Genomic DNA, 229,773 nt, shown 5'->3' with positions numbered 1-229,773 from the left:
GCTCCAGGGGAGCGGGAGGACAGGGAGGTGAGGTCGATGACCGTGCTCGACGCCGTCCTTCGCGGCGCCCGGATCTCCCTCGCGTCCCGAGCGGCGGCCTGACCCCGCGTCCCACGAACGCCCACCGGAAACGGACCCAGTCCCGTCATGACACCTTCCTGGAACACCCGCGCCGAGACCGGCGCCGACGTCCCCTTCATCCGCGACATCGTCCGCGCCGCCTTCCCCACCCCCGAGGAGGCCGACCTCGTCGACGCGCTGCGTGCCGACCCCGGCGCGTGGATCGAGGGCCTGTCCCTCGTCGCCGTGGACGACGCTGGCCGCCCGGTCGGGCACGCACTGCTGACCCGCTGCCACATCGGCGACGCCCCGGCGCTGTGCCTGGCCCCCGTCGCCGTCCGGCCCGAGCGGCAGAACACGGGCGTCGGCACGGCCGCCGTCCGGGCCGCGCTCCTCGCCGCCGAACGCCTGGGCGAGCACCACGTGGTGGTCCTCGGACACCCGGAGTACTACCCGCGCTTCGGCTTCACCCGGGCCTCCGCCCACGGCATCGGGCTCACCGTCGACGTCCCGGACGAGGCCCTGATGGCTCTCGCCCTGGACGCCGCCGACCCGCTGCCCGCCGGCACCGTGCGGTACGCGGCACCGTTCGGCATCTGACCCGGCGCCGCGGGGGCGGTGGGAGAACTTCCCGCCGCCCCCGCGGCACTTTCCTCGGCGCAACCCCTTGACCCCTCGCCCAAGGTCCTTCACATTACTGGTTAATGCGCATTAGGTAATGCGCATTAACAGACTCGTGCGACGGAGAGGAGCGGCGGTGGCGAAGGAAGCCGCAGGGCGGGCGAGGCCGGGGAGGGCCCCCGCGCCGGCCGGCCGGCGGGGACGGCCGAGGCAGGCCGAGGTGGCCGGACTCGCCGGTGTCTCGCAGGCGACGGTGTCCCTGGTGCTGTCCGGGCGCGACGTCGCGACGGGGCGGCCGATCTCGGCCGAGACCCGGGCCAAGGTCCTGGACGCCGCCCGCAGTCTCGGCTACGTGCCCGACCCGGCCGCCAGCCGCCTCGCCGCCGCCCGCAACAACCTGCTCGGCGTCTTCAGCTTCACCGCGACCTTCCCGACCGACGTGCGGCACTCCTACTACCCCTTCCTCGTCGGCGTGGAGCAGGAGGCCGCCGCGCAGGGCTACGACCTGGTGCTGTTCACCGGGTCCAGCACCGGGGGAGCGGGCGCCCGGGGAGCCGGCGCCCTCAACCGCGTACGGCTGGCGGACGGCTGCCTCTTCCTGGGGCGCCACGCACCCGCGGACGAGCTGAGCCGCCTGGTGGCCGACGGCTTCCCGGTCGTCCACGTCGGCCGGAGCGACGAGCCGGAGGGCCTGGCCTGGGTCGGTGCCGACTACGTCAGCGCCAGCCGGGAGGTCGTCGCCGCCCTCGCCGGGCTCGGTCACCGCCGGGTGCTCCTGGTCCGCGAGGACGACGACGCGCCCGCCTCCGCCGACCGTGAACACGGCTTCCTGGACGGGCTGGCGGCGAGCGGGCTGCCCGGCGGTCCCGGGGCCGTGTTCCGCTCCGGCGACCCGTGCCGCGAGCTGACCGCCGACCGGGTCCGGTCCTGGCTCGCCGAGGGCGTCACCGCCTTCGTCGCCGAGGAGACCGACACCGGCGCGGCCTGGCGGGCCCTGCGCGCCGCCGTCGACGCGGCCGGCCTCGACTGCCCCGGCCAGGTGTCCCTCGCGCTGCTCGGCAGCCCGCCCGCCGACCTCGCCGACGGACCGGTGCCGATGGGCTTCGACATCCCGCGCCCCGCGCTCGGCGCCGAGGCCGTACGGCTGCTCGCCGCCCGCATCGCGGGCGGGCCCGCCGAGGGCACCCTCGTGGGCTGCGCCTTCCGGCCGGGCGCGACCGCCGGTCCGCCGGCACCCCTCTGAACCCTCCGCATCCCTTGGCACCGATCGCACCCCACCGCACCGACCGCACCACCTAAGGAGCAGCAGCGTGATACCGGAACCCGACATCCTCGTCGTCGGCGGCGGACTGGGCGGCACGGCCGCGGCCCTCGCCGCCTGCCGGGCCGGCCGCAGCGTCGTCCTGACCGAGGAGACGGACTGGATCGGCGGCCAGCTCACCAGCCAGGCCGTACCGCCCGACGAACACCCGTGGGTCGAACAGTTCGGGACCACCGCGTCCTACCGCCGACTGCGCGAGGGCATCCGCCAGTACTACCGCCAGTGGTACCCGCTGCGCGCCGAGGCCGCCGCCCTCACCGACCTCAACCCGGGCGCCGGACGGGTCAGCAAGCTCTGCCACGAGCCGCGCGTCGCCCTCGCCGTCCTGGAGGGCATGCTCGCCCCGCACCGGGCGGCCGGACGGCTCACCGTCCTCACCGGGCACCGCCCCGTGGCCGCCGAGACCGACAACGATGTCGTGCGCGCCGTCACCCTGGAGGACCTCCGCGACGGCACCCGCCGCACCGTCCCCGCCCGCTACGTCCTGGACGCCACCGAGACCGGCGAACTGCTGCACCTCGCGGGCGTCGAGCACGTCAACGGCGCCGAGTCCCGGGCCGAGTTCGACGAACCGCACGCTCCCGACGAGGCCCAGCCGGGCAACCAGCAGGGCATCACCGTCTGCTTCGCCCTCTCCCACCACGAGGGCCAGGACCACACCATCGACCGCCCCGCCGACTACGGCTTCTGGCGCGACTACAAGCCCGACTTCTGGCCCGGCCCGCTGCTCGGCTTCGAGGCCCCCGACCCGCGCACCCTGGAACCGGTGCCGCGCACCTTCGTGCCCAACCCGGACCTCGACCCGCTCGCCGTCAGCGCCGACCAGAGCGCGGACGCGGGCGACAAGGAACTGTGGGGCTTCCGCCGCATCCTCGCCCGCAAGCTGCACACCGACGGTGCCTTCGACTCCGACATCACCCTCGTCAACTGGCCGCTCAACGACTACTGGCTCAAGCCCTACATCGGCCAGGAGGCCGAAGCGCTGCGCGAGGCACGGCAGTTGTCCCTGTCGGTGCTGTACTGGCTGCAGACCGAGGCGCCCCGCACCGACGGCGGCACCGGCTTCCCGGGACTGCGGCTTCGCCCCGACGTGACCGGCACCCCCGACGGCCTCGCCAAGGCGGCCTACGTCCGTGAGTCCCGCCGGATCAAGGCCGTCACCACCGTCACCGAGCACGACGTCTCCATCGACCTGCTCGGCCCCTACGGCCGCACCCGCCACCGCGACTCCGTGGGCGTGGGCAACTACCGCATCGACCTGCACCCCTCCACCGGCGGTGACGGCTACGTCGACATCGGCTCCGTCCCCTTCGAGATCCCGCTCGGCGCCCTCGTGCCGCGCCGGGTGCGCAACCTGCTTCCCGCCGGCAAGAACCTCGGCACCACCCACATCACCAACGGCTGCTACCGGCTGCACCCGGTGGAGTGGAACGTCGGCGAGGCCGCCGGAGCCCTCGCCGCCCACTGCCTCGCCGAGGACGTCGAGCCGCACCAGGTGCAGGCCGAGGACAAGAGGTTCGAGGAGTTCGCCGCGGTGCTCGACCGCGACGGCGTGGAGCGTCACTGGCCCGACGTCAGGGGCTACTGAACGACCCCGCACGCACAGCGAGTTCGGGCGGGGCAGCACCACCTGCCCCGCCCGGTGACCGCCCGCGTGCGGACCGACCCAGCACAAGGAGGTGCCCGGACATGACCACCCACCGCATCCGCGTCGGCATCGACGTGGGCGGAACCTTCACCGACGCCGTGGCGGTCGACGCCACGACGCTCCGGCTCGTGGGCCAGGTGAAGGTCCCCACGAGCCACCATCACGAGGACGGTGTCGCGCACGGCATCGTCGAGGCACTGGACCGGCTGCTGACGCAGACCGGACACGCACCCGCCGACGTGGCCTTCCTGGCGCACGGCACGACCCAGGCTACCAACGCCCTGCTGGAGGGCGACGTCGCCACCGTCGGCCTGCTCGGCATCGGCACCGGCGGCGGAGCGTACTTCACCCGCCGGCTCGCCGGCCTCGCCAAGCTCGAACTCACCCCCGGCAAACGGCTGCCGCTGCACTACGCGCACGTGCCCGACCCCGAGGACGCCCCCGCCCTGCGGGCCGCCGTCGAACAGCTCACCGCCGCCGGCGCCCAGGCGCTGGTGGCCAGCGAACCCTTCGGCGTCGACCGGCCCGAGGGCGAGGAGACCGTCGCCGACGCCGCCCGCGCCACCGGCCTGCCCACCACCGCGGCGCACGAGATCACGTCCCTGTACGGGCTGCGCAAACGGACCCGCACCGCCGTCGTCAACGCGGCGATCCTGCCGCGCATGCTCGCCACCGCCGACCTCGTCGACGCCTCCATCACCAAGGCCGGTGTCACCGCGCCGCTGATGGTGATGCGCTGCGACGGGGGAGTGATGTCCCTGGACGAGATGCGCCGCAGGCCCCTGCTGACCGTGCTCTCGGGCCCGGCCGCCGGGGTGGCGGGCGCGCTGATGCAGGAACGCGTCAGCGAGGGCGTGTTCCTGGAGACCGGCGGGACCTCCACCGACATCAGCGTCGTCAAACGCGGCAAGGTCGCGGTGCGCCACGCCGTCCTGCTCGGGCGGACCTCCTACCTCAACGCCCTCGACGTGCGCACCGTCGGCGTCGGCGGCGGCTCCATGGTCCGGGTCTCCGGCGGCCGGATCACCGGCACCGGGCCGCGCAGCGCGCACATCGCCGGGCTGCCGTACGCCTGTTACGCCGACCCCGCCGAGCTGCGCGACGCCAAGCTGGCCACGATCAGTCCGCTGCCCGGCGACCCCGCCGACTACGCCGTCCTCGACGCGGCCGGCGGCCGGTTCGCGCTCACCATGACCTGCGCCGCCAACGCGCTCGGCCGGGTCCCCGAGGGCGACTTCGCCCACGCCGACCCCGACACCGCCCGCGCCGCGCTGGCCCCGCTCGCCGCCGCGCTCGGCACCGACGTGCCCACCGCCGCCGCCCGGCTCCTGAACGCGGGCACCGACCAGGTGAAGTCCGTCGTGGACGACCTCGTGCGGGAGTACCGCCTCGACACCGACACCGCCGTCCTCGTCGGCGGGGGCGGCGGCGCCGCGTCCGTCACCCCGCACCTGGCCGCCCGCACGGGGATGACCGGCCGCATCGCCCGGCACAGCGAGGTCATCAGCCCCATCGGCGTCGCCCTGGCCCTGGTCCGCGAGCAGGTCGAGCGGATCGTGCCCGGCGCCACCCAGGAGCAGATCCTCGCCGTCCGCGCCGAGGCCGAGCGCGCCGTGGTCGCGCAGGGCGCCGCCGCCGACGGCGTCGAGGTCGAGGTCACCGTCGACCCGCAGACCAACGTCGTCCGCGCGATCGCCACCGGCGCCACCGAACTGCGCACCCAGGACCGGGCCCACCGCGCCGACGACGCCGAACGCCTGAGGCTGGCCGCCGCCAGCCTCAGGACCGACCCGTCGCAGGTGCGCGTCCTCGCGGGCACTCCCGCCCACACCGTCTACGGCACCGAGGTCCACCGCCGTCTCCGGCCCGTCCGCCACCCGGTCCGGGTCGTCGACGCCGACGGGGTCGTACGCCACCACGCCCCCGACGCCCGGGTCGAGGCCACCACGGTCGCCGCGGCCCCCGAGGTGCTCGCCAAGCTGGTCGCCGAGCACACCTCCTACGGCGACGGAGGCGTCCGCGCCCCCGCCGTGCGGCTGCTGCTCGGCTCCCGCATCGCCGACCTCTCCGGCGTCCTGGACCCGCAGCCGCTGCTCGCCCTCGCCCGCAGCGAACTGCGCTCACGCGCCGCCGACGAACCGGTGGTCGCCGTACTGGAGGTACGCGAATGAGCGGGGCACGGACCCCGGTGACGGACGGCCTCGCCGCCACCGACGACATCGGCTGGGCCGTGCGGCTGCTGGCCGCCACGCCGACCCACGAGCACCGCGACCCGGAGCTGCTGCGCCACTGGGCCCGGGCGGCCGACGCGTTCGGCGCCGCGCTCGCGCCCGTCGAGTGCACCGCCCGGACCGTGGAGCGCGACGGCGGGCTGGAACTCGGACTGCTCGCCCGCTACACCTCCCGTCCGCCCACGGTGGAGCTGTTCACCGACACCCTCGCGCTCGCCGAACGGGTCGTCGACGCCCGTGGCTGGCGCGACTGGTACCCGCCCGGCTCCGTACGGGCCGCGGCCCTCGCCCACGAGGCCGTGCACGTCCACCTCCACCACGGGCCCGCGAAGGCCGCGTTGAAGCGCGCCCTCGGCCACAGCGCCCTGCGCCTGGGCCGGCTGCGCGTTCCCGGCCATGTCGCCGGGGCGGAGGAGGTGGCCGCGCACGCCTACGCCCGTACCGTCTGCGGACTCGGCCGCAGCCCCCTGCTGCTGACCGCCGCCCTGGCCGCCGAGACCGGGGCCGCGACCGCGGACACCCCGCCACCCGCACGCCAAGCAAGAAGAGAGAACTGACCCATGGGTGTCGTCATCCTCCTCGTCATGGCGGCCGGCGTCGCCGCGATGCTCACCCGCAGGCTCCCCACCGCCTTCGCGCTGGTCCTGCTCGCGGTGGTCATCGCCTTCCTCTCCGGCGCACCCCTGACCGGCGAGAACAGCGTCCTGGACACGGTGCTCCAGGAGGGCGCCCCGGCGCTCGCGGCGACGATGGTCGCCATCATCCTCGGCTCCTGGCTCGGCAAGCTGCTCGACGAGACCGGCATCGCCGGGACCCTCGTCCGCAAGATCGTCGAATTCGGCGGCGACCGGCCCACCGTCGTCGCCCTCGGCGTCCTCGCCGTCTCGGCGCTGGTCGGCACCGTCACCGGCTCGGCCCCCGCCGCGATGCTGGCCGGCATCATCGGCATCCCGGCGATGGTCGCGGTCGGCGTCCCGAAGGTGACGGCCGCGGGCACCGTACTCATGGGCATCGCGGTCGGCGTCCCCTTCGAACTGCCCGTCTGGCAGTTCTTCTCCACCGCCCTCGACCTGCCGGTCGACACCGTGCGCGGCTTCATGGTGAAGCTGTTCCCGTTCGCGCTGGTCGCCGCCGTGGCCTACGTCGTCGTCGAGAACCGGCGGCGCGGCACCGAGCACGCCTGGTCGCTCAAGTCGGTCTCCGCCCGCCCGGCCCCGCGCCGCGAACGCCTCGGCGACGCCCCCTGGTACGCGCTGCTCGCCCCCGTGGTCCCGCTCGTCCTGGCCCTCGGCCTCGACGTGGCCATCATCCCCTCGATGCTGGCCGGCGTGCTCTACGCCCTGGTCACCACCACCCGGCCCGGCGAGCTGAACAAGCGGCTGCTGCGCACCCTGTACGGCGGCTTCGAGGTGGCCGCGCCGCCGCTCGCCCTGTTCGTGGCGATCGGCATCCTGCTCGCGGCCGTCAAACTCCCCGGCGCGGTGGACGCGCTGGAGCCGCTGATGAAGGCGGTCAGCCCGCAGAACCCGGTGCTGTTCGTCCTCGTCTTCACGCTGCTGGTGCCGCTGTGCCTGTACCGGGGGCCGCTCAACGTGTTCGGACTCGGCGCCGGCATCGCGGGCGTCCTCATCGCCACCGGCATCTACCCGGCCGTCGCCGTCCTCGGCATGGCCACCTCCTACAACCAGGTCTTCGGCGTCGCCGACCCGACCAGCACGCAGACCGTGTGGGCCGCGCAGTACGCGGGTGTCGGCCCGCAGCAGGTCATGGTCCGCACCCTGCCCTACGTGTGGCTGGTCGCCCTGGGCGGCCTGTGCGTCACCGCCGCCCAGTACCTGTGACATCCCCCCTCTCCCAGGAGTCGACATGCACGAGCCGCACCTCGACCGCCGTCTGTTCCTGAAGGGCACGGCCGCCACCGGCGCCGCCCTCGCCCTGGGCGCCACCGCCGCGCCCGCCGCCTCCGCCGCACCCGGCGGCTTCCCCGACTACACCTACGTGCGCACCCTGCTGACCCCGTCGAAGCTCGCCTACAACCCCACCGGCGAGATCATCTTCCCGACCGTCCGGGGCGTCTACGACCGGCTGCCCGCGAGCGGCCGGCTCGGCCGCTACTACCTGTACTACGCCCCGCACGACGCCCCCGGCGGCATCTGCCTGGCCTACGGCGACTCGCTGGAGGGCCCCTTCACGGAGTACGCGCACAACCCGATCGTCTCCAACAAGTGGTCGCCGCACTACTCCGTCAGCCACGTCTCCTCGCCGCACGTGATGTGGCACGCGGGGCGCAAGGAGATGTGGCTGTACTTCCACGGGGAGAACACCACGACCAGGCTCGCCCGGTCCGCCGACGGCATCCACTTCACCTACGACAAGGTCGTGCTGAACACCTCGATGCTGCCGTCCGGCACCACCGAGACCTCCTACGCGCGGGTCTTCCCGCACGAACTGCCCTCGCGCGGCGCCCACTACGTCATGGTGTTCATGGTCAACAACACCACCGACCACCGCGACATCGGCTGGGGCTGGTCCGCCGACGGCCGTAGCTGGACGTTCTCCCAGGAGCCGCTGGTGCGCCACGGCGACGTGGGCGCGGTCAACGTGGGCGGCCCGCACCTGCTGCACCGGAACAACAGCACGTACGTCGTCTACAACAAGGACAAGGAGAGCGGCGGCGACCTGATGATCACCGAGGTCGGCAACGACTTCTCGCTCCGCAGGCACCTCGGCGTCTTCTACGACTCCCGGGGCACCGCGCCGGAGAACGGCCGTGCGGCCTCCCCGTCCTTCGGTACCGACCACGGTGTCCCGTACATGATCTACGAGGCGGGGGAGCGGCTGGCCGGTTCGATCGCGATGGCCCGCGGCTGACCCCCCGTCGCCCCGCCGCACACGGCAGCGGGGCCGCACGTCCGGATCGGACGTGCGGCCCCGCTGTCTGCTCGTCGGGTGCCTCAGGCGACCGGCGCCGGGTCCTTGTCGGTCGGCGCGGCCGGGCCCTCGCCGGACTCCTCGGCCAGGCGCTCCATGCCGCTGGTGGTCTTCAGCGGCTTCTCCTTGATGAACACGACGGCGATCAGCGCGAGCACCGCGAACGGCGTGGCGATGAGGAACAGGTCGGCCGTGGCGACGGCGTAGGCGTGCTCCACGATCGCCCGCATCGGGCCGGGCAGCGTGGACATGTCCGGGACGCTGCCCTCGCCCCCACCGCCGCCACCGCCGCCGGGAACGGTGACGCCCGCGTCGCTGAGTCCCTTGGCCGTCTCGGTGGCGACGCGGTTGGCGAGGATCGCGCCGAGGACGCTGACGCCGATGGTGCCGCCCATGCTGCGGAAGAAGGACAGCACGGAGGTCGCGGCGCCCAGGTCGGCGGCGGCCACGTCGTTCTGCGCGGCCAGCACCAGGTTCTGCATCAGCATGCCGACGCCGACACCCAGGACCGCCATGTAGAGGCTGAGCAGACCGAAGTCGGTCTTGGCGTCGATCGTGGCCAGCAGCGCGAGGCCGACGGCCATGATCACCGCGCCCGCCACCAGGTACCGCTTCCACTTGCCGGTCCGGCTGATCACCTGTCCGGCGACGGTGGAGGAGACCAGCAGGCCGAGGATCATCGGCAGGCTCATCAGACCGGCGACGGTCGGCGACTTGCCCAGGGAGATCTGGAAGTACTGCGAGAGGAAGACGGTCCCGCCGAACATGGCGACACCGACCAGGAGGCTGGCGACCGTGGTCAGGGTGACCGTGCGGTTCCTGAAGATGCCGAGGGGGATGACCGGCTCGGCGGTGCGGGCCTCGACGAACACCGCCGCGACCAGCAGCAGGACGCCGCCGACCGTGAGCGCGGCGGTCTGCCAGGACGCCCAGTCGAACTCGTTGCCGGCCAGCGACACCCAGATGAGCAGCGCGCAGACACCGGCGACGATCAGCAGGGCGCCGAGCCAGTCGATGCGTACCTCGCGCTTCACGGTGGGCAGGCGCAGGGTGCGCTGCAGCAGGGCGATGGCGAGCAGCGCGAACGGGACGCCGATGAAGAAGCACCAGCGCCAGCCCAGCCACGAGGTGTCCACCAGGACGCCGCCGACCAGCGGTCCGGCCACGGTGCCCACCGCGAAGACGGCACCGAAGATGCCGGCGTACTTGCCGAGCTGGCGGGGCGGGATGATGGAGGCCATCACGACCTGGGCGAGCGCGGTCAGGCCGCCCGCGCCGATGCCCTGCACGACCCGGCTGAAGATCAGCAGCTCGACGCCGTGCGAGAAGCCGGCCAGCAGCGAGCCGACCACGAACAGGCTCAGCGAGAGCTGGAGCAGCAGCTTCTTGTTGAAGAGGTCGGACAGCTTGCCCCACAGGGGCACCGTCGCGGTCATCGCGAGCAGCTCGGAGGTGACGACCCACGTGTACGACGACTGGCTGGCTCCCAGGTCGGCGATGATCGTGGGCAGCGCGTTGGCCACGACCGTGCCGGCCAGGATCGCGACGAACATGCCGGCCATCAGGCCCGACATCGCCTGGAGTATCTGCCGGTGGTCCATGGAGGTGGGTGGCGCGTCGGCGGGCGCCTGGGTAGCGGTCACGGAATCTCTTTCGGTTCAGGTCCTGTTGGGTCGCGAGCCCGGCGCGGAGGCTACGCGGGGGGTGCCGGGAGACCGGCGGCGAGGAGGGTGAACACCTCGTGGAAGACGTCGAGGAAGGCGGCTTCCTCCTGGTGGGCGGACCAGTGGTCCATGCTCGTGCGCACCGCGGCGCCCGCCACCGCGGCCAGCAGCCGCGGGTAGAGCCCGGAACCGGCGCCGGTGACGTACCCGGTCGACCCGGTCGCGGAATCCGCCCCGGTGGCGGAACCCGGGCCGCCCGTGCCGCCGAGCCTGCGCAGGCGTTCGGCGATGGCGTCGGCCAGGTCCGCCTCGGCCGCCATGTGGGCCCCGACGCCCCGCGCCAGCAGATGCGGCGAGGCGTGCAGGACCTTGGCGTGCAGCCGCCACAGTTCGTGCTGTGCTTCGGCCTCGGCCAGCTCCGCCGCCATGGCCTCGCGCAGGGCTGCCAGCGGGGAGAGATCGGCCGGTGCTTCCAGGACGGCGCGGCGCATGCGCTCGCCCGCGTCCGCGTCGACCACCACGAAGGCGTCGTCGCGGCTTTCGAAGTAGTTGAAGAAGGTGCGCACGGACACCCCGGCCTCGGCGCTGATCGCCTCGACCGTGACCTTCTCCGCCCCGTGCTCGGCGGCGAGCCGTACCGCGGCCTCGGTCAGAGCGGCACGCGTGGCCCGCTTCTTCCGCTCCCGCAGTCCGATCCCCGCGGCACTCTTCCCCGACATAAGTTGCATGATATGCAAAGATGCACGCCATGCAAAATTGAAGGCGCCGACCCCGGGAAGGGGTCGGCGCCCGCTGTGGCAGGTGGGCCTCAGGCCGCCAGGCGTGCCAGCGTCTCCTCGAAGGGGACGGCTCCCCCGGCGGGGCGGTTGTGCGGCAGCCGGGCCAGCACCGCGGCCATGCCGCAGGTGTTGGTCACCCCGGAGAAGACCAGCCCCGCGCCTATCGCGCCGGACAGCCAGTGCGCGGGGCGCCAGAACCGGCCCGCCAGGAACCCGGCGGCGACGAGCGACCCGGCGGCGAGGCGGACCTGCCGGTCCATGGGCCACGGCGCCCGCGCCCCGGCCGGCCGCTCGACGGGGTGACCGGCCGCCGCCCACGCGTTCGTGCCGCCCTCGAGCGTGGCCGCCTCGACGCCCCGCGCCGCCAGGCGCGCGCAGCCCTTGGCGGACCGGTTCCCGGAGGCGCACACGAGCAGCAGGGGCCCACGCGCCGCGGCCGCCGCCAGTGCGTCGGCGGCCTCGTCGAGGCGCTCCAGCGGAACGTTGTGCGCGCCGGGCAGGTGTCCGCCCGCGTACTCGCCCGCCGAGCGGACGTCGACCACGGTGAACTCGCCGAGGCGGGCCGCGGCCTGAGCGGTGGTGGTGGCGGTGGTGGTGGGAATGGACGGACTGCTGGGGGTGCTCATGTACGGAAACCTTTCTCGTTGCTGTCCCCCCGCGAGGTAGGATACCCGCGGGGGTATGTGGGGACCGGTGAGGCAGTGGGTGGAGGAGAGGGAGAAGCGTGGAACTCGACATGTCGGCCGACGAACTGAAGTCGGCGCTGAACCGGCTGCGGCGCGCCCAGGGGCAGCTCGCGGGGGTCATCCGGATGATCGAGGAGGGCCGCGACTGCGAGGACGTGGTCACCCAGCTCGCCGCCGTCTCCCGGGCCCTGGACCGGGCCGGTTTCTCGATCATCGCCACGGGACTGCAGCAGTGCATGACCAGTGACGACCCGCAGGTGCGGGATTCGGCGCAGATGCGGGCGCGGCTGGAGAAGCTCTTCCTCTCCCTGGCCTGACGGACTCCGGGCGGGACGGCGGGTCACAGCACCGCCGTCGCGCCCATCGCCACGGCCACCGCGAGCAGCACGGCACCGAAGACGCGCCGCAGCGTCGCCGCGGAGACCTTCGCGGCCAGCCGCCTGCCGTCCCACGCGCCGAGGACGGCGGTGGCCAGGAACGGCAGGAGCAGCGCGAGGTCCAGGTGCACGGCGGTGTACGCCCGGCCCGCGAGGGCCACCAGCGCGTTGGCGGTGACCACCAGCAGGCTCGTGCCCACCGCCGCGCTCATCGGCACCGCCAGCACCGTCACCAGCGCGGGCACCGCCAGGAAGCCGCCGCCCACCCCGAGGAACCCCGTCACCGCGCCGAGCCCCGCCCCGGCCCCGGCCGCCCGCGTCCCGGACACGGTGCCGCGCTCCCTGGGTGCGCGCCGGCCCAGCATGTGCAGTCCGGCCAGGGCGGCCACGGCCGCGAACAGCGCCGTCAGGACCGCCTCCGGGACCCGTGCCGACAGGGCCCCTGCCGCGGCGGCCGGCAGCAGGCCCGCCGCCGCGAACAGCAGCCCGGCGCGCCACCGCACGGCCCCGGCCCGCGCGTGCGCCACCAGCGCGGTGACCGACGTGACGACCACGACGACCAGACTCGCGGTGGTCGCCGCCGCCGGGGTGAAGCCGAGCAGGTAGATGAGCGCGGGCACGGTGAGGATGCTGCCGCCCGCCCCCAGCGCGCCCAGGGACACTCCGGCCGCGGCACCGGCGATCAGGGCGAGGATGAGCGGCGTCATGCGGCGATGTCGTCCGAGGGCGTCACGAGCGGCAGACCGGCCTCGGCCGCCGCGGCGAAACCGTCGTCCACCGCGACGACCTCACGGCCGGCGGCGTCCAGCAGCGAGGCGGCGACCGCCGCCCGCATCCCGCCCGCGCAGTGCACCCACACCGTGCCCGGGGGCACCTCGTCCAGGCGCCGGTGCAGCTCGTGGACGGGCACGTGCACACTGCCCCCGATCCAGCCGCGGGCGCGTTCGGTGTCCCGCCGCACGTCGAGGACCACCAGGTCCGCGCCGTCCCGCCGCGCCGCGGCCAGCTCGGCGAAGGCGGCGCGGCGGAACGAGGCGGGCCGGTCGCCGTCCGCGACCCAGTCGGCGGGCGAGCCGACCGCCGCCGCGGCCGGGCGGTCGATGCCCACCCGGGCCAGTTCGCGCTGGGCGCGGGCCAGGTCGTCCGCGCTGTGCGCGAGCAGCGTCACCGGCCGGCCCCACGGGATCATCCAGGCCAGATAGGTCGCGAGCTGCCCGTCGACCTCGAAGTTGACCGACCCGGCGACGTGACCGGCGGCGAAGGCCACCCGGGAGCGCAGGTCCACGACCCACTCGCCGGCGGCCAGACGCCGGGCTATCTCCGCCGCGTCGGCCCGCCGGGGCTCGGTGAGGTCCAGGGGAGCGGGACCGGCGGTGTTCACCGGCGCCATGTGGGCGTAGTAGGCGGGCACGTCGTCCAGGCCCGCCAGCAGCTCCCGGACGAAGGTCTCCACGTCCTGGACGAGCGCCGGGTTGGCGGCCTTCTCGGCGCCGATGGTGCTGTGCTCGCCGCCGGAGGCGGTGGAGGAGCAGAAGCTGCCGAACCCGTGGGTGGGCAGCACGCTCACGCCGTCCTCCAGCTCGTCGGCGAGGCGGTGCGCGGAGGCGTGCTGCGCGCGGGCCAGCTCCTCGGTCAGCCGGGGTTCCACGAGGTCGGGCCGGCCCACGGTGCCGATCAGCAGCGAACCGCCGGTGAAGGCGGCCACGGCCCGCCCCGCCTCCTGGAGGACGTACGAGGTGTGGTGCGGGGTGTGACCCGGGGTGGCCACCGCGCGCAGCTCCAGCCCGTCGTCGACCGGCTCCACGTCGCCGTCGGCCACCGCCACCCGCGCGTACGCCACCTCGGCACCGGCCGGCACCAGGTAGCGCGCCCCGGTGAGGCGGGCCAGCTCCAGGCCGCCGGTGACGTAGTCGTTGTGCACGTGGGTCTCGGCGACGGCGGTGATCCGCACGCCGCGCCGGGCGGCCGCGGCGACGACGCGGTCGATGTCCCGCGGCGGGTCCACGACCACGGCCGAGCGGGGACCGCCCGCCAGATAGCTGCGGTTGCCCAGTCCCTCGGTCTCCAGGACGTCGACAAAGTACACGGCACGCTCTCCCTTCGCTTCCGAATTACCCCCGGGGGTATCTGTTCCGCCCACCGTAACAGAGATACCCAGGGGGGTATTCCAGGGTGCTCGGCCGTGACGTCGCGGCCCCACCGCGCCACCCTCCCCGAGCCCCGTCCCGGAACTCGGGCAACTCCCGTGTACAGAGCGGAAGTCGGGGTAGCCGCCGGACCGGCACGGCCGGCACCGGGGTCGGCGCCGGTGGCGGCCGTGCTCTTCCCCTCACCCACCGGCGCTCCGTAACCCGTTCGGGACACCACGTGACCCGAACGGCCCTCTCGGGTACCCGCCCGGCCGGCGCAGGGATGGGATGTGCACGGGCACCCCGTGCCCGCGCGCCCCGACCGGCTGTCCCGACACGGAAGGACCACCGATGTCCGCCGACACGCAGCAGGCGCCCCCGGAGCTCACCGACGAGGAACTCGCCGGCCTGGACGCCCACTGGCGCGCAGCGAACTACCTCTCCGTCGGCCAGATCTACCTGATGGCCAACCCCCTGCTCACCGAACCCCTGCGCCCCGAACACGTCAAACCGCGGCTGCTCGGCCACTGGGGGACCTCACCCGGCCTCAACCTGGTCCACACCCACCTCAACCGCGTGATCAAGGCGCGCGACCTCGACGCCCTGTGCGTCTGGGGCCCGGGCCACGGCGGCCCCGCCGTCCTGGCCAACGCGTGGCTGGAGGGCTCGTACACCGAGACCTACCCGGACATCACCCGGGACGCGGCCGGCATGGCCCGCCTCTTCAAACAGTTCTCGTTCCCCGGCGGCGTACCGAGCCACGTGGCACCCGAGACACCGGGCTCCATCCACGAGGGCGGCGAACTCGGCTACGCGCTCTCGCACGCCTACGGCGCCGCCTTCGACCACCCGGACCTGGTGGTCGCCTGCGTGATCGGCGACGGCGAGGCGGAGACCGGGCCGCTGGCGACCTCCTGGCACTCCAACAAGTTCCTCGACCCGGTGCACGACGGCGCCGTGCTGCCGGTCCTGCACCTGAACGGCTACAAGATCGCCAATCCGACGGTGCTCGCCCGTCTCCCCGAGACCGAGCTGGACGACCTCCTGCGCGGCTACGGCCACGACCCCATCCACGTCACCGGCGACGAACCCGCCGCCGTCCACCGCGCGACCGCCCGCGCCCTGGACACCGCCCTCGACCGCATCGCCGCGATCCAGCGCGCCGCCCGCGAGGAGGGCGCCACCGGCCGCCCCCGCTGGCCCATGATCGTCCTGCGCACCCCCAAGGGCTGGACCGGCCCCGCCGAGGTCGACGGAGTGCCCGTGGAGAACACCTGGCGCGCCCACCAGGTGCCCCTGTCCGCCGTGCGCACCAACCCCGGGCACCTGGCGCAACTGGAGCAGTGGCTGCGCTCCTACCGCCCCGAGGAGCTGTTCGACGACGCCGGGGCCCCGCGGCCCGCCGTCCTCGCCGCCGTCCCCGAGGGGCACCGCCGTCTCGGCGCCACCCCCTTCGCCAACGGCGGCCTCCTCCTGCGCGAGCTGCCCCTGCCCGCACCGGAGAAGTACGCCGTGCCCGTCGAGAAGCCCGGCGCGAGCACGCACGAGCCCACCCGGGTCCTCGGCGACCTGCTCCGGGACGTCATGGAGGCCACCGCCGACCGGCGCGACTTCCGTCTCGTCGGCCCCGACGAGACCGCCTCCAACCGCCTCCAGGCCGTCTACGCCGCCAGCGGCAAGGCCTGGCAGGAGCCGACGCTGCCCGTCGACGAGGACCTGGACCGGCACGGCCGCGTGATGGAGATCCTGTCCGAACACACCTGCCAGGGCTGGCTGGAGGGCTACCTCCTCACCGGCCGGCACGGACTGTTCTCCTGCTACGAGGCCTTCGTCCACATCGTCGACTCGATGGTCAACCAGCACGTCAAATGGCTGCGCGTCAGCCGCCGCCTGCCCTGGCGGGCCCCCATCGCCTCCCTCAACTACCTGCTCACCTCCCACGTGTGGCGCCAGGACCACAACGGCTTCTCCCACCAGGACCCCGGCTTCGTCGACCACATCCTCAACAAGAGCCCCGAAGCCGTACGGGTCTACCTGCCGCCGGACGCCAACACCCTGCTGTCCGTCGCCGACCACGCCCTGCGCAGCCGCGACTACGTCAACGTGATCGTCGCCGGCAAGCAGCCCTGCTTCGACTGGCTGACCATGGAACAGGCCCGGGCGCACTGCGCGCGCGGCGCCGGCATCTGGGACTGGGCCGGCACCGAGGACGGCAGCCGCGAACCCGACGTGGTGCTCGCCTGCGCGGGCGACGTCCCCACCCAGGAGATCCTGGCCGCCGCCCAGCTCGTCCGCCGCCACCTTCCGGAACTCGCCGTGCGCGTGGTGAACGTCGTGGACATCGCCCGCCTGCTGCCCAGCGGCGAACACCCGCACGGCATGAGCGACTTCGAGTACGACGGCCTGTTCACCGCCGACAAGCCCGTGATCTTCGCCTACCACGGCTACCCCTGGCTGATCCACCGGCTGGCCTACCGGCGCACCGGCCACGCCCACCTCCACGTGCGCGGCTACAAGGAGATCGGGACCACCACCACACCGTTCGACATGGTCGTCGGCAACGACCTGGACCGCTACCGCCTCGTCATGGACGTCATCGACCGGGTGCCCGGCCTCGCCGTGCGCGCGGCGGCGGTACGGCAGCGGATGGAGGACGCCCGGCTGCGGCACCACGACTGGATCCGCGAGCACGGCGTGGACCTGCCCGAGGTCGCCGACTGGACCTGGGACGGCCCGCGGTGACAGCGACCCCCTCGACGTGGGACTACGACCACTACGACCCGGCGGAGGAACGGCTGCGCGAATCCCTGTGCACCCTCGGCAACGGCTACTTCGCCACCCGCGGCGCGCTGCCCGAGTGCGCCGCGGACGACACGCACTACCCCGGCACCTACGTGGCCGGCTGCTACAACCGGCTGACCTCCGCCGTCGCCGGGAGGGAGGTGGAGAACGAGGACATGGTCAACCTCCCCAACTGGCTGCCGCTGCGCTTCCGGACCGCCGGGGACGACTGGCTCACGCCGGACACCGCCGAGGTGCTCGACCACCGCCAGACCGTGCACCTGGACTCGGGGGTGCTGGAGCGCCGCACCAGCTTCGGGCTCGGCGCGGACCGCGTGCTGACCGTGCGCCAACTGCGCCTGGTGCACATGGCCGATCCCCATCTCGCCGCCCTGCGCACCGAGTTCACCATTGAGGGCGGGCCCGCCGACCTGGAGGTGGAGGCGGCCCTGGACGGGGGCGTCACCAACGGCGGGGTGCCGCGCTACCGGGACCTCGACGGCCGCCACCTCACGCACGTGCACACCGCGAGCGCCGACGCCGCCGACACCGTGTGGCTGCGCTGCCGCACCCGTACCTCGGACACCCGGATCGGCATGGCCGCCCGCCTCACCGCCGACGCGCCGGTCACCGCGGCGCGCGAGCACCTGTGCGTCACCCAGCGGGTCGCCCTGCGTGCCGAACCGGGGCGCACCGCCACCGTCGACAAGGTCGTCGCCCTGCACACCTCGCGCGACCCGGCGATCAGCGACCCGCTCCAGGCCGCCGTCGACCGGGTGGCCGAGGCCCCCGGCTTCGACGGCCTGCTGGTGACCCACCGCACCGCCTGGGCCCAGTTGTGGCGCCGGGCCGAACTGGAGGTCCCCGGCGAGGCGGGCAGCATCCTGCGCCTGCACCTCTTCCACGTGCTGCAGACCCTCTCCCCGCACACCGCCGACCTCGACGTGGGCGTCCCGGCGCGCGGACTGCACGGGGAGGCCTACCGCGGCCACGTCTTCTGGGACGAGCTGTTCGTCCTGCCGTACCTGAACCTGCACTTCCCCGAGGTGTCCAGGGCCCTGCTGCACTACCGGCACCGCCGCCTGGACAAGGCCCGCTCCGCGGCCCGCGCGATCGGCCGGCGCGGCGCGATGTACCCCTGGCAGAGCGGCAGCGACGGCCGCGAGGAGACCCAGCAACTGCACCTCAACCCGCGCTCGGGCCGCTGGCTCCCCGATCACTCGCGCCTCCAGCACCACGTGGGCTCCGCCATCGCGTACAACGTGTGGCAGTACTGCGAGGCCAGCGGCGACGCCGAGTTCCTGCACACCAAGGGCGCCGAGATGCTGCTGCAGATCGCGCGCTTCTGGGCCGACTGCGCCACCTGGGACGAGCGGCTGGGCCGGTACCGCATCCGCGGCGTCGTCGGCCCCGACGAGTACCACGACGCCTACCCCGGCGCCGACCGGCCGGGCCTGGACGACAACGCGTACACCAACGTGACCGCCGCCTGGGTCCTCTCCCGCACCCTCGACGTCCTCGACGCCCTGCCCGGACCCCGCCGCCGCGAACTCGTCGAGCGCGCCGACCTGGACGACACGGAACTGGAGCAGTGGGACAGCGTCTCGCGCACCCTCCACGTCCCCTTCCACGAGGGCGTCGTCAGCCAGTTCGAGGGATACGGCGAACTCGCCGAACTGGACTGGGCGGGCTACCGCGAGCGGTACGGCGACATCCGGCGCCTCGACCGCGTCCTGGAGGCCGAGAACGACAGCGTCAACAACTACCGGGCGTCCAAGCAGGCCGACGTCCTCATGCTGGGCTACCTGTTCTCCCCGGCCGAACTCCGCGCCCTCTTCGGCCGCCTGGGGTACCGCCTCGACGAGGAGACCTGGCAGCGCACCGTCGACCACTACCTGGCCCGCACCAGCCACGGCTCCACCCTCAGCGGACTCGTCCACGGCTGGATCCTGGCCCGCGCCCGCCGCGCCGAGGCCTGGGCCTACGTCCAGGAGGCGCTCAAGGGCGACGTCGCCGACCTCCAGGGCGGCACCACCGGCGAAGGGATCCACCTCGGAGCCATGGCGGGCACCCTCGACCTGGTCCAGCGCGGCCTCACCGGCCTGGAGACCCGCGCGGGCGCGCTGTGGCTGGACCCGGTGCCGCTGCCGGAACTGTCGTCGTACGGCTTCTCCGTCCGCTACCAGGGCCACTGGGGCGTGCGGTTCCGGCTGGAGCACGGCCGGCTGGAGATCGCCGTGCCCACGGCCGGACCGCTGCCGATCGACGTGCGGCTGCCGGACCGCGAGGTGCGCCTCCAGCCGGGCGACACGTGCCGGCTGGTGCTGCCGGACGGACCGGCGGTCCCCTCGGACCGCCGGATGCGTCAGCCGGGCAGCGGGTAGGACACCGTGCGCGGCGACCCGTCGGGCCTGCCGTCGGTGTAGGTGAGGGTGATCCGGGTGAAGTGCGGCTCGCCCGTGCCCTGCCCGGCGGCCGTCGGCTGGTCGAGCCGCACGGTCACGGGGTACGAGTGGAAGGCGCCGGCGGCGCAGTAGGGGTCGCAGTCGTTGACGGCGTTCGTGCCCCGTCCCACGGCGGCCTGCGGGTCCCAGCGGAACCAGCGCAGGGACACCAGGCGGCTGTTCGCGTCGCCGCAGGCGAGCACGTACGCATCGGGTCCGATCTGCGGCTGCCCGGAGCAGTCGACCAGTACCGGGTCCTGCGTCTGCTGGGTCCGCGCCGCGGACGGTGCCGACGGTGCGGCGGAGGCCGTGCCCAGGGGTACTGCCAGCGCGGCGGCGGCACAGAGTGTGACCGCTGCCCTCATCGGGTTCCTGCCCATGTCTGCTCCCGCCGTCTCGGGGTCGCTTGTCTCCGCTTGCCCCTTTTTCTCCGTTCCGACGGTACGACCGGCTCCGGGAACGCACCACTCGTACGGCCCAGCGGACGAGGTGCCCGGGGGCGTCTGCCCGCGCTTACGCCCGCGCTTCCGCCCGGCGGACGGGTTCGTGCGACAAGACGCCGATTGCATCCCCCGTGTGGTCCTCGCGGCGGCCCGCAACCGCCGTCGGCGCCGCGGTGTCTCATGCCGTCGAGAACGGCGCCCCGACCGGGCGACCCATCCAGTGGAGGACCGCGGTATGCACACGACGACTGCTCCGAACGCCGCCGCCCCGACGCGCTCGCGCGCCTGCGACACCCAGGGCGACTTCCTGCTCCAGCCGCCCGACCCCGCCGAGCGCGTCCCCTGCCGCGTCGACCCCGTCGACCTGCGCCGCCTGGACCTGCTCGCCCTGCTGACCGCCGCCGGCATCGCGCCCTCGGCGGGCGACCGGGCCGCCATCGACCGGCTCAGCGTGCTTCCCGGCAGCGTCCACACGGCACTGCGCCGGTGGCTGGAGCAGGCCTACGGATTCTGCCGCTGAGGCCGGCGGGCGGCGGGATCAGAAGTCCACGGGGTCCCGCACCAGCGGACACGTCATGCAGTGCCCGCCGCCGCGCCCCCGGCCCAGTTCCGCGCCGACGATGGTGTGGACCTCCACCCGGGCCTCGCGCAGCAGCGCGTTGGTGAGGGTGTTGCGGTCGTAGGTGAACACCACGCCCGGTTCCACCGCCACGGCGTTGTTGCCGCCGTCCCACTGCTGCCGCTCGGATGCGTAGGCGTCGCCGCCCGTCTCCACCACGCGCAGCTTCGGCACCCCGAGGGCCTTGGCGACGACGTCGACGAAGGGCGTCGTGCCCTCGTCGACGACGTCGAAGCCCGGGGCCCGGTCGCCGGGGCGCAGCGAGAAGGTGCGAACCCCGTCCATGATGCGCGGGTAGAGGGTCACCACGTCGCGGTCGGCGAAGGTGAAGACGGTGTCCAGGTGCATGGCCGAGCGCAGCTTCGGCAGCGCGGCGACGACGACGTGCTCGGCGGCCCCGTTGCGGAACAGCGCGGCGGCGACCTGGGTGACGGCCTGCCGGGAGGTGCGCTCGCTCATGCCCATCAGGACGACCCCGTTGCCCACGGGCATGAGGTCGCCGCCCTCCAGGGTGGCCTGGCCCCAGTCCCGCTCGGGATCGCCCCACCACACCGTCGAGCCCTTGAAGTCGGGGTGGAAGGTGTAGACCGCCTTCATCAGCAGCGTCTCGTCGTGCCGTGCGGACCAGTACAGCGGGTTGAGGGTGAGACCGCCGTACAGCCAGCAGGTGGTGTCGCGCGTGTACAGGGTGTTGGGCAGCGGCGGCATCAGGTACTCGCGGGCGCCGGTGGCCTCCCGGGCCAGGGCGAGGTGCGGGGAGCGGAAGTCCTCGGGCAGGTCGCCGGTGGCGAGGCCGCCGACGAGGTACTCGGCGAGTTCCCTCGGCGAGAGCGTCTCCAGATAGGCGCGGGTCGCGTCGACGAGCCCGGTGCCGACCTGGTTGGCGGTGATCTTCCGGTCCAGGAGCCACGCCTTCGCCTCCGGCACCGCCATGATCTGCGCCAGCAGGTCGTGCAGCTCCACCACCTCCACCCCGCGGCGGCGCAGTTCACCGACGAAGGCGGCATGGTCGCGCTGGGCGTTCTCCACCCACATGACGTCGTCGAAGAGCAGCTCGTCGGAGTTGGTGGGCGTCAGCCGGCGGTGCGCCAGCCCCGGCGAGCACACCAGGACCTTGCGCAGCCTGCCGACCTCGGAATGAACGCCGAGCGCGGGCCTCACGGCGCTCTCGTTGGTGGTCACAGGGCCTCCTCGAGCAGGACGGTCGGTCATGCCGACCCGACGGCCGTCGCGGTCAGGGGGAAGAGCCCCGCCCCCGTGGCGGGCGGGGCTGTGCCGCCGACGCCGGAAAGGGCGGCCTGCGACATGCCGTCCCTCGGGGCGGCCGGACGATGGTGACCACTGTGCACCAGGCGGTGGCTCCGGGCATCTCGGTCAGCCGTGCAGGGCCAGGTACGGAGCGAGCGCGAACAAGGTCGCGACGAGGGCGCACTTCAGGTGGCGCGAGGGCAGCGCGTGCGCGATCCGCCAGCCCAGCAGCACCCCCGCCAGTTCGGGGACACCGACCAGCACCGCCAGCGGCCAGTCGACGGCCCCCTGGGCCACGTAACCCACCGTCCCGACACCGGCGACGACGACGGACTGCGCCTGGGCCGAGGCGAGGGACTCCAGCACCGGCACACCCAGGGCGACGAGGAGGGGCACGGTGAGCATCGGCCCGCCGATGCCGACGATCCCGGCCGCGACGGCCACCGCGAGACCCGTCCCCGTCACCACCGCCGTCGACGGGTGCGCCGGGAACGCGGCCGGGCTGCGACGCTCCCGGAACCAGACCAGGGCCGCCACACCCGCCACGAACACGCCGAGCACCAGCCCGAACATCCGCTCGGACACGTACGAGTTGACCAGGACGCCCAGCGGGGTGCCGACGACCGCGCTCCCGGCCAGGACCAGCGCCGTGCGCCGGGTGGCGGGCTCGCGCAACTGCCCGGAACGGGTGTAGGCGGCCGTCGCGAGCAGCCCGGTGGCGACATGGGTGACGATGGCCGTGCCGGCCACCTGCGCCGGCGTCAGGCCCGTCAGGGCGAACAGTCCGATCGTGGGCAGGACCCCGCCCGGTCCGACCGCCGTGATGCCCACCCCGCCGGCCAGCCCCAGCAGCGCCAGGGCCACCAGCACGGGCACACTCGTACCGGCCATCGCCGGCCTCCTCTCACGTGGTGGGCGGGCCGTCACGGCGCAGCGTGGCCCGCAGGGTCATCCGGTCCGCGCGGATCCGGATGGACTCCACGTCCACCGGCCGGCCGTCCGCCGAGCGGGTCAGCCGCTCCAGGGCGAACACCGCCGCTCCCGGCTCGATCCCCAGCAGCCGGGCCGTGCCGGGGTCCGCGTTGACGGCGTGCACGGCCACCTCGGCGCGCCCGAGCGGAACGCCCGCGGCCTCCTCGATCAGCCCGAACACGTCCCGCTCCCGCAGGTCCCCGGCGAGCACGGCACGGCCGACGCCGACCGTCAGGTAACTGGTGTCCAGGGACAACGGCAGCCCGTCCAGCCACCGCAGCCGCTCCACGTACACACCGCCGGCCCCGGCCGGCACCTCCAGGCGGGCGGCGACCGCGGCGGGCAGGACGGGCACTTCGGCCGCGACCCGCACCTCGTTGGTGACGGTGCCGCGCCCGGCCAGCTCCTCGGCCAGACCGGCCAGCCGGTCGAGACCGTGCCCGTACTTCGGCAGCAGCACCGTCGTGCCGATCCCGCGCCGCCGGGTGATCAGACCTTCCTCGCGCAGCAGGGCGAGGGCGTCCCGCACGGCGTTGCGCGAGGCGCCGAACCGGCGGCCCAGCTCCCGCTCGTCGGGCAGCGTGCCGTCGGCGAAGGCGCCGTCCGTGATCTGCTGCCGCAGCCCGTCGGCCAGGTGCCGGGCCCGCTCGGCCCGCGGCCGTCCCAGGTGCTGGTCCATGGCGCTCACGGTAACCCGGACCATGTTTCGCCGATGTTACGCCACCCTCATTGACCTGCGGAAACGACTGACCTGCGGGTTCCCGGGAGGCGCGGCGCCCATCGCCACCCGGTCCGCGGGACGCTCACCGGGCGGTGCGCAGATCCACGCCGCGCCGGGCCAGTTCGACGACTCCGACGACGACGAGTGCCACGCCGAGCAACTGCGGCAGGACCCACCAGTGGCCGCGCAGGTCCTCCCGGTACAGGACCACACCGAGCAGCAGACTCACCGTCGCGTCGCCCAGGGTGAGCGCGGGCTGGGAGGCGACGAGCGGACCGCCCTGCATGGCGTGCTCCAGCAGGAGCACGGCGCACACCCCGGCCAGGGCGAAGCCGTAGGTCTGCCAGGCGGTGAGGAAGCCGACGACGCCGTTCAGCTCCAGGGCGCGCATGGACTCCTTCATCAGAGCGGCGGTCAGCGCGTAGCAGACCGCGGTGGCCGCGCCGAGGCACCCGGCGCGGGCCTTGCCCACGGGCCGTTTGAGCCCCACCGCCGCCAGCAGTACGGCCGCCCCGGCGCAGGCCACCAGCGCCGGCACCCAACGGGCCAGGGGTACGTCGTCGCGGCCACCGCCCGGCGAGGCCGAGGCGAGTGCCACGCCGAGCCCCACGACCACCCCGCCCACGGCGAGCCACAGGGTCTCCGGCATCCGCTTGCCGGTCAGCAGCGAGGCCAGCAGCAGGGCCAGGGGAAGTTCCAGCACGAAGAGGGGCTGGACGAGTGACATCGGCCCCGTCGCCAGGGCCACCGCCTGTCCCGCGCCGGCCGCCACCACGGCCAGCATGCCGCCGAGCCACACCGGCCGCCGCAGCAGATCGAGGACGAGCCCGGGACGGAAGCCCCGGGTCTGCGGCACGCTCAGCGCGGCGCGTCGCTGGAGCACGGTGGCCAGCGCGTTGCTGAACGCGGCGAGGAGTGCGAAGAGCACCGGCAGGACAACACCCATCCACCGATACTCGCGCGGTTCACCTCCGGACGCGTGTCGCGTGCCGCCGCGCGGCGGGGCGGCGGAGCCCGATCAGCTACCGCTCTGCGCGGACGTGGCCTCGGCCGCGGTCTCCTTCGGCTGCGCGGGCGCGGGCGCGGACGCCGGTGCCTCGGTGGCGGTGTAGTAGACCGAGGTGCCCTGCTTGGTGCGCTGGGCCTGGTTCCTGGCGACGAGCCCCTCGAGCGTGGTGCGCACGACCGTGGTCTTGACGGTGCGCCCGGTGTGCGCCTCGCCCAGCGCCGTGGCGACCTCGGCGGCGGAGCGCGGTTCCCGCTGCCCGGCGAGGTGCTCGCGCACCAGCTCCACCAGGGTGGGCCGGGCGGGCGCCTTCTTCGCCGCGGACTTCGCCGCGGACTTCACGGCGGGCTTGCCGGCCGGCTTGGTGCCCGGCTTGGGGGTCGTCTTCGTGGACGTCTTCGTGGACGCCTTCTCCGGCCCCTTGGCGGGCGTCTTCGCGGACGCCTTGGCGGATGAACCCGCGGGTGCCTCGGTGGCCGCCTTGGCCCGGGTCTCGGCGGCCGGCTTCGCGGCCGGCTTGGCACCCGTCTTCGACGCGCCGGCGCGCTTGGGGGAGGAGGCGGCCTTCTTGCTCCGCGTCCGCCGGCCCGTGCCCGACCCGGCCGTCGCACCGCCCCGCGGCGCGGGCACGGTGGCCTCCTCGGCCGCGGACCCGGGTGCGGCGGGCGACTGGGGCGGCGAGGTGATGCCGAGGGCCTGCTGCATGTTCACCAGCAGGGCGTGATCGTGCTGCAGCGCGGCCAACCGCTGCTGGAGAGCGCTGATCTCCGCGCTGACACGTTCCTGCTCCTTGACGTTGCGCTCCAGGTCGTCGTTGACCTGGACGCTGTACTGCGAGGCGAGTTCCGTGGCGGACTGCATCGTGCTCTCGGACATGGTGTGGACTCTCCTTGGTTCACGGCCGTGAAGGCTGACCCGCAGCCCCGGTTGTTGCCCTGTGCGCTGCCGAGTCGGTATACCACGTATGGCCGCCGTCGTGGTATGTGCCGCCGCAACCCCGCCCATGTGTTCGGACCGTGGAGAGCGGCGGTCACCCGCCCTGGGGCACCTCCACGACCTTGCCGTTCTCGTCGAGGGTGTGCGTCTGCCAGTAGGTGTCCCACTTGTCACCCACGTGTTCGGGGACCTTGCCCTCGGGATAGCGGGTGTAACCCTTGGGCGGCTCCTCGCCGTTGGGCACACATGCCGAGCCGGTGCCGCCGATGGTCATGACCGGGTACTCGCCACCGCCGCAGGTGGCGTCCTCCGTGGAGCAGCCCGTCAGGACCGCCGCGCCGACGGCACATGCCAGGAGGAGACCGCGGACGGGCCGCGCGGAGCGGCCGCCGGGCGCGGCCGACGGATGGTGGACTCGGTTGCTGATACGCACGGCTGACTCCCTGTCGGTGACTCGTGCGGCCAGCGTCCCCCGGGGGAGGGACGCACCTCATGAGTACGAGTACTCAATCGGACGAGTCCTCCTACCCGACCGGGCCGCCCGTACGGTCCACCCGGCGCGCGCTCGCCCGTGCCTCCCGCTCGGCCCCGGTCACCGCTCGCGCGGCCGCACGGTCCCGCTCCGCGGCCTCCCGCCGGTCCCGTTCGGCGCGGTCGAGGTCCTCGCGTGCCGTGCGCAGTTGCTCCTCGGCGGTTTCCAACGCCGCCCGGGCCCGGGCGAGTCGGTCGTCGGCCCCGTGGAGCGACCTCTCGGCGTCCGCCTGCTCCGCCCGTGCCTCGCGCAGGCGCTGCCCGGCCCGCTCGGCCTCCTGCTCGGCCCGCTCGCGTTCCTCCCGCCGTCTGCGGCGTCGCTCGGCGAGTTCGTCCTCCGCGCGGGTCCCCGACGCGGCGCGGGGCGACTTCGGGCGCGGTGCAGGCCCCGGCCCGGAGCGGGCGGGCGGCGCCGCGGCAGCCGTCTCCGAGGGGAAGGCCGACGGCGGGGTCAGGGAGACCTCCAGGCGGCCCCCGGCCCACTGGTCGGCCGCGTCGGAGTCCGCGAGCACCGCGCGCAGCGTCGACTCGACCTCCCGCTGTGCCGCCTGGGAGAGCCGGTGACCCGCCTCGCCGGCGAGCTGCGCGGCCTGCCGGGAGAGAGCGGCGACGATGCGCCTGCGCTGGGCGGAGAGTTCCTTGAGTCCGTCGGCGTCCAGGGTGCGGTGTGCCTCGCGCAGCGCCTGCCCCAGCTCCAGGAACCGCCGGGCCTCCTCTGGCCGGGAGCGTGCCAGCAGGTTCGCCGCCCAGGCCGCGAGCGTGGGCCGGCGGGCGGCGTGGATGCGTCGGGCGTCCTCCTTGCGGCCGGCCGTTCTGGAGGCCGCGGCGCGTTCCTCGCGGCGGGCGACGAAGGCGGGCGGGGGCGTGGTGTAGAGCTCGTCCAGAACCTGCTCGATCTCCCCGGTCTCCTTGGCCTCCCCGGTCTCGCCGGCCTCATCGTCCATGCGTCCTGTCTACGGTCGCCCCGGCCGTGCCGCGACCCGGACGGGGACCGCTGGGTTTTTCCTCTCAGGCATTTGCCTAACGCGTTTAGGTTTATGCATAATCGACGAAGGAACGAGAGGTCGGGCAAGACGCACCACAGCCGGAGGCGACATGAGCACCACGGACGACTGGATCACCACGCCGATCACGGCCGGCCTCCTGCGGGGCGCGCTCGACCTGGAGCGCACCGAGCGCGGTCTGCTGCCCCACCGGCTGCCCGCCCGGGCCCGCGCGCAGAACAACGACAGCCAGTTGGCCATGGCCGAGTCCCAGCCCTCCGGCGTACGCCTGGCACTGCGTACCCGCGCCACCGCCCTCGAACTGGACACCCTGCCCACCAAGCGGGTCTACGCCGGAGCCCCGCCGCGCCCGGACGGCGTGTACGAACTGCTCGTCGACGGCCGTCCGGCGGGCCGGGGCAGCGTCGCGGGCGGCAACACCCTCACCATCGACATGACCACCGGCACGGCCGGCCTGGAGCCCGGTCCGCCCGGCACCCTCCGCTTCACGGACCTGCCCCGGGGCAGCAAGGACATCGAGATCTGGCTGCCGCACAACGAGACCACCGAACTCGTCGCCCTGCGCACCAACGCCCCCGTCGAGCCCGGTCGGGACCCCGGCCGCCGGGTCTGGCTGCACCATGGCAGCTCGATCAGCCACGGCTCCGACGCCGCAGGCCCCACCACCACCTGGCCCGCCCTCGCGGCCTCCCTCGGCGGCGTCGAACTGGTCAACCTGGGCTTCGGCGGCGGCGCCCTGCTCGACCCGTTCACGGCGCGGGCCATGCGCGACACCCCCGCCGACCTGATCAGCGTCAAGATCGGAATCAACGTCGTCAACGCCGACCTCATGCGGCTGCGTGCCTTCGGCCCCGCCGTGCACGGCTTCCTCGACACCGTCCGCGAGGGTCACCCCACCGTCCCGCTGCTGGTCGTCTCACCCATCCTGTGCCCCGCGCAGGAGGACACCCCCGGCCCCCTCGCCCCCGACTTCAGCGGGGGCGGGGTGCGGTTCGTCGCCACGGGCGACCCGGCGGAACGCGCGAGCGGGAAGCTGACCCTGAACGTCATCCGGGACGAGCTGTCCCGGATCGTGCGGGAGCGGGCCGCCGAGGACGAGAACCTCCACCACCTCGACGGCCGCGAACTCTACGGAGCGGCCGACGCGGTGGACCTGCCCCTGCCCGACGGCATCCACCCGGACGCCGCGACCCACCGCCTCATCGGGGAACGCTTCGCCCAGTTCGCCTTCGCGGGCCGGGGCCCCTTCGCCTGACCCGCTCGGGCCCGGCCCTCAGCCGAGGGTCCTCACGCCCCGGCGACGACCGAGGCGAAGCGCCTGGCCACCTCGTGCCAGACGGCCTCGGACGCGGGCTCGTCGAGCTCCGCCCGGCGGCACAGTTCCGCCGGGTCCAGTCCCCGGGCGCGGAGCCGGCCGGCGTCCCACGCCCTGACCCGGTCCGCCCCCGCCTCGGGATGGAACTGCACGCCCCACGCCCGTTCGCCGACCCGGAACGCCTGGTACGGGCACCGCTCGCTCGCCATGAGCCACACGGCGCCCGGCGGCAGCGCCGTGATGGCGTCCACATGGCGCTCGATGGCCGTCACCCGCTCCGGCAGCCCCCGCAGCAGCCTGTCGTCCCCGGCCTCCGGCCGCAGCGTCAGCGGGGTGCTGCCCGTCTCGGGCTCGCCGTGCGCACCCCGTACCGTGCCTCCCGCCACCTGGGCGAGGAGCTGTCCGCCCAGGCAGATGCCGAAGACCGGCGCACCCCGCTCCACCGCCTCCGCGACCAGCGCCCGGGTGGGAGCGAGCCAGGGGGCGCGCGCGTCGTCGTCGGGCAGGAGGCCGCCGCCGAGTACGACGACGCCGTCGTGCCCCGGACGCCGGGGGAGTGGCTCACCGGCGTACGCGTGCACCACGTCCAGTGCCACCCCTTCCGCGGTCAGCCAGTCGCCGAACCGGCCCGGCCCGCCGCCGCGGTGGTTCTGCACCACCAGGAGCCGTGACATCTCCCACCCCCTCGCCGCGCGCCCCTCAGCGGCGCGCCAGGTACAGGGCCACCGCCCTGTGCAGCACCCTGTTCAGCGGATAGTCCCACTCACCCAGGTACTCGACGGCCTGCCCGCCCGCGCCCACCTTGAACCGGAGCAGCCCCAGCAGGTGGTTGTCCTCGTCCAGTGTGTCGGTGATGCCGCGGAAGTCGTAGACGGCCGCGCCCAGTTCGCGGGCGTCGCACATCATCCGCCACTGCAGGGCGTTGTTCGGCTGCACCTCGCGCCGGCGGCTGGTGGAGGCGCCGTAGGAGTACCAGACGTGTTCGCCCACCGTCAGCATCGTGGCCGCGGCCAGCACCTCGCCGTCGTGGTGGGCGAGGTACAGGCGCATGCGGTCCGGGTCCTCGGCCGTCAGCGCGGTCCACATGCGCCGGAAGTAGGCGAGGGGCCGCGGCACGAACCGGTCCCGCTCCGCGGTCTCCACGTACAGGTCGTAGAAGGTGTCCAGGTCCTCCAGGTCGCCCCGGACGACCTTGACGCCGGCCTTCTCGGCCTTCTTGACGTTCCGGCGCCACTGCTGGTTGAAGCCGCTGCGCAGGTCCTCCTCCGAGCGTCCGGCGAGCGGCACCTGGCACACGTACCGGGGCTGGCCCGCGGCGAAGCCGTCCTCGCCGCCCGCCGCGGTGCGCCGCCAGCCCATCCGCAGCAGCCGCTCGGCGACGTCCTCCGCCCCGGGCTCGCGCACCGTCTCCTCCACGTCGCCCAGCCGCCGGGCCCCCGGGTCGGCGATCGCCGCCTTCACGGTCTCGGCGCTCCAGCGCCGCGTCACCACCGGAGGCCCCATCCGCACCGTGAACGCGCCGCGCTCCCGCAGGTGCGCGAGCAACGGGTCCAGCCACCGTTCCAGAGTGTCCGCCGACCAGTCGACGACCGGACCCTCGGGGAGATAGGCCAGGTACCGCTTGAGCCGCGGCAGCGGCCGCAGCAGCACGAGCCCGGCGCCCACGAGTTCACCGCCCTCGTCGAACCAGCCGAGGCTCTCCGCCCGCCAGTCCGGCTTCACGTCGCCCCAGGAGGGGACCTGGAGGTGACTCACGGAAGGCCGCGACGTGACGAAGCGCAGGTGCTCCTCGCGGGTGATCGGCTTCAGGCGAAAGCTCATGGGGTGTTCCCCTGTCCCTCTGCTCGGCTGTGGGGCGGTTGGTGCGCGTCGGCGTCCTGCGACGGTGCGACGGGGGAGACGGCCGGGGCGCCGGGCGCGGTTGCCGTCCCGCACCTCACAGGGAACAACGGGCGCCGCCGATCCGCGCGCTGTCGCCCGGCCGCCCACCCGTGTGCTCCGTCCGGCGCGCGGGGACCCGCGCCGGATGGCAGCGTGGCAGGGGCCGCCGGTGCGGGCAGGACCGGGCGGTGCGGGCGGCACACAGGGAGCGCAGGCCATGGCACGGGCGATCTGGACGGGTGTGATCACCTTCGGGCTGGTCTCGGTGCCCGTCGGTCTGTTCACGGCGACCCGGGACCACACCGTCCACTTCCACCAGTTGCAGCGCGGCACCTCGGACCGGATCCGCAACCGCCGGGTCAACGAACGCACCGGCAAGGAGGTCGGCCCCGACGACATCGTCAAGGGCTACGAGGTGAGCGAGGGCGAGTACGTCGTCGTGGAACCCGAGGAACTCGACGAGGTCGCGCCGGGACGCTCCCGCACCCTCGAGATCACCGACTTCGTGGACCTGGACCGGATCGAGCCGGTCTACTTCGGCCGCACCTACTACCTGGCCCCGCGCGGCAAGGAGTACCTCAAGGTCTACGCACTGCTGCGCACCGCCCTCGCCGAGGCCGGCAAGGTGGGGGTCGCCACCTTCGTCCTGCGCAACCGGCAGTACCTGACCGCCCTGCGCGCCGAGGACGAGGTGCTGCTGCTCCAGACGCTGCACTGGGCCGACGAGGTCCGCGATCCCGTCGAGGAACTGCCGGAACTGCCGTCGGAGCGGGTGGGCCGGGGCAAGGAGCTGGACATGGCGCTGCGTCTCGTCGACGCCCTCAGCGGCGACTGGGAGCCCGCCCGGTACCGGGACACCTACCAGGAGAAGGTCCGCGAGCTGGTCCGGGCCAAGGCCGAGGGCGAGGAGGTCGCCGTCGCCGATGAGGCGCCCGGGGCCACCAACGTCGTCGACCTGATGGAGGCGCTGCGCGGGAGCCTGGAACAGGCGCAGGACACCGGCGGCAAGCGGGCCGCCGGTGAGCGGAAGAAGGGCACCGCCCCCGCCCGCTCCTCCCGTCGGGGCGGGCCCGAGCCGTCCGAGCGGGAGGAGCTGGGAGAGTTGAGCAAGGCCGAGCTCTACCGGCGGGCCACCGAACAGGACGTCCCCGGCCGGTCGAGGATGAGCCGCCGTCAGCTCGTCGACGCGCTCAGTGGCAGCGGCGGCAGGAGCGGCCCCCGGAAGAAGAAGACGACCGCCGCCTGAGCCGCCCCGCCGGGGAGCCGGGCTCCACCTCAGGCCGTGGTGAGCATGCCCTCGCGCAGCCGGGCCAGCAGCCGCGAGATCAGCCGGGACACGTGCATCTGGGAGACGCCGAGGCGCTCGCCGATGTCCTTCTGGGTCAGCTCCTCCACGAAGCGCCAGTGGATGATCTGCCGGTCGCGCTCGTCCAGTTCGGCGATCATCGGTGCCAGGGCGTGGAAGTCGTCCACCAGAGCGAGGGCGGCGTCGTCGGTGCCGATGAAGTCGGCGAGCGCGGACTCGCCGTCCTCGCTGCCGTTGATGGTCGCGTCCAGGGAGGAGGAGTTGTAGCCGTTGGCCGCCAGCCGGGCCTCGACGACCTCGTCCTCCGGGAGGCTCATCAGCTCCGACAGCTCCTGCGTGGTGGGGTTGCGGCCGAGCCGGCTGCGCAGCTCCTCGGTGGCGCGGGCGAGTTGGACGCGGGCTTCCTGCAGGCGGCGGGGCACGTGCACGGCCCAGGAGGTGTCCCGGAAGAACCGCTTGATCTCGCCGACGATGTAGGGCACGGCGAAGGAGGTGAACTCGACCTCGCGGGTCAGCTCGAACCGGTCGATGGCCTTGATGAGACCGATCATGCCGACCTGGACGATGTCCTCCATCTCCTCCGGCCCGCGGCTGCGGAAGCGGCCGGCCGCGAAGCGGACCAGGGACATGTTCATCTCGATCAGGGTGTTACGGGCGTACTGGTACTCGGGCGTGCCCTCTTCCAGCACCGTGAGCTGCTCGAAGAACAGCTTCGACAACTCCCGCGCGTCCCTGGGCGCCACCTTGGACGGGTCCGCGATCTCCGGCATGCCCGTCGTCGTGGCGTGCTCGGCGGTCCGTGCGGTCGTCGTCGTCATGATGTGCCCTCCCGGTTGATCGGTCGTCGTGTCACCTTGTCGGCCGACGTCCGATCGCCTACCCCCGGTCAGTCGGCGCACACATGCCCAAACGCAGAAAAGATCCGACGACGGCTCAGGTCCCCGGCAACTACGCCTCAGACACCCGGCAACAACGGCTCAGGCGCCCAGCCAGAAGCGGATCGCCGTGCCCTCCTCGCCCGTGTGCACCCGCACCAGGTCGGCGACGTAGTGGACCAGCAGCAGTCCGCGGCCCCCGATCTGACCGGGCTCCGCGGGCCGACGCCCGACGAGCGGATCCGTGAGCCGCCCGGCGTCGCGGACCTCGCACACCACCTGTCCCGCCTCGGACCACACCGCGAGCGTTCCGCTGCCGCCGCCGTGGACCACGCTGTTGGTGGTCAGTTCGGACACCGCCAGTTCGGCGTCCTGCAGCCGCCGCCCGGCCAGCCCGAGCGAGGCGGCCCGGTCGACCGCGAAACGGCGCGCCTGAGGCAGCTCCCCGGCCGCGAAGGCGAGGACATCGGCGCCGGGCGGCCGGACGAGCGGCTCGTTGTAGCGGGCGACCACGGCGCGCCAGTCGTACGCCTCGCTGGCCCGCGTACGTCCGTGGGCGATGACCGTCGGGTGGGTGACCAGTGCGTCGGCCAGCACGCCGGCGGCCAGCCGGGTCTCGTCGTACGGGCACAGGATCGTCGCGGGGCGGCCGGCGAACGCAGCGTTGATCAGTGCCTCGTGCTGGGCGCACGCCGGGTACTCCGCGGCGCTGCGGCCGGCCCAGACCGGCTCGCCGACGATCCGCACCCGTGCCCCGGCGTGCGTGTCGGCGAAGGCGCGCAGCACGCCCGGAATGATGCGCCCCGGGTTGCGCCCGGCCTCGGTCATGTCGAGGAGGGTGACGTCCCGGGCGTCCGGGCCGAGCCCCGCCCGCACCAGCTCCAGGCGGGGGCCCGGGACGGCCACCGCCACCGGCTCGCCCGCTGCCAGCCCCTCCCGTACGAACGCCACCGTCCGGTCGGTGTACTCGTCCTCCGAACGGTAGAACAGGGCCGGATGGGCGAAGGTCTCCTCGGTGGTCACGGTGCTCATCGCGGCGTCACCTCGATCCGGTGCAGGGACGGCCAGAAAAGGTCCAGCACCCGCGGCAGTTGCGGGGGCGGCCGTTCCACCACGACCCGGCCGACGGGCAGGTTCATGGCCGTGAGGGCCAGCGCGGACACCCCGGCCACGTCGACGAACCGGAGGCCGGACAGCTCCACGTAGGACACGTCGGTGTGCCGCCGGGACAGCTCGCTCAGGGCGTTCTCCCAGGGCAGCCGGGTGCTCACGCCGACCTCACCACTGGCGCGGATGCCCGGGCGGCCGGACAGCGGGCCCACGTCCAGCACCGCACCGGTCCGTAGCCGGGCCGGTCCGCCCGGAATGCCTGCGCCGTCCACACTCGAACCCCCTTGGAATCCTGCCGGGCGCGCCACCGGGGCGCTCCGTCCGGCCAGGCAGCCTATCCCGGACCGCCCCGGGTACGCCGGTGAGGGGACAAACGTGCGACAGCCGGGCCAAGCGGGGAACACGACAGTGAGCGCGTCCCCGGAAGGGCGGAAGGGAAGACTGGGCATGTTTGAAGCCGAAAACATTCGTGACTGGCGCGGCCTCGACGTCGTCGACTACGACGGCCGCAAGATCGGGACCCTGGAGTCCATCTACTTCGACACCCTCACCGACCGGCCCGCGTTCGCCACGGTCACGATCGGCCTGCCGACCCGTCGGCGGCTCGTCTTCGTGCCGGTGGACAAGGCCACCGTGGGGCCGTCGTACCTGAAGGTGACCTACGACAAATCCCTGGTCAAGGACGCCCCCGGCATCGACCCGGACGGTGAGCTGGCCGCCGAGGACGAGGGCGCGGTCTTCGGCCACTACCACCTGCCCTACGAGCCGGGCAGCCGCGGCGAACGCCGTCTCGGCCGGCGCTGAGCGGCCCCGGGGGCCGTGTCCCCGCCGTGCGGCCGGGACACGGCCCCCGGGACGCCCGGGCGAACCGGTGACGAGTCCGGGTGAACCGGTGACGAGTCAGGGCGTCCCGGTCACGAGACGTCCGCTCCGCGCTCCGCCGCCTCCGTCTCGGACGTCGCACCGCCCGTGGCCAGGGCGCCCCCGGCGCTCTCCAGGTGCGCCCGCACGAACCACTGGAACTGCTCGAGGTCCCTGAGCTGGCCGATCAGCAGGTCCTCCGTGGCCGTGTCGATCTTTCCGGCCTCCTCGACCGCCGCGCGCATGCCCTCGACCACGCCGGTGTACACCACGTCGAGCGCACCGAGGTGGGCGATGGCGTCGGCCCGTCCGATGGAGTAGTCGTCCCACTTCCGCTCGGCCACGAGCGCCCCGGGCGTGCCCTGGGCCACCCCGCCCAGCGCGGCGATGCGCTCGGCGACGTCGTCGGCCATGTCGCGCACCTGGTCGACCTGGGGGTCGATCATCTCGTGCACGGCGATGAAGTGCGGACCCACCACGTTCCAGTGCACGTGCTTCAGGGTCAGGTGCAGGTCGTTGAGAGCGTGCAGGCGCAGTCGCAGCACACCGATGAGCCGTCCGGCGGCCTCGCGCTCGATACCGGGGACCGTGTACTTCGGGGTCAGGTCGTGCGTCATGGCGGACCTCAGCTCCTCATGCGTTTCGTACGTCGTTGCTCGTCTCGAATGCCCCGTATCCGCCCCGGCAGACCTGCTCGGCCGGAGACGGCGGTCAGGACGGAGGGGCGGGCAGCGGCATGGCGCCGAGGGCGCGGGCCGCGTGCACGAGGTTGGACGCCATGGCCCGGCCGGTGGACACCGACCAGTCGTGGCCGCGCTCGTCGTCGAGGAAGTCCGGACCGGGACCGGGGCCGAGGTGCCAGTAGGTCCAGGCCTGGCCGGGAATGGTGTAGCCGATGTCCGCGAGCCCGCCGCTGATCTCGCTGATGACGTGGTGGGCGCCGTCCTCGTTCCCGGTGACCAGGACGCCCGCGACCCGGTTGTAGGCGACCGGTCGGCCCTCGTCGTCGGTCTCGGCGAGCATGGCGTCCATGCGTTCCAGGACCCGCTGGGCGACGGACGAGGGCCGCCCGAGCCAGGTCGGCGACGCGACCACCAGGATCTGCGCGGCCAGCAGCTTCTCGTGCACGTCCGGCCAGTCGTCCCCGTCGCCCATGTCGGTCTCGACCCCCGGTTTCAGGTTCAGGTCGACGGCCCGTACGACGTCCACCTCCGCCCCGTGGCCTTTGAGCGCCGCGATCACCGTGGCGGCGAGGGCCTCGGTGTTCGACGGCTGGGGGGAGGGCTTGAGGGTGCAGTTGACGACGAGTGCGCGCATGCCTCCCCCTGTTCCCCGGTGGGCCCGGCGCTATCGTCGGCCGTATGGCTGACGAGTGCTTCCGGCATCCGCGGCTCGCCGCGCTCTACGACGTGTTCGACACCGACCGCAGTGACCTCGGCCCCTACCTGGACATGGCCGACGAGTTCGGCGCCCGGAGCGTGCTGGACATCGGCTGCGGCACCGGGGTGTTCGCCCTGCTGCTGGCGGGCCGGGGCGTGGAGACCGTCGGTGTGGACCCGGCCGGGGCGTGCCTCGACGTGGCCCGGGGGAAGGCGGGGGCCGGACGGGTGCGCTGGATCCGGGGCGACGCCGGCTCGCTCCCCGCCCTGCGCGTCGACCTCGCGACCATGACGGCCAACGTCGCCCAGGAGATCACCGGCCGGTCCGCGTGGCGCGGAACGCTGCGCGGCGCGTACGAGGCCCTGCGGCCCGGCGGGCACCTGGTGTTCGAGACCCGGGACCCGGCCCGGCGGGCCTGGGAGGAGTGGACCCGCGCACACACGCACCGGGTGGCGGAGTACCCCGGTACCGGCACCGTCGAGAGCTGGTGCGAGCTGGTGGACGTGAGCGGACCGCTGGTCACCTTCCGGTGGACCTACGTCTTCGGCGCGGACGGCGCGGTGCTGACCTCCGACTCGACGCTGCGTTTCCGCGAGCGGGACGAGGTGGCGGCCGACCTGGCCGGACAGGGGTACGTGGTGCGGGAGGTGCGGGAGGCCCCCGACCGCCCGGGCAGGGAGTTCGTGTTCGTCGCGCGGCGCCCGGAGACGGCCGGACGCTGACCGCGCCCGCGACGCGGGGCGGCGTCCGGAAACCGGCAGTCAACGCGGTCCCCTCACTGCCCGGCCCTGCCCCTGACGCGGCACGCCCCGGGACGCCATCCTCGCCGCATGGCCCGTTTCGAGCACACCGTAACCCTCGCCCCCGTGCCGCGCCGCTGGCTGGAGTCGTGCGTCGCCGCGCTGCACGACCTGGCGGAGGACACGGACACAGAGGGAGGGCGGTTGCTGCTGCCCGACGGCCGCCCGCTGCCCGGTCTGGTACTGGAGCGGGGACGGCATCTGAGGCCGGGCGCGCGGTACCGGTCCGTGCCCGTCGAGGACGGGGAACCGGAGGCGGACCAGTGCGTGACCGTGCTCGCCTGGGACCGGCGCCGAAGGACCGAGCTGGAGATCGTCACCGTCGAGGACGACCGGGGTCACCCCGCCCGGATCGACTGCGTCCTCGGACTCACGAGCGCCGAACGGCCGCGCGAGGCGTGGCTGTCGGCGACGCTGAGCACGGGCGGCCGCAAGCGGGCGGCACACCTGGGCGGCACCGGACGCGTCGACCTCGACCTCGCGGGCTGGTGGCAGGCGACCGGAGCCGGCCGCTCCCCGTCCCGCCCGCCCCTGCGCGGGACCCTGACCCACGCCCTCGTCCGCGTCACCGTCACCGTCGTACCGCGCCCCGCCCCGGACGGGCGCTGGCGGGTGACCGTGAAGGCACGCGTCAGGGGCCGTTCCTTCGCCCGCCCGCTCCTGCCGCTCGCCGCGGCGGTGTGGGGGCGGCAGGCGCGGCGGAAGGGCGCCGAGGCCCTGGACCGTGCCGCGGCGGCGTGGAACGTCCACGTCCCCGCACTGGTCGGCAAGGACGCCGACCGGCTGCGCGCCGACGTGGCCGCCGCGCTGCTCGACCGGTGAGGCGGTACCGCGGGGAACCGGGCCCGCGCGGCGCTGCCCGCGGCCCGGTCCCGCGGCGGGCGGCGCGCGGAAGGCGCACGGGGAAGAGAGATGAGCCCTGTACGCGCCCCCTGCGCGGTGCGGACAATCCCAGTGACCGTGATCGCCCGGCGGTGGACGCGGTGCCGTCCGGCCGCCGACTCCCGGGAAGCAGGTCGATCGCCATGCTGCTGCGCCAGCCCGCATCCGTGTCCGAAGCACAGGAGTGCATGGCGCAGGGGGCGGTGCCCATCGGCGGCGCCACCCTGGTGTGGGCCACCTGGCAGCGCGACGGCTTCCCCGAACTGGCCATGTCCCTGCGCTCGCTGCCGCAGGCGACCGTCGTCGCCGCCGAGGCGCTGGGCGCGGCCGTGGTGCTGCAGCGGGTGGACGACCGGGTGCCGGAGGTACTGCGCCGGGCGGCGGCCTCCGTGGGCACCGGAGCGGTACGCCGGACGGCCACCGTCGGCGGCAACCTGGTCGGCAGCAGCCTGCGCTGCCTGCTCCCCGCGGCCCTCGTGCTGGACGCCCGCGCCACGGTGCTGGGCCCCGACGACCCCTACGAGACCGACCTGGCCGAGGTGATGGCGAAGCGTCACCTGCTGCTCGGGCTGCGCTGGCGCACCCCGCTGGCCAGCGGCTACCGCAAGCTCCCCGCCGAAGCCGGCGGCCCGCCGCCCCTGGTGGTCGCCACCGCCGTGCACGCCGGCGGCCCGGGCCCGAACCGCCTGCGCGTCGCCGTACGCGACGGCTACGACGTGCTCTGCGGGACGGCCCCGTGCGGCACGGATGCCGACGAGGCACTGGACTCCCTGGGGGGAACGGACGTCGGCGCCCTGCCCGCCGCGGCCCGGGACGTGGTCCGCGAGCAGGTCGCCGACATCGTGGACACCCTCGCCGGCCGCTGAGCCCGCGGCCGGCGCACCTCCGGTGTGCGTCAGCCGTTGGCCAGGGCCTTGACGCGGTCCAGGGAACCGTTGAACTTGTCGTGGTCCCCGACGGTCGGTCCGGACGAGGTGTACTGCCACATGGTGTGGAAGCCCCAGCCGGCCGGGAGCGTCCCGACGGTCGAGGCGTACCGGGCCACCCACAGCGGGTTGCTCGCGCCGAAACCGCTGTAGTTGCCGGTGCACTGCGTCCACCAGTTGGTGGACGTGTAGATGACGGCGTGGCGGCCGGTGCGCGCCTTGTACCGGTCCAGGAAGGCCCGGATCCAGCTCACCATCTGACTGTGCGTCCGCCCGTAGCAGGTGGCCCCGTACGGGTTGTACTCGATGTCCAGGACGCCCGGCAGCGTCTTGCCGTCCTTGGACCAGCCGCCGCCGTGGTCGACGAAGTAGTCGGCCTGGGCGGCGCCGCCGGCGGTGTCCGGGGTCGCGAAGTGGTACGCGCCGCGGACCATGCCGGTGTCGTACGAACCGCCGTACTGCTGGGCGAAGTACGGGTTCCGGTAGGAGGTGCCCTCGGTGGCCTTCACATAGGCCCACTTCACGCCGCTCTTCCACAGGGTCGACCAGGCGACGTTGCCCTGGTGGCTGGAGACGTCCACGCCCTCGGTCTGGGCGGCACGGGTGCCGAGGGGGCGGCCCTGGACCCCTTCGTGGGCGAGGACGCCCGTGCCCATGTGGGCGGTGCCGCGGGCGGGGGTCCGCGTGTCGTCGGCCGGGGCCGAGGCCGTGGCCGGGACCGCGGCAAGGGTCAGGAGGAGTGACTGGGCGGCGAGGATGACGCCCGAGGCGATCAGGCGTGAGTGGCGGTTCGCCACGGTTATGGGTCTGCGCATGGCACCCATCCGAACCGGAGTCGGGCCGCACCGCATCCCGCACTCGTCCAGACGGAGCTGTCGGGCTGTCAGCCCGGAACCATCCGCCCCGACAGGAACGCCAGTACCACATCGCTGCGTTCGATTGGCGAGATGCCGGGAAAGTTCGCTCCTCGGTGGGGTCTGCGGTCGGTCCGGCCTGCGTGGCCGACGCGCTGACTAGCATGAACCGCACGCCCGCCGGAGTGATCACCACTCACCCGGTGGTACGGCTCCGGCCCGCGGCCGCCCCAGGTCGACCGGCCTTCTCCCCGCTCTCAAGGATCCCGAGGGACCGCGGAATGTCAGTGTCTGCACCCCCCACCCCGCCCCGGACGCAGAAACCCGGCCGCACCACCCCGACCGCCCCGCTGCTCGTGCTGCCGGCCGCGGCCGCGGCCGCGGGTGCCGCCTGGGCGGCCGCGCCCGAGACCGCCCGGAGCTGGACCGCGACCCTCGCCGTCACGTCCTGGCTGTGCGTCGCCGTGTCCGTGTGCCTGGGCTCCGGCCTGGTCGGCCGGGCCCGCCGGACGGCGGCGGCCCGGCGGGCCGAGATCAGCGCCCTCAAGGCCCAGCTCGCGCAGGAGAACGCGGGGCTCGTGCACCTGGTCAACGTCGCCCTGCCGGGCATCGCGCAGCAGGTCCGCGACGGCACCGGCGCGGACGAGGCCGTCGCCAACACCGCTCCCTCCTCCGGCCCCCACCTGCGACAGGTCGCACAGAGCTTCGCGGCGCTGGTGGAGGACGCCGTACGGCACGCCGCGGACGCCGAGTCCCGGCGGCAGCAGGCCGTGCGGGAGGCGCGCGCGGCCACCGCCGAGCTGGAACAGCTCACGGAGAGCACCCTGCCCGCGGCGGTGGAGAAGCTGCGTGACGGCACTTCGGCGGAGATCGTCCTGTCCGAACTGGACTGGCCCCGGGGGGCCGCGGCACGTGCCTGCGCCGAGCTGTTCGTACGGGAACTGGCCCACAGCGAGCGGCGCACCGCCGCCGCGCAGGCCGCCTCCGCCAAGTCCCTCAGCCGCGTCCAGGCCAAGGCCGTCGGCATGCTCGCCGACCTGCGGGAGATGCAGGACCGGCACGGCGAGGAGGTCCTCGGCGACCTGCTGCGCCTGGACCACAGCACCTCGCAGCTCGGCCTCATTACCGACCGGCTCGCCCTCCTGATGGGCGGGCGCTCCAGCCGGGCCTGGAACCGGCCCATCGTGATGGAGAGCATCCTGCGCGGCGCCGTCGGCCGGATCGCCGCCTACCAGCGGGTCCGCATGCACTGCTCCACCAACGCCGCGATCTCCGGCTACGCGGCCGAGGGCGTCATGCACCTGCTGGCCGAACTCATGGACAACGCCGCCAACTTCTCGCCACCCATCGACGAGGTCCACGTCTACGTGGAGGAACGTACCGCCGGAATCGTCGTCACCATCGAGGACAGCGGGCTGAAGATGGCCGACGCGGCCATGCGCCACGCCGAAGAGGCCGTGTCGGGGCGGATGAACGACCTGGCCTCCCTGCAGGGCACACGCCTCGGCCTCGCCGTCGTGGGACGGCTGGCCGCCAAGTACGGCGTCGGGGTCAGCTACCGGCCCTCCTCGCGCGGCGGCACGGGTGTCGTCGTCCTGGTACCGCCCCAACTCCTCGCCCAGCAACGGGACCCGGGGCCCGCCCTGGCCGGCCGCACCTTCGGCGGTGCCGGCACCTCCGCCGTCCCCGGCCCCGCCCCCGCCGCGGAGGCCCCGGCCTTCGCACGGCGCGTCCCGGACGTCCGGCCCGCGGAACCGGCCCGGCTGCCCGCGCAGCCGGCGCGACCCGCCCCCGCGGCGGCCACGTCGGGCGGCCTGCCCGTGCGCTCCCCGGGGCGCACCATGGCCGAGGCCGACGCCGAGCGCGAACGCCGGGACCACCACCGGCGGCCCGCCGAACCGGCGGCGTCCGCCCACCGCGACGCCGGGGCCAGCTTCGGCGCCTTCCACCGCGGACGGCGGTCCGCAGCGGCCGGCGGGGGACCGGAGTCCGAACCGCCCGCCCCGGGCTAGGGGAGCCGGACCGGCGCCCGTACCGGCGCCCCGCACCGCCCGGCGCGGCCCGGTCCCCCCCACCCGCTCTCTCGCCCCCATCGCTCGTGCCGCTCGTGAGATTGGAGGAACGGGCCGGTGACCGCAGCACCACGAACCACCGTCCCCGCACCCACCATGCAGACCACCGACAACAGCCTCACCTGGCTCCTGCAGAACCTCCTGGACCGCACCCCCGGTACCCGCCACGCCCTCGTCCTGTCCCGCGACGGTCTCAAGCTCTGCTGGACCGAGCACCTCACCCTGGACCGCGCCGACCAGCTCGCCGCGATCTGTTCGGGCATCCAGGCCCTCGCCCAGGGAGCCTCCGTCGAGTTCGGCAACGGCACCGGCGGCGTCCGGCACTCCATGACCGAGTTCCACGGCGGCCTGCTGTTCATCGTGGAGGCGGGCCAGGGCGCCCACCTGGCCGTCGTCGCGGTGGAGGACGCCGACCCCGGCGTGGTCGGCCACCAGATGACCGAGATGGTCGAGCAGATCGGCGACCACCTGAGGGCCGAGCCCCGCCACGCCGTCCCCGGGAGCAGCTCGTCGTGACCCGCAGGCCCGTGGACACCGGCGCACCCGACCGGCTCTACACCGTCACGGGCGGGCGCAGCCGGGCCGACGACTCCTTCGACCTCGTCACCCTGGTGGTCGCCGAGTGCGGGCCGACGGCCGGCATGCAGTCGGAACACGTCCGCATCCTCGACCTGTGCCGGCACCCCACGGCCGTGGTCGAACTCGCCGCCGAGCTGGCCCTGCCGATCACGGTGGTCCGCATCCTGCTCGGCGACCTGCTCGCCACCGGGAGCATCACCGCCCGCCATCCGCGCCTGGGGCAGACCGCCGCGTCGCACCCCGATACCGCCCTTCTCCAGGAGGTGCTCCATGGGCTCCGCAACCTCTGACCCGCCGGCCTCCGCGGCCCCGGCCTCCGCCTCCCCGGCCACGGCGCCGGAGGCCACCGCGCCGTCCGGCCGCAAACCCCTGACCGACGCCGCGGAGACCGGGCTGAAGATCGTCGTCGTGGGCGGCTTCGGAGTCGGCAAGACCACCCTCGTCCGCTCGGTGAGCGAGATCCGGCCGCTCAACACCGAAGAGGTCATGACCCAGGCCGGGGTCGGCGTCGACGAGACCGGCTCGGTCACCGCGAAGACCACCACCACGGTGGCCTTCGACTTCGGCCGCATCAGCCTCAACGACCGCATGGTGCTGTACCTGTTCGGCGCCCCGGGCCAGGAGCGCTTCTGGTTCCTGTGGGACCGGCTGTTCTCCGGCACCCTCGGCGCCGTCGTCCTGGTGGACACCCGCCGGATGGACGACTCCTGGTACGCGATAGACCGGCTGGAGCATCACCGCACCCCGTTCGTGGTGGCCGTGAACCGCTTCGACGACGACACCGCCCGGCACTCCCTGGACGAGATCCGGCAGGCCCTCGCACTGCCCGACCACGTGCCGCTGATCGACTGCGACGCGCGGGTGCGGACGTCGGGAAAGACCGTGCTGGTCACCCTCGTGGACCACCTCTACCAACTGGCCCTGGCCCAGGAGAGCGCATCGTGACCGACCTCGACCCCTCGCCCCACCCCCTCGCCGCACCGGGCTGCCCCGCGCACCCGGACGCCGTGCCGCTGGCCGGACTGGAGTACCAGCAGACCCCGTCGGAGCTGTACCGCGGACTGCGCGGCACGCACGGTCCGGTCGCACCCGTGCTCCTCGACGGCGGCATCCCCGCCTGGCTGGTCCTCGGCTACCCCGAGGTCAGCTACGTGACCAGCCACGACGAGCTGTTCGCCCGGGACTCGCGCCGCTGGAACCAGTGGGGGAGCATCCCCCCCGACTGGCCCCTGCTGCCCTACGTGGGCCACCAGCCCTCCGTCCTGTTCGCCGAGGGCGAGGAACACCGGCGGCGGGCCGGGGTCATCACCCGGGCACTGTCCGGCATCGACCAGTTCGAGCTGGCCCGGGACTGCTGGCACCTGGCCGGCCGGCTCATCGCCTCCTTCGCGGGCAGCGGCCGGGCCGAGCTGATGAGCGGCTACGCGCACCCCCTGCCGATGATCGCCGCCGTGCGGATGTGCGGGATGCCGCACAGCGGCGCCGAGACCCAGCAGCTCGTCGAGGACCTGCGCGTCTCCCTCGACGCGGCCGAGGGCGACGACCCGGTCGCCGCGTACACCCGCGTGGGCGAGCGCATCCACCGGCTGGTCCGCCACAAGCGGGAGCGCCCCGGACCCGACGTCACCTCCCGGATGCTGACCCACCCGGCCGGACTGACCGACGAGGAGATCGTCCAGGACCTCATCTCCGTCATCGCCGCCGCCCAGCAGCCCACCGCCAACTGGATCGGCAACACCCTGCGGCTGCTGCTCACCGACGAACGCTTCGCCCTCAACGTCTCCGGCGGCCGCCTCAGCGTGGGGGAGGCCCTCAACGAAGTGCTGTGGCTGGACACCCCCACGCAGAACTTCATCGGCCGCTGGGCCGTCAACGACACCCAGCTGGGCGGCCGGCAGATCCGGGCCGGAGACTGCCTCGTCCTCGGCCTCGCCGCGGCCAACACCGACCCCCAGCTCTGGCCCGAGGCACACGTCGGCGCCGAGAACTCCGCGCACCTGTCCTTCAGCAACGGCGAACACCGCTGCCCCTACCCGGCGCCCCTGCTCGCCGACGTCATCGCGCGCACCGCGGTCGAAACCCTGCTCGAACGCCTTCCGGACCTCGTACTCGCCGTCGAGCCGGGGGAGTTGACCTGGCGCCCGTCCATCTGGATGCGGGGCCTGACGACGCTGCCGGCCGTCTTCACCCCCGTCGTGGCCTGACCGTAGCGCCCGTCAGGCCGCGGGGGTGAACCGGACCGGCAGCGACTGCGGGCCCCGGGTGAACACGCCCTGCTCCACCACCTCGAACCCGTCCTCCGTCCGCAGGCCGGGCAGGGCGTCCAGGAGCTGCCCGACCCCGGTCTCGACCTCGGCCTTCGCGAGGAGGGCCCCGACGCAGAAGTGCCGGCCGAGCGCGAAGGCGAGGTGGTCGGCGGCGGCCGAGAAGGCCGTCGTGGTGGTCAGGTCGTCGCGCATGATGTCGAAGCGGTCGGGGTCGCGGTAGCGGCTCTCGTCCCGGTTGGCCGCGCCGATCAGACAGGTGACGGTGGCACCGGCGGGTATCGTGCCGCCGCTGAGCGTGACCTCCGTCGCCGTCTGACGCATGATCATGTGGACCGGCGGCGTGTAGCGGAGCGTCTCGGCGAAGGCACGCGGAATCAGGCTCCGGTCCTCGCGCACGGCCGCCAACTGCTCCGGGTGGGCCAGCAGGTTGGCGAAGATCCCGGCGATCGCCTTGTCGGTGGTCTCGCCGCCCGCCGCGAGCAGCAGACTGCAGAACGCCTTGATGTCCTCGTCGCTCATCCGCACCCCGTCCACCTCGGCGGCGCACAGCGTGGACAGCAGGTCGTCGCCCGGCTTCTCGCGGCGCTCCCGGATGATCGGGATCATGTACTCGGCGAACTCCACCCGGGTGCGCGCACCGGCGGCGGCGACCTCCTGGTCCCCCGAGAGGTTGCCCAGGAACGCGATGACCGACGTGTACCAGCCGTGGAACCGGTCGTGGTCGGCCTTGTCCAGGCCCAGCATGTCCGCGATGACGTTGACGGGGAACCGGGTGGCGTAGTCGGCGACCAGGTCGGCGCGGCCGGTGTGCCGGAACGCGTCGATCAGCTCACGGGAGTTGCGCTCGATCACCGGCAGGAACCGCTCCCGGAGGTCGGTCCCGCGGAAGGCCGGGGCGACCAGCGCGCGCCGGACCGCGTGCTCCCGGCCGCTGAGCTGGAGGATCGTCCGGCCGTGCACGGGCTCGAGCTGCCAGTCGTAGTTCTCCGTCGTGAACTGCCCCTCCCGGTCCTTGAAGACGCGTTCCACGTCCTCGTAGCGCGAGACGATCCAGCTTTGGGTGGCCTCGTGCCGGATGAGGGGCGCGCTGTCCCGCATGGCCCGGTAGACCGGGTAAGGGTTCGCGGCGAACTCGGGGGAGAGGATGTCGGGGACCTGCTGCGCGGTGGACATGGGACTCCTCGGTCGTCAACAGCCTGGTTCCCCCAGGCTATTGACGGTGCGACAGCTCCGACAGACCGCGCGACGAGGTGACGCCCCGTCAGGCCTCGCCGTCCGCGGAGCCGTCCACCGAGGCGCGCAGCCGTGCGCTGGCCATCCGCATGTGCTCGGCCATCGCCCGGTCCGCCGCCTCCGGGTCGCGGGCGCGGATCGCCCGGAGCACCGCGTCGTGCTCGCACAGCGTGCCGCTGACCGTGCCCTCGATGTCGCTGACGCGTTCCATCCAGACCTGGAGCAGCGCGCGGATGCTGTGCAGGATGTCGCTGAGCACCGTGTTGCGGGCGATGCGGGCCGTCTCCAGGTGGAAGGCGATGTCGGCGTCGATGAACGCCGTGACGTCCCCGCCGGCGTCGCGCATGTGCCGCAGGTGCTCCTCCAGCCTCGCCACGTCCTCGTCGCTCGCGCGCTCGGCCGCCAGCCGGGCCGAGACGCCCTCCATGTACGTACGGACCTCGACCAGGTCCCGGGTGCGGCGCTGGCCCAGCATCAGGCCCCAGTTGATCGCCCGGGGCAGGAACTCCGAGGTGCCCTCGCGCACGTAGGAGCCGGAGCCGGGCCGGATCTCGATGATCCCCAGGACGTCCAGGGCCGAGAGCGCGCCGCGCACGCTGGACCGGGCGACACCGAGGGCCTCGGCGAGCTGCCGCTCGGCGGGCAGCCGGGTGCCGGGCCGGATGTCGCCGGCCGAGAGGTGGTCGAGGAGTCGCTTGGCGACCTCGCTGACGGACGACTCGCGCACCACGGGGCGCAGCAGTTGCGCGAGGTCGGGCGCGGCGGCGGAGCTGTGCTGATCAGGCTGACTGGTCACGGTCACCAGTCAACCAGATGCCGCACGCGCACGGCTGACCAGGCAGTTCATCACGTTTTCGGGTGTGGTTTGTCAAGAGTTGGGTCATGGGAAGATCTATGACTCTCGCCACACTGGTAAATTGGTGACCAATTTGGTTCCGGAGGCTTAGCGTGAATCCGAACCGGTCGGCCGCCCTCGTGGCGGACCACCCGGAGTGACCCAACCCGGACGGAGTTGTCCGGGCGAGCCGAGGAGTCGCCCATGGGTGCCCAAGTGTCATCCACGGCAGTCGAGAGAACTGCCATCAAGAAGGTCTCAGTCCGTCTCGTGCCGTTCGTGGCGCTGATGTTCTTCGTGAACTACCTGGACCGCACGGCCGTGTCGTTCGCCGAACCGAACGGCATGGGACAGGACCTCGCCCTGACCGCCGCCCAGTTCGGCTTCGCGTCCGGGATCTTCTTCCTCGGCTACATCGTGCTCGAGGTCCCCAGCAACATGGCCCTGCACCGCTTCGGAGCCCGCCGCTGGCTGGCCCGGATCATGGTGACCTGGGGCATCGTCTCCCTGCTGTTCACCTGGGTCAGCAGCAGCGGCCAGCTCTACACGCTCCGCTTCCTGCTCGGCGTCGCCGAGGCGGGCTTCTTCCCCGGCGCGATCCTCTTCCTCAGCCAGTGGGTGCCCTCGCGCCACCGCACCAAGATCCTCGGCCTGTTCTACCTGGCCCAGCCGCTGACCACGGTCTTCGGCGCCCCGCTCGCGGGCTGGCTGATCGGCCGGCACGGGCTGTTCGGCCTCGAGGGCTGGCGCGTGATGTTCCTGTTCGTGTCGCTGCCCGCGATCATCCTCGGCGTCATCGCCTGGTTCTACCTGATCGACAAGCCCGCCGACGCCAAGTGGCTCACCCCCGCCGAGCGCGACTGGCTGACCACCGAACTCGCCGCCGAGAACGCCCACAAGACCGGCCACGAGAGCAAGCACGCCAAGGGCGACCTCAAGAAGGCGTTCACCAGCGGACGCGTGTGGATCCTCGCCGCGGTCTACTTCGGATTCGTCTACGGCCTGTACGCCCTGGCCTTCTTCCTGCCGACGATCATCAACGGCTTCCAGGACCAGTACGACACCACGTTCAGCGTCATGGACAAGGCCTGGATCACCGCCATCCCGTACCTGCCCGCCGCCGTCGTCCTCTTCTTCTGGTCCCGGCACGCCACCCGCCACGGCACCCGCACCTGGCACGTGGCAGGCCCGGCCGTCGTCGGCGGTGTGTCCATCCCGCTCGCCCTCTACATGGGCTCCCCGACCGCCACGGTCGCCGTCATCACCGTGACCGCCTGCGCCATCTTCGCCGCCCTGCCGGTCTTCTGGTCGGTGCCCTCCCGCTTCCTGACCGGAGCCGCCGCCGCGGCCGGCATCGCCCTGATCAACACCGCGGGCAACATCGCCGGGTTCGCGTCCAGCTACATCACCGGCTGGCTCAAGGACTGGACCGGCGCCTACTACGTACCGCTCTACCTCGTCGGCTTCTTCATGCTGCTCTCCGCCGCACTGATGATCCTGCTCGCCGTGCGCCACAGCACCGACGAACCGGCCGCCGCCGAGCACCAGGCCAAGGAGGCCATAGGATGACCCGCCTGTTCAACGACCCCGCCGCCTTCGCCGACGAGGCGCTGGAGGGCTTCGCCGCCGCGCACCGGCGCTGGGTGCGGCCGGTCACCGGCGGAGTCGTCCGGGCCGAGGCCACCCCGGCCGGCCAGGTCGCCGTGGTCATCGGCGGCGGCTCCGGCCACTACCCCGCCTTCTCCGGCCTGGTCGGCCGGGGGCTCGCCCACGGCGCGGCCGTCGGCAACGTCTTCGCCTCGCCCTCCGCCCGGCAGATCCACTCGGTGGCCCGGGCCGCGCACGGCGGCGCCGGAGTACTGCTGATGTACGGCAACTACGCCGGTGACGTCCTGCACTTCGGACAGGCCGCCGAACGCCTGGCCGCCGACGGCATCGACACCCGGGCCTTCGCCGTCGCCGACGACATCTCCAGCGCGGGCCCCGACGAGTCCGCGAAGCGGCGTGGCATAGCCGGTGACCTGCCCGTCTTCAAGGCGGCAGCCGCCGCGGCCGAGCAGGGACTGTCCCTCGACGAGGTGCTCGGCGTCGCCGAACGGGCCGGCGCCCGCACCCGCTCCTTCGGCATCGCCTTCTCCGGCTGCACCCTGCCCGGCGCCGACCACCCCCTGTTCACCGTTCCCGAGGCGCGCATGGCCGTCGGCCTTGGCATCCACGGCGAGCCCGGTATCGGCGAGGAGGCGCTGCCCACCGCCGACGAGGCCGCGCGGCTGCTGGTCGAGACCCTCCTCAAGGAACTCCCCGAGGACGTCGAGGGACCCCGGGGGCAGCGCGCCGCCGTTATCCTCAACGGCCTCGGCTCGGTCAAGTACGAGGAACTGTTCGTCGTCTACCGCAAGGTCGCGGCGCTCCTCGGCGAGGCCGGAGTGGAGATCGTCGACCCCGAGGTCGGCGAACTGGTCACCAGCTTCGACATGGCCGGCGTCTCGCTGACCCTGACCTGGCTGGACGACCGGCTGGAGGAGCTGTGGCGGGCTCCCGCCGACACGCCCGCCTACCGCAAGGGCGCCCTCGGCAGCCCGGAGCCGGAGACGGAGCAGGCGCCCGCGACCACGCGGGGCCAGGACACCGGCGCACCCGAAGCCCCCGCCGTGCCCCCCGCCTCCGACGCCTCCCGCGAGGCCGCCGGCACCGTCCTCGCCGCGCTGGACGCGGTGGCCCGTGTCGTGGACACCCACGCCGACGAACTCGGCCGCATCGACGCGGTGGCCGGCGACGGGGACCACGGCATCGGCATGCGGCGCGGCTCCACCGCCGCCCACCGGGCCGCCGGCGAAGCCCACGGGCTCGGCGCGGGCGCCGGGACCGTCCTGGCCCGGGCGGCCGACGCCTGGGCCGACAAGGCGGGCGGCACCTCCGGCGCCCTGTGGGGCACGATCCTGCGCTCGCTCGGCACCGCCCTCGGCGACCAGGAGAGCCCGGACGCCCGACGGGTCGCCGACGGGGTCACCGAGGCCTCCGCCGCCGTGCGACGGCTGGGCGGGGCCGAGGTCGGCGACAAGACCATGGTCGACGTCCTGGTCCCCTTCGCCGACGCGCTTGCCGCCGCCACCGCCGACGGGCTGTCCCTCACCGACGCCTGGGACCGCGCCGCCACCGCCGCCACCGGTGCCGCCGCCGGGACCGCGGACCTGCTGCCCCGCCGGGGCCGGGCCCGCCCGCACGCCGAGAAGTCCCTCGGCACCCCCGACGCCGGGGCCCACTCGCTCGCCCTGATCACCCGCGCCGTCCACGGCGCACTGCTCAACCACTGAGGAAAGCCGCCATGACCGACAAGCTCCGCATCGTCGTCGGCTCCGACGACGCCGGCCACCAGTACAAGGAAGCCCTCAAGCAGGATCTGCTCGACAGCGCCCTGGTCGCCGAGGTCACCGACGTCGGCGTCGACACCGACGGCCACACCGCCTACCCCAAGGTGGCCATCGCCGCCGCCGAGATGGTCGCCCGCGGCGAGGCCGACCGCGCCCTGCTGGTGTGCGGCACCGGCCTCGGCGTCGCCATCGCCGCCAACAAGGTCAAGGGCATCAGGGCCGTCACCGCCCACGACTCCTTCTCCGTCGAGCGGGCGATCCTCTCCAACAACGCCCAGGTCCTCACCTTCGGCCAGCGTGTCGTCGGCCTCGAACTCGCCCGCCGCCTGGCCGCCGAGTGGCTCACCTACCGCTTCGACGAGAGCTCGGCCTCGGCCGCGAAGGTCCAGCTCATGAGCGACTACGAGACCGCCGACGACGCCGGTGCGGCGAACGGGAGCGCGGCCGACGGCGGGGCGGCCGCCTGATGCCCGCCCCCGCACCGTCACCCGTGCTGCTGGGGGTGAGCCTGAAGATGTACTTCGGCCACCACCAGACGCTCAACTGGTCCCGCAGGATCGCCGCCCTGGCCGAGCGCCACCCCGCCACGGCCTCCGGCGCCGCCCGCCTCTTCGTCCTCCCCGCCTTCCCCGCCCTGGTCCCCGCCACCGGCATCCTCGCCCCCTACGGCGTCGCCCTGGGCGCCCAGGACATCGCCACCGAGGACAGCGGCCCCTACACCGGCGAGGTCGGCGGCCCCTTCCTGAAGGAGATCGGCTGCCGCTACGCCGAGGTCGGCCACGCCGAGCGCCGCCGCCTGTACGGCGAGGGCGACACCGTGGTCGCCGCCAAGACCGCCGCCGCCCTGCGCAACGGCCTGACGCCCGTCCTGTGCGTCGGCGAACGCGACGAGGCCGACCCGGCCGACGCCGCCGCCCGCACGGTCGCCGAGGCGGAGCGGCTGCTCGCCGGTCTGGAGGGCGCGGTCGTCCTCGCCTACGAGCCGCAGTGGGCCATCGGCGCTCCCGAGCCCGCCTCCGCCGACCACATCGCCACCGTCTGCACGGCCCTGCGCGGCTGGCTCGGCTCCCGGCCCCAGCACGCCGGTTCCACCGTCATCTACGGCGGCAGCGCCGGTCCCGGCCTCCTGTCCCGCCTCGCCGGAACCGCCGAGGGCCTCTTCCTCGGCCGCTTCGCCCACGACCCGGCCAACGTCGAGGCGATCCTCGACGAGATCCGCTCCCCGGCCACGACCCCGGTGGCGGTGGCGTGATGGCGTACGGCATCAGCACCTACGCGTACTTCTGGCGCATGTCGTCCCGCGCGCCCGAGCCGATGTCCCTGCCGGACATGCTCCGCGACACGGCGGAACTGGGCGGCCGGGTCTTCCAGATCTGCGACTACGCGCCCGTCGAGTCCTACGACCGCGCGGAACTCGCCGACCTCCGGGCCACCGCCGCCGACCTCGGCCTGACCCTGGAACTCGGCACCCGGGGCATCCGCCCCGAGCACCTGCTGAAGTACCTCGACACGGCGGGCGAGCTGGGCGTGACCCTGGTCCGCTCCATGCTCAACACGGCCGACCACCGGCCGGACAACGCCGAAGCGGTGACCCTCCTCGAGGAGGCCGTGCCCCGCTACGCCGCCGCGGGCGTCACCCTCGGCCTGGAGACCTACGAACAGGTCGCCACCGACGACCTCGTGGACGTGGTCCGCGCCGTCGACGACCCGCACCTCGGCATCGTCCTCGACCCCGGCAACAGCGTCGCCCGGCTCGAACGCCCCGCCGACGTCGTCGCCGCCACCGCGCCGTACGTGGTCAACATCCACGTCAAGGACTTCGCCTTCACCCGCCGCGACGGCTGGGTCGGCTTCACCTACGCCGGCTGCCCGCTCGGCGAGGGCCTCCTGGACTACGACGCCATGATCGCCGCGGTGGGGCCCGAGGAACGCGGCGTGAACCAGATCGTGGAGCACTGGCTCCCGTGGCAGGACGAGGGCTACGACGCCACCGCCCGGCTCGAACACCAGTGGACGCAACACAGCATCAACACCCTCCTGAGGAGCGAGTAATGGCCACCGAGATCCAGACCCGGGCCGACGTCACGACCGTCGCCGTCATCGGGGCCGCCGGCAAGATGGGCCAGCGTGTCTCCAACAACCTGGTCGAGAGCGACTTCCGGGTGCTCTTCAGCGAGGCCTCGCCCAAGGGGCAGGAGCTGATCCGCGGCCTGGGCCGCGAGCTGACCGAGTCCAAGGACGCCGCCGCCGAGGCCGACGTCGTCATCCTCGCCGTGCCCGACGTGGTCCTCGGCAAGGTCTCCGAGGAACTGGTGCCGCTCATGAAGCCGGGCACCGTCGTCCTCACCCTCGACCCGGCCGCCGCCTACGCCGGCCTGCTCTTCGCCCGCGAGGACGTCCACTACGCCTGCGCCCACCCCTGCCACCCCTCGGTGTTCCTGGAGCGCACCACCAAGGAGGAGTGGCAGGACACCTTCGGCGGCATCGCCGCCCCGCAGGAGGTCGTCGCCGCCTACGAGGGCGGGGACGCCGCCAAGCAGGAACTCGCCGACTCCGTCATCCGCGTCATGTACGCCCCGGTCGTCGACGTCCACTGGGTCACCGTCAAGCAGCTCGCCGTGCTGGAGCCGACCCTCGTCGAGACCATCGCCTGCATGGTCGGCGCCCTGCTGACCGAGGCCCTGCACGAGACCGTCCACACCGTCGGCGTCCCCGAGAAGGCCGCCCGCGCGATGCTGCTCGGCCACACCCAGGTCGCCCTCGCTAACACGCTCAAGGGCTCCAACCCGTTCTCCGACGCCTGCCTGATCGCCATGGACTACGGCCGTGAGTCCATCGTGCGGGAGGACTGGAAGAAGGTCTTCGACGACGAGGAGCTGGACAAGGTCATCACGCGCATGCTGAAGATCAAGGAGATCAAGCGCTGACCCGGCCGGGAAGGCGACGCCGGAGACCCGCACGGGCCTCCGGCGTCGCCGTGCTCAGGCGCGGGTGTCGAACTCCGGCCGGGTCCGCAGGAGTCCGGACAGGTCCGAGCCCACCGCCAGCTCCTGCGGGTCCGTGCCCCGCCGGAACAGCCGGGCGTCGCGCTCGCCGCCCAGCACGGCCCGCCCGCCCTCGACCCGCAGCCAGGAGCCCTCGCGCAGGCCCAGCACCGGCACGTCGTTCTCCTCCAGGAACTCCCGCAGCCGCTCCTCGCGGGTCTCGCCCTTGTGCGTCGAGGCGGGGTCCGGGTCGAGGTAGTGCGGGTTGATCTGGAAGGGGACCAGACCGAGCGCCTCGAAGGACGGCGGCTCGACGATCGGCATGTCGTTGGTGGTCCGCAGCGAGGGCGCCGCCATGTTGGTCCCGGCGCTCGCCCCCATGTACGGCAGCCCGCCGCGCACGGCCTCGGCCAGCGCCTCCCGCAGCCCCGTGCGGTACAGCGCGGACAGCAGCCGGAAGGAGTTGCCGCCGCCCACGAACACGGCGCCCGCCTCCGCGAGCCGGGCGAGCGGGTCGCCGCCCTCGTGCACGCCGTGCACCCCGATCCCCGTGCCGGTGAGGGCGTCCCGCACCCGGGCGGTGTAGGCGTCGTGGTCGGCGAGCGCGTACGGGACGAACGCCAGCCGCGCCCCGGCGGGCAGGAAGCCGGTCACGGTGTCGAGGGCGTGTTCCAGGTAGCCGCGGCCGTGCTGGGTGGAGTTGGACAGGAGCAGGAGATTCACGGGGTCGGTCCTCGCAGAAGGGTGGATCGGTGGATCGGTGGGGCGGCGGATCGGTTGATCGGCGGATCAGTGGTTCGGTTGTTCGGTGGGGCCGTGGAGGCCCGGGTCAGCCGGTGGGCGCGGTACGGGGCGGACGCGGGCGCCGGTGGTGCTGGGGCGGGTGCGTCAGGCGCTGCTCCAGCAGCCGGGCGGCGCGGGTCAGCACCTCCAGCCGGTCCTCCGGCCCCTCCGGGAAGCGCTCCTTGGCGGCGCCGAGGCTGAGGCTGCCGTAGGGCTCCGAGCCGAGGAACACCGGCATGGCGACCGTGCCGATGCCGGCGTCGTACTCGCCGACCGTCCAGGCGTAACCCCGGGCGCGGACCTCGCGGAACTCGCGCTCCAACTGGTCGGGGTCGGTGACCGTGCGCTCGGTGAAGCGGGCCATGGGGCGCCCGCGGAAGAGCCGGTGGCGCTGCTCGTCGGGCAGGAAGGCGTAGAACGACTTGCTGGTGGCGCCCGCGTGCGCCGGGTACAGCTCGCCGACCAGCGGGTAGTAGCGCAGCGGCCCCTCCTCGCCCTCGACGGCGGCGACGCAGCGCATGTGGAAGCTGTCGGGCAGGCAGAAGAGCACCGTGTCACCGGTCGCCGCCCGCAGCTCCTGGAGGACCGGCTCCGCCAGCAGCTCCAGCGAGCCGGACCGCTCCCACAGACGCCCGAGGCGCAGGGCGGCCGGGCCGATGCGGTAGCGCCGGGTCGCCGGGTCGGAGACCAGGAAGCCGCGGCCCGCGAGGGTGGACAGCAGGCGCTGGGCGACCGAGGTGTCCCAGCCGAACTCGGCGGCGATCTCGGTGACGCCCCAGTCCGGCCGGGTGCGCTCGAACGCCAGCAGCACCAGCAGGGCTCGGTCGACGGTCTGCAGCGCCCCTGCGGGCGTCCTGCGGTCCGCGGGCTGCCCGAGGCGCCCGGCCATGGCGGCTCCTCTCCTCGCATCTCACCATTCAGACCCGTATTGCAGATAACGGGAAACAGTTGCGGACAACGCTAGTCGATCCCGAACCTGCTGTCAGCACCGCCCCGGTGCGGATCAGGAGAACTGCCCATGTTGAAGTACGTCCTGGACCTCGTGGATCTGCTCGACGATCCCGACGTCGACGGCAAGCGCGTCGCCGCCCACCTCGACTCCGTGGCGGGCCCCGGGGGCTCCGGCGCCGAGGTCACCACCGTCACCGGCGAGCGCGGCTCGACGGACTTCGTGCTCGTGCGGATACCGGGCCGGTCCGGCCGCAGCGGCGGGGGCTCCGCGCGGACCCTCGGCGTGGTGGGACGGCTCGGCGGCGTCGGGGCGCGCCCCGAGGCGGTCGGCCTGGTCTCCGACGCGGACGGCGCCGTCGCGGCGCTCGCCACCGCCGCCAAGCTGCTCGACATGCGGCGCCGGGGCGACGTGCTGGACGGCGACGTGATCGTGGCCACCCACATCTGCCCGAACGCCCCGACCGCGCCGCACGACCCGGTGCCCTTCATGGACTCGCCCGTCGACATCGCGACCATGAACCGGTACGAGGTCACCGACGAGATGGAGGCCGTGCTCTCGGTCGACACCACCAAGGGCAACCGGATCATCAACCACAAGGGCCTGGCCCTGTCGCCCACCGTCAAGGAGGGCTGGGTGCTCAAGGTGAGCGAGCGGCTCGGCGAGCTGCTGGCCGTGGTGACCGGTGAGCCCTTGGTCACGTACCCCGTGACCACGCAGGACATCACCCCGTACGGTAACGGTGTACACCACATCAATTCGATCCTGCAGCCGGCCACGGCGACGGCGGCTCCCGTCGTCGGCCTCGCGATCACCTCCGCGGCGGCGGTGCCCGGCTGCCAGACGGGCGCCAGCCACGAGACCGACATCGCGGCCGCCGCCCGGTTCGCCGTCGAGACCGCCAAGGCCTACGGCGGCGGACAGCTCGACTTCCACGACGACCAGGAGTTCGACGCCCTCGTGTCCCGCTACGGCTCGCTGACCCGGCTGCAGACCCTCGGCCGCGAACCCGGAGGGTCGTGATCATGACCATGGACAAGAACCCCGCCGGGGAAGCGGCCACGGGAGCCGTGGGCAGCGACGACTACGCCCTCTCCCGCGTCCCGCGCGACAAGCGGCTCGGCTTCTGGACCATGCTGCTGCAGTGGCTCGCTCAGTCGGGCTCCATCTCGCAGTTCACCCTCGGCGCCACCATCGGCGTCGGCATGACCTTCGGCGACGCCTTCCTCGCGTTCACGCTCGGCGCGGTGATCCTCGAGGTCGTGATCTTCGCGATCGGCCTCGCGGGCATGCGCGAGGGACTGGCGACCCCGCTGCTCACCCGCTGGGCGGGCTTCGGCCGCAACGGCTCGGCGCTGGTCAGCCTGGTCATCTCGGTCAGCCTCGTCGGCTGGTTCGGCGTACAGAACACGATCTTCGGCGACAGCGTCTCCGCGCTGGTCGGCGGCCCCTCCTGGCTGTGGTGCGCGGCCGCCGGCGTCGGCATCACGGTGCTGGTCATCTTCGGCTTCAAGTACATGGCCGTCTTCGCGAAGATCGTCACGCCGCTGTTCTTCGCCATGGTCGCCTGGTCGGTCACCGACGCGCTGAGCGACCACTCCTTCTCCGAGCTGATCCACTCCCCGGCACCCGGCGAGACCATCCCGCTCGCCGTCGCCGCGACCGCCATCGCGGGCGGCTTCATGACCGGCGCGATCGTCTCCCCGGAGATGACCCGCTACAACCGCAAGGGCAGCCACGTCTTCCTGCAGAGCGCCTCGTCGATGATCCTCTCCGAGTACATCGTCGGCCTGACCGGCGTCCTGCTCGGTCACATGGTCGGCAGCGGCCAGGTCTCCCAGATCGTGCTTTCCACCTCCGGTGTCTTCGGCGTGCTGGTCGTCCTGATGTCCACCGCGAAGATCAACGACTGGAACCTGTACGGCTCCTCGCTCGGCGTCGTCAACTTCTTCCAGGTCGTCTTCGGCAAGCGCGTGCACCGCGGCGCGGTCACCATCGTGCTCGGCATCGCGGGCACCCTGCTCTCCGCCGTCGGGATCATGACCCACTTCACCGACTTCCTGTCGGTGCTGGGCGTCGCCATCCCGCCGGTCGGCGGCATCATCGTCGCCGAGTACTGGGTGGTGCGCCGCATGCGGGCGCCCCTGGACGCCACCCGCGACGCGGAGACCCTGCCCGCCAGCTCGCCGACCTGGGTGCCGATGTCCCTGGTCATCTGGGCCGCCGCCTTCTGCGTCGGCAAGTTCTACGACGGCGGCATCCCCGCCCTGAACTCCCTGCTGACCGCCTTCGTCCTCTACTGCGTCCTCGGCCTCGCCGGCTGGATCAGGACGTACGGCACCACGGCCCTGGACGACACCACCGAACCCACCCCGGCCGCCTCCGGCACGGCCACCGTAGGAGCACCGTGAGCACCACCGTCCCCGCACCCGTCCCGGCCTCCGAGGAGGCCCAGCGGGAGGTCGTCGACCTCTGCGCGGAGCTGATCCGCTTCGACACCTCCAACCCCACCAGCGACGAGCGCGCCTGCGCCGACTGGGTCGTGGCCCGCCTCGCCGAGGCCGGCCTCGCCTCCGAGCTGGTGGAGAGCGTCCCGGGCCGCGCCAACGTCGTCGCCCGCATCCCCGGCAGCGACCCCTCCCGGGGCGCCCTGCTGGTCCACGGCCACCTGGACGTCGTACCGGCCGACGCCGCCGAGTGGCGGGTGCCGCCGTTCTCCGGGGAGATCCGGGACGGCTACCTGTGGGGCCGCGGGGCCATCGACATGAAGGACACGGTGGCCGTCATGCTGGCCACCGCCCGCCACTTCGCCCGCACCGGCACCCGGCCCGCCCGCGAGATCGTCCTCGCCTTCCTCGCCGACGAGGAGGCCGGCGGCAAGTACGGCGCCCACTGGCTGGTCGAGCACCGGCCGGAGCTGTTCGCCGGTGTCACCGAGGCGATCGGCGAGGGCGGCGGCTTCAGCTACGCCCTGGACGACACCCGGCGCCTCTACCCGATCGAGAACGCCCAGCGCGGCATGGCGTGGATGGAGCTGACGGCGTCGGGCCGCGCCGGGCACGGTTCCTCCCCGAACGACGAGAACGCCGTCACCGACCTCGCCGAGTCCCTCACCCGCATCGGCCGGCACACCTTCCCCGTGCGGCTCATCGAGCCGGTGCGCGCACTGCTGGCGGAGGCGGCGCGCCTCCAAGGCGTCGACCTCGACCTCGACGCCGAGGACCTCGACGCCGAGCTGGCCAAGCTCGGACACGTGGCCGACTTCATGCAGGTCGTGCTCCGCAACTCGGCCAACCCCACCATGTTCACGGCCGGCTACCAGACCAACGTCATCCCCGGCCGGGCCACCGCCCGCGTCGACGGGCGCTTCCTGCCGGGCCACGAGCAGGAGCTGATCGACACGATCGACGCCCTGCTGCTGCCCTCGGTCACCCGGGAGTGGGTCAACCACGACATCGCGATGGAGACCTCCTTCGACGGCCCGCTCGTCGACGCCATGTGTGCCGCCGTGCGCGCCGAGGACCCCGACGGGCACCCGGTGCCGTACTGCAACCCCGGCGGTACCGACGCCAAGGCCTTCACCAAGCTCGACATCCGCTGCTTCGGCTTCAAGGGGCTCAAGCTGCCCCACGACCTCGACTACGGCCGGCTCTTCCACGGCGTGGACGAGCGCGTGCCGCTGGAGGGCCTGCGCTTCGGGGTGCGGGTGATGACCCGGCTCTGGCAGGAGTGCTGACCGGCACGGCCGCGGGGAATGTCCCGGGGGCCGTCGGCGTTGTGCCGCATGACTGACATGCGCGGGACAGAACCGCAGCCCGCGCCGCGGTCGGAAGGAGCACCATGGCCCGCAGCACCGCACGCCCGGTCGTCAGACTGAAGTCGTCCGCCGGGACGGGCGTCACCTACGTCACCCGCAAGAACCGCCTCAACGACCCCGACCGGCTCGTCCTGCGCAAGTACGACCCGGTGGCGGGGGAGCACGTGCCGTTCCGCGAGGAACGCTGAACGGCTCCGAGCGGCAAGAGGAACGCCGAACGGCTCCGAGCAGCACGAGGAGGCAGTCGTGAAGGTCCGCAACTCCCTGCGCGCCCTCAAGGCACGCCCCGGCGCCCAGGTGGTGCGCCGCCGGGGCGTGACCTACGTGATCAACAAGAAGGACCCGCGCTTCAAGGCCCGCCAGGGCTGAACGACGCGCCGTCGACGGCCCGGCCCGCGGACCCGCGGGCCGGGCCGTCGGCATGCCCGCGTCCTGCGGCACCCGCGCCGCCTGACACACTGCGTGCGTGTCATCCGCCCCACCCCTGGAGGACTTCGTGAGCGTCGCGCGGCTGCCGGACCGGCTCGTCGGGCATCAGCGGAGGTTCGAGGAGCGTTTCGCCGAGTACTTCGACGGTCTGGGGTCCGTGCTCGACGTGCCGGCGTTCAGCCGTTTCACCCCGGAATGCCTCGGCCTGCTGCGCGAGTTGTCGATGCGGGGCGGCAAGCGGATGCGGGTGGTGCTGCTGTACGAGGCCGCCCGCCTCGTGACGGAGGAACCCGTCGAGGGGCTGGACGCCGCCGCGCTGAGCGTCGAACTGCTGCAGACCCACGGCCTGGTGCACGACGACCTCATCGACGACAGCGCGACCCGCCGGGGCGGTCCGACCACCTACTACGCCTACCGGGAGCGCTACCCCGCACACCCGCGCGCGGCACTGGGGCTCACCGTGCTGGCGGGCGACCTCGCGCTCGCCCTGAGCCTGCGGGTGTTGCTGGACGCCGGGCTGCCGGCCGGGCTGCGGCAGGCCATGGTCGAGGTCCAGACGCGGGCCGCGGCCGACACCTTCGTCGGACAGATCGTCGACCTGGAACGGGACTTCGCCGCCTCGGCCCCGGACATCGAGGTCCTGCACGACGTCGCCGACCACAAGACCGCCCGCTACTCGGTGCTCGCCCCGATGCGGCTCGGACTCCTGGCGGCGGGCGTCGAACCGGGAGCCCACGAGGACGAGTTGCGCCACTACGCGCGACTGACCGGCATCTGCGGGCAGATGCGGGACGACTGGCTGGACCTCTTCGGCGACGAGGCGGCCATGGGCAAGCCGACGGGCGGCGACCTGCGTGAGGGCAGGCGCAGCTACGCCGTCACGCGCCTGCTCGCCACCGTGACCGGCTCCGAGCGCGCGACGGTCGAGGCCGCCCTCGGGGACCGTTCCTGCCCCCCGGACACGGTCGCCGAGATCCGGGCGATCGGGGAACGGCACGGCGTGGACGCCCTGTTGGAGGACGACATGCGGCGCCACGCGGAGCAGGCCCGCCAGGTGGCGGAGGGCTGGCGGGGCCGCTGGCGGGCGGAGGCGGTCGACTTCTTCGCCCGGGTGCCGCGGTGGAGCGTCGAGCGGACCGGCTGACCGGCGGCGGCATCGCGGACACACCGGCACTGCGCCCCGGAGCGGACGGCCCCGGGGCGCAGGCGGTGCGGTCGGACGCTCGGACGGCCGGAGGGTCAGACAGCCGGACGCTCGGCCGGTCGTGCGGTCGTGCGTGCCGTCACGGTACGAGCCGCAGCAGGCGGTTGGGCGAGCCCGTGCCCGGGCTGGTCACCTTGCCGCTGGTCGCGCCGTTGACCAGCGCGGTGCCGACCTGGCTCGGGGTGGCCGAGGTGTGCCCGGCCAGGTAGACGGCCGCCGCTCCGGCGACGTGCGGGGTCGCCATCGAGGTGCCCGAGATGGTGTTGGTCGCCGTGTCGCCGGTGTTCCAGCCCGCCGTGATGGAGGAGCCGGGGGCGAAGAGGTCCAGCACGGAGCCGTAGTTCGAGTAGCTCGCCCTGGCGTCCGTGCTCGTCGTGGCGCCGACGGTGATGGCCTCCGTGACCCGGGCGGGGGAGTAGGAGGAGGCGTTGGCGTTGCTGTTGCCCGCGGCGATGGCGTAGGTGACGCCGCTGGCTATGGACGAGCGCACGGCGTTGTCCAGGGTGGTGGAGGCGCCGCCGCCCAGGGACAGGTTGGCGACCGAGGGGCCCGAGTGGTTGGCGGTCACCCAGTCGACGCCGGCGATCACCCCGGCCGTGGTGCCCGACCCGTTGTTGTCCAGCACGCGCACGGCCACGACCTTCGCCCTCTTGGCGACGCCGTAGGTCGTGCCCGCGATCGTGGTGGCCACGTGGGTGCCGTGGCCGTTGCCGTCGGAGGCGGTGGTGTCGCCGTCGACGGCGTCGTAGCCGTAGGAGGCCCGGCCGCTGATCTGCTGGTGGGTGATGCGCACGCCGGTGTCGATGACGTACGCCGTGACGCCGCTGCCCGCGGTGTCGGGGTAGGTGTACGTGCCGGACAGCGGCAGGGCGGCCTGGTCGATGCGGTCCAGGCCCCAGGGCGCGCTGGACTGCGTGGTGTCGGTCAGGTGGACGCGCTGGTCCTGCTCGACCGAGGCCACCGCGGGGTCGGCGGCGAGCCGCCTGGCCTCGGCGGCGGAGAGCGTGGCGGTGTAGCCGTTGAGCGCGCTGTGGAACGTCCGGCGCACCGTGCCGCCGTACTCCTCGACGAGGTCCTTGCCCGCGCCCGAGGACGCCTTGAGCCCGGCGTCCTTCCTGAGCGTGACGATGTAGCTGTCCTTGACGGCCGTGGGCGACCCGGCGGCCAGGACGGTGCCCTCGGCCGGGGCGGCCTGGGCGGGCAGGGCGGTGAGCCCGCCGGTGAGGGCGAGGGCCGCCGCACCGGTCAGCGCGGCGAACCGGATTCTCTTGCTACGCAGTCGTGCCATGACGAGGGAGTCCTCCTCCAGGCGGCGCACGCCCGGGTGGGGCGCGCGACTGTGGGGGCGTGCGCGGGATCGCGCACCCGGCCGGGGAACGTCGCGTTCCGCACCCGGCCGTTGATCAGCCTCGGGCGTCTGCCGGTGCCGTACAAGGGAGTTGACGAGCTGTCAACAAACCTGTCATGTACGTGCAATGGGCGGTGCGGGGGCCGCCCGCCCGGCCGTTGTCAGTGGCTGCCCCTACGGTTCAGGCAGTGGAACCCGCGGAACACACCGCGGGACCGATCGGGGAGAGGTCTGCCATGTCGAGGACGTACCTGGAGCTGTCGCAGGACGGCGGGGGCGCGCACAAGTTCTACGAAGTCACCGTCCAGGGACAGGTCGTGTCGGTGCGGTACGGCCGGATCGGCGCCGCCGGGCAGACCCAGACGTCGTCGTTCCCCACCGCCGGGAAGGCCGAGGCCGCCGCGGCCAAGAAGATAGCCGAGAAGATCCGCAAGGGGTACGAGCCCGCCGTGCAGGGACAGCGCGCGCCCCGCGCCGTCACCCGCCGGCAGGTGGCCTCCGCGCCCTCCACGGCCCGCGCGGTCGCCCCGGTCCTGTGGCGGTTCCGCACCGGCTCCGCGGCGTTCGGCATCCACATCGACGAGGACAAGTGCTGGGTGGGCAACCAGGCGGGTGACGTCTACACCCTGGCCCACGGCGGCGAGGTCCTCGCCCGCTACCAACTGCCCGACGGCGTCAAGTGCCTGGTCGCCGACGACTTCTGGATCTACGCGGGCTGCGACGACGGCCGGGTCTACGACCTGTCGTCCAAGCTGCCCTTCGCCGCCTACGACATCGCCGCCGACGTGGACATCTTCTGGCTCGACATCCACGAGGGCGTGCTGCACGTCGCGGACCGCGCCGGACGGCTCACCGTCATCGACCACGAGGACGAGCACCAGTGGTCGCGCGGCGGGCGCGGCGAGCACGCCTGGATGGTGCGCGCCGACGACCGGGCCGTCTACCACGGGCACAACCGCGGCGTGACGGCGCACGCCCCGGACGGCACCGCCGAGCTGTGGCACACCCCCACCCGGGGCGCCGTGCTCTTCGGCTGGCAGGAGGACGACGCGGTGTACGCGGGCACCGCGCGCCACACCGTCCAGCGGCTGTCCAAGGCGACCGGGGCCATCGAGGCGACGTACCAATGCGACAGCCCCGTCTACTCCTGCGCCACCTCGCCCGGCGGCCGGTTCGTCTTCGCCGGGGACTCCGCGTCCTCGGTGTACTGCTTCGACCGGGACGGCACCCGGCTGTGGAAGCTCGGCACGGGCGGCGGCTCCGCGCTGTCCATGCAGTACCGCGACGAGCGCCTCTTCCTCGTCACCACGGACGGCTCCCTGGTGTGCGTGGACGCGAGCGAGGCAGCGGTCGACGCCGCGCAGCAGGGCTCGGTGCCCGTCGCCCGCGACGTCAAGCTCGCGGCCACCCTGCCGACGTACGCGCCGGCCACCGGGGCAGCCGCCGTGGCGACCGTGACCGCGGCACCCGCGGGCTCGGTGGTGGTCGAGTGCGTCCAGGAGAACGGCCGCACCCGGATCCACGTGGTGTCCGAGGGGTACGACCACTCGTGGAACGTCCAGTTCCCGAGGGCGATCAGGGAACCCGGCGCGCGGTACGTCGTCGACGCGCTGCACGCCGCGTCGGGCGGCTTCTACCGGGTGCGCGGCGACATCGTTGGTGATGGCGAAGGCGCCGATGACGCCGTCGAAGGAGAACGACGCGTCCAGGACCTCCAGGTAGAGGAACATGAAGAACGCGGCCTTGCCCGCCAGCTTGACGGGGGACCGGGACCCGGCCGCCCGTTCCGCCTGCTCCTCCGCCTCCTGCTCGCGCTCCTCCTCGTCCTCGATCCGCTGCTCGAAGAACCCGGAGAGACCGCCCACGACCAGGTAGGTGATCAGACCGGCGACGCCCGCCAGCAGGACCGTCTCCGTCTTGTCGGCGTGCGTGCCGCCGTGCTGGTGGGCGTGGGCGCCGAAGGTCGTCGCGGAGACCAGCAGCACCACCAGGGCGATGCAGACCGACAGCATGTCCACCCGGCCGAGCCTGGCCAGCGGACGCTCCACCCACCCCAGCCACTTGACCTCCCGGTCCTCGAAGACGAAGTCCAGGAAGATCATCAGGAGGAACATGCCGCCGAAGGCGGCGATCGACGGGTGGGCGTCGGTCACCAGCTCCTGGTAGCGGTTCTTGTCGGTGAGCGCCAGGTGCACCGCGTTCCACGGACTCAGCCGGGCACTGATCGCCACGATCACCACGGGGAAGACCAGCCGCATCCCGAAGACCGCGATCACGATGCCGACGGTGAGGAAGATCTTCTGCCAGAAGGCGTTCATCTTCTTCAGGATCCCGGCGTTGATCACCGCGTTGTCGAAGGACAGCGAGATCTCCAGGACGGCGAGGATGGCCACCAGGCCGAGGGCGGTCCAGCCGTCGTAGAGCACTCCCGCGGCCAGACCGAGGGCGGTGACCACGAAAGCCCAGCGGAACGTCTTCACAAGCACCGGCAACTCATTCCTGTCGTCGCACCGCACGGGGCGGCATTTCCTGCCGGTGCCCGCCACGCACGTTTCCTACCACGTTCGTCCGGCGGCGCCCGGACCGGCGTTCCGCCCGACGCCCGGGAGCGGCGACCCGCAGAGACGATTCGCTCGTTTCCTTGAGTCGTTCGTGTTCCAGGGAGTAGGTTCACCGCCATGACGGCATCCCGGAACTCCCGGAATCCGGCCACCGCCGACGACCTGCGCCGGGCGGGACTGCGGGTCACCGCCGCCCGCGTCGCGCTGCTCGACACCGTCCGCGAGGGCGGCCACCTCGACGCCGAGGCGCTCACCCGCGGGGTGCGCCGACGCGTGGGGCACGTCTCCCTCCAGGCCGTGTACGACGCCCTGCACGCCCTCACCGCGGCACGGCTCGTGCGCCGTATCCAACCCCCCGGCGGACCGGCGCGGTTCGAGGGACGGGTCGGTGACAACCACCACCACGTCCTGTGCCGTTCCTGCGGCGTGCTCGCCGACGTCGACTGCGCCGTCGGCGACGCGCCCTGCCTGACCGCCTCCGACGACCACGGCTTCGTGATAGACGAGGCCGAGGTCATCTACCGGGGCCTGTGCCCCGACTGCTCCACCCCCGGCAGTTCTCCAGCACCCTGATCCGCCCCGTTCGGAAGGATTTCCATGTCCGAGAACCACGACGCCATCGTGACCGACGCGAAGGCCGAGGAGACGGGCGGCTGCCCGGTCCCTCACGGACGCGCCCCGCACCCCACGCAGGGCGGCGGGAACCGGCAGTGGTGGCCGGAACGGCTCAACCTGAAGATCCTCGCCAAGAACCCCGCCGTCGCCAACCCGATGGGTGAGGAGTTCGACTACGCGGCGGCCTTCAACGCCCTCGACCTGCCCGCCGTGAAACGGGACATCGCCGAGGTGCTGACCACCTCCCAGGACTGGTGGCCCGCCGACTTCGGCCACTACGGCCCGCTGATGATCCGGATGGCCTGGCACAGCGCCGGCACCTACCGCATCAGCGACGGCCGCGGCGGCGCGGGCGCCGGCCAGCAGCGCTTCGCCCCGCTCAACAGCTGGCCCGACAACGGCAACCTCGACAAGGCCCGCCGCCTGCTGTGGCCGGTCAAGAAGAAGTACGGCCGGAACCTCTCCTGGGCCGACCTGCTCGTCCTCTCCGGCAACGTCGCGCTGGAGACGATGGGCTTCGAGACCTTCGGCTTCGCCGGCGGCCGGGCCGACGTCTGGGAGGCCGAGGAGGACGTCTACTGGGGCCCCGAGACCACCTGGCTCGACGACCGGCGCTACACCGGCGACCGCGAGCTGGAGAACCCGCTCGGCGCCGTCCAGATGGGCTTGATCTACGTCAACCCCGAGGGCCCCAACGGCAACCCGGACCCGATCGCCGCCGCCCGCGACATCCGTGAGACCTTCCGCCGCATGGCGATGAACGACGAGGAGACCGTCGCGCTGATCGCCGGCGGCCACACCTTCGGCAAGACCCACGGCGCCGGTCCCGCCGACGCCGTCGGCGCCGACCCCGAGGCCGCCCCCATGGAGCAGATGGGCCTCGGCTGGAAGAGCACCCACGGCACGGGCAAGGGCGGCGACGCCATCACCTCCGGCCTCGAGGTCACCTGGACCAGCACGCCCACCCAGTGGGGCAACGGCTTCTTCAAGAACCTCTTCGAGTTCGAGTACGAGCTGGAGCAGAGCCCGGCCGGCGCCCACCAGTGGGTGGCCAAGGACGCCCCGGAGATCATCCCCGACGCGCACGACCCGTCGAAGAAGCACCGGCCCAGGATGCTCACCACCGACCTGTCGCTGCGCCTCGACCCGGTCTACGGACCGATCTCCCGCCGGTTCTACGAGAACCCGGAGGAATTCGCCGACGCCTTCGCCCGCGCCTGGTTCAAGCTGACCCACCGCGACATGGGCCCGAAGTCCCTGTACCTCGGCCCGGAGGTCCCCGAGGAGACCCTGCTCTGGCAGGACCCGCTGCCCGAGCCCGAGGGCGAGACCGTCGACGCCGGGGACATCGCCACCCTCAAGACCAAGCTCCTGGAGTCCGGGCTGTCCGTGGCCCAACTGGTCTCCACCGCCTGGGCCTCCGCGTCCACCTTCCGCGGCAGCGACAAGCGCGGCGGCGCCAACGGCGCCCGCATCCGCCTGGAGCCGCAGCGCGGCTGGGAGGTCAACGAACCCGACGAGCTGGCCCAGGTCCTGCGCGTCCTGGAAGGCGTCCGGCAGGAGTTCAACTCCGGCTCGGGCGCCCGGAAGGTCTCCCTGGCCGACCTGATCGTCCTCGGTGGCTGCGCCGCCGTCGAGAAGGCCGCCAAGGAAGCGGGCTTCGAGGTGGAGGTCCCCTTCACCGCGGGCCGCGTCGACGCGACGGAGGAGCACACCGACGCCGAGTCCTTCGAGGCACTGGAGCCGACCGCCGACGGGTTCCGCAACTACCTCGGCAAGGGCAACCGGCTGCCCGCCGAGTACCTCCTCCTCGACCGGGCCAACCTGCTCACCCTGAGCGCGCCCGAGATGACCGTCCTGGTCGGCGGCCTGCGTGTGCTGGGAGCCAACCACCAGCGGTCCCAGCTCGGCGCCTTCACCCGGACGCCCGGTTCGCTGACCAACGACTTCTTCGTCAACCTGCTCGACCTCGGCACCACCTGGACGGCGACCTCCGAGGACCGGACCACCTTCGAGGGCCGCGACGCCGCCACGGGCGAGGTCAAGTGGGCCGGCAGCCGGGCCGACCTGGTCTTCGGCTCCAACGCCGAACTGCGGGCGCTCGCCGAGGTCTACGCCAGCGACGACGCCAAGGAGAAGTTCGTGCACGACTTCGTCGCCGCCTGGGTCAAGGTCATGAACCTCGACCGCTTCGACCTGGTCTGATCCGCCGCCCCGGCCGGGCGAGAGCCCCGGGCCCGCCGGTACCGGCACCCTCCGGTACCGGCGGGCCCGGACGGCCGTCCCCGCACGCGAAACGGGTGGCCGCGCGCGGCGCGGCGTGCTGGGATGGCCCGATGCTCAGTGACACGCCCGTGGCCGTGGACCGGGGAGGGTACCGGGACACCGTCACCCCCTGGGAGGAGCCGGCCTGGCGCGCCGAGGTGCTCGCCTGGGTGCGGGCCGGGTTCACCGCCCACGGCCTGCGGCCGACGGGGCGGTGGCGGGCGCGGCTGCGGCCGTGGTCGGTCCTGCTGCGGCTGGAGGTTGAGGAACACGGCGCGGTCTGGTTCAAGGCGAACCCGCCGGCCGGCGCCTTCGAAGGCGGCCTGACCGCGGCACTGGCCCGCTGGGTCCCCGGGCACGTACTGGAACCACTGGCGGTGGACACCGGCCGCGGCTGGTCGCTGCTGCCCGACGGCGGACCGCTGCTCAGGGACGTCCTCGCACGGGAGGCGGTCGCTCCCGGCACGTGGGAGGAACTCGTGCGCCAGTACGCGGCCGTGCAGCACGCCCTGGCGCCGCGCGCGGGAGACATCGCACGCCTCGGCGTCCCCGCCGTGCCCACCGCCGCGCTGCCCGGCGTCCTCGACCGGCTCGACGACACCCCGCAGGCGTCCCCGGAGCGGGCCGCGCTGCGGGCACTGCGCCCCCGCCTGACGGACTGGTGCGCTGAACTCGACGCGCTGGGTGTCCCCGACTCCCTGGACCACGCCGACCTGCACGAGGGGCAGGTCTTCCACCCGGCGCCCGGCAGGTTCACCTTCTTCGACTGGGGCGACGCCGTCGTCGCCCACCCCTTCGCCGGCCTCGCCGTCCCCGCCCGCCGGGCCGCCGGACACCACGGGCCGCGGGTGCTCCCGCGCCTGCGCGACGCCTACCTCGAACCCTGGACGGACACCGGCCGCACGACGGTGGAACTGCGCCGGGCGGTGAGCATCGCCTGGCGGCTCAGTGCCCTGAACCGCGCAGCCGCCTACGGCCGGGTCTTCCCCGCCGTGACCGGCACCGCCGGTGCCGCGACGGCCCGGGCGGGCGCTCGCTGTCTGCTGGAACTGCTGGACGAACCACCGCTGTAGCGACGGACCGCCGCCCCGGCGAGGGGCCGTTGTCAGTGGCGGATGCGAGGCTTCACCCCATGGATGAGGTGGAGTTCATGCGCGGCAGGGTCTACGGCGCCGACCACGACAACCCCGGCCCGCGCGCCGGCCGCGCCTACGCGCACCTGGTGGGCGGCCCTCTGGACGGCCTGTTGCTGGACGTCACGGACCTCACGGCACAGGAGCGGGACCGCGGAGTGCTCCTGGCGACGGAGGTGGGCCGCTACGGCCCGGGCGGCCGCGCTTCGTACACCCCGAGGCCGGGGGACGCGCGCCGCTTCGACTGGCGGGGCGACGTGCCCTGATGCGGGGCCCCCGCAAGGGGCCCGGGCGAGCAAGCGATTTCTGTCCGCAGTCTTGACGTGTACGCGGCGCAATGAGTTCCATGGGGGCGAGCTGTGGGAGCGCTCCCACACTTCTTCTCGCCGTCGCCCGTGTCCGCACTACCCCTCCTGGAGTCGCCGTGCGCACAGCAAGACGCGATACACCCGCACCCCGAGCACTCTCCGCCCGCCTGCTGACAGGGCTCGCCGCCCTGATCGGGCTGGTGGTCGTCGGCGCCCTCTGCCCGGCAGCGGCCGTGGCCCAGTCGCCCGGAGCCCGGGCCGCCGCAGTCCAGTCGCCCGGAGCGCAGGCGGTGGGCCTGCACATCGGCGAGGGCCGGCTGCTGGAGGGCAACGGCAACGACTTCGTCATGCGCGGGGTCAACCACGCGCACACCTGGTACCCCGGCGAAACGCAGTCCCTGGCGGACATCAAAGCGCTGGGCGCCAACAGCGTCAGGGTCGTCCTGTCGGACGGACACCGCTGGAGCGAGAACGGTCCCGAGGACGTCGCCGCCGTCATCGGGCAGTGCAAGGCCAACCGGCTGATCTGCGTCCTGGAGGTGCACGACACCACCGGATACGGCGAGGACACCGCGGCCGGCACCCTCGACCACGCCGCCGACTACTGGATCGGCCTGAAGGACGTGCTGGCCGGCCAGGAGGACTACGTCGTCGTCAACATCGGCAACGAGCCCTGGGGCAACACCGACCCCGCCGGCTGGACCGAACCGACCGTCGCCGCCGTCAAGAAGCTGCGCGCCGCCGGACTGCAGCACACGATCATGGTGGACGCGCCCAACTGGGGCCAGGACTGGCAGGGCGTCATGCGCGCCAACGCCCGGACCGTCCACGACGCCGACCCCACCGGCAACCTGATCTTCTCCATCCACATGTACAGCGTCTTCGACACCGCCCAGGAGATCACCGACTACCTGAACGCGTTCGTCGACGCCGGACTCCCCATCCTCATCGGCGAGTTCGGCGGCCCCGCCGACCAGTACGGCGACCCCGACGAGGACACCATGATGGCCACCGCCGAACAGCTCGGGATCGGCTACCTGGCCTGGTCCTGGAGCGGCAACACCGACCCCGTCCTCGACCTGGCGCTCGACTTCGACCCGAGCCGGCTCAGCGGCTGGGGCGAACGCGTCTTCCACGGCGACAACGGCATCGCCCGGACCTCGAAGGAGGCCACCGTCTACGGCGACGGTTCCCCGGCCGACACCGAGGCCCCCACGGCCCCCGGCCCCCCGGTCGTCACCGCGGTCACGGACACCTCCGTCACCCTCGGCTGGACCGCCGCCACCGACGACACCGCGGTCACCGGATACGACGTCGTCCGGGTCCACGACGGCACCGCGACCCGGGTCGCCTCCTCGACGACCACCACCGCCACCGTGACCGGTCTCACCGCCGCCACCCCGTACACCTTCGCCGTCCACGCCCATGACGCCGCGGGCAACCGCTCCGCCCGCTCCGCCGCCGTGGAGGTCACCACCGAGGAGAGCGGCGGCACCCCCGGCGGTGCCTGCGCCGTCGCCTACCGCGTCGTGGGGGAGTGGCCCGGCGGCTTCCAGGGCGAGATCGCCGTCCGCAACACCGCGGCCACCGCCGTCGGCCCGTGGACGCTCGCCTTCGCCTTCGCCGACGGCCAGACCATCACGAACATGTGGGGCGGCACCCCCGCCCAGGACGCCGGCGCGGTGCGTGTCGCCCCGGCCTCCTACACCTCCACCATCCCGGCCGGCGGCACGGTCACCCTCGGCTTCACGGCGCACAAGGGCGCCGCCAACACCGCCCCGAGCACGTTCAGCCTCAACGGCACCTCCTGCGCCACGACCTGAGGCGCGGGACGGAGGTGGGGAACGTCACCACGACACCTCGCGGACGTCCGCCCGGCTCTGCGGCTCGGTCGTCGCGGTGATCTCCGAGCGGTGACGGCTCGCCGTGAAGGTCACCTTCAGCGTCCGCGGCGCACTCTGCTCCGTGCTCACCGTGAAGCCCCGGTTCGGCACCGCCGAGATCAGGCACACCCCGCCGCCGCCGAACCGCACGGTGGCCTTGCCCCCCTCGGACGGCACCGTGTACACACCCGCCCCGCCCTCCTCGCACCCCGGGCCGCCCCCGGCCGCGGGGGGCCGCGGGGCGGTGGTGCGGGGGCTCGGCGTCGGAGTGGGAGCCGGAGCCGACGCGGGCGGCTCCGCGCTGGTCCGGGACGGCGCCGGGCTCGGCGCGCGGCGGGTGGGCGCCGGGCCGGGCGTGGCCGTCACGGTCTTGGACACGGTCGGCCGGGGCGGGTCCGGCAACTCCTTCGGCGCCGTCTGCGCGACCGGCGCGGTCGGCCGGGTCGAGCCCACCACGAAGTGGATCGTGAGGATGACGGCCGTGACACTGGCCGCCGTGCAGGACAGCCAGATGACCAGGTAGCGAAGGAGGCGGGACACGACACCATAGTGACGGACCGGCTAACGTGCCTGCCCATGGCCTCCGTACTTGTCGTCGAGGACGACCCTGTGATCCGGGCCGCGCTGATCGAGGTCCTCACCGGACACGGCTACGCGGTGAAGACCGCACACCAGGGTTTCGAGGCGCTGCGCGACATCACCCAGAGCCCGCCCGACATCGTCGTGCTCGACCTCGGGCTGCCCGACCTCGACGGTCTCGACGTGCTGCGGATGATCCGGGGCATATCCCGCGTCCCGGTGCTGGTCGCCACCGCCCGGGACGAGGAGACCGAGATCATCAGGCTGCTCAACGCCGGGGCCGACGACTACCTGGTCAAGCCGTTCTCCGGCGGCCAGCTCGCGGCCCGGCTCGCCGCCGTACTGCGCCGTTCCGCGCCCGCCGACCCGCGGACCGCGCGGCCGCCCGTCCTCCAGGTCGCCGACCTGCGCATCGACCCCACCGCGCGCACCGCCCATCTCGCCGGCCGCGAACTGCCCCTCACCCGGCGCGAGTTCGACCTCCTCGCCTACCTGGCCGCCCATGCCGACCAGGTCGTCTCGCGGCAGCGCATCCTCACCGAGGTGTGGCAGCAGCCGTACGTGGAGGACCAGACGGTGGACGTCCACCTCTCCGCGCTCCGCCGCAAGATGGGGGAGAAGGCGCGCAGGCCCCGCTACCTCCACACCGTGCGGGGCATCGGCATCAAGCTGGTCAGCGCCCCGTGAGACGCGCCCTCGCCGGGATCGCCCTGGCCGTCACCTCCATGGTGGCGCTCTCGTTCCTCGTCCCGCTCGCCCTCCTCGTCCGCGAACAGGCCCGCGACCGGGTCACCACCGCCGCCGAGCAGCGTGCCGCGGCCCTCTCACCGGTGCTCGCCCTCACCACCCGGCGCGCCGACGTCCAGCAGGCCGTCGCGGAACTCGGCTCCCTGGACCAGTTGGCCGTGCGGCTGCCCGACGGCGGCTTCGTCGGCACCCCGCACGCCCCCGAGGAAGCGCTCGACCGGGCCGTACGGGGGCGCGAGACGCTCGCCGTCGACACCCCGGACGGCTGGGCGTACCTCCAGCCCGTCGTCCTGCGGGGCGAGCGGGTCGCCGTCGTCGAGGCGTACGTGCCCGCCGCCGACCTCACCCGGGGCGTCGCGGCCTCCTGGGGCGTGATGGCCCTGCTCGCCGTCGGCCTGGTGGGCGGCTCTGTGCTGGTCGCCGACCGGCTCGGCGCCCGCGTGGTGCGCTCCTCCCGGGGCCTCAAGCGCGCCTCGCTCGCCCTCGGCTCCGGCGACCTCGGCGTACGGGTGGCCCCGGACGGCCCGCCCGAACTGCAGGAGGCCGGAGTGGCGTTCAACACCATGGCCGACCGGGTCGTCGACCTGCTCGCCGTCGAACGCGAACTGGTCGCCGACCTCTCGCACCGGCTGCGCACCCCGCTGACCGCCCTCTACCTGGAGGCCGACCGGATGGGCGCCACGCCCAGCGCGCGCCGGGTCACGGAGGCGGCGGGGCAGCTCGAACGCGAGCTGGACTCGATCATCGCGGCGGCGCGCACCCCGTTGGCGTCGGCGCAGCTCGCCGGGGCCGGGGCGGGCGCGGCGAAGCCCTGCGACGTCGCCGAGGTGGTCGCCATGCGCCTGGACTTCTGGTCGGTGCTCGCCATCCAGCAGGAGCGGCCCTTCGAGCGGTCCCTCACCCCGCGCCCGACGCCCGTGGCCTTCCCCAAGGACGACCTCGCGGCCGTCGTCGACGCCCTGATCGGCAACGTCTTCCGGCACACCCCGCAGGGCACCCGCTTCCTGGTCCGCGTGGAACGGCGGGAGAGGCACGTGCACCTCACCGTCGACGACGCCGGACCGGGCGTGGCGGATCCGGAGGCGGCCCTCACCCGGGGCGTCAGCGTCGGCGGTTCCACCGGGCTCGGCCTGGACATCGTGGCCCGGGCGGCCCGTACGGCGGACGGCGAGCTGACGATCACCCGCGCGCCGCTCGGGGGCGCGCGGGTGGCGGTGTCGTTCGCGCTGGCCGACTCGGGCGGCGCCGCGCGGCGGTGAGGGGGGACGGCAACTCAGCGGCCGGTGCCGAAGTCCTGGGTCCACCAGGGGCCGCCGTCGCCGAAGTGCACGCCGACGCCCAGTTCCCTGAAGGAGCAGTTGAGTATGTTCGCGCGGTGGCCGGGGCTGTTCATCCAGGAGTCCATCACCGAGGCGGCGTCCGCCTGGCCCCGGGCTATGTTCTCGCCCAGCGCCGACCACTGGTAGCCGGCGGCCTCCACCCGGCTCGCCATGGTGGAGCCGTCGGGGCCCGTGTGGGACATCACGCCGCTGCTCGCCATGACGTCGCTGTAGTCGTCCGCGGCCCGCGTGAGCCTGTCGTTCGCGGTGACCGGAGAGCAGCCCGCCGCGGCCCGCTCCTCGTTCACCAGCGCGAGGACCTGGGCCTCCGCCCCGCCGCCCGCACCGGAACCCGTCCCCGAGCCCGATCCGGAACCCGAGCCCGACTCGGAACCCGGGCCCGTCCCGGTGCCCGAGCCGCCACCGCCGGACCGGCCGCCGCCCGAGCCGTCGGCGGCGCTCTTTCCGGTGGCCTCCACCGGAGCCTTGGACACGGGTGCCGGGGCCTTGACGGCGCCGGCCGTCGGGCTCGCCGTCTTCCCGGGCTTCTTCTCCGGCCCCGTACTCCCGCTCGGGGAAGCGCTCGCCGTGGGGCTCGGGCTCGCCGGCGTGGACGCGAGCGGCGCCGCACCGCCCGCCGCGTCCTCGGCGTTCGGCGCCCGGTCGGCCGCGTCCACGGCGCCCCGGTCCGACGCGGCGCCGTCGTCGCCGTCGACGACGGCCAGCGTGATCCCGACGCCCGCCGTCAGGACCACGGCGCCGAGGGCCAGCGCGCCGCCGCGGGTCCTCGGCCCGCCACGGGGCCGGGCGTGGGAGCGGGACGGGCGGGCGGCTCGGCGGGAACCCATGGGCAGGACACCTCGGCTTGTCGGTCGGCTGACGGAGCCCCCGTACCCGGTGGACGCGGGCGCGCCCACCGGGACCGTGGGGGGTGTGCGAGAGCCTAGGACCCGACCGGCGGGGAAACGGCCGTTCGAAGGTCATCTTCAGAAAGCCTTAAGGGAGCCGCCAAAGTCCGTTGAGGAACCGCGGCGCCACCACCCGCCCCTTACGCGCCCGCCGCCCGCCCCCCTCGGTCCGCGACGGGGCGCTTCACAGTGAAAGGCGGACACGGGCGTCCACCGACCCCCCTGGCGCGCACCCGACGCTCCGCCGTCACCCCCGGCCCGGCGATTGCCGCGCCGGACGGCCGGACAGTCTGTCGGCGTGCAACCGGCAGGTCGCCGGGCACCGCAGGCGCGCCCGGGCCACCGGGTCCTCCCGCCCGCACCGGGCGCGCCGTGCACGGACCGAGGAGGAACCGGACATGCCGTCCACCGCTGACGAACGACAGTTGCTCGACGAGGTGCGGGACCTGCTGGCCGCCACGGTCGAGGACCTGACCGTGGAGGAGATCGACCCCGACTCCTCCCTCCAGGACGACCTGGGCGTCGACTCGCTGGCCCGACTGGAACTGGTCGCCGCGATCGAGGACCGCTGGCAGATCGAGGTGCCGCAGGAACAGGCGGAACGGCTCACGACGGTGCGGCAGATCGCGGCCCACCTCGCCGAGGCCGTCGACGTCCCCGCGGGCGGGACCGCGTGAGCCCACGGCACGCGGCCGACCCCTCCCCCGAGGAACGGGCCGCCGTCGTCACCGGACTGGGTCTGACCACCGCGCTGGGCGGCGACGTGCCCACCACGTGGCGGGCCCTGCTGGACGGCGTGTGCGGTGTCGAGCGCGTCGACTTCGCCGAGCCGGGCGGGCCCGCGCAGGTGTACCTCGCCGCCCCGGCCGCGGTCGACCCCACGACCGCACTGCCGTCCGCCAAGGCCGCGCACTGCGACCGCGCGGCGCAGTTCGCCCTCGTCGCCGCCCGCGAAGCCGTCCGCGACGCCGGGTTCCCCGACGTGGCGGCGCTCTCGGCGGACGGTTCGCGGGTGGCCGTCGTCGTCGGGGTGGGACTGGGCGGCCTCACCAGCATCCTGGAGCAGTACCGGCGGCTGGAGACCCGGGGCGCGGAACGGGTGGGCCCGCGCGCCATCCCGGTCATGCTGCCCAACCACCCGGCCGCCGAGGTGGGGCTGATGGTGGGCGCCAGGGCCGGGGTGCACGCGCCGGTCAGCGCCTGCGCCTCCGGGGCCGAGGCCCTCGCGCAGGCCCTCGGCATGATCCGGGACGGCCGAGCCGACATCGTGGTCGCCGGGGGCGCCGAGGCCGCGCTGCACCCGCTGGCCCTGGCCGGGTTCGCCCGGCTGCGGGCCCTCTCCCGGCGTCACGACGACCCCAAGGGGGCGTCCAGGCCCTTCGACGCCGACCGGGACGGTTTCGTGATGGGGGAGGGCGCCGGCATGCTCGTCGTCGAGAGCGCCCGGCACGCCGCGGCCCGCGGCGCCCGCGTCCACGGCCGGCTGACCGGAGCGGGCATCACCAACGACAGCCACCACGTGGCCCAGCCCGCGCCCGGCGGCACGGGCTGCGCCGCCGCCGTCGACGCCGCTCTCCACGACGCCGGACTCCGCCCGGGGCAGATCCGGCACGTCAACGCCCATGCCACCTCCACGCCACTGGGTGACCTCGGCGAGGCCCAGGCCCTGCACAGCGTCTTCGCCGAAGGCCTCGACGACATCGCGGTCAGCGCCACCAAGGCCGCCTTCGGGCACACCCTCGGGGCCGCCGGGGCCATCGAGGCCGTCCTCACCGTCCTCGCCCTGCGGGAGAGGACCGCGCCGCCCGCGTGCAGCCTCGAACGGGTCGACCCCGAGATCGGCCTGAACGTCGTCGGCCGCAGCCCCGCGTCGCTGGCCCCCGGGCCTCTCGCGGCCGTCACCACCAGCATGGGGTTCGGCGGGCACAACGTCGCGCTCGCCTTCGCAGACGCCTCATGAGCAACGACCCGGCGGCCCCGGCCGGCGGCACACGGCCCACCGTGCTGATGTGCCCCGGCCAGGGGGCCTACCTCCCCGGCGCCCTGCGACACCTCGGCGAGGTGCCCTGCGTCGCACGGGTGCTGCGGGCGGTGGACGCCCACACCACCGCGCTCGGCGGCCCCCGCACCCCCGTCGGCCGCCTCCTCACCGACCCCGCGGCACCCGGCCCCGACCTGCTGGTGCGTACCGACCCCCTCGGCTTCGACCTGGCCACCTACGCCGCCGTGGTCGCCTCCGCCACCCTCCTGCTGGACCTCGCCGCACCATCCGTCCACGCGGTGCTCGGCCACAGCGTGGGCGACCTCGCCGCGCTCACCGTGGCCGGGGCCATCACCCTCGAACAGGGGGTCCGGCTGCTGCACGTACGCGACCGCATGCTGCGCGAGGCCGCGCTGCCCGCGGCGGGCCTGCTGGCCACCGACCTGACCGCCGGGCAGGCGGCGGACCTGCTGCGCACCGAGAACCTGCCGCAGGTACGGATCGCCGCCCGCAACGCCCCCGGCCAGACCGTCCTGGCCGGGCCCGACGAGCAGATGGCCGCCCTGCGGCGCACCGTCCGGGCCCTCGGCCGCCGCGCCACCCCGCTCACCAGCCGCACCGCCTACCACCACCCCCTGCTCACCGAGGTCCACCGGGCCTTCCGGCGCCTCCTGCGCGCCCAGCGCGTCGCCCCGCCCACGCTCACCGTCTACACCGCCACCACGGCCGGACCCGCCCGCACCCCCGCCCACCTGCGCACCGCGGCCGCCGCCCACCTCACCGAGCCCCTCGTCCTCCACCGCACCCTGCACGCGCTGCGCCGGGCCGGTTTCACCACCTACCTCGACAGCGGCCCCCGGGCGCTGCTGAGCACCCTCGCCCGGGCCGGACTGCCCGGCTGCACCACCGCCGCACCCTCCCGCACCCCGGCCGGCCTCGACCGCATCCGCCACCGCCTCGCCACCGCCCTCGGCTGAGCGGTGGGCGCCCCTCACCCGCACGCGAACCCTTGACCCGAGGGCCCCGGCACGGGTTCATGACGGCACCGGGAGTGGCCCGGCTCACATGGCGTACCGGGGGCGGCGCCGACACCATGGTCTCGTCACCCGGCAGGCTGAAGGGATCAAGAATGTTCCGCAAGGTGCTGGTCGCCAACCGCGGTGAGATCGCGATCCGTGCGTTTCGGGCGGGCTACGAGCTCGGCGCGCGCACCGTCGCCGTCTTCCCGCACGAGGACCGCAACTCGCTGCACCGGCTCAAGGCCGACGAGGCCTACGAGATCGGGGAGCAGGGGCATCCCGTGCGCGCGTACCTCTCCGTCGAGGAGATCGTGCGCGCCGCCCGCCGGGCGGGAGCCGACGCCGTCTACCCGGGCTACGGATTCCTCTCCGAGAACCCCGCACTCGCCCGGGCCTGCGAAGAGGCCGGCATCACCTTCGTCGGACCCAGCGCCCACATCCTCGAACTGACCGGCAACAAGGCCCGTGCCGTGGCCGCCGCCCGCGAGGCAGGCGTGCCGGTCCTCGGCTCCTCCGCGCCCTCCACCGACGTCGACGAACTCGTGCGCGCCGCCGACGACGTCGGCTTCCCCGTCTTCGTCAAGGCGGTCGCGGGCGGCGGCGGGCGCGGCATGCGCCGCGTCGAGGAGCCCGCCCAACTGCGCGAGGCCGTCGAGGCCGCCTCCCGCGAGGCCGCCTCCGCCTTCGGCGACCCGACCGTCTTCCTGGAGAAGGCGGTCGTCGAACCCCGCCACATCGAGGTGCAGATCCTCGCCGACGGCGAGGGCGGCGTCATCCACCTCTTCGAGCGGGACTGCTCGGTGCAGCGCCGCCACCAGAAGGTGATCGAGCTGGCGCCCGCCCCCAACCTCGACCCGGCCCTGCGGGAGCGGATATGCGCCGACGCCGTGAACTTCGCCCGGCAGATCGGCTACCGCAACGCGGGCACCGTGGAGTTCCTCGTCGACCGCGACGGCAACCACGTCTTCATCGAGATGAACCCGCGCATCCAGGTCGAGCACACGGTCACCGAAGAGGTCACCGACGTCGACCTGGTCCAGTCCCAACTGCGCATCGCCGCCGGCGAGACGCTGGCCGACCTCGGTCTCTCCCAGGAGAACATCACCCTGCGCGGCGCCGCCCTGCAGTGCCGCATCACCACCGAGGACCCGGCCAACGGCTTCCGCCCGGACACGGGCCGCATCAGCGCCTACCGCTCGCCGGGCGGCTCCGGCATCCGCCTCGACGGCGGCACCACCCACGCCGGTACGGAGATCAGTGCCCACTTCGACTCGATGCTGGTCAAACTCTCCTGCCGGGGACGGGACTTCACCACCGCCGTGAACCGCGCCCGGCGCGCGGTCGCCGAGTTCCGCATCCGCGGCGTCGCCACCAACATCCCCTTCCTCCAGGCGGTCCTGGACGACCCCGACTTCCAGGCAGGCCGGGTCACCACCTCGTTCATCGAGCAGCGCCCGCACCTGCTCACCGCCCGGCACTCCGCCGACCGCGGCACCAAGCTGCTCACCTACCTCGCCGACGTCACCGTGAACAAGCCGCACGGCGAACGCCCCGAGCTGATCGACCCGCTGACCAAGCTGCCCCCGGTGCCGAGCGGTGAACCCCCGGCCGGGTCCCGCCAGTTGCTCACCGAGCTGGGCCCGGAGGGGTTCGCCCGCCGCCTGCGCGAGTCGCCCACCATCGGCGTCACCGACACCACCTTCCGCGATGCCCACCAGTCGCTGCTCGCCACCCGGGTGCGCACCAAGGACATGCTCGCCGTGGCGCCCGCCGTGGCCCACACCCTGCCCCAGTTGCTGTCCCTGGAATGCTGGGGCGGCGCCACCTACGACGTCGCCCTGCGCTTCCTCGCCGAGGACCCCTGGGAGCGGCTGGCCGCGCTGCGCGAGGCGGTGCCCAACATCTGCCTCCAGATGCTGCTGCGCGGCCGCAACACCGTGGGCTACACCCCGTACCCGACCGAGGTGACCGACGCCTTCGTGCAGGAGGCCGCCGCCACCGGCATCGACGTCTTCCGCATCTTCGACGCCCTCAACGACGTCGAGCAGATGCGGCCCGCCATCGAGGCCGTACGGCAGACCGGCACCTCCGTCGCCGAGGTCGCCCTCTGCTACACCGCCGACCTCTCCGACCCGGCCGAGCGGCTCTACACCCTCGACTACTACCTGCGGCTGGCCGAGCAGATCGTGAACGCCGGCGCCCACGTCCTGGCCGTCAAGGACATGGCCGGCCTGCTGCGCGCCCCGGCCGCCGCGACCCTGGTCTCCGCGCTGCGCCGGGAGTTCGACCTGCCGGTGCACCTGCACACCCACGACACCACCGGCGGCCAGCTCGCCACCTACCTCGCCGCGATCCACGCCGGCGCCGACGCCGTCGACGGAGCGGTGGCCTCCATGGCCGGGACCACCTCGCAGCCCTCCCTGTCGGCGATCGTCGCCGCCACCGACCACACCGAGCGGCCCACCGGACTCGACCTCCAGGCCGTCGGCGACCTGGAGCCGTACTGGGAGAGCGTCCGCAAGGTCTACGCCCCCTTCGAGGCGGGCCTCGCCTCCCCGACCGGCCGCGTCTACCACCACGAGATCCCCGGCGGCCAGCTCTCCAACCTGCGCACCCAGGCCGTCGCGCTCGGTCTCGGCGACCGCTTCGAGGACATCGAGGCGATGTACGCCGCCGCCGACCGGATGCTGGGCCGCCTGGTCAAGGTCACCCCCTCCTCCAAGGTCGTCGGCGACCTCGCCCTGCACCTGGTGGGCGCCGGAGTCTCCCCGGCCGACTTCGAGCAGGACCCCGGCCGGTTCGACATCCCCGACTCCGTCGTCGGCTTCCTCCGCGGCGAGCTGGGCACCCCGCCCGGCGGCTGGCCCGAGCCGTTCCGCACCAGGGCGCTGCGGGGCCGCGCCGGGGCCAAGCCGCTCGCCGAGCTGACCGAGGAGGACCGCCGCGGCCTGGAGAAGGACCGCCGGACCACGCTCAACCGGCTGCTCTTCCCCGGCCCGGCCCGGGAGTTCGAGACCCACCGGGCCTCGTTCGGCGACACCGGCGTCCTCGACAGCAAGGACTTCTTCTACGGGCTGCGCCCGGGCAAGGAGTACACGGTCGACCTCGACCCGGGCGTCCGGCTGCTCATCGAACTGCAGGCCGTCGGCGAGGCCGACGAGCGCGGTATGCGCACCGTGATGTCCACCCTCAACGGCCAGCTCCGTCCCATCCAGGTCCGCGACCGCTCGGCCGCCACCGACGTCCCGGTGACGGAGAAGGCCGACCGGGCCGACCCCGGTCACGTCGCGGCCCCGTTCGCCGGAGTGGTGACCCTCGCCGTCGCCGAGGGCGACGAGGTGGCGGCGGGCGCCACCGTGGCCACCATCGAGGCGATGAAGATGGAGGCGTCCATCACCGCGCCGAGGTCCGGCACGGTGACCCGGCTCGCCATCAACCGCATCCAGCAGGTCGAGGGCGGCGACCTCCTCGTCCAACTCGCCTGAGGAACCGGGCCGGGCGCCCCTGCCGGGGCGCCCGGCGGGGGCGTTGTCAGTGCCGTACTGAAGAATGCGGTTCCATCGAGATCAACTCCGGCCGGACCGGGTAGGCGTTCTCGAGTCACTGACCTGGAAAGGCCACCGCCGATGCCGCTCACCGTCGCCGCCCGCCCGCAGACCCCCGGCCTCCGTGAGGCCGGGCGCCCCGCCCGGCCCGGTGCCGCCGAGACCGAGGTCCTGCGCGTCGTCACCGACGCACGCACACCGGTCTTCGTCACCGTGCGGGCGGACGGGCGCCGCAGATACAGCTACTGGCGCCCCCTGGACTCCGCCACCGGCCGGGGCGGCTGCTACGTCGCGCTGCCCACCGCCGAGTGCGACGCGCTGCACGCCGCGGGCCGGATAACGCTCGGCGAACCGCTCGCCGACCCGGACCGGATCACCTACCGGGTCAGTGCCGCCCGCACTCCGGCGGCGCCGCTGCGCGCGCTGCCGGACCGGGCGCGCGCGGCCTGAGGACCGGCCCTCCCGCACCGCATGCGCGAGGGACGCCGGGAGTCCGGCCCGGCCGCCGTTCAGTGGCCGAGCGGCGCCCGCAGCGCGGGGTCCGAGGCCGTCCGCCACACCTCGGCCAGCTCCCGCCGCCGGGCCTCGGCCCCCGCCCGTTCGAGACCGTGCAGCAGCCCCCACGTGAACGCCTGCTCGCCCGCCGCGTGGGCGGCCACCCCCAGCCCCCGCAAGGTCTCCTGGGCGACCACGGCGTCCTGGTGCTCGCCGAGCAACTGCTGCACCGCCTTGGCACGCTCGCCGAGCCGGGCGACCGGCTCACCGAGCGCGGGACGCGCCACCTCGGCCGCGTAGCGGAGCCTCTTGGCCGCCTTGCGCGCCTCGTGCAGCCCCGTCTCCCGCGACCGGCCGGACGGCCGCGCCGACGCCCGGTCCATCCGTGCGGCGAGCCGGGCGTACTCCTTGAGCACCGCCCGGGCCATCGTCCGGGCGGGCTTCCCGGCCCCCCTCGCCCGCAGGGGCGGTTGCCCGGCCAGGGCGTCCAGCGCGTCCAGGAGGCGCAGATAGCGGGGCGCGGCCAGGGCCTCCCGGACCCGGGACCGCGCCTCGTCGCCCCCGGACACCTCCCACACGCGCAGCCGGGCGGCGACGGGACCCAGCACGAGTTCGTCCGGCAGCTCCGCCAGCGCGGCGCCGATCCGCTCGTCCAGCACCTCGTGATCGCGCGCCGCCCCCAACTCGCCGGCCAGCCACCTCAGTTCCGCGCACAGCGGGTCGGTGACCCGCCGGTCGAGCACCGAGCGGTAGGAGCGCAGGCAACCGCGCAGCCGGCGGCACGTGACGCGCATCCGGTGCACGGCGTCGGGCAGGTCACGGCGGACCGCCGGGTCCAGCGACACCAGCCCGCCGGCCTGCTCGCCCACGTACGCGAGCACGTACGCGCCGGCCGACCCGGCCACCACCCCCGGAGCACGTGCCGGCTCAGGGGCCGTTCCCGTCTCCCGCAGCGCCCGGGCGAGCTTGGACGGACCTCCGGCGCGCACGGCCCCCTTCTTCCGGAGCTTCTTCTCGATCGAGTCCAGCAGCCCGGCGTCGACCCCGTCCGCCAGTTCGACCTCCAGCTCGGTCCACTCGGCACGGCCGCCGCCGGACACCGCCGCGTCCGCACGCACCTCGTCGAGGCTCAGTTCGGCGAGCACCCGGCCCTCCGCGTCCCGCAACCGCCGCACGGTCCGGGTGGACCGGACGCGTACGACCGGACGCAGCCCGGCGCCCCGGGTGCGGGACAGGGTCAATTCGCGCAGCGGGTCGGGCACGTCGTCCGACAGCGGGGCCCACAGCTCCTCCCGCGTGTCCCCGGCGAGCGGCAGCTTCAGGTGCCAGCCCGCGTCCGGACCGCCCGTGCGGCGGCGCAGCGTGACCGAGGACCGGGCGAGCCGCAGGTCCGCGGTGTCGTGGTACACGGCGTCGAGTTCCCCGGGGCCGCTCGCGGTGACCGAGGCGACGGGCCCCGTGCCGGTCAGGTCGGGCAGCCAGGCACCGCCGCCCGGCGGCGGCTCGTACTTCCGTTCCGTCTCGCGCTTCGACTGGGTCATGCTCAGTCCTTCGGCACGATCCGGCGGTTCAAACCCCGTCCGGCAGGACCCAGGGGCGCGGATCGGTGTAGTACCCGTCCAGGACGACCTCGAAGTGCAGGTGGGGGCCGGTGGACAGGCCGGTCGAGCCCACTCGCCCGATCGGTGCCCCGGCCTCCACCGCCTGCCCCACGGTCACACCCAGGGCGGAGAGGTGACTGTAGGTCGTCTCCACCCGCTTGCCCTGGATGGTCCCGTGGTCGATCACGATGCGATTGCCGTACGCGCTGGTGAGCGCGGCGAAGACGACACGTCCCCGCCGTGCCGCCACGACCTGCGCGCCCTGCGGCGCGGCGAAGTCCACGCCGGTGTGCAGCTTGGTCACGCCGGTCAGCGGGTGCTCCCGCGAACCGAAGGGCGAGGTGATGGTGAGCGGGCTCACCGGCGCGGTCAGCAGCGCGCCGGCCGCGCCGCCCGCGCCGCCGCCGGAGTCCTCCCGGTCGAGTGCCTCGTACCGGGGCAGCAGGGCCTGGACCTCGGCGACGTACGTCTTCGCCGCCGCGGGCACCCGCCCCGCCTCCGTCACGGCGTCCGGTCCCACGGCGTAGGCGGCCAGCGTCAGCTCCACGAGGTCGCCGTTGATCCGGCCCTCGGTGCGCAGTTCGGTCACCTTCCCGGCCAGTGAGCAGTCCCGTCGGCCCAGCGCCATGATGGCGTCCGCCGGATCGCGCGGCGAGGACGTCCCGTTGCCGTCGTCGTCCTTGCCCCAGGTGCGCCACTCGTCGTCGGTGAAGGCGGCGATGCCCTTCTGGCCCGAGAGTTCGTCCGAGTCGTCGCTCCAGCCCGAGAGCTGGTCGATCTGCGCGGCGAGCACGGACGGCTCCAGGACGGTGCAGGCCGAGGCCGCCTTGCGCAGCCAGGGCAGGTACGAGGGGTCGATGCCGGCGGCGGTGGACGGGTCGGCACCGGAGTCGTCGTCGGGCCACGGGTTCGGCAGTCCGCCCAGGGCGAGGAAGGCAGCCACGCCGGTGACGGTCACGAGCGCCGGCAGCAGCAGCAGGGTGACCGGCCCGGGACCTCGGCGTCTGCGCTTGCGGGGCCGCTCAGGCTGCTCAGGTCGCTCCGGCAGGTGCGGTTCCTCCGGCGCGCCCGGCCGGCCGGGCGAGTACGGCGCCGGTCCTGGTCCGTTCGCGTCGTCGGCCGGCTGCGCCACGGTCAGCCGCTCGTCGTTCACCTGGCCGCTCGCCGGGACGTGATGCTCACGAGGCGACGCTATCCCCGCCCCGCGGCGCACGTCAGGAGCCACCGAGGCAGAAGGCGCTGCCCGAACGGGCAGGGCCGCGGCACCAGGTGCCCGGCCCTCAGGGCGGCGTGGGGCGGACGGCGAGGACCGCGATGTCGTCCGTGCTGTCCGCCCCCAGACCGATCAGCAGCTCGTCGCAGAACGTGTCGAGGGGCTCGTGGGCCAGACCGGCGGCGTGCCGGCGCAGCCGCTCCAGGGCGTCGTCGATGTGCTCGTGGCGGCGCTCGATCAGGCCGTCGGTGTACAGCACGAGCGTCGAGTGGGCCGGCAGCATGTGCCGCGCCGTCTCCCGGGCCACGTCGGGGTCCATGCCGAGCAGCAGCCCGGCTCCGCCGCCCAGGTACCGGGCCCGGCCGTCCCGCGTGGCGAGCAGGGGCGGCGGATGGCCGGCGGAGGAGTGCTTCAGCTCCCAGGGCCCCCGCGCGGACCCCTTGAGCAGCCCGTAGACACAGGTGGCGGTCGCCTCCCGGTGGAGACTGTGATTCGCCAGGTCCAGCCGGCGCAGCACCTCCGCGGGCGGCTCCTCGCGGTCCACGGCGATGCCGCGGAACATGCTGCGCAACTGGCTCATCGCGATGGCCGCGTCGAGGTCGTGCCCCGTGACGTCGCCGATGACCAGCCCGGTGTCCCCGTGCGGCAGCACGAAGCTGTCGTACCAGTCCCCGCCGACCTGCGCGGTGGCCGAGGAGGCCGCGTAGCGGGCGGCCAGTTGCAGCCCCTCGACCTCCGGCAGCACCGGCAGCAGGGAGCGCTGGAGCCGTTCGGCGATGGAGCGGGTGTCCTGGTAGAGACGGGCGTTGTCCACGCCCAGCGCGAGGCTGTGGACCAGGTCGTCGACGAGCGCCAGGTCCTCTTCCGTGAACGGCCGCCCGCCCGGCGCGCGGGCCAGGGTGAGGGCGCCGAAGATCCTGCGGCGGGCCCGTAGCGGGGCGATGACGGCGCTGCCCGCCCCCAGCCGGCGGAACAGCTCGACGTACGCCCTGTCCAGCGGGCTCTCGTGCGGGCCGGACCGCGGGGCTTCGGTGAGCAGCAGCGGCCCGGCGCCGCGCAGCACCCGGGCCAGCGGCCCCCGCGATTCCTCGGTGAACTCCGGGAGCGTGCCCTCGTACGTCCCGGGGCGCAGGGCCCAGGGATCCCGGTGGACGACGCAGACCCGGTCCAGCCGGGTGTCGGCGGTGAACAGGTCCACCACGCACCAGTCCGCCAGCCCCCGCGTCAGCAGCCGTCCGACGCGCTGCAGCCCCTCGTCCAGGTCCAGGGTGTCGTTGAGCCGTGCCGCCAGGTCGGCCAGCAGGGCGAGCCGGTCCATCGTGGACAGGGTGCCCCGGGCACCGGTCGTTCCGGTACCGGCCTCCGGCGCGGCCGGCGGCGGGCGGCCGCCGGGCTCCCCGAGCGCCGGTTCCCGGATGCTGCCGGGGGTCCTGGACACGTCCAGGGCCGCGGTCGCCCGGGGGATGAGCTGGGCGACGAAGACGGTGCGGCCGTCGGCCGTCTCCTGCGTCTGGATGAACAGACGGACGGGGACCAGCCCGCCGTCGCGGTGGAGCGCCGGCAGTGGCACGGAACGCCCCATGATGCGAGTGCGGCCGGTGAGCAGCAACGAGGTGAACGCCGCCGTGTGCCGCTCGCGCAGGTGCTCGGGGACGAGGGTGACGAGCCGGCGTCCGACCAGGTCGTCGGGGTCCCAGCCCAGCAGGTCCGCCGCCGCTCCGTTGGCCGCGACGATCCGGTTGCCCTCGTCGGCGGCGATGGTCGGCATCCGGCTGGCCCGCACCTGGCCGACGTCCCACGGCACGAGCTCGGCCGAACTGATCTCCGGCTCGCGCGGGACCACGGTCCAGGCGGTGGGCGGGTCCCCGGCGAGCTGTCCGGTGATCTCGTCGAAGAGCCAGTCCTGGAAGGCACGGCCGCGGGGCAGGGCCGGCAGGGCGAGCAGCCGCTCCTCCCGGGCCCGCTCCTCGGCCAGGTCGAGCACGCCGCGCAGGGCGTTCACCGCGGGCGCGGCGTCGGGCGGCAGCGGCAGCAGGAGGCTGCGCAGGCCGGAATCGGCGCCCGGCTCCTCCAGCGCGGCCGTCACCCCGGCGCTGATCACGTTGTTGAGGTCGTTGGCCGCCGCGAGGTCCTGCGGCGCCACCCCGAGAGGGTCTGCCGCGGCCGCGGCGAGGGTCAGCTCGCGCAGCACGGCGTGCCGGTGCTGCCGGCACGCCGTCTCCAGCGCGGTCGGCACGTCGACGAGCGTCACCGTCCGTTCGGCGGGGCGCGGCGGTACGGCGGTCTCCCACCCGGACGACGGCGGCGCCGGACTGTCGTGCCACAGCTCGAACCACACCGTCTTGCCCGCGTCGCCGCCGACCGCCCCGTACCGGGAGGCCAACCGCTCCACCAGCGCCAGCCCCTGCCCGGTACCGGCGTACGGGGGGCAGTGCCGCGGCACCAGCGGACGGCCCGGACGCCGGTCCCCGACCCGTACCCGCAGGCGGCCGTCGAGGCGCGCCACTCCCACCTCGACCTCGGTGCGCGCGTGCAGCACCGCGTTGGTGACCAGCTCGCTCACCAGCAGCTCGGCCGTGCCCACCACGTCCGCGGCGGCACCGTCCAGTGCGGCGCGCACGAACCGGCGGGCCGCCGCCGCACTGGTCGGCCGGTCGGGAAAACACCGTGACGCCGTCTCCGGCGGATCGGAGCTAGCCATGACCTCAGTGTGTCCCCCGTACGGCGCGCCCCGCAGCGCGCGCCGTGCCGGAGCGCCCCGCTCCCGCCGACGCTCCTGTCCGCCGGTCGGGTGAGCGCGCCCGCCGCGGGACCGGGCGCGGTCCCCGAGCCGCGTTCGGGAGAGGGAGGTTCGGGGCGGCCGGGGCGACGCCGGGTCTGGCAGGCGGCCGGTTACTCCGATAGCTTGCTGGTGCGGCCCCGCGTTTTCCCCCGTACGCGGGGCCGCACCAGCAGGGCCGCCGTGCGCCGGCCCCCTCAGAGGGCGAGCGTGCCGCGCAGTCCCGGCTGCAGCCGGTCCCCGTGGGCGCGGACCATGTCGTCGCACAGCTTCCAGATCTCCTCGACCCTGAGGGTCGCCGCCGTCGCCGGGTCGGCCATCGCCGCGTGCCGGATGTGCCGGGGATCGTCCTGGAGGGCCGCCCGCACCACCAGGTCGGCGGTGCTCAGGTAGGCCCGGTTGAGGGCCGCCAGCTGCGGGGGCAGCGCGCCGACGCGGGTGGGCTGGATGCCGGCGGCGTCGACCAGGCACGGCACCTCGACGGTTCCGCGGGCGGGCAGGTTCTCGATCAGACCGTGGTTCGGCACGTTGCCGTAGACCGTGCGGGGCGTGCCCGTCACGATGCTGTGGATGATCTGCGGCGCGTACTCCATGGTGCCCTCGACGGTGAGCGGCGCCCCGCAGGCCAGCGCGTCTCGGGTCCGCTCGTACTCGGCCACGTTCTCGTCCACGATGCCCAGATAGGCGCCGACGGGCAGCCGCAGCCGGTCGATCTCGCTGTCGTGGTGCAGGTACCAGGGGACGTACTCCGACGAGTGCTCGCTGGTCTCCGTCGGGTAGTGGCCCAGGCGCCGGTACATGTCCATGCGCACCCGGCGGCGCAGTTGCGGGTCCCCGGCGATCAGGGCGTCCAGGCGCGGGTGGAGGTCCTCGCCCCCGTGCTCCAGGCGCAGCACCCACGCCTGGTGGTTGACGCCCGCGGCCCGGTAGGTGACCTCCTCGTAGGGGACGTCCAGCAGCTCGCACAGGCCCTGGACCGTCCAGTAGACCGAGTGGCACAGCCCCACCACCCGCGTCAGGCCGGTCGCCTCGGCGAGGTACTGGACGTTCATCGCCATCGGGTTGGTGTAGTTCAGCAGCCAGGCGTCCGGGCAGACCTCGGCGATGTCCTGCCCGAGCGCCCTGAGCAGCGGGAAGGTGCGCAGCGCGCGGAAGATGCCGCCGACACCGAGGGTGTCGCCGATGGTCTGGCGCAGCCCGTACCGGGCCGGCACCTCGAAGTCGGTCCGGGTCGCCTCGCCCATGCCGACCTGCACGATGTTGATGACGAAGTCGGCGCCGGCCAGCGCCTCCCGGCGGTCGGCGTGCGCGGTGACGCGCGGCCGGGCGCCGCGCTCGGCGGCGATGTACTCGGCGGCGGCCCGGGCGGTGGCCAGCCGCTCCTCGTCGATGTCGTGCAGCGAGATGTGCGCGGACTTCAGCTCGTCGAAGGCGAAGAGGTCGGCGAGCAGGCCCTGCGTGAAGACGACGCTGCCGGCTCCGACGAAGGCGATCTTGGGGGCGGTCGGGTGGGCGGTGCTCATGCGGGGCTCTCTCCGTTGCGGGTGAGCTGGGCGAACGCTTCGTCCCAGGTGGGCTGTGCGGTGGTGCCGCCGTGCGCGCGGGTGGACAGCGCGCCGCAGACGGCGGCGAGTTCGAGGGCCTCGGGCAGGGGGAGCCCGGCGAGCAGCCCGGCGACGAAACCGGCGTCGAAGCTGTCACCGGCGCCCACCGTGTCCACCGGCCGGGCCGGGATGCCGGGCGTGCTGAGCAGGGTCTTCCCGTCGTGGCACAGGGCGCCCTCGGCCCCGTTCTTGACGGCGACCGTCGGCCCCCGGCCGGCGAGCAGCGCGGCGGCCTCCCCGAGGTCCGCGGGGTCCGGCCCGGCCAGCCGCCGGGCCTCGGCCGCGTTGGGCAGCAGGTAGTCGGTGTGCGGCAGTACGGCGCCCAGGCCGGCCGGGTCCCAGCGGCCGGCCGGGTCGTCGTTGGTGTCCAGCGACGTCGTCGCACCGTGGGAGCGTGCCGTGCGCAGCAGCTCGGGCAGCCCGGCGGCGAGAGCGGGCAGCAGGAAGTACGACGCGGCGTGCACGTGCCGGGCGGCGGCGAGCAGCGCTGCCGGTACGTCCGCGGCCGTCGTGGCCGGCAGGGTGCCCGGGGCCGTGACGATCGCACGGTCCTCGCCCCGGGTGAGGACGACGGTGAGCGGGGTGGGCAGCCCGGGATCGACGAGCAGGGCACCGGTGTCGACCCCGTGCGCGTCGAGGGTGTCGCGGACGTAGCGGCCGGCGTCGTCGTCGCCCACGCGGCCGGCGAACGCCACCCGCAGGCCGAGGCGGGCCGCGCCGCACGCCATGATCGCGGCGGAGCCGCCGAGGGTGAGGGCGCCGCCGGGGACGAGCTGTTCGTGCTGGCCGAAGGCGAGGGGGGCGTCGAGGGGACCCACCACGACGTCGGGATTGGCGTCTCCGACGACGAGCAGGTCGAGGCTGTGCGGCATGGGTCTTCCCTGGAAGTGACGGCGGACGGAGGGCGGGCGGTCAGCCCTTGAGCCCGCTGGAGGTGATCGACTGGATGAAGGTCTTCTGCGCGCCGAGGAAGGCGAGCAGGACGGGCAGCACGGTGATGACGTTGCCCGCCATCACGGCCGCCCACTGGGTGTGGTGCTGCCCCTGGAACGTGGTCAGGCCCAGTTGCAGCGTGTACTGCGTGTCGTGGTTGATGGCGATCAGCGGCCAGGTCAGGTCGTTCCACGTGGTCAGGAAGGTGAGCACGGCCACCGTGGCCAGCGCCGGACGCGACAGCGGCAGCACGATCCGCCACAGCACCCGCAGCCGGGAACAGCCGTCGATCCAGGCGGCCTCCTCCAGCTCCCTGGGCAGCGAGAGGAAGAACTGCCGCAGCAGGAACACCGCGAACGGCGTGACCAGCGACGGCACGATCAGCGCGCCCAGGGTGTCGATGAGCCCGAGCTTCTTCATGACGAGGAACGTGGGGATCATCGTGAGCTGGAACGGCACCGCCATGGTGGCCAGCATCAGGCCCATCAGCACCCGGGACCCGGCGAACCGCATCCGGGCGAAGGCGTACCCGGCCAGCGAGCCGAAGACGAGGTTCGCGGCGACCGTGACGGCGGAGAGGACCAGCGAGTTGACGAACCAGCGGGGGAACATCGCGTTGCCCAGCACGTACCGGTAGCCGCCGAGGTCGATGCCGGACGGCCACAGGGCCGGCGGGAACCGGTTGATCTCCGCGTTGCTCATCACCGAGCTGAGCACCAGCCACACCAGCGGCACGGCGAAGACCAGGGCGAGCGGCGCCAGCAGCAGGTGCCAGGGGCTGAACGGGAGCCGCGGGCGGCGCCGTTCGGCGGCGGCGGGCCGTGCCGCCACGGCGCCCGCGGTGTCCGGGCGGGTGGAGGTCGCCGTCATGACCGGGCTCCTTCGGGACGGTGGCGTCCCCGACGCCGGGCGAGACGGACGGCCCCCGCGACCAGACCGAGCGCGACGGCCAGGACGTACGCGGCCGAGGCCCCGTACCCGGCGGTGGCGTTCTTGAAGGCCTGCTCCCAGATGAAGTAGACGATCACCGTGGTCGAGCCGAGCGGGCCGCCCTTGGTGGTGACGTACACGAGGTCGAAGACCTGGAGCGACTGGATGGCCTGCCACAGCACCAGGAAGACGGTGACCGGGGTGAGGGTGGGCAGCGTGACGTGGCGCAGCAGGTGCCGGCGCCCGGCGCCGTCCAGACGGGCCGCCTCGATCAGGGACTGCGGCACGTCCTGGAGGGCGGCGAGGTAGACCACGACGCAGAAGCCGGTGCCGCTCCACAGTGTGATCGCCACCAGCACGAGCAGCGCCTGGGAGGGATCGGACAGGAACCCCTGCGAGGAGAGGCCGAGGCGGTGCAGCACCGAGTTGGCCGCGCCGAATTCCGGGTCCAGGATGAAGGAGAACAGCACGCCCTGCGCGGTCGCCGACAGCACGAACGGCACGAAGATCAGGGTGCGGTAGAGGCCGACGAGGCGGATGCGCCGGTTGAGCACCAGGGCGAGGGCCAGGCCGAACAGCAGGCTCAGCGGCACGTACAGGACCGTGTAGAGCAGCGTGTTGCGGACCGCCTGGCTGAAGTTGGGGTCCTGGGCGAGGGCGCGGTAGTTGTCGAGGCCCACCCAGCGGCTGGGCGTGACCAGGTCGCTGGCCTGGAAGGACAGCAGCAGCGACCAGATCACCGGGACGATGCTCAGGCCGAGGACGATCAGGACGGCCGGCGAGACGAACACCCAGGCGGCGGAGGTCTCGCGGCGGCGCTTGCGGCGCAGGGGCCGCGGGTCGGGCGGCGGCCCCTCGACGGTGAGGGGGCGGGGGAGGCGCGGCATGACGGGGTGGCTCCTCAACGCGGTATGAGCAGGGCGGCGTTGGCGTCGTCGGCGCAGGCACGCAGTGCCTTCTCGGGGCTGCTGCGCCCCAGGAGCACGGCGACGATCGCCTGCCCGAGCGCCTGCGAGACCTCCGGGTACGCCGGATGGACGGGGCGTACGCGCGCCGTCTCCAGGGCTTTGGTGAACACGGCCAGGCCCTCGGTGCGGGCGACCTTGTCCTGCCAGGCGGGCAGGGCCTCGGTGCGGCGGCTCAGCGGGAGGCTGCCGGCCTCGATGTCCCAGCGCACGTCCTGCTCGGGCCGGGCCAGCCAGGTCAGGAAGGTGCGGGCGGCCTCGGAGCGGGCCTCGCCGTTGTCGAACACCGTCCAGGTGTCGGGCCCGGAGATGGTGACCGGGCGTCCGCTGAAGGAGGGCAGGGGAGCGACGTGGTAGTCGATCCCGGCGGTCTCGATGTCGGGCAACTGCCACGGGCCGGTGACCGCCATGCCCATGCGACCGGACTGGAACACCTGGTACATCTGCTCGCTGCCGGGCTTGGGGTCGACGTAGACGCTCTTGTCCCGGGCCAGGTCGGCCACCACCTGGAGCGCCCGGGCGCCGGTGCGGGCGAAGCCGATGTTCTTGCCGCCCTCGTCGACGACGTCGCCGCCCAGGTCCCAGATCAGCGGCCACAGGCGCCACACGGTGTCCTCGTCGCCGGTGCCCGGCCAGCCGGTGCCGAACCGTCCCCGGCCCGACCGGGTGAGCGTGCGCGCGCAGGAGACGAAGTCCGCCCAGGTCCAGCCGGCCCGGGGCAGGGGCAGACCGGCCTCGCGGAACAGCTTCTTGTTGCAGACCACGGCGAGCGAGTCGAGCACCGCGGGCGCTGCCCTGACCCTGCCGTTGAGGGTGACGGCGTCCCTGGAGGCCGCCCAGTAGTTCTTCCACGGCACGGGACCGGTGGCGACCGTGTCGGTGAGGTCGACGACCTGCGGGCTGCGGGCCACCCGGGCCAGGTCGGAGCCGAAGATGTAGGCGATGTCCGGGTACGAGCCGGCGGCGAGGGCGGCCGTCACCTTCTGCAGCATCACGTCCGAGAGCACGCCGCCGCCCAGCTTCACCCTGATCTTCGGGTGCGACCGTTCGAAGTCGGCGACGAGTCCTTCCAGGACCTTCTTCGCCGTGTCCGCCTGGCCGTGCCACATCTCGACGGTGACCGTGCCGTCGGCCGCGACGCCGTCGTCCGCTCCGGTCCCGCAGCCGCTCACCGCGGTGCCGGCCACCGCGGTGAGGGCGGCGCCCCCGCCGGCCCGCAGCACACCCCTGCGCGAGGGACGCGCGGCACGTCGGACCGCATCCATCAGTACCTCCAAGGACGGGACTGGCCGCCGCGCGGTCTCAGCAGGTCTCACGGACGTAGCCGTTGCTGCCCTTCGGCGACACGTCCAGGTCGCGCCGGACGATGCTCAGCTCGTCGCCGAAGCCCGCGCACGCCTTCGACAGTCCCTTGGCGGTGTACTCGACCACGACGACCCTGTCGCCGAACTCGGCCGTGTAGTCACCGCACTCGTCCCACTCGCCGCACTCCTCGGCGACCGCGAAGTCCAGCCCGTTCGCCTCACGGTTCGGGGCCAGTTCGGCGGTGTTCTTCTGCCCGATCGCCAGCCCGTCGGAGTGCGCGCGCTCCGCCAGCAGCCTGATGAGACCCTGCGCGTCGCTGGCGTCCAGCAGGTCACCGGCACGGGTGTAGCTGTCGTAGTTGTCCGGCTCGACGGCCTGGAAGCCCTTGTCCGCGCAGCCGTCGATCCAGGTGCCGACCTTCTCGGCGACGCGCTCGCGCTTGTCGGCGGTGCGGATGTCGAGGAAGGCCTCGCCCCAGTCGGTGTCGTAGACGACGTCGCCGTCCGCGTCGCGCAGCAGCAGGTCGTCGTCCCAGTCGTCCTCGGCGCCGGGCTGGGCCTGGAAGGCGTTGACGTAACAGATGTTGTACAGGCCCGGGGCGGGGGAGGCCGTGTGGTCGCGGCTGACCACCTCCACGCCGGCCGGCGGGGTGTAGGCGCCGCCGATCTGGTAGTCGAAGCCCGCGTGCGCGGGCGGCGGGGAGTACGCGGCCGCCTCGGCCCGGGCGCCGCCGGGGACGAGTGCGGCGGCGGTGACGAGGACGGCGGTGGCCCCGATGCCGGCCAGTACCGGCTTCCTGCGGGTGTGTACGTGGGTACGGCTCATGGTTCGAGCTCCGGAGGGTGGTGGGCACGTCCCCGCCTCGGACGCGCGTGGCCGTCCTGGCGACTCAGTCCGGGCTCCTGGCGCGGGGCCAGCTACCGGCTGGGCGTACCTCTGCCGCCGATCACACGGCATCGGCGTTGATCGGGAGTAAATCGACCGGATCCAGGCCCTGTCAAGGGTTCGAAGCGAGAGAGGCGGTGCGCGAAGCTGATCGGAAAGTGGTTTTTCCGTGCAGGAACAAGCAGGAGGCGTCGGCCCTCGACCGTCCGGGAACGATGAAGGCGTGCCAGGTGGCAGGCGTGATCACGCGGCTCCCTCGGGGCTGGTAGCGTCGCGTGGTCGCGGCGGGCGGCGCGAGAGAGGTGTCGGTGCGTGGGAGAGCGGCAGGGTCGCGAGTGGGCGGCGATGACGCCGGGCGACTTCGACCGGGACGCCCCCCTGGTCCTCAACGTGGGCACCGGCCCCGCCGCCGTCCCGGCCGAGCCGGACGAGTACGGCACCGCACCCCTGTTCGGCGAGAGCGCGCCCGCCCCTCCCGCCCCGCGCCGCAAGGGCCGCACGAGGCCCCAGCCCGCCCAGGAGCGGCTGTTCTGACGGTCCCGCAGGGACGCCGGCTCGGCCCCGGGGTGCGCGGAAGTGCTCGGAACGGGTGCGCATCGAGCACGTATTGACATGTCACGGCACAGCCCGCAGAGTCATGCCCCGACAGTGTTCGACCGTTCGACAGCTCGACGTTGCCCGACAACGCCCGACCGCGCCCCGACCGTGATGCGTACGCCACGAGGAGTGTTGCCGTCATGTCCGAAACGCCCGCTGTCTCCCGCCGACTGCTCCTGGGCTCCGCCGCCGCCACCGGCGCCCTCGCGACCGGGATCGGTGCCGCCGCCCCCGCCGCCTCGGCGGCGGGGCAGGCACCCCGCCGCAAGCCCGGCCAGAAGACGATGATCGGTGTGCCCTTCGCCGCCCACCGCACCGTCCGTGTCGGCGTCATCGGCCTCGGCAACCGGGGCGCGAGCATGATCACCGGCTGGGCCGCCGTGCCCGGCTGCACCGTGACCGCAGTCTGCGACATCCGCGCCGACCGGGCCGAGCGCGCCGCCGACCGCCTGGAGAGCAAGGGCGTCCCGCGCCCCGCCGAGTACGGCGGCTCCGTCGACTCCTACGCCCGGATGCTCCGCCGCGACGACATCGACCTCGTGTACGTCGCCACGCCCTGGGAGTTCCACTACGAGCACGGCCGGGCCGCGCTGCTCAGCGGCCGGCACGCCGTCGTGGAACTCCCCGTCGCCACGGAACTGCGCCAGCTGTGGGACCTCGTCGACACCTCGGAACGCACCCGCAGACACCTGATGCTGTCCGAGAACTGCAGCTACGGCCGCAACGAACTGGCCATGCTGAGGGCGGCGCACGACGGCCTGTTCGGAGACATCACCAACGGCCACGGCGGCTACCTGCACGACCTGCGCGAACTCCTCTTCTCCGACACGTACTACACCGACTCCTGGCGGCGCCTGTGGCACACCCGCAGCACCGCCTCCTTCTACGCCATGCACGGGCTGGCCCCCATCGCGGCGGCGATGGACGTCAACCGCGGCGACCGCATGACCACCCTGCGCGCCACCGCGACGGCCCCCAGGGGCCTGGCCGACTACCGGGCCCGCTTCGTCCCGCGCGACCACCCGTCCTGGAAGGAGACCTACATCAACGGCGACCTCGTCACCTGTCTGATCGAAACGGCGCGGGGCAGGACGATCCGCGCGGAGCACGACGTGAGTTCGCCCCGGCCCTACAGCCGGATCAACACCCTCGCCGGCAGCCGCGGCATCGTCGAGGACTACGCCGGATCCGGCCCGACCGGAGCCCGCGTCTACGTCGAACCGGACCACAGCGGCCACACCTGGCGCGACTTCGAGGCCTACCGCAAGGAGTACGACCACTGGCTGTGGCGGAAGGTCGGCGACGACGCCGCGAACAACGGCGGCCACGGCGGCATGGACTACGTCCTGCAGTGGCGCACCGTCCAGTCGATGCGCGCGGGCCTGGTGCCGGACATCGACGTCTACGACTCGGCCGCCTGGTGCTCCTCCGTCCCCCTGAGCGTCATGTCGCTGGCCAAGGGCGGCCGGCCCGTGGAGATACCGGACTTCACCCGGGACGCCTGGCGGCAGCGCAGGGCGGGCCTCGACTCGGAGCCCACCGAGATGCCGCCCGTCGGCTGAGCCGGGCACACCGGTCGTCGCGCCCACGGGGACGCCCTGCCGCGGCACGCCCTACCGGGCCAGGACGTCCCGCGGGCCCATGACGACGACCGGCTCCCTGTCCGGGTCCAGTGCGGTCAGCAGCGCCCGCATGTGCTCCTCGCTCAGGGACACGCAGGCGTTGGTCGGCCCGTCGTGGTCCACGTGGATCCACACGCCGCCGCCCTTGTCCTCGCCCAGGGGGCGGGCCTTGTCCAGCGGGGAGGTGCCGGGCACCCGGTTGTAGTCGATGGCGACCACGTAGTCGAAGGACCCTTCCAGGGGCTCGCCGAGGTACCCGGTGCCGGACACGGAGAACTCCGGGTCCTCGTCGTAGGGCAGCAGGGTGCCCGGGTCGGGCAGCCGGCCCCCCGCGTCGCTGAGACCGAAGACGCCGATGGGCGTGTGCAGGTCGCCCGCCTCGTGGTCCTCGGTCCAGCCGCGCAGGCCGTTGTGCGCGGGCCACGGACCGGCCACCGCGCGCCAGCCCTCGGCCGGCTCCTGCTCGTAGAGCACCACACGGGCCCGGGACGAGTCCTCGGCCTCGCCGGTGACCACCAGGGCCTGCCGGGTGCCGTCCGGGAGCCGCTCGCGCACGAGCGGCCCGACCACGGGCAACGGCCGGGGGAAGGAACGCGGGGGAGCGGGGCGCGGGGCCGCGGAACTCGCGGGTGCGTGCGCGTCCTGGGAGGTGGCGGCCGTGTGCTCCCGGGCGCAGCCGGTGGCCAGCACGCCGGCGCACATGACGGCGCCGGTCACCAGAGCCAGCGCTTTCCTGACGGTCATATCGATCTCCGACTCCGTGGGTGGTCTCTTCATAGCTAGACCACTTGGGGAACCGGGGTGTGCGGCCGCCTCGCCGTCTCCCCCGGATGGCGCAGCGCGGACCCGTACGGCGGTCGCCCGAGGGCTCCGAGCGGCAACATGGTTGCCGCTCGGACCCCTTACTCACTGGTGGGGCTCGGACATGCCGTGTAGCGTCAGCAGCAGATGTCGTGGTTCGCCCAGACCGCCCGCGCCGGAGTGCGGGCGGTTTGCTGTGCAATGCCGGAGGACCAGGACGACCACCTCCGGGTTCGCGCGGTGCGGATCCGATCACGGCTGAAAGGCAAAAGGCATGGCCAGCGGAACCGTCAAGTGGTTCAACTCTGAAAAGGGCTTCGGCTTCATCGCGCAGGACGGCGGCGGCCCCGACGTCTTCGCGCACTACTCCAACATCAACGCGACGGGCTACCGCGAGCTGCAGGAAGGCCAGGCCGTCACCTTCGACATCACCCAGGGCAACAAGGGCCCGCAGGCGGAGAACATCACCCCCGCCTGACCGGGAGGTCGCCGAGCAGGGCGGGGCCCCGGGAGCCGCAGGTTTCCCGGGGCCCCGCCCTGTGGCATGCGGCGCCCCGCGGCACGCGCGCGGGGCGGGGCGTCACGGCTTGCGGGCGAGTCCGCCGTGCTCGCCGATGGGCTCCGCGTCCCCGGCGCCCGCCTCCGGACGCCACAGGGTCACCGGGACCACGCCGGGCTCCACCAGCTCCAGACCGTCGAAGAACGCGGTGATCCGGTCCACGGTGCGCAGGACGTACGGTGCGGCGCCGCTCTCGTTGTAGGCGTCCTGGGCCCGTTCGAACTCCGGGTCGATGCCCCGCGAGCCGTCGTTGACCGACAGGAAGCTGCCGGACGGCAGGGCGTCGACCAGCCGGGAGACGACGGAGCGCGCCCGGTCGTAGTCGGGGATGTGACCCAGGATGTTGCTCAGGATCAGGGCGACGGGCCGGTCGAAGTCCAGTGTGCGGGCGGCCGCCGCCAGGACCGTGTCGGGGTCGAGCACGTCGGCGTCGACGTAGGCGGTCGCACCCTCGGGGGTGGAGTACAGCAGCGCGCGGGCGTGGGCGAGGACCATCGGGTCGTTGTCGACGTAGACGATCCGCGCCTCGGGCGCCAGGCGCTGGGCGACCTCGTGGGTGTTGTCGGCGGTCGGCAGCCCGGTGCCGATGTCGAGGAACTGCCGGATGCCCGCCTCGGCGACCAGATGGGTGATGTTGCGGCGCAGGAAGGCGCGGCTGCTGCGGGCGATGGTGACGATGCCGGGGAAGACGGCGGTGTACGCGTCACCGGCCTGCTCGTCGACCGGGTAGTTGTCCTTCCCGCCCAGCCAGTAGTTCCAGATCCGGGCCGAGTGCGGCACGGACGTGTCGATCTTCTGCTGCGCGGTGCTGCCGGGGGTCGTCGAGGAGTCGCTCATGGGTGCGGTCCGTCTTTCAGCCGAGGCGTGGGTGCTTGGACCCAACCTACGTCGCAAGGGGCCCTCCCCGTACACCGGTTGACCGGCAGGACCGGGCGGCCGTCCTCAGTCGCGGACGCTCCCCGCGGCGCCCCGGCTGCGGGCCACCGCCGTGCCGAGGGTGTCGGCACACTCACCCACCAGGTGCCGCAGCGTCCGCTGCCCGGGCCCGTGGACCCATTGCTCGAAGGCCACCTTGAGCAGGGCGACGGCCGCCTCGGCGGTCAGCCGCGCGGTCAGGTCGTCCGTGCCGCGGTCGCGCAGCGCCTCGGCCAGCGCACCGGAGAGCGTCGCGAGCTTGGTCAGCTCCCGCTCCTGCAGCTCCGCGTTGGCGTCGATGACGCTCTGCCGCAGGCGCACCAGATCACCGCGCTCCTCGAAGACACCCACCGCGGCGTCGAGGGCGGCCATGGCCGCGTCCATCGGCGTCGCGTCCGCGGGCGCCGCGGCGACGGCGCCCGCGCACAGCTCCGCCAGCCTGCCGGAGCCCGCGAAGAGGACCTCCCGCTTGTCGGCGAAGTGCCGGAAGAACGTCCGCTCCGTCAGCCCCGCACGCCTGGTGATCTCGGCCACCGGGGTCTGCTCGTAACCGCGCTCGGCGTACAGCTCCAGCGCCGCCTGCTCCAGGCGGCCGCGCGCGTTCGGCTCCCATCGACCCATGCCGCGGAGTCTACGCGAGGACAGCCGCTGTCATGCACGTCGTTCCGTCGCAGGTGGCCGCGACCCGGCGGTCCCGGCGGTCCCGGCCGGGGAGGCCGGCTCGGCCGGGACCGCGTGGGCGAGGAACTGCGCGCGCCTCGCGCATGTGTCACCCATCGGCCCGCAATCCGATGGAGTCGTGCCGCGGACGGCCGACGGAGTCCGGAGCGGTGTCAGCGCAGTCCCCCGCTGCCGTACGGCCCGTACAGGTCGAGCAGCCGGATCCGGGCGGCCTGCAGGCGGTGGGCGACCACCTTGCCGACCCAGACGGCGACCGCGCGCCCGAACTCGGCGTCGCGGGCGCACATCTCCCGCGTGGCGTCCGCGTCGAACTCCCAGGCCCGCACCGGAGTCGTGGCCTCGCCGCCCAGTTGCCACAGGTGCGGAGGGAAGTGCCAGGACCAGCCGACGAGTTCGCCGTGGCCGAGGGTCTCGATGACGGGGGGCCTGCGTCCCGGGACGCGCAGGTCGAGGCTGACCGTGCCGGTCCGGACGATCCAGAACCGGTCGGCGCGCCGTCCTTCCTCGAAGAGGCGGGTGCCCTCCGTGAGGGAGACCTCCCGCGCGATCCGCATGAGTCGTGCGCGGTGGTCGCCGTGGAGGGCCGCCGACAGGGTGGTGGCAGAGGTCATCGCTCCGGCTCCTTTCGTGCGGTCACCGCGGACGGACGGCGGGGGCACCGCTCGGCGGGGCGGCCGGCCCGGCGGTCCGGGACCGCTGCTGCTCCGGCCGCGCGGCTCGCCGTTCCCTTCGGGTGCACGCCGGGGGCTGTCCCTTCCAGGGTCCCGCCGACCGGCGCGGGACACCAGGGGCGGCTCGGTTCGGCCACGGGCCGGTGGCCTCGGCGGCCTCACGCCCGGCGCGGTCCACCGTCGCCGAGGACCGCGACGGCCAGCGGGCGCTCGCCCACCGGGAGCCGGGTCACCCCTCCGGTGCCGAGGTCGACGACACTCAGGCCGTTCCAGTAGCCGTCGCGGGTGAAGCCGCCCGTGACGTAGGCGGTGCGGCCGTCGGCCGACAGGGCGACGGTCTCGTGCGGGCCGTCCAGGGGGATGACCCGTTCGTCGCCGTCGGGCGTGCGGACGGTCAGGGACGGGCCGTCGTCCCGGGACGGATCGATCGGCCCGGTGCCCACGACGTAGAGCGTGCCGTCGGCGCCCGCCGTGACGCCGTGCTGGTGGGTGTTGGCGGTCATGTCCTCGACCCGGACGCGCCCGGTGCCGGGGTCGACCACCGCCAGGCGCTCGCCCTCGAACGGCAGCAGCAGGGCGCCGTCGGAGGGGCGTACGGCGGTGTAGTGCGGCTTGAGCCAGGAGCCGAGGCCGCCCTCGGTGCCGTAGGGGGCGACCTCGATGCTGCGCGTCGTCCAGTCCCCGGTGCCGACGACGGTCACGTCGAACGAGTCGTGGTTGGTGGCGTAGACCTGCCGGCCGTCGTGCGAGACGTCGACGTCGAAGGGGCGGCGGCCGACCGGGACGACCCGCGTCACCTCCCGCCGCCGGGTGTCGACGACCTCCAGGGTGCCGTCGCCGCCGGGGACGTTGACCCCGACGTAGACACGGCTGCCGTCGGGGGACAGGGCGATGCCCATGCCGCCGCCGCGGTACTCGCCGGTCGTCACGGGGCCCGTGTCCGTCCGGTAGGGGACGAGGGCGGTGCGCTCGCGGGTGCGGGTGTCCACGGCGGCCACGCCCTCCGCGGTCGCCACCCACGCCGTGCCGTCCTCGCCGAGGACGACCCCGTACGGCGCCGTCCCGACCCGTACCGAGCCGAGGGCGGCCGCCCCGTCCCGCGCGGCCGGGTCGACGAAGGTGACGGTGTCGGCGCCGAAGTCGGTGACCAGCAGGGTGCCGTCCGGTGTGCGTGCCGGGGCGCCGCCGGAGCCGGGCGGGCGCGCGGACGCGGCGGAGGGCGCGGTGGACGCGGGGGCCGCGGCATCGTCGTCGCCGGCGTCCGACGCGCATCCGGCCAGGGCCGCGGCGACGGCGGCCAGCGCGGCGAGGCGGCTCCCGAGGGAACGCCGGTTCACCGCCGCCCGCCCTCCTGGCCGGGGCCGTCGCCGTCGCGCGACTCGGCCCGCCGCAGCAGGTCCGCGATGGCGCGGAACCCCCTGCGCTCGGCGTGCGTCCGGGCCGTGACACCGTCGCCGTCCGGCAGCGACGGGTCGGCGCCCGCGTCGAGCAGGGCCGCCACGACGTCCAGGTGCGTGCGGTCGCCGTCCCCGAGGACCACCGCCTCCAGCAACGCCGTCCAGCCGAGCCGGTTGACGTGGTCGACGTCCATGCCGGTCTCCGCGAGCACGGCCCGTACGTAGGCCACGTGGCCGCGCTCGCTCGCCGGGATCACCGAGACGCCGCCGAAGCGGTTGGTCAGCGTGACGTCCGGTCCGCCGGGCAGCAGCGTCCGCATCATCGCGACGCTGCCCGTGACCCCGGTGACCAGCCACGCGCTGTCGTCGCGCGCGTCCTGGGCGTTGACGTCGGCGCCGGCCGCGACCAGCACCTCGGCGACCGCGACCCGGTCGGCCAGGGCCGCGAGGAGCAGCGGTGTGCGGCCCTGTTCGTCGCGCCGTTCCCGGTCGGCACCGGCCCGCAGCGCGGCGCGGTCGGCGTCGGCGTCACCGCGGCGGACGGCGTCCGAGAGGGCGAGGTCGGCGGGGGTGGGTGGCTTGGCGGTCATGGTGGGACAGCTCCGCGGTGTCGGGGACGTGTGCCTCCAGCCTGGAGCACGGTCGCACCGGTGCGGATCGACGCTCCGGCTCCGTGACTTCTGCCGATCGGACGACGCCCCGGTCGTCCGATCGGACGACCCACCGACCTACCGAGCCGCCGGTCGCGCCCGCCTCGCGTCCGTCGGCCGGTGCCGGTCACCCGACCGGAAACGGGAGTCGCGTCGCCAAGTCGCCCAGGGCCGTCGTCTCGGCCGGGTTCGGGGTTCGGCGGCCCGTGCCGATCAGCAGGGCGTCCCGGTCGGTGAGGGACGTGGGGAACCTCGCCCCGACGACGCCCTCCAGCAGTTCCCGCGAGTGCCCGAGGCCTTCCGCCGGAGGGGGCGCCGCCCCGGGGACGTGGGCGATCAGGTCGAGGTGGTGCAGGGTCCACTCCAGGACGTACGCCGAGAGGTAGTCGCCCGCCGTGAGTGTCTGACCCTGGGTGGCGACCCGGCCCGCGGGGTCGGCGAGCGCGGCGGCACGGCCCGCGGCGGAGCCGACGTCGTCGAGGTGGAACCTGAGCAGCTCCGGCTGCTCGTAGGCGGCGGCGAGCCGGACGGTCAGCGCGTCGAGCGGGTCGTCCCCCGTCGGGGGCTCCACGATCCGCCAGTAGGTGACCGCGTCCCGGGTCGCCTCCCCGGCGGCCGGAGTGGCGAGGGTGATCAGGACGTCCTGGGCGTCGACGACCAGGTGGCACACGAGGTCCCGGACGAGCCAGCCGGTGCAGCCGGACGGCCGGGCGAAGTCCTCGTCGGAGAGGCCGGCGACCGCGGCGAGCAGAGCGGACCAGGAACGGGAGAAGACATCCATGCCCGACACCCAAACACCCCGGCCCGTTCGGCCGCGACCGGATTCGGGATCAGCTCTCGGGGACCTTGACCCAGTCCAGCGTGCGCTCCACCGCCATCTTCCAGCCCGCGTACCCCTGGGCGCGCTGCTCCTCGGACCACTGGGGCTCCCAGCGCCTGGACTCGCTCCAGTGGGTGCGCAGTTCGTCGGTGTCCCGCCAGAAGCCCGTGGCGAGCCCCGCCGCGTAGGCGGCGCCCAGCGCGGTGGTCTCCGCGACGACGGGGCGGCTGACCGGGACGCCGAGGACGTCGGCCTGGATCTGCATGCACAGGTCGTTGGCGGTCACCCCGCCGTCGACCCTGAGCACGTCCAGGTGGACCGAGGAGTCCTGCTCCATGGCCTCGACCACGTCACGGCTCTGGTAGCAGATGGACTCCAGCGTCGCCCGGGCCAGGTGCGCGTTGTCGTTGTACCGGGCGAGTCCGACGATCGCGCCCCGGGCGTCGGAGCGCCAGTACGGCGCGAACAGGCCGGAGAAGGCGGGGACGAAGTACATGCCGCCGCTGTCCTCGACCGTGCGGGCGAGTTCCTCGCTCTCGGCCGCCGTCTTGATGATCTTCATCTGGTCGCGCAGCCACTGCACGGCGGACCCGGTCACGGCGATCGAGCCCTCCAGCGCGTAGACCGGCGGATTGTCCCCGAACTGGTAGGCCACGGTGGTCAGGAGGCCGTGCCGGGAGCGGACCAGTTCGGTGCCGGTGTTGAGGACCAGGAAGTTGCCGGTTCCGTAGGTGTTCTTGGCCTCACCGGGGGAGAAGCACACCTGGCCGACGGTGGCCGCGTGCTGGTCGCCCAGGACCCCGGTGATGGGGACGGCGGCGCGCAGCGGGCGGGAGGTCCGGGTCGTGCCGTACGCCTCGGGGTGGGAGGAGGGGTTGATGGTGGGCAGCATGCTGCGCGGGATGCCGAAGAAGCCGAGCAGTTCGTCGTCCCAGTCGAGCGTCTCCAGGTCCATCAGCATGGTGCGGCTGGCGTTGGTCACGTCGGTGGCGTGGATGCCGCCGTCGGGCCCGCCGGTCAGGTTCCACAGGACCCAGGAGTCCGTGTTGCCGAACACCGCGTTGCCCTGCTCGGCGGCTTCCCGGACGCCGTCGACGTTCTCCAGGATCCACTGGATCTTCCCGCCGGAGAAGTACGTCGCGGGCGGCAGCCCGGCCTTGCGGCGGATGACGTCGCCCCGGCCCGAGCGCTCCAGGGCGGCGGCGATGGCGTCGGTGCGGGTGTCCTGCCAGACGATGGCGTTGTAGTAGGGACGGCCGGTGCGCGGGTCCCAGACCACGGTGGTCTCGCGCTGGTTGGTGATGCCGATGGCCGCCAGGTCCGTGCCCGAGAGGCCGCCGTTGCGCAGGGCGTTCTGCATCACCGAGTTGGTGCGCTCCCAGATCTCCACCGGGTCGTGCTCCACCCACCCGGAGCGCGGGAGGATCTGCTCGTGCTCCAGTTGGTGCTTCGCGACCTCGTTGCCCCCGTGGTCGAAGATCATGAACCGCGTGCTGGTGGTTCCCTGGTCCACCGCGCCGATGAAGTCCGCCATGTCCGCTCCGCCTCTCCGGCCGGTGTGGGTCCTGGTTCGGGCACCCCTCGGCCAGACTAAGACGGCTCCTGGCAAACCGCACATAATGGACATGGATGGCGCCGTGGCCGGCGGTGGCGGCGTGGGCCGCCACCGCCGGCCACGTCAGGAAGCGATCGGCGGCAGGCCGGGAAGCGAGCGGAGGACGGTCAGGGAGCGATCGGCAGGCGGCGCTTGTGGTCGGTCTGCCGGTAGCGCGTGACGATCGTCCGGAAGGTCTCCTCCTTCACCGGCCTGCCCTCCAGGAAGTCGTCGATCTCGTCGTACGTGACCCCGAGGGCGTCCTCGTCGGCCTTGCCGGGGTCGAGCGTCTCCAGGTCGGCAGTCGGAACCTTCCGCACCAGCTCGGCGGGGGCACCCAGCGCGTCGGCGACGGCGCGCACCCGGCGCTTGGTGAGGCCGGTCAGCGGCACGAGGTCGGCGGCGCCGTCGCCGAACTTGGTGAAGAAGCCGGAGACCGCCTCGGCCGCGTGGTCGGTGCCGACGACCAGGCCGTCGTGCGCACCGGCCACGGCGTACTGGGCGATCATGCGCTGCCGGGCCTTGATGTTGCCCAGCACGAAGTCCTGGTGGCGCTCGTCGCGGAAGGCCACGTCGGCGGCGAGCAGGGCGGCCAGCGACGCGTCGCTGGCCGGCTTGACGTCCACGGTCAGCACCTCGTCGGGCTGGATGAAGGACAGCGCCAACTGGGCGTCGTGCTCGTCCGCCTGGACCCCGTGCGGCAGCCGCATCGCGTAGAAACGGGCCTCGTGGCCCGCGGCGCGGACCCGCTCCACGGCGAGCTGGCACAGCCGGCCCGCGGTGGTCGAGTCGACACCGCCGCTGATGCCGAGCACGAGGGCGCGCAGCCCCGTGGAGGTCAGGCGCTCGGCGAGGAAGGCCACTCGGCGCTCGATCTCCCCTTCGGCGTCGAAGGTCTCCGCGACCTCCAGCTCCCGGGCGATCTCCTTCTGCAGGGCGATGGACGCCGGCTCGCTCAATTCCGCTCCTTGTTCGACGGGCAGGGGGTTTCCCGTTTCAGCCTACCCAGAGCCGCCCGCGGCACCGGCCCGCCCGTCCGATCCGGGCAGCGGCGGTGCGGGACGGCGTTCAGGAACCGCCCCGCACCGCCCCGGTTCACCCGAGCGGTTCCACCCGGATGTCCCGGAACCGGACCTTGTTGCCGTGGTCCTGGAGCCGGATCGCCCCGGCGGCGGGCGACTCCGCCCGGCCCGCCGCGGTGGGCCCGTCGAGGGCGACGTCGTCGTGGACGGTCCTGCCGTTCCACACCACCGTCACCCGCGCGTCGGCGGTCTTGGCGCCGGTCTCGTCGAAGCGGGCGGCACGGAAGACGACGTCGTACGTCTGCCAGGTCTCCGGGGCCGTCGCCGCGTTGAGGTCGGGCGCCTTCTTCAGATAGATCGCCCCGGCCTCGTCCGTGCCGGGGGTGGTGTCGCCGTAGGAGTCGAGGCTCTGCAGCTCGTAGCGGTCCTGGAGGTAGATGCCGCTGTTGCCGCGGTCCTGCCCCGTCACGTCGTCCGGCAGCAGCGGCACACGGAACTCCACGTGGAGCCTGAAGTCCTGGTAGGCGTCCTTGGTGCGGATGTCGCCGCAGCACACCTCCATCGACCTCTGCGCGGCGAGCGGCCACGCCACCGGCCGTCCGTCCGTGTGCTGCCACTGCCCCTGCGAGGCGGCGGTGCCGTCGAACAGGGCGACCGCGGCGCCGTGCGGGTGCACGGTCACCAGGTCGAGGTTGACGTGCCCGGTGTCGCCGGGGTCGTACCGGTAGGAGAGCGTGTTGTGCCCCGCGCGCAGCCTCACCCTCTCGGTCCGGGTGGACCAGGTGTCCCAGTCCCCGGTGGACGGGAGCAGGGTCTGGCGCACCTTCTCCCCGTTGGCGTACAGGGAGAGCGACTTGGTGCCCTGGAAGGGGTTCGGGCCGTTGGAGTAGCGCAGGCCCACGTCGTAGGTGCCGGGCTTGGGGACGGTCACGTCGAAGGTCGTGGTGGCCTTGCCCTCGGTGGCCCAGCGGTCGACGAATCCGCTGCCGGAGTAGCCGGTGTGGTCGGTGTTGATGCCCGCCGTCCCGGTCAGCCGTGCCTCCTCCGCCTCGTACGAAGTGGCCGCCGGAGGCTGCTTGCCGGGCATCTCGTTGAGCGTGTACCAGGCCTCCGTGCTCCACAGCGTCTCGCCGGCGGCGGAGCTGAACGGGCGGGGTGAGCGCACGTGCACCACGCGGTCCGGCTTCAGGCCGTCCAGCCGCAGCCGGACGGTGCGGCCGTCCTTCGAGAGCGTCGCGGACCGCACGGCCAGCTTCTCCTCGGCGATCTTCGGGCCGCCGTAGGCGGAGGTGGGCGTGTAGCGCCACTGCTCGGCCTCGTAGGCGGCCGCGAGCGCGGCGGCCGTCTCCCCGGACACCGGCTGGGTGTACGTCAGGTCGAAGCCGCCCGGCACGGCCCGCATCTTCTGCACGTCGAAGGTGTTGCCGCCGTTCGGCGTGAGCTTCTGCAGGCCGAACTTCAGCTTGCCCTCCTGGCCCCAATTTCCGTCGGCCCCCAGCCCGCCGGTGTAGATCGCGCCGTCGGGGCCGAGGGAGACGCGGTTGACGCCCGCCTCCAGGCCCTGCGTGTAGCGGAAGACGGCGCCCTGGTACTGGCCCTTCACCTTCTCCAGGTAGGCGCGCTGGAGGCCGCCGTAGGTGACGTCGCCGATCAGCATCTGGCCCGCGAAGGTGCCCTTGGTCAGGTACAGCGGAGTGGAGGGCGAGTTGCCGATCTCGTTCTGCGGCAGCCACACCACCGGCTGGGTGACCGGGGAGCCCTCGAAGGGGCCGGCGGGTTCGGTGTAGTGGTTGAAGAAGCGGTCCTGCTTGACCTGGACCAGCTTCGAGGCGGGCAGCCAGCCGCCCTGGTTGTCGGTGGCGAACAGGTCGCCGCCCGGCCCCCAGCCCATGCCGTTCGGGGTGCGCAGCCCGCCCGCGACCGGACTGATCTTCCCCGTCTTCTTGCTGATCCGGTAGGTCGTCCCGCGGTTCGGCGCGGGCTGCGGGGTGGTGGTCGCGCCGCCGAGGTCGATGGCGACGGAGAGGTTCACGTAGAAGTAGCCGTCGCGGTAGAGCAGGCCGAACGCGAACTCGTGGAAGTTGCCGCCGTAGGGCCAGGTGGCGACCGTGCGGTACTCGTCGGTCACGTCGTCGCCGTCGCGGTCGACCAGCCGGGTCAGTTCGTGCTTCTGGGAGACGTAGAGCGAGCCGTCCACGTACTTGATGCCCATGGGTTCGCGCAGGCCGCTCGCCACCTTCTCGACCGTCACCTTGTCGCGGCTGGTGTCACCGGTGACGTGGTCCAGGAGGTACACCTCTCCGGCAACGTTGTCGGTGCCGCCCCAGGTGCTGATCGCCAGGCGGCCGTCGGGCAGCCAGTCCATGCCGGTGACTTGTGGTTCGAAACCGTCGGGGCGCAGGTCGGTGAGGTCGAGGTCGGGGCGTACGGAGGTCAGGGGCAGACCGTCGCCGGGGGTGTCGCGCCCGGCTTCGCACTCCTTGCGGCCCGGCGCCGTCACCCGGACGACCCCGGCGTCGGTGCTCAGCGCCTCGGTGGGCACGACGGTGAACGCGCTCTCGCCCGGCGGCATCCAGGAGAGCTGCAACTGCTGGCCGCCGCCGCGGTCGAAGTGCTCGATGCGCAGTGCGTGCGCCCCCGCGGTGAGTTCGACCGTGCCGTCCTTGGGCTCCGCACCGTGCAGCCCGTCGTGGTCGACGACCGTGGAGCCGTCGAGGGTCAGCCGGGAGCCGTCGTCGCTGACCAGACGGAACACATAGGTGCCGGCCCGCGGAGCGAGCAGGTAACCGGACGCCTCGGAGACGAAGTTGTCGGCGATGCCGCCGAAGTCGTCGGTGGTGGACCAGTCGACCGTCGGCATCAGCTTGTCGTGGTTGGGGGTCTGGCCCGGTTTGAGGGTGCACAGCTCGTTCAGCGGCGTCTGCACGTCGAACACGCGCAGTGTGACGCCGGGTTCCTGTGGCGGGATGTCGGCCTGGGCCGCCGAGGACGCCGGGGCGGCCCAGGCACCGCCGACCGCGACGGCCGAGGTCAGCAAGAGGATGAGGTGTCTTCGGGCACGCGATAACAGCCGTTGGCGCATTGGTCCTCCGGGTGGTGGGGACCGGACCGTGCCGGAAATCGCTCCGGTCTTGTGCGGGGTGACGGTTGTTCCGCCGCCAAGGTAGGAGACTTCCGCTTGACATGTCCATACTTTGTCATCGGTGTGTTCAAAGCTCCCGGGCGCCGGGGGGCGGTCCGTGCTCCTGACGCAGCGCCGCGGACGGTCCGGTTCCTGACGCGGGGCCGCAGCGGAACGCCCCGCGTTCAGCGGCCCCGGCGCACCCGTGCCGCCGCGCGGGCCTCCGCCGCCTTGCGCGCCTCGGCGGTCTTGCGCGATCCCTTCGCGGCGCGGCCCGGGCGGGTGCCCATCCCGCGGAACGGCGCGTTGCCGCCCTCCTTGCCGGACCCGGACCCGGAGCCGGACGGCGGGCGCTTGGCGCCGGTGAGGTCCGTCAGCTTCTGCTCGCCCGAGCGCACCGGCGTCACCGTCGGCCGGATCCCGGCCTCGGACGTCGTCCGGTTCACCTCGCGCCGCTGGTCGGGGGTGACGAGCGTGACCACGGTCCCCGCCCGGCCGACGCGTGCCGTACGCCCGCCGCGGTGCAGGTACTCCTTGGCACCGGCCGGCGGATCGACGTTGACGACGAGATCGAGGTCGTCGACGTGGATGCCCCGCGCCGCGACGTCGGTGGCCACCAGCACGGAGACCTCGCCTCGCGCGAACCGGGCGAGGGTGTGGGTGCGCTGCGGCTGCGACTTCCCGCTGTGCAGGGCACCCGCAGTCACCCCGGCGGCGCGCAGGTGCCGGGTGAAGCGGTCGACTGCGGCCCTGGTGTCGAGGAACATCAGCACCCGGCCGTCGCGGGCGGCGATCTCGGTCGCGGTCGCGTACTTGTCGGCGGGGTGGACCACCAGCACGTGGTGTTCCATCGCCGTCACCGAGGCCGACGCCGGATCGACCGACGCGAGCACCGGTTCGTGCAGACGCTCGCGCACCAGTTGGTCGACGTCGTGGTCGAGCGTGGCCGAGAACAGCAGCCGCTGCCCGTCGGAGGGCACCTGGTCGAGGACGGCGGAGACCTGGGGCAGGAACCCCATGTCGCACATCTGGTCCGCCTCGTCCAGCACCGTGACGCGCACGTGGTCCAGCCGGCAGTCCCGGCGGGCCACCAGATCGGCGAGGCGTCCGGGCGTCGCGACCACCACCTCGGCGCCGTCGCGCAACGCCTGGGCCTGCCGGTTGACCGACAGCCCGCCCACGACCGTCGTCAGGCGCAGGTCGAGCGCCCGCGCGTACGGCGTCAGCGCGTCGCTCACCTGCTGGGCCAGTTCCCGCGTCGACACCAGGACGAGGGCGAGCGGCCGCTTCGAGTCCGCACGCCGGCCGGCGGTCCTGGCGAGCAGGGCGAGCCCGAAGGCCAGTGTCTTGCCCGAACCGGTGCGTGCCCGGCCCAGGACGTCCCGCCCGGCCAGCGCGTCGGGCAGGGTCGCCGCCTGGATCGGGAAGGGCTCCCTGACTCCGAGGCCGGTCATCGTCTCCACCAGCACCGGCGGCAGCCCGAAGGCGTCGAAGGAAGGGGGCGGCTGCGCGTTCATGGGGGGACCTTTCTGATCAGGCGCCCGGAACGCGACCGGGTCCGTACCCCTCGGTACGGACCCGGGCGCCTCGAAGCGTGGGCCCATTCTACCTGCGGACGCGCCGCCCCCGGCCGGGTGCGCGAAGCGCCCTCCCGCCGGCTCAGCCCGCCCGTCCCGCATCCGGCGGCGAGCCGCGCCGGGCCGCCAGGACACGTCGGCGGCTCCACCCGAGCAGGGCGAACAGCACCAGGCCGGAGACGATCAGGCTCGCCCCCGCGGCCCAGCCGGAGTACGGCACCTCGGGAACGAGGCCCCACACCGCCCCGGCGGCGAGGAGGCACAGCCCCACCAGCACCGAACCGGCGATCCGCCATCCGGAGGAGACGCTCTCCTCGGCCGCGCGCATCGCCCGGACGCGGACCGGGGCGACGAACCGGTCCAGAGCCGGAACGGCGCGGGCGAGCAGCGCCACCCCGGCGAAGACGAGCAGCAGGCCCGGACCGGGCAGCACCAGCAGGGCGACGCCGACCAGCAGCAGGACGGCCCCGAGGACGCCCAGGGCGGTCCGCCGGATCGAGTCGACACCCAGCGCCATGGCGCCCCACTCTCCTGCGGTCGCGAAGACCTCCGGTTCCGTCGGCCCGCCCCACCTTAGGCAGTGACCGGCGCGCGGGCGATTCCGGCGACGAGGCGCCGGCCGTGGTCCCCGAGCGGTGCGGGCGGGCCGGTCCGTCCCGCCCTGTCCGCCAATGCCCCCCGGCGGGCGGCCGGTTGCGGGCACGCCCCATCGACGTGCGCGGACTTGGCTGCTAGACCTGCACCACCCGTACCACCTGCACCCGCCGTTCAAGGAGGAGCATGTGAGACCCCGTCGCGCGGTCGTCCGGACCGCCTCGGCGCTCGTCGCCGCCCTCGCCCTGACCGCCGGACTCGGCGGCCCCGCCGTCGCGGCCGGCGGGACGGAGGCCGGGCCGGCCGCCACCGGGACCGGACCCGTCACGCACGAGGAGAACGACCGCGTCCCCGAGGGATCGGTCTGGACCCAGCACTACTTCCCGTCCTCCGACCGCTCCGGCACCCGCCTCCACGCCGACGTCCTGCTCCCCGAGGGGCTCCGGCACAAGGAGAAGGTGCCGGTCATCCTGTCGGTCGGCCCCTACTTCGCCCACGCGGGCCAGACCGGCCCCGAGGGCTGGACCCGCACCGGGCCCTCCGCCCGCTTCCAGGACTTCATCGAGGGCACCGACCTGTTCGACCGGGGCTACGCCTTCGTCATGGTGGACCTGCGCGGCTTCGGCGGCTCCACCGGCTGCCTGGACTGGGGCGGACCGGGCGAGCAGGCCGACGTGAAGGCCGCGATCGACTGGGCCGCGAAGCAGCCCTGGTCCACCGGCGCCGTCGGCATGTACGGCAAGTCGTACGACGCCGTCACGGGCCTCATCGGCAACAACCTGGACCAGCGCGCGCTCAAGGCCGTCGTCGCCCAGGAACCCGTGTGGGACATGTACCAGTACATCTACTCCAACGGTGTGCCCCGCCCGAACGTGACCGGTACCGCCGGTGCCTACAACTCCATCGCCACGATGCCCCCGATGGCGGACGACGACCCCGAGTACCGGGCCGCGGCACGCTACGAGGACAGCCACCCGGAGTGCCTGACGGAGAACTCGGCCGGCTACCGGATATCCGACCAGCACGACGAGCACTGGACCTCCCGCGACCTGGCGAGGATGGCCAAGGGGAGCGACACCCCGCTCTTCGTCACGCAGGGCTTCATAGAGAACAACACCAAGCCCGAGGAGATGCAGGAGTACCTCGACAACCACCGGGGGCCCGAGCGCGGCTGGCTCGGCCAGTGGGACCACGTGCGCGGCGGCGACCGCGTCGGGGACGGACGCCTGGCCATGGGCCGCGAGGGCTGGTACGAGGAGACCCTCTCCTTCTACGACCAGTACCTGAAGGGCATCACACCGAAGGTGCGCTACCCGGCCTACGCCGTCGAGGACTCCACCGGTGCCTGGCGGGCCCAGCCCACCTGGCCGGTCACCGAGCGGTCGGTCACCGTTCCGCTCGGCAACGGCTCGTACGTGGACGACGGCGGCGCCTCCGCCCGCGCGGCGCTGACCGCGTCCGGCGGTCCGGCCCCCAAGGCGCCGCAGCCGGACGGGAAGTGGGACATGGAGAACGCGCCCGCCACCGAGCAGCCGGCCCCGCCCGGTCTGGCCGCGGAACTGGCGAGGCGCCAGCAGGCCGGTGAGGTGGCCTCCAGCTTCTTCGTCCGGTCGAAACCGCTGCGCGAGGACACCCGGGTCACCGGCACCCCGCAGGTGTCCCTGACCGCCCGCGGCGAGGGCAACGTCATGCTCAAGCTGTACGACGTCGCGCCCGACGGCACCGCCGTCATGTTCGACGAGCAGGTCTCCCTGGTGAAGTCCGGCCGGATGAGCGTCGATCTGAAGGCGACCGACTGGACCCTGGCCGCCGGGCACGTCCTCGCCGTGGAGATCGGGTCCATCCAGACCGGCTCCTGGCGCGACACGCCCTCCGGCGAGACCGTCCAGGTCAGGGGCGCCACACTGCGGCTCGCCCTGGACGATCCGGCCGACGACGTCGCCACCCCGGGCGACCGGTCGCCGTTCCTGGACACGTACCTGCGCCAGTACACGGTGAACCTGCCGGCGGGCCCGGGCACATTCTCGGTGGTTCCCGGCGGCCGGGCGTGACAAGCTGTGCTCCTGTTGTCCGAGCCCAGGAGGTCGTCATGACGGAAGAGTCTTCAGCGCAGGCAGGTTCGGAACCGGCACGGGACGAGGACACCGCCCTGACGCCCGGCGCCGACGGTCAGTACGACCTGAAGGACAAGTTCCGCCAGGCGCTGGAGCGCAAGCGCGGCAAACAGGCGGAGGCCGCGGCCCAGGCCGCCCATGCCGACACGGCGAAGATCCGCGGCGCCCACGGTCCGGCCGCCAGTCAGCGCTCGTTCCGGCGCAAGAGCGGCTGAGGCCGCGCACGCACGACCGCACCACGCGGGGCCCGGCCGTGGCAGCACGGCCGGGCCCCGCCCGTTTCTCCTGCGTGCCGGGGGAGTTCAGGGGCGTGCGGTCAGATAGCCGCCCATGGAGGTGAAGTACTCCGTCGCGGCCAGCTCCCGCCCGTCCTCCGTGCGCACGCGCGTGACGGCGAGGCCGTGGTTGCGTCCCCGGCGCGCGTCCGCCCCGGCGACGATCACCACGCCCTCGCCCTCGCGGTAGAAGATCCGGCCCGGCGTACCGCCGTAGCGCCCCTCGGAGACCACGGCGGCGAGGACTTCGAGCCGCCTGCCCCGGTGGAAGGTGAAGGCGCTGGGGTAGGGCTCCGACTGCGCCCGGACCAGGCGCTCCAGGTCCTCGGCGGGCCAGTTCCAGTCGATGCGGATGTCCTCGGCGGACCGCTTGTGGAAGAAGCTCGCCCGGGAGCGGTCCTGCTTGGTGAACTCCGTCTGCCCGGCCGCGATGAGCCCGAGGGCGCCGAGGGTCACCGGGGCGATGAGGTCCACGGTCTTGTGGAACAGGTCGGTGGCGGTGTCCGTGGGGCCCACCGGCACGGCCTCCTGCCGGACGATGTCGCCGGCGTCCAGCTCGTCGTTCATCAGGTGCGCGGTGACGCCCACTTCCGGCTCGCCGTTGATCAGCGCCCAGATCAGGGGGGAGAACCCGGCGTACTTCGGCAGCAGGGAGTCGTGCACGTTGAGCGTGCCGTGGCGCGGCAGACCGAAGACGCGCGGGGGGATCCAGGTGCGCCAGTTGTTGGCCACGATGATGTCCGGCTCGGCGGCCACGAGCCGCTCGAACAGTTCGTCGTCGTCGGGCCGGCTCCGGATCAGAACCGGGACGCCGTGCTCCTCGGCGAGGTCGGCGACGGAGTCGCTCCAGATCTTCTCGTACGCGTGATCGCTCTTGGGATGCGTCACCACCAGGACCACGTCGTGTTCGGAGTCCAGCAGGGCGCGCAGGGTGCGGTGCCCCCAGGTCTGGTAACCGAACATGACGACCCGCATGGGCGTTCCTCCTCGACACGGGGGACCGGACCCGGGCAGTTAAGCAAGGCTTACCTTAGTGCGCAACACCCCAATGTCGTGGTCGAGTTGGCCTGAATCGCCCCTCGCTTCGCCCTATCGACAGCCGTACCTCATTAGCTTAGGCTCACCTAAGTTTCCGGCGCACGAGGGGAGTGACATGTCACAGGTCCGTCCTGGTGACACAACGCTGGTCCACGACCTCATCGGAATCGGCTTCGGGCCGTCCAATGTCGCCATGGCGATCGCGGTCCGCGAACACAACGCACGGGCCGGCGGACAGGAGGCGGTCGACGCCCGCTTCTTCGAGCAGCAGCCACGCTTCGGCTGGCACCGCGGCATGCTGATCGACGACGCGACCATGCAGGTGTCCTTCCTCAAGGACCTGGTCACCCTGCGGAATCCGGCCAGCGAATACAGCTTCCTGTGCTACCTGCAGAGCAAGGGGCGGCTGATCGACTTCATCAACCACAAGAACCTCTTCCCGCTGCGGGTCGAGTTCCACGACTACTTCGAGTGGGCCGCCGCCAAGGTCGGCGACCTGGTCTCCTACGGCCACGAGGTCGTCGGCGTGGCACCGGTCGCCAGGGACGGAGCCGTGGACCACCTGGAGGTGACGGTCCGTTCGGGGGAGGGGCTGGAGATCCACCGGACGCGCAACCTCGTCGTCGGCACCGGACTGCGCCCCCTCGTCCCGGACGGCGTGGAGCGCGGCGAGCGGGTCTGGCACAACTCCGAACTGCTCTCCCGGGTCGACGCGTTGGAAGGCACCTCGCCCTCCCGGTTCGTCGTCGTCGGCGCCGGGCAGAGCGCCGCCGAGAACGTCGCCTACCTGCACCGCCGCTTCCCGCGGGCGGAGGTCTGCGCCGTCTTCGCCCGCTACGGCTACAGCCCCGCCGACGACAGCGCGTTCGCCAACCGGATCTTCGACCCGGCGGCGGTGGACGACTACTTCACCGCGCCCGGCAGCGTCAAACGCCGGCTCATGGACTACCACGGCAACACCAACTACTCCGTGGTGGACATCGACCTCATCGACGACCTGTACCGGCAGATGTACCGGGAGAAGGTCCTCGGCACCGAGCGGCTGCGCTTCCTCAACGTCTCCCGGCTCAGCGACGTCGAGGAGACGCCGGACCGGGTGCGCGTCACCGTGACCTCCCTGGTCACCGGCGAGGAGACCGCCCTGGACGCGGACGTCCTGGTGCTCGCCACCGGCTACGGACCGGCCGACCCCCTCGGCCTGCTCGGCGAGGCGGCCGACCGCTGCCTGCGCGACGACGAGGGCCGGGTGCGCGTCGAGCGGGACTACCGCGTCGCCACGGACCCCGCCCTGCGCTGCGGAATCTACCTCCAGGGCGGCACCGAGCACACGCACGGCATCACGTCGTCGCTGCTCTCCAACACCGCCGTCCGGGTCGGCGAGATCCTCGAGTCGCTCCTCGACCGGGGCCTCAAGTCCGCGTCCGACGAGGCCCGTACGGTCGCTGACGGGACCGGGACCGGGACCGGCGCGCGTTAGTGTACGACGCCATGACCACGACTGCCGCCCAGCGCCCCGCGTCCGCGCCGAGGGGCCCAACAGGGCGCCGCAGGAATCGAGTTGCCGGTCTGGGACTGCTCGCGACGCTGCTCGTGGTCGCGGCGGCGGCGTCGCTGGCCGTGGGCGCGCGTGCGCTCGGTCCCGGCGAGGTCTGGCACGGGCTGTTCGCGGCGCCCGAGTCCGACCAGCGGCTCACCGAGATCCGGCTCATCGTGCAGACCGTGCGGGTGCCCCGCACGGTGCTCGCGGTCGTGGCCGGTGTCGCATTGGGCGTCGGCGGGGCCCTGATCCAGGGGTACACGCGCAACCCCATCGCCGACACCGGGCTGCTGGGGGTGAACTCCGGTGCCTCGTTCGCCGTGGTGTCGGGGATCGCCGCCTTCGGGTTCACCAGCCCGTACCAGTACGTCTGGCTGGGCTTCGCGGGCGCGGCGGTGGCCGGTGCCGTCGTCTTCGGGCTGTCGAGCATCGGCCGGGGAGCGGGCAACCCCCTGACGCTCGCGCTGGCCGGACAGGGCGTCACGGTTTTCCTCGCGGCGATGACCACGGCGGTCTCGCTGACGGACAAGGCCTCGCTGAACGCGCTGCGGTTCTGGAACGCGGGCTCGCTGACCGGAGTCGGGTTCGACGTCATCGGCCCCGTGTCCGTCTTCGTCGCCGCCGGGCTGCTGCTGGCGCTGACGACGCTGCCGTCCGTCAACCTGCTCAACCTCGGCGACGACGTCGCGCGGGGGCTCGGGGTGAACACCGCGCTGACCCGCACCGTCGGCGTCGTCGCCATCACCCTGCTGGCCGGGGCGGCGACCGCGGCCTGCGGGCCCATCGCGTTCCTCGGGCTCATGGTGGCCCACGTCGCCCGGTACCTCACCGGCCCCGACTACCGCTGGCTGGTGCCGTACGCCGGTCTGCTCGGGGCCGTCGTGCTGCTGGTCTGCGACATCGTGGGGCGCCTGGTCGTGCGGCCGGGGGAACTGGACGCCGGAGTCGTCGTCTCGCTCCTGGGCGCGCCGTTCTTCGCCGTCCCGGTGTGGCGCGGAAAGTTCAAGAACGCGTGAGCGGGGCGGACATGAAGGCGGACGGGGCGGAAGCGGCGGTGGACGTGGCGGCTCGGGAGCGGGTGTCGGTGGCACCCGGGGTGCGCTTCGGGGGCATGTCCTTCGTGTGGCGGCCCTGGGTCGCGGGCGTCACGCTGCTCCTGGCGGGGGCGGGCTTCCTGCTGTTCTGCCTGTCCATCGGGGTCGGGGACTTCCCCGTCGCCCTGCCCCGGGTCGTCGCCACCGTCTTCGGCGGGGGCGAGCAGGTCGACCGGTTCGTGATCATGGACCTGCGGATGCCCCGGGCCCTCGCCGGGCTCGTCGTGGGCGTCGCGCTCGGGGTCTCCGGCGCCCTCACCCAGTCGGTCGCCCGCAATCCGCTGGCCAGCCCCGACGTCCTCGGCATCACCAGCGGCGCCGGGACCGTCGCGGTGTTCCTGGTGACCGTCTCGGGCGGTGCCGCCACCGCCGTGACCGACGCCGTGGGCCTGTCGGCGGCGGCGCTCGCGGGAGGGCTCGGCACCGGTCTGCTGGTGTACTTCATGGCGTGGCGCCGGGGCATCGACGGCTTCCGGCTCATCCTCATCGGCATCTCCGTCAACGCCGTGATGCAGGCGATCACCACCTGGCTGCTGGTCGGCGCCGACATCAGGGACGTGGCCCGGGCCCAGGCGTGGCTGGTCGGCTCGCTGGACAACCGGTCGTGGGGCGAGGTCCGCGTCGCCCTGTGGTGCACGCTCGCCCTGCTGGCCGTCGTGGCCTGCGTCGCCTTCCAGTTCAAGCCGCTGCACTTCGGCGACGAGGTCGCCGCCGGGCTCGGCGTCCGGTACGGGGCGGTGCGCGCGGTGCTGCTGCTGTGCGCGGTGCTGCTGGCCGGTGTGGCGGTGAGCGCGGCGGGACCGGTGCCGTTCGTCGCGCTGGTGGCGCCGCAGGTGGCGATGCGGCTGGCGCGGTGTCCGACGCCGCCGCTGGTGGCCTCGGGCCTGGTGGGCGCGGTGCTGCTGACCGGTTCGGACCTCCTCGCGCGCACCGCGCTGCCCGTCTCGCTGCCGGTCGGCGTGGTCACCGCCGCGATCGGCGGACCCTTCCTCGTCCATCTGCTGGTGCGGGCGAACCGCAGATAGCTGGTACAAAGTAAGGCGAGCCTAATCGAGGGGGCCCCGTGGTCGTTCAGTCCATCACCGCCACCGGAACGGCAGTTGACGGCGCCGCACGGCTGGCGGCCCGCGGTGTCAGCGTCGGGTACGGCGCCCGGCCCGTCATCGACGGCCTCGACGTGGCGATCCCGCCCGGCGTGATCACCACCATCATCGGGCCGAACGGCTGCGGCAAGTCGACCCTGCTGCGCACCCTGTCGAGGCTGCTCAGGCCGACCGGCGGCACGGTCGTGCTGGACGGCGAGGACATCGCCGCGCTCAGGACCCGCGACGTGGCGAAGAAGCTCGGCCTGCTGCCCCAGGCGCCCGTGGCGCCCGAGGGACTGACGGTGTCCGACCTGGTCGCCCGGGGCCGCCACCCGCACCAGAGCTGGCTGCGGCAGTGGTCGTCGGACGACGCCGACGTCGTACGACGGGCGCTGGCCATGACCGGTGTGGCCGATCTCGCCGACCGCCCGGTCGACTCGCTGTCCGGCGGGCAGCGTCAGCGGGTGTGGATCTCGATGACCCTGGCCCAGGGCACCGACCTGCTCCTGCTGGACGAGCCGACCACCTACCTGGACCTGGCGCACGCGGTCGACGTGCTCGACCTCGTCGACGACCTGCACGAGTCCGGGCGCACCGTGGTCATGGTGCTGCACGACCTGAACCTGGCCACGCGCTACAGCGACAACCTCGTCGTCATGCGGGACGGCGCGGTCCTGGCCCAGGGGCACCCGCGCGACGTGATCACGGCCGACCTGCTGCACGAGGCGTTCGGGCTGCGGGCCAAGGTGATCGACGACCCGGTCGGGGACCGTCCGCTCATCGTGCCGATCGGCCGTGCCCACGTCGAACTCGACCGAACGGAACCGGAGTTGTCGCGGTGAGGATAGGCTCCTCACATGGGCGGGTGAGGTGTGCCGCCCTCGGACGGGCGCAGTGGACGGCGCGACAGCAAAGGGATCTCCGGATGCTCCTCAGAACGACGCGTACGAAGCCCCGGCGACGACTGGCGGCGGCACTGTCCGCCGCGGTACTCGGCGTCGGACTCCTCGCGGGATGCGGTTCCGGCTCGGACGACGCGAAGGACCGGGGCACTGGCGGCACGCCGGGCGCCGCCGGCGCCTTCCCGGTCACCGTGGAGCACGCGTTCGGGACGACGAAGGTCGAGCGGGCGCCCGAGCGGGTCGTCACCGTCGGCTACACCGACGACCAGACCGTGCTGGCCTTCGGCGTCAAGCCCGTCGGCATGGTCGACCAGTACCCGAACCCGGCCGGCCGGAGCCCCGACGTCAACACCCAGTGGCCCTGGGTGAAGGACAAATGGGGCGACACCCGGCCCGAGGTCGTCATGAAGAACGGCGACACCGGACCCAACTACGAGAAGATCGCCGCCCTGCGCCCCGACCTGATCGTCGCGGTCTACTCCGAGATCGACCGGGCCGCCTACGACAAGCTCTCCCGGATCGCCCCCACGGTGGCCCGCACCAAGGGCGAGAAGGAGCCGTTCAGCGCGCCCTGGCAGGACAACGCGCTGCACATCGCCAAGGCGCTCGGCAGGGCCGGGGAGGGCGAGAAGATGGTGGCCGGCGTCCAGGGCAAGCTGGACGCCGCCAAGCAGGCCCACCCCGAGTTCGCGGACCAGACCGCGGTCGTCCTGTCCTGGTACAAGGACTCGGTGGCGCCCTTCACCTCGACCGACGTGCGCGGACGGCTCGTGACCGGCATCGGCTTCGCGTACCAGACCGAGATCGACAAGGTCGCCGGCGGCGACTTCTACACCACGCTCTCGCCCGAGCGCGTCGACCTGGTCGACGTGGACCGCGTCTTCGTCGTCAACGACAAGGCGGACCAGGACGCGCTGAAGAAGTTCGAACTGTTCACCAACCTGGACGCGGTCAAGAACGGCAAGGTGTCGTACCTGCTGGACAGCGAGGGCCCGGCGGTCGGCGCGGCCATCTCCCAGGGCACCCTGCTGTCCATGCCGTACGCAGTCGACGAACTCGTCAGGGCGGCCGGGCAGGGGTGACCGTCACCGACACGCGCGCCGCCGCCCCGGCCGTCCTGCGCACGGCGACCGGCCGCGAGGCCGGCCGCTGGGTCGCGGCCCACTGCCGCGAGGTGCCGTGGCTGACCGCCGCCACGGTGCTCGCCACGGTGGCCGGAGCGGCGCTCCAGGTGCTCCCTGTGCTGCTGCTGGGCCGCGTGGTCGACGCGGTGGCCGCGGGCGGGCCGCAGTCGGTCCTGGTCGTGATCGGGGCCCTGATGGCCGCCGCCGCGCTGCTCGGCGCGGCGGCGAGTGCCGTGTCCACCTACCTGATCGGACGGCTGGGCGCCGACCTGCTCGCCCGGCTGCGGGAGGGGGCCGTCCGCGCGGTGCTCGGCATGCCCAGCGCACGCGTCGAGCAGGTCGGGCGCGGCGACGTGCTGTCCCGGGTCGGCGACGACGTCGCCGTGATCTCCTCGGGCATCCGCACGGCCGTCCCCACCGTGTTCTCCGCCGGTGTCCTCGTCACCATCGCCACAGCCGGCATGTTCGGCCTCGACTGGCGGCTCGGGCTCGCGGGCGCCGGAGCGCTGCCCGCGTACGCGCTGGCCCTGCGCTGGTACCTGCCGAGGTCCGCGCCGCTGTACCGCGAACAGCGGGTGGCCCAGGCCGACCGCGCGCAGGCCCTCATCAGCGGGCTGAACGGCATCGACACCGTCCGGGCCTACCGGCTCGAGGAGTCCTTCCGCGAGCGGGTCGACCGGGAGTCCTGGCGGGTGCGCGACCTCGGCATCGAGGTGTTCCGGTTCTTCGGCCGCTTCGTCGGCCGGGAGAACCGCGCCGAGTTCATCGGGCTCACCCTCATCGTCGTGGTCGGGTACGCGCTGCTGGAGGCGGACGCGGCCACCCTGGGCGAGGTGTCGGCGGCCCCGCTGCTGTTCCACCGGCTGTTCACCCCGCTGGGCGCCATCATGTTCACCTTCGACGAGGCGCAGAAGTCGGGCGCGAGCCTGACCCGCCTGGTCGGCGTGCTGGGGGAGGACACGGCGGGCCGGCTGGTGGGCGACGCCCCCGCCCCGGCGGCGGCCGGACCGTACCCGGTGACGGTGCGCGGGCTGACGTTCACCTACCCGGGGGCCGGTGAACCGGTCCTCCGGGACGTCGACCTGACGATCCCGGCGGGGCGCTCGCTCGCCCTGGTGGGGGCGACGGGCGCGGGCAAGACCACCCTGGCCGCGCTGGTCGCGGGCATCGGCACCCCGCAGGCGGGATCGGTGCGCGTCGGGCCGGCCGACCTGGCGGAGCTGGACGAGGCCGGGGCGCGGGCCCTGGTGAGCATCCTGACCCAGGAGACCCACGTGTTCTCCGGCCCGCTCGCCGAGGACCTGCGCCTGGCCGCGCCGGAGGCGAGTGACGCCGAACTCCTGGACGCCCTGCGCACCGTCGGTGCCGCCGGGTGGGCCGAGGCCCTGCCCGACGGACTGGCCACCCCGGTCGGGGAGGGCGGCGAACGCCTGGACGGGACCAAGGTCGCGCAGCTCGCGCTGGCGCGGCTGGTGCTGGGGCGGGCGCCGGTGGTGGTGCTCGACGAGTCGACCGCGGAGGCCGGCAGCGAGGGCGCCGCCGAGCTGGAACGGGCCGTGCTGGCCGCCTGCACGGGCCGCACCACGCTGTTCGTGGCACACCGCCTGACCCAGGCGGTGGCGGCGGACCGCATCGCCGTCCTGGACGCCGGACGGGTGGTGGAGGAGGGCACGCACGAGGAGTTGGTGGCCCTGGGCGGCCGCTACGCACGGCTGTGGCGGGCCTGGCGGGAGGGCGGCCGGGCGGGGTAGTTAGGTATGCCTTAGTTAGGCTAGCCTGCCTTCATTCCTTGGAAGGGGCGTTGAGTCTTCGATGATGGAACCGACCGCTTCTCTCGTCCGGCTCTCTCCTGAACACCTGACCGGCATACGCCGCCGCACCGGCGACTTCTCCGACCGGGCCGTCGCCGAGGCGTGCGCCGTCGGACTGGCCTACTGGTCCTCGGGCCACAGCCCCGCCGGCCTCGACCTCACCGCGGGCACCCTCTTCACCGACGTCCTTGCCTGGGCCGACAACGGCGGTACGGCGCCCGGCGGTTGGGCCGTCGCGGCGGACGGCCGGAGCATCACCCTCCCGGCCGGGACCGCGGCGGACGACGCGCAGCTCGCCCTGGACGACCTGGCCGACTTCCCGGACCGGCCGCTCGGCACCATCGGCCCGTCCGGCCCGGCGCAGCGGCTGGAGGAGCTCGCCCGGTGGAACGACACCGACGCCGACCGGGACCGCCCGACCCTGGTGGAGATGTTCCGCGCGCAGGCCCGCGCCCGGCCGGACGCCGTGGCCGTCGTCGACGACCGTCGCACGCTGACCTACCGTCAGACGGACGAGCTGTCCGCCCAGTTGGCCCACCACCTGATCGCCCGCGGCCTCACCGCCGAGGACCTGGTCGGCATCTCCCTGGAGCGCTCCGCCGAGATGGTCGTCGGCCTGCTCGGGGTGCTCCGGGCGGGCGGCGCCTTCGTCCCGCTCGACCCCCACTGGCCCGCCGAGCGCCGGGCGGTCGTCGTCGAGGACGCCCGGATCGTCGTCCAGCTCAACTCCTCGGGCGAGCACGCCCCCGGCGAGCCGGACGCGGTGGCCGTGGACCTCGGCGACTGGCGGTACGGCTCCCACCCCACCGAAGACACCGGAGTCACCGCTCCCGGTGACGCGCTCGCCTACGTCATCTTCACCTCCGGATCCACCGGGCGGCCCAAGGGCGCCATGATCCGGCACGAGGCGATCAGCGAGCGCCTGCTGTGGCAGATCCACGAGATCCTCGGCTTCGGCCACGACGACGCGGCACTCTTCAAGGCGCCGCTGTCCTTCGACATCTCCGTCAACGAGATCTTCCTGCCCCTCGTCAGCGGCGGCAGGCTCGTGGTCCTGCGGCCCGGCGGCGAACGCGACCCCCACCACCTGCTGAGCGTCATCGCCGAACAGCGCGTCACCTTCACCTACCTGGTCTCCTCCATGCTGGACGTGCTGCTGGAGATGGCGGGCGACACGGGGCGCCTCGACAGCCTCCGGCACGTCTGGTGCGGCGGCGAGGTCCTCACGCCCGAGCTGTACGAACGCTTCCGCACCCGGCTCGACATCCCCCTCTACCACGGCTACGGCCCCGCCGAGACGACGATCGGCGTCTCGCACGTGGTCTACCGGGGCGCGGCCGAACGCCTGTCGACGTCGATCGGCCGGGCCAACCCCAACACCCGGCTGTACGTCCTGGACGACGAACTGCGCCCGGTCCCGGTCGGGGTCGGCGGCGAACTGTACGCGGGAGGACTGCTGCTCGGGCGCGGCTACGTGAACGCCCCCGCACTGACCGCCTCCCGGTTCGTGGCGAACCCCTTCGCGAACGACGGCTCCCGGCTGTACCGGACCGGCGACCTGGCGCGCTTCACCCCCGACGGCACGCTCGACTTCCTCGGCCGCGCGGACAACCAGGTCAAGATCCGCGGCATGCGCCTGGAGACCGAGGACGTCGAGGCCGGCCTCGCCGAGCACCCCGGGGTGCGCCACACCTGCGTCGTCGCCAGGAAGAACCCGGCGGGCGGCACCTACCTGGTGGGGTACGTGATTCCGGCCGCCGGACACGAGGACCTGCGGGCCGACGAGGTCAGGGCGTGGGCCGGCGAGCACATGGTGGAGTACATGGTGCCCGCGCACGTCGTCGTGACGGCCGAGTTCCCGCTCACCGCGAACGGCAAGATCGACCGGAACGCGCTTCCCGACCCGGTCGTCGGCACGGCCTCGTTGGTCCCGCCCGCCACCGACGAGGAGCGGACGGTGTGCGCGGCGGTCGCGGAACTGCTCCACCTCGACCAGGTCGGCGTCGACCAGGACTTCTTCCGGCTCGGCGGCGACAGCATCCTCGCCATCTCGCTGCTGAGCACCCTGCGCGACGCCGGGCTCTACGTCAGCGCCGGGCAGATCTTCACCCACAGCACGCCGGGCGCGCTGGCGGCGGTGGCGAGCCGCGAGGACACCACGAGGACGGACCACCGCGACGTCCCCACCGGGACCGTGGTGGGATCGCCGGTCGTGCAGTGGCTCGGCGAGACCACCGACGCCGTCGACGGCTTCGTCCAGTCCGTCGTGCTCAACACCCCCGCCGGTCTGACCGCCGACGCGCTCGACACGATCCTCGCCGCCGTCGTGCGCCGTCATCCCATGCTGCGGGCCCGGCTGGTGCGCGGCGAGCGCTGGGGATTCGACATCCCGGAGGCGGACGCGGCCCCGGACGCCGCGGCCCTCTGGCAGGAGAGCGGCCAACCCCTCGACGCCTGCCTCGCCCTCGCCACCGCGCAACTGGACCCGGCGGGCGGCGCGATGCTGCGCGCCGTCTGGCGCCGTGCGGCACGCCACCTGGTCGTCGTCGTCCACCACGTGGTGATCGACGGTGTGTCCTGGCGGGTGCTGATGGACGACCTGGCCACGGCGTGGCGGCAGCTCGCCTCGGGGGAGACGATCGAACTCCCGCCGACGGGGACGTCGTTCCGGCGCTGGACCCAGCTCCTGGAACGCGCGGCCTTCGACGCCGACGGCACCTGCTTCCGCCGCCCGCTGCCGGGGCCGGACGCCCCCCTGGGCAGACGCGCCCCGGCCCCGGACGACACCGTGGCACACGAGCGGACCCGGACCGTCGCGGTCGACGCCAGGACCACGGCCGCGCTCCTCGGCGAGACGCCCGCGAGGTTCCACGCGGGCGTCAACGACGTACTGGTGACCGCGCTCGCCGTCGCCCTCGCCCGATGGCGCCGCGACCTCGGCCAGGACCAGACCTTCGCCCACATCGAACTCGAGGGCCACGGCCGCGAACCGGGCTTCGTCGCCCCCTCCGCCGGGTTCGAGCCGGAACTCTCCCGGACCGTCGGCTGGTTCACCACCCTCTTCCCGGTCACCGTCGACCCCGGCCCGGCCACCGACCCCACCGCGCCGGAGTACCTGGCCGCCGCCCTGAAGGCCGTCAAGGAAGACCTCGCGCGCGTCCCCGACAACGGCGTCTCCTACGGCGCCCTGCGTTACCTGGCCCAGGTCGCCTTCGACGCCCCCGCGCCCCAGGTGCTCTTCAACTACCTGGGCCGCTTCGACGCGGGCTCGCCGGCCGACTGGCAACTGGCCCGCACCACGGGGCAACTGGGGGAGAAGCGCGACCCGCGCATGCGCCTGCCCCGCGCCCTGGAGTTCAACGCGATCGCCGAACCCGGCCCCACCGGCTCCTACGAGCTGGTCACCACCGTCTCCTGGCCCGACGGCGTGTTCACCGACGCCGACGTCGCGACCCTCGGCACCTACTACCGGGAGGCGCTCACCGGCCTGGCCGCGCTGGAGACCGGCGGCCACACGCCCGGCGACTTCCGCCCGCTCACCCTCACCCAGGCCGACGTCGACGCCCTGGACGGCCCGAGGCTGCTGGACGTCCTCCCGCTGACCCCGCTGCAGGAGGGCCTCTACTTCCACTCGGTCTACGACGGCGAAGCCACCGGCAGCTACGTCGAACAGCAACTCCTCACCCTGGAGGGCGACGTGGACCCCGGCCGGCTCGCGGCGGCCGCCACCCGTCTGCTCACCCTCCACCCGAACCTGGCCGCCCGCTTCGTGCCCCTCGCCGACGGCCGCGTCGTCTCCGTCCTGGAGAGCGGGACCGAGGCACCCTTCACCACGCTGGACCGCCCGGGCATCACCGAGGACGAGATCCGCGCCCTCGCCGAGCGCGACCGGCGCGCCGGATTCGACCTGGCGACCGGTCCGCTGATGCGGTACACACTGATCCGCACCGGAACCGGCCGCGACGTCCTGGTGCAGACCGTGCACCACATCGTCGCCGACGGCTGGTCGGTGCCGCCCATGCTGCGCACCCTGCTGGCCGAGTACCACGCGCCGGGCACCGGGTACGCGCGCGGCGGCTTCGCCGACCACGTACGCCGTCTCGCGGCCCGCGACGACGGGACGAGCGACCGGGTGTGGGCCGCAGAGCTGGACTCACTGCCCGGCCCGTCGCTGATCGCCGAAGGGCAGCACACCCCCTCGGAGCACTTCGCCGACACCGCCGTCACGGCCGACACCGACGTCGACGCGGCGGCCCGGTCGGCCGGAGTGCCGCTCAGCGTCGCCGTGCACAGCGCCTGGGCGCTCACGCTGGGCGGCATCCTGCACCGCGACGACGTCGTGTTCGGCTCCACCGTGTCCGGACGCGACGCGGACGTGCCCGGCATCGAGGACATGGTGGGCCTGCTCATCAACACCGTGCCCCTGCGCGCCCGCTGGTCCGCCGACACCACCGCCCGCGACCTCCTCGCCTCCGTCAGGGCACACCAGAGCGCGGTGCTGGAGCACCAGCACGTCCCGCTCGCGCGGACCACCCGCCGCGCCGGTGCCGGTGCTCTCTTCGACACCCTGGTGGTCTTCGACGTGGCCACCGACGTGCACGCACTGCGGCGGCCCGGCGACACCCTCCTCGTCACCGGCCTCGTCAACGAGGGCGCCCCGCACTATCCCCTGACCCTGGTCGTCGAGCGCGCGCCGCAGGGCGGTGTCCGCTTCAACCTGATCCACGACACCGGAGTGCTGCGGGAGACCGACGCCCGCGAGATCCTGCGCACGTTCACCCGCAACCTCACCGGCCTGCTGACCCGGCCCGACGCCCCGGTCGCAAGCCTGGCCCCCGACGCCACCGGACACCTCGAACCGGTCGCCCCCGCCACCCTGGGGGAGTTGTTCGACGAGGCCGCGCGCCGTGACCCCGCGGCCACCGCCGTCACCCAGTGCGCCCTCGACGGCGGCACCCGGTCCGTGACCTACGGCGAACTGGCGCGCCGCAAGGACGCCTTGGCGGCCGGCCTGAGCGCGGCCGGGGTCGGGCCCGGCAAGCGGGCCGCCGTCGCGGTGCCCCCCTCCGTGGAGCAGGTCGTCGCCCTGGTCGCCGTGGTCTGCGCGGGCGGCGCCTACGTACCGCTCGACGCGGCGTACCCGGACGAGCGCCTGGAGTACGTGCTCGCCGACTCCGCCCCGCAGGTCGTCCTCGTGGCACCGGAGCAGCGCGACCGGTTCACACGGCTGCTGGCCCGCGCGGGAGTGCCGGCCCGCGTGCTCGTGCCGGGGGGGGAGCCCCCGCCCGCCCCAGGCAGGCCCGGGCCCGGACCACGCCCGCACGACCCCGCGTACGTCATCCACACGTCCGGCTCGACCGGCCGGCCCAAGGGCGTCGTCGTCCCGCACTCCGCCGTCGTGACGCTGCTCGCCCGCACCCGGCCCGCGATGGGCTTCGGCCCGGACGACGTGTGGGTCCAGTTCCACTCCTTCTCCTTCGACTTCGCCGTCTGGGAGCTGTGGGGCGCGCTCGTGCACGGCGGTGAGCTGCTGGTGCCGGAGTACGCGCTGACCCGTTCCCCCGTCGACTTCCACCGCCTGGTCCGCGAACGCGGGGTGACGGTGCTCAACCAGACCCCGTCGGCCTTCCACCGCTTCGCCGAGGCCGACCGGTACGCGGGCGAGCCGCTGCCCGCGCTGCGCCGGATCATCTTCGGCGGCGAGGCGCTGGACCTCGCACGGCTGCGCGACTGGGTCGAACGGCACGGCACCGGATCGCCCGAGCTGGTCAACATGTACGGCATCACCGAGACCACCGTCCACGTCACCCAACGGGTCCTGACCGCCGCCGACTTCGCGGCGGGGTCCGTCACCGCCAGCCCGGTCGGCCGCCCGGTTCCCGGCCTCGTCACCCACCTGCTCGACGACCGGCTGCGCCCGGTGCCGCCCGGCCGGGTGGGCGCGATCTACGTCGCCGGCGACCAGGTGTCGCTCGGCTACCTGGGCAGGCCGGGGCTGACCGCGGGCAGGTTCGTGGCGGACCCCTTCCGGGCCGACGGTTCCCGCATGTACCACACCGGCGACCTCGCCCGCCGCACGTTCGACGGCGGACTGGAGTTCGTCGGCCGCGCCGACGACCAGGTTCAGCTCAAGGGATTCCGCGTCGAGCCGGGCGAGGTGGAGTCCGCGATCCGCGCCCTCGACGGCGTGGCCGACGCCGCCGTCACCGTGGCGGACACCGAGGACCACCTGGTCGCCCACGTCGTGGGCCGGGTGCCCGCGGACCTCACCGAGCGCCTGGCGGCGACCCTGCCCGCGCACCTGGTGCCGGGCCGGGTGCATGCGGTGGACGCGCTGCCGCTGACGGTCAACGGCAAACTGGACCGCAGGGCGCTGAGCGAACGCGCGGCACCGGCACCGCTCGCGCACAGGGCCCCGGACGCCGTGGACGGCTCCGCCTCCGCCTTGCTCGTCGGCATCTTCGCCGAGGCACTGCCGGGCTCCGGCCCGGACGCCGACACCGACTTCTTCGCCGCCGGGGGCGACAGCATCGTCGCCATCACCGTCGTCAACCGGGCCCGGGCGGCCGGCCTGCCCCTCGCACCCCGCGACGTGTTCCTGCTCCGCACCCCCCGCGCGCTCGCCGAGCACCTGGAGACCCGCGCACCCCGGGCCGCGGCACCCGCGCCCGCCCCTCACGAGGACGGCCCGGTACCCCCCACGCCGATCATCCTGCGCCAGCGGCAACTGGGCGGTCCGCTCGTCCGGTTCGCCCAGGCCAGGACGCTGGCGGCACCCGAGGGCACCGGCTTCGCCGACGCGGAGCGCGCCGCGCGGGCCGTCGTGGCCGCGCACCCGGCGCTGCGGCTGCGGCTGCGCGTCGACCACGGAGTGTGGTCCCTGCGCACGGAACCCCCGCGCGCGGTCACGGTCGCCCGCACGAGCGGCACCGACGCGACGGCCGCCGCCGACGAGGCGGCCGGCCGCCTCGACCCCGAGACCGGCGAGGTCGTCGCCTTCACGTGGCTGGAGCCGGGCCGGACCCTCGTCGTCACCGTGCACCACCTCGCCGTCGACGCCGTGTCCTGGCTGATCCTGCTGGACGACCTCGCCGACGCGATGCGCGGCGCGGCCCCGGCACCGCCGACCACGTCCTACGCCGAGTACGCCGAAGCACTCACCCACCGCGCCGCCCACGAGACCGGCGACCTGGCCCACTGGATCACCACCCTCCAGGCCCCCGCACCGCTGCCCGCCACGGGGAGGCGGCGCGAGCGGACGGCCGTCCTCGCACCCGGCGTCAGCGACCGCGTCACCCGGACCGCGCCCGCCGCCCTGGGCCTCGGCCTCACCGAGCTGCTGTGCGGCGCGCTGCGCACCGCGCTGACCCGCGTCCAGCCGACGCCCACCGACCTGGCGGTCGACCTGGAGCGGCACGGCAGGGTCCCGGCCCTCGACCACCACGACTACACCCGCACCGTCGGCTGGTTCACCGCCGTCGCGCCCGTACGGCTCACCGCGCACACCGATCCCGTCGCGGCCGCCCGCGAGGTCGCCGAACGCCGGCCGGACGACCGCGCGCACGCCGCCTACGGCGGCCTCAGGTACCTGAACCCGCAGACCGCGCCGCTGCTCGCCACCGCCCACCCGCAGGTCCTGTTCAACTACCTGGGCCGGGGCGCCGAGTCACAGGCACCGCGGATCGCCGGAGCCGCCCCGGTCAGCCCGTACGCCGTCGAGGTGAACGCCTGGACCGACGCCGCCACCGGCAGCCTGCACGCGGCCTTCACCCTCGCCGAGGGCGTCCCCGACGAGATCACCGGGCACTGGCACCGCGCGCTGGAACGCCTCGCCGAGGCCGCGGCGACGGCCGAGCGCACCGCGCCCGTCACCCCCCTCCAGCGGGGCCTGTACTTCCAGGCCCAGTTGACCGGCCCGGCCGGGCACTACGTCGCCCAGAGCTGGTTCACCTTCGAACGGCGCCTGGACACCGACGCGTTGACGCGCGCGGCCGAGTACCTCCTCGCCCGGCACCCGGCCGTGGGCGCGGGCTTCACCACCGACGAGGACGGCAACCCCGTCCAGGTCCTCGCGGCCTGCCGCCGGGTCGTGGTCCGCACGGCCGAGGCGGCGACCGAGGCCGACGCCGACGCCCTGCGGCTCGGCGACCGGGAGGCGGGATTCGACCCCGCCGAACCCCCGCTGATCCGGCTCACCGTGGTCCGCCTGCCCGACGACCGCGACGGCCTGCTGCTCAGCTACCACCTGCTGCTGTGGGACGGCTGGTCGCGGGAGATCGTGCTGCGCGACCTGTTCGCCGCCTACGAGGCCGCCCTGAGGGGCACCCCGCTGGACGCCGTACCGGCCGCCCCCGGCTTCGAGGACCACGCGCGGGCCCTCGCCGCGAAGGACCCCGCCGCTTCGGAACGGTTCTGGGCCGGGCACCTCGCCGGCCTGCCCGGCCCGACACTGCTCGCCGGACCGTCGCCCAGCTTCCCCGACGGCCTGCCGCGCGCACTCGTGCACACCCTGACCGCCGCGCGGTCGGACGCCCTGCGCGCGGCGGCCCGCACCCACGGCGTCACGCTGAACACCGTGCTGACCGGGGCCTTCGGCCTCCTCCTCGGCGCCCGCACCGGGCGCGCCGACGCCGTCTTCGGCGTGACCGTCTCCGGCCGGGACGGCGAAGGACTGGCCGACGTCGTCGGCGTGCTGCTCAACACCGTCCCCATGTGGACCCGCGCCCGGCCGCACGACACGGTCGGCGGCTACCTGACGGCCGTACAGACGGCCCGGGCCGAGGCCATGGAGCACGAGCACCTGGGACTGGGCGAGATCCAGCGCGCGGGCGGCCACGACACCCTCTTCGACAACCTGTTCGTCCTCCAGAACTTCCTGGACCCGGACGCCTTCGCCGAGATGAACGCCCGGCACGGCATCACCTCGGTGCGGGCCGACGACTCCACCCACTACCCGTTCACGTGGGTGGTCACCCCCGGCGACCGGCTCACCGTCAAACTGGAGTACCGGGACCGGGACACGGCGGGCGCCCGGCGCCTCCTCGACGACTACCTGCGCGTCCTCGACGACCTCACCGCGCACGCCGGGACCGCCGCTTTGGTGGGGGCCCTCCCCGGCCTCGCCCCCGCACCCGAGCCCGCGCCGCGCACCGGCATCGGCACGGACACCGTCGTGGACCACTTCGACCGGGCGGCCGACCGTGCCCCGCGACGGACGGCGCTCGTCGCCCACGGCGCGCGCATGACCTTCGCCGAACTGCGCGACCGCAGCCGGGCGCTGGCCGGTGTCCTCACCCGGCGCGGCATCCGTCCCGGGGCGACGGTGGGCCTGGCACTCCCGCGCTCCCTCGACTCGATCGTGGCCCTCTTCGCCGTACTGCGCACCGGCGCCGCCTACGTGCCGCTGGAGCTGGACCACCCGGACGAACGCATCGCCGCCGTCCTCGCGGACGCCCGCCCGCAGGCCGTACTCACCGTGAGCACGGCGGCGCATCGGCTCGCCGGCGCCGCCGGCGCCATCGAGCTGGACCGCCCGCTGCCCGGGGCCGAGCCGTTCGTGACGTTCGCGCCCGACGACCCGGACCGCCTGCGGCACCCCGCGTACACGATCTACACCTCCGGCTCGACGGGCCGGCCCAAGGGGGTGGTGACCGAGTACGCCGGACTCACCAACATGCTGCTCAACCACCGGCGCCGGATCTTCGGACCGGTCCTGGCCCAGCACGGCCACCGGACCTTCCGCATCGCCCACACCGTGTCCTTCGCCTTCGACATGTCGTGGGAGGAACTGCTGTGGCTCGCCGACGGCCACGAGGTCCACATCTGCGACGAGGAACTGCGCCGCGACGCCCCCGGGCTGGTCGCCCACTGCCAGGAGCACGGGATCGACGTCGTCAACGTCACCCCGACCTACGCGCAGCAACTCGTCGCCGAGGGACTGCTCGACGACCCCGCCCGCCGGCCCGCGCTGGTGCTGCTGGGCGGCGAGGCCGTCACCCCGGCGCTGTGGACGCGGCTGGCCGCGACCGAGGGAACCGTCGGCTACAACCTGTACGGGCCCACCGAGTACACCATCAACACCCTCGGCGCCGGCACCTTCGACTGCGCCGACCCGGTGGTGGGCGTGCCGATCGACAACACCGACGTGTACGTCCTGGACCCCTGGCTGCGGCCCCTGCCCGACGGTGTCCCCGGCGAGCTGTACGTCGCGGGCGTCGGCATCGCGCGCGGCTACCTCGGCCGGCCCGCCCAGACCGCCCACCGCTTCGTGGCCTGCCCCTTCGGCGCGCCCGGCGAGCGCATGTACCGCACCGGGGACCTGGTGGTGCGGCGCCCCGACGGCAACCTGGCCTACCTCGGCCGCACCGACCAGCAGGTCAAGATCCGCGGGCACCGGGTCGAACCCGGCGAGGTGGAGGCCGCGTTCGCCGCCCACCCGGCGGTGCGGTCCGTCGCCGCCGTCGCCCAGCCCGACCCGCAGGCCGACGGCGCGCACCGGCTCGCCGCCTACCTCGTGCTGGACGGCGCCGACCTGGCCCGGGTCGCCGCCGACGTCGGCGCCGCACTGCCGGACTTCCTCCGTCCCACCCACTACGCCCAGGTCGACGGCATCCCACTGACCGTCAACGGGAAGACCGACACCAGGGCACTGCCGGAGGCCAGGCCGCTGGGCGCGCTGACCACGGCGGGGGAGCGCGGCCCGGAGACGGAGACGGAGACTACGGTGTGCGAACTCTTCGCCGAGGCCCTGGACCTGGACGACGACGAGGTGAGCGCGGTGAGCGACTTCGTGGCCCTCGGCGGCCACTCCATGTCGGCCGTGCGGCTGACCGGACTGCTCCGCCGGGAGTACGGTCCAGTGATCACGATCCGCGACCTGTTCACCCTGCGCACCCCGGAAGCGATTGCCCGCCACCTCGATGACCACTCCTGACACCCAGCGGCCCCGCACGGGGTCCGACATCCTCCGTACCGCCCTGCGGCGCAACGTCGGCGCGATGGCGTGGGGCACCCTCCTCATGGGCCTCTACCAGGCCGGCGAGACCGCCTTCCCCATCGCGCTCGGCCTGATCGTCGAGCACACCATGCGCCACCGGAGCCCCGAGGCGCTCGGCCTCTCCGTCGCGGCGCTGGCCGTCATCATCACGACCGTGTCGCTGTCCTGGCGGTTCGGGATGCGGATCCTGCAGAAGGCCAACACGACCGAGGCGCACCGCTGGCGGGTCCGGGTCGCGGGCGCGGGCCTCGAGCCCGTCGCCAGGGACGTCGACCTCAAGTCCGGCGAAGTGCTGACCATCGCCACCGAGGACGCCGACCAGACCGCCGACATCATCGAGGTGGTGCCGCTGCTGATCAGCTCGCTGGTGGCGGTGCTGATCGCGGCCCTCGCCCTGGGCCTGGCCGACCTCAGGCTCGGGCTGCTCGTCGTCGTGGGAACCGTCGCGATCCTGTCCGTGCTGAGCGTGATGTCCCGGCGCATCGGCTCCAGCACGCGGGAACAGCAGGCGAGGGTGGCACGGGCGGGCGCCAAGGTCGCCGACCTCATCATCGGCCTGCGCCCGCTGCACGGCTTCGGCGGCAACCACGCGGCGTTCCGCTCCTACCGCCGGGTCAGCACCGACGCCAAGCGGCAGGCGGTCACCGTGGCCCGCGTCAACGGCGTCTACGCGGGCACCGCGCTCGCCCTCAACGCCGTGCTCGCCGCCGCGGTGACCCTGACGGCGGGGTGGCTGGCCTTCGAGGGGCGGATCACCATCGGTGAACTCGTCATGGCCGTGGGCCTCGCGCAGTTCGTCATGGAGCCGCTGAAGCTGTTCTCGGAGATGCCGAAGTACGTGATGACGGCGCGCGCCTCGGCACAGCGGATGGCACTCGTGCTCAGCGCCGCGCCGGTGACGACCCCGGGACGCGGTCGGCCGACCGGGGGCGCGGACCTGGACGTCGACGGCGTCCGCCACGGGGCGCTGCGCGAGGTGCGGTTCAAGGTGGCGGCCGGCGAGTTCGTGGCCGTCGCCGCCTACCAGCCCCGCGCGGCGGCCGACCTCGCCGCGGTCCTCGCCCTGGACGTCCCGCCCGACGCGTACGGGGGGACGGTGCGCCTGGGCGGACGGGACCTCGCGGACCTGGCGGTGGCGGCGGTCCGTGAACGGCTGCTGGTCAATCCGTACGACGGCGAGATCTTCGCGGGAACCCTGCGCTCCAACATCGACCCGTCGGGCACCAGCCGGACGGTCCGCGAAGCCGTCGAGGCCTCGATGCTGACCGACGTCGTCGCCCTGCACCGGGAGGGGCTCGACCACGCCGTCCGAGACCGCGGGGCCAATCTCTCCGGTGGCCAGCGCCAGCGGCTCTCCCTGGCCCGCGCCCTGGCCGCCGACACCGACGTCCTGGTGCTGCGCGACCCGACCACCGCCGTCGACGCCGTCACCGAGCAGCTCATCGCGCGGGGCGTCGCCGGGCTGCGCCGGGGCCGCACCACCCTGGTGATCACCAGCAGTCCCGCGCTGCTGGACGTCGCCGACCGCGTGCTCGTCCTGGACGGCGGCGTGGTCACCGCGGAGGACACCCACCGCCGGCTCCTGGCCACCGACGAGGAGTACCGGCTGGCAGTGACCAGATGACCGGCCGGCCGTTGACCAAGTGCCCCGCGCCGGATGTTTGGTCCGGCGCCGAAGGGAAAGGGGCTCCGTGATCACCGGAGGCGACCGTCCGGTGCGAAGCGCGTGGAAACACAACCGCAAGGAGGTACCGATGTCCTCGAAACGACGTCGCAAGAAGAAGGCCCGCCGCAAGAACGGCGCGAACCACGGCAAGCGTCCCCAGAGCTGAGGACGTTCCGGCGCCGGGGGTGGGCGGCCGAGCCGCCCACCCTCACGCTGCGCCGGCGCGGCCGTGCTCCAGTGCCCAGGCCACGTCCCGCAACAATGCGTGCCGCCAGCCCGCCCGGTCGTGCCCGGACGCCGACCGGGAGACCCGCACGGTCGCCCCGGCCCGCTCGGTCAGCTCCTCCACCAGGCCGCAGTGCGGCAGCATCCGCCGCTCGTGCTCGCCCACGTCGAAGGCCACCCGCAGTCCGGACAGATCCGGCCGCCCGCGCAGCCGGGCCGCGAGCGCGCCGCCGAGCGGGCCGCCCAGCGGGTCCGCCAGGTCCGCGGCACCCGGCGTCCACCACACCGACGGCGACTGACAGGCCACCCGCGACACCAGACCCGGGAACTCCACGGCCGCGTACAGCGCGCTCAGCCCGCCCAGGCTCTGCCCCGCGACCACGAGCCGGTCCAGGTCGGCGGGCACGCCGCTCCGGGCGACCAGCGGCAGCAGCTCGTCCCGCACCGCCTCCCACAGCTCGGGCCGGCAGCCGAACTCGGCCGCGCGGTCCCTGGCCGGCAGGAACACGAGCGTGACCGGTGGCGCGTCACCGCTCGCCACGGCCGAGTCGAACGCGGTCGTTGCCGGGTGCAGGTACAGCCAGTCGTCCCCGTCGAGCAGCAGCACCACCGGCCCGCCGCCGCCCGCCGGGTGGATCCGCACCGTCCGCCGGCCGCCGAGCCGCCGGCTCGTCCAGCGCAGCCGGGTGCGGGGCAGGGGCAGGACGTCGTCGGCGCCGACCGGGGGCCAGTGCGGCTGGGGCGGCGCGTCCGGCGTCGCGGCCACGGACCGGTCGCCGCCCGCACCGGCCGGGTTGCACGGGTCGGCGTACGCCGCGTCGCCCACCAGGAACCGGTACGTCACCCGCAGCCGGGCCGGCATGCGCACCAGCGCGTACCAGCAGTCCGTGGCACGCCACCGGCGCAGCGGCACCGGCTCCGACCAGCTCTCGAAGCCGATGACCGCCGCCCGGGACCCGCGGCGCAGGAACAGGGTCGTCCAGCCGTCGCCGTCGGGCACCGACGCAGGTGTGCGTGCGGCGGCCCAGAAGGCGTCGGTGCCAGGGGCGCCGGGCAGCCCGAACCCGGCGAACGGCTCGTCCCCCGCCAACTCCATGGAGGTCTCCTTGTGGAGCGCTAAGCCCGAGGAATAAGCTCATCGAGCATTAGGCGAGCCTAACCTAATTTCCTGGGAGGTTCCGGGTATGAGCACCAACCCGTTCGACGACGCCGACGGCCGCTTCCTCGTCCTCGTCAACCAGGAGGGACAGCACTCGCTCTGGCCCTCCTTCGCCGAGGTGCCCGGCGGATGGACCGTCGTCTTCGAGGAGAACACCCGGGACGCCTGTCTGGAGTACGTCGAGACCAACTGGACGGACCTGCGCCCCCGTTCCCTGGCCGAGTCCGCCGAGGCTAGCAGCTGAGGTTGTCGCCGGGCTCCACGCCGAGGAGCGCGGCGAAGCGCTCGTAGTTGTCGATCCGGCTCTGGACCTGCGCGGGGTTGCCCCCGTCGCACTCCAGGCTGCCGTTGATGGCGCGGATGGTCTCCCCGAACCCGGCGCCGTCGACCATCGCGTCGTGCGGGGTCATGGTGCCGGGGCCGGACTGGGTGTTCCAGTACCACAGGCCCGTCTTCCAGGCCACGGCCGAGTCGTTCTGCACCAGGTCGGGGTTGTTGAGCAGGTCGATGCCCAGGGCGTCCCCGGCGGCCTTGTAGTTGAAGTTCCAGCTCAACTGGACCGGCCCGCGCCCGTAGTACTTGTCGTTGCCCGCCGGGCAGCCGTAGGGCTGGGAGGCGTCGCAGTAGTGCGGGTAGTTGGCGGTGTTCTGCTCGACGACGTACACCAGCCCGCCCGTCTCGTGACTGACGTTGGCGAGGAAGGCGGCGGCCTCCTGCTTCTGCACCGTCTCGCTGCCGGTGTGGGTGAAGCCCGGGTAGGCGCTGAGCGCGTCCGTGAGGCCGCTGTAGCTGTAGAAGGAGTTCCGGTTGGGGAACATCTCGTTGAACTGGCTCTCGCTCACCACGAATTCGGCGGCGGCCCGGCCGGCGGGCTGCTCGGACTTCTGGGCGACGGCCGAGGGCGCCGTGGTCAGGGTGCACAGGGCGGCCGCCGCGGCGGTGGCGGCCAGCAGGGCGAGCTTGCGGTGCTGCACGATGTCGGCTCCTGTTCGACGGGAACGACGGGAAGGGAAGGCGTGCGGGAACCGGGGGAGGGGCGGAGAGGGGGAGCGACGGCCGGTCCCGAAAGGGGCGCCGTCGCTCCCGTGCTCCCGCGACGGGCCGGTCAGCCGCCGACGTTGACGTCGATGCAGGCGTAGAACGCGTTGTCGGTGTCGGCGACGTTCCACACGGCGAGCACCTTCTGCTGGCCGGTGAGCCCGCCGAAGTCGACCTGGTGGTTCACCACGGCGCCCGGCTTGGCGCCGCCGTCGTCGAACAGGGCGATCCGCTGACCGCCGACGTAGTACTCCCAGGTGCTGGTGGCGTGCTGCGCGGTGAGCCGCCACGAGAACGTCGTGCTCTTCGACACCGGGGTGACCTGCCAGCCCCTGCTGTCGTCGTCCAGCTCCGCGAAGCGGCTGTTGCCGCCGCTGCAACTGGTCAGCCCCTTGGGGCCCTCGACGCTCTGGGGCTCGTACTTGATGTCGCCGCAGGACACCGTGCCGGCCGCGCACTGGGCCTGGCGGCTGGGCGGGTCGGAGATGTAACCGTGGGCGCTCGCCGAGGCGGCGGGAAGGCTCACGGCGACGACGGGAGCCAGGGCCGCGCCGATCAGGGCAGCGGTCTTCCGGCGTACATGCATGGGAACTCCTTCACATCCGGCCGTCCCTGGGCACGCGCGGTCATGTGTGGGGGCGACCGCGCACGCCGGGTACGGCCTCTCGTGGGTGGGGCCAGGAGGCGCGAAGGTGACGCGCGCTCACCGTCCTCGCGGGGGAGTGGGACCCCCGGCAAGGCTCAACTCCGCAAGCGGAGCGGCGAGTTCTGTTGGACTAGACCATACAAGCGGTCGACGTGACCGTGTCAAGAGTGTGTCGGCGACGCGTACGGGGACCGTGCCGAGGAGGTGATCGCCGGCCCGCCCCGGTAGGGCCGACCGGGTACAGGATGCCCCGCTCCGCGTCGCCCGCCCGGGAAACGGCCGCGGCGCTGCTAGTTTCGCCAGCCGTCGGAACAAACGCGGACGCCTCGGTCGGAGGCGGGCATCGCTTGCAGAGGGAGTACGGGTGACTGGAGAGCGCGAGGAACCGTCGGGGACGGGCACCCCGTTCGGGCGAAGGACCTTCATGGCATCGGCCGTCCTGACCGCCGCCGCCCCCGTCGCGGCCGCGGCACCCGCCCGGGCGGCAGCCGGGCCCGAGGGCGCCGTGCCCGGCTGCCGCTCCGTGGCGGGACTGCTCGCCGTCCCGCACACCGGCCGCGGTGTCGAGTGGCTGCGCGAGGCCCTCCAGGTCGCCGTGGCACTCGAACTCGCCACGATCCCGCCCTACCTGTGCGGCTGGTGGTCCGTGGGGGACCGCACCAGCCACGTCGCACGGCTCGTCCGGCGCATCGTCGGCGACGAGATGTACCACATGGGCGTCGTCTGCAACCTGCTGGTGGCCGTGGGCGGCCGGCCGCGGATCACGGACGCGGCCCTCGCCTATCCGGGCCCCCTGCCCGGCGGGGTGCGCGAGGGGGTGAACGTCTACCTCTCGGGCCTCAACAGGCCCTTCGTGCGCGACGTGATGATGGCGATCGAAGCCCCCGAGGCCCCGCTCGCCCGCGGCCTGAACAGCTCGCCCAGCATCGGCCACTTCTACGACGACCTGATGAAGGCGTTCCGGGCCACGGCGCCCGAGCTGTCGTCCCACGGGCAGCTCTCCGAGCGCATCGGCACCGACGTCCTGGAACCCGTGACCGACCTCGACGGAGTCGAGCGGGCCATCGAGATCATCAAGGAGCAGGGCGAGGGCACCACCAGTTCCCCCGACGACGCCTTCGGGGACGACTACCCGGCCCACTACTACGCCTTCGGCGAGATCTACCACGGCCGGCAACTGCGCCAGGAGGCCGACGGTTGGCGGTTCACCGGCGCCCCCGTACCCTTCCCCGACGCACGCCCCATGGCCCGGGTGCCGGCCGGTGGCTGGCGCGGCGCGCCGCAGGGCGTCCAGGACCTGCTCGACCGCTTCGACACGGCCTACGCCAAGGTGCTCAGCACCCTCGAAGCGGCCTGGACCGACGGCGACGCCCGCACCCTGCGCTCGGCCGTGCGGACGATGGGCTCGCTGGAGGCCCCCGCGCTGGAGCTGATGGAAACCCCCGTCCGGGGCGGCTCCGGCACCTACGGCCCGCAGTTCCGGCCGCCTGGCGCCTGACCCCGGCCGGGCGGGTCGCCCCCGGGCGCGCCGCCGGACCGGCCCGCGCCTACGGCACCTGCATGATCTGGATCAGGTTGCCGCAGGTGTCGTCCAGGACGGCCGTGGTGACCGGACCCATCTCCATGGGCTCCTGGGGGAAGTGCACGCCGAGTCCGCGCAGCCGGTCGTACTCCGCGCGCACGTCGTCCACCGAGAACGAGGCGGCCGGGATGCCGTCCTGGGCCAGCGCCGTCCGGTACGGCCCCACGGCGGGGTGTCCGGCGGGCTCCAGCAGCAGCTCGGTGCCGTCGGGGGCCTCGGGCGAGACCACGGTCAGCCACCGGTCCCCGCCCGCCCCCACGGGCACGTCGTGCTTCTTCACGAAGCCCAGCGTCTCGGTGTAGAAGCGCAGGGCGTGGGCCTGGTCGTCGACGAAGACGCTGGTCAGGTGGATCTTCATGGTGATCTTCTCCGGTGCGTGGGTTCCGGGCCGTGCGGCCACGAGTGCTCGGCGGGTCGGAACCCTCCGGGACACCACCTGCCTATCAAGCGCCCCCGCCTCCGGCAACGGCCGGGCCCGCGTCGCCGAAGCCCGGGGCCGGACCGGCCAGGGCGGCGACCAGGGCGTCCACGGGCAGCGCCGGCACCGTGCGGCCGCCGAAGCCGGTCGTCGGGACCGCCGCCAGCAGGGAGTTGAGGACCGCCTCCTCGACCCCGTCGAGGACGGCCTCGAACAGCGGGCCGAGGTCCGCGTCGGCCACCGGACGACCGCCGTCCGGCCGAGTGCCGAACGCGACGGCGTAGTCACCACTGCCGTGGCCGTACGCTGCGCCCGTGCGGGCCAGTGCGAACACGGCGCGCCGTGCGACGCGGGTGAGCTGGCGGGCGTCGAGGGGCGCGTCGGTGGCCACCACGATCATGCAGGAACCGACGTCCGCGCCCGGCCCCGGACCGGCCGCCCCGGTGAGCGGGGCGCGCGGGGGGACGGGCCGGCCGAGCACCCGCAGCGTGCCGCCGAAGTTCGCCTGTACCAGCACGCCCACCGTCCAGCGCCCGTCCCCCACGGCCGGGACGCGGGAGGCGGTGCCGACACCGGCCTTGAACCCCAGGGCGACGGTTCCGGTCCCGGCGCCGACGCACCCCTCGGCCACCGGTCCGCCCGAGGCCGTCTCCAGGGCGGCCCGCACGTGCTCCTCGTGGACGGGCCGGGCCCGGACGTCGGACAGGAAGCCGTCGTTGCACTCGCCCACGACCGGGTTGAGGCTCCGCACCTCCTCGCACCCGGGCCGCTCCATCATCCAGCCGACCAGGGCGTCGGCCACCCGGAACGCCGACAGCGTCGAGGTGAGCAGCACCGGGGTCTCCAGCGCGCCGAGTTCGCTGAGCTGGGTGGTGCCGATCAGCTTGCCGTAGCCGTTGCCCGTGAACACCCCGGCCGGCAGCGGCGTGCCGGGACCGACGAGGTCGGGCACGACGGCGGTGACCCCGGTGTGCACGTCCGGCGGCCGGCGCACGGTCGTGTGCCCGACGCGGATGCCCGGCACGTCGGTGATCGCGTCGAGGGGCCCGGTGTCGCAGGACCCGACGACGACACCGAGGTCGCGCGCCCGGGGCCGGGCGGCGCCGGACACGGAAGGCGGATGAGGTGGTGATCCCATACGCCCGGACGCTACGCCCCGGCCGGCGGTCGGGCGCGCGAGGGGGCGCGCAGCGGGTGCTTGCTCAGGACGGAGACGCGGTTGGAGGCGGGCTCGGTGTCGCGGCCAGGCCGGCGTGACCCACCTGGAGGCCGTCGGCGCCGGCCTGTGGGCCTTCGTGAGGCCGTGGGCCGGAAACCGCCCGGACGCGGAACCGTCCGGTGCCGTCAGGCCGCCGCCGCAGCCTCGTGCTTCCAGAACCCCGAGAAGGTGATGCGCTCCTTCGGCAGGCCCAGGCGGTGCAGGTGCCTGCGCCCCTCGGTGGCCAGGGTCGACTCGCCGACGACGAAGGCGTATCCGGCCGCGTCGGCACGGGTGAGCCGGCGCAGCTCGCGCAGCGCGGCGGCGCCGGGGACCGAGGCGCCGTCCCGGCGTACGACCCAGGAGACACTCACCCCGGCCGGGGCGTCCAGTTCGCGGCGGTCGGCGTCGGTGGGGATCTCCTGGATGAGTCGTCCGACGGTGTCCTCGGGGAGCGAACGCATGATGCTCGCCGTGGCGGGCAGCCCGGTCTCGTCGGCCACCACGGTGACCTCGGAGGCGCCCGGCGGGCAGTCGAAGAGGACGCCCTGGTCGAGCAGGGCGAGCGCGTCGCCGGGGCGGGCGGCGCAGGCCCAGATCGCGGCCCTGCCCTCGATCTCGCCCGTGGGGCCGCGGTGGACGACGAAGTCGATGTCCAGTTCGGCCGCCTCGCTGCGGTAGTCGGCCACCGAGTAGTTGGCGCAGTGCGGCCGCTCCTCCTCGGGGATCGCCAGATACGGCTGCCACCACTGGGAACCGCTGAACTCCGGGAGCCGGAGGCCCCGTTGGTGGGAGAGCGGGAAGAACAGGCGGAACCAGTGGTCGTACCCCAGCCACGGGAAGCCGCCCAGATCGGGGCCGGTGACCGTGACGCGCTGCATGGACGGGGAGACCCGCTCGGTGCGCACGACGTGGGCGCGGAACATCTGCGGGCGCTGGGGCGTGAGCCGTCGAACCTTTGCCATGAGGTAAGGCTAGCCTAAGTTGCGTTCGATTCCGAGTCCGTGATCTCCAGACGGACGCCCCGGGTCCGGTCGGACGCCGGGCCCGTCTCCACTTCCACCACCCCGGGCTCGACCGCGAGCCGCAGGTCGCGCCCCACCGACGCCAGCGTGTCCGGCCCCACCTCGAAGACCGCTTCCGCCTCAGCACCGGGGGCGATGCTCAGGCGGAGGAAACCCCGCAGTTCGCGCACGCGCGGCCAGGACGTGCCCCCGGCCAGGCGGCGCACGTAGAGCTGGACCGTCTCCTCGGCCCTGCGGGCCCCGGTGTTGCGGACGGTCACCCGGCAGGTCGTGAGCGGTGCCCGGGTGCCGACCCGCGCGCGCGACAGGCGCGGCTCCCCGTACACCACGCTCGTGTACGACAACCCGTGTCCGAAGGCGTGACGCGGCCCGGCACCCTGGTCGACGTAGCCGCGGTAGCGGTGGTCCTTGCCGTTGTAGAAGACGGGCAGTTGGGCGGCCGACCGGGGCACGGAGACCGGCAGCCGGCCGCGCGGCTCGGCGTCGCCGAACAGCACCTCGGCCACGGCACGCCCGCCGCGCGGTCCCGGATACCAGGCGCTCAGCACCGCCGCCGCGGGCGTCTCCGGTCCGGGCAGGGCGTGCGGGCGGCCCTGGACCAGCACCACCACGACCGGGGTCCCGGTCGCCGACACCGCGGCCAGCAGCGCCCGTTGCGCGGACGGCAGCGCCAGGTCCGCCAGGTCGACGCCCTCCCCGCAGGTCATCCCGGTCGCCGGGGCGGAACCTGTGACGGCGGCGCCGTTCGCGTCGAAGACGGTCTCCGCGGAGCGGGCGCTGGACCCGCCCAGGACCAGCACCGCCACGTCCGCCCCGGCCGCCAGCGCGACCGCCGCCGGGACCTGCGACACGTCCTTGCCCACCAGGTCGCACCCCCGGCCGTGCACCACCTCGGTGCCGGGTGCCGCCGCCGCGCGGATGCCCTCCAGGACGGTGATGCCAAAGCCCGGCCGCTGCGGTGCCGTGTAGTCGCCGATCTGCTGCGCCAGTGAGTCGGCGTTCGGACCGAGGACCGCGATCCGCCGCAGCCCACGGGACAGGGGCAGTACCCCGCCCTCGTGGGAGAGCAGCGTCACCGAGGCGCGGGCGATGCGCTCGCCCAACTCACCGGGATCGGGGAGGGCTTCGGTCCCGGCCGACGGCACGGGCGCCTCGAACAGGCCCAGCCGGAACTTCAGGGTGAGGACCCGGGCCACCGCGGCGTCCAGGGCCGGCTCGGACACCAGACCGCGTTCCACCGCCTCGCCGAGCCGGGTGAAGGAGTCGTCCCACAGGCTCAGGTCGCACCCCGCGTCCAGGGCCAGCGCCCCGGCCGCCACCGGATCGCCGGTCAGCCGGACCAGCCGGTCCACCGCGGTGCCGTCCGCCATGACGATCCCCTCGAAGCCCCACTCCGTCCGGAGCAGGTCGGTCAGCAGGTACCGGTTGGCGACGCAGGGCAGGCCGTCGAACTCGTTGTAGGCGGCCATCACCCCCGCCGCGCCCGCGGCCAACCCGGCCCGGGCCGCCGCGAGATGCACCTCGTGCAGCTCGCGCGGCCCCAGCTCCGTCGCCGCGCTGTTGCGGCCGCCGACCGTGGCGCCCTGACCGGCGAAGTGCTTGAGGACCACGGCCACCCCCGCCCGTTCCGCACCCTCGACCAGTGCCTCGGTCATCCGCGCCGCGAGGTACGGGTCCTCCGCGAAGCACTCCTCGCTGCGTCCCCAGCGCGGATCGCGCACCAGGTCGAGCGCGGACACCAGGGCGACGTGCGCGCCCCGCGCCCGCAGTTCGGCCGCCGCCCCGGCCACCGCATCGGCGTACAGCCGCGGGTCCCAGGTGGCACCGGCCGCGAGGTTCACCGGGAGCACCGTGCCGTCCAGCGCCTGGTGGCCGTGCGGCATCTCCTCCACCAGCAGGGCCGGGATGCCGAGCCGGGTGTGGTCCACGAGGTGCCGCTGCACGGCCGCCGCCGTCCGGGCACCGTCCCGTGCGTCCAGGCCGTCCGCGAAGCCGACGCCGGACCAGGCGTCGGCCCGCTGCAGCCCGTACAGCGCGCCCATGCCGTCGAAGGCGGCGACCTCCGCGCGGAAGGCGTCGGTGAGGCGGTGACCGTCCCCGGCGCGCTCGTAGGCGTCCCAGCCGTACATGCGCTGGTTGAGCTGGCCGACCTTCTCCGGCAGCGTCATGCGGTCCAGCAGGTCACGGACGCGGTCCGGCACGGGGGCCGCCGGATCGCGGTAGCGGGGGAGGGTCATCGCAGCTCCAGCACGACCACGCCGTACGCGTCGAGCGCCACGTCCCGCACCGGGGCGCCGTCGGACAGGCCGTGCAGCGTGCCCTCGGCGGCCGGACGGACCACGAGCGGGTCGGGACTCTGGCTGACCAGCCACACGAAACGGCGCCCGTCGGCGTGCACGAGGACGTCCGCCGAGACGTGCGGGTCGGCGACCGTAACGGGCCGCCGCACGCCCGCCACCCGGGCGAGCGCCGCGTAGAGACGGTGCGTGACGTCGGGGTTGACGCGCGCGGTGCGGGCCGCCATGTGCTCCAGCGGATAGGTGGCCAGCACCGTGCGTCCGGCGCCGGTCTCGTGCACGATCAGCGCCGGCCGGCCGTGCGCGTCCACGGCCACCACCCGCCCCGCACGCGGTACGACGGGCAGGTAGGCACGGCTGTCCTCGTTCCCGGCGACCGGGAAGCGCAGCACCTCGCCGGCGTGCAGGCCGCCGAAGTCCTCGGTGAACGTCATCTCCAGCACGTCGTCCTCGATCGGCTCGGCGACGCCGTACGACAACTGCAGCTCCACGCCGAAGAATCCGTCGAGGTCGTCGAACCACGGGCCCCGGGTGACCGGGTGCTCGCCGGAGCAGAACGACAGGTACACGGTGGCACCCTCGGCGGCCCGGCGCGCCAGCTCCCTGCGGGTGCGGGTGGTGAGCTGCCGGGTGGCCGGGAGGAGGTAGAGCGACGCCTCGCCCGGCAGTCCGTCGGCCTCGCGGGTGAGGGCCACCGGCAGGTCGGCGGCGCGCGCGGTGACGTAACCCTGGTGCAGGGACGTGAAGATGAGCGGCCGGTCGGCGGGGCGGCTGTAGGGGTAGCCCCGTTCCAGGAAGGCGGGCACGACCAGGGCGGCGCCGGCGTCCGCGCGGACGCAGCGCGGGAAGTCCACCGCCCTCAACACCTCCGCGAAGGCCGCCAGTTCCCGCAACGGAGCCTTGGGCGCCCCGGTGGAGTCGGTGATGCCGAAGTGCATCTCGAAGGGGTGGTGGTCGTAGGGGGACCGGTCCCACAGGTCGTCGTAGTCGGTGTTGTTCCAGGCGAGCCAGCCCGTGGCCCCGCCCAGCAGAGAGTTGTGCAGGGTCTGCCGGTAGAAGACGCCCGCGTTGGCGGCCGAGACGGTGTCGGTCGACAGCCCGAACTCCTCCAGCACGACGGGCTGCCCGGTCACCGAGGCCAGCTCGCACTCGAACGCGGCACGGTAGTGCTGGCGCGGCCGGTCGGTGTCGGAGCGGTACACGTGCGGGCCGACGAAGTCGACGTACTCGGCCGTCTCCCGCAGCGAGAAGCCGTTGTCGCGCCCGGTCACCTCGATGCCCCACGCCCCGTCGCCCAGCGACACCGGCTGCGTCGCGCCCGTCGCCCGCACCGCGTTGCACATGGCCTGCGCCCAGGCGGTCACCACGTCGGAGGAGGGCGGGTCCACCTGGTAGATCCGGCCGTACCCGGGCATCTCGTTGGTGATCAGCCAGCCCGTGACCGCCGGGTGGTCCTTGAAGCGGCGGGCCATGCGGGAGACGAACCACGCCTGGCGGCCGACCATCCACACGTCCTCGTACAGGTCCCGGTTGCCGCGCCAGGCGGGGTCCCAGTTCTCGCCCGACATGTGGCCGACGATGAAGGTCGGTATGGTCCCCATGCCCGTCTGCGTGTGGGCGTCGAGGAAGTCCTCGAAGCGCGCGCACAGTTCCTCGTCGATCCGGTCCGGCTCCGGGTGGAAGTCCGGCCAGTAGAAGAAGGAACGGGTCGTGTTCAGGCCGTGCTCGGCGAGCACACGCAGTTCGTCGCGGACGACGGCCGGGTCGTAGGCGCGCCACATCAGCGGACCGCCGGTGCGGGACCAGAAGTTGGCGCCGAGCCAGGGCAGGACGTCGGGCTGGTGGGTGAGCAGGGCGCTGTGGCGTCGCATGGTCCTTCTCGCGTGGTGGGATGCGGATGGTGCGTGGCCGCGGTCCGCCGCGGCCCGGTGGTGGTCAGGTGGGGGCGGGCCCCGTGGACTCGCGCACGACCAGGCGGGGACGTGCGGCGAGGGCGGTGTCCTCCACCTCCTCGCCGCACAGGGCGAGGAGCATGCGGGCGGCGGCCGCGCCGACCCGCTGCACCTGCTGGTCGACGGTGGTCAGCCGGGGATGGAGCCAGGAGCCGAGCGGCAGGTTGTCGTAGCCGACGACGGACAGGTCCCGCGGCACGGTCAGTCCGGCCCGCTGGGCGGTGCCGATGCCGCAGACGGCCATCGAGTCGTTGGCGTACACGATCGCCGTGGGCCGCTCGGCGGCGTCGAGGAGCGCCTCGGTGGCGCCCACGGCACGCCGTTCGCTGAAGTCGGTGGGCAGGACCGCGAACGGGCGCAGCCCCGCCTCGCGCAGGCCCTGCTCGAAGGCCGCCCTGCGGACGCGGGTGTGCTGGAGCTCGGGCGGGCCGCTGACGTAGGCGACGCGCCGGTGCCCGAGGCCCAGCAGGTGCGCGACGGCCTCGGCGACCCCCGCGCCCTGGTCGCGCAGCCCGACGCGCGGCACGACGGCCGTGTCGTCCGGCGAGCCCAGCAGCACCGCCGGCAGCCTCAGCCGGGCGAGCAGCGCGGGCCGGGCGTCGTCGTCGCGGGCGTCGGTGAGTACGGCGCCGTCCACGCGGCCCTCGGCCGCGAGCCGCTCGTACAGCGCGTTCTCCTCGTGGTCGCCACTGACCAGGTGCAGCAGCAGACCGTAGCCGCGCGGCGCCAGCTCGCCCTCTATGCCGGTGATCAGCTCGCTGAAGTGCGGGTCGGAGCCGAGGACGTCCGTGGGGCGCCGCACCACCAGGGCGAGGCTGCGGGTGCGCGCGTTGCGCAGGGCCGCGGCCGACGCGCTCGGCGACCAGCCCAGCGCAAGCGCGGTGTCGAGGATCCGGCGGCGGGTCGCCTCGGAGAGCCGGCCCTTGTTGTTGAAGGCCTGGGACACGGCGGCCGTCGACACCCCGGCCGCCGCCGCGACCGCCTTGATCGTGGGCCGGCGGCCGGCCCGTCCGGTGGTCACGCTCACATCTTCACCGCCCCGCTGACCAGGGCCTGCTGCATGCGCTTCTGGAGCAGGGTGTAGACGACCCACACCGGCACCAGCGTCAGCACCGTGCCCGCCGTCAGCACGCCGTAGTCCGTGCCGGTGATGGACTTCAGCGTCGGCAGCGCCACCTGCACCGTGCGCTGCGCCGGGTCCGGACCGATGATGACCAGCGAGTACAGGTACTCGTTCCAGAAGGTCAGGAAGTTCAGCAGCAGCACCGTGGCGATGCCCGGCAGGCACATCGGCGTGTACACGTGCCGCAGCACCGCGAAGGTGGACGCCCCGTCCAGCCGGGCGGCCTCCTCCATCTCCGGCGGGATGGTGCGCATGAACTGCACCAGGATCACCACCGACAGCGGCAGCGCCGTGGCCGGCAGGAACAGCACCATGAAGGTGCGGGTGTGGAACAGCCCGGTGGCCGCCGCGAGGAGGAAGGTGGGGAAGAGCGCCGCGAAGGTCGGGATCAGGAAGCCCAGCGAGAAGACCTTCTCGACCACGCCGGCCAGCCGCCCGGTCGAACGCGCCAGCGCGAACGCCGCCGGGATCGCCAGCAGCAGCGTCAGCGCCAGCGAGAACACCGTCACCAGCGCCGAGTTGACGACCGCCAGGCCGAGGTCGGCGCTCTCGAAGGCCGTACGGAAATTGCCGAACCCCAGTGAGGTGGGCGGGGCGAAGGGGTGCGCGAAGATCTCGTCGTTCGACTTGAAGGCCGACGCGAGGAAGTAGTACAGCGGGACGACGAGCAGCACCGCGTACGTCCACACCAGGATGTGGGCCGGGAGCCAGCGCTTGCCGAGCTTCATCAGTGCTGCTCCGATCAGTAGTTCTGGCGGAAGACGCGGCGGATCGTCAGCAGCCCGACGAGTCCGGCCAGGAAGAGGAGGACCCCGACGGTCTGGCTGTAGCCGAGGTCGGCGGCGATGAACGCCTTCTGGTAGACGAGGAAGGACAGCGTGGTGGACGAGGTGCCCGGACCGCCCTGCGTGAGCAGCAGCACGTGCTGTGCGGAGCCGAACAGCGTCCACAGGAACTGGAGCATCGTCACCACGCCCACGTAGTCGCGGACGACGGGGAAGTGGACCGACCACATCGTCCGCCAGTGCCCCGCCCCGTCCAACTGGGCGGCCTCGCCCAGTTCGTCCGGCACACTGCCCAGCCGGGCGGCGAACAGTACGGCGGTGAAGCCGATGCCGGCCCAGATGTCCAGGGCGATCAGACAGGCCAGGGCCGTCGAGGGCGAGGCCAGCCAGGCGTCGGAGAGGGAGCCGAGGCCGACGCTCTCCAGCCCGCCGTTGAGCAGACCGTCCGGGGACAGGGCCGCGTAGAAGACCATCGCCTTCGCGGGCGTGGAGATCAGCCCGGGGATGAAGAGCAGATAGCGGACGACCCGGTGTCCGGGCGGCCGTTGGGCGACGTAGTACCCGAGCATGAACGCGCAGACGATCATCACCGGGACGGCCACGGCCAGTTGAACCGCGGTGTTGCGGACCGCGTCCCAGAACACCGGGTCGTCCAGCACCGTCCGGACGTTGTCGAGCCCGGCGAAGGACACCGGCTGGAGCATGCCGGGCCAGTGCAGGGCCGCGATCACGAAGATGGCGAGCAGCGGCCCCACCATGAAGACCAGGTACCACACCAGCGCGGGCACCGCGAGGACGGTGCCGCCCTGCCGGGGCCGGCGCCCGGCCGGGGCGGGGGAGGCGGGCGGGGCGGACCTGCGGGCCGCGCTCCCGTCCGGCGTCGTCGTGAGCGTCGTCATGCGGTGACTCCCGGAGTACGGGGGGAACGGGGGAGGAGGACGAGGGCGGAACGGGTGGCGCCGCCGGGGACGCGGGGGCGGCTCATGCGGACCGGTACGCCGACTCCAGCGCGGCGCGCACGCGGGCCGCGCCGGTGCCCCGGGTGAACGAGGTGCTGGTCGCGGTGATCAGCGGCTGCGCGGCGGCGGGCGGCACGTACACGTCGGGCAGGAGCACCTGGCTCACCTCGGAGCCGAGCCGCTGGGCGGCCCCCACCAGCGGGAAACCGGTGGAGACGGCGTCCGTGCGCAGGGCCATGTCCCGGCCGCTCTCCGTCACGAACCGCGCCACCGTGTCCTCGCGGTACATGAACCGCAGGAACTTCTCCACGTGCTCGATCTTGCGGACGCCGTTGGGGCTGATCCAGAAGCCGATGAGGGTGTAGGCGCGGATGACGGTCGGGCCGTCGTGCGCCGCACCGTCCGCGAGCGGCCAGCCGCCCACCTCCGTGTGCCGGGCCACCTTCTCGGGCACCTTGGCCAGGGCGGAGGACATCGCCGACTGCACGGCCGCCTCCTCGGTGTTGAACTGCGTCGTCATCGAGTCGGAGGTCAGGCCCTGGGCCTTGTCCGCGAAGACACCGGCGTCCCGCAGGTGCGTGAAGTACTCGATGCCCAGGCGTGCGCCGCGCCCCGAGAAGTCGCCGGTGGTGTAGACGTGCCGGGCCTCCTCCTGGGACAGGAACGTCTGGATGATCTGCGCCATCAGCTTCTGCCCGGTCCAGTCGTTGCCGCCCACCGTCACCGGGGCGATGCCCTTGGCGCGCAGCCTGCGGGCCGCGGCGACGAGCTGGTCCCCGGTGGTGGGGACCGTGTCGACGCCGGCCCGGTCGAGCAGGGCGCGGTTGTAGGCCACGGGCCAGTTGGTGGCGAAGTAGGGGAAGGCCCTCACCCGGCCCTCGTCGTCGGTCCAGTCGGCCAGCGCGGCGGGCAGGACGCGCCCGCGCAGCCCCCAGTCGTCGAGGTAGGGCCTGACGTCGACGGTCGCGCCCACGTCCGTCCAGGCCAGCGTCTTGTCGTAGAGGTTGACCATCACGACGTCGGCCTCCTTGCGGGCCAGCCGCGAGGTCTCGTAGACCTGCGCGAGGTCGTCGCCGTTGACCAGGTTCTTGACCTTCAGCCCGGGATTCTCCTCGCGGAAGCGGTCCACGGCCGCGAGGTAGGTGGGGGAGCCCGGCGCGGTGGTGCCGAGCTGGGTGTGGACGACGAGGGTGTCCGGGTCGGAGTCCGCCGACGCCAGCGACGAACAGCCGGACAGGGCGGGCAGGGCCGCGGCAGCGGCCAGACCGGAACCGGCGGCGAGCAGTTCGCGCCGTGTCAGCGATGAGCGCACAGGGGTGGTCTCCAACCAAGCGGTTAACGATTGGTTAATCGATGTACCTCGTGAGGTGCGAGGACCATATGGAGTGCGGGGACCACGGTCAAGGGGGTGAGGCGGGGAGTTTGCGGACCCGGCGAGGGCACGAGCCGCCTGGTCAGGCGGTCGCGGCGGCCGGGTCGGTCAGGCCCAGCCGGTCCGCCACGGCGGTGAGGGCCGGTCCCAGCGGGAGTGCGACCCGGGTGACGGCGAGGTTGTCGCCGCGGGTGGCGTCGCGGTTGACGATCAGGACCGGCTTGCCCGCACCGGCCGCCTGGCGGACGAATCGCAGGCCGGACATCACCGTCAGCGAGGAGCCCAGGACCAGCAGTGAGGACGCCGCCCGCACCAGCTCGCGGCAGTGCTCGACGCGCCGCGGCGGCACGTTCTCGCCGAAGAACACGACGTCCGGCTTGAGGACGCCGCCGCAGACCGCGCAGGGCACCACCCGGAAGTCCCCGACCTGCTCGTCGGTGAGGTCCGCGTCGCCGTCCGGGTTGATCCCGGCGGCCACCGGCGCGAAGCCCGCGTTGGCCTCCTCCAGCCGCCGGGCGAGCTCGCGGCGCGGGCTGAAGGCGCCGCAGGACAGGCAGACGACCCGGTCCAGGCTGCCGTGGAGCTCCACGACACCCTCGCTGCCCGCCGCCTGGTGCAGGCCGTCGACGTTCTGGGTGATCACCCCGGTGAGCAGACCGTGCCGCCCGAACGCCGCGACCGCCCGGTGCCCCGCGTTGGGCCGGGCACGGCCGAAGGTGCGCCAGCCGAGGTGGCTGCGCGCCCAGTACCGGCGGCGGGCCCCGGGCGAGCCGGTGAAGTCCTGGTACGTCATCGGCGTGTGCCGGCTCAGGCTGCCGCCCTCGCCCCGGTAGTCGGGGATGCCCGACTCCGTGGAGATGCCCGCCCCGCTGAGCACCAGCACCCCGCCGGCCCGCAGCGCCTCGGCGACGGGCGCGAGGTCCGTGGTGCCCGGCGGCAGATCGTCTCCGGGGGTCCAGCTCAGAGTGGGACGCATGCGCATGCGGCAAGGGTACGGAACGCGCCGCCGCCGGGGACGGGACGAGGGCCCGGACGGCTCGGCATGACCTTTTCGGTCCCGGGTGACAGACTTGCACTGTCCAGGGGCCGCAAGGCCCCGCCGGGAAGGCGGCCTGGCGGGAGTGGCCGATGTTCCGCAAGCGTCCCGCACCTGACGGTGAAGAACTGCTCGCCCGGCTGGCCACGCTGACCACGCAGGCCAGGGAGCTGGCCGAGCTGCGGCGGTCCCAGGTGGAGCTGGCGATCGCCCTGCAGCGCGACATGCTCCCGGCGGACCTGCCCGCCATCCCCGGCATCCGCCTGGCCGCGTGCTACTCGCCCGCGTACGCCGGGCTCAACGTCGGCGGCGACTGGTACGACGCCTTCACCCTCCCCGACGGCCGCATCGGCCTCTCGGTCGGCGACGTCCAGGGCCACGCCATCGACGCGGCCGCCTTCATGGGCCAGGTGCGGGTCGGCCTGCGGGCGCTCGCCTCCGTGACCAGCGAACCCGGTGACCTCCTGGCCTGCACCAACGAACTGATCCTCGCCCTCAACAAGGACCTCTTCGCCACCTGCACCTTCATGCGCTACGACCCGGCGAGCGGCCTGCTGGAGAGCGCCCGGGCCGGACACGTCCCGTGCGTCCGCGCCACCGCGGACGGCAGGGCCGAGGTCTGCCGGGACGAGGGCGGGCCTCCGCTCGGCGTCCTGGAGGGCGCCGACTACCCGGTGACCCGGTACCGGCTCACCGCCGGCGGAGTGTTCGTCCTGGTCACGGACGGCGTGGTGGAGGGACCGTCCCTGAGCGTCGACGACGGCCTGGAGCGAGTGGTGCGGCTTGCGGGGCTCGCCGCCACCGTCGGCATGGAGGCGCACGCCCTGGCGGCCGCCGTGCTCAAGAACGCCGAGCTGATCGGGCACGAGGACGACGCGGCCGTCCTCGTCGTCGGCCACGACGGGCGCTCCGTTACGCCGTAGGGCGGGACGCGGCGCCTTCCGCCTCGCCGACCCGGCGGCACCGGTGTCTGATGGCTTCCGTGGTGGGTATCCGTGCATGGCCGCGACCGGTCCTCCTCGCCTGCGCGACGCTGCTGGTCGCCGGTGGCTACTACGCGGCGGGGCGGCTGGGGCTGTCGCAGCAGTTGACCGCCGACGGGGCGGTGGTCACGCCCATCTGGCCGCCCACCGGACTGGCACTCGCCTGCCTGCTCCTGTTCGGGCCGTGGTGCGTGCCGGGCATCGCCCTGGGCGCGCTGCTGGTCGTCGTCTCCCTCGGCCACGCCGGGCCCGAGACCGTCGGCATCGTGGCCGGCAACACCGCCGCTACCGTCTGCGCCTGGCTGATGCTGCGCGCCGTGGGCTTCCGCCCGAGCCTGAGCCGCCTGCGGGACGGACTGGCGCTCATCTTCCTGGGAGCCCTGGCGGCGATGCTGATCAGCTCGGGAACCGGCGTGGGCATGCTCCTGGTGTCCGGCGAACTCCCCACCGAGCATCTCGAGATCGTCTGGCTGGCCTGGTGGGTCGGCGACGCCGTGGGCGTCGTCCTCGTCACCCCGCTGCTGCTCCTGCTGTACCGCGCCCGGCTGCCGCCCCTTTCCGCGCGCTGGATCGAGGCCGCCGGGTTCACCGTCGTCGTGTGCGTCCTGGTGCCGCTGATCATGTACAGCTCGGTCAGCGTGATGTTCCTGACTTTTCCGATCCTCATCCTGACGGCGCTGCGCTTCCAGTTGGCGGGCGGCATCCCGTGCGCCCTGTTCGCCTCGGTGATGGCCACCGTCGCCGCCCGGCAGGGCGCGGGGTCCTTCGGCAGGCTGACCGATGTCGAGACGATGGTGAAGCTCCAGGCGTTCAACGGGACGCTGGGACTGACCGCACTCCTGCTCTCCTCGGTGATCGGCGAACAGCTCAACACCAGACGGTCGGTGGAGCGGGCCTGCCAGGAACTGGTCGAGGCACTCCAGCACCTGAACGCGGGCGGCCCGGGGCCGCCGGGCGGCGGGGACGCCGGGTGATTCCGGCGGCGGGGGCACCGCCGCCGGAGGCGGACGTCAGAAGTCGTAGTCGTCGATGTTGCGGGCGTCGAAGACCGTCGGGTCGCCGAGGGTGATGACGCCGTTCTCGCCGAGCTTGAACCAGCCCATGTCGCCGGCCAGGAACATCTGCCCCTCCCGTCCGGTGATCTGTCCGGAGGCGAGGGCCACGGCGGCGTGACCGGCCAGCTCCCCGAGCTTGGCCGGGTCCCACAGCAGGAACGCCTCCACCGTGCCGTCCTCGATGTAGGGGCGCATGTCGTTGGGCGCGCCGAGCCCGGTGAGCTTCACCTTGCCCTTGTACTGCGACTGGGAGAGGTACTTCGCGGCGGCCTTGATCCCGTTGGTGGTGGGGGAGATGATCCCCTTCAGCTTCCCGTGCTTCCCGAGCAGCTTCTCGGCCTCCTGGTACGACTTCTCGGCCTCGTCGTCCCCGTAGGCGACCTCGACCAGCCGCATGTCCTTGTAGCGCGAGTCGCCCAGCTCCTCCTTGATGCTGCTGATCCAGGCGTTCTGGTTCGTCGCGGTCCGGGCGGCGGACAGGATCGCGATGTCGCCCTTGTAGCCGATCTGCTCGCCGAGCAGTTCCAGTTGCCGTACGGCGATGTCCTCGGCGCTCGCCGGGGAGACGAAGGCGTAGCGGCACTCCGGCTTCGTGTCGGAGTCGTAGGTGACGACCTTGACGCCCTCCTCCATGGCCTGCTTGAGGGCGTCGCACAGCGCGTCCGGGTCCAGCGCCGAGACGGCGATGGCGTCGACCTCCTGCTGGGTGAGGTCGTTGATGTGGGACACCTGCCCGGTGGCGTCGGCACCCTGGTCCGTGCCGACTTCCTTGAAGGTCGAGCCCAGGGACTTGACGGCGCGCTCCCCGCCCTGGTCGGCGACCGAGAAGTACGGCGTGTTGACCTGCTTGGGAAGGAAGCCGACGGTGAGGCCCGTTTTGGTGGGGGCGTTGGGGGAGGCCTCGGCGTTCTTGGCGTTCGTCGCCGTGTCGCCGTCCGCCGAGGCGTCGCCCTCGCCGCACCCGGCGGTGAGGAGACTGAGGGAGGACACGGCGGCGACGAGGACGGAGGCACGGCGTGCGGGGGTTCTGAGCATGTGCTTCTTTCGCTGAGTCGACGTGCGGCGGCCGAAGACCGTTCACCAGGTGCGTTCAGCCATGGCGGTCTTGCGGTCGCGCGCACGCGTGGGGCCGCCCGGGCGGGGCCGGGCACTGAAAGGATTCAATGGAGCTTGACCGGGACGTTAGGCACAAACGCCGTTGTGGTCAATGCACTTGCGGGAAACAGTTGTTGGGCCCCGGGCCCGCGGACCTGGCCCTTCGGCGGCCGCTCAGGCCGGAGTCCGCGTCTTCGGCCCCGATGCCCGGCCGAGCGTGCGGTCGAAGAGGGTGAGCAGCAGACCGAGCACGGCGGCCGCCAGCATGACCCAGCCGAGCCGGTGCAGGCCACCGGTGTCCGCACGCTGCCCGAAGGAGGCGGCCGTCGCGGAGGAGGCGACCATCGAGCCGATGTAGGCGAAGGTGCGCAGCAGTCCGGCCGAGGAGGCGGTGCGCCCCGGATCGGCCTGGAAGTAGACGGAGTTCTGCAGGGCCAGGTTGTTCAGCCCCTGCGGGACGCCGAAGACCAGCGCGACCAGGAGCAGCGTCCACAGCGGGCTGTCGCCGGTCAGGGTGAGGATCAGCAGGCACGCGGCGATCTGCCCGGCCGCGCCGAGCAGCAGCTTCCCCCGCACTCCCGTGCCGCGCCCCGACACGATGGAGACCCCGATCGCCAGCAGGAACATGGGCATCTGCGCCAGGCCGGCGTGGAAGGGCGACAGGCCGAACCCCTCCTCGGTCCACTGGATGAAGCCGTAGAGGAAGGCGTACGAGACGGTGTAGGCGACCAGTGCCCGGCCGTAGGTGGCCAGCAGCGGGGTGTTGCCGCCGAGCACGCGCAGGTCGATGAACGGGGTGGCGGCCCGCAGCTCCCGGACCGCGAACGCGGCCGCGGCGGCGGCCGACAGCGCGAGCAGGTACCAGTCGCGCAGGTGGAGGTTCATCAGGAAGAGCAACAGCGAGACGAGCATCGCCGCGAACAGGCCCATGCCGGGCAGGTCGAGCCGGGCGGCCAGGTCCCCGCGCCGCGCGGACCCGCCCGCCGGCCGTGTCCTGGGCAGCCGCAGCAGCCCCAGCAGTACGGCCGCGAGGGCCAGGGGCACGTTCAGCGCGAAGGTGGCGCGCCAGCCGCCCACCGCGATCAGCAGGCCGCCCAGGAGCGGGCCGACGACGGCGATGGTCTGGTTGGCGACCGCCAGCGCGGTGAGCACCCCGCCGGGACTGTCCCGCCCCGTGCGCTCGGCCTCGCTGCGGACCAGGGCCATCGCGGCGGGATAGCCGGCGCAGGTGCCGAACCCGAGCAGGACCCGGGCAGCGATCAGGACACCCAGGCCGGGGGCCAGGGCGCCGACGGCACCGGCGACGCCCACCAGGCCGGTGCCCAGGAGGAAGAGCCGGCGCGGCCCGAAGAGGTCGATGAGCCGGCCGACGACGGGCTGCCCGAGCGACGTGGCCAGGTAGAGGGCGGAGACGAGCCAGGCGGTCTGCGAGGCGGGCGCGCCCAGTGCCCGGCCGATCGGGACGAGGGCGACCGCGATGATCGTCGAGTTGACCGGGTTGAGCACCGAACCGAGCAGCATCGGCGGCAGCAGGCGGCGGTCGAAGCCGGGCCCCGCCGCGCCGGCCGCGGTGCCCGCCTTCGCCTCAGTCACGGGTCAGTCGCTCCAGTACGGCCATGGTCGCGATCACCGCGCGGCGCTCCTCCTCCGTGCACCTGGCCTGCAGGCGCTCGGCGAGCCACTCCGTGCGGACCTGCCGGCCCTCCTCCACGCGGCGCACGCCCTCCGCGGTCGGCGTGATCAGCAGGCGGCGCCCGTCCTCCGGGTCGGGGCGGCGCTCCACCAGCCCCCGGGAGGCGAGTGCCGCGACCGTCGCCGTCATCGACTGGTGCCGGACCCCCTCGCTGGCGGCGAGTTCGCTGGCCGTGACGCCCCCCTTGTCGGACAGCCGGGCCAGGACCGTGGACTGACCGAGTGTGAGGTCCTCGACCTCGGACGCCTTCAGGATGCGCCGGCGCAGCCGGCTGATGACCGCACGGACCTCGCGCGAGGCCTGGACGGCCGAGGCGGAAAGCCTCTCGTTCTCGCTCATGCCCCCAGGCTAATGTCCACAGGGCGAGCTGTACAGGCTGGACTGTACAAGTTGCGGTGCGAGAACAGCGCCGACGACCGACTCCGCACGGGTGGCGGGTCCGGCCGGACCGGCGACCGTCCGCGTGGCCTGCCGGGTTCCGGGCCGGGCCGTCGAGTACGACGGCTACAGCGACGACGCCCGGGCGCACCCGCCCGGCCACGGCGGTCGCGATCCCTCCAGTTCCCTCGCCGACGCCGGCGAAGGCCGGCTCCCAGGAGTGCCCACATGCCGACCCCCTCACCCCGCCGCGGCGGGCCCCGCACCAGGCGCGCCCTGAGCGGCACGGTGTGCCTGCTCGCCCTCGCCGGAGCGGCCCTGGCCGCCGCGCCCGCCCCGGCCGCCGCGCCCGCCCCGGCCGCCGCGCCCGCCCCGGCCGCCGAGCCGGTCCCGGCCGCCCGCGCCGAACCGCCCGTCCCGGTGTCCTGGCGCGCGGACCTGTCCCGGACCGGCGCCGACGACGTCAACGTCCACCACGACGCGGGCGCGCTGCGGGTGCGCGACGGCTCCTTCGGCCCCGCCTCCCTCGGCCGCGACCGCGGCTACGCCTCCGCCGTGCTGGAGACGCACCACGTGGACCGGCCCGTCGACCGGGTCGCCGTGGAGCTGGACGCGACCGTCCCCGAGGCGGCGGCCGTCGAGGCCGACGTGCGCGGACGCACCGCCGGCGGAACCTGGACCGAGTGGCGGCGGGCGGCGCCCGGCGCCCCGGCCCAACTGCCCCGCGACGTCGTGGACGTGCAGGCCCGGCTCACCCTGTGGAACGCCGAGGGCGGGCCCACCGCGACCGTGCGGGCGGTGACCCTGACGGCGGACGACGCCGGCCCCGCCCCCGCCGAGCCCGCACCGACGACCAGGGCCTCCGCCTTCTCCGCCCGCGTCTACGCCACCCGCGAGGGGCTCGTCGGACACACCACCGCCAACGGCCACGTCATCCAGACCAACGACCACTTCGTGGCCCTCCCCTCCCGCCGCGCCCTGTCGCCGGCCGGCAGCGCCCAGTACGCGGTGCAGGTGTGCGGGCCCGCCCGCTGCGAGACCGCTCCGGTGTGGGACGTCGGCCCGTGGAACACGCACGACGACCACTGGAACCCCTCGGCGCAGCGCGAGCAGTGGAAGGACCTGCCGCAGGGCCGCCCCCAGGCGCAGGCCGCCTACGAGGACGGCCACAACGGAGGGCGGGACGAGTTCGGCCGGCAGGTCGCCAACCCGGCCGGCATCGACCTCGCCGACGGCACCTTCTACAACGTCGGCCTCTACGACAACGGCTGGGTGACCGTCACCTACCTGTGGACCGAGGGCGGCGGCGACACCACGTCGTTCCCGACCTGGGGCACCGACGTGAGCGTCCGGCAGCAGGCGACGACCGAGTCCGCGCGCGTGGCGAGCCTGCCCGGGCCCACGACCGTGCGGGTGCGGTGCCAGGTCCACGGGCGGCTCGTGGAGTACGGCGGCTACGGCAACGACGCCTGGTCCTACCTGCCGGACTACGGCGGTTACCTCTCCAACGTCTTCATCGACACGGCCGACGCCTGGCTCCCGGACGTGCCCGCCTGCTGACGCCTCGTCGGCGGCGGCGCCGTCCCCGCGCCGTGGGCGCACGACCTCTCCTCGCAGGGGAGGGAGCTCCTCCAGCTCACCGCGAGGGCCGGCGCACCTCGCGCGGGAGAGCACGGCGGCCCGTCCGGTCCTCGGCCCCACCTGCGACGGCCGGACCTCCGACCGGCCGGACCCGTTCCGGTGCGCCGTCGGTGCGGGGACCGGTCTGCCGGCCGTCAGGCGAGCGTGAAACGCAAGGGGGTCCCGGCCGTCGCCTGGGCCGCCGCCGCGAGCGCCGGCTCGGCGACGACCGCGACGACCGGGTAGCCCCCTGTCGTCGGGTGGTCGTGCAGGAAGATCACCGGGCGTCCGTCCGGCGGGACCTGTACGGCGCCCAGCACCATGCCCTCGCTGGGCAGTTCACCCGTCGAGACGCGCTGCAGCGGCGGCCCCTCGGTGCGCAGGCCTATGCGGTTGCTGTGCGGCGAGACCCGGTAGGCGGCCGAGGTGAGCGTGCGCAGCGCGGCCGGGGAGAACCAGTCGGCGCGGGGGCCCAGGCGTACCGGCAGGACCAGTTCGGCGGGCGGGGCGGGCCAGGGTGCGGCGGCGGGCAGCGGCACCGGCCGCCGGGGAGCACCCACCGGCACGGTGTCACCGTCGCGCAGGGGGGCCGGGCCCAGCCCCGACAGCAGGTCCGTCGAGCGGCTGCCCAGGACGGGCTCGGCGGCGACGCCCCCCGCGACGGCGACGTACGAGCGGACGCCCGCGGTGGCCGCACCGACGTCCAGGACGGAGCCCGCCGGCACCCGCACCGGGGTGCCCCAGGCGGCCGGCCCGCCGTCGACCGTCACCGGGCAGGGCGCCCCGCCGACCACCACGGTGACGTCCCGGTCGGGACGCAGGGCGCAGCCGGTCAGGGTCGTCTCCAGGACGGCGGCGCCGGGGTCGTTGCCCAGGAGGCGGTTGGCGAGCCGCATGGCGGGCGCGTCCAGCGCGCCGGAGCGGGGGACACCCAGGTGGGCGTGGCCGGGCCGGCCCGCGTCCTGCACGGTCGTGAGCGCACCGGAGCGCGCGACCGTCAGCCCGGCCGTCATGCCCCGGCCCCCGGGCCCGTCGTCCCCGCCGCGACGGGACCGGTCCCGGTGCCGTCCGGCGTCGCGCCGTCCGCTGTGACAAACCGCACACGCGCCCCCGGTGCGAGCAGCGCCGCACGTTCCCGTGCCGGGTCCCACAGCGGCCGTGGGTCGGGCATCGTGCCGATCAGCCGCCAGCCGCCCGGGGTGGCACGGGGGTAGACGGCGCTGTACGGACCGGCGAGGGCGACCGCGCCGGCCGGTACGCGGGTCCGGGGTGTGGACCGGCGGGGGACGTGCAGGCGGGGCGGCAGCCCGGTGAGGTAGCCGAACCCGGGAGCGAAGCCGCAGAACGCCACGCGGTAGGTGTGCGACCGGTGCAGGGCGCCGACCTCGTCCGGCGCGACTCCCCACAGGGCCGCCACGTCGGCCAGGTCCGGCCCGTCGTAGCGCACGGGGATCTCCACCACCTCGCCCGTGTCGTCCGCGACCGGCGGCACCTCCCAGCCGTGCACCGCGAGGGCCAGCGCCTCCGGGTCCGTCACCCCGTCCAGCAGGACGGTCCGCGCCCCCGGCACCACCTCCGTGACCGGCGGCAGCGTCCCGGCGGCGCGCCGGCGCAGCACCTCGGCGTGGAAGGCCGCGGTGTGCTCGGCGTCGGGCAACTCCACCAGGAGGGCGTGGCGGCCGGCCGGACGCGCGGTGAGGGACCGCCCGCCGCTCACGCGAACGCCCCGATTCCGACCCCGGCCCTCTCCAGTGCCGTACGCACCCGGGCGGCGATGCGGGCGGCGTCCGGGGTGTCGCCGTGCACGCACAGGGAGCGGGCGGCGACCGCAACCGCCGTGCCGTCCACGGCCTCGACGGAGCCGTCCACGGCGAACGCCACCGCGCGGCGCACCACCGCGTCCGCGTCGGTCACCACCGCGCCCGGCTCGCGCCGGGGGACCAGGGTGCCCCCGGCGGTGTAGGCACGGTCGGCGAAGGCCTCCGGGACTCCGGTGAGCCCCGCCTCGGCGGCGGCCGCGAGCAGCCGCGAGCCGGGCAGGCCGAGCACGGGCAGCGCGCCGCCCGCCAGCCGCACCCCGGCCACCACGGCACGGGCCTGCTCGTCGTCGTGGACGGTGCGGTTGTAGAGCGCGCCGTGCGGCTTGACGTAGGCGACGGCGGCCCCGGCGGCCTCGGCGAAGACGCGGAGCGCGCCGATCTGGTACGCCACCTCGGCGGCCAGTTCGCCGGCCGGGACGTCCATGGCACGCCGGCCGAAGCCCGCCAGGTCGCGGTAGGACACCTGGGCCCCGATCCGCACCCCGCGCTCGGCGGCGAGGTCGCAGACGCGGCGCATCACCGAGGGGTCGCCCGCGTGGAAGCCGCAGGCGACGTTGGCGCTGGTGACGACGGAGAGCAGGGCGTCGTCGTCGGTGAGGGTCCAGCGGCCGAAGCCTTCACCGAGATCTGCGTTGAGGTCGATCACTCCCCGAAAGTAGACGATCGTTGAACGATCCGACAAGAGGCCGGGCGTGGGACGAGTCGTCCGTCGCCTTCCGGGTGCGAGTCGTCCGTCGCCTTCCGGGAACGGTGAGAATTCACCTCTTGTTAGATCGTTGAACGATCGCTAGTGTCCGTGCATCTGCCACGTATCTGGAGCTATGGTCCCCGGGACCGATGAGTCACGTTCCGAAGCTCCGGATCCGTGCCCTGCCCCCTCATGCCTGAAGAAGGCCACCGAATGATCGTTCTCCTCGGTGTGGTCGTGGTGATCCTCGGATTCGTCACGCGCCGCAACCCCGTCCTCGTGGTGGGCGTCGCCGGTATCGTCACCGGACTGCTCGGCAGGATGAACCCGCTGGAGGTCCTCGCGGCCTTCGGCCGGTCCTTCGCCGACAGCCGCTCGGTCACCGTCTACGCCATCGTGCTCCCGGTGATCGGGCTGCTCGAGCGCTACGGCCTGCGCGAGCAGGCCCGCAATCTCATCGGCCGCCTGGGCAAGCTCAGCGCCGGCCGGTTCCTCACCGTCTACCTGCTGGTCCGGCAGGTCACCGCGGCCTTCGGCCTCAACAGCATCGGCGGTCCGGCGCAGACCGTGCGGCCGCTGGTCGCGCCCATGGCCGAGGCCGCCGCCGAACGCTCCACCGGAGCCAGGCTGCCCGACCGGCTGCGGGAGAAGGTGCGCTCCTACTCGGCCTCGGCCGACACCGTGGGCGTCTTCTTCGGCGAGGACTGCTTCATCGCCATCGGCTCCATCCTGCTGATCACCGGGTTCGTGAACTCCACCTACCACCAGGACATCGAGCCGACCCAGCTCGCCCTGTGGGCGATCCCGCTGGCCGTCTGCGCCTTCCTCATCCACGGTGCCCGGCTGCTGCTCATGGACAAGCAGCTCGAACGCGAGATGGCACAGGCCGCCGCCGAGCACGACCTGCCGCTTCCCGAGGGGGCCGACAAGTGATCAAGGTCGAATGGCTGTACTGGCTGATAGGCCTCGTCTTCGTGGTCATGGCCGTGCAGATGGCCACGGACCGCAGCAATCCCAAGCGGTGGACGTCCGCCGCGTTCTGGGGCCTGCTCGGGCTCACCTTCCCCTACGGCACCGGCGTCGCCAACGCCACCGCGGACAACGGCGGCTGGACCCTGCCCGCCGAACCGCTCGGCGTCGCCGTCCTCGCCCTGATCGTGCTGGCCGGCTTCAACTTCCTCGGCAAGGGCGTACCGGTCACCACCACCGGCGAGCAGCGCGAGGCCGCCGCGGGCCGGCTCGGCAACAAGATCTTCATCCCCGCGCTGACCATTCCGCTCGTCGCCATCGTCTGCGCCTCCGTGCTGGACGAGTCCGGGCTCTTCGAGCCGGGCAAGGCCACCCTCCTCGGGCTCGGCCTCGGCTGTATCGCGGCGCTCGTCGTCGGCATGCTCGTCACCGGCGAGAAGAAGGTCTCCGTCCCGATCCACTCCGGCCGCTCGATGCTGGAGGCGATGGGCTCCGCCCTGCTGCTGCCCCAGCTCCTGGCCGTGCTCGGCGCGATCTTCGCCGCCGCCGGGGTGGGCGACCAGGTCGGCGACATCATGAACAAGGTCCTGCCCGACGACTCGAAGTACCTCGCAGTCCTCGCCTACTGCGTCGGCATGTTCCTGTTCACCGTCATCATGGGCAACGCCTTCGCCGCCTTCCCCGTGATGACCGCGGCGATCGGCTGGCCCGTGCTCATCCAGCAGATGCACGGCAACGAGCCCGCCGTCCTCGCGATCGGCATGCTGGCCGGTTTCGCCGGCACCCTGTGCACGCCGATGGCCGCCAACTTCAACATCGTCCCGGCCACCCTGCTCGAACTGAAGGACCAGTACGGGCCGATCAAGGCACAGCTCCCGACGGGCATCGCCCTGCTCGGCTGCTGCACGGTCATCATGGCGCTCTTCGCCTTCTGACCGCCCCGCCCGACCGCCGGCCGGGCCCGCCCGCCCGGCCCGTACGACCCGAACCGCAAGGCAAGGAACGCCCATGACCCGTGTCCTCATCACCGGCTTCGCCCCCTTCGGCGGTGAACGCGTGAACCCGTCCTGGCAGGCGGCGTCCCTGGTGGCCGCCGAACCGCCCGCCGGGCTCGCGGTCACCGCCGCCGAACTGCCCTGCGTCTTCGGCCAGTCCCTCGACGCCCTGCGCGAGGCCGTCCGGGCGGCCGCCCCCGAGCTGGTGCTCTGCCTGGGGCAGGCGGGCGGACGCCCCGGCGTCACCGTCGAGCGCGTCGCCGTCAACGTCGACGACGCCCGCATCCCCGACAACGCCGGCGCGCAGCCCGTCGACGAACCGGTGGTCCCGGGCGGCCCCGCCGCCTACTTCTCCACCCTGCCCGTCAAGGCGTGCGTCGCCGCGATGCGCGAGGCCGGGGTCCCGGCCGCCGTCTCCAACACGGCCGGCACCTTCGTCTGCAACCACGTCGCCTACGGCCTCGGTCACCTCATAGCCACCGAGTTCCCGCACCTGCGCGGCGGGTTCGCGCACGTGCCCTGGGCCCCGGAACAGGTACCCGACGGCACCGCGCCCGCCCTGCCGCCCACCACCGTCGCCCACGGCCTGCGCGCCCTGCTGGCCACCGCCGCCCGCACCCCCGCCGGTCAGGACCTGAAGGTCACCGAAGGAGCCACCCACTGATGCCGCTCAGCGCCCACGCGGCCGCCTTCGCCCAGCTCGCCCTGGCGAACGTCACCCGCGAGTACCCCAACTTCCCCGCGCACCTGATCACATCGGCCGACGACCGGCCCGAACCCCGCTCGCTGCACCCCGCCTTCTACGGCGCCTACGACTGGCACTCCTCGGTGCACATGCACTGGCTGCTCGTCCGCCTGCTCCGCCGCCACGGCGGCACCCCCGCGCTCCCGGACACCGAGACGGCCGTCGCCGTACTCGACCGGCACCTCACCCCCGCCAACCTCGCCGCCGAGGCCGCCTACCTGCGCGAGCGCCCCTCCTTCGAGCGGCCCTACGGCTGGGCCTGGCTGCTCGCCCTCGCCGCCGAGTGCCGGGCCCACGGCGGCGCGGAGGGCGAACGCTGGACCGCGGCACTGCGGCCGGCCGTGGACGCCGTCGACGATCTGCTGGCCGCCTGGCTGCCCAGGGCCACCTATCCCGTACGCCACGGCAACCATCCCAACAGCGCCTTCGCGCTGAGCCTGGCCCTGGACTCGGGCGAACTGTCGGAAGGGACCGGCCAGGCCGTGCGGGAGCGGTTGCTGAGCTGGTTCGCCGACGACTACGACGCGCCCGCGCACTGGGAACCGTCGGGACAGGACTTCCTGTCCCCGGCGCTCACCGAGGCCGACGCGATGCGCCGGGTCCTCGCCCCGGAACGGCTCGCGGCCTGGCTCGACCGCTTCCTGCCCGGGCTCGGGGCGGGTGCGCCGTGCGCGCTGCTGGAGGTACCGGTGGTCTCCGACCACGCCGACCCCCAGATCGGCCATCTGCTCGGCCTGACGCTCAGCAGGGCCGCCGCGCTGCGCTCCCTGGCCGAGGCCCTGCCCGACGGCGCGGTCCGCACCCGCCTGGCCGAGGCTGCGGACGCGCACCTCGCGGCGGGCATGCCGGCGGTGGAGCGCGGTGACTTCACCACCGACCACTGGCTGGCGACCTTCGCCGCCCTCGCCCTCGACCCGCCCGCCCCGGCCCGGCCGCGCCACTGACACCGCGGCACCCGGGAAGCGCGGAACCGTCCCCGGTCAGGGCCGCTCCGGGCCGCCCAGTCGCCGCAACGCCCGCACCAGGGCCGCGACACCGGCCTCGGCCTTCGACCGGGGGCAGCCGACGTTGAGCCGCACCCGGCCCGGGGACCCGTACGCCGACCCGGGCATGATCGCCACCTTCTCCACCCGCACCAGCTCGCGCTGCAACTCCTCGTCGTCGACGCCCAGCGGGCGCAGGTCGATCCAGGCCAGGTAACCCGCCTGCGGCGGCCGCCAGTCCAGGTGCGGGAACGCCTCGCGCAGGCGGCCGGCGACCAGCGCCAGGTTGCCCGCGAGGTAGCCCCGCAGCGCGTCCAGCCAGGGCGCTCCCTCGCGGTACGCCGCGATGTGGCCGACCAGCGACAGCACCGCGGGGGAGGAGAGCCCGTCCGCCTCCTTCAGCTCCCGCAGATACGCCTCGCGCGATTCCGGGTCGTTGATGATGCCGTAACTTCCGGTCAGTGCCGGGATGTTGAAGGACTTGGACGCCGAAGTCACCACGGCCCAGCGGCCGTCGCCGCCATGCCGGACCCAGGGCCGGTGGACGTGCGGGGCGTGCGCCAGGTCGGAGTGGATCTCGTCGCTGACGACCGCGACGTCGTAGCGCGCGCACAGCCGGGCCATCCGGTCCAGTTCACCGGCCGACCACACCCGGCCCGTGGGGTTGTGCGGCGAACACAGCAGCAGCACGGACGTGCCGGGCAGCGCCAGCAGCCGTTCCAGCTCCGCCCAGTCGTCCAGGGGGCAGGGGAGAAGCCGACGGCCGCTCGCCGCAACGGTCTTGGGGAACGCGTCGTACATCGGCGTGTGGGCGACGACGCCGTCGCCCGGCCGCGACCACAGGCGCAGCAACCGCGAGATCTGGTAGACGACGGAGGGCCCGTACACGACCGTTCCGGGGTCCACGTCCGTGCCGTGGCGCGACGCGTACCAGTGGACGACCGCCGAGAGGAAGTCGTCCTGGCGCCAGCGCGAATAGCCGAGCACCCCGTGCTCCAGCCGGCGGCGCAGTGCCGCCAGCACCTCCGGGGCGGTCTCGAAGTCCATGTCGGAGATGGTGAACGGCAGCAGGTCCGGCACGCCGAAACGGTCCTGGACGTAGTCCCACTGCGTGCACCAGGTGCCGTGCCGGTCCACGGGCCTGTCGAAGTCGTACGGCGTGGGCGTCGGCGCGGAGGGGGAGGAGCGCTCGGTCACGGTCAGCCCACCGGGAGCATCGTCGCGATGGCGTCCTTCACGGACTGGACCTGCGGGCCGACGACGACCTGCACGGTGTGCCCGTCGAGCTTGACGACACCCACCGCCCCGAGCTTCTTCAGCCGTGCCTCGTCGACCTGTCCGGCGTCGTCCACCGTCAACCGCAGGCGGGTGATGCAGTTGTCCAGCGTCCGGATGTTGCCCGCGCCGCCGAGCGCTTCGAGCATCGCGGCCGCGTCGTACCTGCCCGCGACCAGCTCGCGCGCGGGCTCGGGAGTCCCGCCGTCCGGCGTCCCGTCCGGGCGCTCGTTCCGCTCGTCGTCGTGCTCGGGAGCGTCCCCGTCCTCGGCGGGCGGGTCCTCGCGGCCGGGCGTCTTGAGGTCGAAGCGGGTGATGGCCCAGCGGAACAGGAAGTAGTACCCCGCGAACCACACCGCCGCGATCACCGGCACCAGATACCACTTGGTCGACGAGCCCTGGAGCACACCGAAGACGAGCCAGTCGATGACGTTGCCGTCCGTGTTGCCGATGAAGACGCCGAGGACGGCCGCCGTGAGGAAGCCGAGACCCACGAGGACCGCGTGGACGGCGTACAGCCACGGGGCGACGAAGAGGAACAGGAACTCCAGCGGCTCGGTGATGCCGCCGACCACGCAGGCGACCACGCCGGACACGAGCAGCGCCTTGATCTCCGGGCGCATCCGGCGGTTCGCGCAGTGGTACATCGCGAGCGCGGCACCCGGGAGTCCGCCCAGGTAGACGGCCATCTTGCCCTGGGAGAGGAAGTGCGTGGCATCCGTGACCGCGGCGTCGGGAGCGGCCGAGCAGTCCAGTTGGGCGTAGAACAGGTTCAGGGCGCCGGAGACGTGGTCGCCGCACACCGTTCCCGAACCGCCGACGTCCGTGAAGCGGAACATGGCGACGAGGATGTGGTGCAGGCCGATCGGGCGCAGCAGGACCTCGCCCATGCCGAAGAAGAACGGTCCGAAGACGCCGGTGTGCCCGATGCCGCGGCCGACGGCGTTGATCCAGCCGTTGAAGGTCGGCCACACCAGCGGTATGAGCAGTCCGAGCACGCTCAACACCAGGGCGGACACGATGGGGACGAAGCGCAGTCCGCCGAAGAAGGCCAGCGCGTCCGGCATCCGCTGGGTGCGAAAGCGCCGGTGGAGCAGGCTGACGACGACGCCGACGGCCACGGCGCCGAGCAGCCCGGTGTCGATGGACTGCACGCCCAGCACGTCGGCGATGCCGTAGTGCTCGACCGCCTTCTCGTCCTCGAAGTCGACGCCCCTGGCGGTGAGGTAGAAGTTCACCGCGAGGTTCATGGCGACGAAGCCGACGAAACCGGAGAAGGCGGCCACGCCCTTGTCCTCGCGGGCGAGACCGAGCGGGATCGCCATGGCGAACAGGACGGGCAGGAAGGTGAAGGCGACCAGACCCGTGTTGGCCATCCAGGTGAAGACGAGGTGGAAGCCCTCGCCCTTCAGGAAGGCAACGTTGTCAGTGACCGCGTCGCTGGACAGGGAGGAACCGATGCCCAGCATGATCCCGCAGAACGCGAGCAGGGCCACCGGGAGCATGAACGTCTTGCCGAGCCCCTGGAGGAATTCCCAGAGGGCGGCCTTGGTCTTGTGCATGTGTTCGGGTCTTTCGGGCCTGGGGGGACGGGCCCGTCCGCTCGCCGTGGCGAGGCGGGACGGGCCGGCGGGCGAACCGGCGGGCGAACCGGCGGCGGAGGCAGGTCGAGGGGGCGGCCCAAGCCGTACGCGCCGTCCGGGGGTCGCCCGGTGACCGCGCCGAACAGGGCCGTTCCGCCGCGGGGATCACATCACAGCGGGTCGCTGACTGTCCATGGCCGCCTCCATCGCGGCCCGCCACCGGCCGCCCGCCACCCGCCGCCCCCCCCCCCCCCGCCCCCCCCCCCCCCCGGCCCCCCCCCCGCCACTGCCGGCCACCGGCCGCTGGCTGCCCGCCACTGCTGGCTGCCCCCCACCGGCCGCTCGCTGCCCGCCACTGCTGGCTGCCCCCCACCGGCCGCCTGCCACCGCTGGCCGCCACCGGCCGTCGCTGGCCGCCCGCCGCTGCCCGCGGCACCGGCGCCCGGCGTGAGGCGGGCCGGCCGCGGGGCGGATCCGGCCGCACCCCTCCACTCGCGCCGGAAAGGCAGGCACCGATGCGACGTCTCCTCGCCCGATCACTCGCTTCCACGCCGACATCGCCGGCCAGCAGGCCCTCGCCGACATCGTCTCGCTCCCGATGCCGGCGGCGTCGGCCCGCCGGTGAGCCACCGCCCGGGTCATGAACTCCCGGGTGGGCGGAGGGCGTCGACGACGAGGTCGAGCAGGCGGCGGGTGCGCTCGGCCTCGTCGTCGGCGGCCGTCGACAGGAACACGCCGAGGAGCATCGCGGTGACGTCGTCGGGGGCCACGTCCGCCCGGAGGGTGCCCGCCCGCGCCCCCTCGGCGAGCATGGTGCCGATCGCGGCGGTGATGCGCTCGCGGGTGGCCGGCGTCGACAGGCGTCCCGAGGCCCAGGCGCTGTGGAGGGTGTTGAGCATGGAGCGCTTCGTCGCGACGAACGCCGCGTAGCGCTCCATCCACGCACGCAGGGCCCGGTCGGGGGGCAGTTCCCCCAACAGCTCGGCGGCGCCGGCCGTGACGTCGTCCAGTTCGGCGGCGTAGACGGCCTCCACCAGGGCCTCGCGGGTGGGGAAGTGGCGGTAGAGCGTGCCGATCCCGACCCCCGCCTCGCGGGCGATGCCGTCCAGGGGGACGGTGTCGTCCGCCGCCGTGAAGGCCGCCCGTGCGGCGGCGACGAGTTTCTCGCGATTGCGCCGTGCGTGGGCGCGCAACGGCCGTTCGGCGCCGGTGCCCCGGTCTGGCCGGTCCGCGGCGGCGTGCGGTTCCTGGTCGGGAGTCAAAGCGGAGGGTCCTCCGGTAGTGCTACAGTCGTAGAAGCGGAGGGTCCTCCGCTTCTGTCATCTTCTCACGAGGACGGACTTCCCATGACCTCGACCGGTTCCTCCTCCGCTTCCCGCGCCACCGGCTCCGGCACCCCTCGCCCCGGCGGGGCGGCACCGCTCGCCGGCCGCACCGTCTCGCGGATCGGCTACGGCGCCATGCAGCTCGAACGCCTGCACTCCGACCGCGCCGCCGCCGTCGCCCTCGTGCGCCGGGCGGTGGACCGCGGCGTCGACCACCTCGACACCGCACAGTTCTACGGCGACGGCTTCGTCAACGGGATCATCCGGGAGGCGCTCCGCCCCTCCGACGACGTGGTCGTCGTGAGCAAGGTCGGCGCCGACCCGGACCCCGGCGGCCCCCGGCCGCTGCGCCCCGCCCAGCGGCCGGAGGAACTGCGGGCGAGCGTCGAGGACAACCTCAGGAGCCTCGGCACGGACCGGATCACGGTCGTGAACCTGCGCCGCCTGGACGCCGGACCCGGCCTGCGTGCCGAAGGGGACCAGCGGGTGGACCTGGACGACCAGCTCGCCGAGCTGACACGGCTGCGCGACGAGGGCAAGATCGGCGCGATCGGTCTGAGCAGCGTGACCCCGGACGGACTGCGCCGGGCCCTTCCGGCGGGCGTCGTCTGCGTGCAGAACGCCTACAGCGTGGTGTGCCGCGACGACGAGGGCATGCTCGCGCTCTGCTCCGCCGAGGGCATCGCCTGGGTGCCGTACTTCCCGCTCGGCGGCGCCTTCCCCGCCATGCCCAAGGTCGTCGACGAACCCTCGGTGCGCACCGTCGCCGCGGAGCTCGGCGTGACGCCGGCCCAGGTGGGCCTCGCCTGGCTGCTCCACCACTCCCCGAACGTGCTGCTCATCCCGGGCACCGCCGACCCCGGCCACCTGGACGCGAACCTCGCCGTGGGCGGGATCGCCCTGGACGCGTCGTCCCTCGCGGCGCTCGACGCCGTGCCCAGCCGCTCCGCGGACATGCGGCTCTGAGCGGGGAACTCGCGCGGCACCGGCGGTGTCACAGGGTGCGCAGGCCCCGGTCCGCGAAGTCGACGAGCCACTCGAAGCTCTCGTCGACGTCGGTGCTCCACCGGAAGCCGTCCGAGGCCTGCAGTGTGGCGAAGCCGTGGAAGAGGCTGCGGAGCAGCCGCAGGGCGTGGTCCACGTCGCGGTCGGCGATGTCGTAACCGCGCAGGACCGCGTTGAACGCACCCAGCAGCCGCTGTCCCGCGGCGGCCAGGGGGTCCTGCGGCCCCGTCGGTTCCTGGCCGAGCGTCGCCGCGTACCGGCCGGGGTGGGCCAGGACGAAGGCCCGGAAGGCGCGCGCCGCGGCTGCCAGGGCGTCGCGGCCCGCGTACCCCTGGACCGCGCCGCCGACGGCGTCCGCGGCCTCCTGCAGCGCGAGGACCGCGATCCGCCGGACGAGGTCGTCCTGACCACCGACGTGCTTGTACAGGGACGGTGTGCGTACGCCGACCCGCTCGGCCAGCAGACCCATCGTCAGGCCGGCGAGGCCCACCTCGTCGGCCAGCGCGGCCCCGGCCGCCACCACGGCCGCCGGATCCAGGCCCGCCCTAGGCACGGGCGGCGTCCGAGTGCAGGAAGGCCAGCACGAGGGAGGCCACCTGGTCGGGGAACTGGTCGTGCGGGTAGTGACCGGCGCCCTCGATCATCTCCAGGCGTCCGAGGCCGGACGGCAGCGCCCCGACGACCGCCGCGCCCTCGGCGTACGGGTCCGCCCAGTCCGGGTCGAGGGTGCCCATCACGACCAGCACCGGGCAGCGCACGTGGGCGAGCTGTTCGCCCGCGTCGGTCGGTGCGCTGCGGCCCATGCCCTGCAGGGCCTTCATCCGGCCCGGCTCGCGCAGCCGGGACTCGACGAGGCCGATCCGCTCGTTCCAGTCGGCGGGCCTGACGCCCGGGTACGCCACGCCGAGGTACGCGCGCCACAGCCGCAGGCTGCCGAACAGGCCCGCGCCGAGGAGTCGCACCATGCCACGCCTGAACCGCCGCACCCGCAGGTCGCCCAGGCGCACCGACTGCTTGCGGGTGAACGGCGCCAGCTCCACGACCGCCGTGACCAGCGAAGGTTCCCGAGCCGCGGCGATGGTGGCGGCGCCGCCCGAGATGGAGTGGCCGACGAGTACGGCCGGGCCGCCCAGGTGCCGGACCAGGGCGAGCAGGTCACCGGCGAGGGCGGTGCGGCTCCACTCCGCCCAGTCGACGCCGGACTCGCCGCAGCCGCGCAGATCCACCGAGGCGACCCGGTGCCCGGCCGCCACCAGCAGCGGCACCACGGCGCGGTACGCGGCACGGCTGTCGCCCATGCCGTGGGCCAGCACGATCAGCGGGCCCGATCCCGTCACCTCGTACGCGATCGTGCCGCCGTCGACGGCGAGGTACTCGGTCATGTCGCACTCCCAGGGATGGCCGACGAGCTGGCTAACAGGATTAGCTCAAAGCTACTGTTGTTAGCCAAGACTGTCAACGGCCCGTCCCCGGCGCTCAGTCGGCCAGAGTGTGGCGTCCTGTCGCGCGCCGCACGGCCGACTCCACCTCGCGGTGCGGGAGTCCGGTCTCGGCGGCGTAGGCGGCGATGCCCCGGGCGAGGGCCGCGGTGGCGTCGGACCAGACGGCCAGGGCGACCGTGGCGTTCTCGCCCCTGTTGTTGCGGTAGCGGTCGTCCGCGGCCTCGACGGCACGCCTGAGTTCGATGAGTCGTCTCGGGATTTCCATGGTCGCAAAGCGTAGGGCGGCAGGGCGTGCGACCAGGTGTCTTGCCGAGCGGGAGTGCTCTCGGTGAGGGCAGTCGTCGTTGCCCCCGCCGGTGCCCGCGCGGCCCGGTGGTGCCACGGGCCGGGGAGCGGACCCGGCCGCGACGGGCTTGACCCCGCGGGTGCGCGCCGGTTAGAACGTGGGCACGCCAGGATGGTAAGCGGTTTCTACGAGCGAAGAGGACCACGCATGACGCTCTCACTCACCCATGTTCACGCAGACCGCGTCACCGTGGCCCACGGGGCGGCCGGGACCGCTCTGTTCTCCTACGTGTACCGCCCCGAGGCCGGCTGGGAGGCGCCCAAGCCGTACCTCCATCCGGTCCGGACCCTGTCCGGCGCGACCGTCACCGACTACCGGCCCAACGACCACCGCTGGCACAAGGGCCTGCAGTTGACCGCCTCCCACCTCTCCGGACAGAACCTGTGGGGCGGCAACACCTACGTCCACGGCCAGGGGTACCTCGCGCTGCCGGACCGGGTCGGCTCGATGGCCCACGCGGCCTTCGAGGAGGTCGGCGCCGAGGGGGACCGCGCCGTCATCGCCGAGAAGCTGACCTGGCACCCGCACGACGGTGACCTGTGGGCCGAGGAGGAGCGCCGGATCGAGGTCGGCGACATCGACCCGGACAGCGGCAGTTGGACCCTCACCTGGACGTCGGCGGTGACCAACCGGCGTGCCGAACCACTGCGGTTCGGCAGCCCGACCACCCACGGGCGCCCCGCCGCCGGATACACCGGGCTGTTCTGGCGCGGTCCGCGGGCCTTCCGCGGCGGCCGGGTCTTCACCGCCGACGGTGCCGGGTCCGACGAGGCCCCGGCGATGGGCTCCCAGTCCCCTTGGCTGGCCTATGTGGGCGAGCACGACGGACGGGACGGCCACGCCACGCTCGTCTTCGAACACGCCCCGTCCAACGACCACTTGGGAGAGAAGGGCACCCACCCGGCGCACTGGTTCGTGCGCAGCGAGCCCTTCGCCGCGGTGGCGCCCTCCTGGGCCTTCCACGAGGAACTGGTGCTGCCGCCCGGCGAGACACTGGCGCGGACCTACCGCGTGCTCGTCGCCGACGGCGCCTGGGACCGTGCGCGGGTCGCCGCGCACCTGGAGCGACTCGGGTGGTGAGCCGGGCGCGGGACGGCCAACCGGCCGCGGGCGGGGGTGTGACAGGATCACGGGTCCATGAGGGAAGCGACTGAAGCGGCCCGGGCCGCCGTGGTCCTCGCCGGGTACGGCCCGGTGGGGCAGGCGTTCGCCGACCGGCTGCGACGGGACTCGGCGGCGCTCGCCCACCGGCACGGCGTACGGCCGCAGGTCGTCGCCGTACGGGCGAGCGCGGCCCAGTGCGGCACGGGAACCGACGGGTCGGTGCCGCCGCGTCCGCAGTGGGGACCCGTGCGACCGCTGGACGAGACGTTCGAACGCACCGGCGCGCGCGTGTTCGTCCAGGCCGTCCCGTCCTCGCCCGGACTGCGGCAGCGCGCGGCGGAGGAAGCCGTCGCGGCACTGCGCCGGGGCATCCACGTGGTGACGGCCACCAAGAGCCACCTGCTGACCCACTGGCGGGAACTGGCCGAGGCCGCCCGGGTGGGCGGCGGCATGATCAGGATCTCCGGGGCCACCGGCGCGGCCCTCCCGGCGGGCGACCTGGCGCGCACCTCCCTGCGCGGCCTGGGCTGCCGGACGATCCGCGCCTGTCCCAACGGCACCGTCACCTTCGTGCTCGACCGCCTAGCCGAAGGCGGCACGCTGGCCGACGCGGTCCGCGCCGCGCAACTGCGGGGCATCGCCGAGGCGGACCCCTCGGCGGACCTCTCGGGCGAGGACGCCGCCATCAAGGTGCGCCTGCTGGCCGCGCTGGTCTGGGGCTGGGACCCGGCGGAGGTACGGGTGCGGGCCGAGCCGGTCGACGCGGACACCGCGGGCCGGGCCCGGGACGCCGCTGCCCGGTCCCGCCGGCTGCGGGCGGTCGCCGGAGCCGCGGCGGACGAACCCGGCGTCGTGCGCGTACGGCTGGTGGAGACGGAGCCCGGCGATCCGCTGCACGCGCTGGCCGGACCCGAGAAGGCCGTGGTCTTCGGCTGCCCCGACGCGGGCGACGTGACCGTGAGCGGCGGCCGGTCGAGCCCGGTGGGAGCGGCGCTGGCCCTGGTGAAGGACACCGTCGAGGTGACGGCCCCGCGCACCGGCTTCCAGTGAGGCACGGGCCCGGCGGCCGGGAACGACGGCCACCGGGCCACCGGGCCACCGGGTCACCGGGTCTTCCGGGCACAGGCACAGCAGGCGTACAACGTTTCGAAAGCGTTGCGAGTCTCCCTGTTCGGTCACGCTCAATCCACGCTTCACCTGGAGTTGTCCGCATGCCTCGGTTCAGCATTGTCATTCCGGTGTTCAGGGTGCAGGGGTACCTTCGCGAGTGCCTGGACTCGGTTGTCGGACAGTCGTACCGGGACCTCGAGGTGATCGCCGTGGACGACTGCTCACCGGACTCCTGCGGCGCGATCATCGACGAGTACGCCGCCCGCGACGCCCGCGTCAAGGCCGTGCACCTGCCGGAGAACGTCGGACTGGGCCGGGCGCGCAACGCCGGTCTCCGGCACGCGCGGGGCGACTACGTCCTGTTCCTCGACAGCGACGACACCTACACCCCCGGCCTCCTGGAGGCGCTGGCCGGCCGGCTCGACGCCGTGGGGGAGCTGGACATCCTCGTCTTCGACCACGTGCGCACCTACTGGTGGGGCAGGGGAGGCCGCAGCCAGGCCGCGAACCTGTTCGAGAAGGCGGGCACGGACGTCTTCCGCCTCCAGGACCGGCCGGAGTACGTGGAACTCTTCCTGGTGGCCTGGAACAAGGCGTTCCGCCGCGAGTTCTTCCTCGAACAGGGCCTCCAGTACGCCCCCGGCCTGTACGAGGACGCGCCGGTCACCCACATGGCGATGGTCACGGCCGAGCGCATCGGCTGCCTCAACCGCGTCGGTGTCGAGTACCGCCAGCGCCGCCAGGGCGCGATCACGAAGACGCCGGGGCGCAAGCACTTCGACATCTTCACGCAGTACGAGGGGCTGTTCGCCTTCCTCGCCGAGCGGCCCGAGCTGGCCTGGGCCACCCCCATGCTCTTCGAACGCGCCGTGTTCCACATGCTGTTCGCGCTCAAGCGCCCCGAGCGGGTCCGGGTCGCCGACCGCAAGGAGTTCTTCGAGCGCATCGCCGACTTCTACGCCGCCCACGTCCCGGACGGCTTCACGGTGCCCGACGGGCCGAACGGGGTGTACATGCGGGCCGTGGCCAAGCGGCTCTACCGCGCCTACCAGGCCACCCGGTTCGCGGCCCGCGCCAGGACGGCGGGCCCCACCAGGGTGCTCAAGGCCAAGACCAAGGTCGGCAGACGGGCCTACGCGGGCCTGTACACCCTCCAGCGCAGACGTTCTCCCGACCCCCGCCTCGCCGTCTACACCTCGTACTGGGACCGGCTGCCGTCCTGCAACCCGCTCGCCGTCTACGAGAAGGCCAGGGAACTCGTCCCCGACGTGCACGGCGTCTGGGTGGTGCGCAAGGAAGTGGCCGGGCAGGTGCCCGAGGGCATCGACCACGTGGTGCGCGGCTCGCGCCGCTACTGGGAAGTGATGGCCCGCGCACGGTACTTCGTCAACAACGTCAACTTCCCCGACCACATCGTCAAGCGCCCCGGACAGCTCCACCTCCAGACCCACCACGGAACGCCGCTCAAGCGCATGGGCCTCGACCAGCGGGTCTACCCCGCGGCGGCCCGGGGCATGGACTTCGACCGCCTCCTGGACCGCGTGGACCGCTGGGACGTCAGCGTCTCCTCCAACCCGCACTCCACCAAGCAGTGGGAGCGCGTCTACCCCGGCTCCTACACCTCCCTCGACGCGGGCTATCCGCGCAACGACCGCTTCTACAACGCCGATGCCGAGGAGGTCGCCGCCGTCCGCGCCCGGCTCGGCATAGCCCCGGGCCGGACCGCGCTGCTGTACGCGCCGACCCACCGGGACTACCGGACGGACTGGGCCCCTTCCTTCGACCTGGCCCGCCTGGCCGGGGCCCTGGGCGACGACTTCGTCCTGCTGGTGCGCACCCACTACTTCTACGACCGCAGTCCGGAGCTGAGCGACCTCGCCGCCCGGGGCGCGGTCATCGACGTGTCCGGCCACCCCTCGGTCGAGGACCTCTGCCTGGCCGCCGACGCGCTCGTCGCCGACTACTCGTCCCTCATCTTCGACTACGCCAACCTCGACCGGCCCATCGTGATCCACGCCGACGACTGGGAGATCTACTCCCAGGTCCGCGGCGTCACCTTCGACCTCCTCTCCGGCCGCCCCGGCGACACCCCGGGCGCCGTCGCCACCAGCGAGGACGAGCTCATCGACACCTTCCGCAGCGGCCGGTGGCGCGACACCGAGACCGCCGGCCTGCGCGCGGCCTTCCGCGAGCGCTTCTGCCCGTACGACGACGGGCACGCCGCGGAGCGCGTGGTGCGCCACTTCTTCCTCGGCCAGGAGGACGGGCCCGGGATCGTCCCGCTCGCGCAGCGCACCCCGGCCCCCGCCCCCGCCGCGGCACCGGCCCTCGGCTGACCGCGACCCGACGCGCCCCGGAACGGTTGGTTCCGGCCGATTCCGGGGCGGTGCGCGGCGTTTCCGGCCCGGCGCGGACGCCGGACGCGCAGAGTGGTTCCCATGACGACACCCGCGCAGTCGCTCCGCTCCCTCGCCCGCACCCGGGCCTCCCTGGACGGTGAGGAGGTCACCTACTGGTGGTCCGGAAGCGTGTACTCCTGGGCGCCGGACGAGCCCTACGAGCGCCTCTTCGGCTTCGAGGGCGTCAACGTCGCCCGCCTGGTCCACGACGCCGAGGACGGCCCGGACTCCTACCGGCTGCTCGGCCGCGAGGCCGCCTTCTACCTCGACCCGGTCACCGGCGAGATCCTGGAGACCTGGCGGGACCTGCCGGTGGTGCACGTCTGGAACGACCCGGCGAACCAGAAGTGGCGCCCCTTCCCGGTGCCGACGACCGACCTCGGCGGGCAGGTCTGCTTCAGCCTGGAGATCCCGCTCTCCTACCCCTCGCCCCTGCCGCCGGCCCAGTACCCCCTGCACTCGGCCGGCGACACGTACCGGGCGCTCGAACTCTTCCAGTTCTTCGCCCACCGCGCGGACCTGGACGGGCCGGCGCCCGGCGTCCCGGCCACCATGTCGTGGACCAGGATGTCGCCGTGGCTCCCGTGGATGGCCCCCGGCGGGCGGCCCGGCGGCCTCACCTACCACTGCCGGGGCCGCAAGCTCGGGGCCTACACCGAGGTCCCCGCGCGCACCCGCGCCCACATCGCCGACCACCACCCGGAATTCGCCCGGGCCCCGGAGCGGTGGAGCGAGCCGAACGAGACGAGCTGGACGTACTTCCGCAGGCTCAACCCGCCCGCGTGAGGAGCGTGCGCCCGGCCGTGCACCGATGAGCGTCTTATGGTGTCTTGATGCGATACGTCCCCAGGTGGGTCCTGTTGTCGTCGGGATGCGCGCCCGTCCTGCTGATCGCGGGCTGGACGGGCGCGGCGCGGCTCGAAGGCTCCTCCTACGACCCGGTCACCCAGACGATCAGCGTCCTGGGGTCCTACGGTGCCGCCGGGTTCTGGGTGATGACGGCCGGGTTCCTGGCGCTGGGCGTCTGCCATCTGCTGACCGCGTGGGGGCTGCGGGTGGCCGCCCTCGCCGGACGGCTCGCCCTGGGCGGCGGCGGCCTCGCCGCGCTCGTCCTGGTGGCGCTCCCCGCGCCCGGCAGCGGAGGCTCCCTGCGGCACGGGGCCGTGGTGGTGGCCGGGTTCACGCTCCTCGCGGTGTGGCCCGTGCTGGCCGCCAACGGCGGACCGGCCGCTCCCTGGGCGCTGCGCCTGGCGCCCTCGCTCCTCGCGACGGCCCTGATGGCCGCCGGCGGCGTGTGGTTCCTGGTCGAGATGCAGGGACACGGCCGCGCCGGGGTCGCCGAACGCGTCGTCACCTCCTTCCAGTCGGTGTGGCCCTTCGTGGTGGCCGCCTCCTGCCTCCGCCACGCCCGCCGACAGGCCTGACACCCGTCCCGTGAACCCTCAGCGCCGCGCCAGGACCAGCACGCTCAGCCCGAACATCAGGACGCCCAGGGGAAGATGGACCGACGGGACGTGCGCGATGCCGAGCACCACCTGGACCGAGGCGAGGGCCAGGAAGCCGCATGACTGCCACACGGGCGCGACCGGCCCGCCGCCCGGCTTCCACGCCAGTACCGCCGCGAGCACGTACAGCATCGACGCCCCGTACATCACCCGCGCTCCGGCACTGTGCAGCGTCTCTCCGTAGGACGCGGTCAGCAGCAGCCCGGCGGAGACGGCCTGGAGGAAGATGGTGAGTGTCTGCAGGGCCATCGCGGTCCGCAGGAACGAGAAGCGGCGCCGTGCCGCCACCTGAGTCGCCGTCATGCCGGGGTCCCCCATTTCCGCCCCGCGGGGCAGTGGTCGATACGCTCTCACCAGCCCGACGACGCGGGCCTGCGAAAGGTAAGGCGAGGAGGCGGTCGGGCATGGGCACGGCGGGGGCGGATGCCGACGCGGCAGCCGGTGAACGGCGCCAACTGATCAACGTCGCCTACCGGTTGCTCGGCTCGCTGGCCGAGGCCGAGGACGCCGTGCAGGAGGCGTACGCGCGGTGGTACGCGTTGCCGCGCGCACAGCGCGACGTGATCGTGTCCCCCGGCGCCTGGCTGACGACGGTGACCGGCCGCGTCTGCCTCGACGTGCTCGGCTCCGCGCGGGCCCGGCGCGAACGCTACGTCGGCGCCTGGCTGCCCGAACCGCTGCCCGACCACGCCGGGCGGGACCACGGCCCCGGCACCGATCCCGCCGACCAGATGGTCCTGGACGAATCGGTGTCCATGGCCTTCCTCGTCGTCATGGAGTCGATGACCCCCGCCGAGCGGGTGGCGTTCGTGCTGCACGACGTCTTCCGCTACCCCTTCGCCGAGATCGCCGGCGTCCTCGGGCGGACCCCCGCGGCCTGCAAGCAGCTCGCGGCGTCGGCCCGGCGGCGGGTGCGTGCCGCGCGGGCGCCGGCGACGGCACGGGCCGTGCGGGCCGAGGTCGTGCGGCAGGTCAAGGAGGCGTGGCAGACCAGGGACATCGCGGCGCTGGTGGACCTGCTCGACCCGGCGGCCGTCATGACCGCCGACGGAGGGGGCGGGGCCGGTGCCGCGCTGCGCCCGGTCGAGGGCGGTGCGCGCATCGCCCGGTACATGGCGGCCATGGCGGAAAGGGCCCCGGGACTCGAACTCCTGGAGCGGTCGGTCAACGGCACGCCGGGCCTGGTGGCCCGGCGGGACGGCGCCGTGACGACCGTGGCCGCGTTCGAGGTGGCCGGGGGCCGTGTCACCCGCATCTGGGCGGTCCGCAATCCCGAGAAGCTGCGGCCGTGGGGCCGGGCGTGACCGCCGCTTCGGTCAGATGCGCCAGGAACGGAGCGCCTCGGCGACGTCGTAGATGCTCAGCCGGGTCTCCCGGACCTTCTTGATCAGATCGGACAGCGCTCCGTAGGGAGGGTCGATTCCCTCGCCGGACTGGTCCATGTACTGACCGGTGACGAAGGCCGCGAAGAGGCTGTTGCGGTGGGGCAGCGGTTCGAGGCGCACGATGGTGTGCAGCAGGGCCGCCGCCCGCCAGGCGCTGTCGGGGTTGGAGGCGGCCAGCGTCGGCATCCGCGTCCTGTGCCGTGCCGCGGCCGCGACCAGGGCCGAGTAGTCCGTGACCGACACGTCCTCGGTGCCGAGGGCGGCGTCCTGGACGTCCAGGAGCCACGGGACGTCGATGTACAGGGGTTCGCTCATCAGGCGGCGCTGGCTCCCTCGCCGCGCTGGGACGGCGGGATCTCGTCCGGGAAGGCCTCGTCGAACTCGGCGCGCAGCCGGTCCGCCCACGAGGCGGCGCCGGCGACGAACCGCTTGCGCTGCATCTCGCGGACACCGAGGTCGTGCATGTACTGCTTGAGGCTCTTGCCCTCGGCCGCCGCGGCCGCGCGCACGCCTTCCATTTCTTCCTCGGTGAAGGTCACGTTCAGTGATGGCATACGGGCATGGTACCTAGTCGGTACCTGATGTGCGACCCGCCCGTGGCGGAGGCCCGCCCGGCCGCCTCGGCACCCGGTCGCCGATCTTCTTCGCGAACGGTCGTAAACAACTGTCAAAGGCGTACAACCCCCCAAGGGGTGCAAAGGTCTCAACAGGTGGCTTCAGCAACACCATGGCGAAGCCGGGCGATTCAGGGATCGAGGTGCCATGAAGCGTTCCATCCAGGCCGTAGGCGCGACGTTGACCGCAGTCGGGGCCATCGGGGCGGGGCTGTTGGTGACGGCTCCCGCCGCCGGCGCGGCGACCACCAGTGCGACCGCGGCGTACAACGGAGTCTGCGGCTCCGGCTACCAGGTGGTGAACTCCATGCCGATCGGCAGCACCGGCACGGTGTACCTCACCTACAACTCGGCCACGGGCAAGAACTGCACCGTGACCATCCGCAACAAGACGGGCACACCCACGTACATGGTGGCCTACGTGCGCAACGTCGACAGCAGCGAGGACCAGACCGACGCGGGGAACTACCGTTCGTACGCCGGGCCGGTGTACGCGTTCGCGCGCGGCGCCTGCGTGGAGTGGGGCGGCGTCATCGGCAACCAGCAGGCCTGGAACTACGGCTCCAACTGCGGTGCCCTGGCGGCCAAGGCGACCGGGCGGGACTGGTTCGCCGGCCGGCACTGAGCCGGCACCGCGGGCGACCGGGGGCTCCACCGTGCGGTGGGGCCCCTGGTTGCGTGCGCGGGCCGGGAGGGGCCTCGACGTGCCTCAGGACGGCTTGCGCCACACCGAGACGTGCTTGGGGGAGTCCTGGGTGAACGGCGACCCGTCCCAGTCCCCGACGCGGCGCTCCAGTTCGAGACCGGCGATGCGGGCCATCAGGTCCAGCTCGGCCGGCCAGGCGTAACGGTGCCGGGAGGCGTCGCGGCGGTAGCCGCCGCCCTCCCCGTCGCGGGTGAAGTGGTGGGAGACGAGCATCTGCTCGACGAGGTCGAAGGTGTCGAGGCCCACGTGCCGCTCGGAGACGTCGAACGGCACCGCCACCTGACCGGGCGGCAGGAACCGCAGCGGTGGCACGCCCAGCTCGACGACGAACCGGCCGCCGGGGCTCAGGTGCCGTGCCGCGTTGCGGAAGCACTCGACCTGCTCGTCCTGCGTGAGCAGGTTGGTGATGGTGTTGTAGACGAGGTACACCAGGGCAACTCGCCGGGGACGACGGTCGTGGCCATGTCCCCGAGGGACACCGGCAGCGTCTCCTCGTCCACCTTGCGGCGCAGCACCGCCGCCATGTGCACGGACAGTTCGATGCCCGCCACCGGCACGCCGCGCTCCCGCAGCGGGACGCCGACGCGTCCGGTCCCGATGGCGAACTCCAGCGCCCGGCCGTCCCCGGCGAGCCCGGCGAGGAAGTCCAGGGCCGGTTCGAGGGCGGCGGCCGAGGAGTGCCCGGCCTCCTCGGCGTCGTAGCGGTCGGCGGTCTCACGGGTCCACACTTCGCTGCTGGTCACGGACGGGCATTCTTCCGGGCGCGCGGCGCGGCTGTCGACGTCTTTTCGCCGTGCCCCGGCTGCTCCCCGCGCAGCCCGAGCAGATACGTCGCGGTCAGCGCCACGGCACGGTCCGCGTCCTCGGCCAGCTCCGCCAGGGCGGCGGAGGCCCTGGGGCCGGGGACGCCCGCCAGCGCTTGGGTCAGCCGGCCACGGGAGGCCGCCTGGGCGGCCCCGTCGCCGAGACGGCCGACGAGGCCCGCCGCGATCCGGTCGGCCGCCGCGGCGTCGCACGCCAGCACACTCAGTGCGTCGGCCGCGTCCGTGTCGTTCCTCCCCTCTGCGACCATGTCGACGAGCGTCGGCACCGCCTCGGGCACCCCGCGAGCCCCCAGCGCCAGCGCGGCGTACCCGCGCACCACGGCGTCGGGGCCTTCGAGGGCGTGCCGCAGCCGTGCCGCGGCCTCGTCGCCGGGCAGCTCGGCCAGGGCCTGCACGGCGCGCCGGCGCACCGCGGCCACCGGTGAGCCGAGGCCCTCGGCCAGCAGGGCCGTGCCGTCGTCGCCCGAGCGGGCCAGCGCCCAGCGCAGGGCCCCGGCGACGTGGGGGTCCGTCTCGCGCAGTACCGCCTCGACCAGGGCCTCCACGGGCACCGTGGCCTCGTGCACCGAGGAGAGGGCCGCCCGCTGGCGCGCCTCCGGGCTCTTGGAGCCCAGCGCCTGGAGGAGCGCGACGACCTGGAGGACGTCCTCCCATCCGGCCGGACCGGCCGCGTCGATCCGGCTGAGCCGGGTGAGCAACTCGGTCTCGGCCGCGATGCGTTCGCGGGTGCGCCGGACCAGGTCGTCGACGAGGGCCGAGGGCGCGAAGCCCGGCTCGTCGAGCGCACGCCCGATCTCGCGCAGCGACAGCCCCAGCGAGCGCAGGCTCTCGATGTGGAAGATCCGCCGGACGTCCTGCCGGGAGTAGTCCCGGTAGCCCGAGCCCGTGCGGCCCGAGGGCCGCACCAGACCGAGCGACTCGTAGTGCCTGAGCATGCGGGCACTGACCCCGGACCGTCGCGCCACCTCACCGATCAGCATGCTCTGTCCTCCCCGTGGCCCGGTCCGCCGAGCGCCACGACGCGCTTCGCCTCCTCGATCGCCGAGTCGAACCCGGCCTCTGGGTCGCGCGAGAGCCGCTGCGTGGCCAGTGCGTGGGCAGCGACCAGCGGGTCCGGCGCGCCCGCCGCTTCCTCCAGTACCGCCTCGCTCGCCTCGCCGAGTGCGACCAGGGCCCGGCTGAGACTCAACCGCGTCTCCCTGTCGCCGCGGCCCAGTTGCGTCGCCAGCGCCGCGGCCAGGCCGGCCTCCTCGCCCGCGGGGACGAGCACCACCGCGGTCCGCCAGGCGCTGCGCGCCACCTCGTCGTCCGCGTCGGACAGCACCGCCGGCGTGATCGCCGGCCACGCCGCCCGGTCACCGATCTTGGACAGCGTGTGCAGCGCCTGGCTCCGCGCCTGCGGCCGGTCCGAGCGGACCTCGCGGACCAGCCGGGGGAGCGTCGAGGACACCGGGTGCCGGGTGAGCGCCCAGGTCAGCATGTCGCGGACGAAGAACTCCGGTTCGACGGCGGACCGCTCGACGAGCGTGTCCACCAAGCGCGGGTCCGGCGCCGTGCCGACGGCCAGGGCCGCCCGCAGCCGCACGGACGCGTCCTCGGCCCCCAGACCGCGAGCCGCCCGCACCGGGTCCGTTCCGTGTCCCTCCGTGGTCATCCGGACCACCTCCTCGCAGCCAGTGAAGACCCTGTCATCGTGTCAAGGTCAAAGAAGTGGTGGTCGGGGCGGCCGGCCGGGGGACATGATGGGGACCATGACGGGAGAGAGTTCCGCGATCGACAGCACCAGGCCCAGCATCGCCCGCGTCTACGACTACCTGCTCGGGGGCAAGGACAACTACGCGGTGGACCGGGAGATCGGTGACGTGTTCAAACGTGACCTTCCCGGTTCGGTGGCGATCGCCTTCGCCAACCGCGCCGCGCTGGTCCGGGCGGTGGGGGAGATCGTGGCCACCACCGAGGTGCGGCAGTTCATCGACCTGGGCAGCGGGCTGCCCACGGCCGACAACGTGCACCAGGTCGCGCAACGGAGGGCGCCCGAAGCCCGGGTGGTGTACGTCGACACCGACCCCCAGGTGCTGGTCCACGGGCGGGCGTTGCTGGAGGAGGACGACCGGACCCGGGTCGTGCCCCTCGACGTACGCGATCCCGAGGGGATCAGGAACCACCCCGACACCCGCCAACTGATCGACTTCGACCGGCCCGTCGCCGTCATGTTCAGCGCCATCCTCCACCACGTCAACGACGACGAGGACCCCGCCGGGATCGTCCGCTACTGGCGCGACCAGGTGCCCTCCGGAAGCTGCTTCTTCGTCAGCCACTTCCGTTCCGGGAACAACCCGGAGACGGCCGAGGCCGAGAAGGTCCTCCAGGCGACGTTCGGCCGCGGCCGGTGGCGGACCGACGCGGAGATCGAGGCCCTGCTCGACGGCCTGGAGATCCTGGAGCCCGGCATAGTTCCGGCGCCTCGGTGGCGTGCCGGGGCGACCGGCGCCGCGTGGAACGACGAAGGGGTGCGGGAGCTGACCGTGTGGGAGCGTCTCATCGCCGCCGGGATGGCCCGCAAGCCGTGATCCGGCAGGGCGACGTTCAGTCGAGGCAGAACTCGTTGCCCTCGACGTCCTGCATCACGATGCACGACTCGTTCTCCTCGTCGGCGAGCAGGACCCGCTGCCGCACCGCGCCGAGCGCGACCAGCCGATCGCACTCGGCCTGGAGCGCGGCGAGGCGCTCCTCACCCACCAGCCCGGTGCCGACCCGCACATCGACGTGGACCCGGTTCTTGACGGTCTTCCCCTCGGGCACGCGCTGGAAGAACAGGCGCGGGCCCACCCCAGAGGGATCACTGCACGCGAACCAGGCGTCCCGTTCCCCGGGAGGCAGTGAGCGGTTGTACTCGTCCCACGTGGCGAACCCCTCGGGCGCGGGCGGCGCGACGTATCCGAGTACCTCGCACCAGAAGCGCCCGACGCGCGCGGGCTGCGCACAGTCGAAGGTGATCTGGACCTGTCTGATCGTCGGCATTCGCGCACCCTAACAGGCACGCCGCCTGGCCCGGCGCCCTTTCTTCCGCCTCCGGAGCCCCCTTGTTCCCTTGCGGGCAAGGAGGTTCGGGACACCGCCGAACAATTCACGGCACCCTTTGCCCAATGGCTCGAATCGGCTTTTGTCAGTTCCGCGGCAGCGACTACGGTGGCCCAGGCCCGGGTGATCGGTGGGGACCGCCCGTGCGCCGGGTGACCCGGGGGAGTGGGCGAGGACGTGGGAGAGTACGACAGGTCCCCCCGGTGCGGCGGGTGTGCGACAGGCCCGCGCGAGCCGGTGCTGCCGCCGTCGGTGTGCGGCCGGCTCGGGATCGTCGCGTTCGTCGCCGCGCTGGTGGTCCTGGTTCTCGGGGCCGCGTACGCGGGCGACCGCGAGCCCGGCCCGACGGACACGCGGGTCTTCGCGGCGGTCGACGGAGTGAGCCCTCCGTGGCGGCACGTCGCCGTGGTCACCGACTTCCTCGGCGAGCCCGTGGGAGCCGTGCTGCTGGTCGCGGCCCTCGTGAGCGGCTGCCTGCTGCTCCGGCACCCGCGCGCGGCGGTGTTCCTCGTGACCGGCTCCGGCCTGACCGTCGGGACGACGGCCCTGCTCAAACCCGTGGTGGGACGCACCATCCACGGCGACAACCTGTCCTACCCGAGCGGACACACCGCCTTCCTCACCGCCCTCGCCCTCATGGTGTCGCTGCTCGCGGCGGGCCGGCTCGGGCTCGGCAGGGCGGCGGGCACGTCCCTGGTGTGCGCCGCGGGGCTGGTGGCCGGCGCGGTCATGGGCTGGGCACAGGTGGCGCTGGGCTCCCACTACGCGACCGACACCCTCGGCGGCTGCTGCACCGCGTTCGCGGTGCTGCCGGTGAACGCGTGGCTGGTCGACCGGACCGGCGACCGGCTGGCCCTCCGCAGGGCCGCCGGAGCGCCCGGCCCGGAGGACGGGCGGAGGGTCGGCGCCGGCCGGCAGCCGTCCCGCTGACACCACGTCCGGTCCTCCCTGCGCCGCCCCTCGTGTCATGCCAGGCGCCGGAAGACCGGCTTCACCGCCCGCCCGCCCATCCACGGCGTCGGATCGGCGGCGTCCAGCGCCTTGCGGTACACCGCGCAGGCCTGCGCCACCACGTCGACCGTCCGGTCGACGTCGGCCTCGGTGAGCGCGCTGCTCACCACGAACGACGGGGCCAGCACCCCGCCCGCGAGGAGCCGGCGCAGGAACAGGGTGCGGTACTCCTGCGACGGACGCCGGTTCTCGTCGAGGGTGGCGAAGACCAGATTGCTGGCCCGCCCCCGGACCACGACGTGGTCGCCCACGCCCATCCCGGCCGCCGCCTCGCGCACACCGGCCGCCAGCCGCTCCCCGAGGGCGTGCAGCCGCGCGGTGACGCCCTCCTCGGCATAGGTGGCCTGCACCGCCATCGCGGCCGCCAGCGCGTGCGTCTCCGCACCGTGCGTCGTGGACAGCAGGAACACCCGCTCGTCCGGGTGACGCAGCCCGCCCCGCTCCATCAGCTCGCGGCGCCCGGCCAGCGCGGAGACGGCGAACCCGTTGCCCAGCGCCTTGCCGAACGTGGACAGGTCCGGGACCACGCCGTACAGACCCTGCGCTCCCGCCTCCGACCAGCGGAAGCCGGTGATCATCTCGTCGAAGACGAGGACGCAGCCGTACCGGTCGGCCAGGGCGCGCAGACCGGCGAGGTAGCCGGGCGGCGGCTCCGTGTGGGTGGCCGGTTCGAGGACCAGGCAGGCCACCTCGTCCCGGTACCGGGTGAGCACCTCCTCCGTGGCCGCCAGGTCGCCGTAGGGGAACGCCACGGTGAGCCGGCCGGTCTGCGCCGGCACACCCGCGGACATCGGCGTGGTGCCGATGAACCAGTCGTCGACGGAGAAGAAGGGATGGTCGGCGCAGACGGCCACCCGGGGCCGCCCCGTGGCGGCACGGGCCAGGCGGACCGCGGCGGTGGTGGCGTCGGAGCCGTTCTTCGCGAACTTCACCATGTCGGCGGTCGGCACGGTCGCCAGGAACCGCTCCGCCGCCTCCACCTCCACGACCGACGGCCGGACGAAGTTGCTGCCCCGGTCGAGCTGGCGCCGCACCGCCTCGGTCACCCGGGGATGTGCGTGGCCGAGACTGACCGACCTGAGGCCCGAGCCGTACTCGATGTACCGGTTGCCGTCGACGTCCCACACGTGGGCGCCGCTGCCGTGGCTGATGACCGGGGCCAGGTCCTGCGGGTACTGGTCGTCGCCCTTGGCGTAGGTGTGCGCGCCCCCCGGGACCAGGGCGTGCAGCCGCTCGTTCGCCTGCCGCGACCGGGGCAGACCCGGCTCCTGCGCGTTCACTTCGGGCTTCCCTCCTCCCTCTGCTTGAGGACCTCGGCCAGGCTCGGCGCCCGCCGGTCCCGCTCCGACACCGAGGTGACCGGCAGCGGCCAGTCGATGCCGAGGTCCGGGTCGTCGAAGGCGATCGTCACGTCCTCGGCGGGATCGTGCGGACGGTCGATCCGGTACGACACGTCCGAGGTGTCCGTCAGCGACTGGAAGCCGTGCGCGCACCCCGCCGGTACGTACAGGGTCGCCTGCGTCTCGCCGGACAGTTCGAAGAAGGCCCGGCCCAGGTAGGTGGGCGAGCCGGGCCGCAGGTCCACGACGACGTCGAAGATCCTGCCGTACGAGCACCGCACCAGCTTGGCCTCGCCCGCCCCCGAGCGCAGGTGCAGGCCGCGCAGCACGCCGCGCACCGAGCGGGAGACGCTGTCCTGGACGAAGGCGGCCGGGTCGAGACCCACCGAGCGGATCACGTCGGCGTCGAAGGTGCGGCAGAAGAAGCCGCGTGCGTCGGCGTGCGGCGTCGGCTCGAACAGGTGGGCGCCGGCGATCTGGGGAACTTTTTTCGCCTTCAAGGTGTCTCCCGCGGGGCGTCGGTGGGGCCGGCCGCCGGGAACAGCGCCGCGGCCAGGTCGGTGAACTGCTGCTCGACGCGCCGGGCGACGGCCGGATTGCGCTCGGCCAGCGTCCGCCGCACCCGGGCCGAGTCCCGCTCCAGCGCGCGGAACTGTGCGAGCAGCCGGTCCGCGTCGGTCTCGCGGACCGGGTGGCAGTATGCGCCCAGCCCCATCTCGGCCATGACCGCCTCGCTCTTGGCCGAGTAGCTGAGGGCGAGTGTCGGTGTGCCGGTCTTCAGGGCGCAGACGATGTTGTGGTAGCGGGTCGCCACCACGGTGTCGGCACACGCCGTCTCCTTCATCAGGTCGGCCAGCGAGGCCGCCTCGGCGACGGTGACCAGCGGCGAGCCCACCGCGTCGACGATCGCCGCCGCCACCGGCCGGTCGAGTTCGTCGCCGGTGAGCAGCCGCACCGGCCTGCCCTCCGCGACCAGCGCGCGCACGAACCGCGTCGTCCCGTCGAGGTAGCGCCGGTGGATCTCCTCGGCCCGGTCGCGTTCGTCGTTGCTCCCGTGGAAGTCCATGACACCGACGCAGACCGGCCCCGGCAGGCCCGCGGACTCGTTCGCCGACGGCGACGGCAGGGCGAACACCAGGTCCGCGTAGACCTCGTCCCGCCCGGTGTCCACCCCCATCGCCCGCATCGCCTCGCGCGACTGGACGTCCCGGTAGGAGCAGTAGGCGGCCAGCCGCGTCGACCAGCGGGTCAGGACGCGGGTCGGCCGGTTGCCGATGCGGCCCGCCCCGACGCTGACCAGGGCGACCCGGGTGCCCAGCAGCCGGCCCGTCAGGCAGAGCAGGAACAGCGAGTACGGGAAGCCCCACGGCCGCAGCGGCAGCGTGGTCTCCAGGACACCCGTGCCCGGCACGATCACCGCGTCGTGCCGGCGCACCCAGGCGGCGGTGCGGACGACGTCGACGAGCTTGCCGAGCCCCTTGCCCGCGACCGCGCTGGCACGGGAGGCGGTCCGGTACTCCCCGCGGTACCAGTTCAGCCGCGTCGCCGGTATCCCGTACCGGGTGGTGACGGTCTCGGGACCGCCGCACATCGCGTCCACCGCCGCCGCGGGGCGCGTGGCACGGAGGTGGTCGAGCACCGCCTCCAGCGACCCGTCGTTGCCACTGTTGCCCGCGCCGAACAGGCCGAACAGGCCCACGCGCAGCGGAGTTTCGCCGGAATTCATGCCTGCCTCTTCTCGCGGCCGGCGACGAGGGCGTCGACGGAGACGGTGAGCCGGCCGGGGCCGACGGGGGTGCGGTCCTCGACCCGCTCGCCGGCGCCCGGCCGGACCCGGCTGGTCATCCACGCGGCCAGATGCCGGTGGCACGCGCGCCGGTCGGCCGACGACAGCGGGGCCCGCCCGATCGCGGAGACGAAGCCCCAGACGTACTCGGCGAGCAGGCGCGGCGTCGGGTGCAGCGGGCCCGCCCGGCGCGGGTCGAGGTTGACGCACCGGGAGCGCTTGGAGGGGTTGGCCCGCTCCGCGCGGGTGGGGTGGTCGCGGCGGAAGTACAGCAGCTCCGGCACCTGGTGGAAGCGCCCGTGCAGGGTGATCTCGGCGACGAACGTGCGGTCCGCGTGGTGGTAGCTGTCGTGCGGCTTGACCCGGCGCAGCACGTCGGCCCGCATCACCCCGTAGAAGTCGTCGCCCCCGGGCTCGAACAGCAGGCTGCGGAAGCGCTCGGGAGCGCGCGGCGAGTCGGTGGCGAGCCCGTACTCGTAGGGGACCTTCACCTTGCCGTCGCCGTCGACGACCGCCTGGCCGCTGTGCGCCAGCACCACGTCCGGCCGCTCGTCCAGGGCTTCTACGCAACGGCGCAGCAGGTCCCGGGCGTAGAGGTCGTCGTGCGAGGCCCACTTGAACAGCTCGCCGCGGCACTGGGTGAACACGTAGTTGTGGTTCGGGGCGGCGCCGATGTTCCGGGGCAGCCGGATGTACCGGATGCGGGAGTCCTGCGCGGCGTACCGGCGGCAGACGTCCTCGGTGCCGTCGGTCGACGCGTTGTCGGAGATCACCAGTTCGAAGTCCTCGTAGGTCTGTCCGAGGAGCGCGTCCAGCGACTCGGCCAGGTACTCCTCGCCGTTGTGGACGGGCAGGCCGATGCTCAGCCGGGGGTGGGGGGTCATGTGGTCCTCACTTCGGGAAGGGGATGGTGGTCGCGCTCGCGCAGGGCGGCCCGCAGGTGCAGCCACCACACGACCGAGCCGCAGACGGACGCGGCGGCGGCACCCCAGGCCGAGCCGACCGTGCCGCCCGCGACCGCGCCGCCGAGCCCGCCGGAGACGTAGCAGGCGGAGGCGAACAACTGGCAGCGCAGACTGCGCCGGGCCGCGGCGAGCGCCCGCAGCCCGGCCGCCGCGCCGGTGCCCAGCCCGGCGCCCGCGACGCTGAGCGTGACCGGCACGATCAGCTGCGAGGAGGCGCTCCAGACGTCGCCGAGGACGAGCTCGCCGAGCCGGTCCGGCACCAGCAGCAGCGCCGCGCCCCACAGCAGCGCGGCGACGGTCTGCCCGGCACCGAGCAGGAAGCAGAACTTCCCCAGCCGCTCCGGGGCCTGCCGCAGCACCCGTGCCGACTCCGCCACGGTGACCAGCGACAGCCCCATCAGCACCGCGAGGAACGGGCCGAGCAGCAGCTCCGCGCCCCGGATCACGCCCACCGCGCCGACCCCGACGATCGCGCCGAGCCCGTAGGCCCGTATCTGGCCGGCACCGCTGACGCCGACGTTCTCGACCAGGTACCGGTAGCCCAGGTCGCGGTGGTCGCGGTGCCACTCCCGCGCCCCGGTCACCCTGGGCCGGACGCCCGACTGCACCCAGCCGTACAGCGCGGCCACCGCGGCGGAGCCGCCCCAGGCGAGGAGGAAGGCCGTCACGGTGCCCACGCGGGCCGCCACCACCATCGCCGGGACGAGCGCCACGGCCCACACGACGTCGTTGACGAACGCCTTCCGTCCGACACCGGCGGCGAAGAACGAGTACCGCCAGGCGTCCTGCAGCAGCAGCCCCGGCAGCACGACGCCGAGGGCGGCGAACGCGGCGCCCACCTGGCCGCCGATGCTCAGCCCGGCGACCAGGGACACCGTGCCGATGCCGGTGCCGACGAGGAGCGCGGCGCCCGAACTCCGGGCCACCGCACCGCGCCAGGGGGCCTCCGCCACGGCGCTGAAGCGGACCACGAGCGGATCGGTGGCCAGCCCCCGGGAGACGTTGAGCACCACGCCGTACGTCACCCAGGCCAGGCTGAACACGCCGAACGCGGTCAGCCCCAGTGAGCGGGCCACGTAGATGCCCACCAGGAAGTTGGACAGGCTGGAGGCCGCCTGGTCGGCCAGCCCCCAGGACAGCCTGCCGAGGACACCCCGAGGGGCGGCTCCCGCCGGCGCCGTGGACTTCTCCCCCTCGACGGTCATCGGCGTCATGCCTTGATCAGCCCGGCGCCGTGCAGGGCGTCGGCGGCGGCGGCGACGGCCTCGAACGGCAGGCCGGAGCGCTCGGCCACGTCCAGCAGGGCGTGCGCGCCGTCGGAGAGGCTGAGCACCCACAGCATGGCCATCTGGGCCTCCTTCGCGTCGCTGCGCCCGCCGAGCGAGCCGTACAGCCCGCGCCGCCCCAACTGCGGTTCCCCGTACGGGCTGAGGTTGACGTACCGCCGGTTGCGGTCGAGCAGGGAGAACGCCTCGCGGCACACGGCGAGGGTGTCCGCCATCGCCGCCGGGGAGACGAAGTCCAGGTTGTCCGCCGAGGTGTGGTACTCGGGGTAGCCCGCGTACGGCGTCCGGGTGAGCGAGCCCACGCCGAGGTCGAAGCCGGGGGAGCAGTACTGCCGCTCGTCGTAGCCGTACGGGGTGAACTCCGTGATCCGGTGCGGCCGTCCGGAGGCGCCGAGGACGTGCCGCAGCACCCGGTCGATCTCCGCGTCCCCGCGCCTGCTCTGCTTGTAGGTGAGGTCGCCGGGGTCGCCCGCGCAGGCCAGCACGAGGCCGTGCTTGACGCGCTCCACCCGCTCCCTGTTGCGGGCCAGCCAGGTGATCGCCCCGATGGTCCCGGGCGCGAAGACGAACCGGTAGGTGTAGTACGGGTTCCGCTCCGCCAGCGCCCGCGCCAGGAACACCGCCACCGCGATGCCGGCCAGGTTGTCGTTGGCCAGCGACGGGTGGCAGACGTGGCAGGAGACGAGCACCTCGTCGGGCACCTGCCCCGGGACCACGTGCTCGGCGTAGGTGAGGTGGCCGTCGGCCAGCGTGGAGTCGACGCGGACCTCGTAGTCGCCCTCGGCCATCGCGTCCAGCGTCCGCTGGGCCAGGCAGAAACCCCACCGCTCCTCGTAGTAGCTCGTGCGGTACGGCACCAGGGACGGCTGTTCCGGCAGGGTGTGCAGGTGCGCGCGCAGCTCCGCCAGCGGCATGGTCGCCGACACCGGGACGCTGTAGCCGAGCACATGGAGGCTGGACGCGGCGAAGTCGACGACCCGGCGGCCGGTCGCGTCGGCGACGTACGCGTCGCGGATGTTCCACTCCTTGGGCACCGTCCAGTCCAGCACCTGGGTCCCGGTCGGTACCTCGTGCACGTGCAGAGGGATGTACTCGTCGACGATCCGCAGGGTGGCACGCACACCGTCGCCCGTGATGCTCCGGCACAGCGGGAACATCCGCTTCACCAGCGCGTACATCTCCTCCCCGGACTCGGTCATCGGCGCCACCGCAGGGTCTCGTCGACGACGCCGGTCTCCGAGGCCCCGCGCAGCACGGCCAGGCGGGTGAAGCGCCGCTCGAAGTCCTCCCGGGTCAGCCCGTGCTCGCGGTAGGCGTCGGCGAGTTCGAGCGCGCCCCGCTTCACCGTCCACTCGCAGTCGAAACCGGGGACCGCCGCCCGGAACCGGGAGAAGTCCACCCGGTAGGAGCGCGGATCGGCACCGGTCTCCCCGGTGACCACCACCTTCGATCCGGACACCGCGGCGGCGACCTCCTCCGCGATCTCGGCGACCGTGACGTTGTTGACCTCGGTGCCGATGTTGAACGCCCGGTCGTGCACGGCCTCCCGCGGCGCGACCAGCGCGGCGGCGAAGGCCCGCGCGATGTCGGCGGCGTGCACCAGCGGACGCCACGGGGTGCCGTCGGAGAGCACCAGCACCTCGCCGGACAGCAGCGCGTGACCCACCAGGTTGTTCAGGACGATGTCCGCACGCAGCCGGGGCGAGAAGCCGAATGCGGTCGCGTTGCGCATGTACACCGGGCTGAAGTCGCCGTCGCACAGCGCGTGCAGGTCGTCCTCCACCCGCACCTTGGACTCCGCGTAGGGCGTCACCGGGCGCAGCGGCGCGTCCTCGGTCACCAGGTCGTCGCCGCCCGCGGCGCCGTAGACCGAACACGTGGACGCGTACAGGAACCGCTGCACGCCCGCGTCCCGGGCCAGGCGGGCCAGCCGCACCGACGCGTGGTGGTTGATGTCGTAGGTGAGCTGGGGCGCCAGCGAGCCCAGCGGGTCGTTGGAGAGCGCGGCCAGGTGGATCACCGCGTCCACCCCGGCCACGTGCTCGGCCGTGACGTCCCGCAGGTCCACCCGCCGCCCGGGCGGGTCGTCGGGCACCGGGCCCAGGACGCAGTCGGCGAACAGACCGGCGTCGAGGCCGGCCACCTCGTGTCCGGCGGCCGTGAGGACCGGGGCCATCACGGTGCCCAGGTAGCCCTGGTGTCCGGTGAGCAGTACGCGCAAGGTTCAACCCCCCAGGTTGAGAGTGAGTTTGGCGACGTCGAACGCCTCGGCGTAGCGGGCGTGGCACTCGATGCCGCGGATCCGGGCCAGCCCGAGGAAGGCCTCCCGGTCGTACCAGGGACGGTGCCGCTGCGAGGGGTAGTGCTCCTGCAGCAGCCGCACCTTCCGTTCGGCGATCTGCGGCGTCAGCGGCTGGTACGCCGACGGCCGGCCCAGGTCGCCGTCCCACTTGACGATCTCGTAGCGCAGCACGAGATGGTCGCGGAACGCGGTGGTCATCAGCTTCGCCAGACCGCGGTGGTCCTGGTGCGCGTCGTCGGTGCGCGGGGCCAGCACGAGGTCCGGCTCGGTCCGCCCGCGCAGGTCCTCGACGGCGGCCTTGGCCTCCTCCCAGTGCGCCGGCACCCGGCCGTCCGGCAGCTTCAGCACGGTCAGCCGCAGGTCGGCACCCGGGCAGAAGGCGGTGAGCGCGGCCCGCTCCTCCTGCTCCCGGTCGCCGCCACCGCCGGAGAGCACCAGCGCGTCGACGCGCACCCCCGGCCTCGCCTGACAGAGCGTCAGCAGCGTGCCGCCGGCGCCGATGGCGATGTCGTCGCAGTGCGCGCCCACCGCGACGACCCGGTCCGGTCGCCCGGCGCTGAGGTGCCTCACGCGCCCACCCCGGCGGCCGCGCCGTCGTGCTCCCACACGGCCCACGGACGCTCGCCCCGGGCATAGGCGGCGTCGAGCGCGGCCCGCTCCTTCACCGTGTCGGTCGGCTTCCAGAACCCCCGGTGCCGGTGCGCCACCAGCCGTCCGCGCTTGGCCAGTTGGGTGCAGCCGTCGGCGACCAGGTCCCCGTTCTCCGGTATGTGGTCGAAGACCTCCTGGCGGAGCACGAAGTAGCCGCCGTTCTCCCACAGCGGCAGGTCGCTCACCGCCGTGATGCCCCCCACCAGACCGTCCTCACCGAGGTCCACGCAGTGGAAGGAGGACTGCGGCGGCACGACCATCATCGAAGCGCCCGCGTCCCGCCGGGCGAAGGCGTCGATCATCTCGGGCAGCGGTGCGTCGGTGAGCACGTCGGCGTAGTTGGCGAGGAACATCTCGTCGCCGTCCAGGTGGTGCCGCACCCGGCGCAGCCGCTCCCCGATCGGCGACTCGATGCCGGTCTGCGCGAACGTGATCGTCCAGTCGGCTATGTCGGTGGACAGCAGTTCGGTCCGCCCGCCCCGCAGCACGAAGTCGTTGGACGTCGTCTCCTCGTAGTTCAGGAAGAAGTCCTTGATGTGATGGGCCCCGTAGCCCAGGCACAGGATGAACTCCTTGTGCCCGAAGTGCGCGTAGTAGCGCATCACGTGCCAGATCAGCGGCCGCGGGCCCACCATGGCCATCGGTTTGGGCACGTCGTCGGAGGCGCCCTCGCGCATCCGCATCCCGTAACCGCCGCAGAACAGTACGACCTTCATGCTGTGACCTCTTCCGACGCGGCCTCGACGATGCTCAGTTCCGGGATCGGGAAGACCAGCCGGCCGCCCCACTCGTGCACGAAGGAGAGCTGCTCGACCAGTTCGGCCCGCAGGTTCCAGGGCAGGACCAGGACGTAGTCCGGCCGGTCGGCGGCGATCCGCTCGGGCGGCAGGACCGGGACGCGGGTGCCCGGGGTGAACATGCCGTGCTTGTAGGGGTTGCGGTCGACCGTGTACGGGAGCAGGTCGGGCCGGATGCCGCAGTGGTTGAGCAGGGTGTTGCCCTTGCCCGGGGCGCCGTAGCCCACCACCGTCTCGCCCCGCTCGGCCGCCTCGATCAGGAACCGCAGCAGGTCCCGGCGGACCTTGGCCACCCGGGCGGAGAACTCGGTGTACCCGGACAGCTCCCGCAGCCCGGCCGCCTTCTCCCGGGCCAGGACGTCGGCCACCCGCCCGGAGGGCTCCCCGGCGGTCTCGGCCGGCCGCGCCCACAGCCGGATCGAACCCCCGTGCGTGGGCAGCAGCTCGACGTCCACGAGGGCGAGACCGCCGCTGGCCAGCGCCCGGATCGCGGAGGCGACGGTGTAGTACTGGAAGTGCTCGTGGTAGATCGTGTCGTACTGGTTCTCCTCGATCAGCGTCAGCAGGTGCTGCACCTCGATCGAGACCCAGCCGTCGTCGGCGACCAGGGCCCGCAGCCCCTTGGTGAAGCCGATGACGTCCGGGATGTGCGCGTACACGTTGTTGGCCACCACCAGGTCCGCCGGTCCGTGCTCGGCGCGCACCCCCGCGCCGGTGTCCGGGCTCAGGAACTCCGTGAGCGTGGGCACGCCCGCCTCGCGCGCCGCCGCCCCGACGTTCACCGACGGCTCGATGCCCAGGCAGCGGATCCCGCGGTCCACCAGGTGCCTGAGCAGGTACCCGTCGTTGCTCGCCACCTCCACCACGAAAGCGTCGGAGCCGAGGCCCAGCCGCTCCACGGCGCCGGTGACGAACGTCCGCGCGTGCTCCACCCAGGAGGTCGAGTACGACGAGAAGTACGCGTACTGGGTGAACGTCTCCTCCGGCGTGATCAGCGCGGGAATCTGCGCGAGCCAGCAGTCGGTGCACACCCGCAGGTGCAGCGGGTACGCCGGCTCCGGCCGGTCCAGTCGGTCCGCGGCGAGGAAGCTCTCGCACGGCGGTGTCGCTCCCAGATCGACGACGCTCTCCATCGCCGCCGAGCCGCAGAGTCGGCATCGTGTCATCTCCTGCCCCCATCCCCCCTGCCCGCGGGGGTGTCCCCGCCGCGAGCCGTTGCCGGCCGCCCCGCGATCGCGGTGCGGTACCCCTCCAGCAGGCGCTCCAGCCCGACGGCCGGGCTGAAGCCCTGTTCGTAACGGCGCCGGGCCGCCAGGCCCATCCGCCGGTTCCGGCCGGGATCGGCCGTGATCCGGCGCAGGCACGCGGCGAGCGAGGCGGTCCCGCCCGGCCGGTGCAGCAGCCCGGTCACCCCGTCCTCGACCAGCTCGACGAAGGCACCGTGCCCCGCGGCGACGGTCGGAACCCCCGCCGCCATGGCCTCCACGACCACCAGCCCGAACGCCTCCAGCCACGTCGAGGGCGCCACCACGGCCACCGACCGCGCCACCGCCCGACGGCACTGCTCCGGGTCGTACAGGCCGACGTACCGCACGTCCTCCCGGCCCGCCGCCCACGCGCTCACCTCGCGCTCCAGCGGACCCGTCCCGGCGACGACCAGCGGCACCCCCACACCCCCGCCGGCGGCGACCTCGTCCCACGCCGCCATCAGCAGCCGCACACCCTTGGCCTCCGCGAGCCGGCCCAGGTACAGCACGTGCTCGCCCGTGCCCGAGCGGCGGGCCTCCGGGTCGGGCACGAAGTTGTGCTTCACCGCCAGCCGCCCGGCCGGCAGGCCCGCCGCGACCAGGATGTCGCGCTGCGCCGCCGAGATGCAGAAGAACCGCTCCACCCCCGACCACCAGCGCCGCCGGTTGACCGAAAGACTGACCGCGAGCGGCACCGTAGCCAGCCGCGAGTTCCGGTAGCAGCCGTGCCGCACGGCGGGCAGCGGCGTTCCCCCGACGCACTCGGTGCACGGCCGGCCCTCGCGCCGCAGCGTGCCGGGCGGGCAGACCTGCGTGTAGTTGTGCAGCGTGGCGACGGCCGGCACGCCCGCGTCGGCGCAGGCGGCCAGCACCGCGGGCGACAGGAGCGGGAAGACGTTGTGCACGTGCACCACGTCCGGCCGCTCGGCACGCAGCCGGGCCGCCAGCTCCCTGCGGACGGCCGGGTTCCACGGCACCAGGAGAGGCACCGCGGCCTTGCCGGGCAGGGACCGGCCGGCGATGTCGTCACTGCGCCGCTCGAACACCCCGACCCGGTGGCCGGCGCCGCGCAGCAGCTCCACCTCCTGGTCGACGACGTTGTTCTCACCGCTCGGCTGCGCCGAGTTGTAGCGGTTGTGCACCACGAGGACGTGCATGCTCAGGCCACCTCCGAGGTGCGGGCCCAGCGCGGGACGCGGCGCCGAGGGGGTTCGGGGACCGTCGGCAGCACGGCCGGGGCCGGTGCCGGTGCCGCCAGCAGGGAGGCGGCCACGGCCAGGTGCAGCAGGTACGGCGAGGCGTCGCCGAGACCCGCCTCCGTGTACGAGGCGAGGCCGCAGTAGCCGATCAGGAAGATCGCGCAGGCCCTCGCCGGCGACGGCGGACGCAGCAGCGCGACGCCGCCCAGCACGACGAAGACCGCGGCCACCAACGTGACGCCGATCAGGCCCTGTTCGTGGTAGACGGCCAGCCAGCTGTTGTCGATCGGCAGCCCGTCGAACGACTTGTCGCCCAGACCCGTGCCGAACACCTTCTCCCCGGTCGTCCGGGGCGCTGCCAGCAGCGCGTCCCAGACCTTGGCCCGGCCGGTGAGGTTGCTGAAGTTCTCCTCGCTCTGCCCCCGCAGGAACCATCCCCGCAGCGCCGAGGCGAACACCACCGCGGCCACCGCGGCGCACAGCACCGCCCAGGAGAAGAACCGCCGGGCGGCGGCACTGGTCAGGGTGAGCGAGCCGATCGCCAGCGCCAGGCCGACGAGCAGCCCCAGCGTGGCCGTACGGGTGTGGGTCAGCAGCAGCAGGACGAGCGAGGGCACGATCACCAGGGCCGCGCTGCGCCGGTCGGTGCGGCCGCCGAGCAGGAGCAGCACCGACAGCCCGATGACCACCGCGGCGTACTGCCCGATCTGCGGCGGCGTCAGCGGCCACAACGCGCCGACCAGCCGCCCGCCGTACAGGTCCGGCATGGCCGCCCCCGGCGAGACCAGCGCACCGGCGGCCACCGAGCACAGGATGACGAAGTACCACCGGATGTGGTGCCGTACGAACGTCGTCCCGCCGTCCCACCAGCGGCTGAGCAGCCACAGCGTGCCGGCGAAGAGGGCCAGCCGGGTGCAGCGGAACAGGGCGCCGACCCCGGACTGCAGGTCGGCACTGGAGATCACGCTCGGCACCAGCAGCAGGGTGAGCAGGAGCAGGTAGGCGCTGGGACGCACCCGCAGCCGGAGATTGAGCGCGAGCGCCAGCGTGAACGCGAGCGCCAGCGCGCCCATGGTGACCATCTGGATCAGCGAGCGGGGCAGCGGGACGACGGTCTCCGCCCCCGTGGAGCCCAGCGTGTTGACGACCAGCAGCCCCCAGGCGGTCCCGACCAGATTCGGCGTGCGCTCCTCGGCCATCTCAACCACCCTTCCCGGAACGGAAGGTGCTGCCCTCGTCCTGCCGGTAGGGCGCGGCACGCCACGCATCGGAGCCGAGGACCCGGCTCGGGTCGTGGGCGACGAACCGCCAGGGGCCGACGTAGACGTTGTCGTGCCAGCGGTTGTCCTGCAGGAGCGTGACGGCCTTCGCCACCTGCTCGCCCCGGTACGGGGACCAGTCGGGGTAGGTGCCGTAGTTGGCCAGCAGCGCCATGCGGTCGCAGTTCTCCGTGCACCCGACGACGGACTTGTCCAGCACGAAGCGGTTGTCGTGGATGTCCACCCGCTGGGTCTTCCACCGGCAGTCCGCGTACAGGGGCGCCTTGGCGATCCCCGGCCGCGCGCAGCGGCCGGTGTCCTCGACCAGCAGCGTGCAGTCACCGGACGAGGTGTTGGCCGGGCTGTTGCAGAACCGGTCGGCGTTCTCCCACAGGGTGATCCCGGACCAGTTGTCCTCCAGGACGTTCCGGTAGATCTCGATCCGGTCGGTGCGGGCCTCGACCCGCGGTTCGCCGCCGGACTCGGAGAGGTAGACGGTCGCGTAGGGGAAGGAGTCGCCGCCGCCGGAGTTCTCGCGGCCCTCCACCCAGTTGTTGCGCCGGATCGTGTTGTTCCGGACGACCGCGTTGTAGCTGGTCTCGTAGATCAGCGCGGCGCCGTCGTTGGACTCCAGTACGTTGTCCTCGACGAGGAAGTCGTTGTTGTTGGTGTCCGCCCACAGGCCGGTCCCGCGGTTGTCGTGCACCCAGTTGCCCCGCACGTCGGCGCCCTGGACGGCCCAGAACTTGACGCCGCCCGTGCAGCCGCAGCCCGGCCGCCTGCGCTCCCAGTCGCCGGTGTTGTTGCCGGTGATCTCGTTGCCCTCGACCACCAGGCCGTTGATGACGCCGTCGCCCTTGTACGCGTTCATGCCGTACTGGCCGTTGCCGCGCAGGCAACTGGCGCGGACCTCCTGCCGGTCGCCGGCCATGAGCCCCGCGCCGGAGTTGTTCTGGATCGTGGCGTGCTCGATCACCCAGCCGTCGGCGGAGTCGTGGTTGACCACGCCCTCGTCGTGCGGCGCGGCGAAGCCCTGCACCGTGAGGTGGCTGAGGGTGACGTCGCGCGCGGTGCCGCCGAACGCGTACTGGTTGGTCCCGCGGCCGTCGAGCACCGCGCCCGGCGCGCCGACGTACCGGTTCCCCTCCTTGGGGACGACCTGCGAGAAGCGGTCGGAATCGAGGCGGTGCCTGCCCGGCATGAGCCAGAAGGTCGTGTGCGCGGGGCTGTTGCGGGTCTTGGCGGCCAGGTCGCCGACGACCCCCGGGTCGACGGTCACCGCTCCCTCCGGTGCCCGGGCCGGACCCGGCTCCGGCCTCGCGCACACCCGGGCCGCGGACTTCGCGCCGGACTCCGCGCCGGTCGAGGAGGGGGACGCGGAAGGCTTCGGGGCGGGGCCGTCGTCCGGCGCGCTGTCGCAGCCGGTCGCCGGCAGTGCCAGTGCGAGGGCCAGGGCGAGGGCCGGGGCCCGCGTCGTCCGCACCGCGGCCCGCCGTGTCCGGCCGCGCCACGTGATCCCCATGTGTCTTCCCCCCTTCCTGTTCCTGGTTCCTGCTACTGGCCGCGAAACGTGAGCACGGTCGTGAACTGCCGTGCGGCGTCGGTGAATCCGGTGCCGACCAGCGTGGTGGCGGGCTGCTTGCGTCCGAAGCCGGGGGAGTACCAGCCCAGCGGCGGGCCGGTCTCCCCGCGGTGCGCCCGCCAGGACAGCCCGGCCGGCAGGTCGAGCACCGCCGAGCGCTCGAGCCCGTCCCGGGACCAGGTGAGCAGCGCGCGGTTGCCCGCCAGGGCGGCGGAGACGGCCGGGCCGAGGTGGAACGCCAGCCGTACGGCCCGGCGCGGGCCGCTCACCTCGTCCACCACCCGCAGCTCACGGCTCGCGGCCGTCAGCTCCACCCGGCGGCGGTGCGTGGAGGGTCCGTACCCGTCGTGCTCGGCGCACCAGCGCGAGACTCCTTCCCCGGAGGCGTCCACGGCCAGGACGCGGCTGCGGGCGTGCCGGGTCCACAGGAACGGGCCGCCCGAGCCGGACTGGTCGGCGCCGTCCAGCTCCAGCGTGTTGTGGCCGAGGGTCGAGCGGAAGTACCGCCGCCACTCGGGCTGCCCGTGGTAGCAGTACGTCCCCGGGTCGGCGAGCACGTCGACGCCCTCGTGCCGCACCTCCACCGACAGCGCGTCCGCGTGGGCGTGCGCGGCGATGGACAGGAAGCCGTGCGGCCCGCCGTCGCAGCGGCACCAGATCCCCGCGGGCCCGCGCAGGACGGTGAGTCCCGCGTCCGCGAAGTGGGCCGGGCGGCTCTCCGGCCGGGCCACGGCCGGGCCCGTCCCCTCCTTCGCGTACGGCTGGAGCAGCGCGGCCAGCAGCGGGGTGCGCACGTCGGTGCCGGTCACCTGCGGCCACCAGGGCAGTGCGCCGAACACGGCGTCCCCGGTGGCCAGCAGCGAGGCCCAGCGGTCGGTGCCGGCGCCGTCCACCACCAGTCCGTGGCCGTCGTCCGCGTCCCCCTGGCGCGGCGGCCGGAGCCGGTCGTCCACGACGGCGGCGAGCGCGTCGGTCATCCGCAGCAGCACCAGCCGGACGGTCCGCGGGACCGGCACCCCGGCGGCGTCCGCCTCCGCCACCGCGGCCAGACCGAGTTCCAGCACCAGCCCGTGGTACTCGGTGGCCAGCTCGCGGTTGAGGCCGGAGGGGAAGGTGTTGGCGCGCAGATGCCGCTCCAGGGACCGCAGCGCCTCCTCCCGCCAGCGTGCCGAGGAAGGGAACCAGCCGAAGGCGCAGGCGGCCGCGAGCTGCCCGGCGGACTCGGCGACGACGTGGTTGTTGGCCGACGAGCCCCGGCTGGGGAAGGCGGCCAGCCAGCGCTGGTGGTGCCAGATCTGCCCGCGTGCCACCGGGTTGCCCTCGAACAGCGCGGCGGCGCCCTCCCAGCCGTCGAGCAGCCGGCGGACCCACACCCAGGACAGCAGCCGGATGCCCAGCTCGATGCCGCTGATCCAGTGCACCCCGCGCAGCGGCGGGTTGGCCGACCACCACGACCGCAGATGCCCGGCCACACGCTCGGCGTACCGCTCGTCGCCGGTGAGCGCGTAGGCGGCGGCGAGCACCGTGAGGTACTGGTGCCGGGACGGCTCCCAGATCTGCTTGATGTCCCCGGCCGCCTCCTCGTCGCGGTACGGCACGTCGAAGGCGTAACCCCCCGGCGCGCGGCGCCCGGTCTTCGGGTCGTACCACCAGTCCGGGTCGGCCAGGTCCTCGCGCGGCACGCCGAAGTACTCGACGTGCCCGGCCATCAGCCGGTCCGCCTCGGCGACCAGACGCTTGGCGGCGTCCGGAGCCACCGCGGCGAGCGCGCGGTCGGGCAGTACGGCGGTGAACCGGGCGCCCGCCACGGCCGGGGCGAGGGGCGGCGCCGACCGCCACCGGCGCCGGCGCAGCGTGTCGCCCACCCGTCCGCCGACCTCGCGCGGCCCCATCCGGGACAGCCGCCGCAGGTACCAGCCCGTGCCCGGGGTCACGGCGCCTCCGCCAGGGTCACCGGAGCGCCGGCGGTCAGCGAGGCCCCCACGGCGAACGTGGCGGCCGTGGTGGCGGCCAGCGACCCGAGCGGCACCGGCATCGGGCCGCCGGTGCGCACCGCCCTGACGAACGCGGCCAGTTCGGCCGACTGGCCCTTGTCCCGGGCCTTGGGCAGCCGCGAACTGACCCACCGTTTGCGGCCGTCGTAGACCGAGGCCCGGACGAAGTCGTCGAGCTGCAGCACCTTGCCGTCGGCGACCAGGTCCAGCGTCTCCTTGGGGAAGCCGGCCGCCCCCGTGGTCACGTAACTGATCGTGGCGGTGGACCCGTCCGGGTATCCGAGCACGACCTGGAGGTCCTCGTTGCCCGAGGCGGCGAGGGCGTACACCGACACCGGGTCGGCGCCCAGCAGCCAGCTCGCCGTGTCGACGAAGTGCCCGCCCTCACCCGCGAACCGCGAGCCCTCGGTGTCCTGGCGCAGGTACCAGCTCCCGCGGTCGAGACGCCCCGCGTTGACCAGGTAGCGCAGGCTCGCCGGGCCGGTGCGGGCGCCGAGCCGTTCGCGGGCCTCCCGCAGCAGCGGCGCGAACCGGCGGTTGAAGCCCACCTGCAACCGGTCGTTGCCGGACTCCTCCACCGCCGCGAGCACCCCGGCCAGCTCCTCCCCGGTGAGCGCCAGCGGCTTCTCCACGAACACCGCCTTGCCGGCCCGCAGCGCCTTCCGGGTCAGGTCCGCGTGCGAGCTGTGCCGGGTGACCACGAACACCGCGTCGACGGACTCGTCGCCGAGCACCGCGTCGAGGTCGGTGGTCGCCGCGGCGAAGCCGAACTTGCGCTGCGCGTTGGCCGCGGACAGCGCCGTGGTGGTGACGACCGCCGACAGCTCGACGCCCTCGCGGCCGGCCAGGTGCGGCAGCAGCATCGAACTCGCGTAGTTCCCCGCGCCGACGAAGGCCAGCCGCACCGGCGTCCTCGCCGCCCGTGCCGGGCCCCGCCGCTCGGGCACGGCGGGCACGGTCACCGCCGGGGTCCGGGCCGCGCCGTGCTCCCCGTCGGCCTGCCCCGGGTACCGGAAGAGCACGGCCACGGCCTTCAGCTCGCCGTCCTCCAGGCGCCGGTAGGTCTCCACGGCGTCGTGGAAGGCGGCCGTGTGGGAGATCAGCGGCCCCACGTCGACCCGGCCCCGGGCGACGAGGTCGAGGAAGCAGGCCAGGTTGCGGCGCTCGGTCCAGCGCACGTACCCGATCGGATAGTCCCGTCCCTCCAGCTCGTACGCCGGGTCGTAGCGCCCGGGGCCGTAGGAGCGGGAGAACCGGACGTCGAGCTCCTTCTCGTAGTACGCGTTCCAGGGCAGGTCCAGGCGGCACTTGCCGATGTCGACGACCCGGCCCCGGTCCCGGCACAGCCGCGCGGCCAGCTCGACGGGCTGGTTGCTGCCGCCGCCGGCGGCCAGGTACACCTGGTCCACGCCGTGGCCGTCGGTCAGCTCGGCCACCGCGCTCTCCACGGCCGGGGAAGCCGGGTCGCCGCAGGCCGCCGCGCCCAGGCGCTCGGCCAGTTCGCAGCGCGCCGGGTCGGGGTCGGCCCCCACCACCCGGACACCCGAGGCGGCCAGCAACTGCACCACCAACTGCCCGATCAGCCCCAGCCCGACGACCAGCGCCACCTCGCCCAGGCGCGACTCGCCCTGGCGCACCCCCTGCAACGCGATCGAACCGACGGTCCCGAAGGCCGCGTCCCGCGGCGCCAGTCCGTCCGGCACCGGGGCGTAGAGGTTCTTGGGCACCCAGTTCACCTCGGCGTGCAACGCGTGCTCGTTGCCCGCGCAGGCCACGAGGTCGCCCACCTTCACGTCGTCGATCCCGGCGGCGACCTGCTCGACCACCCCGCACAGCGAATAGCCGAGCGGTGTGTACGAGTCGAGCTTGCCCATCACCTTGCGGTAGGTCGCCGGAACCCCGTTGGTGGCCACGCTCTGCACCACCTTGGCCACCTGGTCCGGCCGGGAACGGGCCTTGCCCAGCATCGACATGCCGGCCTCGGACACCTTCATCAGCTCGGTGCCGGTGGAGATCAGCGAGTAGGCGGTCCGCACCAGCACCCCGCCCGGCTTGCAGCCGGGCACCGGCACGTCGAGCAGCGCCAGCTCGCCGCTCTTGTAGTTCTGCACTACCTGTTTCACCCGAAGTCCTCTTGTCTCTGTGCCCGTTGTCTCTGTGCCGGTCGTCTCTGTGCCGGTCGTCCGTGCCGTTGTCTGTCCTGCGGTCCTCGTGCCGGGAGGCCCTACACCGTCGGTGAAGCGGCCGGGACGGCCCCGGAGGCCGCGCCGCGGTACCAGTACTCCAGGGTCAGTACGTGCCACAGGTGCTTGGAGAAGTCCCGCTGCCCGGCGGCGTCCTCGGCCACCATCCGGCGCAGCGCGTCGCGGCGCAGGAACCCGGACCGGACGAGTTCGCCGTCGTTGACCACCTCGCGCACCAGCGGTGCCAGGTCCCGGCTCATCCAGGCCCGCAGCGGGGCGCTGAACAGGCCCTTGGGCCGGTACACGATCTCCCGGGGCAGGACCGAGGCGGCCGCCTCCTTGAGGGCGGCCTTGCCCTGCCGTCCGACGATCTTGCGGTCCCCGGGCACCGCGAACGCCGCCCGCACCACCTCGACGTCCACGAACGGCACCCGCACCTCGGTCGACGCGGCCATGCTGGAGCGGTCCGTGTAGGCGAGGTTGAGGCCCGGCAGGAACATCCGGGCGTCGCCCAGGCACATGCGGTTCACGAAGTCGTCGAGGCCGTTGTCCCCGTAGACGTCCGCGTGCTCGCCCAGCACGTCGTCGACCGTCCCCGCCAGGTCCGGGTCGATCAGGCCGAGCAGCTCCTGCCGGTCGTACATGGTGTAACTGCGCCGGAACGCGGTCTCCTCCGGCAGGTCGGCGAAGGACAGGAACCGCTTGGCGAAGCGCACCGACCTCAGCCCCCGGCGGCTCGTCGCGACCGGCAGCCGGTCCACGGCCGCGGACACCCCGCGCCGCAACGGCCGCGGGACGCGCTGGTAGCGCAGCGCCAGCAGGTTGGCCAGGTGCTTGCGGTACCCGGCGAACAGCTCGTCGGCGCCCATCCCCGAGAGCATCACCTTGACCCCGGCCTCGCGGGCGGCCGAGCAGATCAGGAAGGTGTTGATGGCGGCCGGGTCGCCGATCGGCTCGTCCAGGTGGTACGTCATCCGCGGCAGCAGCTCGAGCACGTCCGGGGCGATCTCGATCTCGTGCAGGTCGACGCCGAACCGCGCGGCCACGTGCCGGGCGTGGCGCAGGTCGTCCGGCATCGCCTCGAACCGGGCGTCCTCGGCGCGGAAGCCGATCGTGTAGGCGGAGATCCCCGGCCGGTGACGGGCCGCCAGCGCGGTCAGGTAGCTGGAGTCGAGCCCCCCGGACAGGAAGGTCGCCACCGGCACGTCGGCCAGCAGGTGGCCGCGGGTCGACTCCTCGACGACGGCGGCCAGGTCCGGCCGCTCGCCCGCGCGGGCCCGCTCCTGGCCCTCGGCGGCGACGTCCTTCAGGTTCCAGTACCGGCCGCGCTCCACCCGGCCGTCGGGCCGGCACCGCAGCCAGCTTCCCGGCGGCAGCTTCTCCGCCTCGCGGTACGCGCACCGCGAGTCCGGCACCCAGTAGTACAGCAGCGAGGCCACCAGCGCCGCGTGGTCCACCTCCAGCTTCCCGCCGGTCACCGCGGCGAGCGCCTTCAGCTCGGAGGCGAAGACCAGACCCCCGCCGCGCCGCAGCAGGAACAGCGGCTTGACGCCGAGCTGGTCGCGGGCGAGCACCAGTTCACCGGTGCGCTCGTCGAACACGGCGAAGGCGAACATGCCGCGCAGCCGCGGCAGGCAGTCCGTGCCCCAGCGCCGCCATGCCTCCAGCACCACCTCGGTGTCGGAGGTGCCGCGGAAGCGCACCCCGGCGGCCTCCAGTTCGCCGCGGAGCCGGGGCGCGTTGTACAGCTCGCCGTTGTACGTCAGGGCGAGGCCGTCCGACACCATCGGCTGGGCGCCGGTGCCGGACAGGTCGACGATCGCCAGTCGGCGGTGCCCCAGGTGCACCTCGCCGTCCCCGGCGGGGTGGCTGTAGCGGCCCGCCCCGTCCGGACCGCGGTGCGCGAGCACGTCGGTGAGCCGCTCGGTCACGGCCTTCCCGTCCGGCCAGTGGAACGTCCCTGCGATGCCACACATGCGCTACCGCACCTCCTGGTCGCTGTCCGGGACCCGCACGGCCGGCACCGACGGCCGCTCCACCCTCGGCCGTCCCGCCCCGTTGTGCCGCTTCGGCCGTTCGCCCGGTCCGCGCGGCGCGAGGCGCGGGCCGTCCCACAGGGTGCCGTCGGTCCGGTCGCGCGGATCGGGGTCGATCAGCACCACGCCGGTCACCTCGACGCGCTGGTCCGCGAGCTGCCTGGCCACCGTGTGCAGCCAAGCGGTGCTGCCGTGCCCGGCCCGTACGACGAGTACCGTCCGGCTGCCGAGGTGGTGCAGGTCCGTCCACGCCGTGCCCGGCCCGACCGAGCCGACGCCGATGCGGCGCCCCCGCGGCGGCTCGTCCGCGGTGCCGTCACCGCTGAGCACGGCCGGCCCCGCCGGGGACCTGCGCCGCGCGTCGGCCAGTTCCGTGCCGGGCAGGCCGTCGACGACGGCCACGGGCCCGTCCGCCTCCAGCGCCGCGGCGAGGTCCAGCGCGATCACGGCGGCGGCCCGCGCACACCCCAGTTCCAGCAGGGACACCGGTTCCGGGGAGCGGCGCACGACACGGGCAAGGGTGGTGGTGAGCCGTTCGCGTGCCGCACGGGAGCGTCGGCGCTGCCACCGCCCCGCCGTCCGGCGGGGTGCGCGGCGCAGCTCCGTGAGGACCGAGGCCCCCAGGTGCGCCGCGATCTCCCGGCGCAGCACGGGGCGGTCCGCCACCACCGAGCCGACCGCGGCCAGGGTCAGCCCGGCGACGAGGCCGAGGACCAGCCCGATCGCGGCGTCGGTGGCCACCGCCCTGGGCAGCGAGTGCCGTACCGCGTGCGGGGCGTCCACGATCTGCGTGCCGGCGACGACCTCGGGCGTGCCGGTGCGCGCCTCCGCGGCCCGCTGGTCGAACTCGGCGATCCGCGAGTCCAGTTCGGCCCGGCGGGCGTAGAGCGACTCGATGCTCGCCGACGCCTTCGGGTCGTCGTCCGGCGAACGGTCCCCGATCGCCTTGTTGACCTGGGCGAGCTCCTTGCGCATGCGGTCGCGCTGGTCGAGCAGGGACTCGGCCTCGGCGTCGGCGGACTTCCGCATCCGCCGCACGTGGTCCGCGACGAACGCGTCGGCCAGCGCCTTGGCCCGGGCCACCGCCTCGGCGTCGCTGTCGCCCGTGACGTCGATCCGCATCAGGTTGTTGGTCAGTCCGGTGCCCCGGTAGTCCTTCATGAAGTCCTCCGGGTCCTGACCGGAGCCGAGCGCGCGCAGGGCCTGCCCGGCGATCCGGGTGGTGGCGAGCAGTTCGACATCGGTGCTGATCAGCGTGCCGGTGTCGTTGGGCTGGTCCTCCTTGTGCGCGACCAGCACCTTGGTCACCGCGGCCGGCCGGGGCGGCAGCAGCACCGCCACGGCGGCACCGGCCAGCAGCCCCAGCAGGGCCAGGGCGCCCCACAGCCGGCGCCGCCTGCGCACCGCCACCACCAGTGCCTGCAGGTCGAGCAGGGGAGCCGAGGCCGAGGACTGCGCGTCCGTGGACGTCGTCATGCGGAGCCTCCCGTCGCGTGCTCGTGCACGGCGGCCACCGCGGCGGCGGGCTCCGCAGGACCGCCGGCCCCCGACGAACGGGCCCGGACGGCACCGGCCACCACGACGCCGACGACCTCGTGGCCGCCGTCCGCGCACGCCTCGGCCACCCCGGCGAGTTCCTCGGCCGTCCGGACACCCGCGCTGAGCACGACCAGGGCACCGGACTCGGTGTCGCGGTCCGGCACCAGCGGCCGGGACACCCGCACCTCCACCACCCGCAGCAGCGGATCGCCCTCCGTCTCGGCCGCGAGCTGCCCGGCTGCCCGGCGGGCGACCTCGTCGTCGTCCGGTACGACGACCAGCAGCCGGCGCGCGTCCGGCACCCGGTCCCGCAGCCGGGCGCACACCCGCCGGTAGCGGATCCGCCGCGCCGCCTCGCCGCCGGACGACCGCGGGGCGGGCAGGTCCCACCGCGTGTCGGTGCCGAGCAGCCGCCGGAGGCGGTCCCGCATACCGCGCGCCTTCGGGCGGAGCGCCCGCCGCTGCCCGGGGACGTCGACGCTTCCCAGCAGCGCCGAGCCCAGCGCCGCGGCGATCTCCGGCTCGGAGCGCGGGCGCCGGTTCACCCGGGCGGCGGCGAGATGCCCGGCGACGGCGAGCACGAAGAACAGCAGCGCCCCGCCGCCCATGAGCTGCCACCGGGTCGGGGGCGCCTCACCGCCCGGCCGGGGGGCCGCACCCATGACGACCGGACCGGCCTTGCTCGTCGAGGGGTCGGTCTCCTCGAGCTTCTGCATGGCCTCCTGCAGCGCGGAGCGCAGCTTCTCCAGCTCGGTGCGGGCCTGCACGCTCTCCACGGTCCGCCCGGGGTCGGCCGCGTCGGCCAGGTCGGTGATGCGCTGGCTGGTCCGCGTCACCTGCTGCCGCAGTGCCTCGGGGCCCGTCGCACCGCCGGCCCCGGTGGTGCCGCCCGCGATCTGCGCCGCGTACGTCACGAACTGCTGGGCCATCTCGTCGGAGAGGCGCTGAGCGCGCCCGGGGGTCTCGGCCGTTCCGGAGATCTTGACGACGTTGCCGTCGGAGATCCTGGCGCTCACCCGCTCGCGCAGCTCCTGGCTGCCGACGCCGCTCCAGCGGAGCGTGTCCGCCGTCCTGTCGAGCACCGACGAACTGGTCGCGACCGCCACCTGGGTGCGCAGCTCGCGCTCCTCCCACTGCCCCGGCAGCAGGACGGAGGCCGTCGCCGTGTACCGCGGCGGGAACAGCACCGAGACGCCGTAGCCGACGAGGGCGCCCAGCACGACGAGGACGGCGAGCAGCCGTCGCCGCCGGCGGAGAATCCGCCCGACCGTGACCAGGCGTATCGTGTCATCACTCAACGGCGCTGCCTTCTCCCCGCTTCGATCCCCGTACGGCAGGCCGCGGCGTACGCGGCGAGCAGCGACGCCTGCGAGTTGCGCCAGGCGAGTGGTCCGTTGACCCGCTCCTCGCCGATCTTTCCCATCCGTGCCCGCTTCTCCGGGTCGTCCAGCAACTCGGCGACGAGACGGGCGAATTCGCGCTCGTCGTCGGCGGCCGCGTAGAGGGCGGCGTCACCGGCGGAGACCCGCGCCTCGCGCAGGTCGAACGAGACGATCGGCCGGCCCATCGCCATGTACTCCAGGACCTTGTTCATGGTCGACACGTCGTTGAGCGGATTGCGCGGGTCCGGGGACAGGCACACGTCCGCGGTGGACAGGTAGCGCACCAGGTCGGCGTCCGGGACGCGTCCGGTGAACTGCACCTGATCGGCGAGCCCCAGCGACCGGGACAGCTCCACCATCGCGTCGAAGGCGTCGCCGGAGCCGACGAAGACCGCGTGCCAGTCCTCGCGCCCCAGTTCGTCGCGCAGCTTCGCCAGGGCCCGCAGGGCGTAGTCGACGCCGTCCTGGGGGCCCATGACACCCAGGTAGCACAGCAGATGGGGTTTGCCCCGCTTCAACTCCGGCTCGGGCGGCACCTGTTGGAACCGGTCGGTGGCGGGCGCGCTGCGCACCACGAACACGTCCTCGGGCCGCCGGCCGCCCCGGCGGACCGCGACGTCCTTGTAGCTCTCGTTCGTGGCGAGCACGACGTCCGCGCTCCGGTAGGTCAGCCGTTCCAGCGCGCACACGGCGCGGTACAGCAGGTCCTTGCCGCGGCCGAACCGGGAGAGGTACAGCTCGGGAATCAGGTCGTGCTGGTCGAAGACGAACCGGGCGCCGCGCCGCTTGAGCCACAGGGCCGGCAGGAACAGCAGGTCGGGCGGGTTGCAGGCGTGGACCACGTGCACCGGTCCGACCCTGCGGGCCAGCCGGGCCGTGTGCCACAGCGCCGTCCCGTACTCGCGCAGGTAGCCGGCCGGTCCTCCGGTGGCCGCGCGCAACGGGTAGCGGTGGATGCGCACCCCGTCGATCTCCGTCTCCGCCTCCGTGTCCCGCCCGCTCCCCCGGGGGCAGATGACGTCCACCGTCCAGCCCGCGTCGCGCAGGGTGGTGCACTCCTGCCACACCCGCCGGTCGAAGGGCACCGACAGGTTCTCCACCAGGATCAGCGCACGCCGCCCCGGCCGGACGCCGGCACCGCCGCCGTGCGGCACGGCACCGGCACCGGAGTCCGCGTCACCGGCGGTGGCGCCGCCGGGCGCCGCGTCACCTGACGCCGAGTCACCAAGCAAGGCCCACATACCCCGGTTCGGCCCGGCGCGCGTCGGCGTCGGGAAGGCGGACGAGGTCGATCAGCAGCGGGTCGCCGCCGTGGGGGAGCGCCGACAGGACGGCCGGGTCCCGGGTGCCCACCAGGCACACCTCGGCGTGGTCGAGGACCTCGTCGACGGAGTCCGCGAGCAGTTGCGCGAGGTGCGGCAGCCGGGTCTCGACGTACTCGCGGTTCGCACCGAGCAGCCGGGACAGGCTCACGTTGGCGTCGTGGATCCTGAGGTCGTAGCCCTTGCCGAAGAGCCGCTCCGCCAGCTCGACGAGCGGGCTCTCGCGCAGGTCGTCGGTGCCGGGCTTGAAGGAGAGCCCGAACAGCCCCACCCGGCGCTTCCCGGCGCGCTCCACCAGGTCCACCGCGCGCTCCAGGTGCGCGGAGTTGGAGGGCAGCACGTGCGAGAGGATGGGCACCGACACGTCGGCCCGCTGGGCGGCGTGGACCAGGCTGCGCAGGTCCTTGGGCAGGCAGGAACCGCCGAAGGCGAAGCCGGGCCGCAGGTAGGCGGGGCTGATGTTCAGCTTGCGGTCGGCCAGGAACACGTCCATCACCTGGTGCGAGTCCACCCCGAGCGCCTGGCACACCGCGCCCAGCTCGTTGGCGAAGCCGATCTTGAGGCCGTGGAAGGCGTTGTCCGCGTACTTGATCGCCTCGGCCGTCGCCACCGGCACCCGGAACACCTCGCCGGGCAGGTCCTCGTACAGCCTCAGCACCGCGTCGCCGCTGGCCGGGTCGAGTTCGCCGACGACGGTCTTGGGCGGGTCGAAGAAGTCGCGCACGCTGGTGCCCTCGCGCAGGAACTCCGGGTTGACCGCGACTCCGAAGTCGACCCCGGCGGTCCCGCCGACGTACTTCTCCAGGATCGGTATCAGCAGGTTGGTGCAGGTGCCGGGGAGCATGGTGCTGCGGAACACCACGGTGTGCCGCCCGCCGCGCCCGGCACGCTCCGCCAGCGCGGTGCCGATCTCCTCGGTGACCCGCTCCAGGTACGTGGTGCACAGGCTGCCGTTGGGCTCGGACGGCGTGCCCACGCAGACCAGGGACACCTCGCTCTCCATGATCGCCTCGCGGACGTCACGGGTGGCGCGCAGCGCTCCGCCGCCCACGACCTCGGAGACCAGTTCGCCGATCCGCTCCTCGACCACCGGGGCCCTGCCGTCGTTGACCAGGTCGACCTTCACCTGGTTCACGTCGACCCCGATGACCTCGTGCCCCTTGCCGGCCAGGCACGCGGCCGACACGCAGCCCACGTAACCCAGGCCGAAAACACTGACCCTCATGACCCGTTCCTCCCCCCAGGCAGGCCCTGACGGCCTGCGGTCCGCGCGCCGGTCCGACGACCACCGCGCATCAGTAGGCCCCCTGCCCGTGCACGACCGCACGGAGCGTCTTCCACAAGATCACCGTGTCCAGGGCGAGCGACCAGTCCTCCACGTACCGAAGGTCCAGCCGGACCGCCTCCTCCCACGGCAGGTCGCTGCGCCCGCTGATCTGCCACAGGCCGGTGAGCCCGGGCTTGACCAGCAGCCGTCTTCGGATGTCCGGGCCGTACGCCGCGGACTCCTCCGGCAGCGGCGGGCGCGGACCGACGAGCGACATCGAGCCGGTGAGCACGTTGAAGAGCTGCGGCAGTTCGTCGATCGAGTACCGGCGCAGCACCGTGCCCACCCGCGTCACCCGCGGGTCCCGGCGCAGCTTGAACAGCAGGCCCGCGCCCTCGTTGCGGTCGGCCAGCGCGGCCCGCGCCCGGTCGGCCCCGGCGACCATGGTGCGGAACTTGACGATGGTGAACTCCCGGCCGTCCTTGCCCACCCTGCGCTGCCGGTAGAAGACGCCGCCCCGGCTGTCCACCAGGACGAGCAGGGCGACGAACACCATCAGCGGCGCGAACAGCGTCAGCAGGACCGCCGCGCCCAGCCGGTCGACGACCGCCTTGACCGCCCGGCGGCCGCCGGTGAAGGCCGGCATGCTGACCCGCAGCAGCGGTATCCCGAGCACCGCGTCGACGTGCAGCCGGGGACCGGCCACCTCCATCAGTACCGGGGCCACCACCATCTCGGCGTCGCTGCCCTCCAGGTTCCAGGCCAGCCGCTGCAGCCGGTGCGGTGTCCAGTGTGGGTCCGGAGTGATGGCGACGACCCGGTAGCCGTCGCGGCGGACGTGGTCGGCGACGTCCGACAGCGGGCCGACGACCGGCACGCCGTCCAGTTGGCCGGCGCCGTCCAGCCCCGGACCGTCCGTCGTGCACACCGCGTCCACGCGCCAGCCGAGGTGGGGGAAGCGCCGGGTGCGGGTGATCAGGTCGCGCACGGTGGCCGGGCTGCCCGCGGCGAGCACCGGTCTCAGGCACCGTCCCTCCTTGCGCTGACGGTGCAGCCACAGCCGCAGCACATACCGCGCGACCATGGTGACGATCGCGATCGCGGGAACGGCGACGAAGATCCACAATTTGATGTTGCGCGAGGTCAGGGCGATTCCACCGAGCGCCAGTACGACGGTCGCCATGAAAAGCGAGCGTCCGAGCCGACGGAATTCCTCGGCGCCCTGACCGAGTACCGCCGGGGACCACGACCGGCTGACCGCGAGCGACCCCAGTACCAGCAGTTCGGTGCCGAACGCGAGAATTCCCCACTTCTCGTGCCAGTTGGCCGCGTCCCGGACGCCGAAGAAATTGCCTATGCCCGCCACCACGACGGCCGTCGTCACGGTGTCACTGGTCATCACGGTACGGCGGTACCGCTGCTCCCACTCGATCGCCGGCCGGCCGACGGGCCCCTCCGCCAGTTGGCCGCGGGCCGACGGAAACGCGCTGACCAATCCCCCTTGCCGCACAGAACCCCCCAGGTCCCCAGTGGTTCGACGTGTTCGCCTAGCACTGTTCCTCCCCCTCGGGAGGCCCCCGCCTCCCGCGCCGCGCCGTTCCTCCCCACGGGCGGCCCCCGCCTGCCCGCGCACGACGACGTACTGGCCGTGTCACAGAAAAGTGCACAACTCACCGTGGTATCAGCAGACCCCCCTGCCCCCGACCTAAAGATCGTTATAGGTCGCCCCGTGCCTGAACAGCCGAAGCACGGTCAATCTAGACCATCGGGGCCACCGTGTAGAGGGGATGTGTGCAATTCATGGTCAAGCTTTGGGAGTTGATCAATGAACCGGTGAAATCCCACAGATGTGTTTGCGCCACCGTGATTTCTGCAGTAGCGGTTTCGGCGCCCGATTCACGCTTGTGGCGCGTGCGCGCACCGCCGGATCGAGCCAACGGCGGCCTCACGCCGCGCGGGGGCCGGGCGCCCGAAGCCGGGCGCCCGGCCCCCGCAGCGCTTCGGGTCAGCCCGCGAGCAGGTGGTCCCGGCCGAACATGGAGGCGGCGGCACGGGCGGTGGGCGTGCCGGAGTCCAGGTCGGCGCCGGCCTCCCGCAGTACGGCCACCACGTCGTCGGCACCCTTGAACAGGGCGCCGGCGATGGGGGACTGGTCCCTGTCGTTGCGCAGGTCGGGGTCGGCGCCGTGCTGCACCAGGGCCCGGACGGTACCGGCGTGACCGTGGTAGGCGGCGAGCATCAGAAGGGTGTTGCCCGCCGGGTCGCGTACGTCCACCGGCAGACCGTGCGTGACGAACTCCACCAGTTGCCCGGTGTCGCCCTCCCGGGCCAGGTCCATGGCGATGGCCACGACGCGCTCGGTCTGCTCGGGCGTCAGTCCACCGCTGTTGTGCGTGTTCATGAAGTCTCCGTGGCGGTACGGCCCGCACCGGCGCGGGCACCCCTGAGGTGCCCGCACCGGCGCGGGCACCCCTGAGGTGCCCGCGCCGGTGCGGTGCCGCGTACCGCGCGTCTTCGCGACCGGACGGTCAGAGGTTGCCGGCGGCCAGGGCCTCGATCGCCTTGCGGACGCCTTCGCCGTAGGCCGGGTCGGCCTTGGTGCAGTTGGCGATGTGCCGCTCGACGGTCTGCTCCGAGGCGCCGTTGATCGCGCGCGCCGTGTTCTCGAAGAGAACCTGCTGCTGCTCCGGCGTCATCTGCCGGAACAGGTTGCCGGGCTGCTCGAAGTAGTTGTCGTCGTCCTCGCGGTAGTTGAACCGGTCGGCGACGGCACCCACGGCCAGCGCGGGCTCGCGGTAGGCGGGCTGCTCCTGCCAGCGCCCGTAGGAGTTGGGCTCGATGCCCGGGGTGGCTCCCTGGTTGCCGTCGACGCGCATGGCGCCGTCGCGGTGGTAGGAGTTCACCGGGCTCTTCGGGGCGTTGACCGGGATCTGGTGGTGGTTGACGCCGAGGCGGTAGCGCTGGGCGTCGCCGTAGGAGAAGAGGCGGCCCTGCAGCATCCGGTCGGGGGAGAAACCGATGCCCGGGACCACGTTGGCCGGGCTGAACGCGGCCTGCTCGACGTCCGCGAAGTAGTTGTCGGGGTTGCGGTTCAGCTCCCACTCGCCGACCTCGATCAGCGGGTAGTCCTTCTTCGACCAGACCTTGGTGAGGTCGAAGGGGTGGAAGCGGTAGTTCTCCGCGTCGGCCTCCGGCATGATCTGCACGAACAGCTTCCACTTCGGGAAGTCGCCGTTCTCGATCGCGTCGAAGAGGTCGCGCTGGTGCGACTCGCGGTCCTTGCCGACCAGGGCCTCGGCCTCGGCGTCGGTGAGGTTCTTGATGCCCTGCTGGGTGCGGTGGTGGAACTTGACCCAGAACCGCTCGCCCTCGGCGTTGACGAAGCTGTAGGTGTGCGAGCCGAACCCGTGCATGTGCCGGTACGAGGCCGGGATGCCGCGGTCGGACATCACGATCGTGACCTGGTGCAGGGCCTCGGGGAGGTTGGTCCAGAAGTCCCAGTTGTTCTCGGCGTTGCGCAGGTTGGTGCGCGGGTCGCGCTTCACCGCGTGGTTGAGGTCCGGGAACTTCAGCGGGTCACGGAAGAAGAAGACGGGGGTGTTGTTGCCGACGAGGTCCCAGTTGCCCTCCTCGGTGTAGAACTTCACCGCGAAACCGCGGATGTCGCGCTCGGCGTCGGCGGCGCCGCGCTCACCGGCGACCGTGGAGAACCGGGCGAACAGCTCGGTCTTCTTGCCGACCTCGGAGAAGATCTTCGCGCTCGTGTAGCGCGTGATGTCGTGGGTCACCGTGAAGGTGCCGAAGGCGCCCGAGCCCTTGGCGTGCATCCGGCGCTCCGGAATGACCTCGCGGTCGAAGTGGGCGAGCTTCTCCAGGAACCAGACGTCCTGCAGCAGCATCGGCCCACGCGGACCCGACGTCAGGGAGTTCTGGTTGTCGGGAACCGGCGCACCGGCAACCGTGGTCAGCGGCTTCTGGTTGTTCTCAGGCAAGGCTTGCTCCTCGGAGTGGTTCTTCGCATGACGCTCAAGGCCTGACGGTCCCGGCCGGCCGGCGGTCCGGGGCAAGCTGACCCGCGCGTTCATGGACCCACCCTACCTTGGACTGGTTCTAAGGCAAGGCGCCATCCAGAGCGATATCCGCTCTTGAGTTGGTGCCGTTCCCTGCTAGGGTGCTGCCCATGAGTGATCTCCTGGAGAGGCTTCGCGAACGCGGCTGGCGGCTGACCGCCCAGCGCCGCGTCGTCGCCGAGGTCCTCGACGGGGACCACGTGCACCTCACCGCCGACGAGGTGCACGCCCGCGCCGCGGAACGACTGCCCGAGATCTCCCGGGCGACGGTGTACAACACACTGCGCGAACTGGTCCACCGGGGCGAGGTCCTCGAGGTCGCGACCGACGACCGCGCCAAGCGCTACGACCCGAACGCGCACCGTCCCCACCACCACCTGCTCTGCACACGCTGCGGCGCGATGCGGGACGTGAGGCCGACGGGCGACCCCCTCGCGGACCTCCCGGCGTCCCGGTCCTTCGGATTCACCGTCTCCGAGGTCGAGGTCACGTACCGGGGCGTCTGCCCGGACTGCGCGGCCTGAGGCCACTCATCCCTTCGGGGCGCCCAGAGCGCCGTCCTCCCCGGGCGCCGACACAGTGGTGACTGAACCACCCGGCTCCCGGAGGAAGAGAGGCGCGGCATGACGATCGGGGTCATCGGCGGTACGGGGCCGACCGGCTCGCCCGGATGAACGCACACGCCGGTGCGGCCCCCGCAGGGAGCCCGGCACCCGGGGGTCTCCTCCGGAGCCGGCCCGAGCAGTGGCTTTTCAAGGGCATCTACGGCCTGGTGCTGGCGAGCGCCCTGGTGGCCGCGCTGGACGTGCCGGGCGAGAAGGCCAACCCCGGTCCGGACGCGCTGTGGGTCCTGCTCACCGCGCTGGTGTCCGGCGTGGCCCACGGGTACGCCCACGTCATCGCCGGGCGTGCCGCCGCCGACGGCGCGGCCCGGCCCGGCAGGGTGCGCGCCGTGCTCGACGAGTGGCCGCTGGTCGCCGCCGCGCTGCCGACCGTGGTGCTGGTGCTCGCCGCCGCGGCCGGATGGTGGGCGGAGGAGACGGCCGTCGACACGGCCCTGGGGCTGAACACCGTCTCCCTCTTCTGCCTGGGCGTCACGGCCGCCCGCGCCGCCGGGCTCGGCCGCCTGGCGTCCTGCCGGGCCGGAGCCCTCGACATGCTGCTCGGCCTGGCGATCATCGTCGCGGACGTGCTGATCGGCTAACGCGTGCCGTCCGGTCGGTCGTCCAGTGCCTCCGTCATGGCGTCGAGGTCGGACAGCAGTGCCGCGAGACGGTCGGCGGGGACGCCGTCGATCATGCGCACCTCGATCGAGTAGACCGCCCGGCGGGCGGCGTGCAGGCGTTCCCTGCCGGCCGCCGTGAGGTGCGCGGGCAGGGCGCGGCCGTGTTCGGCGGACTCCGGCCGTGTGATCAGCCCCGCGTCCTTGAGTCCGCGCAGGACGACGTTGGCCGACTGCCGGGTGACGAAGGTGCCCCGGGCGAGGTCGGCGTTGGACAGGCCGGGCTGCTCGTCGAGGAGTTCGAGGCAGGAGTACTGCGGGACGGTCAGCCCGTGCTCCCGCAGTGCTCTGTCCATGGCGTTGCGCAGGGCGGCCGAGGCGCGCTTGAGGCGGTACCCCACGTGCTCGGTGACGTCCTTGGCGGCGTGCGGCGGGGGGACGGGCGTCGGAGTCTCCATGTCAGCATTTTGACATGCGAGCGCGCGCCCGCCTATCGTCCCCCATGTCAAAGTCCTGACATCGGGAGATCGAGGCCCTGACGCCCTGACGTCAAGGCGCTGACATCAAAGTCCTGGCCTCAATACCCCCCTGGAGGAAAACCATGACCACCGTCGCCGTCGAAGGTCCCGACTTCATCGCCCTGCAGGTCACGGACGTGCCTGCCGCCGCGGCCTTCTTCGAGGAACACCTCGGCCTGCGCCGCGCCCCCGCGTCTCCGCCCGGCGCGGTGGTCTTCGCCACCAGCCCGGTGCCCTTCGCCGTCCGGGAACCGCTCCCGGGCACCGACCTGAGCGGCGACGCCGTCCCCGGCCTGGGCGTGGCCCTGTGGCTGCGCACCGGTGACGCCCCCGCGCTGCACGCACGGCTCGTCGCCGCCGGGGTCGAGGTCGCCGGCCCGGTGCAGGACAGTCCCTTCGGGCCGATGTTCACCTTCACCGGGCCCGGGGGCTACCGGCTCACCGTCCACGGAGGCTGAGGCCGCTCGCGGCGGCCGGACGCGGTCTCAGTCCTCGACCCAGCCGTGGCCCTCGCTGAACTTCAGGAGGGCGCCGCGGATGGTGAGGATCTGTTCCGCGGTGAGCTGCGGACTCGAGGTCAGCAGCAGTTCCGTCACGTCACGCCGGTACTCGTCGGAACTCAGCACGTCGCACAGCGGCTGGCCGTTCTCGTCGGACAGCGGGGCCCGGGGCGCGGACTCCGGCCGGCGCCGCGGGGGCCCGGGCAGCTCACCCCCGGGGAGCCGGATGCCCGAGGCCTTGAGCCCGCGCTCACCGCGCTCCACGTCGAACTCCACGACCAGCCCGGAGCGCACGTACTCCTCGGGGATGAGCAGATCATTCACGTGCAGGAAGATGTCCTCGCCCCCGTCCTCCGGCGCGATGAACCCGTAACCCCGCGTAGCGTCGAAACGCACCACACGACCCGCGACCATACCGACCCCCAGCCCACTGGAAACCACACGGCTGCGAGGCCCTTCCCCGAAGCCGTGTGCATGCTATCGGGCCGGGTCCCGGTGAGTGCGCCGGGCCGGTCGGACGGACGCCTCGCGGGGTCCGGCTCAGCGCAGGACGCGCCAGCGGTTGTCGGCCGTGCCGTCGTCCGCGTCCTGGACGACGAAGGCGCCGACGGCGGGGGAGCCGTTCCGGACGGCGAGCAGCTTCCCGCTGTGGGCGTTGCGGATCGTGCAGGTGCCGTCGCCCAGCTCCTGGAGCGTCCACCGGTGGTCGGCGGTGCCGTTGTCCGTCCACTGCAGCACGGCGGCGCCGTCGGCCGTGGACATGTCGAGCACGCCCAGCACCTTCCCGCTGTGGACGTTGCGCAGACGGTGCGTGCCACCCGCGTCGGGCACCAGCTCCCAGTCGTGGTCGGCGGTTCCGGAGTCGGTCCACAGCAGGGCCCGGCCGCCGTCGGCCGTGGACATGTCCTGGATGCCCAGCACCAGGCCGCCGGCGGCGTTGGCGATACGGACGGAGGCCTGGCCACTGGTGTTCCAGTAGACGGTGTAGTTGTGCCCGTGGGCGTCGTGGAACGGGCCGAGGTTCACGGTGGCTCCGTCCGCCGTGGCGGTGAAGGCGAGCGCGGTCGAACCGGTCCGCCTGACCGAGCCCACGTCCAGGGAGGGCAGGGAGGACAGCGCGGTGTCGCCGTAGTCGCCGGACAGGACGACCGGTCCGTGGGTGACGGCACCGACGTTCGGATTGTCCGGGGCGGGTCGTACGACGGTGCGCATCGGCAGACGGACGGTGACGGTGTCCCCGGAGGTCCAGGCACGCTCCACGGTGGCGTAGGTCCCGGGCGTGGTGGTGATGTCCTGCGCGACGCCGTTGACGCTGACGACGGCACCGGCGGTCCAGCCGGGGATGCGTACGCGCAGCGCCCAGGTGCCGCCCGCGTCGCCGGTGACGCGGAGGGTGGTGGTGTCGCTCACCGGGTACGAAGTGGTCTGGGTGACGGTGATGCCGCGCGCGGCCCAGGTGAGGACCGAGGGGACGAACAGGTTCACGGTCAGGGTGGTGCCGCCGTCGTGGAAGTAGACGGAGTCCATCAGCCGGGTGTGCATCTCCAGACCGGTGCCCTGGCAGCACCAGAACGTCGTGTAGTCGGTGCTCCACGTGCCGCCGCCCCACGCCGGGCCCACGCCGCGCCGTCCGCCCGGCCTCAGCGGGGTGAAGTAGGTGACGTGGCCGTGCGGGTCGGCAGGGTTCTGCTGGCCGGTCATGTGATTGAGCCACGCCTGCTCGTAGAAGTCGAACAGCTCGGCCCGGTCCGGCGTCAGCATGAACAACTCCCGGGTGAGGACGAGCATGTTGACGGTGTTGCAGCTCTCGCAGGTGTCGTTCGCCAGGTACGCGGCGATGGCGTTCGGGGCGCGGAAGTGCTCCGCCTGGCTGTTGCCGCCGATGGCGTAGGTGTGGGTGCCGACGCACATGTTCCAGGCGTTGGCGGCGATGTCCCGGTAGCGCGTCGTGCCGGTGGCCCTGTACGACCGCACGGCCCCGATCCACTTGGGCACCTGTGTGTTGGCGTGCAGCCCCGCCAGGCGGTCCTCGTTCGCCGCCAGCGGGTCGAACACCGCGGCGTGGTCGAAGCGTTGGGCGACGGCCTGCCACCGGGTGTCGCCGGTCTGCCGGCCGAGGTCGGACAGGACGGCGTTCATGCCGCCGAACTCGGTCTCCAGTACGGCCTGTATCCGTGCGGTGCTCAGCCGGCCGGTGCGCCGGTCGACCCAGTCCGCCAGGGCGAGCAGGGCGTCGCGGGCCAGGGTGCTGCCGAGGAGCCGCCACACCTCCAGCAGACCGGCGAGGGTCTTGTGGATCGTGTAGTACGGCACGTTGCCGTTGACCGGCCCCCCGGACTCCAGTGCGTCGAAGTCCGACTCGGGATAGCCGCAGAGGTACCCGGCGCCGAAGCCCGCGGCGCCGTTGTTGGCCTGGCACTTGGCCAGTTCGGCCACCATGTACAGGGCCTTGTCCCGGCAGACGGTGTCGCCGGTCGCGGCGTACGCCTGCGCCCACGCGGTGAGGAAGTGGCCCTGCACGTGGCTGCGGAAGGGGAAGTCGGGCGCCTCCCAGCCACCGGTGGCGGCGGCGCCCCCGGTGGACAGGCGGTGGTTGGCGCGGAAGTTGTACAGCAACCGGTCGACGTCGACGAACCGCAGATAGGCCAGGGTCCGGTTCTGGTTGTCCAGCCACCTGCTCGCGGTCAGCCTGACCCGGCCGAGGTCGAAGGGGAAGGCCGGCCCCCCGACGTCGGGCCGGGCCGGCGCGGGGACCGCGCCGTGGGCGGGCAAGCCGCCGGCGAGAGGGCCGACGACGGTGGCGGCGGCCGTCGTCGTGGCGGCCTGGAGGATGCGCCGTCTGCTGAGGGGAGCGGGCATGGAACCACCTTTGCGTGCACCGTGCGGGGACAGGGGGACGGAGGACCGTGGTTCGTCTGTCGCTGCGTTCGTCATGTCGAACGCCGTTCGTGAAATCGTCGCGACCCTAGTTCCGGCACCCACGGCCGTCAATGCGTCCGGCACCCTCCGATTCCTCGCCGCGGTCGCGGTCCCGGCCGTCGGTCGCCTGTCGGCGGTGCGTGCGCGCTGTCGGTGATCTGTCGGCAGGCGGTGTCATCTTGGGCGGGCCGGTGCTCTCCAGGAGCACACCGTCCGAGAGCCAAGGAGCCTGTCATCGTGTCCTCCCCCTCCCAGAGCCGACCGTGGGACGTGCACCGGCTGCCGTCCGCCGAGGAGAAGAACTTCCTCGTCACCGGGGGAAACGCCGGGATCGGCTACTTCGCCGCCGAGCAGCTCGCCGCCACCGGTGCCCTCGTCGTCATCGGCAGCCGTGACCGCGGCCGGGCCGAGACCGCCCTGGCCTCGATCCGCTCGCGCGTCCCGGGGGCGCGCGTACGGCACCTGCCCCTGGACCTCGCCGACCTGCCCTCCCTGAAGGCCGCCGCGGACGGGCTGGGCCTCGGCCGTCTCGACGCGGTGGTCCACAACGCGGGCGTCGCGCTCGACGCCCCGCCGCGCCGGCGGACCGGGGACGGTCACGAGCTGATGTTCGCCACCAACCACCTTGGGCACTTCGCGCTGACCCGGTGGCTGGCCCCCCTCCTGTCGGCGGCGCCGGCGGGCCGCGTCGTGACGGTGGGGAGCTTCGCGGCGCGGTCCGAGCGACTGGACCTCGACGATCTGCAGTCGCTGCGGGACTACCGCCCCAAGCGCACCTACGGCCGGTCGAAGCTGGCACAGATGAGCTTCGGTTTCGAACTCGACCGCCGGCTGCGCGCCCTCGACAGCACGGTCCTGAGCGTGGTGGCCCACCCCGGCGGCGCCCTGGACTCCCTCACCCCCTCCCGCCCGCCGCTCAGCGTGGCGACCCCCGGCGAGCGGCTGCGCGGCCTGCCCGCCGGGCTCCTCGTACAGGGCAAGTACGCCGCGGCGTGGCCCCTCGTCCGTGCCGTCATGGACCCCGGTGTACAAGGAGGGCAGCTCTGGGGGCCGAGGGTCTTCGGGCTGCGCGGCTGGCCGCGACGCGAGCCCGTCCCCGCGCACATGGCCGACCCGTCCGTCGCCGCGCGCCTGTGGGCCGCCAGCGCGGAACTGGCCGCGGTCGATCCGGACCTCGGCTTCCGGCGGGCGCGGACCGCTCCCCGCGGCCGATGTGGCTAATGTGAGCGGCATGAGCGAACAAACGGAACGGTCCGTGGTCGTCGAACGCACGGGCAGCGGCCGGTTCGTCGCGACCAACACCCGCGGCGGATCGATCAGTTTCGGTACGTCCCCGGACGGTGGCCCGGACACCGGGTTCACCCCCGTCGAGCTGTTCCTGGCCGCGATCGGCGGCTGCACGGCCGTGGACGTCGACATCGCCACCGCCCGGCACGCGGAGCCCGCCCGCTTCACCGTGACGGTCAGGGGCGACAAGGTCAGCGACGACCTGGGCAACCGCCTGACCGATCTCGAGGTCGCGTTCACCGTGGACTTCCCCGACGGCGAGGGAGCCGAACGCGCCCGCGCGATCCTGCCCCGCGCGGTCAAGGCCTCCCACGACCGTCTGTGCACCGTGAGCAGGACCGTCGAGACCGGCACACCGGTGACCACCACGGTCGCCGGAGCCTGACCCGCGCGCCGCCCGCGCGCACCCGCCGTCTCCCGGCCGGAGCCCGGCACCTCCGTGCGAGTGGCTGTCCGTGGTGCCTGCCCGGCCCCGGACCGGCCACCCGCTGTGATGGCGGCATGACTCTCGAACGGCCGATGTACCGCGTCAAGCGGCGGCTCCTCGGCAGGCCGCTCACGACCGAGCGCGTCAGTGAGGAGAAGCTGGGCAAGCCGGCGGCGCTCGGGGTGCTCGCGTCCGACTGCATCAGCTCCTCGGCCTACGGCTCGGAGGAGATGCTCCGCGTCCTGGTGCCGGTCGTCGGAGCCGCCGCCTTCACCATGGTCATGCCGGTGACCGGCGCGATCCTGCTGGTGCTGCTGCTCCTGACGCTCTGCTACAGCGACGTCGTGACGATCTACACCCGGGCCGGCGGGTCCTACGTGGTGGCGCGGGAGAACTTCGGGCCGAACGTCGCCCAGGTCGCCGCCGTTGCCCTGCTCGTCGACTACGTCGTCACCGTGGCCGTCCAGGTGTCGGCCGGCACGAACGCGCTGATCTCCCTCGCCCATCTGGCCGGCCACGGCTGGACGGGCCTGGACCACCTCCAGTTGCCCGTGTCGGTGGCGGTGATCGTGCTGCTGGGGTACGGAAACCTGCGCGGAGTGCGCGAAGCGGGCCGGACCTTCGCGCTGCCCGCCTATCTCTTCATGGCCGCGATGGGCCTGGTCTTCCTCGTCGCGGCGGTGCGAGCGGTGACGGGAGGACTGCCGCACGCAGACCTGCACGCGCCGGGCGTCGTGCCGCTCGGAACCCCCGGCGACGGCTGGCTGTACGGCGCCTCGGTCTTCATCGTGCTGCGGTCCTTCGCCAACGGCGGCTCGTCCCTCACCGGGCTCGAAGCCATCTCGAACGGCATCTCCGCCTTCCGCGAACCGCAGGGCCGCAACGCCCGGCGGACCCTGATCACCATGAGCTGTGTGCTCGCCGCCCTGGTCCTGGGCGTCTCCACCCTCGCCCACGTCACCCACGCCGTCCCCTACACCGACGGGACCCCCACCGTCATCGCCCAGGAGGCGAGGCTCGCCTTCGGCACCGGAACGGTCGGGACGGCCGGACTGGTCTTCGTCCAGTTGGCGACCGCGCTGGTCCTCTACACCGGCGCCAACACCCCCTTCACCGGCTTCCCGTTCCTCGCCAGCTTCGTCGCCGAGGACCGGTTCCTGCCCCGGCTGCTCACCCGGCGCGGACACCGGCTGGCCTTCTCCAACGGCATCCTCACGCTCTGCGCCCTCTCGCTCGCGCTGCTGCTCGTCACGGGCGCCAGCGTCGACAAACTGGTGGCCCTGTACGCGATCGGCGTCTTCACCGCCTTCACCATGGCCGGCAGCGGCCTCACCGCCTACCACCTGCGCAGGCGTGAGCCGCGGCGCCGGGTGAAGATCGCGGTGAACGCACTCGCGGCGGCCGTCTCCGCCGCCGTCGTGCTGATCTTCGCCGTCACGAAGTTCACGGAAGGCGCCTGGCTGGTCGTGGTGATCTTCCCGCTCGGGGTCTGGGCGCTGATCCGGATCAACCGTGAGTACCGGCGCGAGGCCGCCGCCCTGGAGCAGTTGCCCGCGGGGGCGGACCGGCCGCGCACCCGCCGCCACCAGGTGTTCGTCCTCGTCGAGACGCTGGACCTGGCCGCGCTGAAAGCCCTGCGCTACGCCCACGAGCTGCGGCCCGACAGCGTCCGTGCCGTGCACTTCGCCATCGACGAGGCCCACGCGCGCCGCCTGTCCGCCCGCTGGGCGTCGACGTCCGCGACCTCGGTCGAGCTGGAACTGGTGGCCTGTCCCGACCGCCGTCTGCGGCACGCGATGCGGGAACTGGCCGTACGCACCACCGAGGACGGGGACACGTCGCTGACGGTGCTCGTGCCCCGGCGGATGTACGCCAACGCCCTCGGCAAGCTCCTCCACCGGGGGACCGGCGAGAAGATGTCGAGAGCGCTGGAGCAACTGCCGCACATCGCGGTCACGATCCTCCCGTTCAACGCGTCGCGCGCCATGCAGGCGCTGGAGTCGCACCACACGCCCGACGTGGACTGACGCGCGTGCTTGCGGCATCGGCATAGAGTGTTGCCCATGAAGCATGAAGGGGCGGAGCCGGAAGACGGACAGCTCGACAGTCTGGTACGCAAGCGGATCCGCGCACTGCGCGTCGCCCAGGGCTGGTCGCTGGAGGAGCTGGCCACCCGCGCCAACCTCAGCCAGTCCTCACTGAGCCGCATCGAGAACGGCCGCCGCCGCCTCGCCCTGGACCAGCTCGTCACCCTCGCCCGCGCCCTGGACACCACCCTGGACCAGCTCGTGGAGAACGCCGCCGACGACGTCGTCGTCAGCCCGATGATCGACGCCGCGCACGGTCTGCTGCGCTGGCCGGTGAAGGGCGACCCCGGCATGAGCGTGATGCGTCAGCGGCTGACCGACCCACCGCCCGACAACCCGGCGCGCATGCGCGCCCACCCCGGCCGCGAATGGCTGGTGGTCCTGTCCGGCACCGCCGTCCTCATGCTCGGCCACCGGCGCTTTCGCGTCGAGACCAACCAGGCCGCGGAATTCCCCACCATGACGCCGCACGCGATCGGCGCCGAGGGCGGGCCGTGCGAGATCCTGGGCATCTTCGACCGCGACGCCCGCCGCGGTCACCAGAGGACCCCCGGCGCCGACGGCTCGGAAGCCGACTGCTCGGACACCCAGGGGTACATCGGATAGCGGGCCGCAGTCCGCCGGAACCCCGTCGGACGGCGGGCGGTCTTGCGCGGCGGGCAGCAAACCGGGCCATCTGTTTGCGCAGTACGCAAGGCGTTGCCCGATCGGCGCATGACCGGCTTACGGTGATGCCATGACCCCGACGCACCACCAGACCCCGCACCACGGCGAATCCGCGCACCGCCCCGGCCCCGGCCACGCCGGCCACCACGAGCACGCCGGCCACCACGAGCACGACGGCCACCACGAGCACGACGATCACGGACAGGCGGAGATCCTCGACCTGGACGCCGAGGTGCTCGCCGAGCACATCGCCTCCATCACCGCATGGCTGCCGCTCACCAGCGAGCCGCGTCACATCGTCGACCTTGGCTGCGGCACCGGCGCGGGCACCTTCGCGCTCCTCGAACGCTTCCCCGACGCGCGGGTCACCGCCGTCGACAACTCGGCCGCACACCTCGGGAGGCTGAGCGAGAAGGCCCGCGCCCGCGGAGTCGAGGAGCGCGTACGCACCGTGCGGGCCGACCTCGACGCCGACCGCTGGCCCGACCTGGGCACGCCCGGCCTGGTGTGGGCCTCCGCCTCGATGCACCACATGGCCCGCCCCGACCACGCCCTGCGCAGCGTCCGCGAACTGCTCGCCCCCGGCGGCCTGTTCGCCGTCGTCGAGCTGGCGGGCTTCCCCCGCTTCCTGCCCGCCGACGCCCCGGAGAACCGGCCCGGCCTCGAAGAGCGCGCCCACGCCGCGACCGACGGGTTCCACGCCGAGCACGTGCCGCACCGCGGCGCCGACTGGGGGCCGATGCTGACCGCCGCCGGTTTCACGGTCGAGGACGAGCGCACCCTCACCGTCGACATCGAGGGCGGGCGCAGCGAAGCGATCGGCCGCTACGCCCACGGCAGCCTGCAGCGCATCCGGGGCGTCGCCGCACCCGTGCTCGACCCCCAGGACCTCGCCGCACTCGACGAACTCCTGGACACGGACGGGCCGAACAGCATCCTGAACCGCACGGACCTCGCCGTACGCACCGAACGCACCGTCTGGGCCGCCCGCCGGGCCTGACGCCCTGTCGGCCGCGTGCGCCGCGCCCCGCTCAAAGCATTGCGTGTCCCCGCCCGGCGAGAGCAGTCTCATACGTGGCCGACGACATGGCCGACGGGCCCGCACGTCGGTTCGGTGACGTGACAGCGAACAGGAGGCCGGGATGAGTGAGGCAACGGAACCCGAGGGCGTCGAGCCTCAGCAACAGGAGGGCGAGGAGACGGACCCCGACACGCAGGCAGCCGTTGCGCAGGGCGCGGACGCCGGCGAGTCGCAGGCGGCCGCGGCCGAGGACGAGGCGCACACGGACGGCTGGCCGGGGATCAGCTGACGGCGCGCGCTCCCGCGGTCACCGGTGCGGGGGCGCCCGCGTGGACGCCCCCGCACCACCGGTGGGACGGCCGGTCAGGCCTTCAGCGTGTCCGGGGCGGTGTGCGGCTCGGCCGCCAGCAGCGCGGTGATCTCCTCGGCGAGGCGCGGACCGAGTTCGCCCCAGCCGTCCTTGTAGCCGTAGACCGAGGCCAGGGTCCGGGCGTCGTAGTCACCGTTGAGGATCTCGATGTCCGTGGCCGTGATGAGGCCCGGGTGGGCCACGCCCACGGCCGCCGAGATCTTTGTCAACTCCTTGCGCAGAGTACGCAGGTAGACGGCGGCACGGGTGGCCTTCGACTCCGGGTCGAGGCCGCGGGCCAGCCACGCGTTCTGGGTGGCGACACCCGTGGGGCACTTGTCCGTGTGGCACTTCTGCGACTGGATGCAGCCGATGGACAGCATCGCCTCCCGCCCCACGTTGACCATGTCGGCGCCGAGGGCGAAGGCGACCGCCGCGTTGTCGGGCAGCCCGAGCTTGCCGGAGCCGATGAACGTGAGGTCGTCGGTCAGCCCCTGCTCGGCGAAGGTGCCGTAGACCCGGGAGAAGCCCATGCGGAAGGGCAGCGACACGGAGTCCGTGAAGGTGAGGGGCGCCGCACCGGTGCCGCCCTCGCCGCCGTCGACGGTCACGAAGTCGACTCCGCGGTCGCCCCGCGCCATCAGGGTGGCCAACTCGCGCCAGAAGTCCGTCTCGCCCACCGCGCTCTTGATGCCGACCGGCAAGCCGGTCTCGCCGGCGATCAGTTCCACGAAGTCCAGCATCGAGTCGACGTCGCCGAACGCGGTGTGGCGCGACGGCGAGGCGCAGTCCTTGCCCTCGGGGATGCCGCGGATCGCGGCGATCTCCGGCGTCACCTTGGCGCCGGGCAGCATCCCGCCCAGCCCCGGCTTGGCGCCCTGGGAGAGCTTGATCTCTATCGCCCTGACCGGGGCCCCCGCCACCACTTCCTTGAGCTTGCGGAGATCGAAGGTGCCGTCCTCGTTGCGGCAGCCGAAGTACGCCGTGCCGATCTGGAGGACGAGATCGGCACCGTTGCGGTGGTACGGGGACAGCCCGCCCTCGCCCGTGTTGTGCATCGTCCCGGCCAGCGCCGCGCCCTTGTTGAGGGCCGTGACCGCGGCGCCGGAGAGCGAGCCGAAGCTCATCGCCGAGATGTTCACGACGCTGTCGGGCCGGAACGCCTTGGCCCGGCCGCGGGGTCCGCCCAGCACCTTGGCGGACGGCACGGCGGCGGGCAGGTCGGGGCGGCCGTGCGACTCGGGCAGGCTCCGGGCGAAGGTGCGCTGCTTCACGTACGCGCGCCCCTGCACGTGCTCGACGTCGACGTCGGTGCCGAATCCGAAGTAGTTGTTCTCCTCCTTCGCCGACGCGTAGATCCACGTGCGCTGGTCACGGCTGAAGGGCCGTTCCTCCTCGTTGGACGTCACGATGTACTGCCGCAGCTCCGGCCCGATGGTCTCCAGCAGGTACCGGGCGTGCCCGACCAGCGGGAAGTTCCGCAGCAGCGCGTGCTTCTTCTGGAGGAGGTCGCGGGCGGCCACCACGGCCAGTGCCGCTGCGGTCGCCGTGCCGATGCTCCGGGCGCGCATGAGTCTTCCCCTTCTCGTCGGCCGGCCCCGTCGCCCCCGTCGGTGGACATCTGGTCATGCGGGCGGCGGGCGCGGCCGGACCGGTGTCGGTGTCCGCCGAAGAACGCAGTGCGATGGTAGGGGGAGCGAGCCGGGCGGCACGCGGCCGGGTGCGACCGCGTGCGGACACCGTGCCGGAACCACGGGTCCGGAGCTGGGCCGGAAGGCTTGGTTGCCGCGGCTCAGGAAGCCGCCCGTTTCTCCTGGGCGCCGGTGAGCGCGCGCACCATGAGAGCGCAGGCCACCGCGGCGCCGACGACCGCGGCGTCCGCCACCAGCAGCGGAGCGACCCCCGTGTAGGCGCGCGCGATGACCTCGTCCGTCGTGTCGGCGTACATCAGGCCCACCCCGCTCAGCAGACCGACCAGCCACAGCACCCACCACATGGTGACCACGCGGGGCAGGCGGGCGTCCGGAGCACCGGCGCGGTGCACGTCGGCCACGACCCCGTGAGGCACCCAGAGGTTGGCCACGGGGACGATCCAGCCGAGGTACACCCAGGGCGTGGAGTAGCGCAGCCGTCCCCCGGACAGGAGGCGCGCGTTGTCACGGGCCCGCGACAGCCAGGCCAGGAAGGCCACCGCGCAGAGCACCGTGGTGACGTCCCCCGCCGTACTGACGAGATGGTAGGCGTCCTCCAGGGCAGTCAGCGGGCGGTGCTGCCCGCCGCCCTGGTCCGGCGGGCCGGAGAGCGGCTGCCCGGCCACGGCGAGCCGGATCTGCCACACTCCTCTGGCAGCCCAGGCCACTCCCGCCAGGGCGAGGGCCACGGTCGCGCAGCGGGCGGCACCCGTCAGGGGTTGCAGGGCAGGTGTCTTGCCTTCGTCGTTCACCCGGTCATCCTCCATCACGAGCGCCGGGACGAACCCGCCCGCTCCCGTCCTGCGGCTGCGTCCCGAGGGGCTACTCCGTCCGCAGGGCCTCCGGCCGCATCACGCGCAGCAGCGGCGGCACGCTGAGCAGGGTGACCACGCCGACCACGGCCCCGCCCACGCCGGTCATCGTCAGCACCGAGCCCCAGTCCAGGGCCACCGGGGTGCGGGTCATCCTCAGCAGCATCGAGCCGAGGGTGATGCCCACCGTGGTGGCCAGCAGGAGTCCGAGACCGACCGGAAGGGCCGTCTGCCACAGCACCGACATGCCGAGCGTGCGGCGCCGGGTGCCGAAGGCGACCAGGGCGGCGAGCAGTTTCCGGCGTTCCCGGAGCTGTTCCATCTGCGAGACCAGCAGACTGGCGCCGATCAGCGCCAGCACGAAGACGGCGCCGACGAACAGCCCGGTGCGGATGGCGGAGTACCTGGCGTTCTCCTGGGTCGCCGACCAGCCGAAGGTCTGCGCCAGGGGGTCGAGCCGGGCCACGGCGTTGCGCACGTACTCCCGGGCGTCGGGGACCGAGGGGTCCAGCCGCAGGTAGAGCCCGTCCGAGTACAGCGCGGGCGAGGCCGCGGCGGGCAGGGCGGCGGGGGTGACCAGCAGGCTGTTGGCGTCATTGAGGGAGTCCTCGCGCGCCTCCACCACCCGCACGCCCGCCGGGACGGTCCAGGGCACCTCGCGTCCGCGTGCCGAGGCGTCTCCGAACGAGGGATCGACGTAGAGCCGCCGGCCGGGCTTCACCAACGCGATCTCCGCGGAGTTGTCGGAGTCGGTGAAGTTGCTCCTGGTCCGGGTGACGAAGACGTCGCCGTCCTCGCAGGAGGGCAGTGTGGCGAGTTCGCGCAGCGCGGTGCAGTCGCCCACGGTCATGCCGCCGGTGTTGGCCGGGTCCCGACGCGTGTCCCCGTACTGCGCGAGGGCCGGGGCCACGGCGGCCCGCACCCCCTTGGTGCCGGAGAACTCGTGGTCGACGCCGGACTGGAGCGTGGCCTTGCTGAACACGACCTGCATCTGCACCCGGCCGGGATCCTGGCCGGTGGCCTTGGTGTACTGGCTCTGCGTACCCGCGAAGAGCATCTGCAGGGCGATGGCTCCCGCCACCGCGACGGCGATGCCGTTGACCATGCGGGCGGCGGTCCCGCTGCTCGACTGGAGTCGCCGAGCCGCCAGTTGCCAGGACAGCGGGCCCGGTCCGAGACGGGCGACGACTGCCTCCACGACCCAGGGGAGCAGCGCGGTGATGCCGGTCAGCAGCAGCAGGACGCCGCCGATGACGAGGTACTCGTTGAAGTCGCCGTTCGTGCGGCCCTTGCCGACCATCGGGTAGAGCATCGCGAGGCCCGCGACCGGCGGCAGCAGCCGCCACGCCAGCCGCCGGCGGCGCTGCTCGGCTGCGCGCACGACGCCGAGCGGTTCGACGACCACACCGCGCATCGCGAGCAGGGTGACGAGCACCGCGGCGACCGGCACCGCCACCGCGACCAGTGCGGCGAGCACGGGGGAAGGGCCCAGGTAACTGGGCCAGACACTCACTCCCAGCACGTCGACCGAGGCCGACGCACGGCGGCCCACGAGGAACAGGCCGGTGCCGACGACCAGGCCGAGCAGGGCGCCGGCCAGGGCTTCGCCCGCCGCGATGCGCCGGGTCATGCGGCTGTCCGAGCCGACCAGGCGCAGCGCGGCCAGCCGGCGGTCGCGGCGCTCGCCGCCGAAGCGGACGGCGGCGGCGATGAACACGGCGACCGGGGCCAGCAGCACCAGGAACACGACCAGGACGATGAGCAGCAGCACCGGGTCGTTCTTCTCGGGTGCCGCGTCCGGCTTTCCGTACCGCGCCAGCCGGTGCACCGGTGACAGGTTGGCCGGTTCGAGCCCGGAGGCGCCCGCGTAGTAGGCCAGTTCACGCGATCCGATGAGTCCGCTCTCGCCGATCGTCCCCGTGATCCGGTACGGCAGCCGCTCGCGCAGCAGTGCGCCGGAGTCCGACTCCAGCAGCTCCTTCAGGGCGGGGGAGACCACCATCTCGCCCTTGCCGGGGAACCGCTCCACTCCCGGGGGCAGCGGCGCCTTTGTGCCCTCGGGCTCGAGGAGCCGGCCGCGGACGTCCTCGTCGTGCCAGGTGGTGTCGGTGTTGGCGCTCAGGAAGGTGGTCTCGCCCTTCGACGACACCTGGTCGGAGTAGACGGTGTCGAAGCGGGCGTTCTCCACCCTCGCGCGGGCGGTGAACACGTTGGGCAGGGCCGTGCACAACAGGAGCAGTGCCACACCGAGTCCGACCCCGAAGGAGGTGAGCGTCGTCCGCACCCAGCCCTCGCGCCCGCCGGTCACGGCGAAACGGGCGCCGACGGCCAGGTCCCTGGCCCACTGACGAGGACTCATGCAACGCGCTCCATGTCCCGGGACTTGCCGTCGCGGACGACGATCTCGCGGTCGGAGTAGGCGGCGACGCGTGCTTCGTGGGTGACGAGGACGACGGCGGCGTTG

Annotated in this window: 198 protein-coding genes and 4 pseudogenes; 89 read left to right on the top strand and 113 right to left on the bottom strand. The window is 73.5% G+C overall.

All coding sequences use genetic code 11. The features are described from left to right. Nucleotides 1-147: 147 nt before the first annotated feature. From IG88_RS0112655 to IG88_RS0112625, 7 genes are all read left to right on the top strand, one after another. Entirely contained in the window at nt 148-660 is a 513-nt protein-coding gene (locus tag IG88_RS0112655) for a GNAT family N-acetyltransferase (protein ID WP_031039082.1), read from the top strand. Between the two features lie 157 nt (nt 661-817). Next, on the top strand, nt 818-1,924 hold the full coding sequence (locus tag IG88_RS0112650; protein ID WP_420712085.1) for a LacI family DNA-binding transcriptional regulator: 1,107 nt from the start codon (nt 818-820) through the stop codon (nt 1,922-1,924). Between the two features lie 67 nt (nt 1,925-1,991). After that, nucleotides 1,992-3,590: an FAD-dependent oxidoreductase gene (locus IG88_RS0112645; protein WP_031039078.1), complete on the top strand. Its 1,599-nt coding sequence runs from the start codon at nt 1,992-1,994 to the stop codon at nt 3,588-3,590. Nucleotides 3,591-3,691: 101 nt separating this feature from the next. Beyond that, a complete protein-coding gene (locus tag IG88_RS0112640) occupies nt 3,692-5,821 on the top strand; it encodes a hydantoinase/oxoprolinase family protein (protein WP_031039073.1) in 2,130 nt (709 codons plus the stop codon). Next, nucleotides 5,818-6,438, top strand: a complete 621-nt coding sequence (locus IG88_RS0112635) for a hypothetical protein (RefSeq protein WP_031039071.1) — start codon at nt 5,818-5,820, stop codon at nt 6,436-6,438. The genes IG88_RS0112640 and IG88_RS0112635 overlap by 4 nt, the downstream gene beginning before the upstream one ends. A 3-nt stretch (nt 6,439-6,441) precedes the next feature. Then, a complete protein-coding gene (locus IG88_RS0112630; RefSeq protein ID WP_031039069.1) occupies nt 6,442-7,722 on the top strand; it encodes a TRAP transporter large permease subunit in 1,281 nt (426 codons plus the stop codon). Between the two features lie 25 nt (nt 7,723-7,747). Next, nucleotides 7,748-8,752, top strand: a complete 1,005-nt coding sequence (locus IG88_RS0112625; RefSeq protein WP_031039066.1) for a twin-arginine translocation signal domain-containing protein — start codon at nt 7,748-7,750, stop codon at nt 8,750-8,752. 83 nt (nt 8,753-8,835) lie between these two features. On the opposite strand, the gene IG88_RS0112620 is transcribed toward IG88_RS0112625, so the two are convergent. The 3 genes from IG88_RS0112620 to IG88_RS0112610 all read right to left on the bottom strand — a co-directional run bounded on the left by IG88_RS0112620 (nt 8,836) and on the right by IG88_RS0112610 (nt 11,881). After that, nucleotides 8,836-10,413 carry an MDR family MFS transporter gene (locus IG88_RS0112620; protein ID WP_199807446.1) on the bottom strand — a complete coding sequence of 526 codons (1,578 nt, stop codon included), beginning with the start codon at nt 10,411-10,413 and terminating at the stop codon, nt 8,836-8,838. Between the two features lie 92 nt (nt 10,414-10,505). Next, the gene (locus tag IG88_RS0112615; protein WP_031039060.1) at nt 10,506-11,204 is read right to left on the bottom strand and encodes a TetR/AcrR family transcriptional regulator; all 699 of its coding nucleotides are present in this window, start codon (nt 11,202-11,204) and stop codon (nt 10,506-10,508) included. A gap of 80 nt (nt 11,205-11,284) precedes the next feature. Continuing rightward, nucleotides 11,285-11,881, bottom strand: coding sequence for a rhodanese-like domain-containing protein (locus IG88_RS0112610; protein WP_031039058.1), 597 nt, complete (start codon nt 11,879-11,881; stop codon nt 11,285-11,287). A gap of 98 nt (nt 11,882-11,979) precedes the next feature. Between IG88_RS0112610 and IG88_RS0112605 the strand changes: the two genes are divergently transcribed. Next, complete coding sequence (locus tag IG88_RS0112605; protein WP_031039056.1) at nt 11,980-12,258, top strand: metal-sensitive transcriptional regulator; 279 nt, start codon at nt 11,980-11,982, stop codon at nt 12,256-12,258. 23 nt (nt 12,259-12,281) lie between these two features. Here the strand turns inward: IG88_RS0112605 and IG88_RS0112600 are convergent, their stop codons facing one another. Continuing rightward, entirely contained in the window at nt 12,282-13,025 is a 744-nt protein-coding gene (locus tag IG88_RS0112600) for a sulfite exporter TauE/SafE family protein (RefSeq protein ID WP_031039053.1), read from the bottom strand. Further along, nucleotides 13,022-14,404, bottom strand: a complete 1,383-nt coding sequence (locus IG88_RS0112595; RefSeq protein ID WP_031039052.1) for an MBL fold metallo-hydrolase — start codon at nt 14,402-14,404, stop codon at nt 13,022-13,024. The genes IG88_RS0112600 and IG88_RS0112595 overlap by 4 nt, the downstream gene beginning before the upstream one ends. Nucleotides 14,405-14,798: 394 nt before the next feature. Between IG88_RS0112595 and IG88_RS0112590 the strand changes: the two genes are divergently transcribed. Then, nucleotides 14,799-17,189, top strand: coding sequence for a phosphoketolase (locus IG88_RS0112590; protein WP_031039050.1), 2,391 nt, complete (start codon nt 14,799-14,801; stop codon nt 17,187-17,189). Beyond that, nucleotides 17,186-19,612: a glycoside hydrolase family 65 protein gene (locus IG88_RS0112585; protein WP_051851882.1), complete on the top strand. Its 2,427-nt coding sequence runs from the start codon at nt 17,186-17,188 to the stop codon at nt 19,610-19,612. The genes IG88_RS0112590 and IG88_RS0112585 overlap by 4 nt, the downstream gene beginning before the upstream one ends. On the opposite strand, the gene IG88_RS0112580 is transcribed toward IG88_RS0112585, so the two are convergent. Then, complete coding sequence (locus IG88_RS0112580; protein ID WP_031039046.1) at nt 19,594-20,052, bottom strand: hypothetical protein; 459 nt, start codon at nt 20,050-20,052, stop codon at nt 19,594-19,596. The two genes, IG88_RS0112585 and IG88_RS0112580, sit on opposite strands and share 19 nt — an antisense overlap. Before the next feature lie 298 nt (nt 20,053-20,350). On the opposite strand from IG88_RS0112580, the gene IG88_RS0112575 reads away from it, so the two are divergent. Beyond that, nucleotides 20,351-20,635, top strand: a complete 285-nt coding sequence (locus IG88_RS0112575) for a hypothetical protein (RefSeq protein ID WP_031039043.1) — start codon at nt 20,351-20,353, stop codon at nt 20,633-20,635. Nucleotides 20,636-20,653: 18 nt separating this feature from the next. Here IG88_RS0112575 and IG88_RS0112570 read toward each other — a convergent pair whose 3' ends face one another. The 7 genes from IG88_RS0112570 to IG88_RS0112540 all read right to left on the bottom strand — a co-directional run bounded on the left by IG88_RS0112570 (nt 20,654) and on the right by IG88_RS0112540 (nt 27,092). Continuing rightward, the gene (locus tag IG88_RS0112570; protein WP_420712084.1) at nt 20,654-21,946 is read right to left on the bottom strand and encodes an arginine deiminase; all 1,293 of its coding nucleotides are present in this window, start codon (nt 21,944-21,946) and stop codon (nt 20,654-20,656) included. 162 nt (nt 21,947-22,108) lie between these two features. Beyond that, a complete protein-coding gene (locus IG88_RS0112565) occupies nt 22,109-22,873 on the bottom strand; it encodes a sulfite exporter TauE/SafE family protein (protein ID WP_031039037.1) in 765 nt (254 codons plus the stop codon). A 13-nt stretch (nt 22,874-22,886) separates the two neighbouring features. Next, on the bottom strand, nt 22,887-23,657 hold the full coding sequence (locus tag IG88_RS0112560; protein WP_031039035.1) for a GntR family transcriptional regulator: 771 nt from the start codon (nt 23,655-23,657) through the stop codon (nt 22,887-22,889). A gap of 100 nt (nt 23,658-23,757) precedes the next feature. Further along, nucleotides 23,758-24,621 carry a DMT family transporter gene (locus IG88_RS0112555; RefSeq protein WP_031039033.1) on the bottom strand — a complete coding sequence of 288 codons (864 nt, stop codon included), beginning with the start codon at nt 24,619-24,621 and terminating at the stop codon, nt 23,758-23,760. A 72-nt stretch (nt 24,622-24,693) separates the two neighbouring features. Further along, nucleotides 24,694-25,557 carry a hypothetical protein gene (locus IG88_RS0112550; protein ID WP_031039031.1) on the bottom strand — a complete coding sequence of 288 codons (864 nt, stop codon included), beginning with the start codon at nt 25,555-25,557 and terminating at the stop codon, nt 24,694-24,696. Between the two features lie 154 nt (nt 25,558-25,711). Further along, a complete protein-coding gene (locus IG88_RS0112545; protein ID WP_420712083.1) occupies nt 25,712-26,050 on the bottom strand; it encodes an SCO0607 family lipoprotein in 339 nt (112 codons plus the stop codon). 91 nt (nt 26,051-26,141) lie between these two features. Further along, the gene (locus IG88_RS0112540) at nt 26,142-27,092 is read right to left on the bottom strand and encodes a hypothetical protein (protein WP_031039025.1); all 951 of its coding nucleotides are present in this window, start codon (nt 27,090-27,092) and stop codon (nt 26,142-26,144) included. Nucleotides 27,093-27,243: 151 nt separating this feature from the next. On the opposite strand from IG88_RS0112540, the gene IG88_RS0112535 reads away from it, so the two are divergent. Next, nucleotides 27,244-28,407 (top strand): GDSL-type esterase/lipase family protein, encoded by a 1,164-nt coding sequence (locus tag IG88_RS0112535; RefSeq protein WP_031039023.1) that lies wholly within the window; start codon nt 27,244-27,246, stop codon nt 28,405-28,407. Nucleotides 28,408-28,439: 32 nt separating this feature from the next. Here IG88_RS0112535 and IG88_RS0112530 read toward each other — a convergent pair whose 3' ends face one another. Further along, a complete protein-coding gene (locus IG88_RS0112530; protein WP_031039019.1) occupies nt 28,440-29,141 on the bottom strand; it encodes a type 1 glutamine amidotransferase in 702 nt (233 codons plus the stop codon). A gap of 25 nt (nt 29,142-29,166) precedes the next feature. Then, nucleotides 29,167-30,288 carry a lipid II:glycine glycyltransferase FemX gene (locus IG88_RS0112525; RefSeq protein WP_031039016.1) on the bottom strand — a complete coding sequence of 374 codons (1,122 nt, stop codon included), beginning with the start codon at nt 30,286-30,288 and terminating at the stop codon, nt 29,167-29,169. Nucleotides 30,289-30,565: 277 nt separating this feature from the next. Here IG88_RS0112525 and IG88_RS0112520 point away from each other — a divergent pair, with 277 nt between their 5' ends. Next, nucleotides 30,566-31,594 carry a Ku protein gene (locus tag IG88_RS0112520; protein WP_031039013.1) on the top strand — a complete coding sequence of 343 codons (1,029 nt, stop codon included), beginning with the start codon at nt 30,566-30,568 and terminating at the stop codon, nt 31,592-31,594. A 29-nt stretch (nt 31,595-31,623) separates the two neighbouring features. On the opposite strand, the gene IG88_RS0112515 is transcribed toward IG88_RS0112520, so the two are convergent. The 3 genes from IG88_RS0112515 to IG88_RS0112505 all read right to left on the bottom strand — a co-directional run bounded on the left by IG88_RS0112515 (nt 31,624) and on the right by IG88_RS0112505 (nt 33,911). Beyond that, nucleotides 31,624-32,472, bottom strand: a complete 849-nt coding sequence (locus IG88_RS0112515) for an RNA polymerase sigma factor SigF (protein ID WP_031039011.1) — start codon at nt 32,470-32,472, stop codon at nt 31,624-31,626. A 159-nt stretch (nt 32,473-32,631) separates the two neighbouring features. Continuing rightward, on the bottom strand, nt 32,632-33,561 hold the full coding sequence (locus tag IG88_RS0112510) for an anti-sigma factor RsbA family regulatory protein (RefSeq protein ID WP_031039007.1): 930 nt from the start codon (nt 33,559-33,561) through the stop codon (nt 32,632-32,634). Then, complete coding sequence (locus IG88_RS0112505; protein WP_031039004.1) at nt 33,558-33,911, bottom strand: STAS domain-containing protein; 354 nt, start codon at nt 33,909-33,911, stop codon at nt 33,558-33,560. Before IG88_RS0112505 ends, IG88_RS0112510 begins: the two co-directional genes overlap by 4 nt. 175 nt (nt 33,912-34,086) lie before the next feature. Between IG88_RS0112505 and IG88_RS0112500 the strand changes: the two genes are divergently transcribed. Beyond that, on the top strand, nt 34,087-34,443 hold the full coding sequence (locus IG88_RS0112500) for a PRC-barrel domain-containing protein (RefSeq protein WP_031039001.1): 357 nt from the start codon (nt 34,087-34,089) through the stop codon (nt 34,441-34,443). Between the two features lie 110 nt (nt 34,444-34,553). On the opposite strand, the gene IG88_RS0112495 is transcribed toward IG88_RS0112500, so the two are convergent. Together IG88_RS0112495 and IG88_RS0112490 are read right to left on the bottom strand one after the other, a co-directional pair. Beyond that, the gene (locus tag IG88_RS0112495) at nt 34,554-35,117 is read right to left on the bottom strand and encodes a Dps family protein (RefSeq protein WP_030401366.1); all 564 of its coding nucleotides are present in this window, start codon (nt 35,115-35,117) and stop codon (nt 34,554-34,556) included. Nucleotides 35,118-35,211: 94 nt separating this feature from the next. Further along, a complete protein-coding gene (locus IG88_RS0112490; RefSeq protein WP_031038998.1) occupies nt 35,212-35,817 on the bottom strand; it encodes a flavodoxin family protein in 606 nt (201 codons plus the stop codon). A 44-nt stretch (nt 35,818-35,861) separates the two neighbouring features. On the opposite strand from IG88_RS0112490, the gene IG88_RS0112485 reads away from it, so the two are divergent. The 3 genes from IG88_RS0112485 to IG88_RS0112475 all read left to right on the top strand — a co-directional run bounded on the left by IG88_RS0112485 (nt 35,862) and on the right by IG88_RS0112475 (nt 38,428). After that, nucleotides 35,862-36,602, top strand: coding sequence for a class I SAM-dependent methyltransferase (locus IG88_RS0112485; RefSeq protein WP_031038995.1), 741 nt, complete (start codon nt 35,862-35,864; stop codon nt 36,600-36,602). A gap of 108 nt (nt 36,603-36,710) precedes the next feature. After that, entirely contained in the window at nt 36,711-37,502 is a 792-nt protein-coding gene (locus IG88_RS0112480; protein WP_234332134.1) for a hypothetical protein, read from the top strand. Between the two features lie 203 nt (nt 37,503-37,705). Continuing rightward, nucleotides 37,706-38,428 (top strand): FAD binding domain-containing protein, encoded by a 723-nt coding sequence (locus IG88_RS0112475; protein WP_031038990.1) that lies wholly within the window; start codon nt 37,706-37,708, stop codon nt 38,426-38,428. Nucleotides 38,429-38,457: 29 nt separating this feature from the next. Here IG88_RS0112475 and IG88_RS0112470 read toward each other — a convergent pair whose 3' ends face one another. Next, on the bottom strand, nt 38,458-39,303 hold the full coding sequence (locus IG88_RS0112470) for a lysozyme (protein WP_031038989.1): 846 nt from the start codon (nt 39,301-39,303) through the stop codon (nt 38,458-38,460). Nucleotides 39,304-39,623: 320 nt separating this feature from the next. Here IG88_RS0112470 and IG88_RS0112465 point away from each other — a divergent pair, with 320 nt between their 5' ends. From IG88_RS0112465 to IG88_RS0112445, 5 genes are all read left to right on the top strand, one after another. Further along, entirely contained in the window at nt 39,624-41,354 is a 1,731-nt protein-coding gene (locus IG88_RS0112465) for an ATP-binding protein (RefSeq protein WP_031038986.1), read from the top strand. A 156-nt stretch (nt 41,355-41,510) separates the two neighbouring features. Further along, on the top strand, nt 41,511-41,930 hold the full coding sequence (locus IG88_RS0112460; RefSeq protein ID WP_030401359.1) for a roadblock/LC7 domain-containing protein: 420 nt from the start codon (nt 41,511-41,513) through the stop codon (nt 41,928-41,930). Beyond that, complete coding sequence (locus IG88_RS0112455) at nt 41,927-42,283, top strand: DUF742 domain-containing protein (protein ID WP_031038983.1); 357 nt, start codon at nt 41,927-41,929, stop codon at nt 42,281-42,283. Before IG88_RS0112460 ends, IG88_RS0112455 begins: the two co-directional genes overlap by 4 nt. Continuing rightward, complete coding sequence (locus IG88_RS0112450; protein ID WP_031038980.1) at nt 42,264-42,938, top strand: GTP-binding protein; 675 nt, start codon at nt 42,264-42,266, stop codon at nt 42,936-42,938. The genes IG88_RS0112455 and IG88_RS0112450 overlap by 20 nt, the downstream gene beginning before the upstream one ends. Continuing rightward, nucleotides 42,935-44,197: a cytochrome P450 gene (locus IG88_RS0112445; RefSeq protein ID WP_031038978.1), complete on the top strand. Its 1,263-nt coding sequence runs from the start codon at nt 42,935-42,937 to the stop codon at nt 44,195-44,197. Before IG88_RS0112450 ends, IG88_RS0112445 begins: the two co-directional genes overlap by 4 nt. Before the next feature lie 12 nt (nt 44,198-44,209). Here IG88_RS0112445 and IG88_RS0112440 read toward each other — a convergent pair whose 3' ends face one another. Together IG88_RS0112440 and IG88_RS0112435 are read right to left on the bottom strand one after the other, a co-directional pair. Continuing rightward, complete coding sequence (locus IG88_RS0112440; RefSeq protein WP_031038975.1) at nt 44,210-45,433, bottom strand: cytochrome P450; 1,224 nt, start codon at nt 45,431-45,433, stop codon at nt 44,210-44,212. A gap of 88 nt (nt 45,434-45,521) precedes the next feature. Further along, nucleotides 45,522-46,295: a FadR/GntR family transcriptional regulator gene (locus tag IG88_RS0112435; RefSeq protein ID WP_031038972.1), complete on the bottom strand. Its 774-nt coding sequence runs from the start codon at nt 46,293-46,295 to the stop codon at nt 45,522-45,524. 237 nt (nt 46,296-46,532) lie between these two features. Here IG88_RS0112435 and IG88_RS0112430 point away from each other — a divergent pair, with 237 nt between their 5' ends. Genes IG88_RS0112430 through IG88_RS0112405 form a run of 6 tightly spaced genes read left to right on the top strand, consistent with a single transcriptional unit; the run spans nt 46,533 to nt 52,626 of the window. Then, nucleotides 46,533-47,897 carry an MFS transporter gene (locus IG88_RS0112430; RefSeq protein WP_031038969.1) on the top strand — a complete coding sequence of 455 codons (1,365 nt, stop codon included), beginning with the start codon at nt 46,533-46,535 and terminating at the stop codon, nt 47,895-47,897. Next, nucleotides 47,894-49,642 (top strand): dihydroxyacetone kinase family protein, encoded by a 1,749-nt coding sequence (locus IG88_RS0112425; RefSeq protein WP_031038966.1) that lies wholly within the window; start codon nt 47,894-47,896, stop codon nt 49,640-49,642. The genes IG88_RS0112430 and IG88_RS0112425 overlap by 4 nt, the downstream gene beginning before the upstream one ends. Nucleotides 49,643-49,653: 11 nt before the next feature. Further along, a complete protein-coding gene (locus IG88_RS0112420; protein WP_031038964.1) occupies nt 49,654-50,166 on the top strand; it encodes a ribose-5-phosphate isomerase in 513 nt (170 codons plus the stop codon). Beyond that, complete coding sequence (locus IG88_RS0112415) at nt 50,166-50,951, top strand: triose-phosphate isomerase (protein WP_031038961.1); 786 nt, start codon at nt 50,166-50,168, stop codon at nt 50,949-50,951. Before IG88_RS0112420 ends, IG88_RS0112415 begins: the two co-directional genes overlap by 1 nt. Continuing rightward, nucleotides 50,951-51,751, top strand: a complete 801-nt coding sequence (locus tag IG88_RS0112410) for a sugar phosphate isomerase/epimerase family protein (protein WP_031038959.1) — start codon at nt 50,951-50,953, stop codon at nt 51,749-51,751. The genes IG88_RS0112415 and IG88_RS0112410 overlap by 1 nt, the downstream gene beginning before the upstream one ends. Beyond that, the gene (locus tag IG88_RS0112405; protein WP_031038957.1) at nt 51,751-52,626 is read left to right on the top strand and encodes a phosphogluconate dehydrogenase C-terminal domain-containing protein; all 876 of its coding nucleotides are present in this window, start codon (nt 51,751-51,753) and stop codon (nt 52,624-52,626) included. The genes IG88_RS0112410 and IG88_RS0112405 overlap by 1 nt, the downstream gene beginning before the upstream one ends. A gap of 54 nt (nt 52,627-52,680) precedes the next feature. Here the strand turns inward: IG88_RS0112405 and pepE are convergent, their stop codons facing one another. Both pepE and IG88_RS0112395 read right to left on the bottom strand, forming a co-directional pair. Next, nucleotides 52,681-53,406 (bottom strand): dipeptidase PepE, encoded by a 726-nt coding sequence (pepE, locus tag IG88_RS0112400; protein ID WP_031038954.1) that lies wholly within the window; start codon nt 53,404-53,406, stop codon nt 52,681-52,683. A 106-nt stretch (nt 53,407-53,512) separates the two neighbouring features. Continuing rightward, nucleotides 53,513-54,355 carry an IclR family transcriptional regulator gene (locus IG88_RS0112395; protein ID WP_031038951.1) on the bottom strand — a complete coding sequence of 281 codons (843 nt, stop codon included), beginning with the start codon at nt 54,353-54,355 and terminating at the stop codon, nt 53,513-53,515. 129 nt (nt 54,356-54,484) lie between these two features. Between IG88_RS0112395 and IG88_RS0112390 the strand changes: the two genes are divergently transcribed. From IG88_RS0112390 to IG88_RS0112365, 6 genes are all read left to right on the top strand, one after another. After that, nucleotides 54,485-55,438 (top strand): DUF1177 domain-containing protein, encoded by a 954-nt coding sequence (locus IG88_RS0112390; RefSeq protein WP_031038950.1) that lies wholly within the window; start codon nt 54,485-54,487, stop codon nt 55,436-55,438. 2 nt (nt 55,439-55,440) lie between these two features. Next, on the top strand, nt 55,441-56,826 hold the full coding sequence (locus tag IG88_RS0112385; protein WP_031038948.1) for a cytosine permease: 1,386 nt from the start codon (nt 55,441-55,443) through the stop codon (nt 56,824-56,826). Beyond that, nucleotides 56,823-58,151: a M20/M25/M40 family metallo-hydrolase gene (locus tag IG88_RS0112380; RefSeq protein ID WP_031038946.1), complete on the top strand. Its 1,329-nt coding sequence runs from the start codon at nt 56,823-56,825 to the stop codon at nt 58,149-58,151. Before IG88_RS0112385 ends, IG88_RS0112380 begins: the two co-directional genes overlap by 4 nt. Before the next feature lie 104 nt (nt 58,152-58,255). Further along, nucleotides 58,256-58,420: a 50S ribosomal protein L33 gene (gene rpmG / locus IG88_RS0112375; RefSeq protein ID WP_007389579.1), complete on the top strand. Its 165-nt coding sequence runs from the start codon at nt 58,256-58,258 to the stop codon at nt 58,418-58,420. A gap of 58 nt (nt 58,421-58,478) precedes the next feature. Next, nucleotides 58,479-58,601: a type B 50S ribosomal protein L36 gene (gene ykgO, locus IG88_RS0112370; RefSeq protein WP_003978293.1), complete on the top strand. Its 123-nt coding sequence runs from the start codon at nt 58,479-58,481 to the stop codon at nt 58,599-58,601. 127 nt (nt 58,602-58,728) lie between these two features. Next, a complete protein-coding gene (locus IG88_RS0112365) occupies nt 58,729-59,805 on the top strand; it encodes a polyprenyl synthetase family protein (RefSeq protein ID WP_078861478.1) in 1,077 nt (358 codons plus the stop codon). Nucleotides 59,806-59,944: 139 nt separating this feature from the next. Here the strand turns inward: IG88_RS0112365 and IG88_RS0112360 are convergent, their stop codons facing one another. Beyond that, entirely contained in the window at nt 59,945-61,153 is a 1,209-nt protein-coding gene (locus IG88_RS0112360; protein ID WP_031038937.1) for a S8 family peptidase, read from the bottom strand. Nucleotides 61,154-61,449: 296 nt separating this feature from the next. Between IG88_RS0112360 and IG88_RS0112355 the strand changes: the two are divergent. Continuing rightward, nucleotides 61,450-62,868 (top strand): annotated as a pseudogene (locus IG88_RS0112355) (WGR domain-containing protein); the annotation flags it as partial. On the opposite strand, the pseudogene IG88_RS38630 reads toward IG88_RS0112355, so the two are convergent. Further along, nucleotides 62,863-63,699, bottom strand: a pseudogene (locus IG88_RS38630) (DUF475 domain-containing protein); the annotation flags it as partial. The pseudogenes IG88_RS0112355 and IG88_RS38630 sit on opposite strands and share 6 nt — an antisense overlap. A gap of 192 nt (nt 63,700-63,891) precedes the next feature. On the opposite strand from IG88_RS38630, the gene IG88_RS0112350 reads away from it, so the two are divergent. From IG88_RS0112350 to IG88_RS0112330, 5 genes are all read left to right on the top strand, one after another. Then, nucleotides 63,892-64,347: a Fur family transcriptional regulator gene (locus tag IG88_RS0112350; protein ID WP_031038931.1), complete on the top strand. Its 456-nt coding sequence runs from the start codon at nt 63,892-63,894 to the stop codon at nt 64,345-64,347. Between the two features lie 24 nt (nt 64,348-64,371). After that, the gene (katG, locus tag IG88_RS0112345; protein WP_031038928.1) at nt 64,372-66,594 is read left to right on the top strand and encodes a catalase/peroxidase HPI; all 2,223 of its coding nucleotides are present in this window, start codon (nt 64,372-64,374) and stop codon (nt 66,592-66,594) included. A 131-nt stretch (nt 66,595-66,725) separates the two neighbouring features. Continuing rightward, nucleotides 66,726-67,727, top strand: coding sequence for a phosphotransferase (locus IG88_RS0112340; protein ID WP_031038926.1), 1,002 nt, complete (start codon nt 66,726-66,728; stop codon nt 67,725-67,727). A 59-nt stretch (nt 67,728-67,786) separates the two neighbouring features. After that, complete coding sequence (locus IG88_RS0112335) at nt 67,787-68,053, top strand: hypothetical protein (RefSeq protein WP_031038923.1); 267 nt, start codon at nt 67,787-67,789, stop codon at nt 68,051-68,053. A gap of 158 nt (nt 68,054-68,211) precedes the next feature. Next, the gene (locus tag IG88_RS0112330; protein ID WP_031038919.1) at nt 68,212-69,918 is read left to right on the top strand and encodes a cellulase family glycosylhydrolase; all 1,707 of its coding nucleotides are present in this window, start codon (nt 68,212-68,214) and stop codon (nt 69,916-69,918) included. Nucleotides 69,919-69,942: 24 nt separating this feature from the next. Here the strand turns inward: IG88_RS0112330 and IG88_RS44250 are convergent, their stop codons facing one another. Continuing rightward, nucleotides 69,943-70,518 carry a hypothetical protein gene (locus IG88_RS44250; RefSeq protein WP_234332132.1) on the bottom strand — a complete coding sequence of 192 codons (576 nt, stop codon included), beginning with the start codon at nt 70,516-70,518 and terminating at the stop codon, nt 69,943-69,945. A gap of 36 nt (nt 70,519-70,554) precedes the next feature. On the opposite strand from IG88_RS44250, the gene IG88_RS0112315 reads away from it, so the two are divergent. Beyond that, nucleotides 70,555-71,244, top strand: a complete 690-nt coding sequence (locus IG88_RS0112315) for a response regulator transcription factor (RefSeq protein WP_031038913.1) — start codon at nt 70,555-70,557, stop codon at nt 71,242-71,244. Continuing rightward, complete coding sequence (locus tag IG88_RS0112310) at nt 71,241-72,563, top strand: sensor histidine kinase (RefSeq protein ID WP_031038911.1); 1,323 nt, start codon at nt 71,241-71,243, stop codon at nt 72,561-72,563. The genes IG88_RS0112315 and IG88_RS0112310 overlap by 4 nt, the downstream gene beginning before the upstream one ends. Before the next feature lie 14 nt (nt 72,564-72,577). On the opposite strand, the gene IG88_RS0112305 is transcribed toward IG88_RS0112310, so the two are convergent. Beyond that, on the bottom strand, nt 72,578-73,471 hold the full coding sequence (locus tag IG88_RS0112305) for a CAP domain-containing protein (RefSeq protein ID WP_031038908.1): 894 nt from the start codon (nt 73,469-73,471) through the stop codon (nt 72,578-72,580). 458 nt (nt 73,472-73,929) lie between these two features. Here IG88_RS0112305 and IG88_RS0112300 point away from each other — a divergent pair, with 458 nt between their 5' ends. The 5 genes from IG88_RS0112300 to IG88_RS0112280 all read left to right on the top strand — a co-directional run bounded on the left by IG88_RS0112300 (nt 73,930) and on the right by IG88_RS0112280 (nt 80,526). Then, nucleotides 73,930-74,208 (top strand): acyl carrier protein, encoded by a 279-nt coding sequence (locus tag IG88_RS0112300; protein WP_031038905.1) that lies wholly within the window; start codon nt 73,930-73,932, stop codon nt 74,206-74,208. After that, entirely contained in the window at nt 74,205-75,491 is a 1,287-nt protein-coding gene (locus IG88_RS0112295) for a beta-ketoacyl-[acyl-carrier-protein] synthase family protein (RefSeq protein ID WP_031038900.1), read from the top strand. The genes IG88_RS0112300 and IG88_RS0112295 overlap by 4 nt, the downstream gene beginning before the upstream one ends. After that, entirely contained in the window at nt 75,488-76,489 is a 1,002-nt protein-coding gene (locus tag IG88_RS0112290) for an ACP S-malonyltransferase (RefSeq protein WP_031038895.1), read from the top strand. The genes IG88_RS0112295 and IG88_RS0112290 overlap by 4 nt, the downstream gene beginning before the upstream one ends. Nucleotides 76,490-76,641: 152 nt before the next feature. Next, a complete protein-coding gene (locus IG88_RS0112285) occupies nt 76,642-80,016 on the top strand; it encodes a pyruvate carboxylase (protein WP_031038892.1) in 3,375 nt (1,124 codons plus the stop codon). A 141-nt stretch (nt 80,017-80,157) separates the two neighbouring features. Then, nucleotides 80,158-80,526 (top strand): hypothetical protein, encoded by a 369-nt coding sequence (locus tag IG88_RS0112280; RefSeq protein ID WP_031038889.1) that lies wholly within the window; start codon nt 80,158-80,160, stop codon nt 80,524-80,526. A gap of 59 nt (nt 80,527-80,585) precedes the next feature. On the opposite strand, the gene IG88_RS0112275 is transcribed toward IG88_RS0112280, so the two are convergent. The 9 genes from IG88_RS0112275 to IG88_RS0112235 form a co-directional block, all read right to left on the bottom strand. Further along, entirely contained in the window at nt 80,586-82,112 is a 1,527-nt protein-coding gene (locus IG88_RS0112275; RefSeq protein WP_031038887.1) for a CYTH and CHAD domain-containing protein, read from the bottom strand. A 28-nt stretch (nt 82,113-82,140) separates the two neighbouring features. Then, a complete protein-coding gene (locus tag IG88_RS0112270; protein WP_037835790.1) occupies nt 82,141-83,325 on the bottom strand; it encodes a M23 family metallopeptidase in 1,185 nt (394 codons plus the stop codon). Between the two features lie 127 nt (nt 83,326-83,452). Beyond that, complete coding sequence (locus IG88_RS0112265) at nt 83,453-86,086, bottom strand: SpoIIE family protein phosphatase (RefSeq protein WP_031038883.1); 2,634 nt, start codon at nt 86,084-86,086, stop codon at nt 83,453-83,455. Between the two features lie 275 nt (nt 86,087-86,361). After that, nucleotides 86,362-87,687: an alpha-glucosidase/alpha-galactosidase gene (locus IG88_RS0112260; protein ID WP_031038880.1), complete on the bottom strand. Its 1,326-nt coding sequence runs from the start codon at nt 87,685-87,687 to the stop codon at nt 86,362-86,364. After that, entirely contained in the window at nt 87,684-88,640 is a 957-nt protein-coding gene (locus tag IG88_RS0112255; RefSeq protein WP_031038877.1) for a carbohydrate kinase family protein, read from the bottom strand. Before IG88_RS0112255 ends, IG88_RS0112260 begins: the two co-directional genes overlap by 4 nt. Before the next feature lie 40 nt (nt 88,641-88,680). Further along, complete coding sequence (locus IG88_RS0112250) at nt 88,681-89,571, bottom strand: carbohydrate ABC transporter permease (protein ID WP_031038874.1); 891 nt, start codon at nt 89,569-89,571, stop codon at nt 88,681-88,683. After that, a complete protein-coding gene (locus IG88_RS0112245) occupies nt 89,568-90,518 on the bottom strand; it encodes a carbohydrate ABC transporter permease (protein WP_031038872.1) in 951 nt (316 codons plus the stop codon). Before IG88_RS0112245 ends, IG88_RS0112250 begins: the two co-directional genes overlap by 4 nt. 14 nt (nt 90,519-90,532) lie before the next feature. Further along, the gene (locus tag IG88_RS0112240; RefSeq protein ID WP_031038869.1) at nt 90,533-91,861 is read right to left on the bottom strand and encodes an ABC transporter substrate-binding protein; all 1,329 of its coding nucleotides are present in this window, start codon (nt 91,859-91,861) and stop codon (nt 90,533-90,535) included. Nucleotides 91,862-91,898: 37 nt separating this feature from the next. Next, nucleotides 91,899-92,726 carry an endo alpha-1,4 polygalactosaminidase gene (locus IG88_RS0112235; RefSeq protein ID WP_031038867.1) on the bottom strand — a complete coding sequence of 276 codons (828 nt, stop codon included), beginning with the start codon at nt 92,724-92,726 and terminating at the stop codon, nt 91,899-91,901. A 372-nt stretch (nt 92,727-93,098) separates the two neighbouring features. Between IG88_RS0112235 and IG88_RS0112230 the strand changes: the two genes are divergently transcribed. Further along, nucleotides 93,099-93,320, top strand: a complete 222-nt coding sequence (locus IG88_RS0112230; RefSeq protein ID WP_031038865.1) for a hypothetical protein — start codon at nt 93,099-93,101, stop codon at nt 93,318-93,320. Nucleotides 93,321-93,523: 203 nt separating this feature from the next. Then, nucleotides 93,524-94,945, top strand: coding sequence for a Gfo/Idh/MocA family protein (locus IG88_RS0112225; protein ID WP_031038862.1), 1,422 nt, complete (start codon nt 93,524-93,526; stop codon nt 94,943-94,945). Nucleotides 94,946-94,996: 51 nt separating this feature from the next. Here IG88_RS0112225 and IG88_RS0112220 read toward each other — a convergent pair whose 3' ends face one another. Next, nucleotides 94,997-95,749: a hypothetical protein gene (locus IG88_RS0112220; protein ID WP_031038861.1), complete on the bottom strand. Its 753-nt coding sequence runs from the start codon at nt 95,747-95,749 to the stop codon at nt 94,997-94,999. A 331-nt stretch (nt 95,750-96,080) separates the two neighbouring features. On the opposite strand from IG88_RS0112220, the gene IG88_RS0112215 reads away from it, so the two are divergent. Continuing rightward, nucleotides 96,081-96,284, top strand: coding sequence for a cold-shock protein (locus IG88_RS0112215; RefSeq protein WP_031038858.1), 204 nt, complete (start codon nt 96,081-96,083; stop codon nt 96,282-96,284). 102 nt (nt 96,285-96,386) lie between these two features. Here IG88_RS0112215 and IG88_RS0112210 read toward each other — a convergent pair whose 3' ends face one another. The 11 genes from IG88_RS0112210 to IG88_RS0112160 all read right to left on the bottom strand — a co-directional run bounded on the left by IG88_RS0112210 (nt 96,387) and on the right by IG88_RS0112160 (nt 109,330). Beyond that, nucleotides 96,387-97,202, bottom strand: coding sequence for an SAM-dependent methyltransferase (locus IG88_RS0112210; protein ID WP_031038856.1), 816 nt, complete (start codon nt 97,200-97,202; stop codon nt 96,387-96,389). Nucleotides 97,203-97,307: 105 nt separating this feature from the next. After that, nucleotides 97,308-97,901, bottom strand: a complete 594-nt coding sequence (locus IG88_RS0112205) for a TetR/AcrR family transcriptional regulator (protein WP_031038854.1) — start codon at nt 97,899-97,901, stop codon at nt 97,308-97,310. A gap of 212 nt (nt 97,902-98,113) precedes the next feature. After that, a complete protein-coding gene (locus IG88_RS0112200; RefSeq protein ID WP_031038852.1) occupies nt 98,114-98,572 on the bottom strand; it encodes a cyclic nucleotide-binding domain-containing protein in 459 nt (152 codons plus the stop codon). Nucleotides 98,573-98,790: 218 nt separating this feature from the next. Then, complete coding sequence (locus IG88_RS0112195; protein WP_031038850.1) at nt 98,791-99,969, bottom strand: YncE family protein; 1,179 nt, start codon at nt 99,967-99,969, stop codon at nt 98,791-98,793. Next, entirely contained in the window at nt 99,966-100,619 is a 654-nt protein-coding gene (locus IG88_RS0112190; protein WP_031038848.1) for an ankyrin repeat domain-containing protein, read from the bottom strand. Before IG88_RS0112190 ends, IG88_RS0112195 begins: the two co-directional genes overlap by 4 nt. 187 nt (nt 100,620-100,806) lie before the next feature. After that, nucleotides 100,807-101,460, bottom strand: coding sequence for a maleylpyruvate isomerase N-terminal domain-containing protein (locus tag IG88_RS0112185; protein ID WP_031038846.1), 654 nt, complete (start codon nt 101,458-101,460; stop codon nt 100,807-100,809). A 49-nt stretch (nt 101,461-101,509) separates the two neighbouring features. After that, nucleotides 101,510-103,033 carry a glycerol kinase GlpK gene (gene glpK / locus IG88_RS0112180; protein WP_031038844.1) on the bottom strand — a complete coding sequence of 508 codons (1,524 nt, stop codon included), beginning with the start codon at nt 103,031-103,033 and terminating at the stop codon, nt 101,510-101,512. Nucleotides 103,034-103,221: 188 nt separating this feature from the next. Beyond that, entirely contained in the window at nt 103,222-104,052 is an 831-nt protein-coding gene (gene nadE, locus IG88_RS0112175) for an ammonia-dependent NAD(+) synthetase (protein ID WP_031038841.1), read from the bottom strand. A gap of 136 nt (nt 104,053-104,188) precedes the next feature. Beyond that, nucleotides 104,189-107,197, bottom strand: a complete 3,009-nt coding sequence (locus IG88_RS0112170; RefSeq protein WP_031038838.1) for a family 16 glycoside hydrolase — start codon at nt 107,195-107,197, stop codon at nt 104,189-104,191. Nucleotides 107,198-107,421: 224 nt separating this feature from the next. Beyond that, a complete protein-coding gene (locus IG88_RS0112165) occupies nt 107,422-108,753 on the bottom strand; it encodes a DEAD/DEAH box helicase (RefSeq protein WP_031038836.1) in 1,332 nt (443 codons plus the stop codon). A 142-nt stretch (nt 108,754-108,895) separates the two neighbouring features. Beyond that, nucleotides 108,896-109,330: a PGPGW domain-containing protein gene (locus tag IG88_RS0112160; protein ID WP_031038834.1), complete on the bottom strand. Its 435-nt coding sequence runs from the start codon at nt 109,328-109,330 to the stop codon at nt 108,896-108,898. 265 nt (nt 109,331-109,595) lie between these two features. On the opposite strand from IG88_RS0112160, the gene IG88_RS0112155 reads away from it, so the two are divergent. Then, nucleotides 109,596-111,458 carry a CocE/NonD family hydrolase gene (locus IG88_RS0112155; RefSeq protein WP_031038832.1) on the top strand — a complete coding sequence of 621 codons (1,863 nt, stop codon included), beginning with the start codon at nt 109,596-109,598 and terminating at the stop codon, nt 111,456-111,458. Between the two features lie 38 nt (nt 111,459-111,496). Beyond that, entirely contained in the window at nt 111,497-111,736 is a 240-nt protein-coding gene (locus IG88_RS0112150; RefSeq protein WP_031038829.1) for a DUF5302 domain-containing protein, read from the top strand. Nucleotides 111,737-111,823: 87 nt separating this feature from the next. Here IG88_RS0112150 and IG88_RS0112145 read toward each other — a convergent pair whose 3' ends face one another. After that, the gene (locus IG88_RS0112145) at nt 111,824-112,771 is read right to left on the bottom strand and encodes a methionyl-tRNA formyltransferase (protein ID WP_031038826.1); all 948 of its coding nucleotides are present in this window, start codon (nt 112,769-112,771) and stop codon (nt 111,824-111,826) included. A gap of 178 nt (nt 112,772-112,949) precedes the next feature. On the opposite strand from IG88_RS0112145, the gene IG88_RS0112140 reads away from it, so the two are divergent. From IG88_RS0112140 to IG88_RS45295, 9 genes are all read left to right on the top strand, one after another. Next, nucleotides 112,950-114,311 (top strand): lysine N(6)-hydroxylase/L-ornithine N(5)-oxygenase family protein, encoded by a 1,362-nt coding sequence (locus IG88_RS0112140; protein WP_031038824.1) that lies wholly within the window; start codon nt 112,950-112,952, stop codon nt 114,309-114,311. Nucleotides 114,312-114,322: 11 nt separating this feature from the next. Beyond that, on the top strand, nt 114,323-115,387 hold the full coding sequence (locus tag IG88_RS0112135) for a FecCD family ABC transporter permease (RefSeq protein WP_031038820.1): 1,065 nt from the start codon (nt 114,323-114,325) through the stop codon (nt 115,385-115,387). Nucleotides 115,388-115,398: 11 nt separating this feature from the next. After that, entirely contained in the window at nt 115,399-116,490 is a 1,092-nt protein-coding gene (locus IG88_RS0112130; protein ID WP_199807444.1) for a FecCD family ABC transporter permease, read from the top strand. A 38-nt stretch (nt 116,491-116,528) separates the two neighbouring features. Continuing rightward, nucleotides 116,529-117,392 (top strand): ABC transporter ATP-binding protein, encoded by an 864-nt coding sequence (locus IG88_RS0112125; protein ID WP_031038815.1) that lies wholly within the window; start codon nt 116,529-116,531, stop codon nt 117,390-117,392. Between the two features lie 83 nt (nt 117,393-117,475). Beyond that, nucleotides 117,476-118,534, top strand: a complete 1,059-nt coding sequence (locus tag IG88_RS0112120; protein ID WP_031038812.1) for an iron-siderophore ABC transporter substrate-binding protein — start codon at nt 117,476-117,478, stop codon at nt 118,532-118,534. Then, the gene (locus IG88_RS0112115; RefSeq protein WP_031038808.1) at nt 118,531-120,327 is read left to right on the top strand and encodes an ABC transporter ATP-binding protein; all 1,797 of its coding nucleotides are present in this window, start codon (nt 118,531-118,533) and stop codon (nt 120,325-120,327) included. Before IG88_RS0112120 ends, IG88_RS0112115 begins: the two co-directional genes overlap by 4 nt. Nucleotides 120,328-120,388: 61 nt before the next feature. Further along, nucleotides 120,389-131,320, top strand: coding sequence for a non-ribosomal peptide synthetase (locus IG88_RS0112110; RefSeq protein ID WP_031038805.1), 10,932 nt, complete (start codon nt 120,389-120,391; stop codon nt 131,318-131,320). Beyond that, a complete protein-coding gene (locus IG88_RS0112105) occupies nt 131,307-133,007 on the top strand; it encodes an ABC transporter transmembrane domain-containing protein (RefSeq protein WP_031038802.1) in 1,701 nt (566 codons plus the stop codon). The genes IG88_RS0112110 and IG88_RS0112105 overlap by 14 nt, the downstream gene beginning before the upstream one ends. Nucleotides 133,008-133,137: 130 nt before the next feature. After that, complete coding sequence (locus IG88_RS45295) at nt 133,138-133,215, top strand: 50S ribosomal protein bL37 (RefSeq protein ID WP_370454205.1); 78 nt, start codon at nt 133,138-133,140, stop codon at nt 133,213-133,215. 42 nt (nt 133,216-133,257) lie between these two features. On the opposite strand, the gene IG88_RS0112095 is transcribed toward IG88_RS45295, so the two are convergent. Continuing rightward, the gene (locus tag IG88_RS0112095; RefSeq protein WP_031038799.1) at nt 133,258-134,370 is read right to left on the bottom strand and encodes an alpha/beta hydrolase-fold protein; all 1,113 of its coding nucleotides are present in this window, start codon (nt 134,368-134,370) and stop codon (nt 133,258-133,260) included. Between the two features lie 88 nt (nt 134,371-134,458). Between IG88_RS0112095 and IG88_RS0112090 the strand changes: the two genes are divergently transcribed. Next, nucleotides 134,459-134,677, top strand: coding sequence for an MbtH family protein (locus IG88_RS0112090; RefSeq protein WP_031038796.1), 219 nt, complete (start codon nt 134,459-134,461; stop codon nt 134,675-134,677). Here the strand turns inward: IG88_RS0112090 and IG88_RS0112085 are convergent. Further along, nucleotides 134,667-135,407 carry a chitinase gene (locus IG88_RS0112085; protein ID WP_031038793.1) on the bottom strand — a complete coding sequence of 247 codons (741 nt, stop codon included), beginning with the start codon at nt 135,405-135,407 and terminating at the stop codon, nt 134,667-134,669. The two genes, IG88_RS0112090 and IG88_RS0112085, sit on opposite strands and share 11 nt — an antisense overlap. Nucleotides 135,408-135,538: 131 nt before the next feature. Then, the gene (locus IG88_RS0112080) at nt 135,539-136,057 is read right to left on the bottom strand and encodes a lytic polysaccharide monooxygenase auxiliary activity family 9 protein (RefSeq protein ID WP_031038791.1); all 519 of its coding nucleotides are present in this window, start codon (nt 136,055-136,057) and stop codon (nt 135,539-135,541) included. Nucleotides 136,058-136,541: 484 nt separating this feature from the next. Here IG88_RS0112080 and IG88_RS0112075 point away from each other — a divergent pair, with 484 nt between their 5' ends. Next, nucleotides 136,542-137,615, top strand: coding sequence for a ferritin-like domain-containing protein (locus IG88_RS0112075; RefSeq protein ID WP_051851881.1), 1,074 nt, complete (start codon nt 136,542-136,544; stop codon nt 137,613-137,615). A 49-nt stretch (nt 137,616-137,664) separates the two neighbouring features. On the opposite strand, the gene IG88_RS0112070 is transcribed toward IG88_RS0112075, so the two are convergent. From IG88_RS0112070 to IG88_RS0112025, 10 genes are all read right to left on the bottom strand, one after another. Next, the gene (locus tag IG88_RS0112070; RefSeq protein ID WP_031038783.1) at nt 137,665-138,057 is read right to left on the bottom strand and encodes a VOC family protein; all 393 of its coding nucleotides are present in this window, start codon (nt 138,055-138,057) and stop codon (nt 137,665-137,667) included. 85 nt (nt 138,058-138,142) lie between these two features. Next, a complete protein-coding gene (locus IG88_RS0112065) occupies nt 138,143-139,255 on the bottom strand; it encodes a P1 family peptidase (RefSeq protein ID WP_051851880.1) in 1,113 nt (370 codons plus the stop codon). Nucleotides 139,256-139,461: 206 nt separating this feature from the next. Then, complete coding sequence (locus tag IG88_RS0112060) at nt 139,462-140,280, bottom strand: siderophore-interacting protein (RefSeq protein ID WP_031038777.1); 819 nt, start codon at nt 140,278-140,280, stop codon at nt 139,462-139,464. Nucleotides 140,281-140,294: 14 nt separating this feature from the next. Further along, nucleotides 140,295-142,577, bottom strand: coding sequence for a glycoside hydrolase family 3 N-terminal domain-containing protein (locus IG88_RS0112055; RefSeq protein ID WP_031038776.1), 2,283 nt, complete (start codon nt 142,575-142,577; stop codon nt 140,295-140,297). Further along, on the bottom strand, nt 142,574-144,508 hold the full coding sequence (locus tag IG88_RS0112050; protein ID WP_031038772.1) for a glycoside hydrolase 5 family protein: 1,935 nt from the start codon (nt 144,506-144,508) through the stop codon (nt 142,574-142,576). Before IG88_RS0112050 ends, IG88_RS0112055 begins: the two co-directional genes overlap by 4 nt. 64 nt (nt 144,509-144,572) lie before the next feature. After that, nucleotides 144,573-145,616 (bottom strand): LacI family DNA-binding transcriptional regulator, encoded by a 1,044-nt coding sequence (locus tag IG88_RS0112045; RefSeq protein WP_031038770.1) that lies wholly within the window; start codon nt 145,614-145,616, stop codon nt 144,573-144,575. Then, nucleotides 145,613-146,440 (bottom strand): carbohydrate ABC transporter permease, encoded by an 828-nt coding sequence (locus IG88_RS0112040; protein WP_031038766.1) that lies wholly within the window; start codon nt 146,438-146,440, stop codon nt 145,613-145,615. Before IG88_RS0112040 ends, IG88_RS0112045 begins: the two co-directional genes overlap by 4 nt. Before the next feature lie 14 nt (nt 146,441-146,454). Beyond that, entirely contained in the window at nt 146,455-147,396 is a 942-nt protein-coding gene (locus tag IG88_RS0112035; RefSeq protein WP_031038765.1) for a carbohydrate ABC transporter permease, read from the bottom strand. 82 nt (nt 147,397-147,478) lie between these two features. Further along, the gene (locus IG88_RS0112030) at nt 147,479-148,768 is read right to left on the bottom strand and encodes an ABC transporter substrate-binding protein (protein ID WP_031038761.1); all 1,290 of its coding nucleotides are present in this window, start codon (nt 148,766-148,768) and stop codon (nt 147,479-147,481) included. A 142-nt stretch (nt 148,769-148,910) separates the two neighbouring features. Then, on the bottom strand, nt 148,911-149,810 hold the full coding sequence (locus tag IG88_RS0112025; protein WP_031038758.1) for an NAD-dependent protein deacetylase: 900 nt from the start codon (nt 149,808-149,810) through the stop codon (nt 148,911-148,913). A 146-nt stretch (nt 149,811-149,956) separates the two neighbouring features. Between IG88_RS0112025 and IG88_RS0112020 the strand changes: the two genes are divergently transcribed. Beyond that, nucleotides 149,957-150,787, top strand: coding sequence for a PP2C family protein-serine/threonine phosphatase (locus tag IG88_RS0112020; protein ID WP_031038757.1), 831 nt, complete (start codon nt 149,957-149,959; stop codon nt 150,785-150,787). 50 nt (nt 150,788-150,837) lie between these two features. Beyond that, nucleotides 150,838-151,821 carry an MASE1 domain-containing protein gene (locus IG88_RS0112015; RefSeq protein ID WP_031038755.1) on the top strand — a complete coding sequence of 328 codons (984 nt, stop codon included), beginning with the start codon at nt 150,838-150,840 and terminating at the stop codon, nt 151,819-151,821. Nucleotides 151,822-151,857: 36 nt separating this feature from the next. Here the strand turns inward: IG88_RS0112015 and rhaS are convergent, their stop codons facing one another. The 3 genes from rhaS to IG88_RS0112000 all read right to left on the bottom strand — a co-directional run bounded on the left by rhaS (nt 151,858) and on the right by IG88_RS0112000 (nt 155,029). Next, complete coding sequence (gene rhaS / locus IG88_RS0112010) at nt 151,858-152,937, bottom strand: rhamnose ABC transporter substrate-binding protein (RefSeq protein WP_031038754.1); 1,080 nt, start codon at nt 152,935-152,937, stop codon at nt 151,858-151,860. 234 nt (nt 152,938-153,171) lie between these two features. Next, nucleotides 153,172-154,590 (bottom strand): MFS transporter, encoded by a 1,419-nt coding sequence (locus IG88_RS0112005; RefSeq protein ID WP_031038752.1) that lies wholly within the window; start codon nt 154,588-154,590, stop codon nt 153,172-153,174. Continuing rightward, entirely contained in the window at nt 154,583-155,029 is a 447-nt protein-coding gene (locus IG88_RS0112000; protein ID WP_031038750.1) for a MarR family winged helix-turn-helix transcriptional regulator, read from the bottom strand. The genes IG88_RS0112005 and IG88_RS0112000 overlap by 8 nt, the downstream gene beginning before the upstream one ends. Before the next feature lie 267 nt (nt 155,030-155,296). On the opposite strand from IG88_RS0112000, the gene IG88_RS0111995 reads away from it, so the two are divergent. Further along, nucleotides 155,297-156,628, top strand: a complete 1,332-nt coding sequence (locus IG88_RS0111995) for a hypothetical protein (RefSeq protein ID WP_031038748.1) — start codon at nt 155,297-155,299, stop codon at nt 156,626-156,628. 215 nt (nt 156,629-156,843) lie between these two features. Here IG88_RS0111995 and IG88_RS0111990 read toward each other — a convergent pair whose 3' ends face one another. The 3 genes from IG88_RS0111990 to IG88_RS0111980 are packed head-to-tail and all read right to left on the bottom strand — an operon-like array spanning nt 156,844 to nt 159,154. Beyond that, a complete protein-coding gene (locus IG88_RS0111990; protein WP_031038745.1) occupies nt 156,844-157,701 on the bottom strand; it encodes a biotin-dependent carboxyltransferase family protein in 858 nt (285 codons plus the stop codon). Continuing rightward, nucleotides 157,698-158,405, bottom strand: coding sequence for a 5-oxoprolinase subunit B family protein (locus IG88_RS0111985; RefSeq protein ID WP_037835783.1), 708 nt, complete (start codon nt 158,403-158,405; stop codon nt 157,698-157,700). Before IG88_RS0111985 ends, IG88_RS0111990 begins: the two co-directional genes overlap by 4 nt. After that, entirely contained in the window at nt 158,402-159,154 is a 753-nt protein-coding gene (locus IG88_RS0111980; RefSeq protein WP_031038742.1) for a LamB/YcsF family protein, read from the bottom strand. Before IG88_RS0111980 ends, IG88_RS0111985 begins: the two co-directional genes overlap by 4 nt. Before the next feature lie 255 nt (nt 159,155-159,409). Here IG88_RS0111980 and IG88_RS0111975 point away from each other — a divergent pair, with 255 nt between their 5' ends. The 4 genes from IG88_RS0111975 to IG88_RS0111960 all read left to right on the top strand — a co-directional run bounded on the left by IG88_RS0111975 (nt 159,410) and on the right by IG88_RS0111960 (nt 162,849). Beyond that, nucleotides 159,410-160,129, top strand: a complete 720-nt coding sequence (locus tag IG88_RS0111975) for a DUF969 domain-containing protein (RefSeq protein WP_031038740.1) — start codon at nt 159,410-159,412, stop codon at nt 160,127-160,129. Next, nucleotides 160,126-161,100, top strand: coding sequence for a DUF979 domain-containing protein (locus IG88_RS0111970; RefSeq protein ID WP_031038738.1), 975 nt, complete (start codon nt 160,126-160,128; stop codon nt 161,098-161,100). Before IG88_RS0111975 ends, IG88_RS0111970 begins: the two co-directional genes overlap by 4 nt. Nucleotides 161,101-161,173: 73 nt before the next feature. Beyond that, the gene (gene pcp / locus IG88_RS0111965; RefSeq protein ID WP_031038733.1) at nt 161,174-161,824 is read left to right on the top strand and encodes a pyroglutamyl-peptidase I; all 651 of its coding nucleotides are present in this window, start codon (nt 161,174-161,176) and stop codon (nt 161,822-161,824) included. Continuing rightward, nucleotides 161,824-162,849, top strand: coding sequence for a DUF2891 domain-containing protein (locus tag IG88_RS0111960; RefSeq protein WP_031038732.1), 1,026 nt, complete (start codon nt 161,824-161,826; stop codon nt 162,847-162,849). Before pcp ends, IG88_RS0111960 begins: the two co-directional genes overlap by 1 nt. Before the next feature lie 36 nt (nt 162,850-162,885). Here IG88_RS0111960 and IG88_RS0111955 read toward each other — a convergent pair whose 3' ends face one another. The 3 genes from IG88_RS0111955 to IG88_RS0111945 form a co-directional block, all read right to left on the bottom strand. Beyond that, nucleotides 162,886-164,085 (bottom strand): MalY/PatB family protein, encoded by a 1,200-nt coding sequence (locus IG88_RS0111955; RefSeq protein ID WP_031038730.1) that lies wholly within the window; start codon nt 164,083-164,085, stop codon nt 162,886-162,888. Nucleotides 164,086-164,087: 2 nt separating this feature from the next. Then, nucleotides 164,088-165,725, bottom strand: coding sequence for a maltose/glucose-specific PTS transporter subunit IIBC (gene malX / locus IG88_RS0111950; RefSeq protein ID WP_031038727.1), 1,638 nt, complete (start codon nt 165,723-165,725; stop codon nt 164,088-164,090). A 659-nt stretch (nt 165,726-166,384) separates the two neighbouring features. Further along, nucleotides 166,385-167,008 carry a TetR/AcrR family transcriptional regulator gene (locus IG88_RS0111945; protein WP_031038725.1) on the bottom strand — a complete coding sequence of 208 codons (624 nt, stop codon included), beginning with the start codon at nt 167,006-167,008 and terminating at the stop codon, nt 166,385-166,387. Between the two features lie 84 nt (nt 167,009-167,092). Between IG88_RS0111945 and IG88_RS0111940 the strand changes: the two genes are divergently transcribed. Then, a complete protein-coding gene (locus IG88_RS0111940) occupies nt 167,093-168,037 on the top strand; it encodes an aldo/keto reductase (RefSeq protein WP_031038723.1) in 945 nt (314 codons plus the stop codon). A 28-nt stretch (nt 168,038-168,065) separates the two neighbouring features. Here the strand turns inward: IG88_RS0111940 and IG88_RS0111935 are convergent, their stop codons facing one another. From IG88_RS0111935 to IG88_RS0111925, 3 genes are all read right to left on the bottom strand, one after another. Then, nucleotides 168,066-168,599, bottom strand: a complete 534-nt coding sequence (locus tag IG88_RS0111935) for a TetR/AcrR family transcriptional regulator (RefSeq protein WP_031038719.1) — start codon at nt 168,597-168,599, stop codon at nt 168,066-168,068. Nucleotides 168,600-168,621: 22 nt separating this feature from the next. Beyond that, nucleotides 168,622-169,458: an alpha/beta fold hydrolase gene (locus tag IG88_RS0111930; protein ID WP_031038716.1), complete on the bottom strand. Its 837-nt coding sequence runs from the start codon at nt 169,456-169,458 to the stop codon at nt 168,622-168,624. 94 nt (nt 169,459-169,552) lie between these two features. Then, the gene (locus tag IG88_RS0111925; RefSeq protein ID WP_031038714.1) at nt 169,553-169,783 is read right to left on the bottom strand and encodes a hypothetical protein; all 231 of its coding nucleotides are present in this window, start codon (nt 169,781-169,783) and stop codon (nt 169,553-169,555) included. Nucleotides 169,784-170,011: 228 nt separating this feature from the next. Between IG88_RS0111925 and IG88_RS0111920 the strand changes: the two genes are divergently transcribed. The 5 genes from IG88_RS0111920 to IG88_RS0111900 all read left to right on the top strand — a co-directional run bounded on the left by IG88_RS0111920 (nt 170,012) and on the right by IG88_RS0111900 (nt 175,901). After that, nucleotides 170,012-170,944 carry a PmoA family protein gene (locus IG88_RS0111920; protein WP_031038711.1) on the top strand — a complete coding sequence of 311 codons (933 nt, stop codon included), beginning with the start codon at nt 170,012-170,014 and terminating at the stop codon, nt 170,942-170,944. Nucleotides 170,945-171,001: 57 nt separating this feature from the next. Beyond that, nucleotides 171,002-172,018, top strand: coding sequence for a homoserine dehydrogenase (locus IG88_RS0111915; protein WP_031038708.1), 1,017 nt, complete (start codon nt 171,002-171,004; stop codon nt 172,016-172,018). A 161-nt stretch (nt 172,019-172,179) separates the two neighbouring features. Beyond that, nucleotides 172,180-174,414, top strand: a complete 2,235-nt coding sequence (locus tag IG88_RS0111910) for a bifunctional glycosyltransferase/CDP-glycerol:glycerophosphate glycerophosphotransferase (protein WP_031038705.1) — start codon at nt 172,180-172,182, stop codon at nt 174,412-174,414. A gap of 102 nt (nt 174,415-174,516) precedes the next feature. Then, nucleotides 174,517-175,263, top strand: coding sequence for a DUF1838 family protein (locus tag IG88_RS0111905; RefSeq protein ID WP_031038703.1), 747 nt, complete (start codon nt 174,517-174,519; stop codon nt 175,261-175,263). A gap of 47 nt (nt 175,264-175,310) precedes the next feature. Next, on the top strand, nt 175,311-175,901 hold the full coding sequence (locus IG88_RS0111900) for a DUF998 domain-containing protein (RefSeq protein WP_031038700.1): 591 nt from the start codon (nt 175,311-175,313) through the stop codon (nt 175,899-175,901). An 18-nt stretch (nt 175,902-175,919) separates the two neighbouring features. Here IG88_RS0111900 and IG88_RS0111895 read toward each other — a convergent pair whose 3' ends face one another. Then, nucleotides 175,920-176,285 carry a hypothetical protein gene (locus IG88_RS0111895; protein WP_031038698.1) on the bottom strand — a complete coding sequence of 122 codons (366 nt, stop codon included), beginning with the start codon at nt 176,283-176,285 and terminating at the stop codon, nt 175,920-175,922. A gap of 101 nt (nt 176,286-176,386) precedes the next feature. Here IG88_RS0111895 and sigJ point away from each other — a divergent pair, with 101 nt between their 5' ends. Continuing rightward, the gene (gene sigJ, locus IG88_RS0111890) at nt 176,387-177,286 is read left to right on the top strand and encodes an RNA polymerase sigma factor SigJ (RefSeq protein WP_031038696.1); all 900 of its coding nucleotides are present in this window, start codon (nt 176,387-176,389) and stop codon (nt 177,284-177,286) included. A 12-nt stretch (nt 177,287-177,298) separates the two neighbouring features. Here the strand turns inward: sigJ and IG88_RS0111885 are convergent, their stop codons facing one another. Then, complete coding sequence (locus IG88_RS0111885; protein ID WP_031038693.1) at nt 177,299-177,682, bottom strand: hypothetical protein; 384 nt, start codon at nt 177,680-177,682, stop codon at nt 177,299-177,301. Next, nucleotides 177,682-177,921 (bottom strand): hypothetical protein, encoded by a 240-nt coding sequence (locus tag IG88_RS0111880; RefSeq protein ID WP_030401244.1) that lies wholly within the window; start codon nt 177,919-177,921, stop codon nt 177,682-177,684. Before IG88_RS0111880 ends, IG88_RS0111885 begins: the two co-directional genes overlap by 1 nt. Before the next feature lie 220 nt (nt 177,922-178,141). Here IG88_RS0111880 and IG88_RS0111875 point away from each other — a divergent pair, with 220 nt between their 5' ends. After that, nucleotides 178,142-178,606 carry a hypothetical protein gene (locus IG88_RS0111875; protein ID WP_031038690.1) on the top strand — a complete coding sequence of 155 codons (465 nt, stop codon included), beginning with the start codon at nt 178,142-178,144 and terminating at the stop codon, nt 178,604-178,606. Between the two features lie 84 nt (nt 178,607-178,690). Here IG88_RS0111875 and IG88_RS38620 read toward each other — a convergent pair. The 3 genes and pseudogenes from IG88_RS38620 to IG88_RS0111860 form a co-directional block, all read right to left on the bottom strand. Continuing rightward, a pseudogene (locus IG88_RS38620) lies at nt 178,691-179,430 on the bottom strand (class I SAM-dependent DNA methyltransferase). Beyond that, the gene (locus IG88_RS0111865) at nt 179,427-180,491 is read right to left on the bottom strand and encodes a HEAT repeat domain-containing protein (RefSeq protein ID WP_051851879.1); all 1,065 of its coding nucleotides are present in this window, start codon (nt 180,489-180,491) and stop codon (nt 179,427-179,429) included. The pseudogene IG88_RS38620 and the gene IG88_RS0111865 overlap by 4 nt, the downstream one beginning before the upstream one ends. Beyond that, nucleotides 180,485-181,165: a HEAT repeat domain-containing protein gene (locus tag IG88_RS0111860; RefSeq protein ID WP_031038684.1), complete on the bottom strand. Its 681-nt coding sequence runs from the start codon at nt 181,163-181,165 to the stop codon at nt 180,485-180,487. Before IG88_RS0111860 ends, IG88_RS0111865 begins: the two co-directional genes overlap by 7 nt. Before the next feature lie 97 nt (nt 181,166-181,262). Between IG88_RS0111860 and IG88_RS0111855 the strand changes: the two genes are divergently transcribed. Continuing rightward, a complete protein-coding gene (locus IG88_RS0111855; RefSeq protein WP_037835780.1) occupies nt 181,263-182,081 on the top strand; it encodes an SAM-dependent methyltransferase in 819 nt (272 codons plus the stop codon). A gap of 16 nt (nt 182,082-182,097) precedes the next feature. On the opposite strand, the gene IG88_RS0111850 is transcribed toward IG88_RS0111855, so the two are convergent. Further along, nucleotides 182,098-182,532, bottom strand: a complete 435-nt coding sequence (locus IG88_RS0111850) for a VOC family protein (protein WP_031038678.1) — start codon at nt 182,530-182,532, stop codon at nt 182,098-182,100. A 237-nt stretch (nt 182,533-182,769) separates the two neighbouring features. Here IG88_RS0111850 and IG88_RS0111845 point away from each other — a divergent pair, with 237 nt between their 5' ends. Then, nucleotides 182,770-183,522 carry a phosphatase PAP2 family protein gene (locus IG88_RS0111845; protein WP_420712082.1) on the top strand — a complete coding sequence of 251 codons (753 nt, stop codon included), beginning with the start codon at nt 182,770-182,772 and terminating at the stop codon, nt 183,520-183,522. Between the two features lie 35 nt (nt 183,523-183,557). Here IG88_RS0111845 and IG88_RS0111840 read toward each other — a convergent pair whose 3' ends face one another. The 23 genes from IG88_RS0111840 to IG88_RS0111730 form a co-directional block, all read right to left on the bottom strand. Continuing rightward, entirely contained in the window at nt 183,558-184,883 is a 1,326-nt protein-coding gene (locus IG88_RS0111840) for a glutamate-1-semialdehyde 2,1-aminomutase (protein ID WP_031038672.1), read from the bottom strand. Further along, on the bottom strand, nt 184,880-185,443 hold the full coding sequence (gene rfbC, locus IG88_RS0111835) for a dTDP-4-dehydrorhamnose 3,5-epimerase (protein ID WP_031038669.1): 564 nt from the start codon (nt 185,441-185,443) through the stop codon (nt 184,880-184,882). The genes IG88_RS0111840 and rfbC overlap by 4 nt, the downstream gene beginning before the upstream one ends. Continuing rightward, nucleotides 185,440-186,669, bottom strand: a complete 1,230-nt coding sequence (locus tag IG88_RS0111830) for a polysaccharide pyruvyl transferase family protein (protein WP_031038666.1) — start codon at nt 186,667-186,669, stop codon at nt 185,440-185,442. Before IG88_RS0111830 ends, rfbC begins: the two co-directional genes overlap by 4 nt. Further along, entirely contained in the window at nt 186,666-187,613 is a 948-nt protein-coding gene (locus IG88_RS0111825) for a glycosyltransferase family 2 protein (protein ID WP_031038665.1), read from the bottom strand. The genes IG88_RS0111830 and IG88_RS0111825 overlap by 4 nt, the downstream gene beginning before the upstream one ends. Next, nucleotides 187,610-188,899, bottom strand: coding sequence for a membrane protein (locus IG88_RS0111820; RefSeq protein WP_031038662.1), 1,290 nt, complete (start codon nt 188,897-188,899; stop codon nt 187,610-187,612). The genes IG88_RS0111825 and IG88_RS0111820 overlap by 4 nt, the downstream gene beginning before the upstream one ends. Nucleotides 188,900-188,904: 5 nt before the next feature. Continuing rightward, complete coding sequence (locus tag IG88_RS0111815) at nt 188,905-190,179, bottom strand: DUF4910 domain-containing protein (RefSeq protein ID WP_031038657.1); 1,275 nt, start codon at nt 190,177-190,179, stop codon at nt 188,905-188,907. Then, nucleotides 190,176-191,201, bottom strand: a complete 1,026-nt coding sequence (locus tag IG88_RS0111810; protein WP_031038654.1) for an NAD-dependent epimerase/dehydratase family protein — start codon at nt 191,199-191,201, stop codon at nt 190,176-190,178. The genes IG88_RS0111815 and IG88_RS0111810 overlap by 4 nt, the downstream gene beginning before the upstream one ends. 3 nt (nt 191,202-191,204) lie before the next feature. Further along, nucleotides 191,205-191,852: a PIG-L deacetylase family protein gene (locus IG88_RS0111805; protein WP_031038652.1), complete on the bottom strand. Its 648-nt coding sequence runs from the start codon at nt 191,850-191,852 to the stop codon at nt 191,205-191,207. Beyond that, nucleotides 191,849-192,649, bottom strand: coding sequence for a glucose-1-phosphate cytidylyltransferase (locus IG88_RS0111800; RefSeq protein ID WP_031038649.1), 801 nt, complete (start codon nt 192,647-192,649; stop codon nt 191,849-191,851). The genes IG88_RS0111805 and IG88_RS0111800 overlap by 4 nt, the downstream gene beginning before the upstream one ends. Continuing rightward, on the bottom strand, nt 192,646-193,896 hold the full coding sequence (locus IG88_RS0111795) for a class I SAM-dependent methyltransferase (protein WP_031038646.1): 1,251 nt from the start codon (nt 193,894-193,896) through the stop codon (nt 192,646-192,648). The genes IG88_RS0111800 and IG88_RS0111795 overlap by 4 nt, the downstream gene beginning before the upstream one ends. After that, nucleotides 193,893-195,134 carry a glycosyltransferase gene (locus IG88_RS0111790; RefSeq protein WP_031038641.1) on the bottom strand — a complete coding sequence of 414 codons (1,242 nt, stop codon included), beginning with the start codon at nt 195,132-195,134 and terminating at the stop codon, nt 193,893-193,895. Before IG88_RS0111790 ends, IG88_RS0111795 begins: the two co-directional genes overlap by 4 nt. A 2-nt stretch (nt 195,135-195,136) precedes the next feature. After that, the gene (locus tag IG88_RS0111785) at nt 195,137-196,375 is read right to left on the bottom strand and encodes a membrane protein (RefSeq protein WP_031038637.1); all 1,239 of its coding nucleotides are present in this window, start codon (nt 196,373-196,375) and stop codon (nt 195,137-195,139) included. 1 nt (nt 196,376) lies between these two features. Further along, a complete protein-coding gene (locus tag IG88_RS0111780) occupies nt 196,377-197,957 on the bottom strand; it encodes a right-handed parallel beta-helix repeat-containing protein (protein WP_051851878.1) in 1,581 nt (526 codons plus the stop codon). Between the two features lie 32 nt (nt 197,958-197,989). Then, nucleotides 197,990-199,951 (bottom strand): heparinase II/III family protein, encoded by a 1,962-nt coding sequence (locus IG88_RS0111775; RefSeq protein WP_031038632.1) that lies wholly within the window; start codon nt 199,949-199,951, stop codon nt 197,990-197,992. Beyond that, nucleotides 199,948-202,134, bottom strand: coding sequence for a bi-domain-containing oxidoreductase (locus tag IG88_RS0111770; protein WP_031038631.1), 2,187 nt, complete (start codon nt 202,132-202,134; stop codon nt 199,948-199,950). Before IG88_RS0111770 ends, IG88_RS0111775 begins: the two co-directional genes overlap by 4 nt. A 101-nt stretch (nt 202,135-202,235) precedes the next feature. Next, nucleotides 202,236-204,170, bottom strand: coding sequence for an asparagine synthase (glutamine-hydrolyzing) (gene asnB, locus IG88_RS0111765; protein WP_031038627.1), 1,935 nt, complete (start codon nt 204,168-204,170; stop codon nt 202,236-202,238). Between the two features lie 3 nt (nt 204,171-204,173). Next, entirely contained in the window at nt 204,174-205,706 is a 1,533-nt protein-coding gene (locus IG88_RS0111760; RefSeq protein WP_031038624.1) for a Wzz/FepE/Etk N-terminal domain-containing protein, read from the bottom strand. Further along, nucleotides 205,703-207,067: a Wzz/FepE/Etk N-terminal domain-containing protein gene (locus IG88_RS0111755; RefSeq protein WP_031038620.1), complete on the bottom strand. Its 1,365-nt coding sequence runs from the start codon at nt 207,065-207,067 to the stop codon at nt 205,703-205,705. Before IG88_RS0111755 ends, IG88_RS0111760 begins: the two co-directional genes overlap by 4 nt. Continuing rightward, complete coding sequence (locus IG88_RS0111750) at nt 207,064-208,392, bottom strand: glycosyltransferase family 4 protein (RefSeq protein WP_078861475.1); 1,329 nt, start codon at nt 208,390-208,392, stop codon at nt 207,064-207,066. The genes IG88_RS0111755 and IG88_RS0111750 overlap by 4 nt, the downstream gene beginning before the upstream one ends. Then, the gene (locus IG88_RS0111745; protein WP_031038614.1) at nt 208,373-209,698 is read right to left on the bottom strand and encodes a nucleotide sugar dehydrogenase; all 1,326 of its coding nucleotides are present in this window, start codon (nt 209,696-209,698) and stop codon (nt 208,373-208,375) included. The genes IG88_RS0111750 and IG88_RS0111745 overlap by 20 nt, the downstream gene beginning before the upstream one ends. 70 nt (nt 209,699-209,768) lie before the next feature. Continuing rightward, nucleotides 209,769-211,250, bottom strand: a complete 1,482-nt coding sequence (locus IG88_RS0111740; RefSeq protein ID WP_031038611.1) for a sugar transferase — start codon at nt 211,248-211,250, stop codon at nt 209,769-209,771. A 495-nt stretch (nt 211,251-211,745) separates the two neighbouring features. Then, nucleotides 211,746-212,141, bottom strand: coding sequence for an ankyrin repeat domain-containing protein (locus IG88_RS0111735; RefSeq protein ID WP_030401213.1), 396 nt, complete (start codon nt 212,139-212,141; stop codon nt 211,746-211,748). Between the two features lie 127 nt (nt 212,142-212,268). Continuing rightward, nucleotides 212,269-213,732, bottom strand: a complete 1,464-nt coding sequence (locus tag IG88_RS0111730; RefSeq protein WP_031038607.1) for a catalase — start codon at nt 213,730-213,732, stop codon at nt 212,269-212,271. A 188-nt stretch (nt 213,733-213,920) separates the two neighbouring features. Here IG88_RS0111730 and IG88_RS0111725 point away from each other — a divergent pair, with 188 nt between their 5' ends. After that, nucleotides 213,921-214,334 (top strand): Fur family transcriptional regulator, encoded by a 414-nt coding sequence (locus IG88_RS0111725; protein ID WP_031038605.1) that lies wholly within the window; start codon nt 213,921-213,923, stop codon nt 214,332-214,334. A gap of 146 nt (nt 214,335-214,480) precedes the next feature. Continuing rightward, nucleotides 214,481-215,014, top strand: a complete 534-nt coding sequence (locus IG88_RS0111720) for a hypothetical protein (RefSeq protein ID WP_031038602.1) — start codon at nt 214,481-214,483, stop codon at nt 215,012-215,014. Here the strand turns inward: IG88_RS0111720 and IG88_RS0111715 are convergent. Then, nucleotides 215,011-215,490: a MarR family winged helix-turn-helix transcriptional regulator gene (locus IG88_RS0111715; protein ID WP_031038599.1), complete on the bottom strand. Its 480-nt coding sequence runs from the start codon at nt 215,488-215,490 to the stop codon at nt 215,011-215,013. The genes IG88_RS0111720 and IG88_RS0111715 overlap by 4 nt on opposite strands. 143 nt (nt 215,491-215,633) lie before the next feature. On the opposite strand from IG88_RS0111715, the gene IG88_RS0111710 reads away from it, so the two are divergent. After that, complete coding sequence (locus IG88_RS0111710; RefSeq protein WP_031038597.1) at nt 215,634-216,008, top strand: VOC family protein; 375 nt, start codon at nt 215,634-215,636, stop codon at nt 216,006-216,008. A 27-nt stretch (nt 216,009-216,035) separates the two neighbouring features. On the opposite strand, the gene IG88_RS0111705 is transcribed toward IG88_RS0111710, so the two are convergent. Next, nucleotides 216,036-216,464 (bottom strand): cold-shock protein, encoded by a 429-nt coding sequence (locus IG88_RS0111705; RefSeq protein WP_031038594.1) that lies wholly within the window; start codon nt 216,462-216,464, stop codon nt 216,036-216,038. A 126-nt stretch (nt 216,465-216,590) separates the two neighbouring features. After that, nucleotides 216,591-218,909, bottom strand: a complete 2,319-nt coding sequence (locus IG88_RS0111700) for a beta-L-arabinofuranosidase domain-containing protein (RefSeq protein WP_031038591.1) — start codon at nt 218,907-218,909, stop codon at nt 216,591-216,593. A 297-nt stretch (nt 218,910-219,206) separates the two neighbouring features. Between IG88_RS0111700 and IG88_RS0111695 the strand changes: the two genes are divergently transcribed. From IG88_RS0111695 to IG88_RS43335, 6 genes are all read left to right on the top strand, one after another. Next, complete coding sequence (locus IG88_RS0111695; protein WP_051851877.1) at nt 219,207-220,190, top strand: SDR family NAD(P)-dependent oxidoreductase; 984 nt, start codon at nt 219,207-219,209, stop codon at nt 220,188-220,190. 10 nt (nt 220,191-220,200) lie between these two features. Further along, on the top strand, nt 220,201-220,641 hold the full coding sequence (locus IG88_RS0111690; RefSeq protein ID WP_031038583.1) for an OsmC family protein: 441 nt from the start codon (nt 220,201-220,203) through the stop codon (nt 220,639-220,641). 116 nt (nt 220,642-220,757) lie between these two features. Further along, a complete protein-coding gene (locus tag IG88_RS0111685) occupies nt 220,758-222,710 on the top strand; it encodes an APC family permease (RefSeq protein ID WP_031038580.1) in 1,953 nt (650 codons plus the stop codon). Nucleotides 222,711-222,746: 36 nt separating this feature from the next. After that, on the top strand, nt 222,747-223,376 hold the full coding sequence (locus tag IG88_RS0111680; RefSeq protein WP_031038578.1) for an XRE family transcriptional regulator: 630 nt from the start codon (nt 222,747-222,749) through the stop codon (nt 223,374-223,376). A gap of 130 nt (nt 223,377-223,506) precedes the next feature. After that, a complete protein-coding gene (locus tag IG88_RS0111675; protein WP_031038576.1) occupies nt 223,507-224,436 on the top strand; it encodes a class I SAM-dependent methyltransferase in 930 nt (309 codons plus the stop codon). A gap of 142 nt (nt 224,437-224,578) precedes the next feature. Next, nucleotides 224,579-224,746, top strand: coding sequence for a hypothetical protein (locus IG88_RS43335; RefSeq protein WP_158853903.1), 168 nt, complete (start codon nt 224,579-224,581; stop codon nt 224,744-224,746). Nucleotides 224,747-224,820: 74 nt separating this feature from the next. On the opposite strand, the gene IG88_RS0111665 is transcribed toward IG88_RS43335, so the two are convergent. The 4 genes and pseudogenes from IG88_RS0111665 to IG88_RS42515 all read right to left on the bottom strand — a co-directional run. Continuing rightward, a complete protein-coding gene (locus tag IG88_RS0111665) occupies nt 224,821-226,377 on the bottom strand; it encodes an FMN-binding glutamate synthase family protein (RefSeq protein ID WP_037835774.1) in 1,557 nt (518 codons plus the stop codon). A gap of 221 nt (nt 226,378-226,598) precedes the next feature. Further along, complete coding sequence (locus IG88_RS0111660; protein WP_037835799.1) at nt 226,599-227,249, bottom strand: DUF4328 domain-containing protein; 651 nt, start codon at nt 227,247-227,249, stop codon at nt 226,599-226,601. A gap of 70 nt (nt 227,250-227,319) precedes the next feature. Then, nucleotides 227,320-229,668 (bottom strand): ABC transporter permease, encoded by a 2,349-nt coding sequence (locus tag IG88_RS0111655; RefSeq protein ID WP_031038568.1) that lies wholly within the window; start codon nt 229,666-229,668, stop codon nt 227,320-227,322. Then, nucleotides 229,665-229,773: pseudogene (locus IG88_RS42515) on the bottom strand (ABC transporter ATP-binding protein); the annotation flags it as partial. The gene IG88_RS0111655 and the pseudogene IG88_RS42515, both read right to left, overlap by 4 nt.

Source organism: Streptomyces sp. NRRL F-5650 (assembly GCF_000721365.1).
In the GTDB taxonomy this organism is placed as follows: Bacteria; Actinomycetota; Actinomycetes; order Streptomycetales; family Streptomycetaceae; genus Streptomyces; species Streptomyces ardesiacus.
This window is presented reverse-complemented; position numbering and strand designations above follow the sequence as displayed.

Coding starts and splice junctions, on each gene's coding strand:
- IG88_RS0112015 (WP_031038755.1), top strand. CDS start 150,838: ATGGCTTCCGTGGTGGGTATCCGTGCATGGCCGCGACCGGTCCTCCTC.
- asnB (WP_031038627.1), bottom strand. CDS start 204,170: ATGTGTGGCATCGCAGGGACGTTCCACTGGCCGGACGGGAAGGCCGTG.
- IG88_RS0111925 (WP_031038714.1), bottom strand. CDS start 169,783: ATGGAAATCCCGAGACGACTCATCGAACTCAGGCGTGCCGTCGAGGCC.
- IG88_RS0112165 (WP_031038836.1), bottom strand. CDS start 108,753: ATGAACGCGCAGCCGCCCCCTTCCTTCGACGCCTTCGGGCTGCCGCCG.
- IG88_RS0112360 (WP_031038937.1), bottom strand. CDS start 61,153: ATGGCACGACTGCGTAGCAAGAGAATCCGGTTCGCCGCGCTGACCGGT.
- IG88_RS0111850 (WP_031038678.1), bottom strand. CDS start 182,532: ATGCCGACGATCAGACAGGTCCAGATCACCTTCGACTGTGCGCAGCCC.
- IG88_RS0112205 (WP_031038854.1), bottom strand. CDS start 97,901: ATGGGTCGATGGGAGCCGAACGCGCGCGGCCGCCTGGAGCAGGCGGCG.
- IG88_RS0112590 (WP_031039050.1), top strand. CDS start 14,799: ATGTCCGCCGACACGCAGCAGGCGCCCCCGGAGCTCACCGACGAGGAA.
- IG88_RS0111910 (WP_031038705.1), top strand. CDS start 172,180: ATGCCTCGGTTCAGCATTGTCATTCCGGTGTTCAGGGTGCAGGGGTAC.
- IG88_RS0112150 (WP_031038829.1), top strand. CDS start 111,497: ATGACGGAAGAGTCTTCAGCGCAGGCAGGTTCGGAACCGGCACGGGAC.
- IG88_RS0112485 (WP_031038995.1), top strand. CDS start 35,862: ATGGCTGACGAGTGCTTCCGGCATCCGCGGCTCGCCGCGCTCTACGAC.
- IG88_RS0112255 (WP_031038877.1), bottom strand. CDS start 88,640: ATGCCGCACAGCCTCGACCTGCTCGTCGTCGGAGACGCCAATCCCGAC.
- IG88_RS0111915 (WP_031038708.1), top strand. CDS start 171,002: ATGAGGGAAGCGACTGAAGCGGCCCGGGCCGCCGTGGTCCTCGCCGGG.
- IG88_RS0111820 (WP_031038662.1), bottom strand. CDS start 188,899: ATGACCGTCGAGGGGGAGAAGTCCACGGCGCCGGCGGGAGCCGCCCCT.
- IG88_RS0112225 (WP_031038862.1), top strand. CDS start 93,524: ATGTCCGAAACGCCCGCTGTCTCCCGCCGACTGCTCCTGGGCTCCGCC.
- IG88_RS0112215 (WP_031038858.1), top strand. CDS start 96,081: ATGGCCAGCGGAACCGTCAAGTGGTTCAACTCTGAAAAGGGCTTCGGC.
- IG88_RS0112065 (WP_051851880.1), bottom strand. CDS start 139,255: ATGGGATCACCACCTCATCCGCCTTCCGTGTCCGGCGCCGCCCGGCCC.
- IG88_RS0112200 (WP_031038852.1), bottom strand. CDS start 98,572: ATGACCTCTGCCACCACCCTGTCGGCGGCCCTCCACGGCGACCACCGC.
- IG88_RS0111815 (WP_031038657.1), bottom strand. CDS start 190,179: ATGACCGAGTCCGGGGAGGAGATGTACGCGCTGGTGAAGCGGATGTTC.
- IG88_RS0112575 (WP_031039043.1), top strand. CDS start 20,351: ATGCACACGACGACTGCTCCGAACGCCGCCGCCCCGACGCGCTCGCGC.
- IG88_RS0112050 (WP_031038772.1), bottom strand. CDS start 144,508: ATGCGACGCCACAGCGCCCTGCTCACCCACCAGCCCGACGTCCTGCCC.
- IG88_RS0111860 (WP_031038684.1), bottom strand. CDS start 181,165: ATGACCACGGAGGGACACGGAACGGACCCGGTGCGGGCGGCTCGCGGT.
- IG88_RS0112630 (WP_031039069.1), top strand. CDS start 6,442: ATGGGTGTCGTCATCCTCCTCGTCATGGCGGCCGGCGTCGCCGCGATG.
- IG88_RS0111865 (WP_051851879.1), bottom strand. CDS start 180,491: ATGCTGATCGGTGAGGTGGCGCGACGGTCCGGGGTCAGTGCCCGCATG.
- IG88_RS0112290 (WP_031038895.1), top strand. CDS start 75,488: ATGAGCAACGACCCGGCGGCCCCGGCCGGCGGCACACGGCCCACCGTG.
- IG88_RS0111715 (WP_031038599.1), bottom strand. CDS start 215,490: ATGGAGACTCCGACGCCCGTCCCCCCGCCGCACGCCGCCAAGGACGTC.
- IG88_RS0111900 (WP_031038700.1), top strand. CDS start 175,311: ATGCGATACGTCCCCAGGTGGGTCCTGTTGTCGTCGGGATGCGCGCCC.
- IG88_RS0112135 (WP_031038820.1), top strand. CDS start 114,323: ATGACCACGACTGCCGCCCAGCGCCCCGCGTCCGCGCCGAGGGGCCCA.
- IG88_RS0112570 (WP_420712084.1), bottom strand. CDS start 21,946: ATGACCGACCGTCCTGCTCGAGGAGGCCCTGTGACCACCAACGAGAGC.
- IG88_RS0111710 (WP_031038597.1), top strand. CDS start 215,634: ATGACCACCGTCGCCGTCGAAGGTCCCGACTTCATCGCCCTGCAGGTC.
- IG88_RS0112340 (WP_031038926.1), top strand. CDS start 66,726: ATGCTCAGTGACACGCCCGTGGCCGTGGACCGGGGAGGGTACCGGGAC.
- IG88_RS0112540 (WP_031039025.1), bottom strand. CDS start 27,092: ATGGACGATGAGGCCGGCGAGACCGGGGAGGCCAAGGAGACCGGGGAG.
- IG88_RS0112635 (WP_031039071.1), top strand. CDS start 5,818: ATGAGCGGGGCACGGACCCCGGTGACGGACGGCCTCGCCGCCACCGAC.
- IG88_RS0112535 (WP_031039023.1), top strand. CDS start 27,244: ATGAGCACCACGGACGACTGGATCACCACGCCGATCACGGCCGGCCTC.
- IG88_RS0111795 (WP_031038646.1), bottom strand. CDS start 193,896: ATGACACGATGCCGACTCTGCGGCTCGGCGGCGATGGAGAGCGTCGTC.
- IG88_RS0111735 (WP_030401213.1), bottom strand. CDS start 212,141: ATGAACACGCACAACAGCGGTGGACTGACGCCCGAGCAGACCGAGCGC.
- IG88_RS0112610 (WP_031039058.1), bottom strand. CDS start 11,881: ATGAGCACCCCCAGCAGTCCGTCCATTCCCACCACCACCGCCACCACC.
- IG88_RS0112460 (WP_030401359.1), top strand. CDS start 41,511: ATGCAGACCACCGACAACAGCCTCACCTGGCTCCTGCAGAACCTCCTG.
- IG88_RS0112210 (WP_031038856.1), bottom strand. CDS start 97,202: ATGAGCGACTCCTCGACGACCCCCGGCAGCACCGCGCAGCAGAAGATC.
- IG88_RS0112265 (WP_031038883.1), bottom strand. CDS start 86,086: ATGGCTAGCTCCGATCCGCCGGAGACGGCGTCACGGTGTTTTCCCGAC.
- IG88_RS0112655 (WP_031039082.1), top strand. CDS start 148: ATGACACCTTCCTGGAACACCCGCGCCGAGACCGGCGCCGACGTCCCC.
- IG88_RS0112385 (WP_031038948.1), top strand. CDS start 55,441: ATGACCATGGACAAGAACCCCGCCGGGGAAGCGGCCACGGGAGCCGTG.
- IG88_RS0111995 (WP_031038748.1), top strand. CDS start 155,297: ATGCCGACCCCCTCACCCCGCCGCGGCGGGCCCCGCACCAGGCGCGCC.
- IG88_RS0112500 (WP_031039001.1), top strand. CDS start 34,087: ATGTTTGAAGCCGAAAACATTCGTGACTGGCGCGGCCTCGACGTCGTC.
- IG88_RS0112415 (WP_031038961.1), top strand. CDS start 50,166: ATGCCCGCCCCCGCACCGTCACCCGTGCTGCTGGGGGTGAGCCTGAAG.
- IG88_RS0111855 (WP_037835780.1), top strand. CDS start 181,263: ATGACGGGAGAGAGTTCCGCGATCGACAGCACCAGGCCCAGCATCGCC.
- IG88_RS0111800 (WP_031038649.1), bottom strand. CDS start 192,649: ATGAAGGTCGTACTGTTCTGCGGCGGTTACGGGATGCGGATGCGCGAG.
- IG88_RS0112145 (WP_031038826.1), bottom strand. CDS start 112,771: ATGCGGGTCGTCATGTTCGGTTACCAGACCTGGGGGCACCGCACCCTG.
- IG88_RS0112095 (WP_031038799.1), bottom strand. CDS start 134,370: ATGGAGTTGGCGGGGGACGAGCCGTTCGCCGGGTTCGGGCTGCCCGGC.
- IG88_RS0112170 (WP_031038838.1), bottom strand. CDS start 107,197: ATGCGCCAACGGCTGTTATCGCGTGCCCGAAGACACCTCATCCTCTTG.
- IG88_RS0112550 (WP_031039031.1), bottom strand. CDS start 25,557: ATGTCCGAGAGCACGATGCAGTCCGCCACGGAACTCGCCTCGCAGTAC.
- IG88_RS0112000 (WP_031038750.1), bottom strand. CDS start 155,029: ATGAGCGAGAACGAGAGGCTTTCCGCCTCGGCCGTCCAGGCCTCGCGC.
- IG88_RS0112520 (WP_031039013.1), top strand. CDS start 30,566: ATGGCACGGGCGATCTGGACGGGTGTGATCACCTTCGGGCTGGTCTCG.
- IG88_RS0112580 (WP_031039046.1), bottom strand. CDS start 20,052: ATGGGCAGGAACCCGATGAGGGCAGCGGTCACACTCTGTGCCGCCGCC.
- IG88_RS0112185 (WP_031038846.1), bottom strand. CDS start 101,460: ATGGATGTCTTCTCCCGTTCCTGGTCCGCTCTGCTCGCCGCGGTCGCC.
- IG88_RS0112450 (WP_031038980.1), top strand. CDS start 42,264: ATGGGCTCCGCAACCTCTGACCCGCCGGCCTCCGCGGCCCCGGCCTCC.
- IG88_RS0112245 (WP_031038872.1), bottom strand. CDS start 90,518: ATGCCGCGCCTCCCCCGCCCCCTCACCGTCGAGGGGCCGCCGCCCGAC.
- IG88_RS0111760 (WP_031038624.1), bottom strand. CDS start 205,706: ATGACGACGTCCACGGACGCGCAGTCCTCGGCCTCGGCTCCCCTGCTC.
- IG88_RS0112600 (WP_031039053.1), bottom strand. CDS start 13,025: ATGACGCCGCTCATCCTCGCCCTGATCGCCGGTGCCGCGGCCGGAGTG.
- IG88_RS0111880 (WP_030401244.1), bottom strand. CDS start 177,921: ATGCCATCACTGAACGTGACCTTCACCGAGGAAGAAATGGAAGGCGTG.
- IG88_RS0111940 (WP_031038723.1), top strand. CDS start 167,093: ATGACCTCGACCGGTTCCTCCTCCGCTTCCCGCGCCACCGGCTCCGGC.
- IG88_RS0112160 (WP_031038834.1), bottom strand. CDS start 109,330: ATGGCGCTGGGTGTCGACTCGATCCGGCGGACCGCCCTGGGCGTCCTC.
- IG88_RS0112510 (WP_031039007.1), bottom strand. CDS start 33,561: ATGAGCACCGTGACCACCGAGGAGACCTTCGCCCATCCGGCCCTGTTC.
- IG88_RS0112625 (WP_031039066.1), top strand. CDS start 7,748: ATGCACGAGCCGCACCTCGACCGCCGTCTGTTCCTGAAGGGCACGGCC.
- IG88_RS0112300 (WP_031038905.1), top strand. CDS start 73,930: ATGCCGTCCACCGCTGACGAACGACAGTTGCTCGACGAGGTGCGGGAC.
- IG88_RS0112035 (WP_031038765.1), bottom strand. CDS start 147,396: ATGACGACGCTCACGACGACGCCGGACGGGAGCGCGGCCCGCAGGTCC.
- IG88_RS0112410 (WP_031038959.1), top strand. CDS start 50,951: ATGGCGTACGGCATCAGCACCTACGCGTACTTCTGGCGCATGTCGTCC.
- IG88_RS0112130 (WP_199807444.1), top strand. CDS start 115,399: ATGAAGGCGGACGGGGCGGAAGCGGCGGTGGACGTGGCGGCTCGGGAG.
- IG88_RS0112565 (WP_031039037.1), bottom strand. CDS start 22,873: ATGGCCGGTACGAGTGTGCCCGTGCTGGTGGCCCTGGCGCTGCTGGGG.
- IG88_RS0112470 (WP_031038989.1), bottom strand. CDS start 39,303: ATGCGCAGACCCATAACCGTGGCGAACCGCCACTCACGCCTGATCGCC.
- IG88_RS0112465 (WP_031038986.1), top strand. CDS start 39,624: ATGTCAGTGTCTGCACCCCCCACCCCGCCCCGGACGCAGAAACCCGGC.
- IG88_RS0112395 (WP_031038951.1), bottom strand. CDS start 54,355: ATGGCCGGGCGCCTCGGGCAGCCCGCGGACCGCAGGACGCCCGCAGGG.
- IG88_RS0112640 (WP_031039073.1), top strand. CDS start 3,692: ATGACCACCCACCGCATCCGCGTCGGCATCGACGTGGGCGGAACCTTC.
- IG88_RS43335 (WP_158853903.1), top strand. CDS start 224,579: ATGAGTGAGGCAACGGAACCCGAGGGCGTCGAGCCTCAGCAACAGGAG.
- IG88_RS0112495 (WP_030401366.1), bottom strand. CDS start 35,117: ATGACGCACGACCTGACCCCGAAGTACACGGTCCCCGGTATCGAGCGC.
- IG88_RS0111745 (WP_031038614.1), bottom strand. CDS start 209,698: ATGAGGGTCAGTGTTTTCGGCCTGGGTTACGTGGGCTGCGTGTCGGCC.
- malX (WP_031038727.1), bottom strand. CDS start 165,725: ATGCACAAGACCAAGGCCGCCCTCTGGGAATTCCTCCAGGGGCTCGGC.
- IG88_RS0111705 (WP_031038594.1), bottom strand. CDS start 216,464: ATGGTCGCGGGTCGTGTGGTGCGTTTCGACGCTACGCGGGGTTACGGG.
- IG88_RS0112020 (WP_031038757.1), top strand. CDS start 149,957: ATGTTCCGCAAGCGTCCCGCACCTGACGGTGAAGAACTGCTCGCCCGG.
- IG88_RS0111960 (WP_031038732.1), top strand. CDS start 161,824: ATGCCGCTCAGCGCCCACGCGGCCGCCTTCGCCCAGCTCGCCCTGGCG.
- IG88_RS0112280 (WP_031038889.1), top strand. CDS start 80,158: ATGCCGCTCACCGTCGCCGCCCGCCCGCAGACCCCCGGCCTCCGTGAG.
- IG88_RS0111665 (WP_037835774.1), bottom strand. CDS start 226,377: ATGCGCGCCCGGAGCATCGGCACGGCGACCGCAGCGGCACTGGCCGTG.
- IG88_RS0112430 (WP_031038969.1), top strand. CDS start 46,533: ATGGGTGCCCAAGTGTCATCCACGGCAGTCGAGAGAACTGCCATCAAG.
- pcp (WP_031038733.1), top strand. CDS start 161,174: ATGACCCGTGTCCTCATCACCGGCTTCGCCCCCTTCGGCGGTGAACGC.
- IG88_RS0112060 (WP_031038777.1), bottom strand. CDS start 140,280: ATGGCAAAGGTTCGACGGCTCACGCCCCAGCGCCCGCAGATGTTCCGC.
- IG88_RS0112530 (WP_031039019.1), bottom strand. CDS start 29,141: ATGTCACGGCTCCTGGTGGTGCAGAACCACCGCGGCGGCGGGCCGGGC.
- IG88_RS0112560 (WP_031039035.1), bottom strand. CDS start 23,657: ATGGTCCGGGTTACCGTGAGCGCCATGGACCAGCACCTGGGACGGCCG.
- IG88_RS0112555 (WP_031039033.1), bottom strand. CDS start 24,621: ATGGGTGTTGTCCTGCCGGTGCTCTTCGCACTCCTCGCCGCGTTCAGC.
- IG88_RS0112285 (WP_031038892.1), top strand. CDS start 76,642: ATGTTCCGCAAGGTGCTGGTCGCCAACCGCGGTGAGATCGCGATCCGT.
- IG88_RS0112235 (WP_031038867.1), bottom strand. CDS start 92,726: ATGAGCCGTACCCACGTACACACCCGCAGGAAGCCGGTACTGGCCGGC.
- IG88_RS0112335 (WP_031038923.1), top strand. CDS start 67,787: ATGGATGAGGTGGAGTTCATGCGCGGCAGGGTCTACGGCGCCGACCAC.
- IG88_RS0112040 (WP_031038766.1), bottom strand. CDS start 146,440: ATGAAGCTCGGCAAGCGCTGGCTCCCGGCCCACATCCTGGTGTGGACG.
- IG88_RS0112055 (WP_031038776.1), bottom strand. CDS start 142,577: ATGACCCTCCCCCGCTACCGCGATCCGGCGGCCCCCGTGCCGGACCGC.
- IG88_RS0111895 (WP_031038698.1), bottom strand. CDS start 176,285: ATGACGGCGACTCAGGTGGCGGCACGGCGCCGCTTCTCGTTCCTGCGG.
- IG88_RS0111690 (WP_031038583.1), top strand. CDS start 220,201: ATGAGCGAACAAACGGAACGGTCCGTGGTCGTCGAACGCACGGGCAGC.
- IG88_RS0111675 (WP_031038576.1), top strand. CDS start 223,507: ATGACCCCGACGCACCACCAGACCCCGCACCACGGCGAATCCGCGCAC.
- glpK (WP_031038844.1), bottom strand. CDS start 103,033: ATGGCGGACTTCATCGGCGCGGTGGACCAGGGAACCACCAGCACGCGG.
- rhaS (WP_031038754.1), bottom strand. CDS start 152,937: ATGCTCAGAACCCCCGCACGCCGTGCCTCCGTCCTCGTCGCCGCCGTG.
- IG88_RS0112090 (WP_031038796.1), top strand. CDS start 134,459: ATGAGCACCAACCCGTTCGACGACGCCGACGGCCGCTTCCTCGTCCTC.
- IG88_RS0112140 (WP_031038824.1), top strand. CDS start 112,950: ATGTCACAGGTCCGTCCTGGTGACACAACGCTGGTCCACGACCTCATC.
- IG88_RS0112305 (WP_031038908.1), bottom strand. CDS start 73,471: ATGGGTTCCCGCCGAGCCGCCCGCCCGTCCCGCTCCCACGCCCGGCCC.
- katG (WP_031038928.1), top strand. CDS start 64,372: ATGTCCGAGAACCACGACGCCATCGTGACCGACGCGAAGGCCGAGGAG.
- IG88_RS0112105 (WP_031038802.1), top strand. CDS start 131,307: ATGACCACTCCTGACACCCAGCGGCCCCGCACGGGGTCCGACATCCTC.
- IG88_RS0111680 (WP_031038578.1), top strand. CDS start 222,747: ATGAAGCATGAAGGGGCGGAGCCGGAAGACGGACAGCTCGACAGTCTG.
- IG88_RS0112110 (WP_031038805.1), top strand. CDS start 120,389: ATGATGGAACCGACCGCTTCTCTCGTCCGGCTCTCTCCTGAACACCTG.
- IG88_RS0111655 (WP_031038568.1), bottom strand. CDS start 229,668: ATGAGTCCTCGTCAGTGGGCCAGGGACCTGGCCGTCGGCGCCCGTTTC.
- IG88_RS0111920 (WP_031038711.1), top strand. CDS start 170,012: ATGACGCTCTCACTCACCCATGTTCACGCAGACCGCGTCACCGTGGCC.
- IG88_RS0111785 (WP_031038637.1), bottom strand. CDS start 196,375: ATGGCCGAGGAGCGCACGCCGAATCTGGTCGGGACCGCCTGGGGGCTG.
- IG88_RS0111905 (WP_031038703.1), top strand. CDS start 174,517: ATGACGACACCCGCGCAGTCGCTCCGCTCCCTCGCCCGCACCCGGGCC.
- IG88_RS0111830 (WP_031038666.1), bottom strand. CDS start 186,669: ATGAATTCCGGCGAAACTCCGCTGCGCGTGGGCCTGTTCGGCCTGTTC.
- IG88_RS0112080 (WP_031038791.1), bottom strand. CDS start 136,057: ATGCATGTACGCCGGAAGACCGCTGCCCTGATCGGCGCGGCCCTGGCT.
- IG88_RS0112315 (WP_031038913.1), top strand. CDS start 70,555: ATGGCCTCCGTACTTGTCGTCGAGGACGACCCTGTGATCCGGGCCGCG.
- IG88_RS0112025 (WP_031038758.1), bottom strand. CDS start 149,810: ATGCGCATGCGTCCCACTCTGAGCTGGACCCCCGGAGACGATCTGCCG.
- IG88_RS0112240 (WP_031038869.1), bottom strand. CDS start 91,861: ATGGATGCGGTCCGACGTGCCGCGCGTCCCTCGCGCAGGGGTGTGCTG.
- IG88_RS0112525 (WP_031039016.1), bottom strand. CDS start 30,288: ATGAGCTTTCGCCTGAAGCCGATCACCCGCGAGGAGCACCTGCGCTTC.
- IG88_RS0111750 (WP_078861475.1), bottom strand. CDS start 208,392: ATGTGGGCCTTGCTTGGTGACTCGGCGTCAGGTGACGCGGCGCCCGGC.
- IG88_RS0111720 (WP_031038602.1), top strand. CDS start 214,481: ATGAACGCACACGCCGGTGCGGCCCCCGCAGGGAGCCCGGCACCCGGG.
- sigJ (WP_031038696.1), top strand. CDS start 176,387: ATGGGCACGGCGGGGGCGGATGCCGACGCGGCAGCCGGTGAACGGCGC.
- IG88_RS0111780 (WP_051851878.1), bottom strand. CDS start 197,957: ATGGGGATCACGTGGCGCGGCCGGACACGGCGGGCCGCGGTGCGGACG.
- IG88_RS0112390 (WP_031038950.1), top strand. CDS start 54,485: ATGTTGAAGTACGTCCTGGACCTCGTGGATCTGCTCGACGATCCCGAC.
- IG88_RS0111700 (WP_031038591.1), bottom strand. CDS start 218,909: ATGCCCGCTCCCCTCAGCAGACGGCGCATCCTCCAGGCCGCCACGACG.
- IG88_RS0111825 (WP_031038665.1), bottom strand. CDS start 187,613: ATGACCCCCCACCCCCGGCTGAGCATCGGCCTGCCCGTCCACAACGGC.
- IG88_RS0112620 (WP_199807446.1), bottom strand. CDS start 10,413: ATGGACCACCGGCAGATACTCCAGGCGATGTCGGGCCTGATGGCCGGC.
- IG88_RS0112220 (WP_031038861.1), bottom strand. CDS start 95,749: ATGACCGTCAGGAAAGCGCTGGCTCTGGTGACCGGCGCCGTCATGTGC.
- IG88_RS0111930 (WP_031038716.1), bottom strand. CDS start 169,458: ATGACCGAGTACCTCGCCGTCGACGGCGGCACGATCGCGTACGAGGTG.
- IG88_RS0112260 (WP_031038880.1), bottom strand. CDS start 87,687: ATGAGCACCGCCCACCCGACCGCCCCCAAGATCGCCTTCGTCGGAGCC.
- rpmG (WP_007389579.1), top strand. CDS start 58,256: ATGGCCCGCAGCACCGCACGCCCGGTCGTCAGACTGAAGTCGTCCGCC.
- IG88_RS0112190 (WP_031038848.1), bottom strand. CDS start 100,619: ATGACCGCCAAGCCACCCACCCCCGCCGACCTCGCCCTCTCGGACGCC.
- IG88_RS0111885 (WP_031038693.1), bottom strand. CDS start 177,682: ATGAGCGAACCCCTGTACATCGACGTCCCGTGGCTCCTGGACGTCCAG.
- IG88_RS0112425 (WP_031038966.1), top strand. CDS start 47,894: ATGACCCGCCTGTTCAACGACCCCGCCGCCTTCGCCGACGAGGCGCTG.
- IG88_RS0112120 (WP_031038812.1), top strand. CDS start 117,476: ATGCTCCTCAGAACGACGCGTACGAAGCCCCGGCGACGACTGGCGGCG.
- IG88_RS0112490 (WP_031038998.1), bottom strand. CDS start 35,817: ATGCGCGCACTCGTCGTCAACTGCACCCTCAAGCCCTCCCCCCAGCCG.
- IG88_RS0112250 (WP_031038874.1), bottom strand. CDS start 89,571: ATGACGGCGACCTCCACCCGCCCGGACACCGCGGGCGCCGTGGCGGCA.
- IG88_RS0111725 (WP_031038605.1), top strand. CDS start 213,921: ATGAGTGATCTCCTGGAGAGGCTTCGCGAACGCGGCTGGCGGCTGACC.
- IG88_RS0112070 (WP_031038783.1), bottom strand. CDS start 138,057: ATGAAGATCCACCTGACCAGCGTCTTCGTCGACGACCAGGCCCACGCC.
- IG88_RS0112405 (WP_031038957.1), top strand. CDS start 51,751: ATGGCCACCGAGATCCAGACCCGGGCCGACGTCACGACCGTCGCCGTC.
- IG88_RS0111990 (WP_031038745.1), bottom strand. CDS start 157,701: ATGACGGCCGGGCTGACGGTCGCGCGCTCCGGTGCGCTCACGACCGTG.
- IG88_RS45295 (WP_370454205.1), top strand. CDS start 133,138: ATGTCCTCGAAACGACGTCGCAAGAAGAAGGCCCGCCGCAAGAACGGC.
- IG88_RS0112350 (WP_031038931.1), top strand. CDS start 63,892: ATGACGGCATCCCGGAACTCCCGGAATCCGGCCACCGCCGACGACCTG.
- IG88_RS0111975 (WP_031038740.1), top strand. CDS start 159,410: ATGATCGTTCTCCTCGGTGTGGTCGTGGTGATCCTCGGATTCGTCACG.
- IG88_RS0111790 (WP_031038641.1), bottom strand. CDS start 195,134: ATGCACGTCCTCGTGGTGCACAACCGCTACAACTCGGCGCAGCCGAGC.
- IG88_RS0112075 (WP_051851881.1), top strand. CDS start 136,542: ATGGCATCGGCCGTCCTGACCGCCGCCGCCCCCGTCGCGGCCGCGGCA.
- IG88_RS0112515 (WP_031039011.1), bottom strand. CDS start 32,472: ATGACGACGACGACCGCACGGACCGCCGAGCACGCCACGACGACGGGC.
- IG88_RS0112480 (WP_234332134.1), top strand. CDS start 36,711: ATGGCCCGTTTCGAGCACACCGTAACCCTCGCCCCCGTGCCGCGCCGC.
- IG88_RS0112420 (WP_031038964.1), top strand. CDS start 49,654: ATGACCGACAAGCTCCGCATCGTCGTCGGCTCCGACGACGCCGGCCAC.
- IG88_RS0112440 (WP_031038975.1), bottom strand. CDS start 45,433: ATGTCCACCGCGCAGCAGGTCCCCGACATCCTCTCCCCCGAGTTCGCC.
- IG88_RS0112475 (WP_031038990.1), top strand. CDS start 37,706: ATGCTGCTGCGCCAGCCCGCATCCGTGTCCGAAGCACAGGAGTGCATG.
- IG88_RS0112275 (WP_031038887.1), bottom strand. CDS start 82,112: ATGACCCAGTCGAAGCGCGAGACGGAACGGAAGTACGAGCCGCCGCCG.
- IG88_RS0112615 (WP_031039060.1), bottom strand. CDS start 11,204: ATGCAACTTATGTCGGGGAAGAGTGCCGCGGGGATCGGACTGCGGGAG.
- IG88_RS0111685 (WP_031038580.1), top strand. CDS start 220,758: ATGACTCTCGAACGGCCGATGTACCGCGTCAAGCGGCGGCTCCTCGGC.